Origin of the sequence: Longimonas halophila, assembly GCF_002554705.1 — a bacterium.
Classification (GTDB): domain Bacteria; phylum Bacteroidota; class Rhodothermia; order Rhodothermales; family Salinibacteraceae; genus Longimonas; species Longimonas halophila.
Genome location: NZ_PDEP01000001.1, coordinates 461,050 through 659,892, shown reverse-complemented (window position 1 = coordinate 659,892; position 198,843 = coordinate 461,050). Strand labels below are relative to the sequence as shown.

The window sequence follows — 198,843 nt, the reverse complement described above, 5'->3', positions numbered from 1 at the left end:
CTGCAGCTGCTGTCGTATCACATTGCGGTGATGCGCGGCTGCGACGTAGACCAGCCCCGCAACCTGGCCAAGAGCGTGACGGTGGAATAACACGCCGCAGTGTCCTCTGCGCTTGATGCACATCCTGTGAGCCTCGCTGGGGGTCTGAACCCGCGGCGGGGCTTTATCATCCTGTGCCCAAGTTGAAGCACATCTACCGTCTCTGGAAAAGCATTCAAGCGACAGGACCTATCTCGGATTCGTGACTTCAGTATAGAACGGGCGTGTAAAAGCCGGTCTGCTCCATACGAAGTTGGAAGACAATGCTCAGCCATCCAGTCTTTTGGGTTTGTTGGGCGGCAGACCTATGTTATAATCTGATGCTTGGATACTAATCATAATCAGTCACATCTTCGTACTTCGATCGTACCGATTATTCAGCTGATGTCAGATAGTAAAGATCAAGACTACAATCGATCGGATACACCGATCTCATCGATTGAGGAAGACCAGTTAGGCCGGGATACATTTGCAATTCAGATTGCAAACAGCATTCGAAATCTTCCGGGGACTGATGGAATGGTCATTGGGGTTGAAGGGGGATGGGGTGAAGGGAAAACCTCTGTATTAAACATGATTAGAGAGGCGCTGGAAGAGGATATTGAGAAGCTCGATGATCTACCAGCGAATCAGCCCAAACGGGATGGTACAGAGCCTGGATGGCTTTGCCGCAAGTTTAGGCAATTCCGCGCGTGGAGCAGCCAGTACTTCTTTTGGAATAGCGGGGTTCAAGAACGTCTCCAAGTCGTAGCGTTCGAGCCGTGGCAGTTAACGGGTGTCGAAACGATCACGCGTTCGATGTTCCAAGACATGGGACGAGCGATTGGTCACTCGGATATCAGCCCTGAAACCGAGCGGCTTGCCCAACGGATGGAGCAACTCGCGATTGCATTTGGTGTTGCGGAGCACACGAAATCAAATAATATGCTTGCAGGTTGGGTTCGTATCGTGCTCGGTCTTGTATCTCTCGTAGGTGTGGGGTTCAGCCTCGACTGGTTGAAGCTGGAGGCATTGATTGAGCAAGAGGTTATGACGAGGATATTTGCAGGAATTGCCTCTCTGCTTGGTCTAATAGCTTCATTCTTCGGAGGAGTGTCCAAAATATTGCGCGCTGAATCTGAGATTCAGAGTAAGACGACGGAGAATCTTCGAGAGGATGTCAGAACTGAATTGAAGAGGCGCAAACATCCACTGGTGGTTATCATTGACGATGTAGACCGGCTTGCCAGTGACGAAGTGCTGCTTCTTTTTAAACTTGTGCGTGCCAACGGACGCTTTCCCAACGTAGTTTACTTATTGGGTTTTGATGGAAGACAGATCGCAGAAATGTTTAAGAAGGAGAATGTAGATGAAAAATATATCGATAAAATAGTACAAGAAATATATAGGCTACCATCAGTGCCAGAAGGAAAAATAAAAAGATATGCAAAAAGAAAAGTCCTGAGCAATGAATTGTTAGGCAATCCGGTTGTTGACCAATCTTTTGTAGCTGATGATAGATGGGGATGGGTCTTTAAGACAGCATCCGATGCATACTTTCATACACGGCGGGATGTTAATCGATTTATTGGGTCTTTGCGTCTCCAAATCGGTCGATTTGTACGAGATCAGAAATTTGAAGCCAACCCAGTTGATCTGTTTGCTTTGCACGTGCTTCGGCACTTTGAAAGTGCGGTTTTTGAAAGGCTCCTTGCAAACAAGATCCTCCTGTGTGAAGCTTTAGATGGGAATATTGCTAACATTGAGCGGTTTATAAAGTCGAAAGAAAAGGATAGTTTTCAGTCACAAAAGGCCGTTCGCGAACAAAAATTAGATATAATTCTTGATAAGAGCAAAAATAGTGCGGTTAAACAACTTCTGTCGGCCCTTTTTCCGCATGCTGGCAACGCCTTGCATTCGCGGGAGATGGTATTCAATCCGTTAACCTGGGTTAGGAATCGGCGCATTGCTCATCCCTTTTTCTTCCGATCGTATTTTGAGCAGCCTCCGTCCCCATTACCTCTGACCAGATTGGAGGAGGAGCAGCTACGAAGTGCAGTATCAAATAAGGACAGCCTGTTTGAGGCACTGGTCGGGTACCAAGATCAAGATGAAAAACGTCTTCTGGAAGCACTGCATTTTGCTCGCGAATGTCTCTACGGTGGTGTATTCAGCGACTACGAACAAGATAACATTCTACGGGCATTTGCTAAGCTTGAGCTTATATTTCTAGATTGTAAGGGCAAACGGAATACTGATCTTGATCTTATTAATGAACCTGCAACCGCGGTCAAAACAGCGGAGGATATGGTAGAGAAGATCGTCTCTGAATCTAAGTCTGACCAGCAGCACCAAGAGCGAATTGAACTCTTGATTGAACCATACCGTGCTTTCAGATTTGCCGGTCGAGAAATTGAGCGTGCAGAGGAGGAAAACTCATTGGAGAGTGGGAGACTGCAAACGGTAAAAAGGAAGTACGCTGATCAAATATGGAGCAGACTTGAGGGATTTCGGCCAGGAGTCAAAGGGGGAATCGATGATCGAGAGGACTTCGCGGAGATTCTCCTCCGGTTCTTCCGTTGGGACACTGATCCCCGAGCAACGGCTTGGCTTGAGGGCTTAGTTGCTGAGGGAAATATGTACGCCGTCGCGGATCATTTCTGTCAGTCAATCGGGGAAGATACCGAATCAGCGCGTTTAGATTGCGATCTCGACTTCCTGAAGATCCTCGACGGTACACTCTCGGCGAATGATCTTCGTGATCAAGTGTTGGAGGCTGCCGAAGAAACTTTTTCGAGTGAGTCGTCCGCATCTGTACGCGAGCGTCAGGTCATGAGTGCTGTAAAGCGATTGATTGAGAGTTCGTAGTAAGAACTCAACTGGAAGCACAGATCGGGACTCAGAATACACAGGTGTTGGTTCAGAAGGCTGGTCTGGTGGACAGAGATCGCCAATCTCTCCGCGAATCCGACCCGCGGTCAAGAGAGACGACATAATATGCCACAGGACCAACAACTTAGTTTCAGGGCTTATGTATGATTGGACCCGCTACTGGGCACGTGAAGGCACGGAGATGAAGCTGCGAAACGGATTCCTCGTCGATCCAGGGCGTCGATCCCGGTACTTCAGATATGTCTCCCAGCAAGAAGAAGCACTCGTCCCTATCGACGAAATCGACGTTCCCTGTGCAGTTTTACTTGGCGAGCCGGGGATTGGAAAGACGACCGAGGTCGAGGCGCTCACACAAAAGATACGCGATGAAAACCGTCCTTACCAACGCGTGCTGCACGTCGAACTCGGGATGATCACCGGGTACTCGGCTCTTCAGGGAGAACTCCTGGACGCGCCCGAAATTAAGGCGTGGAAGCAGGGCGAGATTGACCTTACCCTGGTTCTCGATGCGCTTGACGAGTGCAGCATGGCACGTATTGGGAAGCATTTAAACAAGCAGCTTTTCACGGATCCCCACCCGGCTAATCGCCTGACTCTGCGCATTGCGTGCCGCTCCTCGGACTGGCCGGAGTCGCTGAACAAATCGCTTCGTAGCTTTTGGGATCTCGACGATCTGCCGGTTTACCACCTTGCCCCACTGCGTCGGCAAGACGTCATCCAGGCGGCAGAAGCGAATAGCCTTGACGACAATGCTTTTCTGGAGACGGTTTTGGAAGCGGATGCGGGCCCTTTTGCTGCTTCGCCACTGACTCTCGAAGCACTCATCAGTCGCTTCAAAGAGGTACAGGACATCCCAGCGAGTAAAGCCGACTTGTTCGAGGAATACTGCCTTCGCCTGTCGACAGAAGAGAATAAAGACCGGAAAGATGATGGCGAAACAGGAATACTCGACCCTGTGCAGCGGGTCGATCTGCTCTCGCGGATCGCAGCTCTCATGGTGTTCGGGCAGCGAACGCGGTTGTGTCTGGAACCGAGCACGTCACAGATAGCCGACACCCTTGGCGCGCCTGGTAGCGTCTTATTTGCGGATGAGGCTCGTTTGGACGCAGACACTCATTCGGACGGTCACTCCGGGCCAAGACTAAACGAGGTAAAGGAGGCAGTCCGACATTCGGGGTTGCTCCGTGGAAGCGATGACGGCCGGACGTTTCGCTGGCGTCACCGGTCGTATGCAGAGTACCTCGCGGCGCGCTTTGTTCACAGGAGTGGACTTTCCATCGAACAGGTCCGTCCCCTCATTGAGCATGAATACGACCAGACTATTGCTCCGCCGTACCAGAACGTCGCAGTCTGGCTTGCAACACTCGAACACGAGATGATGGAATACCTTCTCGACAAGGATCCCTCCCTTGTTTATGCTGGTGATCCGCTGCAATATGAAGACGAGAAGCGAGAAGAGCTCATCGAAGCTATTCTGAATGGTATTGATCAGGGGACACTTTACACTCGCATCAACAAACGGCTTAACGACCTGAAGAGAGTTCCACATTCTAATTTGGAGCAGCAGCTTCAGCGTTGGATCATCGACACAGAGAAGAGTGATGACGCACGCGAGTACGCTATCCAGTTTGCCCGGAAGCAGAAACTGAAGGGGCTGGTGCAAGATGCTACTGATGTGGCTCTTGATGCGGGTGCTGACAAGTACGTTCGCATTTATGCTATTCGTCTTGTGGATGACCTGGGAGATGCAGCCGACCGGAAACAGCTTCATCCGTTGGCCATCGAGCCCGGAGATGAAGACGCAGATTGGCGCGTTGTGTATGAGGCGCGCGAGAAACTACTTCCAGATCTTCTTAGCTTTGCCGGTTTACTCGACCAGATCCGAGCCGATGCTGAGTGGGAAGACCCAGAAAATGTTGAAGGGAACTGGTACCACACATTCGATCAATGGACCATCCATTTCACACATCGAATGGATGATGGCACTTTAGTTGAAGCTCTGCAATGGGCACTCTCCAATGATGAGGAAGAGTATTTCTCGAAACTGCGAGAGGAAATTGTACAAAGGTCTCTGGGCCGTGTTGAAGTCGATGAAATCTCGCAGGTGTTGGCTGGGTACATCGTTGAACAGATGCTTCAGAACCAGATCCTTCCGTATCTAGACTCCGCAGATTTTGAAGATCTTCGCGAGAGGAATCCCGAGGCGCATCGGGATATCTCCCGAGAAGTTATTCATCGACTTGCTAACAATGAGTGGGAGGAGTCGAAATCACTTTTTGTTATCGGAGATCTGCAGAGCCAGTCTAACCTCTGGAGGCGGGAGGACATTGATTGGCTACTCGACGATCTTAAAGAGACTGAAGAGGAATCCCTAAAACAGATTTACGCAACGGTCATTCAGTCTTTCTTTCACTACATTGGGTTCCTCAATGAGGAAGGATTCAAAAAGGTCTACAGTGTAAGTCAATCTTCACCAATCCTCTACGAGCAGACCAAAAAATGGATCGAGCCCATCGAATTAGAGTCGGAGAAAGCGGAAACCCTTCGAAATCGATTTGAGCCAAAGAAAGCGGAAACCCTTCAAAGTCGAGAGGAGAAAATTTGGGATTGGAAACGAGACCCCATGGACCCTCCATTCCGAGAGCAGTTACATGATGCGCTTGATCTCTGTAACGACGACATAACCGAGGGCTGGAAGGACCTATTCTATTTGCTAAGACGCCAATCGATAGAGCATGAGCCTGCACATTACTCAGACAGGGATGTGACTGAATTTCCAGCTTGGAGGGCGCTGTCCTCCCGCGAACAAAAACAAGTTGTCGACGCCGGGTTGAAATACCTGCATCACAAGGAAATCGCGCGCGACGACTGGCTAATCGAAGAAGATGGACATCAGCACGTAACCTACGATCTCATCTATGGTTTTACTGCCCTTTGGTTGATCGCTAATCACGAGGGTTCAAGTCTTTCAACCATTGAACCGGAGGTTTGGGAGAGATGGGGGCCAGCAATATTCGCCTACACGCCAAACACGAGTGAGAAGCGTAAAGAAGTTCACAGTAAGCTTGCCGACACTGCGTATCGTCACGCTCCTGAGAAATGTGGTGAAGTCCTTCATGCACTTCTGACCCACTTCAAATATCGAAAGAGGGACTTCGCTTTCCTCTTTGATCCAATTGCTGAAGAGGACCGTATTCAAGACCTCCTTCTCAACCTGCAGAAGAGTGAGGATACCCCCGAGTGGAATCGTGTGTGGCTTTCCCCTTATCTCTTAAAGAGAGGAATCAAAGAGGCACGCTCTGTTGCACAAGACTTCGCCCGGCTTTCTGATGACCATCAAGTCTTTAGAGACCAGAAGCGCCAATGGTTGATTCGCGTTCTGGAAGCGGATCCCTCGTTCGGATGGGACCTCATTCGTGATTCGTTTCTGTCGGACGACGATTACGCCAAGGCGATGCTCTACCGAATGACGCAAGGAGGAATCAAACTGCTGATACTCCCCACAAGTGTACTTAAGCCAATCATCCGGCGAGTGTATGATCTCTTTCCACCAAGGGACGACCCGCCATCGAAGTTTGGAAGAACCTATTCGCCCAGTATCCGGAAGAAGATTCAGCGGTTGAGGAAAGACCTCATTCGCGTACTCGTTAATCGCGGCACCAAGAAGGCCGTTGATGCCTTGGAAAACATTGCGTCTCAATTTCCGGATGCAAGGAAGTGGGGACGGACGATCCACCGTGCAAAGAAGATACTACGTCAGAAAAGCATGTCTTCCATACCACCAAGCACGCTTCTTGCTCTCGCGGAAGATGCTTCAAAACGTGTGATTCGCAGTAGTGCAGAGCTACAAGACGTTGTGTTGGAGGCGCTATCGGACCTCCAGAATCGCCTCAACGCACAAGAGCAACCAGCTGCTGCGGATCTTTGGAACGAGGTTCCATATGGGCCTCGGCGTGACGTGGTGCGAGACTGGATTCAGTCGAACAACCTTGAGAACCTACGAGAAGAAGTTAAAGAAATTAAGGGTACCGTTTTCATCCCAAAGGAAGAGAAACACTTGTCTGACTATGTCACGCGCCAGCTTCGGCAAGATCTTGAGAGGCGCGGAATCACGCTGACGCGCGAAAGCGAAGTGCGAGTTCAGAACCGCACTGACATTCTCGTGAAGGTCCCTCCGACAATCAGAGCCAACGGTGACCTGCTGAGTGTGATTATCGAGGTCAAAGGCTCTTGGAATAAAGACGTGCTTTCAAGTATTCAGTCGCAGCTGGCTGATCGTTACCTTGACTCCGAAGACACGGAGTACGGGACGAGCCGCGGCATCTACCTCGTTGTCTGGTTCGACCTTGACCGCTGGAATCTTGAGAGTGCTCGTTTTCGTAGAGCGAGGCGCCACGAATCTGCCGATAAGCTCCTGGAGAATATGGAAGACAAGGTAGCAGATTTGAAAGAGAATGGTTTGGACACTGCAACAAGGATCAAGCCATTTGTTCTGTGCGTCTGATAAAATGAGGGCTCGCGTTTCGGGGGAGAAATGGAAAGATCATCAGGGCCCATTTCTATGGTAAGTCAGTTGGTTGCCCGGTGAGGTTGGTCGATGCCTCGCCGCTGCAGCTGCTGTCGTATCACATTGCGGTGATGCGCGGCTGCGACGTAGACCAGCCCCGCAACCTGGCCAAGAGCGTGACGGTGGAATAACACGCCGCAGTGTCCTCTGCGCTTGATGCACATCCTGTGAGCCTCGCTGGGGGTCTGAACCCGCGGCGGGGCTTTTCGTTGAGGCATCTTGCCTGTTACCACGCTTCGCATACGGCGCTTCACAGTGCGCCTGTCGCGTTTCGTCCCTGTTTCCCGTCACAAGTCCCTGTCCCACATGATCGAACTGGAGAAGCTGGACAAGATTAAGAATCGATTCGACGAGATCGAGCAGATGATGGCCGATCCCGAGATCGCGACCGACGCGCAGAAGATGTCGGAGCTGGGCCAGGAGCATGGCCAGCTGCGCGAGGTGATCGAGGCGATCAACACGTACGAGAACTTGCTCAGCGAGCGTAAGGACCTGAAGGAGATGGTTGCCAGCGAGTCGGGCGAGATGGCCGATCTGGCGCAGAACGAACTCGAATCGCTCAACGAGCGGCTGCCGAAAGTTGAGGACGACCTGAAGGATAAGCTCATCCCCAAGGATCCGGAAGACCGCAAAAACGCCATCATCGAGATTCGGGCGGGTACCGGCGGTGACGAGGCGGCCATCTTTGCGGGCGATCTGTACCGCATGTACGTCAAGTACGCGGAGAAAAAAGACTGGGGTCATGAAGTCATCGATGCCTCGCACGGCTCGCACGGCGGGTTCAAAGAGATCACGATGAGCATGAGCGGGCCCGAAGTGTTCGGTACCATGAAGTACGAAAGCGGTGTGCATCGCGTGCAGCGCGTGCCCGAAACCGAGTCGAGCGGACGCATCCACACCTCGGCGGCGTCGGTGGCGGTGCTGCCGGAGGCCGAGGAGGTCGACATCGACATCAAGCCCAATGACATCAAGGTGGATACGTACCGCGCCAGCGGGCCCGGTGGGCAGTCGGTGAACACGACGGATTCAGCCATCCGCATTACGCACCTGCCCACGAAGCTGGTCGTGACCTGCCAGGACGAGAAGAGTCAGCACAAGAACCGCGACAAGGCGATGCGGGTGCTGCGCTCGCGGCTCTACGATATGAAGCTGGAGAAGCAGCGCGAGGAGCGGGCCGAGGAGCGGCGCTCCCAGATTGGCTCGGGCGACCGCTCGGCCAAGATCCGCACCTACAATTTCCCGCAAGACCGCGTGACGGACCACCGCATGGAGGGCGACAACAAGAACTATGCGCTGCAAGACATCATTGAGGGCGATCTGGACCCGGTGCTCAATTCGCTGAAAGCCCAGGAGAACGCCGAGCGGCTGGCGCGGCTGTAGGGCAGGCAGTCCGAAATAGAGCCTCACGCACTCAATTCGCGACTATTTCAACGCGTGAGAGCCACATTCCGCACGGGGCACGGTATGTATACGCTGTCACAATGCGCCGCAGATCAGTATTTTGGTCGAGGTGGCGCCTGTGATCCCTGCTCCGACGGGTTCTGCATCTGCGTTCGCAGCGTGTAGGGCTGCGCACCGGGGCGTGAACACTCGTTTCATTCCACAGGGATAATTTTCTCTTATGGCTTCCGAAAACATGTACGAGCTCACCTACATCATTAGTGGGGTGGCTCAGCAGAATCAGGTTGACGACATCGTCAACTCCGTAAACAAATTCGTTCGCGAGCACGGCACGCTTGAGTATGTTGATGAGTGGGGCAACCAGCGCCTTGCGTACGAGATCGACAAGAAGCGCAGCGGCTACTACGTGAACCTCTACTTCAAGGCCGAAGGCAAGGTCGTGCCGCAGCTCGAACGCCAGCTGCAGCTCAACGACCAGATCCTGCGCTACCTTACGCTCCGCATGGACGCGAAGATGATCCGCCACTATGAGCGCCAGCAGAGCACCTCGGCGGTCGAGGAGGCGGCTGAAGCTTCTGAAGATGCGTAAGTAGGTCACGGATGCGCAGGTATGCGGCATCCGGCTGTCTCGTTTTTTGTATCCTGATTCTCTGATTCGCTGTTATGGCTCGTAACGACCAAGATTTCGAACACGTTGAGTACGTTGACTACAAGGACACGGAGTTCTTGGAGCAGTTTACCAACAACCAGGGCAAGATTCTGCCGCGCCGCGTAGGCGACGTGCCTGCCCGGGTGCAACGCCAGATTACGCGCGCGATCAAGCGTGCCCGTCACCTGTCGCTGCTGCCGTACGTCTCCGACAACGTGCGATAGCGCACGCCCTGGATTCTGCTTGTTGACTACTACTCATTTTAGCACGTTATGGACGTTATTCTACTTCAAGACGTTGACCACCTGGGCTCGAAAGGCGAAGTCCACGAAGTGGCCAACGGATACGGACGCAACTACCTGATTCCGCAGGGCATGGCCCGCATTGCTACGGAAGGCGCAATCAATCAGCTCCAAGAAGAGCAACGCCAGCAGGCGCGCAAGGTGGCCGCCAAGAAAGAAGAGGCCGAGCGCGTGGCGCAAGAGCTCGAAGAAATGCAGGTGGTCTTTACCGCGAAAGTGGGCGAAGACAACCGCATCTTCGGTACCATTACCACGCAGCAGATTGCAGTGGAGCTTGCCAACCGTGGCTTTGAAATTGATCGCCGCGACATCGAACTGCACGAAGACATCCGCGTGATCGGTGCGTACAAAGCCAATGTGAAGGTGCATACGGATGTGGATGCCACACTCGACATCCAGGTCATTCCGGAATCGTAAACCGGCATCGCAACGCCGATGTGTGGTCTTGGCCACACACCAATGTCAACGCGCCTGCTGTGCATCCCGCACGGCAGGCGCTTTTTTATTGGGGGCATTCCCGTCGTGCAATATCCCGTAGGAGCACGGCAAAACGCGCTTGAGATGCAAGGACGCGCTGATTGACCTGCAATACAACATGCAATAAAAGATTTGGGACATGAATGCAAGCATTTGGGGAAGCCGATAGATATGTTTGGTAACGTGCATTCGTTGCTGCTACGCAAACCAGACCTTAACGCTACTCATGTTGCAACTCAACAGACGCTTTCCTCCTTTGCATCTGATCGGCTGGGCCTTGCTTTTTGCTGCGCTCACGCTTGTCGGAACCTCACATACTGCCCACGCCCAAATTTATGTAGATGCAAACGCGACCGGTGCCGACAACGGCACCTCGTGGGCCGACGCATACCCTAACCTGCAGGATGCGCTGGGAGCCGCCAGTAGCACCGATGAAATCTGGATAGCCGAGGGCACGTACTATCCCGATCAGGGCACAGGCGTTACCCTGGGCGATCGCAATGCGTACTTCGAATTTGATGGCACAAAAGATGGGCTTACCATCTATGGCGGATTCCAGAGCGGCGACACGTTCGCTGACCGAGATCCGGCAGCAAACCCGACCATCCTCTCGGGCGATATCGGCACCGCGGGCGATGCTTCCGACAACAGCTATCACGTCGTTTTCCTGAACGGCTTCTTTACGCCGATCACCACAAGTACCGTGCTCGACGGGCTGACGATCAGAGCCGGCAACGCCAACGGCGGTGGATTAGAGAACCGCGGCGGCGGCCTGCTCTGCGAGGGGCGTGGCAATAGTGGGGGGGCGTGCAGTCCGACCCTTACGAACGTGACGTTCGCGGACAACCGGGCCGCTGAACTGGGCGGCGGACTCTACGCGTTTGGACAGAACGGCGACAGCAGCCCCGTCATGACCAACGTTACCTTCGAAAATAACACCGCAGGCAAACTGGGCGGCGGACTCTACAGTGATGGGAGCGGCGGGATGAGCAGTCCGTCTATCACGGGGAGTACCTTCGCATCCAACACCGCCAACAGCGGCGGCGCCATCTACAACGACGGCGGATTCGGCGGAACGAGCAGCCCAACCATCAACAATGTGCTGTTTGAGGGCAACACCGCGATCGAAGACGCAGGTGTTGACGGCAACGGCGCCGCAATTTTCAACAACACCAGCGACGGAAGCGCCGTCAGCAGTCCCGAAATCACGAACAGCGTATTTGTTGACAACACCGCCCAGCGCGATGCGGGTGCCATCTTTAACGATGCACGCAACGGGGGGATAAGCAGCCCAACCCTCACGAATCTAGTGATTGCCAACAACAATGCCGATTCCAACGGGGGCGCAGTCTATAACCTGGCCGGGAACGGCGGCACCAGCAGTCCGGTCGTGACCAACGTCACGTTTACGGGCAATACAGCCGGATTCGACGGCGGGGCGATGGTCAACGATATCCTGTCCAGCAGCACCGGAACGGCTCAGCCCACGATCACAAATACGATCTTTTTCGACAACGTAGCCCCGAATGTGGGCGATTCGATCTTTAACCGCGGAACCGGGGCCGAGCCTGCTATCCGGCATTCGCTGTTTACCGATGGCGTCAGCAACGACGTAAACGGGACGCCGGCAGTCAACGAAAACAACCTTGCGGGCGACCCGCTCTTTGCGAATGCGAGTACCCCTGCGGGGCCCGACGGTACCTTCGCCACCAACGATGATGGTCTGCGCCTCACCTCGAATTCCCCGACCCTTGACCGGGGAAGCGCCGACGCGCTCGATACCAACGGCGATGGCACGCGCGATATCACAACGGACTTCACCGGCGGCGATCGCGCCTTTGCAGCCACGGTTGACCTTGGCGCCTACGAGCGTCGCCAGTATGAGTCAACCGGCAGCACCCCCGCAACAGCTGGACAGACCGGGTTCTTCCAGCTCGGCAGCACCGATGCAACGGTGCTCTTCCGCGAAAATACGAACAGTAGTGGGGGCCTCAGCGCTACGAAGAGCGGGAGCGCGCCGTCTGGCCCAACCCTGCCCAGCAACCTCGCCCCCGCAACGTGGGAGATCAACTCCACCATGAGCGGCGGTACAGTGACCTACAGCGTAACCTTCGATCTGACCGGGGTACCGGGCATCAACAGCTTTACTGACCTCTCGATTTTTAAGTCTGACGATGGGGGCAGTACGTGGACCGACCTTCAGGGCGCTGCAGGCGTGACGCTGGTCTATGACCCCGTACGCAACCGAATCGCAGCAGACGGTCTGGATAGCTTCTCGCTGTTTGCTGTGGGCGGCGGAAGCAACCCGCTTCCCGTCGAACTGGCCGGATTCGAGGCAAAGCGCTCGGGCCACGAAGCAGTCACACTACGATGGGAAACGCTGTCCGAGACCAACAACGCCGGCTTTGAGGTGCAGCGCAGTGCCGCATCCAGCGCAGAGACGCCCCCTGTAGAGACGCCCCAGTGGGACGTCTCTACAGGGGAATCGTGGCACACCATCGCGCGCCTCGATGGCGCAGGCACCACGGACACTCCGCAATCCTACCGGTTTGAGGACGCGGATCTGCCCTACGCGGCGGACAGCCTCAGCTACCGCCTGCGCCAGATTGATGCCGATGGCACCGAGTCATTCAGCGAACCAGTAACGGTAACGCGGCAGGTAACACAGGCTGAACTGCTCCCCACGTACCCGAATCCCGTGCGTGGGCAGACTACCATCCGGTATGCGGTTCCTGAGCAGCAAGACGTGCGCATCGAGCTCTACGACATGCTCGGGCGGCGCGTGCAGACGGTGGTCAACAGCCAGGCGGAGGGCCGCCCCGAAGCTCAGCTCGATGTGCGTGGTCTGGCCAGTGGCACGTACTTCCTGCGGATGCAGACGGAGGGACAGACCGAAACGCAGCGCGTAACAGTCGTCCGGTAGATATGGTGCCGAATGTGCGCCGCTGTGCATCCACAAACGGTCTCACAAACGCAAAACGGGCCCTGGGCAAACCGCCAGGGCCCGTTGTTATGTGATGGATGAAGCTCAGGAGTGAGCCCCGAAGTATGTTACTTCTCCAGTCCCGGAGAGCGGTTCAAGAACTCCTCGTAGAGCTCGGTGTGGCGGGATTCCAGCGGCACGTTGTATCCGTTAATGAACAGCCGTGTGATCTGCGTTGCGGGCTCAAACGGATCGCCATCAGCTACAAAGAGCGTAGCCTGCTTGCCTACTTCGAGCGAGCCGAGGCGGTCGTCCACGCCGAAGATGCGGGCGGGCGTCAGCGTGATGGCTTCGAGGGCAGCCTCCGTGCCCATGCCGTACGCCGCAGCAAATCCGGCATGGAAGGGCAGGTTGCGTACGTTGCTGGACTCGCCGCTGCGCAGGGCCACTGTCACGCCTGCGTCGTGCAGACGACCCGCATTGGCGTAAGCAGTGTCGTAGCGGTCGGAGGCGCGGGTGGGCAGCGCGATGACGGGTCCGGTAAGCACGGGCACCTCAGCATCGGCAATGGCATCCGCCACGCGCCAGCCCTCAGAGACGCCGCTCAGCACAATCTGGTCCAGAATCTCACGCTCTTCGGCCCATTCCAGCGCATCCAAAATGTCGGCGGCCTTGTCGACCTTGAGCATGATGGGCTGCTCGCCGGTTACAACGGGCACGAGGGCATCGTAGGCCGGGGCATATTCGGGCAGATGCCCAGTGTCGTCGTCGTTGCGGTTGGCCTGGATATCAGCATAGAGCGTAGCATCCTCCCAGAGCGTATTCAGTTCGTCGAGCGCCTCTTGGGCTTCCTCTTCGATCTCGTCTTCCGAACGCGTGTCGCTCGTGCCACGGCGTCCGGTAGAGGGAAAGTTCAGCACCATGTAGCGCACGCCATCTACGTGCATCTGCTCGGGGGTGTAGCCCAGCAGGTCGATGAGCGCCGCCTGTCCGGGCCACTGCCCGCCGCTGGGCTCCGTAATGACGGTGGTGACGCCATCCACACGGGTAACGGGAATGGAAATCGAGTTCGGATTCACGGCAGTAAGAGCGTCCATGTGCGGTGTGAGGGAGCCAATCTCGCTGTAGTCCTGAGTTTCAGAAAGCGAGCTCACTTCCACAAGTCCGAGGCGCGTGCCGCTGTCAATGAAGCCCGGATACACCGCGTGGCCCTCGGCATCGTAGCGCGCATTCACGCCGCTGGGGATGTCCACGTCGGCGCCGAGCGCGGCAATGGTATCCGCCCGAATAACAAGCGTGCCGTTTTCGACGATGCCGTCGGATACGGTGACGAGGCGCGCGTTAGTGATGGCAATGTCAGTACGCTGGGCGGGCACGTTTTGAGCGTGGCCAAGCGTGGGGAGGCACAGCAAAGCGCCCAGCACGAGCGTGCAGAGTCGAAGCATGAGAGGGTGGGGCAAAAGCGAATGGAAAAGCGCGAAGGCAGCGGGAGCGGATTAGTTGTGCAGGCGCACCCCGGTTTCGTTGGCGTGCAAATGCATGCCGGTCTGTTGCATGCAGGCGCCGTGGCGGGTGCCGGTGTCGTGCCAGACGACCGTTTCCTCGACGACTGACTCTGGATCCACCTGTAGGCGCATGTCGTCGGGGTCGTCGTTGCGGTCGAAGCGCACGGTGCCATCTACGTAGGTGCGCTGCGGCACGGCGTAGATCGACAGCGGGTGGTCACTGAAGAGCGCGAGGTCGGCGTCTTTGCCTTCCTCGATCGAGCCCACGCGATCGTCGATGCCCAGCTGTTCGGCGGCGTTGATGGTGATGAGTGCCAGTGTCTCCTCATCGCTCAGTTCGCCATAGCGCTGCGCCTTGGCGGCCTGGTGGTACAGGTGGCGGTTCAGGTCGGGCGAGTCGGAGTTGATGGAGGTGTTCACGCCGTTGCGCGTGAGCACGGCTGCGTTGTAGGCGGTGGAGTAGTAGACCTCGAACTTGTAGGCCCACCAGTCCGAGAAGATGGACGCCCCAGCGCCAAACTCGGCCAGTTCGGGGGCCACCTTAAACCCTTCGTTGACGTGCTGAAACGTAATCTCGTCGACACCGAAATCGCCAAGCACGTTCATAAGCATCAGGATTTCGTCGGCGCGGTAGGAGTGGGCGTGCACGATCAGGTCGCCGCTCAGGATGTCGGCAAGCATCTCCAGGCGTTCGCTGTGAGGCGGCGGTGCGCTGCGATCGCCCGCATCGTAGGCGTCCTGGAGCGCCTGATAGCGTTGCGCTTCGGTAAGCGCCTCGCGAATTACCGACTCTACGCCCATGCGGGTACGCGGTACCACATCGCTGCTTTCGCCATGTACGCGGGTGGGGTTTTCGCCCAGCGCAAACTTGATGGTGCGCGGGGCATCCTCCATACGCAAGGCGTTGGGATGCGTCATTCCGTAGCGGTGCTTAATGGTTTCGTTGCGTCCGCCAATGACGTTGGCGGAGCCGTGCATCACATGCGAGGTCGTTACGCCTCCGGCCAGCGCACGGTAGATGCGCACGTCGTATGGATCGAGCACGTCGCCCACGCCCACCTGGGCGGTAACCGGGCGCGTGGCCTCGTTTACGTCCGAGATCGCAATGTGCGAGTGCGCATCGATGATGCCGGGCATCAGGTGCATGCCGGTGGCGTCGTAGGTGTCGACGCCACTCGGGGCCGAGAGGTCGGTGCCGACCGATGCAATGACGCCGTCTTGCACGAGCACGTCGGCGGTGTCGAGCGTGCCGTTGGTTACCGTATGCACCGTGGCGTTTTGAATGAGCACGCTGTTGGGCGCGTCGGCACGCAGGCGGTCAGGACCCGGTTGGGCGGTGCTCGTCCACACCAGGCCAAAGCTTAGGAGAAAGAGGAAAACAGTTCGCATAGGGGGATTCGGGGCGGGAGTACAAAAAACGAAAGGAGAAGGTCGCGTTGCAGCTTAGCGCTCGGGAGGGGTGCGCTGGCCGGTGATGTCGAGGCTCATGCCCCCAGCAGAGAGCGATCCGTCGAACCGATTGCCTTCTACGGTGCCGGAGACGCGGGCATCGCCCATCTGGCTGCCAGGCACGACAAACGAGAGCGTTTCGCCGTCGAACGAGATCGACTCGATCTGCTCTTCAGAGCCGTCGGGGCCCACGACCGTACCGCTGAGTCCACTCGCATCGCCGCTGAAGGTCACGTCAATGTCGACTTCGCCCTGTGGGGTTTCGAGCGTCATCGTCCATGCGCCGACAACCGCTTCGGCATCTCCCGTAACCTCTCCTTCGCTGGCGGAGTCTTGCGTATACAGGTGGCCATCCACTACCACGTGGCGGATGCTCGTATCCTCATCGAAGAGCGGCGCATCCGTAACAACGAGGTTGCCGATGAATCCGGGGGCGACCTGACCAAGCCGGCGGTCGACGCCGAATGCCTGAGCGGGTACGGTGGTGAGGGCAGCGAGCAGCGTTTCCTCGGGTACGCCGCTGTCACGCAGCATGCGCAGGCGGTCGTGGATATCGCCGGGTGAGACGTCATGCGTGGTGAGACCGAAGTCGAGCCCGGCCTCGTGCAGGGTGGTAGCTTGCGCGATGTAGCGCTCCTGCTCATCCCGCAGGCGGAGCCGCAGATTGGTGCGCTCGCGGTCGAGCTCCAGGCCCGGGCCCACCTGAAAAACGGGGTCGGGAGCGGGGCGCTCGGCATCGGTAGTGTCGGAGGGTAGTTCGGTGCGCTCGGGTAGATCGAGCGAGAGGAAAAGCGGCACGCTGGCCGATTGGAGGGCCTCGACGGTTTCGAAGCCTGCTTTCAGGTTGGCCAGCATGAGCGGAAAGTCCAGTTCCTGCTGCAGCGCAAGCGCGCGGCGAATATCGACGGCAGACGAGGCCGCAAAGAGCACCGGCTGTTCGCCCGACACCGCAGGCATGAGGGCGGTGTGGGCGGCATCGCGTGGGGGGCGCGGCTGGCCTTGTGGATTGTTGGCGTATGCCTCTTCAAGCTGCTGGCGGCGGTCGGCCTCGCGCATCACCTGGCGCATCATAGCGATGACGCCCATAGTCGTGCTGGGGGCCACCACGTCGGGCCACGAGCCTCGGGCTCCGCGAAACTGTGCAAACTGACTGATGCCATCTTGGATGGTTGCCGCATCGGAATCGGGGCCGTGCAGCGCCATGAGCGCGCCCTGGCCGGGCAGCATGCGTCCGTCGGGGACCACATGGGCGGTGGTGAAGCCCTGAGCACGAAGCTGCTCGACGCGGCTGGCGGCGGGGTCGAAGAAGGCGGGGGCATGGCGTTCAGGTTGCACGCCAGAGCGCGCCAGCGAGGGAGCATCGGTGGATTCGTTGCTGTCGTCGGCATCCGGCATCTCGATACCCGCCTGCGAGAGGCCATCAATGAAGCCGGCGTAGATGTACATCGAATCGGCGTCGATGACGCGTGCATCGTAGGGGATTTCCGCCTCCGTATCTACCGCACGAATAACGCCGTTGCGCACCACAACCGTAACGCCCGATTGCTGCGTGCCCGGGGCGCTTATCACCGTTGCGTTCTCAAAGGCCAACGTGCGTGTAACAGCAGGGCGTTCATCGTTGGACTGGGCATGAGCAGTGAGGAAGGGGACGAAGAAAAGCACAGCGGTCAGCAGGGCAGCGCGTGCTGTAGGGCCCATTGCGGGGCACCGGGCCGCCAGACGAGCGATTGAAGAGCGAAGCATGAGGGTGGGGCGTGTGTGAGCGTCGTATTAGACTGCTTCATAACATAGGATGTGTTCGTGGCAATATCAGGCGCGTTCATGACAGCGCACAATCTACAGGTAACAATATGGTGAGGCTGCATGTAAACGCACACGGCAAAAACAAGAAAGTTATAAACAAGCGTAGTTACGGCAAGGTACACGAGAACAAGATATTCTCGGTATGCCACGCTCGCTGTCTTTCCATGTTTATGACTGCTTCTTCCTCTGAATCCCCTGAAGCAGCCTCTTCAATTGTTCGGCTTGATCTTGAAGAGGCGCCGTCTTCCCACTTCGACGTTGCTGACGAAGCCCGGTTGGCTGCGCTGAAGCGCTATCAGAGCGTGTACTCGCCGCCCGAAGAGGCTTTCGACCGCCTCACGCGGCTGGCCGCCGACCTGTTTGATGCGCCCGTTGCATATATCAACTTTATTGGCCGCGATCGGCAGTGGACGAAGTCGTGCGTGAGTGAGGAGTGTCCGCCCGAGGTGGGCTTCGATCTCTCGTTTTGCGTGCACAACGTGCAAGAAGAGGGGCCCATGGTTATCGAAGATGCACGGAACGATGAGCGGTTTGCTGATAATCCCGTCGTTACAGGCGAGATGCCGATTACGGAAAGCGGAGAGGGGGTGTGCTTCTATGCCGGGGTGCCACTGACTACATCAGACGGCTATCGCATTGGGTCGATCTGCGTGATGGATACGGAGCCGCGTGCGCCCGATCCAGGTCGCATCCGGCAGTTAGCGGATCTTGCTGCGATTGCTGTGGACGAACTTGAACTCCGGGCCGGATACCGGTATCACGAAGACATTCTGGAGAGCATTACGGATGCGTTCTTTGCCGTCGATGACAACTGGACCTTTACATACGTAAATGGAAAAGCAGAGAAGTGGCTGCAGCGCGACCGCGACGAACTGATTGGCACGAACATCTGGGAGGCCTTCCCCGGTGCGGTCGATCTGGCGTTTTACGAGCGCTATAAGACGGTGCGCGACCAGAACCGAAGCGTCCAGTTTGAGGCCTATTTCCCGCCCCTCGATAGCTGGTTTCGGGTACACGCCTACCCGTTCCGCGAAGGCCTGTCGGTCTACTTTAGCGACGTTACGGAGCGTAAGCAGTATGAGCAGGCGCTACAAGAGGCGAAGCAAGCGGCTGAAGATGCCAATGCCTCCAAATCGCGCTTTGTAGCCGGGGTCGCACACGACCTGCAGACGCCGCTCAGCGTCATCAACATGCAGTCTGAACTGCTCAGAAATGAGGCAGGCGGTGCAGCGTCCGAGTATGTCGAGAACATTCAGTCGGCCACCGAGCAACTGCAGAGCATGGCGACCTCGCTGATGGATCTGGCCAAGCTGCAGAACGACAGCCCGCCCATGCAAACAGAGGCGTGCGACGTGCGCTCCGTGCTGGGTGCTGCAGTGTCGGCCATTGAGTTGTATGCCGAGCGCGAGCACGTTACATTGTATAGCAACGTGCCTCCCAGACCGCTGCGTGCCGTTGTGCATGCTGAGTCGCTGCGTCGCGTGGTGGACAACCTGGTGACCAATGCGATCAGCTATAGCGAAGCAGAAGATACAGTCGCTGTGTACGCGGCCCCCAGCCATGAGCCGCCCCAGGCGTATCCCGGACACGCTCGTAAAGAGACTCATGAGGGAGGCGAGAAAGATGCACTGCAGCGCACAGGGCAGGTACGCATCACCGTATCTGACAATGGCCCCGGTATTCCCCCTGAACTGCTCGAAGATCTTTTTGAACCGTATGTGCGCGGTGACCGTGGATCGGGAAGTGGGCTTGGGCTTACCGTGGCTAAAGAACTTATTGAGGCGATGGACGGTGATATTGTAGTGCGCTCCGAAGAAGGCGAGGGAACAGCATTCTACGTGTTCGTTCCTGCCGCCATCGTACCATCAGAGTAATCGCATCAGTATTGCTTTCGACGCCAATCGACTTATGCCATAGGGCGTTATGAAACGTAATGATACACGTGCTTCATCACATCATTCAAATTCGAATGAGGAGGCGCTGTCTACATCGGGCCAGGAGCATGCCGATCCTTCGGCAGCCTCAGCCGCCCGATCTGGAGCAGCGCCGCTGTCAGCGCCTGCATACCAGCAGGGAACTGACCTGCGCGAGCTGGTGAACCGGCTTCCGGGTGCAGTGTACCGCTGCACATACGACACCGCCTGGACGTCCATCTACATGGGGGAAGGGTTTAAACAGATCTGTGGGCTGGATCCGCAAGACCTCGATCCCGCCGGACGTTCATTCAAAGAAGTTGTTGTGCCGGAGGACCTGGACCGTATCCGTCGTGCTGTAGCCACGGCTGTTCAAGACCACACCTATTACCGCGTGGAGTACCGCATCCAAAGCGATAGTGGTGCCATTCGGTGGGTACAAGACAACGGGCGGCCCTCCTTCAAGGAGAATGGTGCCGTGCGTTGGCTCGACGGCATTTTGCTCGATGTGACCGAGCGGAAGCGCGCGCAGGAAGAACTTATGCAGGCCGAGGCGCAGGCGGAGGCCCAGGTCGAAGCGCGCACCACCAAGCTGCGCGAGCTCTCGGCAGCGCTTACAATGGCCGAACAGCGAGAGCGATCGCAAATTGCGAGTGCTGTGCACGACAACTTGCTGCAGTACCTGTACGGTATCCAGGTGCAACTGCGCATGTTAATCGACGGCATGCATGAGGCAAGCGAGGTCGACATGTCGACGCTTCCGGTTTCGCCGAGCCAAGTCGATGACCTGATGGATGAGGCCATCGATGCCACGCGCAAGCTTACCCTCGACCTGGCTCCACCAGTGCTCGACAATGATGGCATCATTGAGGCGCTTCAGTGGCTGCGTTCGCATCTCAAGAAGCAACACGGGTTTGTCGTGCACCTCGATGACAAAACCAACGGCGTCTCGTGCACAGGAGAGGCGCGTACTGTGCTGTTTCGCGTAGCGCGAGAGCTGCTCCTCAACACGTGCAAATATGCCGATGTGGAATCGGCAGACGTCCACGTATACACCGAAGACCAGACCTTTCATCTCGATGTTGTAGACGACGGGACGGGCTTCGACCCGAGTACAGCACTGCAGCGCGGAACGAACGGAAGTGGGCTGTGGAAAGCCCGTGAGCGGCTTCGCTCCATCGACGGCACGCTGCGCGTAACGGCGGCTCCTGGCGAAGGCACGTGTTGTGCCATCCAGGTACCTGTTGATGCGCTCGACCCGGAATCGCCAGATGCAGCATCCCCCAGCGTCTCAAGGTAGCGGCGTTCGTTTTTTTGTTTTACTTCCTATATCCAATATAGCAATACCATGGCACATACAATTTATCTGGTTGAAGACCAGGACCTTATGCGCTCCTCAATGCGCACGTATCTGTCCGCCGAAGACGCCTTCGACGTAGTCGGTACGGCCGACAGCGGCGAGGCGGCAATCCAGGATCTGGTAGATTCGGGAGATGCGCCCCCCGATGTGGTTCTGATAGACGTGGCACTTCCGGGCATGAGTGGGATCGACCTGGTCGGTCGGCTGCGCGAGGCGCACCCGTCGCTGGCATGCCTTATCCTGTCGGGGCACGCAGAGGAGGCCTATGTCGAGGCCGCGCATCAGGCTGGGGCAAAAGGATATGTCATGAAAGGGAAACCCGACGAATACATCCGAGCTATCCGGGCTACGCTGGCGGGCGAGAGCTACCGTAGCGAAACCGTTGCTTCTATGTGGGACAATGCCCAGGCCACGTCGTAGCACATCGAGTTGACGCTGCACAGGCTTTTAGAACCTGTTTTGATTTCTTATTTTGAGCTCCGAGCGGCTTCGCTGGGCTGGGGCCGAAGGTCATGCCCCTGGTGCAAATTGCCCCTAATCTCGGCCCGTAGCCCCGGCTACGAACCTCGATTGGGGTCCAATTTTCGCCTCAGCGTCCCTCGCTCTCGCCGTCAAACCCAAACCCAAACAGGTTCTTACTGTAGGCCAATCACGTGCCGCTGCTGCAGGGCACGTCTTGTACCGACTTTGTTTTTCTCTCACTTGTATTGCATTCGAACTGCATGACCGATCGCGAGCTCAATGATCATCTGGCTGCTCTGGTACGCGTTACGTCTGAGGCCCACGAGCGCCTTCGAGGCGTGCAAGATGCGCTGGCTGTCATCGAACAAACGGCTGCCCGCACGTTCATCGAAGATCCCGACAACATTGATCCGGGACGTATAGCGAACCAAGACGTGTGGCGCAAAGAGGCCAGTCTGGTGTCGCGCCGCACGACGCTACTACTCTGGAAAGCAGCTGCCCTGCTCGACAAAACAGCGGACACGTTGCGTCCAACGCTGGAGATGCCCCCCACTGCCAAATCTACCACCCATCCAGGCGACGCTACGCTCGACGGCACAGTACAAACGGTTGACGAATCTGCCTCGGCACCGCCCGATGTCTCCAACAACGCTGCCGAGACGGCGTAGCCGAACTGGGCATGTTACGCTGCAAACGCACGCCCGCAGGTTTCTGATGCTGCGGACTTCCTCAACGCACTACGGTTTTTACGTCTGGGCCCTGTTTGATATGCCTTCAACGGACACGCAAAACTCTCTCAACGCGCTGGAAACGCGCGATATCACCCTGCCGCGGCGGCTCTGGTCGTGGCTGGCTACGCAAGCCAAGAAGAGCGGCCGTTCGGTGGATGAGGTGATCGCCGATCTTATCGATACACACCGGCATCCCGAGGTCGCGCCTCCCGAGTCGGGAGACGAATCGCAGTCCGATCGTGAGGCTACAGAGCAACGCACAGCGGGTACAACGCAGGCAGATGCCCAAGATGCTGCACCTACACCGTCTGCTTCGCGAAACAACACCGACCCCTCGCGTCCGCAGGGAGCACCGCCTCCCAGCGCCAATGCCCCTCAGTCCACTGAAGCGGATAACGCCAAAGAGGGCGGCCCCGACACCTACTCGGCGGCCGATCGCCTTCGTAAAGCCAGCGATCGTTTGCAGCACCTAATGAATGAAGAGGAAAGCGAAACAGGCGAACAGACCCGTAAGGCACGGTCTTCAGAGAGCACGAGCACGCAGATTCAGGATCTGCTTAAGAACAATGACAAGCTTCAAACGCTGGAGCCGCCGGAGCCCACATCGAAAAAAGATCCTGATGAGGGCGTTTCTATGTTCGATATGGCAGCGGGGGCTGATGACGAGAAGGACGATACGCCATGAGGAATGACGAGGTAGTGAGAGTAACGTTGTATTTGCACCCGTGCAGTATGTCGACGGGTTTTCCCGTTCTATCCGGTGTGGCCGGAGCACAACGTCATATCTGATGCTTTAAGGCCTCTACCCGTTGCACAACCTCAGCGCGCTCCATCGACCGATATGGTTCAGGCAAGAGCGCTTTGCTGGTGCATTCTAAGACCGCAGCCAACGTCTGAAGCTCGATTTCCTGGGGATACGTGGGAGGAATAAAGTCCTGCACGGTCGTTTCCAGAATCTCAGGCGTCACCTCAGTGCCCTCGGCGGCGCCGCGAAACGACGCACGGGTCATGATGGCTTCCATATCGGCCCCGCTGAACGTGCGGTCGCCGGTGAGGAGGAGGTCGGGCACGTCATCTATGCTAAGGGACACACCCGTGCGCTGCATCATAATCTGGAGCAGTTCTTCGCGGTCCTCGCGAGTGTGCGGGTAGAAGAGGGCAAGGTGCTCCTCGGCGCGGCCCTGCCGCTTTAGGTCAACGGGCATCAGGTCGGGGCGAGCTGTCATCAGGAAGAAGAGAACGCGCCCCCGGTGCTTCGGATTGCTCATGAACGAGACGATCTGGCTGAAGACACGTTGCGACACGCCGGAGTCCCCCTGTGCGTTGCGGTTGCCGAGCGCCGCGTCGGCCTCGTCAATCATAACCGCGACAGGTGTCATTGCCTCCAGCAGGTTCAAAATCTTCTCCAGGTTGCCCTCCGTTACGCCCTGCCACTGCGAGCGGAAGTTCTTGAGCTTGACCATGGGGATGCCGATCTCGCCAGCAAAGCAGCGGATGAGGAACGTCTTTCCGCATCCCACCGGTCCACAAATCAGGTAGCCCATGGGCATCACATCGGGGCGATTGGCGCGGAGGGCGCGAGCGGCCTGGCGCAGGTGCGTCTTGGCTTCGCGGTGGCCGGCTACGTCATCGAGCGAGAAGTCTGTATCCACAAACTCCAGCATGCCGTACGCCTCCGCCTCGATAAAGTCTTTGCGGAGGTCGGAGAGCCGCTCGAAGGTGAGGGCATTCTTGTTTTCGAGGACATCAGCCAGGATGGTGCGCAGCTGCGTCAGGTTGAGCCCCGAGGTCGAGTCGGCCAGGGTGTCGGGGGGCATCTCGGCGTGTTCGGCATACGCATTGGTGCGGTCGCCAATGTACCACCGGGCATAGTCGGCGCGTGCGGTGTCGTCGGGAATGGGCACCTGAATCTCAGCGGTGTGCGGGCTCTGCACCAGCTGCTGGTTCAGGTCGGTCAGGTTTTCGGTGACGAGGCAGAGCGTAAAGTCGTGATCCAGGAGCAGCGGGTCGCGCGCCCATTTTTGCAGATAGACGAGCGCCTGCCGGTCTTCCGCCGAATACATGGCAGCCTCGGCCATGGGTACGATCGTTTCGGCGTAGTCGATAATGCAGGCCATGCGCTTGCCTTTAGAGAGGCGCAGGCGAAAGTAGTTCTCCAGCAGCGCAAACACGCGCGTGGGTTCTTTGGGGAGCTTACGCTGGTAGTCGGTCCCAAAAATGCTATCGTACCCGGACACCGCCCGGTTGAAGTCGCGCTGCGAATCCTTGTCTGGAAAGTGCAGCCCTGAAGAGCGATCGTACTGCACAATGAGGTCGCGCGCAGCGAACAGGTCGTCTGTTAGAAAGCGCGACAGCGGTACGTACGTAGGCGCGCCGGTGTCCGGATTGGTGGTGCGGATGACGTCGCGCACGTCGCCGTGCAGCAGGAACGTGGAGATCGTTTTTGTGAGATACTTTTCGCCGAGTTCACGGGCCCAGTCAGGATAGTGCGCCGTTGGGACATCAGTCGCCATGGGGAAGCAGCAGGGTTTGAGGTGGAATAGAAACGCATATCACGACGCCCCGTGCGCATCCTCCAAACGGATGGAGGCCACACGGGGCGCAGGGTACAGCAGTGCATTTGCAGCACAAGGGAACCGTAAGCGCGCTACGCCACGGTAACGCTATCGTCGAGATAGACATCTTGCAGGGCGTGCACGACCTCAACGCCTTCGTCCATCGGGCGCTGGAAGGCTTTGCGACCGGTAATCAGGCCCATGCCGCCCGCGCGCTTGTTGATGACAGCGGTGCGTACCACCTGGGCTTTGTCGTTCTTGCCCGAGCCGCCGCCCGAGTTGATGAGTCCGCAGCGCCCCATGTAGCTGTTCATGACCTGGTAGCGCGTCATGTCGATGGGGTGCTCACCCGAGAGTTTCGAGTAGATGCGCTCGTCGAGCTTGCCGTAGCTGGAGTCGCCCATGTTCAGCGCCTTGTAGCCGCCGTTGAGCGTCGGCTGTTTCTGTTTTACGATGTCGGCTTCGATGGTGACACCAATGTGGTTGGCCTGGCCGGTCAGGTCGGCCGAGGCTTCGTAGTTATCGCCATCGATTTTGAAGCCGGAGTTGCGTACATAGCACCACAGGATGGTGAACATACCCAGTTCGTGGGCCCGCTCAAAGGCACGCGAGACTTCCTGAATCTGGCGGGGCGATTCATCCGAACCGAAGTAGATGGTCGCGCCTACGCCTGTGCATCCCATCTCGAACGCCGCATCAACGCTGGCATAGAGCGTCTGGTCGTACGTGTTTGGATACGAGAGCAGTTCGTTATGGTTAAACTTGAGGATGAACGGAATCTTGTGGGCATACTTCCGGGCCATACTGCCGAGCACCCCGTACGTGGTGGCCACGCCGTTGCATCCGGCCTCCATAGCCAGTTTGATGATGTTCTCCGGATCGAAGTACATCGGGTTGGGAGCGAAAGACGCGCCGCCGGAGTGCTCAATACCCTGGTCAACTGGCAGGATCGACAGGTAGCCGCTGCCGCCGAGGCGTCCATGGTCGAACAGCGCCTGCATGTTGCGCAACACGCGCGGGTTACGGTCGGAGTCCTTCCAGACGCGGTCTACAAAATCGCCACCAGGCAGGTGCAACTGCTCCTTATCGATCATGCACTCATGCGTGAGGAGATCTTCAGCCTCGCTGCCAAGGAGGTCTTGAATGTCGGTGGTCGGGGTATCAGCCATAATCAGAGAGGGTGCGCTGTGAGATAAACAAACGGGAACAGAGTCGTGCACGCAGAACCTCGAAGGTGTTGAGGACACATGCATCGCCTAAGATACAAGTCAGAAAGGGCGCTGTCCACCCCTTAGGTGATGAAGATATGCAGGTTTGGTGGAGATGGCAGATGGTATGTGGTGAGATCGGGGTGTTTCCGTCGCTATATACCGAAATACCGCAGCAGCGTGATGTACACAGCCAAGAGTCCAAACGCCCACATGACGCGAGAGGTGACGTAGTTCTTGACGGTGGCTTCCAGCTGCTGAAACCGGTTCTTCTCGCGCTCGTCGGCTTCGTCGAAGCGCTTGTCTACCTGGGCAAACCGCTGGTCCACTTGAGCGAAGCGCTGATCCACCTGGGCAAACCGCTGATCCACCTGGGCAAAGCGTTCATCTATGCTCTGTTCCAGGGTATCAAACCGCTGATCCATCTGAGCAAACTGCTTATCTACCTGGGCGAAGCGTTCATCCATGCTCCGCTCCAGCATATCGAAGCGCGCATCTACCTGAGCAAACCGCTCGTCAACGCTCTGCTCCAGCGCATCGAAGCGTGCATTTACCTGGGAAAACTGTCCATCGGTGCGTGTGCGTTCGGCATCGAACCGGGCTTCAATGTGCTCTCTTTGGGCATTGAGGCGCGCATTGGTATCCTCTTTCTGGGCATCGAGCCGCTCTTCGAGGCGGTTGAACCGCTCGTCGAAGCGGCGCTCCAGGGCATCGAGGTCGTCTTTGGTTGCAGCGGCGGCTTCCGCATCCCGCAAGAGATCGGTAAGCCCCTCGGCTTGCTCCTCACTGAAGCCGAGTGCTCTCAGGCGTTTCGATGCTTTCAGGGTGTCGATGGGCATGGAAAGGGTGTGCTGGTGCTACAAACCCGATGCTACAGATACGACATTCCATACTGTGCAAAAGCAATGAAGGTCCGGGCTTATTCCTTCTGATCCGGGTACTCATCAGGGTACTTTTCAGAAGGATGCCGGCGGTGGCGCTGGGCGTAGAGGTCTTCGCCCTCCTCAACACGCTGCGCTGCTCGAAGCTGCATATACGCCCCGATGCCGGTGCACAGCACCACGAACGCGATCAGCGCGGGCCAGTAGGGGGCTTCGAATCCGAACTGCGCCGCCCGAATATCGGGGTAGCGGATGGCTTTGTCAACAAGCCAGGCGGTGATGCCGCCCCCAATGAGGACAAACGTGAACGCGCCAAGACGGAGCAAACGAGCGGGGTTCATGGCGTAGAAGTGGGAACGGTGCGAATGGGGCGAATGGGGAGGTCGGCATCCAGTAAGAACGATTTGGCTTCTTCCACGCTGTACTCGCGGAAGTGAAAGATAGAGGCAGCCAGCACGGCATCAGCGTTGCCATCGCGGAGGCCGTCGCGCAGGTGCTCCAGCGACCCCGCTCCGCCTGAGGCAATGACGGGAATCCGCACGCGCTTGCTGATGGCCCGCAGCAGTTCGTTGTCGTAGCCGGACTTGGTGCCGTCGCGGTCCATGGAGGTGACGAGTAGTTCGCCGGCGCCGCGGTCTTCGGCTTCTTCGGCCCATTCGAGCGCGTCGAGCCCCGTGGGCTTGCGTCCGCCATGCACGAATACCTCCCAGCCGTCGCCGTCCTCGCGCCGCCGGGCATCAATCGCAACGACGATGCACTGCGAGCCAAAGGCTTCGGCCCCTTCGGTGATGACCTCGGGGGTTTTGACCGCAGCGGAGTTGATCGCGATCTTGTCGGCGCCGGCGTGCAGCATGGCGCGCATGTCGCTTACCGTGCGAATTCCGCCCCCTACGGTGAGGGGAATGAACACCTCATCAGCGGTGCGGCGCACCACGTCGTGCATAATGGCGCGGTCTTCGTGGGTGGCCGTGATATCCAGAAACACGAGTTCGTCGGCTCCGGCTTCGTTGTAGAAGCGGGCCTGCTCAACGGGGTCGCCGGCATCGACCAGATCTACGAAGTTGACGCCTTTCACAACACGTCCTTCGTCAACGTCGAGGCACGGGATGATGCGTTTGGCTAACGGCATGTTGTTTGGGGGGATGGACGGGTGGAGGGATGGACGGGTGGAGGTTGGTTATCCGGCTGGAATCGTGCGAATTCGATAACGGTCGGGCTCGACAACGCAGAATGTATGCTGAAAGTCGGACGAGCTACGCGACGTGATGAGTGCGTCCAGTGTGGCGTGTACCGAGTCAATAGTCGAAGGCGACATACGAAGCAGAATGACTCCGGTGCTACCGACTCCAAGTAGAAAAACCAACGCCCCAAAATCTTTGTCGCGAGTAACCATGATACGGTTCAGTTGGCTTGCACGCCTGAGAAGTTGAAGATCCGTGGCCTCTTGCATGCCAAGCGATCGCGCTGTTTCAACGTTGTGGCCATGACTGCGAAGCCAGTCAACCGTTGTTGCGTATACATCCTGGTCGGCAAGAAATTGCATGGGCTACGGGGCCACAATGTGGGTTTCCTCTGTCTTGATCATCTCCGTAGCATACCAGACGCATGCCCTCACATCATCCTCAACCAAATCAGGATAGTATTCTGTAGTGATCTGATCAAACGGAACCCCTTCCTGAACTAACTCCAGCACGTCCGTGATGGGAATGCGAGTTCCGGCCACGCAGGGCTTGCCGAAATGTACATCCGAGCGGACTTGTATGCGATCGCGGTATGAGACAGACGGTGGCATGGGGCTGTGTGCTTCTTCGTGAATGGAGAAGACGACTGCAGATGCATCACTGCAACACCGAAGGGTCATGCAGCGGGGCGGTGGAGAAGGTGTCGAGGTCGATTTCGTCTTTCTGGTTCCAGCTCCAGAATTGCTGGCACGGAAAGACGTTCTCGTAGAGGGCCTTTCCCACGATCACCGAATCTATGCCGTAGTTGCCCAGCGTCTGGATGCTCAGCAGGTCTTTGTGCGCGCCCACGCCGCCTGAGGCGGTGATCTTGGTTGTTGAAAGCGCGGCGCCCATGGTGCGATACGCCTGCACGTTGGGCCCCTCCATGGTCCCGTCGCGGCTGATGTCGGTGTACACAATGCGCGAGACCCCGCGCTCCTGCATATCCAGCGCCAGTTCAACCGCATCGACCCCCGATCCCTCGGTCCAGCCCTGCACGCGCGCCTCGCCGTCGCGTGCGTCGATGCCCACGACAATGCGCTGCGGACCAAAGCGCTCCACTGCCTCGCTAATCATGGGTGGGTTGCGCACGGCAGCGGTCCCGATGATGACACGATACACGCCCATCTCCAGCGCCGCCTCGATGTCGTCGAGCGAGCGGATGCCGCCACCCATCTGCACGGGGATGTCGAGTGCATCGGTGATGCCACGAATGGCCTCGCGGTTTGGGCTCTCGTCGCCACGGGCGGCATCCAGGTCCACCACGTGCAGCACCCGCGCATTCTGCACCCGCCACAGCTTCGCCATCTTCACGGGGTCATCGAAGTAGACCGTTTCTTCGTCGTACGAGCCTTGGTGGAGGCGCACGCAGCGCCCCCCTCGAAGATCGATAGCGGGAATGACAAGAGCCATAATGCGGGAGACTGTGGGGGAGGGAAGCCGGATGGATCCGGTTGTATCAGGAAAGGGCGGCAAAGTTTTTTAGCAGTTGCAGACCCACCGCGTGGCTCTTCTCGGGGTGGAACTGCACGCCGAAGACGTTGTCGCGCTGTACGATAGCGGGAAAGGCGTGGTCGTATGAGGCAGAGGCCAATACATCGTCTTCGTGCTCAGCCTGGGCGTGGTAGGAGTGCACGAAGTAGACGTAATCGCCCGGTGCGATATCATCCAAGAGCGGCGAGTCGCGGTGCACATCGAGCGTGTTCCAGCCCATGTGCGGCACCTTGCGGGTGGACATAGCGTCGGTAGCGTTCTTGGCATCGTTGAAGTGCACAACGGTGCCGGGCATGATGTCGAGGCCCTCGTACGTGCCGCGCTCGTGGCCCTCGCTGAAGAGCATCTGCATCCCCACGCAGACGCCCAAAAACGGGGTGCCCTGCGACACGACCTCGCGCACTACTGGGGTCAGTTCGCGAGCGGCGACTTCGGTCATGCACGCGCCAAACGCGCCAACGCCCGGCAGCACCACGCGGTCGGCGCTGAGAATGGTGTCGGCGTCGTCGGTGCGTACGACATCGGCCCCGACCGCCTCGAAGGCCTTCTCGATGGAGCGCAGGTTGCCAATGCCGTAGTCGATGATGGTCGTCATAGGGGAGAGAGCAGGTAAGAATAGATTGGGGGATGCGGCGCGCCGTGTTTTGTTTGCGTACTACTCGTCGGATTCGTTCAGCTCGCGGGAGCGGCGGGTGGCGGTTTCTACCGCGTTGATGATCATGGTGCGCAGGCCGTGGGCCTCCAGCTCCGACACCGCAGCAATGGCCGTACCGCCGGGGGTGGTGACGCCGTCGCGCAGGATGGCGGGGTGTTCGCCGGAGTCGCGAGTCAGTTTGGCAGCGCCAAAGACCGTCTGCGTAGAGAGCCGGGCCGCCACGTCGCGGGGCAGCCCCTGGCGCACGCCCGCATCGGTGAGGGCTTCGATGAACATGAACACGTAGGCGGGGCCGCTGCCGGACAGGCCGGTTACTGCGTCCATCTGCTTCTCGCTCACCACCTCGGCGGTACCTACGGCTTCGAACATGGCTGTGGCCAGGTCGAGATGCGTCTGGGTTGCTGTGGTCCCCGCGGCCAGGGCGGTGGCCCCGGCATCCACAAGTGCAGGCGTATTCGGCATGGCCCGTACAATGGGATTCGTGCTGTCGAGTTCGCGGGCGAGCGTGTCGCTGTGAATCCCGGCCAGTACCGAAATCACCAGGGCGTCGTTGTTCAGCACGGGGCGAATCGCGTCGAACAGGGCCGTGCGCTGGTACGGCTTGCAGGCGATGAGCACGATGGTGGCGTCTGCGACCGCTGCGGCGTTGTCGTCAGTTACCTGAATGTCGGGGTAGGCGTCGCGGAGGGCGGCTTGCCCGGCCTCGGAGCGGCGCGTGGCAATGATGCGCTCCGGCGGCAAGAGATCGCCGATGAGTCCGCCCAGAAGCGCCTGGCCGATGCTTCCGGCGCCGAGAATGGCAAGGGTGTGGTCGTTGAACATGGGGGCGTGTGGTCGTTTCGGAGAAAGAGGGGGCAGCCTGCGCGCTAAGGACCTGTTTGGGTTTTGGTTTGCAGGCGAGAGCGAGCGCCGGTGGAGCGAAACGAGCACCACGATCGAGGTTCGTAGCCGGGGCTACGGGCCGAAATCGGGGGCTCGTTGCACCAGGGGCATGACCTTCGGCCCCAGCCCAGTGGAGCCGCTCGCAGCCCAAAATAAGAAATCAAAACAGGTTCTAAATCCTGCCTTTGGTGGAGAGCACTTTGTCCTGTGCGGCATCGCGGCGAACAGCGGCACGAAGGGCACGGGCCCCGGATTTGAAGATGGCTTCGATCTTGTGATGCGCGTTGGATCCGTACAGCACGGTAACGTGCCAGTTGCAGCGCAGATGCTCGGCAAACGAGTACCAGAAGTGTGGCACCATTTCGGTGGCGAGGTCGCCTACCATAGAACGCTTGAAGTCGGCCTCCACGTGACAGTAAAAGCGCCCCGACAGATCGACGACGCTGCGCGCCAGGGTTTCATCCATCGGCACGTAGGCGTGTCCGTAGCGGGCGATGTGCGCTTTGTCGCCGAGCGCCTCGCGGAACGCCTGTCCGAGTGTAATGGCGATGTCTTCGGTGGTGTGGTGGTCGTCGACGTACAGGTCGCCCTCGCAGTATACGTCTGTCGAAAACCCGCCGTGGCGCGCAAACAGGTCGAGCATGTGATCCAGAAAGCCGATGCCGGTGTCGTGTTCGTATTCGACCTGTTCGGGATCGAGGTTGACCGAAACGGAGATGTCGGTTTCGTTGGTGGTGCGCGTTACGGACGCAGTGCGGGCGGGCAAGTTGGTGGACATACGCGTCTATTTGGGTAGAATGTCAGAGCAGGCAATATCAGACTCAGCAAACGGTAGTGGGATGCTATCGTTGCGCGACCCGGTACGCTTTTCGGCGTAATCGTCGTCTTTTGGATCGGTGTACACCTCGACGCACGACGATGACAGGTTCACGATCCAGTAGGTGGGGATGCCGTGTCCTGCGTAGAGCGTGCGCTTTACCTCGCGGTCGTAGGCAAGCGAGGTGTCGGCAACCTCGACAACAAGGGATGCCGTGGTGGGATGCGCATCAATGTACGCCTCGTTCGATCCGGGCACAACCATCACATCCGGCTCGGGCTCAGAGTCCGCCCCCAGCGCCATGGGGACCTGACTACGGACGTGATAGCCTTCAGGGCATGCATCCATAAGCAGGCGAAGCAGGCGCGTAGTAACGGCAGCGTGACGACTGTTCTGCGGGCTCATTGGCACAATAGATCCGTTGATCAACTCGACCTGCTGGTCAGGCGTAAACACACCGGCCTCAATCATCTGCTCGTACTGGGCGCGCGTCCAGCGGTGAGCGGATTTTTTCGTTGTTGGGGATACAGGGTTTGTAGCTTCCATATGGGAAACAAATCGTTACGTGGAAGGACGATCAGGAAGCAACGAGGAAACGGCAATCACCGCATCAGCAAATGGCACCGAGGAACTGGGAGCGAACGTACGCTTGGTATGGTAGTCGTCGGCTTCCGGGTTGGTGTATACCTCAAGTTGCGATGCGTTCAAGTTGGCGATCCAGTAGGTGGCAATGCCGTGCGTGGCGTAGAGTGGGCGTTTGGTGTTGCGGTCGTAGGCGAGCGAGGTGTCGGCCACTTCAACCACAAGAAGAGCATGGGTAGGATGCGCATCGACATGGTCTTCCAGCGAACCCGGGACCACCGCCACATCGGGCTCCGGCTCCGAGGCCGCCCCCAGCGCCAGCGGGTACTGGGTGCGCACGTAAGCGTCGGCGGGGCAGTGCGCATCAAGAACGCGGCGGATGCGTTCGACCGTGGCTGTGTGACGGCTGCTTTGTGGGCTCATGGGCACGATCAATCCATTGATCAACTCCACCTGCTGGTCGGGCGCAAAGATGCCCGCATCCACCATGCGCTCATACTGCGCACGCGAGAAGCGAAACGCCCTGGAGGTCGCAGGGGCACCGGAGGATTCGGTTAGCGGCGTGGGGGAAACAGTTGTAGGCATAGCACAATCGGCACGGTGAACGCAGCACTTTTCATGCACGGCTCACGGCAGTGAACTGCATGCGCGTACTGTGGTTTTTATACTGTAATCGGTATTGTCCACCGCCGCAATTGTTCGACCTTGGTTTCCCACCAGCGCCCTATGGCTACCTACAGCGAAGCAGACTTTGAGACCAGCCGCTTTGACTACGGCGAACGTGTGCGCATCTTGCTGCGTCACCCGAAGCATGGCGGCGTCTTTGGCGTGGCCGAGGGCACGTGCGAGGCCCGCGAAGTCGACGTGGAGTTTGAAGCCCCCGACGGCACCATGCGCCGCAAGACCCTTGTGTGGCTGAAAGATATTGAGGGCTACGAGAAGCCGCACGAGAACATTCCTGACAAAACGAAGGAGGTCGAGGAAGCCTGGTTCGCCGAAGAGGCGCTGCGCAAGCTGGAGGGCGACATGCTCGACGGCGTCAGCTTTAACTGAATGCGCGCTGGTTTTCTGCCCATGGCACGCCGCTTCGCATCCCCTAAACTTTCTCCTATTCAACCGCCTACATGCCCGATCCGAACACGCGTCTCACCGTCACCGCCGCGCTTCCCTACGCCAACGGTCCCCTGCACATCGGTCATCTGGCGGGGGCGTACTTGCCGGCCGATTTGTACGTGCGCTATCAGCGCCTGACCGGGCGCGACGTGGCGTTTGTATGCGGCTCGGACGAGATGGGCGTGGCCATTCTGATGCGTGCGCTTCGCGAAGACCGCACGCCGCAAGATATTGTGGATACGTATCATCCGCTCATCAAAGAAAGCTTTGAGCGGTTCGGCATGAGCTTCGACCACTACGGGCGGACGACCGACGACCTGCACGCCGAGACCACCCGCGATTTCTTTCGCACCCTCGACAACAAAGACGCCTTTACGCTCCACACGAAAGAGCAGCTTTATGACCCGAAGGCCGAGATGTTTCTGGCCGATCGGTTCGTGATGGGCACGTGTCCGAAGTGCGGCTACGAGGAAGCCTACGGCGATCAGTGCGAGCAGTGTGGGGCCACGCTGAGTCCAGATGAGTTGATCGACCCGCGCAGCACGCTGACCGATGCTACGCCGGAACTGCGCGAAACCACGCACTGGTACCTCCCGCTGGACCAGATGCAGGAGAAGCTGGAATCGTGGATCGCCACGCACCCGGAGTGGAAAAACAACGTGCGCGGGCAGATTCAGAGCTGGTTCAACGACGGCCTGCAGGCGCGTGCCATCACGCGCGATGTGCCGTGGGGCGTGCCCGTGCCCCGCGATGTGGCCGAGCGCCATGGCATCGACGCCGAGGGGAAGGTCATCTACGTGTGGTTTGATGCGCCCATCGGGTATATCTCCATCACCAAGCGGTGGGCCGAAGCGCAGGGCGATCCGGGGCGCTGGCGCGACTACTGGCAGGACGACAACACCGAGCTTATCCACTTTGTGGGGAAGGACAACATCGTCTTTCACGGACTCATGTTTCCGGCGATGCTCCAGGCGCACGGGAATTACGTGCTCCCCGAAAATGTGCCTGCCAACGAGTTCTTGAATCTCGAAGGCAAGAAGCTCTCCACCAGCCGCAATTGGGCGGTGTGGCTGCACGAGTATCTCGATGATTTCGAGGATACGCAGGGCGTGGACATGCTGCGCTACGCGCTGGCCACCACGCTGCCGGAGACAAAAGACGCCGACTTCTCGTGGGAGAGCTTCCAGAACCGCGTGAACGGCGAACTGGCGGACGTGCTGGGCAACTTCGTGAACCGCACCCTCACCTTTGCCGACCGCTACTTCGACGGTGCCGTGCCGCCGCTCACGGATCCTACTGACACCGACCAGGCCGTGCTCGACGCGCTGGCTGAGGCGCCCGCCGACATCGCCGACTCGTACAACGACTTTCGGATGCGCGAGGCCGTCACCAAGACGATGGCGCTGGCGCGGCGCGGCAACAAGTACTTTAACGACACCGAGCCCTGGCACACCCGCAAAAGCGATCCGCCCGCCTGCGCCAACACGGTGCACGTGTGCCTGCAAGTGTGCGCTGCGCTTGGTGTGCTGATGGATCCGGTGGTGCCGCACGCTGCCGCGCGCCTGCGACAGATGCTGAACCTGACGGATGTACGCACCAGCACGCCCGATCCCGATCCGGCCCCACGGGGCTGGCACGAAGCGGGTACCGCACTGCTGGAGCCCGGGCATCCCCTGAACGACCCTGTTATTCTCTTTAATAAGTTAGACGACGACCGCATGGACGCACAACGCGACAAGCTGGGTACCGACGACACTGACACGGCTGATTCCGAGCCTACGCCCGAAGAGCAGGGCTACGAATCCCCCAAAGACACCATCGAGTTTGGCGACTTTATGGATCTGGACCTGCGTGTGGGTGAAATTACCCACGCCGAGCCCATCGAGGAAGCGGACAAGCTGTTGCGCCTGGAGGTAGACCTCGGCTACGAGGAGCGCCAGATTTTGGCGGGCATTGCGCAGCATATGGAGCCGGAGGCGATCATTGGCAAGCGCGTAACGGTGGTGGCGAACCTGGCGCCGAAGACGATGTTTGGACTGGAGAGTCAGGGCATGGTGCTCATGGGCGAAGACCGCGACGGCAATCTCTCGCTCCTCACAACCGGTTCCGAACCCGGCTCGGTGGTGCGGTAGTGCTGTGTCAATCCCCATTGTGATGGTTACCTTGGCATCCTCCCCTCACGAAGCCTGTCATGGTGAGCGCAGTCGAACCATCTCCTTGGACCTTGGGAACTCCAAATGGGCAGAAGGTCCTGCCTGCTTCGGGGAGATTTGGTAGCGGTTCAATGGTAAGTGATTGTCATATGGCCGACATCATCGGAGCCAGACAACCCCCTCTGTCTATCGACATCTCCCCCTTGGAAAAGGGGAAGAAACCCAAACGAGTCCGCAGGGCGGCTCATGGAGCGCAGCGGAATAAAGGGAGAGGGGGTTCGAACAAGACAAACCTACATTCTACGATAGCCTTATCACTTAGCGTCTACCCACTACCGGAGATTTTTATTTCCAAAAAAGTTGGTCCCAAACCCTCGTCTTTCAGACGAGCCGCTTTCAGCATCGCTTTTCGGGAAAGGCGGTCTTGCGTAGAGACCGCCTTTCTCCAGGCACTACTGCGTTGGCAAGTTGTCTGAGCAAAAGAGTGCGGGGTGGGCAGTTTGGTTCGAGAATAAGCTTCAGCCGACTTTCAGTCGGCCATCAAACCCACCGACTTTCAGTCGGTGGTGGTTTAGTCACTGCGTTCATCAGTCGCTTCGCTCGTGTCAGGACTTCTGCCGACGGCTGTCGACATACGCTCAAAATGAGAGCCCTGTAGGAAGCAACCGGAGTTTACCCATATGCATCGATCTGGTACAATGCTTGTTGCTCACACGAGGGAGTTCTTCCCGTTGCTCTACTCGTTATCTCTGTTGGATGCATGACGCCCGTGCTTGAAACGCGATCGGCCACAGTCGTACGCGGCGGCGATCGCATCCTCGATGCGGTGTCGATGGCGGTGGAGCCGGGCGAGTGGCTCGGCGTCATCGGACCCAACGGTAGTGGAAAGACCTCACTTGTGCGTGTGCTTTCGGGCACATGGACGCCCGACGCCGGTTCGGTGTGGCTACACGGGGAAGCGCTTTCATCGTATGCGCACCGCGAGCGTGCCCGGCAGATTGCCGTAGTAAAGCAGGCGCCGCATGTGGCGTTCGACCTGACGGTACGCGAACTGGTCATGCTGGGCCGCGCGCCCTACCGGGGCTGGATGCAGTCCTTTACCGGCGGCGATCAGGACCGCGTGGTGGCCGCGCTCAAGGCGATGAATATTGCGCATCTGGCCGACCGCGCCGTGCCGTCACTCAGTGGCGGCGAGCGTCAGCGGGCGTTCCTGGCGCAGGCGCTCGTGCAAGAACCCACCGCCTGGCTGCTTGACGAACCGACGGCGCACCTGGACATTCAGTACTGCTTTTCGTTTTTTCAGCACCTGAAGCAGCGCCAATCTCCCAACGAAGCCGTGATTGCCGTGGTGCACGACCTGGAACAGGCCGCCCGCTTTGCCGACCGCCTCCTGCTGCTCGATCATGGTTCGGTGGTCACAAGTGGTCTGCCGCGCGAGGTGCTGACGACTGAGCATCTGGCGCATGTATTCGGCGTCGACGCCACCCCCGAATCCACTCCCCACGGACTGCGCCTGCAGGTGCACGGTCCGTTCGTATCTTCTTGATTTAGCACGTGCTCTGGTATGCCCAAAATCTACACCCGTACTGGCGACGACGGCACGACTGCGCTCTTTGGTGGCGATCGTGTCGGGAAAGGTCACCCGCGCATTCGTGCGTACGGCACGGTCGACGAGGTAAATGCGCTGGTCGGCGTAGCCCGCGCCCATCTGGCGGATACCGATGCCACCGCGCCGCTCCACGACATCTTTCAGGAGATTCAGGAAGATCTCTTCGTTGTGGGGGCCGATCTGGCTACGCCTGAAAACGCCAAGCCGGTGGTGCCCCGCATCACCGAGGCGCACATCGACGGAATCGAGCAGCACATCGACACACTCGAAGATGACTTAGCGCCGCTTAAGCACTTTGTGCTGCCAGGCGGTTCGCCTGCGGCGGCGGCGCTGCACAACGCCCGCACCGTGTGCCGCCGGGCCGAGCGCCTGAGCGTGGAAGCCAGCGCCTCGACTCCGCTGAACGAACACGCGCTCGTCTATCTGAATCGCCTGTCGGACTTGCTCTTCGTGATGGCGCGCTGGGCCAACCATGCCGTGGGTGCTTCCGAACACACCTGGGTGCCCGATACGTCGTCGGCATCGTAACCCGGTCCAACGCACCGCGCCGTTGCCTCCATCCTACCAACCGCTTACTCGACTATGTCCACGTCTTCAACAACCCGGTGGAGCACCGCACTCATCGGAGGCGCCTGCTCCGTGTTCATTCTTATGATGCTGTGGTCCGTGTGGACCCCAGACGATGCGCCCCCCGAAGACGAGGTGCCAGTGCAGGCCGCTTCGTTCGAGGGTCGACCGGCGTCTGCTGAGACGCCAGAGACAACCGATGCCTACGGCGTGCCAGCAGGCGACTGGACCATCACCGAGCGTACCATCCGCCGTAACCAGACGTTTGCCGACCTGCTGCTGTCGGAGGGTGTTTCGTATCAGCAGGTGGTGAATGTGGCGCGTGCGGTTGAAGACGTTTATAATGTGCGACGCCTGCGGACGGGGAAGACGCTGCGCATCTACAACGACCCGGCTACCGAAACCGCTCGCTACGCGGTGTACGAGCCCAGCGCTCGCCGTTACGTGGTGTATGATCTGCAGGACCCTGCAAACTCCGAGGTCACCGAGCGCACGGTAACGACTGAGTGGGCGCGCGCTTCGGGTACGATTGATGGCTCACTCTACCAGACGATGATCGACAGTGGGGCGCACCCTGAACTCGTCATCAAAATGGCCGACGTGTACGCGTGGCAGATCGACTTCTTTCGGCTGCAGCGCGGCGACCGGTTCGATATTATCTACGAGAAGCGCTCCATTGAGGGCGAGCGGATTCGTCCGGGCGATGTGGTGGCGGCGCGGCTGGTGCATCACGGCACGCCGTATTACGCCTTTCGCTTTCAAGACGCCTCTGATGATCGGCCCGAGTACTACGACGGGCTGGGCAACAGCCTGCGCCGCGAGCTTCTGCGTGCCCCGCTCGACTACGCCCGCGTGAGTTCGCGCTTTTCGCACAACCGACGCCACCCCGTGCTCGGCGTCAACCGTCCCCACCACGGCACCGATTACGCTGCGCCTACGGGCACGCCCGTCCGCTCGGTGGGCGAGGGCGTGGTTGAGTTTGCGGCCTACAAAGGCGGAAACGGCAACTACGTACGCATCCGCCACAACGGCACCTACACGACCGGTTACCTGCACCTGAACCGCATGGCTGAGGGCATCCGCCGGGGCGTGACGGTAGAGCAGGGCGAGGTGATTGGCTACGTGGGCTCCACGGGTCTTTCCACAGGGCCGCACCTGGACTACCGCGTGTGGAAGCATGGCACGCCCATTGACGCGCTCGACATGGATCTGCCGCCCGCCTACCCGGTAGCGCCCGACCTGCGCCGGCCGTATATGCAGACGGTGCAGCGCCTGCAGCCGATGCTGGATCGCCCGGCCTACTTTGCCGCCGAACGTGCTGCTTCTGCATCCACCTCGTAATCATGGCGTTTGCTGGTGTATCGGGCACGATTGGAGAGGCAGGGCCGCTGGCACTGCTGCACGGCGGGGCGTGGGCCATCCCCGACACAGCGCTCCCAGATCATCGGGAGGGGCTGGCGGAGGCGATGGCTACCGCCCAGTCCGCCTTTTCGGATGCAGCCCCGGCCATTGACGCCGCCACGCGCATTGTGGCGGCGCTCGAAGGGCACGGCGCCTTCGATGCCGGCTGCGGCGCGATGCTCAACCGCGCGGGCGAGATTGAGCTTGATGCGGGGCTCATGGACGGGCGCACCGGACGCTATGGCGGTGTGATGGCGGTACAGCAGCTGGCGCATCCCATTCGCGTGGCCCGCGACCTGCTGCAACACGGCAATGGACAGGCGGCGCTGCTGGCGGGCGAAGGGGCCGAAGCGTTTGCCGAGCGGCACGGTCACCCGCTCGTGGCCAACGAGACGCTCATCTGCGAGCGTGAGCGCCAGCGCTACGCCCAACACCGCGCCGAAGCCGCTGTGGACTCCAGCGATTCGTTTCTGCCCAACAACGCGCCCTCCGACACCGTGGGGGCACTTGTGCGTGATGCTGAAGGCCGGTTGGCCGCAGCCACCTCCACCGGCGGCACGCCCTTCAAGTGGCCGGGCCGTGTGGGCGATTCGCCGCTCCCCGGTGCGGGCTACTATGCCACCGAAGACGTCGCCGCCTGCGCGACTGGATGGGGCGAGGCCATTGCCGGACACAGCCTGTGCGTCCGCGCTGTAGATGCGGTCTCTGCAGGCGATGCGCCGCAAGTGGTGGTCGAGCGCCTGCTCACGAGTATGCACGAGCGCTACACCCATCCGCGAGGCGAGGGCGCGCGGGCGGGACTCCTGGTACTGCCCGCCAGCGGTCCTGGTGCGTGGGCCTTTATCACGCCACGCATGGCCTGGGGCGTAGCCACGACCACGCGCACTGCGATGGCTATTCGGAGGGAGACGCCGCTCGACCTACGGCACCCCTCCTGAACACAGCGAACGAATAGACACACATCCGCATCCGATTGTGGTTCTTTAGCACAGACAGTCGCTTCCCCCCTAAACAGACTTATGCCGACCCCATCCATTCAGCTTACCGCACGTGGTCTGGGCCAGCAGTTTGGGCGGCTGGTGCTGTTTCGCGACATGGATTTTAGCCTGCACGCGGGCACATCCGTGGCGGTGACGGGCGCGAACGGATCGGGCAAGTCCACGCTGCTGCGCATCCTGCTCGGGCTGCTGACGCCCACGGTGGGCGAGGTGCAGTTGCAGGTGGAGGCGAAGGCGGTGCCCCGGGCCGAACGGGTACAGCACATGGGCCTGGTCGCGCCGTATCTGGGTGTGTATGAGGCCCTGAGCGCGCGGGAGAATCTGTCGTTTCTGGCAAAGGCGCGGCGGGTGCCGGGAGCCGACGATCGCATTGCGGCGGTGCTTGATCGGGTGGGGCTGGCCGACCGGGCCGACGACGCGGTGGGAACCTACTCCTCCGGAATGCAGCAGCGCGTGAAGGTGGCGGCCGCGCTCTTGCATGAGCCGCCGATCCTGATCCTCGACGAGCCCTCGACGAACCTGGACGCACCGGGGCGCTCGATGGTGCGCACCGTGCAAGACGAGCACGTAGCGCAGGGCGGACTGCTCATTGTGGCCACGAACCACGCCTCGGAGGCAGAGACTTGCGATCGCACCGTTGCGATTGGGGCGCATCAGTAGGTGAGGCGCTATACACCGCAAACTTGTTGTAAGGAGTGGCAGGCCCGTTCATCTTCCAATGGGCCTACGACGTACACCATTGCGCATATTTCCTTTCGCAACAACCATCCCTACACAGATATGGAACGCGCAACGATAGGAGGCGGCTGCTTTTGGTGCCTGGAAGCCGTGTATCAGCAGGTGCAGGGCGTAGAGGCGGTCGTGTCGGGCTATGCGGGCGGCCACGTGCCCAACCCCACGTACCGGCAGGTCTGTGGGAAAGATACCGGACACGCCGAGGTCGTGCAGATAACGTTCGACCCGGAGCAGGTGTCGTACCGCACGCTACTGGAGATCTTCTTTACGATTCACAACCCAACCACCCGTAACCGCGAAGGCGCTGATGTGGGGCCGCAATATCGCTCCATCATTCTCTGGCACAACGCCGAGCAGAAGGAAACGGCGGAAGCGGTGATCGACGACCTGAACGCCTCGGTCTTTAGCGGTGGCATTGTGACTGAGGTGGAGCCGCTCGATACCTTCTACGAGGCCGAGACCAACCACCAGGACTACTACGAAACGAACCCGAACCGTCCCTACTGCCGTGCGGTCATCGATCCGAAGCTGAAGAAGCTGCGCCAGAAGCACGCCGACAAGCTGCGTGGAGCGGTGGCGTGACGGGGGAGCCAGACGCCGCCGCATCTACAGCCACTGACACGCCCAAATGAGCTACATGGAGATGCGCATGTTCGTAATTTGTACGCTCAGGCGCAGCGCCACGGGCACGGGCTCGCCATTGTGGCGGCCCGGCGTAAACGACGAATTGAGCACGGTGGAGCGGACCACCTCGTCGGCCACCGGATAGAGCGACTTTTCAATCAAGACGTTCGTCGGCTCCCCCTCGGGCGATACCACGAGCAGCACCACGATGCTTCCGCTTTTGTCTTGCCGCAAGCCCCGGGGCGGCTCGTTCTCCAGCACCCGCTCATAGAATCTGTCCATGCCGCCGTCAATTTCGGGCGGTACCTCCACCTGGTCCTCCGGGTACACCGTGGCATAGTTGGTCGGATTCACCATGGTGGGGCGGCTCTCCATCATGGCTTGGAACGCCTGTGCCTCTTCCGATCCCGCACAGCCGGTTCCAAGAGCGAGCAGCAGCCCCACAAGAAAAACGATGCCTGTAGCACGGCAGCCGGAAAACGACATGGGTAAGAAAAGCATCAGAAGGAAATGGTCAGCGTGCGGATCAATGCAGCAATAAGGTACCCGAATGCTGCTATAGATGCAAGCAGGGCCCGAGTCAACTTTCCCGGCCCCGCGCCGTAGAGATCGCAACTCCTGCGTGTATCACACAACCGTACCCAGCTTATGGCTTCAGAACCCGGACGCAATGACCCCTGCCCGTGTGGAAGCGGGCGCAAGTACAAGAACTGCTGCCGCAACTCCGATGCCTGGTACCAGAGTAGCACCGTGCAGGGCATCATCGTGGGCGTGGTGCTTCTGCTGAGCATACTGGTCATCGGCGGATTGCTCACCAGCGGCGGCGGAGCCGTCGATTGCCCGCCCGGCGAGGTGTGGTCCGAAGCCCACGGCCACTGTCACTAACGCCCCCCGTTCAGCGCCGCTGAAGGCCGATCTGTCGTCGGCCTCCGCCCATTTTCGGGAAAACGCCGCCCGCAACCACTGTGCCACATCCTAATTTTTATGGATACACAGCGTAGAATCAAGGAGTTAGCGGATGTCGTCGGACCCCGGGGGGTTATGCACGACCGGAGGGTGACGACATTGGGCGCGCCCAATCATCGCCGAATCGCGGCTTATTTGCATCTAAGCGGGCTACATGGCATATTCCAACAGTCCTTTAATCGCACCTTTGAGGTATTGAAATTTCTTCGCGCTCGAACACCACCGCGAAGCTGTGCATCCCTTTAATCGCACCTTTGAGGTATTGAAATCCAAAGGCAAAGGCCGCGCCCTCGATGGCATCGCCGCCTTTAATCGCACCTTTGAGGTATTGAAATTGTGATGGGGAGCCGCGCTTCATTCCACGGGAAAAGCCTTTAATCGCACCTTTGAGGTATTGAAATTCGTTTCTTCGACGGTGGCAGACAGCGTGCTGCCGCCTTTAATCGCACCTTTGAGGTATTGAAATCCCGACGTGGAGCACGCCATTCGCATTATGGATGCGACCTTTAATCGCACCTTTGAGGTATTGAAATCGATTTTGAAGAAGGGGTGGCTGTTCTGGCGCAGGTCCTTTAATCGCACCTTTGAGGTATTGAAATTACATCGCTTCGCATCTTTCAGAGCCATGCTTATGAGCCTTTAATCGCACCTTTGAGGTATTGAAATCCGCATCCTCGAAAAAGAGTGCGATAAGACGGCAGCCCTTTAATCGCACCTTTGAGGTATTGAAATTACTGGTTCTCAAGGCGACGCCCTACATCGCCCCCGCCTTTAATCGCACCTTTGAGGTATTGAAATTATCAAACCTTATCGTTGATGAGGCCAGAGGGCTTCGCCTTTAATCGCACCTTTGAGGTATTGAAATCACGGTCACGTAGTCGTATATGGCCTGCTCTGCGTGCCTTTAATCGCACCTTTGAGGTATTGAAATTGGTGTCGGTGATGATCTGGTAGGCGGTCTTCGCCTGCCTTTAATCGCACCTTTGAGGTATTGAAATTCTACAACCGCGTCGCTTCGGAAACCGGCATCGACCCCTTTAATCGCACCTTTGAGGTATTGAAATTTCTTGTCATTGTCGTCGAGGGTGTCGTCGTTGCTGCCTTTAATCGCACCTTTGAGGTATTGAAATGAGGAACGTGGAGACGGGGCCGGCCGCCCATACAACCTTTAATCGCACCTTTGAGGTATTGAAATATTTTGGGGCTGGCGTACGACCGCACCGAGTTTGTGCCTTTAATCGCACCTTTGAGGCATTGAAATAAGCCAAAGTGCGCACGCGCTGGCAGGCCGATTACCTTTAATCGCACCTTTGAGGCATTGAAATCAGGACTACGACGCCGAGGTGGGTCGCGAAATCGCCCCTTTAATCGCACCTTTGAGGCGTGGTAACGTCCCAGGGCACTGGGACGCCGTTGGAGGGCCGCCTCCGCATGCAGACGGGGCGCATGAGATTGAGATCGCGCTGCTTTGCGTGGGCAGATGCCGCACCGTATGGTAACGCATTGCTTCGGGCGACGCAGGCCCTGCGTCGTTACGGCAGGTTGGAGGGGCGTCTCTGGCTCGCCCTCGGCTCCGCTCGGGGCAGGTGCACCCTTGAGTATACGTACCATCCCAGAGCGGTGGGACGCCGTCGTAGAGCTCTCTTCGCATGCAGACAGGGAGCATGAGACTGGGATCGCGCTGCCTCACATGGCGGATGTTGCTCGCATGGTAACGCATTGCTCCGGGCGACGCAGGCCCTGCGTCGTTACGGCAGGTTGGAGGGGCGTCTCTGGCTCGCCCTCGGCTCCGCTCGGGGCAGGCGCACCATTGAGGTATACGTACCATCCCAGAGCGGTGGGACGCCGTCGTAGAGCTCTCTTCGCATGCAGACAGGGAGCATGAGGTTGAGATCGCGCTGCCTCACATGGCGGATGTTGCTCGCATGGCAACGCATTACTCCGGGCGATGCAGGTCCCTGCGTCGTTACAGCAGGTTGGAGGGGCGCCTCCGGATCCTCCTCGACTTCGCTCGGGATAGGTGCACCGTTGCGCCATACGTAATGGCCTCATATCTATCCCGTTGGCGCACTGACCGAAACAACTTGTTTTTCTTGGTGCAAATCAAATCTAACATTATGGCCTCGCCTTCTGATGCACTCGTAAAGCGGTTCATAGATACACTGGACACGCCGTCGTTTAGCGACCCCGATGCCAACCTCACCTATGCCGAGCGGTAGCAGTTGAAAGAGCAAAACTATGCTGCAATGGCCCGCGAGCAGTTGCCGCATGTCAAGCGTCAACTCTGGTGGGTGCGCGCAAACATCGGGGCAGGAATTGCCCTGCTCGTTGTGATGGCTGTTTTCCTTGCCTTGCATATCCTCGACGTGGTTGCAGCGTCACCAGAAGGTCTTGTCTTTCCGCTCTTCTATGCCTGCTTCATGGGTATTACGGCGGCGGTAGGAAAGCGTCATACCAGAGCAGCTATTGGTCGCGTTTTTTGTCGCACTCAACCTACCCAACAGCGCAGTAAAATGCAGGCAACGAACAGCCCAATGCCCCGTTAACGGCGTTAGAAGTGGTTTTGCATGGCTCTTTCTTGGGTAAAGTACCCCTGCCTGGACTCGAACCAGGATTCCAAGCTTAGGAGGCTTGTGTTCTATCCAGTTGAACTACAGGGGTAGAAATGACGTCCAGCGGAGCCAGTATCGCATCTGCTACGCTCTGCATGTAGACTTGTCCGTGCATACGGAACCCTGCGTTGCAGGTTGCCGGTACAGCCGGATCCCTTTGTTTTCTTGGATTGTTTGCGTTTCTTACTCATGAATGGCTCTTCTTCGCGCTGGCTGGGGTGGACGGCCACAGGTGTGGCTGCAGCGGCGGGTGCCACCACGGCATATCACCGCAGTCTGCCGCCTGCCCATGCTCTCGACCCAGCGCTCAACCTCGACTCACGCGTCCTCGACACTGATCAAGGCCGCGTGCATCTGTACCACCGTCCGGGCACCGGCACGCCCCTTGTCTTCCTGCACAGCTTCAACGCCGTCGCCTCGCCGAAGGAGATGCGTCCGCTTGTGGAGCATTACGCGGAGGCGACCGACCGCCCTCTGTGGGCCCTCGATTGGCTTGGCTTTGGACGCTCGGAGCGCACGCGTCGCAGCTACACGCCCCAAACCTATCACGACGTACTGTATGCAGTGCTGAATGATGCCGTGGGGCCGGCTGCCGATCTGGTGGCGTGCTCGCTGGGCAGCGAGTTTGCGGCGTCGGTGGCCCTGCAGGCGGCCTCGCTGGTGCGGCGCTGCGCGTTTATCGCGCCGACCGGACTCTCAGCGAATCGCGGTCTGTCTCCATTCGGACGCCTGGCCGTCAAAACCGCTGCCACCGTGGGCGGGTTCACCCTGCCCTACTTCTGGCTGACGCGTCCGGCGTCGCTGCGGCGGTACCTGGCGGCACAGGTCTTTCAGAATGAAGACGCCGTCCCCGATGCACTCGTGTACTACGGCGCCCAAACCGCCCGCATTCAGGGCGCGCCCTACGCCCCGCGCCACTTTGTAGACGGTTCGCTCTTTCAGCGCAACATCGACACCGAGGGGTACGCGCGCCTCTATCGTCCCACGCTCATCCTTACCCCCGAAGCGCCCGCACCCACCGTGCAGCGCTTCGACCGGCTCCCGGCGCTGACGAACGCAAATCCACGCTACATCACCCACACTGCTGTGCCCGGTGGACTCCTGCCGCACTGGGAGCGTCCGGCCCCCACCTTCCGCGCACTCGACGACTTTCTGATCGACGCTAACGATACTGATGCCTAACGCTGCGTTTAACGTAGACCGCGCCCGCGCCGATACCCCCGGCTGTACCGAGGTGCTGCACTTCAACAACGCCGGGAGCGCCCTGCCGCCGCAGCCCGTGCTCGATGCGCAGATCGATCATCTCAACCAGGAAGCGCATCTGGGGGGATACGAAGCCGCTGCCTATGCCGAAGATCAGCTGCAGCACACGTACGATGCCATCGCCCAGCTCATTGGGGCGGAGGCCAAGGAAATCGCCCTCGTCGAAAATGCCACGCGGGCGTGGGACATGGCCTTCTACGGGATGGACCTGGGTCCGGGCGACCACATCTTGACCAGCGCAGCCTCGTATGCCAGCAACTACATTGCGATGCTGCAGGTGGCCGAGCGTACCGGCGCCAAGGTCGAGGTTGTGCCGTCCGATACGCACGGCCAGATCGACCTGCACGCCTTGCGCAATGCGATCGACGACCGCACGGCGCTCATCGCGCTGACGCACGTCCCCACCAACGGCGGACTCGTGAATCCAGCTGCCCAGGTCGGGGCCCTTGCCCAGGAGGCCGACGTGCCGTACCTGCTGGATGCGTGCCAATCAGCAGGCCAACTGCCACTTGACGTGGATGAAATCGGCTGCACCATGCTCTCGGCCACCGGGCGTAAGTACCTGCGCGGGCCGCGTGGCACCGGATTTTTGTACGTACAGCGCGACTGGATTGAGCGCCTCACCCCGCCGCTGCTCGACTTGCACGCCGCCACCCTCACCAGTCCCACCAGCTACCGCATCCGGTCCGACGCAAAGCGGTTTGAGACGTGGGAAGGCTACGTGGCGGGCAAGATTGCACTGGGCGTTGCGGTGGACTATGCGCTGGATTGGGGGCTCGACGCTATTGCCGAGCGGGTGCAGCACCTGGCCGACGAGCTGCGCGAGATGTTGCGCGCACAGCGCGGTGTAACCGTGTACGATGTGGGCACGCGGCAGTGCGGAATCGTCACCTTTGCGATTGAGGGCACCGATGCCCACGCCATTCAGCAGCGCCTGCGTACCGACGGCATCAACGTGTCGGTGAGTCCGCCGTCCTCGACCCTATTGGATGCCGAGGCGCGCAGCCTTCCGAAGCTGGTACGAGCCTCGGTGCATTACTACAACACGAGTGCCGAGATTGAGCGCTTCGGGGCCACGCTGAACCAGCGGTTCCCGATGCGGAACGGATGAGGAGCAACAGAGCTTTGCATCTACAATGAAACGAATGTGATGGGTCTGTGGCTGCAGAGGAACGGGCGTAGGCATTGGCGATGTGAGAAAGTCACACTCGTTAAATACGACTGCAGCTATCTGACTTTATGCCATCCCCTTCTTCAGCAACGCCCAGCCTCGAAAACACCAGCGAGCGGCAGGCCGCGCTGCGGCGCTATCATATCTTGGACACAGCGCCCGAGAAAGACTTCGATCGCATTACCAGCCTCGTGGCCAAGGTCTGCGACGCCTCCACCGCGCTGATTACGCTGATTGATGAGGAGCGCCAGTGGTTTAAGTCGTGCTTCAACTTCGACGCGCGCGAAACCGGTATCAGCGTGTCGTTCTGCGTGCATGCCGTGCACAACGGGGAGATGCTCGTGGTTGAAGACGCGACCGAAGACCCGCGCTTTAAAGACAACCCGATTGTGACGGGGCCGCCGTACATCCGGTTCTACGCCGGGGCCCCGCTCACCACGCCCGAGGGAATCCACATTGGGTCGCTCTGCATCATCGACTACGAGCCGAAGACGTTCGACGCCGCGCAGCGCGAAATCCTTGAACGTATGGCCGATGTGGTCGTGAATCAGTTTGAGTTGCGTAGTGCGGAGGCACAGGTGCGGCAGCTCATTGATGAGAATCCGCAGCCCATGTACGTGTACGCCCAGAGCGATGGGCACATCATGAAGGCAAATGCGGCGGCAGTGTCGCAGTATGGATACGAGGCGCAAGACTTTGCCGGGCTCACCGCCAACGACCTGCAGGCCCCGGCATCGTATCGTGATCCCGGCTCGGTGCTTGCCCTGCACCAGCGCGCCGACGGGTCGTTTTTCCCAGCACGTGTGCGCGAACGTGAGGTACTGGTTGATGGCCGAGCTGCCGTTCTGGCTACGGTGCAACCCACCCCGCTGCACAGCTCCGACTCCACCTTCATGGTGATCGATCGCGACGGCATTATCCGCTCGGTAAGTCACGACAACACCGCAGATGGGCCGCTGTGCGACGTAGTGGGCACGGCGTTTGAGTCGCTGTCGAACCCATTCGACCAGGGGCGCATCAGCAATGCGATGAATGCGCTGATGAAGGATGAGCGGGACGTTATCAATCAGGAAGTCATGATTGACACCGCCGGGGGCAGCCATCCGTATGAAGCGCACTTGCGTCCGCTACGGAGCGAGCGCGGAAGCGTTGTCGGCGTGAGTGCGGTGCTCGTGCCGCCCGGTGCAAGCACGAGCAGCCCGAAACCATCCCCCGCCTTGGTCGAAGACGAGGTGCGTGTAGAAGAAGTGTCTGCGCCTCCCACCGATGCCGACCGTGGTGCGCCAGAACAAGAGATTGAATCTGACTCCGATAAGGCTGCGCCTGTAGAGAATCAGGGAGACGCGGAGGACACACCGCCCGCCGCCGATACAGCCTCTGAACCGGCTGAAACAGCCCCCGAAACCGCTGACGAGGCGCCTGCCTCTGCCCCTGACACCGAAGCCGTTCCGGGTTCTGAGGAGCAAGTCAACGAAGAGCCGCACAAAGAGGCCAATGACGCCCCGGCTGAGCATGTAGAGGATGGTGAGTCTGATAACGCGTCAGTATTCGACGGCGCTCCGGGCGATGGGACCGCGGATGCGGCTCCAACAGCAACGCCCGAATCCTTCTCCGACACCGCAGCCAGTTCGTTGCTTCGTAGCCTACGTGCCCGTGAGCAGACAACCGACGAACGGAGCGCGCCGCATACGACTGAAGAGGACTGACCACGCCTACGACTTCCATCCTTTCGATGATCATGCCCCTGCTCTCCGACGCGTCTACTCTCGGTCCGTGGACCTGCGTGAACGACGGCGTGATGGGTGGGCAGTCCACCAGCCGCGTCATGCGCCGCCCTGACGACGGCGTCCTGCAGTTTGCAGGGGCCGTCTCGCTCGCCAACAACGGTGGGTTTGCGTCGACGAAAGCGCGATGCTCCGTCGACCTCTCGGGGCAGACAGGTATCATGCTCCGTTTGCAGGGCCCGCCATGCCGCTACCGGCTCACCTTGCGTACAGAGCCGGGTGGACGCATCAGCTATCGCGTTCCGTTCTGGGCAACGCCGCAGCCCGCCACGCACTACTTGCCGTTTGCGCAGTTGCGTCCCATGCGCCGCGGACAGCCCCGTCCCGATGCGCCCCCGTTTGCAGCGGCCTCGATCTGCGAAATCGGGTTCTTGATCGGAGATAAGCAGGCGGGCGATTTTGTGCTACATGTGCATCGCATTCAGGCATATGCGGCGCTGTAATGGGTGAGATCTGAGATGGACATCGGATCTATGATTCCGTTTGTCCATTATAGACCATCATCCAACATAATTGGACAAGAAAATATATTGGACAAACAAGATGGCGTTGAGACAGGCAACGCAAGCGCTCAGTAACCTCTTGCCCCCGTCGATTACTATCGCGACGAATGGAGACGAGCAGATTCTGCACGCGGCGGTACGCGATGAAAAAGTATGCTCATACCAGGCAGAGATCGTTTCGAATCTGACGAAAGAAGGGGCTGCCCGAGAACTGGCACAAAGAAGCGGACAGGATAGAGCAGGAGTCGTGTTTGTGGCAGATCATATTACATCGGGGGCGCAAAAGCTCTTGCGTGATGCAGGCCAGTCGTACATGGATAGCGGGGGCAACTGCTATCTTGCATGTGTAGACCACTCTCAATTCGTTGTTTTCGTGCAAGGACAGGCTACAAAGTCCCGCAGTCACCGTTGCCAGCATCGAGCCTTCAATGAAGCGGGGCTCAAGCTCATCTTTGCGCTGTTGAACCACGACGAATTGGTTAACACGACGTATCGCACGATGGCGGATACGGCAGACATATCCCGGGGTGCGGTTGGGTATGTGCTTTCTGACCTCGAAGAGCTTGGGTATCTGATAAAGATCGATACGCGAACACGTAAGTTGCGCCGCCTTGACGAGTTGATGGATCGATGGGCCGTAGCCTACGGAGAGCGACTGCGACCCAAGATGACACGGGGCCGATTCCAGTTTCTGAACGAGGCCGTGGTTCGCGACTGGAAAGCGATAGACCTCGATTCCAGCTTGGGACGTTGGGGCGGGGAGGCAGCGGCCGATGCTCTGACCCACGACTTGCAACCCGAGTCGCTGTCTATATACACCGAAGAGCCAACCACGAAACTGCTCCGCGGACTACGCATGGTGCCTGATCCAGAAGGTCCTGTCGAAATCCTCGATCAGTTTTGGACGCCCCTCACCTCAGTAGATGACACAAACACGCGTACAGTCCCGCCGCTTCTGGTGTATGCTGATCTGTTAACGCTTGATGACAGTCGGGCCACGCACATTGCCAACCGCATCTTTACCGACCACCTGATGGCCGATGGCTGAATATGTTCTTGCAGAAGACACGCTTTCGCCATCTACACAGGAGCTGATCGAGTCGCTGCAACAGGCATTCCGTCGCTGCGAAACTACCTTCTTCGTGATCGGTGCGTGGGCTCGAGATCTTCATTTGGAGCATAGACATGACATCAGGTTGCGTCGCCGTACCCGAGACACAGACGTGGCGTTCGCTGTCGCACATTGGAATATGTATGACAGGGTCCGAAATGTGCTGATAGACGAGTTTGGCTTCCAAAAAGGAACCCAGGCCGAACGCCTTGTCGCTCCACAAGGCGGACATCCGGTTGATCTCATACCGTTCGGGAGTATCGAGGATGACAGCCACACGCTTACGTGGCCACCTCATCATGAGCGTGCGATGTCTACGCTGGGGCTACAAGAGGCCGGGCAAACGGCCGATACGTTTGTGCTTGGTAACGAAGGCCTCTCGTTCCGGGTTACCTCGCTTCCTGCCCTTAGCATACTCAAGCTAATCGCTTGGTCGGAGCAACCGCATAAAAGAGAGAAAGACGCCATCGATTTTGCCAGCGTGCTTCGTCATTACTACGACATCAACAGAGCGCGCATGATAGATAAGCATCTTGACTTGCTTGGTGAGCCCGACTTCGATGAACGGATCGCATCGGCTCGGCTCCTTGGACGTGATATGGTCTCTGTGCTTGAAATCTCGTCAGTGCTTGCAAGTACGACTATTGACATTTTGAACGAGCAAACACATGACGTCCAAAGCAGTCTGTTAGCTGACCAAATGGTCGGAATTAAGTTACCAACGCAAGACCAGCCGACGGTAAAGCGACTCGTTCAGCAGCTAAAGGCCATGCGCCAAGAGATTGAGGCCGCACTAAATATCACGTAGGAGAGGCAGCGCGCTCACGCACGACCCTCACGTTCCCACCCCGATCTTTGCGCAAAACGGACGCACCGCGCTTCCGTTCGTGCCGGGCAGCATATACCTTGAATGATCTACCTGCTGTCCGCACCGAAAACCGCCCGTTGCCTGCCTGCATCCCATGCCCGACTTGTTCGACGCCCCGAACACCGACCGCACCAAAAAATTCGTGACCATCTCCGGCAACATCGGCGCCGGGAAAAGCTCGCTCACCGATATCCTAAGCTCGTACTTCGGCTGGGAAGCCTTCTACGAGAGCGTCGATGACAATCCGTATCTCGACGACTTCTACGACGACATGCGCCGCTGGTCGTTCAACCTGCAAGTCTTCTTCCTCTCCAGCCGCTTTCACCACCAGCGCCGCATCGAAGAGTCCGAAGAATCCATCGTGCAAGACCGCTCCATCTACGAGGACGCCGAAATCTTTGCGCGCAACCTCTACGAAATGAATCTGATGAGCGAGCGCGACTACAAAAACTATACGGAGCTCTTTGGCATCATGACCTCCTACCTGCAGCCCCCGTCGCTGCTCGTCTACCTGAAAGCCTCAGTGCCTACGCTCGTTGACCACATCCAAATGCGGGGTCGCAACTTCGAATCTACCATCCGCATCGACTACCTGGAGCGCCTCCAGAAGCACTACACCCGCTGGATCGAAAACTACGACCGCGGTCCCAAAATGATTGTCGATGTCGACGAAATCGACTTCGTCAACAATGACGCCGACCGCCGCCAGGTCGTCAGCCAAATCGAGAGCCGCCTCTACGGACTCTTCCCCGATGAGTGATGAGCATATTCTGTTCATTGGCTTGGCTTCGGCACGCTCCTGGTAAGGCAGGGGGATGCGTAGTGGGGATGCTGTTTAGTCTGCTTGTTCTGGATACCGCACGCACAGCGCCCCCACCGCAGCCGGTCTTGCGCGTAGAAGACGCCGCCCTAATCGCATACCGGTCACCCGTCCAACATCGCGTTCCGCACCCCGACACCACCGAAGCGGATACGACGGAGGCCGATACCACCGAAGCCAATACCACGCCCCCCGACACCACCGAAACCGGTCCGCCCGACGCGTCCGGTGAAGACCCTGTAGCTCCCGATGCCCCAATGGAGTTGCTCCCGGCCCCGCCGCGTGCGCTCGTTGACACTGCGTTGTACCGGCGGGCGCACGCCAGCATGGCCGAAACGTTGGCGGAGGCCCCCGGCAGCTTCCTCTACCACCTGGGCCCGATCGACTGGCCGCACGGATGGTCGCGCTATGGCCTTCCTCCGCACCGAGCCGACTACTGGCTGAACGATCGTCGCTACGTCGATCCGATCACGCAGCAGCCGCGATACGACCTGCTGCCCTCGCTCTTTACAACGCGCCCCAGCACCACAACGCCTGCCGGACGCCAGAGCGCGCTGGGGCTGTCGCAGCAATGGCGCTTCTTTACGCCCGATCGGCCCCTCACCGAACTGCGCTATCGGCGCGGAGGGGCCAGTCTGCAGGCTGTGGAAATTGTTCACACGCAGGGGCGTCCGGTGGAGTGGCTGGGGCAGCCCGCGCGCTTTGCGGCAACCTTTGGGTATGGCGGCGCCTCGAACGATGACACATACCAGAGCACGGCGCTGGATCTAACGCGCCAGGTCTTGCTTCGCATCCGCTATCAAGAGGCCGAATGGGGACTTGACCTCACCAACTACGCTGTGCGGCACCGCCTGCAAACACACGGCGGTGTAGAACCCGCCATTGCCGACGTCCCCACCACCGTGTTTGTCCCGGCACAGGCGGATGTACGAACCGAGGGGCAGCGGCAGACCATTCGGAACGACTTGAGCGCACGCCTACGCTGGGCATGGAACGACCGCCTGCCCGCTACCCAACTCACCACGGGCTGGACCTCCAACACATTCGATTTTAGCGGATTCGAGGACAAACGGACGCTCCGATCGCATGTCCTTACAGCTACACTGCGTCAGCCGCTGCGTGTGCAATCGCATGCCATGCAGGCGGTGGCATACGCCGAGCATCAAACGGCCCCGTCCGATACGTTTGCTGTGGCGTCGCCGGGCCTCACCGCGCTGCACGCTGGGCTGCGCGACTCGCTTACATGGCGCGGAACGATGCTGGATGCGGCGACCTACGTGCATCATCATACAAACCACCCGATCTACGCCAGCGGGCAGCTACAGGCCGCGTACGACTTGGGGCCCGTGGGGGGTACCGCACAAGTGGCCAGTACCGCCCGGCCCAGCTCACGCCTTGAAACGTACGGCTCGGCCGGGCTCGTCACTCCGCTCTCCGATCCTGTGCTCACGCGCACACACCGGGCGCAGGTCGGCCTGCACACCACATGGCGCACGCTTCAGACGCGGATAACTGCATTTGGGCATCGCACCGAGCGCGCGGTGGAAGCCGAGCGCGGCACCGATCCACTCGACAGCACCATCCGCGCAGTCCCCGAGCCACTGGACGTAGCGGGCGTGTCGGGGCGGCTGCGGTGGCGCTACGATGCAGAGCGTGGACTGTATGCCGTGGTGCAGGGCACCGCGCTGCAGGTGCGCCCCTCCGGGGATCAGCTGGTCCAGCAGTACGCCGCAAGCCTCCCCGAGGTGTACGGGCGCGGGCGTCTCGGCGCGCGGTTCGTGCTGTTTCGAGATCTGGACATCGATCTGTATGCCGAGGCGTACGGCTGGGGCGCAGCGTTTCGGAGCCGCTGGTTTCATTCGCCCACAGGGCAGCTTACGTTGCCCAAGCTGGATGCACCCGCCACGCCCGATACGCCAGGCCGCCTGCAGCCCGATGGCGTACTCAACATACATGCTGAAGCCAACCTGCGCGGGGCCGAGCTGATGCTCTCATACGAGAACGCGTTAGGGGGTACCAACGTAACGGCGGGCACGTACGTGGTGCCCACCTACCCACTCCCAAACCAGCGGATTCGGTTTAGCATCCACTGGCCCCTGTTCGATTGATGCACACATGCTGCTCGTGTAAAGCGTTGGAGCCGTTTGGAGCAAAAACGTCTCCGCAGAACCGTACGTAAGACACAGGGTTGCAGCGTGTGTACGCGCATCCAACTAACTGCTTGCATGAGCTCCACATCCCCCACCGCACCGGACGATGCCTCGGAGGCACCTGAACCAACCACGAGTTCAGGCTCTGGAAGTTCGGGTCCTAAAGAGCATGCAGCGCGGTCTTCCGTGCCCCCCGATGACCAGCGCCTAAATGATGCGGTGCGTCGTACCGCCCCATTAGAGGCGTCGTCATCGCCTCATGGCAGCGCGGGGCAGCGCAATGAGGTGCCTGGAGCAGGGCAGGCGCCTTCGGGCGTCCGATCTGCGGTATTCTCGACATCGTGGAGACAGCACGTGCAGACCGTTGCGCTGTATTATATCTACGGTCTCATCCAAGAGCTGCAGCGTAAAGACGTAGTTCTTTGGTCGCAAGCTATTGCATTTAAGGTGCTTATCACTATCGTGCCTATCCTTATTCTGGGTATCGGGCTCTTGGGGCGCGTGCTACGGGGCGATACAGCTTTCAACGCGGTGATGGGTGTGGTGCGCGACTTTCTGCCGGTGAGTCAGGAGGAACAGGTGATATCGTTTCTTACGCAACTGCAAGACGCCAGTGGTGCTGTAATCGGACTTGGCGGCGTAGGATTGTTTTTGTCGGCGTTCTCGCTCTTCATTACATTGCGTATTGCTGTGCGAAATGCGTTTGCACAGACATGGCACGAGGGCCGGTCGATTCTCAGCGGATATCTGTTCGACATGCGCATGGTTGGGCAAGTAGGCCTGCTCTTCCTCGCCACCATTTTGCTCTCCTTCCTGGCCACTACGCAGATTAGCACCTCCACCCTCATTGCGTGGGGCATCCGGGCGCCCTGGCTGCTTGAAGTGCTACGCTGGTTAGCCGGTGGACTTGCAGTTATGCTGCCGTTTTTGATTACCACAGCCATGTTCTTCCAGCTGTACTACCTGGTGCCCTTGCCGCATCCGCGCAAGCGTAGTGCGCTGGTTGGGGCCACCCTGGCTGCCGGCATCTGGGAGATACTCAAATATGCATTTACCTACTACGCTGTGTACGTGGGCCAGTTTGATCGATACGCCATGGGAGCCGAGAGCTTTTCGGCGCTCGGCAACACCTTTGGCCTGATGGTAGCCTTTGTGTTCTGGGTCTACTTTTCCGGTATCGTGTTTATGCTGGGGGCTGTCGTGGCATCGCTTCACGAGCATCGCCATGTAATGGCACGCCACCGCACACCGCCCCATACGCATCTTCCTAAATCGCCCTGAGGGCGTGGGCAGATGCCCAACACGTTCCAACACGTCCGCCGCCGCTTCGTCTGACTGCTTTCTCGTTCTCTGCCCACCAATGGTACCAGGAGCTCTCTCAACGCTGCAGATGCTGCTGCATAGCGCTTTGTTCAGGTCGTTGTGTAGGAAGTCCTTGCGCATGCTTGGGATCACGGTGCTGCTGCTCGTGCTTGCAAGTGCGACGCTCACGGTTCACGCCCAGGACCCCCTGGTGCTTGTGAATGAGGAAACGCAGGTGCAAGGAATCGACATGCGGTTTGTCGACGGGCAAACGTTCTCCCAAGAACGCCTCCTACAGCAGATGGCCACGCAGGCGCCCACAGCGTGGGACCGCTGGAAGCGTCGCCTGCCGCTGCTGCAGCCCGAGCCCCGCCGGTTCGATCCGCTAACCTTTCAGCGTGATATTGCACGGCTGCGCCAGTTCTACCGAGATAACGGCTTCCCCAGTCCCTCCATCGACTACCCTGCTACGCAGTTCGAGGCAGAGGAAAATCGCATTCGTCTGGTTATTACGATCAACGAAGGGGCGCCGCTTCGCATCCAAGATGCGCTTTTTCTGGACGCAGAGGGCGAGCGCTACGCTGCCGAGGTCTTCACCGGCGCGCAGCGCGCAGCGTGGCAAACGTTTGAGCGCAACACGATTGTAGAACTGGGCAGCCGCTATACCGAGTTTAAGCGCTCGCAGCTCGAAGACGACATTGCGCGCTGGCTGCGCAACCAGGGCTATGCCTTTGCACGTGTCACCTCCAACGTAACCACCAACACCGAGGCGCGCACCGCCGACCTCCGCTTTTTTGTCGATCCGGGACCGCGTGCACGGATCGGCGAGATCCAGATCAGCGGTACGCAGTCGGTCGAGCGTCGTGTGGTGGAGCGCAGCCTACCGTTTGAGCCGGGCGATGTGTTCTCCGCCGATGCGCTCACAGAAGGACAACGCAATCTCTTTAACCTCAACCTGTTCCGCGTAGCACTGGCCGACGTCCCCGAGCAGCCCCGCGACTCGCTCGTTACGGTCCGCTACCGCGTGCGCGAAGCCAACATGCGTACGCTTGCTGGCGAGGTTGGATACGGCACGGCGGTGGGCTTTACCGGAGAAGGACGCTGGAGCCACCGTAACTTTTTTGGCAATGCCCGCTCTTTTACCGCGAGTATAACTGCAGAGACAGGCTATCCAAACGATGCTCGCTTTCTGCCTGCATTTCTGGCAGGCACCGGCGGTAGTAGCGTCACCGAGCGGCGCTTTCGGGCGGGTCTGCTACTGCGCGAGCCCTACATCTGGGGCCCCAGCTTATCGGCAGCTGTAGAGCCATTTGGGGAGATTGGGCGCAACCCGCGCCTTCCGGGGGTGCAGCAAGACCGCCTCGGCATTAACGAGTTTACGATCGGATTCGACACCCGGCTTACGTACGAAATATTTCGCTTCCGTACCATCACGCTGCAGCACAGCCTGCAGCGCCGTCGCCAGTACGTTCCCGATGCGCTGCAGTCGGGCCCTGTCGACCCGAACGACCCGCTTAGCAGCGATGGCTCGTCGGGGTTTAACCGCAGCGTGTTTACGCTGTCGGCCAACCTGGGGCGTACTGACGATTACGTGAGTCCATCGGTGGGCTTCTTGGTGCGCCCCACTGCCGAGCTGGCCGGTGCTGTGGTGCCTTCGGGCATCCAGTACGGCAAGCTCTCGGTTGAGGTGAGCGCCTACCAGCCGCTGACTCCAGCCGTTGATCTGGCCGGGCGGCTCTTTGCTGGGCGTGTCTTTCCATTCGGAACGAGCCGCACCGCGCTCCAGGCCGAGCCATCGCTGCGCAACTCGGTCTTTCGCAACCGCTTTAACGATGTCCTTTTTTATGCAGGGGGCGGAACCGACCTGCGGGGCTGGCCCCTGAACCAATCGGGTGGCAAGTTCGTCAACCTGTCGGAGACCGGCGGCCCTGCGTCGCTGTTTACGCCCATTGGCGGGATGTCGAAGCTGGCGCTCAACACCGAGCTTCGGCTTCCGTTTCCAGGATTGGGGGCGGAGTGGCGCACAGCGTTCTTTGTTGATGCGGCTGTGCTCAGCAGACATGACTTTACGCTCGTGCCGGCCCCGCCCAGCGATGCCGCCGATCGCTTCGCGACTTCAACCGGCACAGTGCGGGTTGGCGCCGGAACAGGGCTGCGCTACGAAACCCCGTTCGGGTTCTTGCGCTTCGACATAGCCATTCCGCTCAACCCCGATCCGCTCGACATACGCGACCCCGAGGCCGTGAGCGATGCCATCCGCAATAACCAGCCGCCAACGTCCGTCGACCCGTCGTTTACACGGCAGTTTCGGCTGCATGTAGGCATTGGACGCACCTTCTAATCGATGACAGTACCCCTGTTGTACGGAGGTAGGATCAGCGACGTAGATGCGATAACGACACGCAGAGCATAGACCGCTCGACGCGCGCCGTACGTAACCCGTTGCTAAGCAGGGCCAGATGCGCTGCATCTGCTCATATTCATGGTAAACCGTTTGCATCCTCATGACCGATTCTGAAGCGTCGTCTTCGGCTGAAGCGCCTGCGTCGGCTCCGCGCTCGACCGGCAAGCGCCTGGTGCGAGGCGCTGGGGCGACGCTCGCTGTGATGCTTGGGCTGCTGCTGGGCGTCCTTCTGCTGCTGCAGACCGACTGGGGCGCAACTCATGTCGCTCAGTGGGCCGCCGACCGCTTCAACCCGGTGCCTGGAACGACGATTACCGTAGATCGCGCATCGGGATCGTGGCTGGGCGGCGTTGCGCTCTATGGCGTAACGTGGACGCTTGATGAATCAGCCGCTTCGGAATCTGCCCCTCCTCCTGAGCAATCCGACGAACCCACCTTGCGCGCGGCACCCCGATCGGGCGAACAGCTTGCCACCATCGACACGGTTGAGGTGGGCTACCGCCTTCCGGCATTGCTCGGCGGCACGCTGCACCTGACGCGCGCTCATGTGGGCGGTCCGGCGGTCTATGCCATGCAAATGCCCGATAGCACCTGGAACTGGACCCAGGCGCTGGAGCCGCTCCTGAACGCGCCGCCCGATACCTCCACCGCCGACCCGCTGCGCATCCAGCTCGACCAGGCGCGCATATCGCGCGGATACGCCGAAATCGCTTTTCACGGCGCCGACGCCGACTCTACGGCATACATCGATCCCCTCACGGTGGCGGTGCGCGATGTGGATGTAGGTGCGTCGGTGCGGGCTACGCTCGACACCCTGCACCTGCGCGGCGAACTTCCCACCTCCACGACGACTCCGCTCACCCTGCGCGCAGGTGGGGCCCTCTCGCCCGAACGGCTCACCGTGCGTGCGCTCCAGTTAGATGCGCCCCGCAGCCGCCTGCGGAGTCAGGGTCAGGTGCAGTTTGCCCGCGACCCGCTCGCGCCCTCTACCGATAGCCTGGATACAACCCTGTCTGCCACCACCTTCACACTGCAGGCCGATTCGCTCGCTATTGCCGATCTTGTGCCCTTCGTGCCCAGTTTGGCTCCAGCCGCCAACGAAGTGCATCGGGGCACCGTACACATTGAGCAGGAAGATGCGCAGTGGCGCCTGCGCGGCACCGGATCGGTCAACACCGGCGGTACGTGGCAGGCCAACGCCTCGGCCCGTCGGCCTGCCGCCGGAGATTCGCTACGCTACATGAGCGATCTGTCTGTTACCGGATACGAAACGCAACTGGCCGGGCTGCGCACCCGTCTCAACGCCGAACTGCGTGCCGACCTGGCAGGACCTTCGCACAACGCACTCAGCGGCACTGCAACGTTCGCGATGCACGATGCGCAGGTAGATACCGTACGCATCGATACGCTGGGCATCGCAGCAACCGCTACAGAGGGCGAAGTAGCGTGGCGCAGCCAGGGGCAGGCCAACGGCACCACGCTCACAAGCACCGGCACCGCCCAGCCGTTTGCCGAAACGCCCACCTACGCGCTCGACGCGCAGTTGCAGGCGCTTGCCGTAGAGCGGTGGCTGCCCGAGAGCGGCGTGACCTCCAACATCAACGCGCGCCTTCAAGTCAATGGGAGCGGCGTCGAATCCGAAACCCGCTCGGCCTCCGCCCAGCTGTCAATGTATGCCTCGACCCTGAACGGCACGCCCGTCGACACGCTCGACCTTGCCGCCACCCTCAACGGGGCGCAGGTGCAGTCGACTTTCGACTTGGCCGTGGTTGGCGGACGCGTTACGGGGGCGGCCCGCACCACGCTTGACGACCGCGAAACTTTTGCAATCGAGCGCCTCGAAACCACCAACTTCAACCTGAATGCGCTCCTGAACGATGACGCCCTGCCCACCACGCGCCTCACCGCGCAGCTACAGGCTGAAGGGCAAGGGTTCACTCCGGCTACCATGCAGCTACAGGGTGAAGCCCGCATCACAGAAACAACCTATGGCCAGTTGCAGGTCGATACGCTGGCAACCACGTGGCGCCTGCGCGATGGCGCGCTGCAGACCCAGCTGCAGATGCAGAGCAATGCGGGCGGGGTCGATCTCCAAGCCACGGGCCGCCCCTTCGACACGCCGCTGGCCCTTCAGCTTACCGAAGGCCGCCTGCGTAGCGTAAACATCGGTCCGTTCATGCAAGACACCACGCAAACCAGCGCCCTTACCGGCACCATCCGCGGACGATGGGCGCAGTCGCAGACCAGCGCAGCCACCGGACAGGTTGCACTGGCTCTGTCGGATTCGAAGCTCAACGACCAATCCATTACAGAGGCGCAGCTCAACGCCTCGCTCGGGGCGGATGAGCGCCTCACGTTCGACACGCGCCTGCGCACGCCAGAGGGAGCCACCACCTTTGCAGGCACGGCGCAGCCCGTTGCCGAGCGCCCTACACTGCAAATCACCGACGGCCAGATCGAAGGGCTCAACGTAGGTGCTTTGCTTGGGCAGCCCACGCTCGATACCGACCTTAACGGCACCGTGGCGCTAAGTGCCGCAGGGCAGGCGCTGCGCGATCTGGCCCTGGAGGGCCGTCTTGCGCTTGCCGACTCGCGCATCAACAAGGCTGCGCTGCCCGAGGCATCGTGGACGGTGCAGGCGGAGGCAGGGCAGCTGAGCAGCACTCTCGATGCCCGCTTTGATCTGGGCACCCTGCACGCCGATTTGACATCCAACCTGGCCGACTCCACCTACACGCTGGCCGTTGAAGCCGATGAGTTCGATGGGGCCGCGCTAACCGGGGAGGACAGTCTCCGAGCCAATCTGGGCGCGCTGCAGGCTACGCTCGACGGACGCGGGTTTGCACCTGAAACAGCGGAGTTCACTGCGGCCCTCGATGCCTCTACTGGTACCTACGGGCCCGTTGAAATGAGCGCCGCCACGCTACGCACAACGTACGAACGAGGCCGCCTGTCGCTCGACACGCTACAGGTAGATTCGAATGTGCTCACAGCCACCGGCACTGGCACTGTGGAGCTACGTGGCCAGGAGACCAACTCCGACATCACCCTTACCGCCGATGTCCGTTCGGTGGCACCGGTGCAAGAGCTGGCCGGATTCGAGACGCTTGCTCTGGAGCGCGGGCACTTTACCGGACGTTTGCAGGGGGCTGCCGAGGCGCTGCGCTTCAACGGGCAGTTTGAAGCCGAAAACGTGCTGGTCGAGGGCACACGCATTGGCGAGTCTGAAACCATAGTTGCAGGTGCGTTCAATGCAGAGTACGTGCTCGACCGGATGGAAGCGCGCACCACAAACCGCTATGTGAACACAGCAGGCATTCCCATGAACCGCGTCCAGGCACGCGGCACCTACCAGTCCGACGAGGGATTCACGGTTCGCACCGACATGCAGATCGATAGCAATCGGCGCATACAACTGGCCGCGTCGGCGCTGTCACCTGAAGATAACCGTCTTCGGGCCACGCTCGAACAGCTTGACGTGGAGCTCGGAGCATCGGCATGGTCGCTTATGCAGCCGGTGGCCCTCTCGCAAGACGGCAGCGCATTCCAGATTCGAAACTTCCTGCTGGCGGCCTCGGATCAGCAGATTGCAATCGACGGACGCGTTGACTTCGAAGGAGGGCAAGATCTGGGCATCACCCTCGAAAACGTACAGGCGGCCCCATTTGCTGATGTCATGGCGCTGGAGGGCCTCAGCGGCACGCTCAACGGCGACGTGGACCTCACCGGACCCGCCGATGACCCTGTGGCCAATGCTCGCCTGCGTGCAGCAATCCAAAGCGAAAATGTAGACGTGGGGACGCTCGATACGCAGGTGACGTACCGCGACTTTGGGCTTGCCATTGAGGGGCGCCTTGCCCACGCCGACGGTAGCACACTCACCGTTGAAGGCGATTTCCCAATTGACCTCCGTCTCGACACGTCTCGTCCTGCATCCGTCATGGATACCCCTGTGGATCTGCGCCTCAATGCGGATGCGTTTGCTATTGGATGGATTGATCCCTTCCTCGATCCCACCGTCATGCAAGATCTGCAGGGCCGTATGCAGGCCAATGTGCGCATTGGGGGCACCCGTAACAACCCCGATGTACAGGGCGAGGCCACGCTCAACAGCCTGAGTCTGGTACTCACGGAGTTGGGCAGCCGCTACCGGAACGGACGCGCCGCGCTGCGTCTCCAAGACAACCGCATCACCATCACCGAGTCAGAAATTCGGTCGGCAGGACAAGGGCGCATGACGGCTACGGGCACGGTCGAGCTGGAGGAACTCACACTGGGCACGATCGACCTGGATGTGCAGGCCAGCAACTTTCAGGCGGTGGATACGCGGGCATACCGGCAAGGCACCATCAACGGCGATCTGGCTGTGCAGGGCACTACCGAGCGCCCGAGCGTAACCGGTACGATTCAGGTGGTGCGGGCCGACATCTCGTACGATGAGCTCGATACCAGCGGGGCTGCAGACTTGGCAACCGTAGCGCTCACAGAGGCCGACCGTGCCGACCTGGAGCGGCGCTTTGGCGTACGCCTCTCCGATGCCGACACAACGGCATACGACGCCTATCAGGCCATGGCAATGGACCTGTCCGTTGAGATTCGGCGTGAAACGTGGCTGCGCTCCCGCTCGTCGCTGGGGCTCAACATCCAGTTCAGTGGTGACCTTGACCTCCAGAAGGCGCACGATGAAGACCTGGAGCTGTATGGATCCATCGACATTGTGCCGGAGCGTAGCACCGTTGAGCAGTTTGGGCAGGTGTTTCGCGTCGATGAAGGGGTGCTCACCTTTAACGGGCCCGTCGACGATCCTCAGATGTCATTCGCAGCGGTCTATGAGCAGCGGGCCCGCGAGACGCGAGACACTGAGGTCGCCATTACGCTGAATGGAGAAGGCCGCCTTGGCGATCTGGATCTGAACTTTAGCTCGGAGCCGCCCATGTCGACGTCCAACATTCTGTCGTACCTTGCCACAGGACGCCCGGCCGATAATCTGCTGGGCGGGGGTGGGGGAGGCACAACAGGCGGGTCCAGCAGTGGCGACCTGGCCACGCAGCTCGCCATTGGGCAAGCCTCCAACTTCGTAGAGAACCTGGCTGCCAGTCAACTGGGCTTAGATGTGGTACGACTGCAGGTGCGCCCCAATGGTATTTCGTACCTGACGGTAGGGCGCTACTTTACGCCGCGCTTCTACGTGTCGATTGAGCAGCCTGTTGACACGGGCAGCAGCGAAACCGAAGTGCTCGACCCCGACCTGCTGATGGAGTACGAGCTCACGCGCACGCTCATCGCGCGGGTACTGCGGCGCCAGTCGAGCCTGCGTTTCAACGTGCTCTACGAACGCGCCTACTGACAGAATCGAGATCTGTCAGTCCATAAGGGTGTCGAGGTTCACCTCAGTTCAGGAACGGCTCGCAGCGGCGATACACAGTGGTGCCTTCTGGCGTCTGAATGCGCACGACAGCCTGCGCTTTCGGGAGCGTTGTCTGATGCATCGCTTCGGCAGGCGCCGGGGCCGATACGCTGGCGTCGTCTGATGACGTGACCATCCACACGTCAGAGTGTACGTCGACGGCTACTGATTCTACAATAGTGCGGCAAGACACTCGCTGATCGACAGTTTGGCGGTGGTGGTAGTACGACCATCCGAGCAGTCCAAGAGGAAGTGTCCAGGCCAAGCCGAGTAAAAAGAGCGATGCAGTCATAAAGCCAGAGGCAAAGGTGGATGGAAACGTACACCCTCTTACACATCAAGGATAATACCAGCGCGCCATTGGAAGAGCTAATGTCGTCCAAAAGCGCATAGAATAGCAACGAAAGAGCCATGCAGACAAGAAAATAACGGGATAAACGGAGGGCACCCAGCGCGATATTCCCCCCAACAAGGTAAATTGTACCACATTAGTTGTGGGTGGTACCGAAATCGCCCGGGCGGCGGATTTTAATCATCACGCCGAACGAGGAAGCGGGAGACGTCATCCTCCGATGAACATCGCGCGCAGTCTGGGATACAGCACATTCACTCGTATCTCTTTAGACTTACCTGCTTGCTTGTTATGCCTCCTGTTCCTGCGCCGGTATCTGGCCTTCATCACGTCACCGCATATGCGCCCGATCCGCAGCAGAGCATCGACTTCTACCGCGATGTGCTGGGGCTGCGCCTGGTAAAGCAAACCGTGCTCTTCAACAATCCATCTGAGGCCTTCCGTGGGCCCACCATGTACCACTTCTATTTTGCGGATGGACAGGGCACGCCGGGCACTGTCATGACGCTCAAGCCGCACCACAGTATTCAGCAAGGCCAGGTGGGGCGCGGACAAGCCACGGCTACGGCATTTACCATTCCCGAAGGGTCGGTATCGTACTGGCAAGAGCGTCTGCAGGCGCACGACGTTCAAACGTATCCGTTAACCAAGCGCTTTGGGGATACAGTGCTGCGTTTCCAGGCCCCTGACGGGCAGCCGCTGGAACTGGTAACAGGCACCTCCGACATTGCGCCATGGACAGGCGAGGGTGTGCCCGAAGAACATGGCATTCGCGGATTTCATAGCGTCACGTTGCATCCAAACAACCCGCAAGAAGTAACGCGCATACTCGAAATCCTGGGGTATGAGCAGGAAGAAACCGAGCCGACCCCCCAAGACGGCGACTGGACGCGTTTTGCGGTGCCAACAGCCGAGCATGCGCGGTTCGTGGATGTGTACAACGAGCCCAACATGCATGAGGGCCGCTGGGGCTATGGAACCGTGCACCACGTCGCGTTTCGGGCGCACGACGATGCCCACCAGGAGCAGTTACGCACCGCGCTGATTGAGGCTGGATACGGAGTGACCTCCATGAAAGACCGCAACTACTTCCACTCGGTGTACTTCCGTACGCCCAGCGGCATCAACATCGAAATTGCCACCGATCCGCCCGGCTTCGCTCACGACGAACCCGACGGCGAGCTTGGCCAGACCTTGCAGTTGCCACCGTTTCTGGAGCCGCGCCGCGAGGAGGTTGAGGCTCAACTCGCTGACATTACCCTGTAAGGAGGCACCTGCTGCGATGCGAGCGTGTGTAAACGTTACTGGTAGTGGATAGAAGGTTATTGATCACGAGCGGTCTTCCCGCTCCGCCATGTGCCTGCCATCCTTCTGGCTATACGTGCTGCTGTTGTGCCCGACACGCCTCGCAAGATCATTCATCTGGACATGGACGCCTTCTACGCGTCCATTGAGCAGCGCGATGATCCCGGCCGGTATGCGGGCCAGCCGATTGCCGTTGGGGGCGGGCCGCCGCGGGGTGTGGTGATGACGGCCAGCTATGAGGCACGCCCGTATGGCATCCACTCGGCCCAGCCCTCCGCGGAAGCAGCGCGCCGGTGCCCCGATCTCATCTTTGTGCCGCCGCGGATGGATGTCTACAAGGCGGAGTCTCGCGCTATCCGCCCAATCCTTCGGCGCTACACGGATCTCATCGAACCGGTCTCATTGGACGAAGCCTACCTCGACGTGACGACGCCGAAGCACGGACCGGCCTCCGGCACGCTTATCGCCGAGGCCATCCGCGAAGCGATTCGCACGAAACGCGGACTCACCGCCTCTGCGGGCGTGGCTGCCAACAAGTTTGTCGCCAAGGTCGCCTCCGACTGGGACAAACCCGATGGATGCACGGTGGTGCGTCCGGATGAGATGCTGGATTTTATCGCCGGGTTGCCTACCGAGGCGTTTCGGGGCGTGGGTCCGGTGACGGCGGAGGCCCTGCAAGCGATGGGCATCCACACCGGCGCTGATCTGCAGCAGGTGGCCGAGCGGGACCTGGTGCGACGCTTCGGGAAGCGCGGGCGGTGGTTTGCGGCGATGGCCCGGGGCGAGGACGCGCGGCCGGTGCGCCCGAATCGAGAACGGAAGTCGGTCGGCGCCGAGCAGACCTTCTCGACCATCATCGCTGATCCGGACCAGATGCTGCATCGCCTGGAGCCGATTGCCGAGCGGGTGGCCCAGCGGCTGGGGCGCGCCGGGCGCAAAGGACGCACGGTCACGCTGAAGATGAAGACGTGCCACCACGAGGTCCTCACGCGCCAGACGACGCTTCAACGCCCAGTAGCCTCGGCGGAGGTGCTGATGCAGTGGGCCGAACGGCTGCTTTCGGAGCCGCACCCACCGGAGGAGCCGCTGCGCCTGTTGGGCCTGACGGTCTCGTCGCTGATCGCCGAAGACGCAGCCGGGAGGCAACTGGAACTGGCATTTTCGTAAAGGAGGCTCTGGGCCTCAATGCGGATCCGAGCATGGGTCAACTGCGGTTGATGCCGGGGGATTCGGTCTGCGATTCATGATCTGCTGGGCAGGAGGAATATCTCTGAACGGGCTCCTCCTGCCCACAGCGGCGTCTTGCGTCGATGAACACCTACGGCTGCACCTGTACACCGATCTGCCAGCGGAAGGCGATCTCGTCCTGGGTTGGATCGATGCGGCCCGAGTCACTGGCGTAGAACGGGAAGCGTGCGATGATCGTGAGGTCGTTCAGCACGTCCGACTGCGCCGTCCAGCGGTCGAGGTGAGGGACGTCGGCAAGGCGGTAGTGAACGCCCAGCCCGGCGTCGGTGAGGAGGTCGTCGGTCGCAAAGCCCGAAAGGAACGCACCGTCGTCCCAGGTTTCGCCGATGCCGGAGAAGACCTCCAGCCGCAGGGGCGACAGGGCGTTGAGTTCAGCGAAGGGGGCGGCGTGTAGCGCGAGCCGTCCGGCCAAGAGATTGCCGCCGATGAGCCCTGCCGTGGGCGTGCCTGCGTTGGTGCGCAGGTACGCGACGGGGCCGGCCAGCCCAAACGCCGTGAGGTGCGCGTCGTCGAGGGGACGATCGAACGCCGCAGCGGCGGTGCGGAAGGCGTCGTCGTGCCACTGCTCTTCGAACGAGGCTCCGCCGAGCTGCGGACGCTTGTAGTTGGCCAGGAACCGGTTCGCCCAGTTGAACTGAAACGCAGCATCGAGCGTGAGCGGACCCGTGGCGAACGACTTGCGCGCGGCCACCGAGAACTGGTTGGCTGACGGGGCAAGGCGTCGGTCGGCCACTTGCGCCACCGAGCCGCCCAGCTCGGCCCCCACATGCAGTCGGTCGCGGCCGTCAGTGGCGTCGTACTGCAAGAGCGCCGAGATGAGGTGCGCCCGCCGGAACGGGTTCACGGGGGCGTACGACTGAAAGACCCGGTTGCTGCCATTGTACTGATGCTGCAGCGCAACGCGGACCGTGTGTGAGCCGTCGTCGAAGAGCGAGCCGATCGATCGCTCTGCGAAGATGCGGTTCTCCATCAGGCCGAGGTGCTTGCGTGCCGTGAAGCCGAGCGTGGTGGTTCCGCCCAGCGGATCGACGGGATACCGGAAGCCTGCCTCGTAGTCGACACCCGTGAACCACGAGCCGCCATCGCGAGGACGCATCCGGACGGAGTTGCGCTCCGGGCGGCTCGGCGTCATGGCGTCGAGGGCGGGATCATCGCCATTCGAGGCGATCACCTGGGGCCAGAGCGTCAGCATTGCTCGCGTGTGGTAGCGATCCCGATACGCGCCGCGGGCCTGCACGCCCACGCCCACGCCAAACGACGCAGCATAACCTGCCAGCGGACGCACGCCGATGTCGTACGCCGTGGGATTGCGTTGCGGGGCGCGGAGAAAGCGGACGTTCGTCGGAAAATCAGCCGTGTTGTTCAGGCGGTTCACGTCGGGCGTGCGCTGCATCGGGTCGAGTTCGGCAGCCACCACGCGCGACGGGACCGTAACCGTGAACGTGTGCTCCGGGTAGACCCACGGCCACGGCTCGGTCACAATCCAGTCATCGGGTACGGGCTTGTGGCCATGCATCACCATCAGCGGGATGTGCACCCACTGCGTGGAGCCGTCTTCGAGGGTGAGCTTCACGTCGTGCGGCATCACGGCCTCGCCCTCGCGCTCCACCTCCAGCTCTACCTCGAATCCGTTGGCGGTCTCGGTCTGCTCCATCCCACTGAGCGCATCATCCAGCGGGCGCGTCGAGTCGAGGAACTGCCAAAAGTACCAGTCGAGTTGCAGGCCACTCTCCTGCTCAGCAAACAGCTCCACATCGAACGGATCGGGATGTTGGAACGACCGCTCGCGGAGGTATCGCTTCAGCCAGCGGTCGCGTGCGGCGTCGCCGATTACGTAGCCCATCATGTCGACTACCATGGCGCCGCCGGAGTACGCCGTCAGGCCATAGGCGGTATTCGTCTGGAACCAGTCGGCGGGCGTGTCGAACGGCTCCTCCAGGCCCAGCTCGTGCATGCGCACGATGCTCTGTCGGAACCGGTTCGTCTGCGGCGTGCGCCCCAAGAGATGCGCCATGCCGAGCTCGGTGGCGTACGTCGTAAAGCCCTCGTCCATCCAGGCGTAGTCGCTCTCGTTCGTGCCCAGCGCGCCGTAGTACCACATGTGCGCAAACTCGTGGACGGTGGTGCCGAGGATGGACAGCGGGCCATCTTTCCGGTCGAACGCGGGGTTGTCGTAGCCTGCTACGAGCGTAAACATCGGATACTCCATGCCGCCGTCTCCGCCCTGTGCGACCGTCATCTGGGGATACGGATACGGCCCCAGTTCCTGATTGAAGTAGCGCGTGAGGCGCGGCATGTCATCGGCGAGACGTGCCCACGAGTCCGCAACGTCGGGTTTGTAGAGGATGTGATGCGTAGTGCCGCCCGCCTCGACCTTGTCGTGAATGTAGTCCGGGTCGGCGGCCCAGGCGAAATCGTGCACATCTTCGGCAAGGAAGCGCCACGTCAGCGAGTCGGCCTCGGGGATGCCGTCCTCGGGGATGCCGTCCTCGGGGATGCCGTCCTCGGGGCGCCACGTGGTGCGTCCGTCCGGCGCGCTGAGGTCGTAGCCGTGGCCTACGGTTTCTGGATTCTGAAGCACGCCGGTGGCTCCCAGCGTGTAATCGGACGGCGCGGTAATGCTGACGTCGAAGGTGCCGTACGGCGCGTAGAACTCGCGCATCACGTACGGATCGGCGTGCCACCCGCGCTCGTCGTACTCAGCCAGCTTCGGGTACCACTGCGACATCGAGAAGTCGACGCCGCCACCCCGGCTATCCCGACCACTGCGGCGGGTTTGCAGCGGGACCTGCGCGCGCCACCGCATCTCGAATGTCGTAGACCGACCCGGCGGAATCGGCTCGGCAAGATCCACACGCATCACGGTGTCGGTCACGTCGAAGGCGACCTCGGCGCCATCCTGCGTGAGCGAGCGAACGCGGTGCCAGCCCTGCTCGTCTTCGTCCAAGTTGAAGATGCGCGGCACAATGCGCCCGTCGGGATCCGGCACGTGGCGGTTCCGCTCCGCCATCATCGACTCGGGATGAAAAGCATTGAAGTAGAGGTGATAGTACACCGTGCGGAGCGTATCGGGCGAGTGGTTGGTGTAGGTCACCTCCTGATGCCCGGTGTACTGATGGTCGTCGGCGTGCAGGCGGATGTCCATCGTGTAGTGAACCTCCTGCTGCCACTGCTCCGGCGACTGGGCATGAGCGAGAAGCGGAATCGCGAACAGCAGAAGACCAATGACGCACGGCATGACGGACCGAATGACGTACAGGTGCGCCCGGAAGGAGGTTGGCATGAGGACGGAGGTGGAAATCAGCGAAGCGGCTTAAGTCACAGCGTGTTCATCCGCCAACCTGCCCGAAATGTTTCGGCGAGCCGATCTCGTCCCCTGCATGGCGGGTGGTGTCCCCGGCCAGGCACGAGCTTGTTTACAGCGTGAGGGAATGGGGGATGTCAGGACCGCGTATTCTGCCACAAAGCGATCAGCAAAGAAAAAAGGGAAACCTGCACATGCCGTTAGATAGATGATAAGTGATCGCTCTCCTGATAAAAACCCTTTCTGAGGCGAACGGCACCGAAAGCATTCGGCACAAGTTACCCCGTTCGCTCTCATCAGCCCCGCCGGAGACGTCCGCGCCGGACGGTGCTCCCAGCACCGAAAGCATTCGGTGCACGTTCTCCGGCTACTGGTATATTTCCTCCATCACGTAGCGTTGAACCGCTACCCAGAACTCTTCTTGCCCAAATATACATTCCTTGCTTGGCGCGGCAAAGCCCCCGTAGCAATCAATACGTCCAGTCCTCATGGGCCAGCGGTTCGGCGTTGAGTTGGTCGCGCATGTGGCGCCAGTTGGGGAGGTGGCGGTCGAGAACGGCCCGGAAGCGGTCGTTGTGGTGCCGCTCGATGAGGTGCGCCAGTTCATGCACGACGATGTATTCGAGGCACTGGACCGGCTTCTTCGCCAGCTCCGTGTTCACCCAAATGCGACGGGCGTCGATGCTGCACGAGCCCCACTTCGTCTTCATCTGCTTCACGCCCCACGCGCTCAGCCGAACGTCCATCGCTGCGGTCCACTCGTCGACGAGGGCTGGCATCCGTTCCTTGACCTGATCGCGGTACCACGTGTTTAAGATGTCTCGCCGCCGCTCGGCATCGGCATCGGGGCGGCAGTACAGGTCGAGGCGCTTTGGGCCGCTCTTGTGCACGCGGTTCGGGCCGGTGTGCCGGACGAGGTTGAGCAGGCAGCGCGTGCCCCAGACGTAGTGACTCTCTCCCGTCACCATCTCTCGTTTCGATTGGCGCGGCTGCTCATCCAGGTCCTTCTGCTGGCGACGAATCCACCCCAGTCGATCAATCACAGCCAGGCGCGCTGCGTCGTTGTCGATATGCAGCGGCACGGCGAGACGCACCTGACCGTCGGGCGGGTACACGCTCAGGTGGACGTTCTTGATGTCCTTGCGCACAACATTTACCGTGATGCCGCTCACCTCCAGCGTACTCGTTTCGATCGCGGCGGCTGCGTCTTCGTGGGCGTGCTCGGCTGCGGTCATTAGTAGTCACTCTGGTTTTTGACAAGATCGAAAATCTCTTCCGTTCGGTCTTCCGCGCCGTAGTTGACCAGCTTCTCGTAAATGGCGCGTTTCACCTCTCGCTCCTTGAAGTGATTTCCGTGCCACCCGTCCTTCTTGACCTGCCGCAGGGTTTCGTCAATGTCTTCGGCCAGGTCGGCGTCTTCCCCAAGGTTGTCGTAGAGCGCCTGTTTCGCGGAGGTGTCGATCTTGTCAGGATAACTACTGCCCTTCTCGGGCTGTACGACCTGACGCGAGAGCTCCTCGATGCGCTTCAGGTAGTTCTCGTAGCTGATGGTCTCCGCCCGACGCTGCTGAATGAGCGTGTCGAGAAGGCGTGACATCTTCTCGTAGTACTTGGGGTTTGCGTCCTGCCGATCCACAATCGTCGACCGGACGTTGTTTTCGATCGTCTCCGCCATCGCGTCCTTATGGCTCTTGACGCCGTCCGGCAGATTCTCGGTTGCCTCGGTAATCCCACGCTGGACAATCGCTTCGATGAGCGGAAGGTCGGCAAACGTAGAAACAACGCGGCTTTCTTCTGCCCGGATGTACGAATCCAGCAGGTGACGCATGGCCGGTTCATACGCCTTCATGTCCGGCGAGTCGCCGCTGGCGAGCTTCACTTCCTCGCGCACATCCTCATAGTGGGCCACTTCCTGCTGAATGGATTGCGCTTCCTCGGTCGTGTACCCGGCGTCGGTCATCTCGTTGGCGAGCTCGGCGTACGTCCGGCTGAGCGTGCCAACGTGCTTATAAAGCGCCGCCCGTTTCGATGCATTTTCGCTGAGCGCGTCCCGGTCGCTCGTGTCTTCTGCGCAGAAGTAGTGGATGTACTGCGGCGTGTTTTTCGGCGGATCGACCGGCTCGCAGAGCGCACGCACTTTCTCCAGCGCCTGATCCAGGTCCGCACGGGCCTGCTCGATCCGATCTTTCAGAAGTCCGCGAACGTCTTCTTCGTCGTAGCCGTCGAGCGCGCCCCCGGTGTAATCGTTGATTGCGCCCTCCAGCGACTTGAAGAGGTCCTTGTAGTCGATGATGTAGCCGTACGACTTGTCTTCGGTGTGGAGACGGTTGACCCGGCAGATCGCCTGAAACAGGCCGTGGTCTCGCATGGTCTTGTCGATGTAGAGATACGTGGCCGGTGGCGCGTCGAAGCCGGTCAGGAGCTTGTCCACCACGATGAGCAGCTTCATCTGGCCCGGGTCGTTGACGAACGTGTTCTTGACCTTCTGCTCGAACTCTTCCGCCCGACCCATGGCCTCGTCCTCCGACTGGTTGAAGTAGTCGGCCAGCATCTTTCGGTAGATTTTGTACTGCCGGAGCTTCTCGGTTAGCCCTTCGCCGCTCTCTTCGCCTTTGATGTCGCTGGGGGCGGGGCGGTAGCTGGTTATGATCGCGCACTTGCCGTGCAGATCTGTCTGATCAAACGCTTCGTAGAACCGGCAGGCTTCGTAGATGCTGCCGCACACGAGCATTGCGTTGCCGTGCCCGCTCATCAGCCGCGGCCGGATGCTCATATCGAACTGAATGTCTTGCGCGATCTTGTCGAGGCGCTGCTTCGAGGAGTGCACCTCGCGCATCGTGCCCCACTTTTCTTTGAGCCGCCGCTTGGCCACGTCGGTCAGCCCGTTTGTTTTCGCCTCAAACCACTGGTCGACCTTCTCCGGCGACGTGAGCTCCTGGTCGATGTCCCGCGCCTCGTACCGGAGGTCGAGCACAACGCCGTCGTCTACGGCCTCGTCGAACTTGTACGTGTGGATGTACGGGCCGAACACCTCAATCGTACGACGCTTGTCGTTCTTCAGGAGCGGCGTTCCGGTGAATCCAATGAACGTCGCATCCGGAAGGACGGCTTTCATGGCCTCGTGCAGCTTGCCGGACTGCGTGCGGTGCGCCTCGTCGACAAACACAAACAGCTCGCCCTTCGGCGCGAAGTCCGGCGGCAGGCTTTCGTTCACATCGCCGATGTAGGCATCCATCTTCTCCGACTCGCCCCGGCCAAATTTGTGCACGAGCGAGCACAGGAGCCACGGCGTGGTTTCGTTGAGCACGGTGACGAGGTCGGACCCGCTCTCTGTGCGGTGGATGTCTTCGTTAACGCCCTGAAAGACGCTCTCGATCTGATCGTCGAGCTCGACCCGGTCGGTGACGATGAGGACGCGGGCATCCGTCACGTTTTCCCGAATCCACTTGGCGAGCCAGACCATCGTCAGGCTCTTGCCCGAGCCCTGCGTGTGCCAGATGATGCCGCCCTGGCGGTTGCGGACGTTCTCCTGTGCAGCGCGAACGCCGAAGTACTGGTTCGGGCGACAGATCTTCTTCGTACCGGCGTCGAAGACCACGAAGTCGTGGACGATGCCCAAGAGCCGGTCTTTGCTGCACATCCGGATGAGGTCGCGGTCGATGTCGTACGCGGTCACCGCATCCGAGGCGGGGTCTGGAGCCACCTCGTTGTCATCGTTCCAGCTCAAGTAGTACTTCTCGGGCGTCTGGATCGTCCCGTAGCGGAGGCCCTGGGTGTCGTTGCCCGCCAGAACGAGCTGCATGGTCGTGAAGAACGGCTCGATGAACGCCTTCTTCTGGTTGTCGAGGTTTTGGCGGATGCCTTCCTCCACAGAGACCTTCGAGCGCTTGAGCTCAAGCACGCCGAGCGCAATCCCGTTGACGTACAGCACGAGATCGGGGCGCTTCGTATTCTCGCCGGTGACGGTGACTTCCTCCGCCACAGCGAAGTCGTTCGCCTCCGGGGTGTCCCAGTCGATGAGGTGGACGGTGACGGCGTGCTCGCCCGCTCCCGGCTTCACCTTCACGCCGTACCGCAGCAGCTCGTACACATCCCGGTTGGCCTCGTAGAGCGTGGTGCTGCCGCCGAGGGCCGCCGCCTGCTTTAGCTTGCGGACCGCACGAGACACGATGGGCGCGTCGTATCCCTGCTGATCGAGCCACCGCGTAAGCAGCCCTTCCTCGACGTTCCGGTTATCCGCCCGATCGCCCCAATCCCCGAGATACCGATATCCGAGCGTATCTCGAAATAGGGTGACGATGCGATCCTGGGTGCTGCGTTCGATTTGACCGACGGGACTCATAGCGTAAATAGATTGGTGTACCGTTCAAATAAATACAGCCGGTTGCGCTTGGCCCCAGTGATTTCCTCAAGGAGGCCGACGTCTTCCATCGCATCAATCAAGTTATAGGCTGCGGTCATGGAGAGGCCGGTGATACTGGCGACACGCTCGGCATCTGTGAGGGGGCGCTCGTACAGGGCGCGGATCACCTTGCGCGCATTCTCGGCGCGGCGTCCCAGGGGCTCAACGAGCTCATCCACGTCCTCTTGCAATTTGAGAATGGCGTCGAACGTGTCGATGCCGCTCTTGGCTGTTTCAATGACACCGACGAGGAAGAATTTCAGCCATTGAGCCATGTCGTTGTTCTCGCGCACTCGCATCAGGTTGTCGTAGTAGTGCGTTCGGTTGCGCTCGAAGAAATCCGACAGGTAGAGGATGGGCCGATTCAGAATGCCGCGCTCCACGAGGTACAGCGTGATGAGGAGCCGACCGACACGCCCGTTGCCATCCAGAAACGGATGGACCGTCTCAAACTGGTAGTGGACGATGGCGATCTTGATCAGTTCGGGGACGAACACATCCTCGTTGTGCACGAACGCTTCCAGATCGCTCATCAGGTCGGCGATGCTCGTGTGCACGGGCGGTACGAAAATGGCATCGCGTACTGTGGCGCCGCCGATCCAGTTTTGGCTTGTGCGAAACGCGCCGGGCCGTTTGTTCTGGCCGCGCACGCCTTGCATGAGCACGCGATGCGTCTCGCGAATGAGGCGCGTCGAGAAGGGGAGCCGGTCGAGCGCCTCGACGGCGCGATTCATGGCCTGGATGTAATTCTGCACCTCGTCCCAGTCGTCCCGCTTTTCGGAAGGGACGTCTTCACGTGCGAGCAGGGCTTCTTCGATGCGCGTCTGGGTGCCCTCGATACGGCTGCTTTGCGTGGCCTCCTTCACGACGTGCATACGGATGAAGAGCTCCAGGTTGGGCACATATTCGGAGTACATGTCCAGGCGGCCAAGCTGGCGGTCGGCCTGGCTCAGGAGCTGCTGCACCTCCATGTCGTCCAGCACCCACTGCCGGTTGATGGGAGTGGGCTGGAAGCTGGTGTAGCTTCCCTGACGAATGTACGTGCCGGCATCAAAGTCTTTCACGCGAACCTGGAATACCACTACTCCTTATTTAACGTTCGGGGCCGAAAGGTGGAATAGTGGAGGGGCTATTCAAGTTTCGGGCGCATCACACCAGCCGCGTGCGGCCCGTCAGCAGCTCCTGCATCATCCCCTGCTTGATGTCCTGCGTCTTGTCGCGGCGGGCCTGGAGCGCTTCGATTTCGGCGTCCATGTCGGAGAGGATGGTGGCGATGGCTTTTTGCTCTTCCAGCGGAGGAAGCGTAATTTCAAGTGCCGCGGCGCTCCGCTTTGACAACTCAAGAAACGTTGACCCAGATGATACCTCCTCCAGGTCAGACTTCATCGTTAGCAGCAGGTAATACAGGTACTGGTTGCTTGTATCCGAATCGCAAATAAGCGACTTGAAGCCCTGGTTCGTCGTGATCGGCGTAGTCGCAATTTTTACTTCACCTACAGTAGCTCTACTGCAAAGAAGCAAGCTACCTTTGGGTAATAAAGTAGCTGAACTATTCGCAAGGCCTTTTTCCGTGATATTCCGCTCAGTTTCGGATAAGAACCTGCCAGAGGTGCCTGTAATATCCGTCGGTGTACACCAAGGAATTTTGCCACCCCAGTAAGCATCCACGCTGGAGCTCGGTGTGCCTCCATTGACAATCTGCGTCACCTCCCCCAGACGCTTCGTCGTCCAGTCCCCATCGAAGCCCGGCAGGCGCTGGGTGCCGGTGAGGAGGCGCTGCATGGTGGCCGTCTTGATGGCACGCTTCTTGGCGATGAGCGCGTCGAGCCGCTCGATCAGCGCGTCCACGTCCGAGAGCGCGTCGGCGATGGCGCGCTGCTCGGGGAGGGGCGGGAGCAGAACGTCAGTCTTCTCCATTTTCTGCTTCGTTAGATGAAGCATCGTGCTCCCACTTGTTTCACGCTCTTTTAAGCGCTGCGTGATTTCGCTGAGTTTGAAATATAGAAAGTTCTTCGAAGCAATACTGTTTTTGACGTCTACCTTCCAGATATGGTAGTGATAGATAGCTTTAGGACCTTTCCATATCGTAGGTCCGAAAGTAGCTGACCACATATACAACAGGTCGCCTTCCGAGCAATACTTGCTAGGAGGTAATTTGAGAGTAGAATAGTAGTAGTCATCGCCCCCTGTCAGATTTTGGAGACGTATGACTGGAGTACCTTGCGACTCCCACTCCGACCGATGAAAAGCTCGACCGTTGTAAAGGGTGCAGATATTAGCTAGCGGCGTCTGCTCCCAACTCTCCGGAATATCAAGCGACTCGGTTTTCGTTTTTAACTCCATGCTCCCATCACCTCCAAGTGTTCATCAACATTATCAGATAGCTCGTCCACTTCATTCTCCAAGTCCGGCAGCGGCTCGGCGTAGCGCGTCTCCAGTTCCTGCACACGTCCGGAGAGCTGCTGCGTGATGCGTTCGATCTCGTCGCGCACCGCGGTTTGGACGGTCGCGATCCACTTGTCTTCGACAACGAGGTCGTTCACCTCTGCATCCGTCAGGTCCGGGTATGTCTCCAGCACGGTCCTGTACAAGTCCTCCCGTGCCTCCTTCACCCCGCTTTTCCTGGTGGTAACGTCGTCGTACAGGCTCAGGTAGTCGTACAGCACATCCAGTTCCGCGAAGATGCCTTCCGGGTCGTCCACGCCTTTCTGCCACTCACGCGTGCCAAAGTTCGTTTTCGTGAGGCTATTGGCCTGTTTGTAGAACGCCGTGCCCGTGTCGAATACGTCTTTGGCCTCGTTTTTTAGCTCCTGCACGCGGTCCTGCACGTTGCCCTTCGTCACGCCTCGGCTGCCTTCGAGTCCGTCCAGCGCCTCGCCTTCGCCGGTGTGCGCCTCCTCAAACTCATCCAGGGCCTGCTGTGCCTCGTCCAGGCGGCCCTGCTCCCGCTCAATCTCCGCCTGCGCCTCCGGAAAGAAGCGGTCAATGACGATAGAGGGCGGAATCAGCTCGCCCACATATTCCTTCTTGCTCTTTCCGCGCCCGATCGTAAAGTCCGGGTCCTCCCCGTCGTAGGCCGTGCGGATGGTGCGCCCCGCTGCCCAGCCGTCCTGCGCGATGATGTAGACGTCGTCCTGCATCGTCTCCTGCCAGAAGTCCATCAGCCGCTGGTAGACCGCGTACCGATTCACGAGCGGGACGCCAGCAAAGCGCTCCAGCAGATCCTCCGAGAGCGCCGTGATAAACGCCTTCGGGTTGGCCCCGACGGTGAGGCCGCGCATGGTGGGCTCGTGCGCTTCGCGCCAGGCCTGCGTGCGCTCCTGCACCGAGGCTGCGAACGCCTGGAAGTCCGCGTGGTCGAGGATGAACGCCTTCACCTCGCGGGCCGGGACCTGCGCGTGGCTGTAGCCGGGGCGGGCCGGAGAGAACAGGTCGCTCCGCAGATTCGGAAAGACCGTCCAGTAGCGCTCCAGGTCGTCGAGGTCCGCATTCGGAATGCCGCCCTTCAAGTGCGCCTCCAGGTCGTGGATGTCCTCGTCCTCTGTTGCGTCGATGTAGCGCGGGATGTTGAGGTTAAATTCGTTGGCCTCAATCTCCGGCATCGGCACAAACCGTGCGTAGCCGTCTACCTCCTTCCGCTCCGTGAACACATCCACGATCTTATGGATGTCGCGGTCGCGAAGGCGGTTCTTGTTGCCGTCCTTCCGGAAGCCGCGGCTGGCGTCGATCATGAACACGCCCGGTGTCTGCCCCTTCGTTGCGCCGTTTCCGTGTTGCGCCCGTCCGTTGGTCGGGAGCGCCCGGCTTTTGTCCATCACCAGGATGCACGCCGGGATGCCCGTGCCGTAAAAGAGATTCGGCGGCAGTCCGATGACGCCCTCGATGATGTCGTGCTTCAGGAGCGACTGCCGGATGTCCGCCTCCGCATTTCCGCGGAAGAGCACGCCGTGCGGGAGAATGACGGCGGCGCGGCCCTCGCCCTTGAGCGATTTGATGATGTGCAGCAGGAACGCGTAGTCGCCACGGCGGGACGGCGGCACCCCATGCGTCTGGAACCGGTCGAACTCATCGTTCTCCGGCTTCAGCCCATTGCTCCATGACTTGTACGAGAACGGCGGGTTCGCCACCGCGAAGTCGAATCGCTTCAGGCTGCCGTCATCCTCGGTCCAGTATGGCGACGCCAGCGTATTGTCCTGCCAGATCTCCGCCGTGGGGTTGTCGTGCAGGATCATGTTCATCCGTGCGAGCGCCGCCGTGGCGTTGTCCATCTCCTGCCCGTAGAGCGACACATCGCCATTGGCTTCTGCCGCCACCTTCAGGAGCAGCGAGCCCGAGCCGCAGGTGGGATCGTAGACGCTCTGGCTGGCGGGGGCGTCCTCCGGGAGACCGACCACTTTTGCCAGCACGCGCGATACCTCCGCCGGGGTGTAGAACTGGCCTTTGGACTTGCCCGACTCCGTCGCGAAGTTGCGCATCAGGTACTCGTACGCATCGCCGAGCAGGTCATCGCCCGTGACGCGGTTGTCGCGCAGATCCAGCTTCTCAAAGATGCCGACGAGATTCGACAGCCGGTCGACCATCGCCTTGCCCTTGCCGAGCTTGTCCTCATCGTTCCAGTCGGCCAGGTCGATGACGCCCTTCAGCTTATTGGCCTCCGCGAGCCGTCCGATGATCTTATTCATCTTGTCGCCGATCTCCTTATCGCCTTTCAGGGCGACCATGTCGTCGAACGACCCGTTTTCCGGCACCTGGATGAGGGCGTACGGACTGCTGTCGTACTGATCGGAGACGTATTTGACGAAGAGGAGCGTCAGGACATAGTCCTTGTACTGCGAGGCATCCATGCCGCCGCGCAGCTCGTCGCAGCTTTTCCAGAGCGAGCTATACAGTTCGGACTTCTTGACGGCCATGCCGGTAGGGGGACGGAAGCGGTGGAAAAGGTGAGGGTGGGCTTGTTAAGTGTAACGACAAGTCATTGCTTCGTCAACGAGTTAGCGCTTTCGAACGGCTCTATCCAGAGAACGCATCTAACCTTCGCGTTTGGGCAGCGGTTCAATGATAAGTGATTGCCATATGGCCAGCATCATCGGAGCCAGTTCACCCCCCTCTGTCTATCGAGTTTCGCCAAAGGCGTGATCCTCTGGACCTCTACCTGCTTGAAGAAGGAGGAGAAACCCACCCGAGTCTGCAGGACGACGGATGAGGCGAAGCGGAATAAAGGGAGGGCGAAAAAGACAAATCTACAGTGTCCGATAGTCCCATCACGCAGCGCCTACCCACTACCTGGATTTCGGGTAGGTCCTTGGGTATAAAGACGTTTTGCGTGTCCGGGCAGTCGCTGCTTTCCCGCAGTGTACTAATAGGATGCAATTACAATATCACTTTGGGTAGCAGACGCCACCAGGCCAGCCGTAGGAGGTCACCCTGTAAAGGTCGCCTATGGCGTGTTCTGACTCTGGATGCTACCGCTCACTGACCTAATTCAAACATACGTAGATCATGTATTTGCTCCAAAAGATCGGAACGCTGCTCATTGTGGGCGTGCTGCTGGGATGTGGCGCTGCACCCGTGCTGGCACAAGACGGTGTCAGGGGCGACGACGTCAGCGACAATGAACAGGCTGGAGATGCACTTGAGCCGCTCTTTCCGGAGTCGCTCGGCGCAGCCTCATTGGAACAAGTTGAACCGGAATCCGGGCTTAGTAGCGTCGGAATGTACACGCATCCGGATGTCGACAGCCCCCTGGCGTTGGTGCTGGCATACGGAGCCACTGTCGAGGGAATGGTGGCGGAATTGACGTCCATGAAGATGGAGTCCGAGGATTGGGAGACCGAAGAGTGGGACATCCAGGGCCGCAATGTGCACTACATGAATGTTCGCGAGATGGACAGGGGAAGGGCTACTGAAAGCCCTGGGGAAAGCGGCACGGATGGTCGCCAGGCGGACAACCGGAGAACCCTTGCCGTTGTGCTTGTCGATCAGTTCCTGGTGGGTTTCATGACCGAGCAGGATGTGGAGCCCGCACTGATGCGGAGTCTCTTCGAGCAATATGATTTGGATGCGTTGGCGTCGTGGGAGGCGCCGGGTTCGCCCCCGCGCCACTCCTTCGCGGCTGGCACCTGCCTCAGCATAGCGTGCTTAATGACAAGCGAAGATCTGGAGACGCTCTTTCCAGCGTCGCTGGGAGAGGCCTCGTTAGAGCACGTTGAGCCCGAAGACGACGGCCTCCGAAGCCGCGGAGTATACACGCATCCCGAGGTAGACGGCTCATTGTCCCTGGCATTGGCATACGGGTCCAGCGTTGAAGAAGGAGCCATGCAGATAAGCTCATTACAGATGCAAGGGGCTACTGAGTCGGAAGACTGGCACACCGAAGAATGGGACATACAGGGGCATACTGTGCACTACATGAGCGAAGGGGGGAACGCCGTCGCCATTAGTCTAATCGATCAGTTCCTCGTGTTCACGATGACGGAAGGGGCTGCTGAGCCGGCTCTGTTTCGCTCGCTCTTTGAGAGCTACGATCTGAACGCATTGGCTTCGTGGGACGCCCCGGGTTCGTATATGCCTCACTCGTTGAGCTCGAACACGTGTCTTAGCATCGAATGCTTCTCCAAGCGCGTCGCGTCGTGCGAATCAGCCCAGATGATGGGGCAGCTGAACCGCCGTCTGGGGGGCGTGTACACCGTTGAAGAGCCTGCTGATGAGGAGCAGTGCCTGCTCTCGTTCGCGTTTACCAACAACCCGAACCCCGATGTTGTAGACAAGAAGGTATTCTTTCCCGTTGATCGTAATGCCGACCTCGTGGAAAACTTCCAAGACAACGTAATGCGTCCTATGCAGGCCTGCCTGGAGGAAACCGACGAAGCTTCAGAGCACTGCGGGGGACCGCTACTTGATGTGATGGAGTAGCCCGCGGTATGGCAGTATTCCATGACACATCACTACAGCAGATCTGCGCCGCTCCCAGACACTGGTGAGCGGCGCTTTTTAGTTGCCCTTATCTGATGCTTCCACGCTGAAGCCATTAGGCGCACCCGTAAATGTAAGCGGTTACTTAAATTGAGGGGAAAGCAAGTTATTGGATCACTCCTGTCTCCTTGCTCCGTGCGCTCATGTTGAGAAATCGAGATAGCACAAGGCAAAAAAGCCATTCTGACGTGTCAGGGTCTTATATTATGGGCTCCTTGACATTTTGTTAACGGGATAGTAGTATGTAAGCGGTTACAGGCTGTAAGCGCTTACATCATGTTTTTGTAACACTTCAGCCTCAGGTTGTGCACCTTACGTAGATGGATGCCCCCTTCCACCACGGGATTCAAAATACGGTTGTAGCGTGCACAATTTGGCCGTTCTGTCTACCCGGCGTAGCGTGCTGAACTCTTCAACAGAGCACAGCCCTATATGTAGTGATACGTCGTTCTCATACTTCGTTCACTGACCTTTTGCAACTGTACGATGATACCACTAACGCGCAGTATTCCGTTACTGAAAGCGCTTTTTCTTGCATCCGTTCTGCTTTTTGCCGGATGTGACGACTCGACTGTTGTCGATGAGACGGAGCCGTCGACCGACGGACCCGACATGGAGGCGCCTTCGATCTTTTCCTCTCACGATAAGCCTCCGGTGCTTCTCCAGGGTTTTTACTGGGACAGCCCGGCAGATGTCGGCGATGGCGAATGGTGGGATTTCGTTCGCACCCGTATTCCTGAGTTAGCTGACGATGGGTTCACACACATGTGGCTTCCGCCTGCCCACAAAGCCCAAAACTGCCCGTCAATGGGCTATGACCCATACGACTACTTTGACCTGGGTGAATACAACCAGAAATGCGGGACGGAAACGTGGTTCGGAAGCCGTCAGGAATTAGAGCAACTCGTGGATGTGGCCGATCAGGAGAACATCACACTGATGGCAGACATCGTGTTCAATCATAACTCGGGCGGCGACTTGGAATACAACCCCAATGTAGGCGACTCCACGTACACTGACTTCCAGCCCGCCAGTGGAGAGTACACGTTCGATTACAACAACTTCCACCCCTCCACCTATGCCGATTCGGATGCCGGGACCTTTGCTGGTTTCTCGGACCTGGCGCATGCCAATCCGGAAACATTCAATGTGGTGCAGGATCACCAGCAATGGCTTGATGACACGATTGGGTTTGACGCCTGGCGCTACGACTTCGTGAAAGGACTTAACCCGAGCGTTGTACGGGAGCTGCAACAGAATGTAGGCGGATTCGGCGTCGGCGAGTTCTGGGACGGCAATAAGGACTTGCTTCACCAGTGGCTCAATGACATCGATTACACGGCGAGCGTATTCGACTTCCCCTTCTTCTATAGCCTGCAAGCTATGGCAAACGATGGAAGTGGAAACTACGACATGCGCAACCTGTGGGGCTCGGGCATGCTCTTTGACGTGCCGTTTCATACCGTCACGTTTGTGGAGAACCACGATACGGACAAAGACGATCCAATCGTGCAAGACAAACGCATGGCGTATGCCACCATCTTGACGCACGAAGGGGTGCCAACGGTCTTCTGGAAAGACTACTACAACTACGGCCTGGCACGCCGTGGCGAAGCAACCGGCATCGCACAGCTCATCTGGGTCTACCAGACGCTGGCTGATGGCGGTTCTACGCTCTTGCACGCCGACGAGGATCTGTATATGATGCAGCGCGACGGATCGCCTGGCCTGGTGCTGGTGCTTAACGACGATCCAAACGATTGGAAAGGCACGACCGTCAACACGCAATGGGCGAATACCGAACTGCATGCATACGCGTGGGGAAGCAGCGTAGAAGAACCGCAGCCCCAAAATAAGTGGACTGACGGCAATGGCTCGGTAGACCTCTGGGCACCGCCGCGTGGGTATGCCGTGTATGCGCCGAACGGCTATTGATCTGCTAACGCGAGTGGTGTGCTACGCCACGTAGCACGCCATCACAACTGTTCAAAATTAGACCCCGACAGGATATCCACAGGCGTGGATTTCCTGTCGGGGCTTTTACATGGGTATGCCTTGTCTGTAGGTCGTGTACAACACGAAATACAACGTGATGCTGCCGCCATACCCGACATGCCTTGAGCGCTCCTTACTGGTTCCCCTTCAGCGTCACGGCGTCATTGCCGAAGAGCTGCTTCACGCCACGCATGAAGCCCGATGTGGGCTCGACGACAAACTTGCGGCTCCGTAGCCGTTCTGGGCCGCGTAGCTCGGGGGCGTTCACGTCGAAGTATAGCGTGCAGTTGCCGCGGTGCTCGGTGCACAGGTCGCGCAGGCGATTTAGGGTGGAGCGGTCGAGCAGGTCGGCATCCACTTCAAGCACGACCTCGTTCACCAGACGCTCGCGGACCTTCCACATCGGGAAGACCTCCTGCACAATGACCGACACCGAGGTGCCACGCACCTCCGCGTTGCCCTTCACGAGCACCACGTCGTCTACGTTCAGGTACGGTTGGATGCGGTCGAGCACGCTCGCAAAGCAGACCAACTCGCCCTGCCCCGTAAAGTCCTCGACCTTCGCGAAGGCAATGGGTTTGCCGTTTTTGGTGGTGCGGCGGTTGACCTCCGTAATGATTCCGCAGAATGTGCGTACCGGACCGCGATTGCGTCCGTCGCCGCTCTGGGTGTGGGCAATGGCCCGTTCCAGGGCCTCGGTTTCGCCGAAGTGGGCGCTGGCGAAGGCTTCTGCCTCGGCCTTGTACTCATCGAGCGGGTGCCCCGATACGTAGACGCCGATAACCTCGTGTTCGGCTTTGAGCTTCTTCCCCTTGGCCCACGGCTCGGTATCGGGTAAAGACGGTTCCATCTCATCTCCGCCAATGCCGCCATCGCCAAAGAGCGAGTTTTGTCCTGCCGCGCGGTCGGCCTGTACCTTCTGTCCATACTTAACGGCGATGTCCACCGCTTCAAGGAGCTGGGCGCGGTGGCCTTCGAGTTCGTCGAGCGCCCCCGCCTTCACGAGGGCCTCCAGCGTGCGCTTGCCTGCGGTACGCAGATCCAGGTGCTTCGTGAGGTCCCAGATCGTGTTGAAGGGGCCGTGCTCCTCGCGTGTCTCAATGATCGCTTCTACGGCTCCCGTGCCAGCGCCCTTCACTGCGCCCATGCCAAACAGAATGGCGCCCTGGTCTACCGTAAACTGCACATCGCTGCGGTTGATAGAGGGCGGCAGGATCTCGATGCCCAGCGTGCGGGCCTCCTCCAGCACCACACTCAGCTTGTCGTTGTTGCCGATGTCGTTCGTCATGGCTGCTGCCATGAACTCGGCCGGGTAGTGGGCCTTCAGATACGCCGTCTGGTACGCAACGATGGAGTAGGCCGCAGCATGCGAGCGGTTAAACCCGTACCCGGCAAACTTGGCCATCAACTCCCACACCTCCTCGATGGTGGCATCGGAGACATCCTGAGCGCGAGCTCCCTGGACAAATTCATTCTTCATTTTGTCCACAACTTTCTTCTTTTTTTTGCCCATTCCCCTCCGCAGAATATCTGCCTTGCCCAGGCTGAAGCCACCCATTTCCTGGGCCATCTGCATGACCTGCTCCTGGTACACCGGGATGCCGTATGTCGGCTCCAGGATCTCCTCAAGCATCGGGTGCGGGTACTCGACCTCCTCGTTGCCGTGCTTGCGGGCAATGTACGACGGAATGTTCTCCATCGGACCCGGACGGTAGAGCGAGTTCATCGCAATAAGGTCGTTGAGCTCCGTCGGCTTCAGCTTGCGCAGCCACTCGCGCATGCCGGTCGACTCAAACTGGAAGATGGATACCGTTTCTCCACGCTGAAACAGCTCGTAGGTGTCCTCATCGTCGAGCGGGATCTCGTCGATGTCGATCTCCACGCCATGCTTTTTCTGGATAAGATCGAGCGTGTCGTTGATAACGGTAAGGGTCTTCAGGCCCAGGAAGTCCATCTTCAAGAGGCCGAACTCCTCGACCCAGTCGCCATCGTACTGCGTGGTGATGACCTTTTCGCCCTTGCTCTTTGACACGCTGACGGGTACGTAATCGCTCACTTCACCCGGCGCAATGATAACGCCCGCCGCGTGCACACCGGTGTGGCGCGCCGAGCCCTCCAGCACGTCGGCATACTGCATCATCTTGCGAATCTTGGGGTTGTCCGACTGTTTTAGTTGCCGGAACTCGGGGACGTCCTCGTAGGCGTCGTCGAGGTCCACGCCCACGCCGTCGGGCACCATCTTGGCAATGCGGTCGGCCTCGCTCAGGGGGATGTCGAGCACGCGGGCCACGTCGCGGATCACCGTCTTGGCTCCCATCGTGCCAAAAGTGATGATCTGGCACACGTTCTCGCGCCCGTACTTGTCGACCACATAGTCGATGACCTTCGAGCGGCCCCGGTCGTCGAAGTCAATGTCGATGTCGGGCATCGACACGCGTTCGGGGTTCAGGAAGCGCTCAAACAGCAGGTCGTACTTGAGCGGATCCACGTTGGTGATGCCCAGGCAGTAGCTCACGCAGCTCCCGGCAGCGGATCCACGGCCCGGACCCACACGCACACCCAGGTCGCGGGCGGCATCGGTAAAGTCCTGCACAATAAGGAAATAGCCCGCATATCCCATTTCTTTGATGATGCCCAGCTCGTGGTTCAGCCGGTCGACCACGCGCTGAGAGAGTGGTTCGGGGTAGCGCTGCTTCGCCCGCTCAAACGCCACATGGCGCAGGTACGCGTCCATGTCGTCGTCGAACGCGTCGGGGATGGGGTAGTGCGGCATGAGCAGGTCGCCCATGGGCAGCTCAAAGTCGCACTTGGCGGCGACCTCCGCAGTGTTGGTGAGAGCATTTTGCTGGATCGGATCGGGCAGATCCGAGAGCGCGTCGACCATCTCATGCGCGCCCTTCATGTAGAACTGGTCGTTCTCGAAGCGCATGCGGTTCGGGTCGTTGTACTGCTTGCCTGTTTGGAGGCAGAGCATCACGTCTTGCGCTTCGGCGTCTTCCTGGTCGACGTAGTGCACGTCGTTAGTGCCAACAACGGCCACATCGTACTCGCGGGCCCAGCGTACCAGCACCTCATTGCAGGTGTGCTGATCGTCGATGTTGTGGTCCTGGAACTCGATGTAGTAGTCGTCGCCGAAGATGTCGAGGTACATCTCAAACAACTCGCGCGCCCGTTCCTCTCCCTTGTTCAAGATTGCCTGGGGCACTTCGCCCTGCAGGCAGCAGGTAGTGGCGATAAGTCCTTCGTGATGCTCGCGCAGCAGCCCGTGGTCGATGCGCGGCTTGTAGTAGAAGCCATCGGTGTACGACTTCGACGACAGCTTGATTAGGTTGTGGTAGCCAACCTCATTCTTGGCCAGCAGCACCTGATGGTAGCGGGTCTTGTCTTTCTTGTCGTGGATGCCACTGGGCGTTAGATAGAACTCGCATCCAATGATCGGCTGCACCCCCTTGTCGCGCGCTGTGGTGTAAAACTCAGGCACGCCGTACAGATTGCCGTGGTCGGTGATGGCCACCGCCGGAATCTGCTTCTGGCGGGCCCGGTCGATCATGGTGTCGATGCCAGCAGCGCCGTCGAGCAGCGAGTACTGGGTGTGGCAATGCAGATGGCAAAAGTCGTCCATAGCAGCAGGAGTCGGGCGGAACGAGCAGGCGAAGAGGCACCGAAGGGCCAGGCCGTGCGAGGCGCACGTATCAATGAAGCACACAGCCGTCGCATCGTCAATACATGCGGTATGAAATAACAGGCCGGTGGGCCCTGTCTCCTGTGGAACGTGCCTGAGGGCATACGCTCCATCGGATAGGCGAACCACAGGCTTGGCGTGCTCGTTGGTCATGCGCATTTGCTTTTCAGCCTAACCCCCTGCTTGCTTCCGTGCTTTACATCTTGTACCTGGACACCGAACACGTCAGCGATCCGCTGTTTCTGGAGGCGCTGGCGCAGCAGTTTCATAAGCATCCGGTGGGCCATCGGCGAGCGCTGATCGTACACGGCAGTAGTGAGAAGGTAGAGCGCACGTTTGAGGCCGAGGGTCAGTTCATAGAGCGCGAGAACGGACTACTGCCGGTAGAGACGGAGGAGCAGCGCCGCCTGGTGGAGCGCGACTTGCGCGAAACCAACCAGTCTATTGTGGCGACGCTTACCGACCAGGTGGTGCCCACGGTGGGTATTCAGGGCACCGACCGCCAGCTACTGCGCCGCACCGACGACGGCACTATTGCTGCGGCTAACAACCTGGGATGGCTCGATGCGCTTCTCAAGCAACACGTAGTCGCGGTGGTTTCGTCGATGATTGCATCTGACCCCGACACGATTGCCGAAGAGGTCCCGCTGCCGGAGGCCGCTGCAGCGCTGGCCCGCCACTTTGCCGCCGATGCTGTGACCGACGATCCGCCGGTGCGTGTGGTATTTTTCCACCCGGATGATACGCCGGGCTTGCAAGCCGACGATGGTACCCTGCATGAGGAGTGCCCGCCCTCGCATCCCGACATTCCCCACAAAAACGCGGTTGACGTGCTCGTAGCGCAGCATATGCCTGTACTACTCACCAACACGAACGGGTTTTTCGGCGGAGATACACCAAGTGGGACCCGTATTGCGCCCATGGATTGAACCTTTGGGTAAATTGGCGTCAAAGATGCGAGTAAACGCCACAGACGCCGTATCCGGCTTGAATGCGGTGTAAGGGGGGGTTATGTTTGGACGCTTAAAACCGCCGATCTTTAGAATCTTAAAACCTGCTTTAACGCACCTATGAGCACTTTTGAAGAACGTTATAGCCAACTCACCAGCCTCGTAGAAGACGCTGAGGAAGACCTCATGAAGTTCTACGAAAAAGAGAACAAGGCTGCGGGCACCCGTGCTCGGAAGAGCATGATGGCCCTGAAAAAACTGGCTCACGAAATCCGACAGGAAATCCAGGACATCAAAAACGAGGAGCTGTAAGCGCTCGTTTGGGCCAGTTGCTTTATTGTCTGGCTTCCCTGTGGCGGAGCCTCCCCGCAATGCCTGTTATTAGGTATGGAGGCTCCATGCACATGGGCGATGCCCAGAAGGCAAGCCCGCATCTGCGCGGACTCGCCTTCTGGGCATTTGTACATACGGGGCGTCTACGCGACAAGTCAGCTGCGCTGCTGACAAGATAACACAGCCGCTGCAGGGAATGGGCTCCGAGTTGTGTACGACAGGTATTGTGTGTTGCACGTCATTCCGAGGACCATCATCCGTCTTTCCAGAATAGCTTTTTTTCGTTTCATGTATACTGATACGTCTGATTCGGCGCCTCAAGCGCTGCGCTACGGCTTTGCATGGGCCAGTGGACTTTTCATCACCATGCTGCTAATGAGTGTGCTCCCGCTTGTTGCCCAGGGCCAGTCGCTCCCCACCGCACCCGACGAACCGGATCCTCCGCAAGAGGAGGAGCCGCACCCGTGGACGTACGACATGGGGCTTCGCTTTTCCGGCTCGCAGGCCGCGTATAGCAACTGGCAGGAAGGGGGCTTGCAGTCGGTTGCTTTTTCGGTGGCGCTTACTGGCGAGGCACGCCGTGCCACAGAGCATCTGGCTCAGATGTATCGGGGTGACTTTCGCATCGGATTTCTGAACCAGCAGAGTGAGCCGTTCCGCAAGTCCGAAGATGTACTGCGCCTGCAAATGGCCCAGCGCTACATTGGCGACGACTTCTTCAAGCTGTTCAATCCGACGTTTGCTTCTGTGCTGCGTACGCAGTTCGTAAAGGGGTTTAACTACGATGAGGACCCCTTCGATGACGACGTAAACCGCGAAACGCCGGTGCTGGTGTCTAATTTCCTGTCGCCTGCGTTCTTTACGCAGTCGCTTGGTCTAACGTACGAGCCCGCGTCGTGGTACATGCTGCGGGCTGGTGGTGCTATGAAGCAGACCATTGTGAAAGACCAGGAGCTGCGCCCGCTCTACGATGTGGACACCAACGATTTTCTGCGTCTGGAAGCGGGGGCTGAGCTCAACAATGTTGTTGATGTTGAGATCATGGAAAACGTCCGCTGGCGCTCAACGCTGAACGTGTTCTTCTCATTCAACGAAATCGAGAGCCCGCCCGATGTGACGTGGGAGAACAACGTGTCGCTACGGGTGAATGACTGGCTGAGCACCGAACTGGAGTTCGTTGCGCTCTACAACGAAAATGTGAGCGATGCGGTGCAGATCAAAGAGGTGCTCTCGGTTGGCGTTACCTTTAGCCTGATTTAGCACGTGCCGGGATGTGCATGCTCGGCTGCCTGCCAATACGTACACAGCGCGCATGACAACGCGACTCCTTATCGGTGGATACGTAGCGGTGGCGATCCTCTGTTGGAGTGTGCCCCCGCTGGCCACGCTGCACTACCCCGCCGGGGTGGTCTGGGCCGTTACGGCATTTGTAGGAAGCGGGGTGTTTGCTGTGCGCCAGTTTGCAGGCACCACGCGGTCCCTGCCACACGTAACCCGCGCAGCCGTCGCTTTTCTGAGCATCCCACTCGTGGGGCTGTTGATGCCAGGGCTGTGGCGCGCGCATTGCGATCTGGTAGCCGGGGTCGGCTACTTCCTGCTCTTCCCGCTGTGTTCGGCGCTCTTCGCCGTAGCGCTGGCCTACTGGCTCACGAGCCGCTCCACGCGATATGCGACGGCGCAGCTGCTGGGCATTGGAGGGCTCATTGCCATCGCGGGCCCGGTGTACGACATCGGGCTGCATCCGCAGTTCTACACGTACAACCATGTGTTTGGCGGCGTACTCGCACCCATCTACGACCGTTTCCTGCCGTTCCGGCCCGGACTCATCGCCTTTCGGGGCACGACGCTGCTCTGGGCCGCACTCCTGGTAGCGCGTGGATATGCGCTGCGCCAGGGCCGGTGGTCGGTGGGCGCGGCAGTCATGGCAAGCACAGCCGCCGTGGCGTTAGTTGGCGCTTATGTCTATGCCGATGCGCTGCACATCAACACGTCGGCCCCGCGCATCCAGCACGCGCTGGGTGCGCAGCATACCACCGAACATTTCGACGTGCATTACGACGCGGAGGCAATTGATTCGTCTACCGTTGCGCGCATTGGAGACGACCTGGAGTTTGAACGCGCCCGTCTGGCACACGACCTGAAGGCAGGATCCGAGGCGCCCACCGGCATCCAGGTGTACCTGTATCCGGATGCGGAGACGCGCGCCCGGCTCACGGGAGCACACACCACCAGCGTGGCCCCGGTGTGGCTGGCTACGCCGCAGATGCATCTGCTCATGCAGCGGTACGGCTCCATGCCTCACGAAATGGCCCACCTCATGACACGCCCGTACGGGCTGCCCGTCGTCAACGCGTCGTGGTCGGTGGGGCTGGTGGAGGGTTGGGCCGTGGCGCTCGACGCTCCCACGCGCCGTCCGCCGCCCCACGATCAGGTGCTGGCGGCGACGTCTCCCGGCGAACTGGACCGCCGGGCCCAGATGGTACAGCAGCGCGCCACGCCCTGGGGCTTTTGGAGCGCCCCCGGCGGGGTGTCGTACACGGTGTTTGGTTCGTTTGTCGCATCGGTAGCGGATACGCACGGCCACGATGCCATTGCAGAGGCGTATGCCTGGGGCAATCTGGACGCAACCACTGGATGCTCCATCGCCGCGCTTACAGATACGTGGCTGGATCAGCTTCAACGACAGCCGCAGGTGGATACCGAGGCGCGTCCGGTGGCGCAGCGGCGCTTTCGCATCCCCGGGTTCTTTGCGCTCGACTGCCCCTACAAACCGATTCCAGCCCAGGCGCGCTATGAGCAGGCGCAGGCTGATCTTAGCCGCGAAGACACCACGACCGCGCGACAGACCCTGCACGCGGTGATAGACGACCACCCAGACTTCACACCAGCGCGTCGCCTGCTGGCGCGCATTCAGGTGGATACGCAGCCGCCCGACAGCGTGACCCAGGCGCTGGGCGATGCGGAGGCGTGGCAAGCCGAAGACTGGGCCCTCTTCGCGCAGAGCCACGCTCGCCACGCACGTTGGAATCGTGCCGCCCAGGCGTACCGGCGGGCCGAGCAGGCCACGCCGCGCGCTGCCATCGAAGCCCGCACGCGCTACATTGCCCGTGCGCTCGATGCAGACGCTTCGGGGCCGCGCGCCGACTCTACGTGGCAGCAGCGACTTCGGGCGTTTGAGGCGCCGCTTTCGTCGGATACGCTGGACGTGCGCCTCCACCGAACGCGCCATCTGGATACGCTGCGCACGGCGGAGATGCCGCAAGGATGGCGGAATACGTGGCGCCTGCGCATCCACCTGGGTACCGTACAGGCCGCCCGCCGTCAGCGCGATGCAGATGCCCTGTACGAGGCCGCATGTACGGCCCGAACAGAAGCCTACGCCCAAAATGCGCGTCCGCTGTATGGCGTTGTAACGCACGAAATCCGGCGTGCAGCGTGGATGCGCACCGGCACGCCGGTAGCGGCCTGCGCGGTGGACGACCCGCCCGAACCGTAAGCAACAGGGTTCGTTCAGCACGACGTAGCGCGCATGCGCTGCTCGTCCTCCTTCCTGTACAACGTGTATACGCTCATGTCTGTGTGCCCTTCGTGTCCTGCCGGGATGTCGCCGCCCGGATCGTTCTGCCCCTGGGCCTACGGGCTGGGCCTTCTGCTGGTGCTCCTGGCGCTGCTCACAGGGGGGTGCGCAACCAGCGAAAATGCTACCTCATCTCCTGAGGAACCGCGCGCCCCCCGGGCGTTGCTGGCTCCTGCAGACTCTACCGTACGCACCGTGCAGCTCTATCGTGGCGAGGACGAGCGCGCCCTGCCGGTGCTGTCGATGCAAGGCGGCGCCCCCCTGACGCTGGAGTTTGACCTGCTCGTAGACGACGGGCGTCCGCTCAGCGTGTACTTCATCCACGCCGATCGCACGTGGCGGCGCGACCTGACGCCCTCGCAATACATGCAGAGCTTCGCCTCCGACCGGCTGCTCGACTACCGCTTTTCCCGCAGCACCGAGGTGCCGTATGTGCACTACACGTACGAATTCCCCAACGACAGCATTGGCTTTACGGTGAGCGGCAACTACATTGTGCGCGTGACCGAGCAGGGCAACCGCGACGCCGTGCTGTTTGAGCGCCCGTTTTACGTGAGTGAGCAGGAGGCGGCAGGCGATTTGGAACTGGAGGCGCTGCGCCAGCCGGGCACGGCCCGCGCGCCGCTCCGCCCCACCTTGCGGTTTACGCCGCCCGACGATCTGCAGGGCAATCCGTATGGCTATACCGTCTGCTTTGCGCGTGACGTCATGCTCGAAGCGCCCCGCTGCAGCACGCGACCACTGCTCAACGCACAACCCCAACTCGGCTTCGAACTCGACCGCGAGGCCGCGTTTGCCCCCGAGATCCCCGCGCTTGAACTGGATCTGAGCAACTTGCGGACCAGCATCCGCATTGCCCGGGTCGACCGCCAGCGGCGTCCGCCCCGCGTGGTGCTCGACCCCGACCGTGCCCGCGTGCTTGAGGGTGAACCGGCGGCGGTGGGCGGACCCTCCGTCATTCGAGACGCGCTGCGTGGCGTGTCCGACGGCGAACTCTCGGGTGACTACGTGGACGTACAGTTCGCCCTTGTGCCGCCCGATGCCGTGCCGGTGCAGGGCGCGGTTCGTCTAAACGGACCCGTTGCTCCCGAGGGCGTCCCCATGCAGTGGGATGCGCAGGCCGAACACTACACCGCTACGCTACGCATCAAACAGGGCCTGCATGCCTATCGCTATGAGACCACCGATGCCGGGCTGCAGCGCGTTCTGCAACGGGCCTCGCTACGCTACGCGCGGCAGTATCTGACCTTCGTGTACTATCGCGATGCCCGTGTGGGCACCGATCGCCTGCTGCAGGTGCAAACGGCGCGCCCGCCGCGCTAACCACGTTCCCGCCCGCCTTCTTCACCGCTCCGTGTGCCTGTGTCGCTGTACGTTCTGCTGGGCAGTTTACTTGTCATCGCCGCCATCCTAAGCACGCGCTTTGCGCAGCACATGGGCGTGCCCGCGCTCGTGCTCTTCGTTGGGGTGGGCATGATCGCCGGAACGGCGGGCGTCGACTTCACCGACTACGCGCTGAGCCTGAACGTGGGCCTGCTCGCACTGGCGGTCATCCTACTCAGTGGCGGGCTGGATACAGACGCCCGCCTCTTCCTCGACTCCATCGTGCCCGCGGGGATGCTCTCCACCGTGGGCGTGCTCCTCAAAATGACGCTTATCGGCGGGCTCGCCTACCTGCTGACGCCGCTCGACTGGCTTAGCGGACTGCTCCTGGGGGCCGTGCTCGCTCCCACCGACGCTGCCGCGGTCTTCAGCGTACTCAAAGGCTGTGGCCTCCCGAAACGGCTACAGGGCGTGCTCGAAACCGAGTCGGGCACCAACGACCCCATCAGCATCTACCTGACGCTGCTCCTGGCCTCAATCATCACAACGGGCGAGGCCAACCTGGGCTCACTCGTGGGGGGCGTGGTCCTGCAGCTGGGAGCCGGAGCCGTCCTCGGCTATGGCATGGGGCGCGGGCTCGTTGTGGTCATCAACCGCGTAGAGGTCGATAGCGTGGGCCTCTATCCGGTGCTTGCCCTGGCGGGTGGGCTCCTCACCTACGCGTTCACCGAACTCGTGGGCGGAAACGGCTTCCTCGCCATCTACATGGTGGGCATCGTGCTGGGCAACCGCCCGCTGGTGCATCGCCATAACATCCAGTCCTTCATGGATGGCATGGCCTGGGGCGCGCAGATCCTCATGTTTGTGCTGCTGGGCCTGCTCGTGGTCCCTGCCGAGCTCGTTCCGCACATTCCTACCGCGCTCCTCCTTACCGTCGGACTCATCCTGGTGGCACGCCCGCTCTCGGTGATGCTTACGATTGCGCCGCTGGGGCTTCTGCACAAGCGGTTTCGGTTTAGCTGGCGCGAGCAGGTGCTCCTCTCGTGGGCCGGACTCAAAGGCGCTGTGCCCATTATCTTAGCGCTCGTCCCGCTTCTGAACGACGTGCCCGGGAGCACTTTCATCTTCAACGTAACCTTTGTGTGCGTGGTGGTGGGCACCGCCGTGCAAGGGCTGAGCATTGCCCCACTGGCCCGCTGGCTGGGCCTCACAGGCGCCCCCGAGCCCGAGGAGCCGCTTCGCATCGAACTCATTGGGGCAGCGCCCCCCGGCAGCGCCGTGCTCGACCTGCGGCTTCTGCCCGATGCGCCCGCCGTAGGCCAGCGCCTTGCCGATCTCGACATCCCAGCCCAGATGGTAATCGCCGCTGTGGTGCGCAACGGAAGGCTTATTGCGCCCCGCGGAGCCATTCGCTTCCAACCTGATGACCATGTGTATGTTATTACGGAGGATGCAGAGGCCGATCACTTGCCCCGTGCATTCGTTCCGGTCGCGCCTTCGCCCCGCAGTTCGTCGTAGATCGACCCTGTCTCGTTTGTCAAGCTACCCACTCGCTCATCATGCCTACCGATTCCAGCATCCCTGCCGCCGCTCGCACCTGGCGCACCGCCTTCGCCGATGCGATTGCCCCTGACACGGTGGCCTTCCAGACGCATGACACTGCGCACGCCCGGCACCGCGCCGCCTGTGCCGAGGCAGACGATGTGACGTTTCACGACCTGGGCACGAGCGAGGAGGGCCGCCCGCTCTACGGCATCACCGCCGGGTCGGGACCCGTGCACCTGAGCTGCATCGCAGGCAACCACGCCGATGAGCCCGTGGGCCCCGAAACCCTGCGCTATCTCGTCGATCGCCTGCTGGACACCCCGCCCGATGCTTCGTGGCGCCGCGGCCTTCGGTGGACCATCGTGCCGCACACCAATCCCGACGGCGAAGCCCGCAACCAGCCGTGGATCACCGCCTGGCCCGATGCCGAGGCGTACCTTACGCACCGCGTTCGCGAGCTGCCGGGCCGCGACATGGAGTTTGGCTTCCCCGATCTGCGCGCAGAGAACGAGGCCGTAAGCCGCTTTCTCCGTGAGCAGGGGCCGTTCAGCGCGCACCTTAGCGCGCATGGCATGGGTATGGCCGCTGGCGCACTGCTGCTCATCCACCCGCACTGGAGCTTCCGCACCGACGGCCTCCAGACGCTCTACCGTGAGGCCGCAGCCCAGGCGGGGATGGACCTGCACGACCACAACCGGCAGGGCGAAAAAGGCTTCTTCTGGATCGGACCCGGCTTTACGACAACCCCGAATGGCGCTGGGATGCGCGCCTACTTTCGGGCCCAGAACGATCCAGAGATGGCATCGCGCTTCCTGGATAGCTCGATGGAGTTTGTGGAGGCGTTGGGCGGTATGCCGCTCTCAGTGGTGACGGAGGTGCCGCTGTTTGTGCTTGATTCGCCCACGCCCGTGGGCGGGCCGCCGCCGCGCTACACCGCCTTCAAGGAGGCGCTGCCCCGCATCCAGCACGAATTGCAAACGGCGGGCGCGTCCCGTACGCTGTCCGACTTCGATCTACAGCCGCTCCCGCTTCACACCGCCATGATGCTGCACAGCACCGTGCTCGGTGGCATGATTGCCACATGCCGGACGCATAAGCAGATCAATGATGACGCATCATAGCCGTTCTAACACGCGCTTACTGTTCACTTTGGCGAAATGCGTGACAATACCATGAAAGAAAGCGCTTTTGGCAGGTGTAGGGGTTGAACCCAATCTGAGCCGTCGTATATAGACAGGCGAATTATTTGTACTCTCCCTCCCAACCATCAACAACTCATGATTAAGAAACGTGCTTACAAAAATGTGGTGCGAGTTACGTTCGAGTTGCCCGGCGATGCTGTCAACGAACAGGCTTGTGTAGCGGGCAGCTTTAACGACTGGACGCCCAGCGATCTGCCGATGGAGTACGTAAAGACGCGAGACGTGTGGAAGGCTGCCGTATCGCTGGAGCCCGACTCGACATACGAGTTTAAGTACCGCATTGATGGCGATGCCTGGCTCAATGATCCAGAGGCCGACGACTACGCCTCGAATCCGTATGTGGAGAAGAACAGTGTAGTGCACACCTAATCGTGCCGTGCTAATTCCGGCTCTTATGCTGCGGGTGGGGGTGCCCGCGGCGCTCGGGCCACGCAAGCAGGGCCACCACCGCAACGGGAGCCAGCAGCGTGGCCGCGAGCAGTCCGCCGGTGACGGCAACAGCCAGGCCCATCCAGAAGTCATTCTCAGCAGGAAAGACCAGCAGCGGCAGCATCGCCACGCAGGTTGAGATGGTCGTCGTCCACATAGGGCGCAGGCGCTCGCGCACCGCCAGCCGGGCCAGCACCGCAGCGCGTCCGTGCGGGCGAGCCGTGCGAAGCTGACGATAGCGGTCCACCAGCAGAATAGCGTCGTTGGCGGCAATGCCCACCAGCAGAACTACGCCAATGAACGCGCCCTCGGCAAAGGCAATGTCGGCCCACCAGAACCCAACCGCTAACCCAATAGCCGCCAGCGGCAGGCTTACGAGCACCAGCACAGGCAGCCGCCACGATTCAAACACGACGGCGGTAACCAGCAAAATGAGCAAGACGGTGGCGGCAATGACCCAGCCAAAGGCCTGGCGCGTTTCTTCGGTAAAGAAGAAGCTCCGGCTCCGCTCCAGCCGATAGCCTGCAGGCGTCTGAAAGCCCTCCAGCACCCCGTTGATGTACTCGCTCCCCATCCGGTTGGGCCCGCGGTAGTCGACGCGAATGTAGCGCTTGTACTGCTGGTTTTCGCGTTCGATGCTGCTGGGCACCTCCTCAACCACGTAGTCGCTCACGCTCTTGAGCTTCACCTGTATCGAGTCGGTTACCGGCAGCGGGCGATCCACAAACGTGTCGATATCGATGGATTCTGCGCCCTCCACAACAATACGGAGCGGGACCTGCGTCTCGCCCGTCAGATCGGCAAAGAGTGCAGGAAAGCGCGTGGAGAGCACGGGGCGCAGTTCGCCTGCAATGTGCTGAGCGCGGAGTCCGGTGCGGGCTGTTGCGGCAGCCGGCCAGTCGAGCGTAAGCACCTCGCGCGGCGTCTGGCGGCCAAAGCGCCCGGCATTGGTATTCACGGAGGCGACGCGTCGGCTTCCTGCGCGCAGGCGTTCGGCAAAGCGCTCGGCCAGCGCCTCCAGGTCGTCGTAGTTCGATCCGTGCGCTTCGATGGTATAGCCCGAGGCCATGCCCCCCACGCCGCTGTAGTAGCCTTGCGGAAGCAGTCCGCCCACCGACACGCGAATACCGGCCAGCAGCACCGCCTCCTGAATCAACTCTTCGCGCACAATGTAGGGCTCGGGGGTGTCGAGCGCAGGCTCGTAGAATTGCACCTGCATGTAGGCCGAGCGCTCGCTGATGCGCGCAATGGTGCGCTCTACCGACTCGGAGGCCAGGGCCACCTGCTCAAAGCGCTGCATGAGCGAGTCGGCCCGGTGAATCGGGTTGCCGGGTGGAAACCCCAGGCGCACGCGCACCGACGGTTGGGTATCAAAATCCCACTGATCGCCAAAGTCGGTCGTCTCGAAGAACGGACGCAGCACGCCGCCCAGTGCCGGGTCGAGCCATTCGCGGGCGTCGCGCACGGCATCGCTGCCCAGCGTGGCGTTGTAGACGGTGGCCCAGCGGGCTTGGGGGCTCGTCTCGTCGTCGGACCCCTCCATGCGGTCGGGGAGCAGCCAGAGCGGGGTGCCCAGCAGAAGCAGGAGCAGCAGCGCGGTTGTTTTGGGGAAGCGTGCTGCGGCCCAGAACGGCCATCGTAGGGGTGCACGCATCCATTCTGGCAAGCGCCAGGCAGGTTCAGGCGGAGGGAGCCACCGGCCCATCACAGGCACTATGAGCGCGGCGGTGGCCAGCGAGGCGGCCAGCGTGAGGGCCGTGAGCAGTCCAAACGGAAGAAAGAGCGTGCGCAGTTCGCCACTTAGATACACAAGCGGCGCCATAACTGCCATGGTGGTTGTGGTGCCACCCAGCAGCGGGAGCCAGACGGCGCGCAGGGCATGGCGGGTGGCTTCTTGCTCCAGAGCCGGCCCCGACCATCCGCGCACCGCCAGCCGGTCGCGCTGCAGCATAAGCTGCTCCACCATCACCACGCTGTTATCCACCAGAATCCCAAACACGAGCACGAGTCCAGCCAGCGTCAGCAGGTTCAGGGTGAGGCCAAGCGGACCCATCAGGGCCAGGCCCACCGCCAGCGCCACGGCTACGCTTACGAGCACGATGCCCACGGCCCGCACGCTACGAAGCATCATGAGCAGCACAAGGGCCACGAGGACCAGGCCGAGCCCGCCCCGCCACTGCAGATCGCGCAGCTCAGCCCGCACCGATTCGCTGCGATCATCGGCGACGATGAGGCGGGCCTCCTCGGGCAAGATCGGGGCCAGCGCCTCCAACTGCGCATTGACACGCTCGGCCACTTCCAGCATATGACTGGCGGGGGCACGGTCAATCGTCAGCGTAACCACCGGCTGCCCGTCGATGCGACTAATGGAGCGCCGTGGGGCGGGGCCGCGTTCTACCGTGGCGATGTCGCCAATGCGCACAGGCCGCGCAACGGTGTCGTTGACCTGCGCATCCCGTACCACGACGCTGCGCAGCGCTTCGACCGTTTCGGGAGCGGGGCTTAAGAGCAGGGCTGCTTCGCCGCCGCTACGCAGGCGTCCGTACACGCGATCGGTGAGTGCATCCGCCAGATGACCGCGCATGGCACCCGCTTCGAGTCCATATGCGGCCAGGCGGTCGGGGTCCAGTGTAACGAGCACCTCGCGTTCGGTGCCGCCCTCCACAACCACATCGGCCACCCCCGGCAGGCCGCTAAGCTGCGGGGCAATCTGGTCTTCCGCCCATCGACGCAGCGTGCCTGGAGCCTGGGGGCCAATGAGTTGGAGCGTCATAAACCCTTGCTCATCACGCAACTCCTCAGGAATCTGTTTGGTGAGGCGCGGCGTGACGCGGTTGGGCAGGTCGCGCTGCACCAGCGCCAGTTGCTCGTTGAGCCGTGCCACATACGCGCCAAGACTGACCTCCTCGCTCACCTCTAACGTGACCGTGGTTTGCCCTTCGCGCGAGAGGCTTTCGACGCCTGCGGTGCCTTCTACGGCCTGTCCGGCCCGCTCGATGGGCGCGGTCACGTACTGCTCCACCGCCCGGGGCGAGGCCCCCGGCCACGATGCACTCACCCGAACCACCGGCAGCTCCACCTGTGGCACCCACTCCAGCGGCACGTTGGTTGCGGCCCAGCTTCCGGCCACGAGCAGCGCAACGGTCCACGCCATCACAGCCACCGGACGATTCAGCATGGCGAGTGCAATATGACGCATAGCGGTGTAGGGGGATGCGACAATCGATTCAAGAAATAGTAAGGGTGCACAACGTGGAGCAGACCGAGATCATCCCGAGCGCCCCACCTGCTGCACGAGCACCGGCACCACGAAGAGCGTGAGCACGGTGGCGCTGAGGAGGCCGCCCACAATAGCGATGGCCAGGGGCGCGCGCAGTTCGGCGCCTGCCCCGAAGCCGAGCGCCAGCGGTAGTAAACCGAGCGCAGTCGTTACGGTGGTCATCAGAATGGGACGAACACGCGCCTTTCCGGCGGCGGTAATGGCGTCGTGGAGCGATAGGCCGCGCGCCTGCCGCTGGTTGATGAAGTCGACTTTGATGATGGCGTCGTTCACCACAATGCCCACGAGCACGACGCATCCGGTCATGCTCATCAGGTTGATGCTCTGCCCAGCCAGCGCGAGCACGGTCACCACGCCAGCGGCAGCCAGCGGCACGGCGGCCAGGATGACGAGGGGCTGCAGTAGGCGCTCAAACTGAGCGGTGAGTATCAGGTACACGAGCAGCAGGCTCAGGAGCAAGCTCCACCCTACAGCGGTCAGTCCCTCCTGAAACGCAGTGCTGGCACCGCCGATGGCATAGCGAGCGCGTGGCACCTTGTCCAGCACAGGCGTTAACGCGTTGTCGATGGCAGCCTGGGCGGTGCGCAGATCGGCCCCGGCAGCGATGCCTGCGGTGATGCGGGCCACCGGCGTCTGGTCGGTACGCGTGAGGGCGGCGGGCAACGTGATGCGCTCGGCTTCCAGAAAGAGATGCAGCGGCAGCAGTCCGTTGGCCGTGGGGATGCGCCGGCTGAGCAGTTCCTCGATAGACGCGGCCATATCTGTGCGCACCATGATGGGCACCTCCTCGCCAATCTGGCGCAGTTCGCTGGCGCGATAGCCGCGTGCAGCCGCGTTCAGGGCATTGCCGATCTGCGTGGTTTGCACGCCAAAGCGTGCCATGTTATTGCGGCGCAGGTGCAGCCGGTAGCCCGGCACGTCTTGCGCCTCGGCCCGCTGCACACCGGTAAGCGCGTCTTGGGCGCGCAGGGCCTGCAGCGCCTCTGCGATTACGGGCGGATCGGGGCGCTGCTCATCGGCGACCAGGTCGATTGTGAGTTCGGCACCGTTGGACACGAGCAGCGCTTCGAGCTGGGTCTGCGCGGGACGCACATCCACCGTCATGTCGCTGGGCCAGTCGGTAGCGTTGAGCTGGGCTTGGGCCTCGGCGGCGTCGGTGTTGTCGTTGAGCAGGATGGTGAGGTCGCCCTCGTAGGGCGGGCGCGGGTCCAGCTCCAGGCGCGCGGTGCTGCGTTCGCCCAGATCGGCGAGCACATGCTGGGTGCCGGGCAGCGCCTGCGCAGCGCGCTCTACCACGGCAGCGCGCTCGCTCACCAGCGGCAGATCGGCCCCCGAGGGCAGCGTGATGTGCGCCTCCACGCGTCCCTGATCGGCAGCAGGCACGACCTCGCGCGGCAGAAACAGGGCCAGCGCGCCTGCGGCTACGCACGCCACCAGCGCGCCGGTCAGTACAGGGTTGGGATGCGCCAGGCACCACTGCAGCCCGCGTTCGTATCCGCCTAACAGGGGGCGAAGCCGGAGGCCCAGCCCGGCCTCTTCGTCGGAGTGCTCGCGACTCATGATGACGGGCACCACCGCCAGCGCCACAAGTAACGACGCCAAGAGCGCCACCACGACTGCCAGCGACTGATCGCGGAAGAGGCGTCCGGCCAGGCCCTCGACCAGGGTAATCGGCAAGAACACGGCAATGGTGGTGAGGGTGCTTGCGGCAATGGCGCCCGCGACCTCGGCGGTGCCGTTAATTGCAGCGTCGTAGGCGCTCTGCCCGTCCTCCCGCAGCCGCGCAATGTTCTCCACAACGATAATCGCGTTATCCACCAGCAGGCCCACGCCCAGCGCCAACCCGCTAAGGGCAATCAGGTTAAACGAAATGCCAAGGAGTTCAAATCCGATGAGTGTGAGTCCGAGCGAGAGCGGCACCGCGACCGCAATGGCAGCCACCACGCGCCGCCGTCGCAGGAAGCCGAAGAGCACGAGCACGGCCAGCAGCCCGCCCACGAGTACCGCCTGCGTTACGCCGCCAATGGCCTCTTCGATGAAGACGCTCTCGTCGACCACCACGTCCAGGTCGACACCGGAGAGTTCGGTTTCGAGGGGAGCCAGCGCGCTGCGTACGGCCTCGGCAGTGCGCACGGTGTTGGCATCGGGGGTGCGCTCGACCAGAAGCAAGAGGGATTCGCGGCCATCGAGGCGCACCAGACCGCGCCGCTCCTCCACCGAGGGCTGTACGGTGGCGATGTCGCGCACTCGAATGGGCACGGCTCCCTGACGCGTTACGACGGTCTCGGCAATGTCGCGGGCCGACTCGAACTCGCCGCTGACCTCCACCGCATAGCGAAACGGCCCGCGGCGGATCTGTCCGCCCGAGAGCGCCGCGTTTGATTGCTGGAGCGCCCGCCCCACGTCGCCCACGCTGAGGCGGTAGCGCGCCATGCGGTCGGGGTCAATGGCGATGTCGACCTGCCGCTCGTGTCCACCTGTGACGCGCACGCGGGCCACGCCCTGGAGCTGCTCCAGACGCCGGGCCACCACCTCGCGCCCGATCTGCCGGAGCTGGGCCAGGTCTTGCCACGAGCGGCGCTCATCGTTGCGAACGGGGGTTGGGGTGCGCGCCGAATCTGCTGTGGCGCCACGCAGGGCCAGCATCATCACCGGACGCTCGCTCGGATCCACCCGAAGCACGACGGGGCGCTCGGCTTCGTCGGGCAACGCGTTGCCGAGGCGGTCGATCTGCTCGCGCACCTCCAGCAGTGCCAGATCCAGGTTCGCGTTCCATCCAAAACGCAGCTCCACAAGGCTCCCGCCCAGCTGACTGCGTCCGGTGACGCGCTCCAGGCCCTGCGTGCCTGACACGGCCCCCTCAATGCGTTCGGTGACGCTGCGCTCCACGCGGTCGGGGGGCACATCGGGATAGGGCGTCCACACCGTGAGGGCGGGATAGCCCAGGTCCGGCAGCAGCGCCACGGGCAGGCGCACCAGCGCGGCGGTTGCGAGCACCGTTACGAGCACACACGCCGCTGCCACGCCTACCGGGCGGTTGACACAACCGCGAATGAAGGCTTTCATGGGGCGAAGAGGCAATTGCAGGATGCGAACGACAGGCTATGTAGATGCGCCGGATGGTGCGCGGAGCAAGATGCTGCGTATCCCCCTGTGTACAATGGGTACAAAGGGATGCGCGGGCTCTACGGCATGGCCACCGGCTGTGGATCGCCGGGCTCAACGGGGGCATCGTGCGCCAGCGCAAAGTGGCCATCGACCGCGACAATATCGCCGGATTGCAGACCGTCGGTGATCTCCACAAAATTGCCCGAGCGCGTGCCCACCTCTACGTACGTCCACTGCGCACGGCCATCGCGGACGACAAACACCAGATCGCGGCCCTGGCGCACGAGCACCGCATCGGTAGGCACCACGAGCCGGTCGAGCAGGCGATGGGTTTCGAGGCGAACGGTGGCGTAGAGTCCGGCCAGCAGCTGGTTGTCGGGATTGGGGATGGCAACGGTGACGCGCCCGGTGCCACGCTCGGCATCGACCTGCGGATTGATGGCGTGGACGGTGCCTGCAACGGTGCCGCCGTCCTCGTTGTCGGCGAGCGCAGGGATCTGCACCTGGGCGGTAGCGCCCTCACGGATGCGCACCAGGTCGTCTTCGAGCACGTTGACCGTGACTTTCATGCGGCGGTCGCTGAGCACATGCGCCACCACCTCGCCCGCAGCCACGCGCTGGCCGACTTCCACCTCCAGGTTGGCGACGCGTCCACTAAAGGGCGCGGTGATGCGTGTGCGCTCCAGGTTGAGGCGAGCGCGCTCCACCCGTTGCTCGGCTTGTGTGAGTCCGTAGGTAGCCGCCTGCACGGCTTGCCGGTCGAGTCCGGCGCGTATCTGCGCGAGCTCCAGTTCGCGGCGCACCGTCTGCACCTCCTCGCGCGTGGCGGTACCGGCGTCGAAGGCCAGCTCGGCTTCGCGCAGGGCCATGCGCAGCTCGGCAACCCGGCTTGTGTCGGCAACCTGTCGGATGCCCGCATCGCGTGTGTTTACAGCGTACTCGGCTCGGGCCTGCATGAGTTCAGCCTCGGCCTCAGCCAGCTCAATGCGTTCGTCGCGGTCGTCGATGCGGGCCAGGAGCGCGCCGGTCTGTACGCGGTCGCCCTCTTCGACGGCGCGTTCGCGAATGACCCCGCCCCGTTCGGCGCTGACAGTTGTTCGTTGCCAGGGGCGCAGGTGGCCGGTGGCCTCGGTGCGCACGGGAAAGTCGATGCGCTCGACGCGCACCACATCGACCTGGGCTTTTGAGTCGCTGACCTCCTCGGCATCGGGGCGGTCGTCATCGGCGGTTGCTTGTCCGGTGAGGCGGGGCCAGAAACCGTATAGAATAAGACCGCCTACCGCTACAATCAGTACGCCTGCGGCTATGTGCCAGGCGCGCAGCGAGCGAAACGAGAACGCAGGCATCAGTTCAAGTGCTGTTTGATATGAACGGAGATGGCTTCACGCATTTATGATACGCAACGCATGTTGTGAATTGCAAGTGCAGGAGCACGGTCCCTCATAATGCTACACAGCGCAGCGCACCGTATTTTGCAGCGTACCAATCCCCTCGTACGTGATGGCCACCGTATCGCCCGGCTCGACGGTGCCGGGGTTGGCCGGACTCCCAAAGGCAATGGCGTCGCCAGGCTGTAGCGTGAAGCGCTCCGACAAAAATGCAATGATCTCAAACGGATCGAACAGCATCAGGTCGGTCGTGGCCTCCTGGCGTTTTTCGTCGTTTACGTAGGTGTGCATCGACAGTGCAGTGGGATCGAGATCGGTTTCAATCCACGGACCCAGTGGGGCCGATCCGGTGAAGGCCTTGCGGGCGGTGCGTCCGGGCTGATCGAGCGCGTCCACGTCGTTCATGATGGTGTAGCCGCGTACCACATCGGGCACCTCGCGGGGCATTACGGCCCGGAATCGCGTGTCGATGACTGCCACCAGTTCGCCCGCATACGTGAGCGTTTCAGTCCATGCGGGATACGGGATGGGCTGCTCATGCGCCACCATGCTCACCGGCGGCTTGATGAAGAAGTCCGGCGCCTCGGGCCGTTCGTACTCCATCTGTTCAAGCGTAGCCGCGTAGTTGCGCCCCACGCAGTAGAGTGCCGACGGCGAACACGGCGGGAGCAGGCGTCCGTCGCGCCCCACCTCGTATGGGCCGTGATCGGTGATGAGGGTTTCGTCGTCGTAGCGGCCCGACACGGGGCCACTGGGCGTGAGTAGACGGGCAAGACGCATGAGTGCGCACAGATCTTGGGGAAGCGGAAGATAGCGTACGCCTTCAACACGTGCTGAATCCGTCAATGTGCCGAGCGGCCCAGTCCACTATGAACGCACCTGACAGGTCCCAGCTAATCACAAAAAACATGTCATGGTGAGCAAGCGCAGCCTCGTACGGCTGTGGGGGCGGAGCGCGTCGAACCATCTCCTGCTACGTTGGCGGGCACGTACCGGGTGCGAGATACTGCTGGGCATGCGGGAGATCTTTCGACTTCTGCCGACAGCTGTCGGCATCCGCTCAAGATGACAGCCTATGAGCAGTGGCACGGTGAGCATGCGGAGCCCCGACCGCTGTCGCCCCGCCTACTGTCGGGAGAACCATCTCCTACAGGTTCGGCACAGCCGCGCACAGAAGCGCGCTCACACGTCCGGCACGTTTGCCCGAATCATCGGTATAGGAAGCGATTCCAGTGGTCGTTTCACTTGTCTCCGTCCCACCTGCTATGCGTCCCGATTTTGCCCAGCGTGCGTACACCCCGCCCGAACCGTCTGCCCCCGATGCCGCAGCGCCTGACCCGTGGACCGCGCCGGAGCAGATTGCGGTGCAGCCCGCCTACGCATCCGACGATATTGCAGATGCCGAGCACACCGGTTACGCCGCGGGCATTCCGCCATATCTGCGCGGGCCCTATGCCTCCATGTACACCTTTCGTCCGTGGACCATCCGGCAGTATGCGGGCTTCTCGACGGCTGAGGAATCCAACCAGTTCTACCGCGAAGCCCTCGCATCCGGCCAGAAAGGGCTGAGCGTGGCCTTCGACTTGGCTACCCACCGTGGCTACGACTCCGACCACGACCGCGTGCGGGGCGATGTGGGCAAGGCGGGCGTGGCCATCGACAGCGTGGAGGACATGAAGGTGCTCTTTCAGGGCATTCCGCTGGATGAGATGTCCGTCTCCATGACCATGAACGGCGCGGTGCTGCCGGTGATGGCGTTCTACATTGTGGCCGCCGAGGAACAGGGCGTGGCGCATGCCGATCTGGCGGGCACCATCCAGAACGACATCCTGAAAGAGTTTATGGTGCGCAACACGTACATCTACCCGCCGGAGCCGTCCATGAACATTGTGGGCGACATCTTTGCCTACTGCGCGGAGGAGATGCCGCGCTTCAATGCGATTTCGGTGAGCGGGTACCACATGCACGAGGCCGGCGCGCCCGCCGATATCGAGCTGGCCTACACGCTTGCCGACGGACTGGAGTACCTGCGCACCGGGCTCAACGCTGGACTCGACATCGACGCGTTTGCGCCGCGTGTGTCGTTCTTCTGGGCCATTGGCATGAACCACTTCATGGAGATCGCGAAAATGCGCGCCGGACGTCTGCTGTGGGCGCAACTCGTGCAGCAGTTTGGCCCGGAGAACGAGAAGTCGATGGCCCTGCGCACGCACTGCCAGACCTCCGGCTACAGCCTGGCCGAGCAGGATCCGTTCAACAACGTGATGCGCACCACCATCGAGGCCCTGGCCGCGGCGCTGGGCGGTACGCAGTCGCTGCACACCAATGCGCTCGACGAGGCCATTGCCTTGCCCAGTGCGTTTGCTGCACGCATCGCCCGCAACACACAGCTCTACCTGCAAGAAGAAACCGACATTACGCGGGCCATTGACCCGTGGGGCGGCTCGTACTACGTGGAGCGCCTCACCGCCGACCTGGCCGAGCGAGCCTGGGCACTCATTCAGGAGGTCGAAGACGAGGGCGGCATGACGCAGGCCATTGAGCAGGGCCTGCCGAAGCTGCGCATCGAGGAGGCCGCGGCGCGCAAGCAAGGACGCATCGACACCGGTCGCGATGTGGTCGTGGGCGTCAATCGGTTTCAGCGGGATACGGAGGAGCCCATCGACACCCTGGAGGTCGACAACGAAGCCGTGCGTCGGCAGCAGGTGCAGCGGCTACAGGAGCTTCGGGAGGCGCGGGATGACGCCGCGGTGCGAAGTGCCCTCAACGCGCTACGTGATACCGCGGAGACGGGCGAGGGCAATCTGCTGGGCCGTGCCGTAGAGGCCGCCCGCGCCCGCGCCACCCTCGGCGAAATCTCGCAGGCGCTCGAAGACGTCTACGGACGCCACACCGCCACCTCGCAGACGGTGAGTGGCGTGTACGCGTCTGAAGCGCAGACCAGCGATGCCTTTCAGCGTGCCCAAGACCGCGCCGACACCTTCGCCGACGCCACCGGACGCCGCCCGCGCATCCTCGTGGCCAAGATGGGCCAGGACGGACACGACCGCGGAGCCAAGGTCATTGCCACCTCGTTTGCAGATCTGGGTTTTGATGTGGACATTGGCCCACTCTTCCAAACGCCCGAAGAAGCGGCGCGCCAGGCCGTCGAAAACGATGTGCACGTGCTGGGCGTGTCGAGCCTGGCCGGTGGACACAAAACCCTGGTTCCGCAAGTCATCGAGGCGCTCCGCGACTACGGACGCGACGACATCCTGGTGATTGTAGGCGGCGTCATTCCTCATGCCGACTACGACGTCCTCTACGAACAGGGCGTGGCGGGCATCTTTGGCCCCGGCACCGTCATCGCCGAAGCCGCCCTCCAGATCCTGGACGTGCTCATGGAGCAGCGCGCACCTGCTGCGGTGTAGCAGCTTCTTACTTCTTGCATCGGTAGCGCGGGACGGGGGCGTTCTGCGCGGTCTGTCTCGGCATAAAAGCTGTTATGGTGAGCAGGCCGAATAGCATTGCTCGTCGCATGGCACAAAAAGCATGACCTTCGGCCCCTCTGCCGTGCGACGTACGTTTCGCAGGGGCTCCGCCCCGTCCTGTAATGCACCGTCTACAGGATTCAGTGGACGCCTTCATATCGTAAGGAACTGCCAAACATGCCGGAGATCCTTCGACTCTGCCCCGACAGTAGTCGGAGCGCCGCTCAGGATGACAAGTCGTGTGGAGGGTGTTGGGAGACGCTTCCAGCACTCAACAGGGATCTCACATCTCAAGCTGCTGTACGTGTCAGCACCGTGCATTCCTCTTCATCATCGAGCCGAGTCCGCCATGCCCACGATTGTCGACGCCCCGCACATTCCGTCTGCTCTCGATGCGGTGATACAACCTGTGCTTCCGATGCAGCGCATGCGCATCCAGCTTGAGGACCCGCTTTCTGATGAAGCATTTCAGGCGCTCTGTGCAGAAAACGAAGGCCTTTCTATTGAGCAAAACCCCGACGGCACCCTCACGCTTATGAGCCCTACCGGTGGTACCTCTGGAGCTCGAAACTTCCATATCTATCGCCACCTTGCCGCGTGGATCGATGATCAGGGCGGCGGATTCGGGTTTGATTCGAGCACCATGTTCAAGCTTCCGAATGGGGCGCACCGTGCGCCGGACGTGGCGTGGGTTGCCCATGATCGCTTCGCTGCGCTCTCGCGCGAAGAACGCGACGGCTTCGTCCCCCTGGCTCCCGACTTCGTGATCGAACTGCGCTCGCCGACGGATCCACTCGACGCGCTCAAGAACAAGATGAACGAGTACATGCACGCTGGGGTGCGACTCGGATGGCTGATCGACCCCGAAACCGAAACGGTGTCCATTTACGCGCCGGATACCCCCCGAACCACACTCGACCGCCCCGACACCGTCACTGCCAACACGGTTATCGAGGGATTTGCGCTGCCCATGGCCCGCATCTGGGACCCGCTGGCGGAGTAACACGCTCCCACATGCCCCGCAGAGGCCGACCGAACCGCACCACCTCCACACCTCCACTCATTTACACCTCCATCCTCCCACCGCCTGATCCTCCGGTGATTTTCACGGGGCTGCGAGGGACTGTTATTGCAGAGCGAACGCCTAAACGATAGATTACGTACATCGCTTGCTTGCCAGGGCTCCTGCAAGCCTGTCTCGTTGTTCTGTTTTGGCTGATCCGCTGCGTATCCCCCTATGGTAACCTCTACGAAAAAAGGCCGCACGCCGCTGATGCGGCAGTACTACGGCATCAAGGAGCGTCACCCAAAAGCGGTGCTGCTCTTTCGCATGGGCGATTTCTACGAGACGTTCGATGAGGATGCGAAGACGGTAAGCCGCATTCTGGGGATTACGCTGACCACCCGCAACAACGGCGAGGCCGACGATGTGCCGATGGCGGGCTTTCCGCATCACTCTGTGGATAGCCATCTGCCGAAGCTCATCCGCTCGGGGCTGCGTGTGGCGATCTGTGAGCAGGTCGAAGATGCCAGCAGCTCCAGCGGCAAGGTCGTGGATCGCGATGTGGTGGAGGTGGTGACGCCCGGGGTGTCGTTTCGCGATCAGCTCCTGAATCCGAAGCAGTCGACCTATGTGGCGGCGGTACACTGGGACGGCGACACAGCCGGCGTATCCTTTCTGGATGCAACGACCGGCGAGTTTGCGGTGACGGAAGTGGCGGCCCCGGACGTGCTTCCGTTATTGCAATCCATTGCGCCTTCCGAAATCCTCGTCGACAAGCGTCAGAAGGGGCGCGTGCCCGATCGCATGGCGAAGGAGGTGGCGGTGACGCCGCAGGAAGACTGGGTCTTTGGCTATGACTTTGCCTACGAAACCCTTACGCAGCACTTTGACACGCACTCGCTGAAGGGATTCGGCGTGGAGCACATGGACACCGGACTCGTGGCGGCAGGGGCGGTGCTGCACTACCTGCAGGAGACGCAGAAGGGCGCGGTGCCGCACATCCGGCGGATCCAGCGGTACGAGCAGGACGAGCACATCGCCCTCGACGCCGAAACCAAGCGCAACCTGGAGTTGGTGCGTCCCATGCAGGAGGATGCCGAGGGCGCGCTCATCGACATGCTGGATACGACGCAGACCCCAATGGGCGCGCGGCTCCTGCGCTCATGGCTGGTGCGTCCATTGCGCGACGTGGATGCGATTCAGGCACGGCAAGACGCGGTGGCGCACTGGGTGGATGCGCAGTCTGATCGCGCTGATCTGCGCGAAGAACTGGCGCAGGTGGGCGATCTGGAGCGCCTGGCCAGCAAGGTGGTCACCGGACGCGCGCGTCCGCGTGATTTGATTGCGATCAAGCTCACGCTGAAGCAGCTGCCGCGCCTCAAGCCGTTTGTTACGAATACCGGATGCGATGCGCTGGCGGCGCTGAACGACGCCCTGACGCTGTGCCCGGACGTGGTCGATCACATCCAGGAGGCGCTCGTCGACGATCCGCCCGCTAAGATCAGTGAGGGCGGACTCATCCGCGACGGCTACAGCGACGAGCTTGACGAGTTGCGGGACGTGGCCTCGTCGGGGAAGCAGTGGGTGGCGGACATGGAGCAGGAGGAGTCCGAGCGCACGGGCATTCCGTCGCTCAAAGTCGGGTTCAACAAGGTGTTTGGCTACTACATTGAGGTCACGAACACCCACACCGAGAAGGTGCCCGACCGCTACATCCGCAAGCAGACGCTGGTGAACTCCGAGCGCTACATTACGCCGGAGCTGAAGGAGTATGAGGAGAAGATCCTGACGGCGGAGGAGAAGATTGAGCAGCTGGAGCATGAGCTCTTCAACGAGCTGCGCATGGTAATTGCCGAGCACACGCCGCGCCTCCAGGATAATGCGCATCAGTTGGCGCGTCTGGATGTGTTTGCGGCGCTGGCCCACGGGGCCGAGACGCACAACTACGTGCAGCCGACCGTGGACGACAGCCTCGTGATCGACATTGAGGCAGGGCGGCATCCGGTGGTGGAGCGCTCGCTGCAAGCAGGCGAGGCGTTCATTCCGAACGATGTGCGCGTAGATCCGGACTCTCAGCAGGTGCTCATCATCACCGGACCCAACATGGCCGGGAAGAGCGTGGCGCTGCGCCAGACAGGACTCATTGTGCTGCTGGCGCAGATCGGCGCGTTTGTGCCCGCCGATTCCGCCCACATCGGCGTGGTGGACCGCATTTTTACCCGCGTGGGCGCCTCCGACAACCTGTCCGCGGGCGAGAGTACCTTTCTGGTGGAGATGAACGAGACGGCGAACATCCTGAACAACGCGACATCACGCTCGCTTATCCTGCTGGATGAGGTGGGGCGCGGGACAAGCACGTTCGACGGCCTCTCGATTGCCTGGGCGCTGGTGGAGTACCTGCACGAGCAGCCCGAGGTAGCCGCGCGTACGCTCTTCGCCACGCATTATCACGAGCTGAACGCGCTGGCGGAGCGCCTGGACCGCGTGCGCAACTATCGCATCCAGGTGCAGGAGCACGACGGTGAGATCATTTTCCTGCGCAAGCTCGTGGCGGGCGGGGCTGATCATTCGTACGGCATCGAGGTGGCGCGCATGGCGGGACTGCCCGACCTCGTGATCCACCGCGCCCGCGAGATCCTGGCGCACCTGGAGCAGCAAGACCTGGCGGTGGACACCGAAGGCACCGCGAATCCTGATGCCGCCGCCCCTGACGCCGAGGAGGTGCCGGATATGGAGGACGGCGTGATGGGCCAGATGTCGCTCTTTCAGCAGGCCGATCCGAAGGCCGAAGCGCTCAAAGAAGCCGTGCAGTCCATTGACCCCAACCGCATGACGCCCATCGAGGCGCTGATGAAGATTGCGGAGTTGAAGAAGATGCTGGAGGGGTAAGTGTGGAGGGTTGGAGGTGTGAGATGAACAGCGTTTTGCTCTGGCGTCTTGATGTCTGGTATAAGCCAGCAGGTCCGTGCCAAAAGGGCAGGAGATGGTTCGGCGCACTTCGCTCGCTCACCATGACATGTTTTTGTATGTTGTCATCCTGAGCGGAGCATCTGCGCTAAGCAGATGCGCAGCCGAAGGATCTCCCGCACGCCCAGCAGCGCCGCGCACCCGGTGCGTGCTCGTCAACGGAGGGAGAGATGGTTCGACGTGCTCCGCCCCGACTACCGTCGGATCTCCGCGTGCTCACCATGACAACTCTCGTAGGATGTTGTCTTGAGTACCGTCCGACGAATGTCGCTCCGACCCCTGTCGGAGGAAGGATCTCCTACACGCCCGGCACCACCCCTCACCCAGCAGGCTTTTCGAAGATGAGGAAATGCTGCTGTGGGAGCATATCCAACGTCTCCACCCATTCGAGGCCAACCGCCTGCATCTCGCGGCGTGCCTGCGCCTCACTCATCTTATGTAGTGGCTTGATGGGGACGCTGGGATCCTCTTTGCGATACTCGACCAGGTAAACGCGTCCGCCAGGTTTGAGCGAGCGCACCAGCGCGGTCATCATTTCGCGGGGATGCGAGAACTCGTGATAGGCATCCACCATGAGGGCAGCGTTGAGCGTGTCGGGTGGGAGGCGCGGGTCTTGGATGGTGCCCTCTACGGGCGTGACGTTCGTGCGCCCTTCGTCTTCCATACGGACTCGGATGCGCTGGAGCATCTCGGGCTGAATGTCGACAGCAAAGACGCGGCCGTTCGGCACGTTCGGGGCAATGCGAAATGTGAAGTAGCCCGTACCCGCTCCAATATCGGCGACCACATCGCCGGGCGACAGCCGCATGCTATCGACGACGAGGTCGGGGCGCTCCTCGTCCTCGCGCGACGGACGCTCCAGCCACTGCGCGCCGCGATGGCCCATCACTTTAGAGATCTCGCGTCCCATGTACACCTTGCCAATGCCGTCGCGGCTGGGCGTGGTCTGCTGGTAGACGTCGCTGGTATCCGAGGTCTGGGCCGTGGCCTCTCCAGACGAGGCGGGGGCGTCTGGCAGGCTGGGGGCATCGGTCTGGGCACAGCCGGTGACGGCTGCAACGCACAGCAGCGCGGTTGTCAGCAGCGTCCACGCGGGGTGGCTTCGGTTCGTTGCGGGAAAGATCGTCATCGCATCAAGCCATGGATGAAAAGAAGCGTGATGCGTAGACGGAGGCGGCGACCTGTTGTGCCGTTTAGTAGGCAGGCGTAACGACCTTGTGCCGCACGGGCGTTTGATCGCCATAGCCTGCTATCAAAGACTGTCATCTTGAGCGCCGCAGATGCATCAGGCATCTGCAGAGCCGAAAGATCTCCTGCACGCTCGGCAGCGCCTCTCATCTCGCGTCTCGCGGGCTTCTGCTGAACTCCGGGGAGATGGTTCGACTCCCGGCTTCGCCGCTCGCTCACCATGACACGTCTTATTATTATAAACTGTCATCCTGAGCGTATGCCGACAGCTGTCGGCAGAAGTCGAAGGATCTCCCGCACGCCCGGGACTCCGCCGCTCTCCATTGTGCGGGAGGTAATCAAGCCCCAAGCGCATCCGCAAGCTGGCGGAGGCGCTGCAGGGTGGGCGCGCCGCGATGCAAAAGCAGGTCCACGGCCTGGGCGTTGGGCACGGCCTTGGGCGGAGCTGCGGCTATGGTGATGGCGTCGACCGTGTCGGTAGGAGCCTGGTCGAGGAGCGCGGCCAGGGTGTCGTCGTCGGCGCACCACACCACCACGTCAGGCGTGTGTTCATGGAGGGCGTCGATGGCGTCGTCGATGCTGTCGTAGCCGAGCGGTTCGATGAGGCGGAGACCCAGGCAGCCTACGATATTCCGTGCAAACGTGGCACGGGCGCTTCGCATGGAGGGTGTGCCTACAGGCGCAATCAGAGCGGTGGGGCGCGGTTCAAGCTGTTGCACGCGTAGCCGCAGCGCGTCGTATCCCGCTGAAAGTGAAAGCGGCTGTACCCATGCGGGCGGTTGGTGGTGGAAGTGCTGCTGCGCTGGAGAGGCGGACGGCGTTGCCTGTGGGGTGACGGGCGTGTCGGGATCGGGGTAGTGGTTCGTGCCCACGAGCACATCAGTACGGGTGGCGATGCGCATGCGCCGCTCCTCGCGGGTGATGCGAACGCGTGTCTGCAGAAAATCATCGGCCCAATTTGGCAACCCGCCTGTGTCTTCGATCTGCTGGAAGCGACTCCACGCGGCCTCGGCCAGGCGGTCGGTGGCCTGCTCCAGGTAGTACGCCCCGGCAGCGGGATCAGCCACGCGGTGCAGGTGCGCCTCGTGCTTCAGGATGAGCTGCGTGTTGCGCGCCAGGCGGTCGGCATTGGCGGCTTCGTCGTGCTCGTCGCGGCGGAAGGGCTGCACGGTGAGCTGCTCCACCCCGCCGATGACTGCGGACGCGCTCTGCGTGGCGGCGCGCAGCAAGTTGGCGTGTGGATCGAAGAGGGTGTGCGAGCGTGGCGAGGTCTCGGCGTAGAGCGTAACATCCGAGGGCGACAGCACAGGCGCGGTGTCGTGCATCTCGGCGTAGGCCTGCGCTACTTGCGGAAGCAACAGGCGCAGCGCGCGCAGCTTGGCAATCTCCAGAAAGTATGACGTATCCACCGCCACCAGCACGCGGTGGGGCAGTCCGCCCGAGAACGCCTCGGCGCCCTGTGTGGCCAGTGCCTGCGACCAGCTGCCCAGCGCCAGCGCCAGCTCGTCGGCCATAGGGAGTCCGGCGTTGTGGGGCAGGCGGGCATCCACCATGATCGGATGCGCGGGGCGGTGCAGCGGAGCGGGTAGCTCAGCCTCAGCAGGCACATGCCGCATGGCGCGCAGCAGGTGCGGATCGGCGTAGGTGAGGGGCGTGTCGGCGCCCAGGTCGGACTGCGCGATCACCGCCCAGGCATCAGCGCCGCCATCCAGGTGGACGTCGGTGTCGTGGTGGGCTGCGGTGTCGAGTGCCGTCCGCAAAGCAGCAGAGAGGTCGGCGGAGGCATCCGTACCGGCGGCGGTGACGACAATGCGGCCCGCTCCGCCCGTGCAGGCCGCGTTAATGCGATCGGCCAGGTCAGGCGCATCGAGCGGGAGGCGCTGGGCAATCGTCCAGTCGTTGGCTGCGGGGCCGGATTGGCGCATCGCCCGACCCGAAACGCCCTTTTGCACGTGCGGAAGCGCGTCGGTATCGGCGCGGCGATAGAACGCACGCAGGTCAATGCCTTCAAGCGGCTGCCAGGTCAGCGTATCCGCAAAATCATCGCCCAGATCGCGGCGCAGGCGGTCGTGCCAGTCCTCGGTGGGCGTGGGTGGAAAGTCGAGCGAGAGCGGAGCGTCGGTCATGCGTGGGTTGATGACGGTGAGCGATAACGGCGGACAAGATCGTAGACAGCAATGCCGAATGCAACCGACACGTTCAGCGACTGCTTGGCGCCGTACTGCGGGATTTCCAGTGCCACATCGCATACGTCGAGCACGTCGCTATCGATGCCGTGCACCTCGTTGCCCAGCACCAGCGCCAGCGGAAAGGCATCCGCTGCAAGCTCAGCAGGCGGCTGCGAGGCATCGGTAAGCTCCAGCGCCGCAATGGTATAGCCCTGGCTGCGCAGATCCTCCAGTAGGGCGAGCACATCGTCTTCGGTCGACCACGGCACCAGATCTTGCGCGCCAAGCGCGGTCTTGTGCAGATCCTTGTGATCCGGTGTGCCCGTGTATCCCGTCAAGTACAGATGCTCAATGCGCGCCGCATCACCCGTACGAAACAGCGCCCCCACGTTGTAGATAGACCGAATATTGTGCGCCACGACCGATACCGGGTGCCGGGGCAAGTCCGCAAGCTCCTCCGGGTTGGGGCGGTCGATTTCATCCCAAGCAAGTTTGCGCATGAACGGGCTATCGTTGACATTGAAAGACAGTTGTTGTACTCCGATTGCAGGCGTCCCCACAGGTTCCAGGGGGAAGCGGAGCATCGGCGCCTTCGGACGATCATTTTGTTTTCTTTCTCCACACTCCATCGATTTATGTCTACCTGCTCTCTGGAGGCGAAGGCACGTGCCTGGATGCCGTACCTATTCCTGGTGCTCGTGTCCCTGACCCTGACCAGCTGTCAGACGCTGCGCGAGGTGGGACAGCTCCGCAATGTGGACTTCCGCCTCGACCGCGTCACCAACGCGCAACTGGCCGGCGTAAACCTGAGCCAGCTGGAACGTCCCGAGGACTTGGGCCCGGTCGATCTGCTGAACATCGGCAATGCAGTGCGGCGCGGCGAGGTACCGCTCTCATTCTCGGTTATCATCGAAGGCACCAATCCCGCCGACAACAGCATGAGCGCGCGCATGACCGCGCTGGACTGGACGCTGCTTTTGAACGAGCGCGAGACGATTAGCGGTGCGTTTGCTGAAGAGACGGTGTTGGAGCCCGGCGTGCCCACCGATATTCGCTTTCCGGTGGAGCTGAACCTGGTCGAGTTCTTCGATGGCGGTGCCCGCGACCTGGTGAACCTGGCGCTGTCGCTTGCAGGAGATGGGCCACCCACGAACGTACAGTTTCAAGCGGAGCCCACCATTCGCACGCCCCTTGGCCCGATGCGCTACGGGGAGCCTATCACCATCGTACACCGCACCGTGGGCAACGACGCGGCCCAATAAGTCTATGAATCTGTTATTGCAATAAAACATATACTCTGTGATTATCACCATTGATGGCCCTGCTGGGGCTGGAAAGAGCAGCACCGCCCGCGCCGTAGCCGAGCGGCAGTCGTTTCGCTATCTGGATACGGGGGCGCTCTACCGTGCTGTGGCGCTGGCGTTTGTAGAAGCCGAGGTCACACCGACAGATGAAAAGGCCGAGGCGCTTCTCAGCGACTGCACCATCGACCTGCAGTTTGACGATGCGGGCACTCTGCGCGTGCTACTGAACGACGCTGAGGTGACCGACGCCATCCGCACCTCTGAAGTGGGCGATATGGCCAGTCAGGTGGCGGCACTGCCTGCGGTGCGCGAGGCGTTACTCCCCGTACAACGCCAGATCGCCACGCGGTGGAGCCAGTCGACCGGCGGCGTCGTTGCTGACGGGCGTGATACCGGGACGGTCGTCTTTCCGCAGGCCGACCTGAAATTCTTTATGGACGCAAGTCTGGAGGAACGCGCCCGCCGCCGCCATGAAGAGTACCAGAGCGATCCCAATGAAGAGGCGCCCCCGCTCGAAGCCGTGCGCGACGAGATCCGCCGCCGCGACGCACACGACCGTGAGCGCGCCCTGGCCCCGCTGCGTCGGCCCGACGATGCCGTTTCTATTGACACTACATCAATGACGTTCGAAGAACAGGTGGAAGCCATCGAAGCGCTCATTGAGCGAGCAAAAGTGGGAACGGACCCTTCGTCTTCCCATTGAACAGTGTTCCGGATGCACATGACAGGCTGTGCCGACCGTAGGCACATGCCAGCGAGCTGTCAGGCATCCGATCCCCCTGTTCGTACTCATTCATCGCGTTGGTTCGCTGGTCCAACCCACACCTGCCCATGGTGCATCTTTAACGTAATGCAGCGGCCCTTCTATGCCTGCTGTTAAGCACCACGCGGCGTATACCCCTCGTTTCCCAAACATATATGGCCGAACAAGAAAAGCAAGCACCCCCTCAAAATACTCCCGATGCCGACGACGTAGCCACGGCCGAAGAGGCCGAGGCCGCGCCCGTGTCTACGGAAGCCGACGCCGCTGACCCCACGTCAGCCGATGCGCTTCCGGACGAAGACACTGCCGACGTCCCTGACTCCGGCGCGCCAGAGGCAGACGCTTCTGACGTGCAGGACGCTGATGACGTGGATGCCGAGGCCGAAGCTGAAGATGCGGACGCTGAAGCCGAAGTGGTTGACCGCGACCCGCCGCCCGAAAACGTAGACCGCCTGCTGGCTGAAGCGGTGGCTACTGCCTCTGAAGAGGTTGGCATCCCAACCAGCGATGACTTCGACTTCGACGCGACCCAGGTTGACGATCCGGGACTTACCGTCTCGCTCGCTGATCTGGAGCGCACTGAAGAGAACCAGGGCTTCAGCGGCCAGGTTGTTGGTCGTACCGTCACGCTTGACGAGCTCGAAGAGTACGAGCGGTCACAGACCGCCGACCCGGTGTATGACCAGTTTCGCGACTTGGTCGACCGCACCAGCATCGACGTGCGGGAGCAAGACATTGTGCAGGGTCGTGTGCTCAAGGTGAGCGAAGACCATGTGGTCATCGACATCGGCTATAAGAGCGACGGCATTGTCTCGCGCGATGAGTTCGGCGAACACCTCCAGCGCGGTGATACCGTCGAGGTTTACCTGGATTACAAGGAAGACCGCGAAGGGCAGCTCGTGCTTTCGAAAGAGAAAGCCGACAAAGTCCGTCGCTGGCAGCGTATTGAAGAGATCTACGAGAACGAGGAGATTGTGGAAGGTACGATCATCCGCCGTATTAAGGGCGGTATGATTGTGGAGCTCTTCGAAGGGCTCGAAGCGTTCCTGCCGGGTTCGCAGATCGATGTGCGCCCCGTGCGCGACTTCGATGCGTATCTGGAGAAGCGCATGGAGTTCAGAATTGTGAAGCTGAACCCCTCGAACGAGAACATCGTGGTGTCGCACCGCGAACTCATTCAGGAAGAGCTCGAAGAGCAGCGTCAGCAGATTCTGTCGCAGCTCGAAGTGGGACAGGTGCTGCAGGGTACCGTCAAGAACATCGTCGACTTTGGGGTCTTCATCGACCTCGGCGGTGTCGACGGCCTGCTGCACATCACCGACCTGTCATGGGGCCGCGTGTCGCACCCAAGCGAAGTGGTCGAACTCGACCAAGAAATCCAGGTGGTGGTGCTCGACTACGAAGAAGAGCGCCAGCGCATCTCGCTGGGTCTGAAGCAGCTTCAGCCACATCCGTGGGACGACATCGGCGAGAAGTACGACGAGGACGAAACCGTTGAAGGGAAAGTCGTCTCGATCACCAACTACGGCGCTTTTGTGGAACTGGAGAAAGGCATCGAGGGCCTTGTCCACATCAGTGAAATGTCGTGGACGCGCCATATCAACCACCCCAGCCAAATGGTATCGCTGGGACAGCTGGTGGAGGTCAAAATCCTCAATATCGACGAGGAGGACAAGAAGATCTCCCTCGGTATGAAGCAGCTGGAGCCCGACCCATGGGACGGCATCAGCGACCGCTACCCGGCAGGTACGGTGCTCACCGGTACCGTGCGCAACATCACCAACTTCGGCGTCTTTGTCGAAATTGAGCCGGGCATTGATGGCCTCGTCCACATCAGCGATCTGTCGTGGACGAAGAAAGTGCGCCACCCGGGCGACATGGTCAAGAAGGGCCAAGATATGGATGTGCAGATCCTCAACATCGACGAGGATCGTCGGCGCATCTCGCTGGGCCACAAGCAGGTGAAAACCAACCCGTGGGATCAGTTCGAGAGCGCCTACAGCGAAGGCACCGACACGGAAGGCGAAGTTGTCCGCGTAGAAGACAAGGGCCTCGTGGTGGAACTGCCGCTCGACGTGGAAGCGTTCGTGCCGGGCAGCGAACTGAAGAACGGCCCGCGCGACTTCCAGAATCATTACTTTGAAGGCGACGAACTGGAGCTGCGCGTCATTCGGTTTGACAAGAGCCGGAAAGACATCGTGCTCAGCGAAACGGCCAAAGAACGCCAAGAGCGTCAGGCCGAGAAGCGGAAAGAGCGCCAAGAAGAGCGCCGCGAGAAGCAAGAGCGTCGCCAGGCAGTCGACCAGTACACGGAAGAGAGCCAGCCGTCCTCCTCGGGCGGAAGCGATGATCCGGATCCGACGTCGGGTCCGACCACGCTGGGTGAACTCAGTGGACTGGGCGATCTGAAGCGCGAGATGCAAGCTGCCGAACAGGCCGCTGCGCGCGAAGCCGATATCGAAGCTGAGCAAACCGAAGAGGTTGCGCAGGCTGAAGAGCCCGAAGAAGCTGAAGCGACTGAAGATGCCGAAGCGGCAGAACAAGCCGACGAGGCCGAAGCAGACGATGAGGCTGATGAAGGCGACGACGCGGAAGAAGCCGGATTTCCGGATGACTTTCCGCACGTAAGCCGTCTTGAATCGGCGGGCGTGACCTCGCTCGACGAGCTTCGCTCGTACGACGACTTTGAAGAGATTGATGGCATTGGCTCTTCCTACGCCGAAGACCTGCGCAACGCGCTTGATGCGCTCGAAAACGCATAACGCACGCTGCGCACCCGACCCATAATGCCGCCTGGGGCAGTCTCCACTACTGGAGGCTGCCCCTTTCTGTTGGCCGTGCTCTAAAACCTTGTGTCCGATAGACATGTGGGCAACGGCTGAAGCGTCTCGCATCCCCCTGTACTTACAAACATTTGAATGCACTCCGAAGAGTACGTCCCCACTGCAAGCAATTCGATTACAGCGCGCCTGGCGATTGAGAATAAGCCGGGCATGTTAGCTGAGATAACATCAACCATTGGCAAGCATGGAGGCAATATTGGCGCCATTGACATTGTACGGGCACGCGACAGCGTGCTGGTGCGTGACATTACCATCAACACGCGCAGCGATGACCATGCGCGTACAATCATCACGCACCTGGGCGACCTGAAAGGTGTGCGGGTGGTGGATGTGTCAGACCGCACGTTCTTGCTGCATCTGGGCGGCAAGATTGAGGTAAACAGCAAGGTGCCGCTGCGTACGCGCGACCAGCTGTCGATGGCATATACGCCGGGTGTAGCGCGGGTGTGCGAGGCGATTCATGACCGTCCGGATGACGCGCATCGCCTCACCATCAAGAGCAACACGGTGGCGGTGGTGTCTGATGGTACGGCCGTGCTCGGACTGGGCGACATTGGGCCCGAAGCTGCCATTCCAGTCATGGAGGGCAAGGCACAGCTCCTGAAGGAGTTTGCCGGGGTAAATGGCTTTCCGATCTGCCTGGATACGACAGATGTAGACGAGATTGTGGATACGGTGGTGCGGATGGCACCGGTTTTTGGTGCAATCAATCTGGAAGACATCGGCGCGCCGCGCTGCTTCGAGATTGAGGATCGGCTGCGCGAGCGGCTCGACATCCCCGTCTTCCACGACGATCAGCACGGCACCGCCGTCGTCGCTGTTGCTGCGCTCATCAATGCGCTTAAGATTGTAGACAAGACGCCCGAGTCGCTGAAGGTGGTGCTCGTAGGCATTGGCGCAGCAGGCACGGCCGTGACGCACATGCTGCAGAACATGGGCATTGAGAACATCATTGGCGTGGACCGTCAAGGGGCGGTTACGCGCGATCGCACGGATCTGAACAAGGCCAAGCGGGCGTACGCGGCCCAGACGAATCCACACAACCTAACTGGCTCGCTCAGCGAAGTCATGGACGATGCGGATGTGTTCATCGGGCTGTCGGGGCCAAACGTAATCGACGTAGACGACCTGCACCGCATGGCCGACGACCCGATTGTCTTTGCAATGGCAAACCCAGAGCCGGAAATCCGTCCCGAGAAGGCGTACCCGCACGTAGCGGTGATGGCCACCGGGCGCAGCGACTACCCGAACCAGATCAACAATGTGCTGTGCTTTCCGGGGATGTTCAAGGGTGCGCTCGCCTGCCGGGCTACCGACATCACCGATGGGATGAAGCTGGCGGCGGCCTACGCGGTGGCGGATACCATCGACGACGCCAGCCGGACGGCGGATTATATCGTGCCGAGTGTGTTTGATAAAGCTGTGGTAGACCGTGTGGCCGAGGCCGTAGAAGCGGCGGCGCACGAAGAAGGCGTCGCCCGCACACGTTCGTAACGAGCAATGATGCTGACCCTTGCTATTGTATCCGTTATTGCAATGAACAAATCACCGCTGCTGAAAAGCGATACAGGGACGTATCTGCTTGTCATGCAGTGCAACGAGGAACAAATTGTAGAAGTCGGTGCCCAAGGAACGGTCGTGCTGCAGAGCGGCGTATATCTGTACGCGGGGAGTGCCTTTGGTCCGGGTGGAATTGCAGCCCGTGTACGTCGCCACGCCCGTACCGACCACGCTCAGCACTGGCACATCGACTACATCCGTCCACACTGCACGCTGCAGGGCGCATGGGTCAGCTATGCGGATACAAAACTGGAATGCACCTGGGCACGCGCACTACTGGATACTAACAGTACATCCGTTCCGAAGAAGGGACTGGGCAGCTCCGACTGCGGATGCTGGGCGCACTTTATGCGGTGGGAGGCAGAAGGAAAGGTTTCCTATCGGACGGTGCGCCAGCAGATCGAAGCTGTGCTGCAGGAGGCCTGTCCTGATGCAACTCCCGTGTGGGTAGAGACGAGTCAGACAACCTGATATCTGTTATTGCAATATAAATGTGTTTACGTTAAGCTGATTTGTGCATCATTTCAGAATTGGGATGCACAAATCAGCCGGGACAATTAAGGCAAATAACCCTTAGATAGAGATCTGACAGGTCTTCGGAGACCTGTCAGATCTATTCTGGCCCCCATCGGCAGACTAATGGCTATCTTGCCTGCAGGTCAATCGGGGCCGACGGTGATGCGACCGTCTTGCGGGCGGCGTTTCTCGGCAATGTCGAGTTCGGCCATGATCTTGATGCGCGCGGTCAGCTCCGGCTGGCGGCGGAGGCCGGGCCGCGGATCTCGGCCTCGGAGGGCGCATCACCGGAGCCGCCCACCGCATAGACGCGCAGGTCATCAAAGTACGCGGGCACACCGTCGGTGCCGGTGTGGTGGGTAATGGCTTCCAGCCGCTGCCACTGCCTGGTGGCGGTGTAGACGTCTTTCGCCGGGTAGTACTACTGGCCTCCGGCTCTGTACTTGAGCTGGATGCTGGGACGTTCGTGCCCGGTGGGGGCTTTGAGACTGGGGGCGAGTGTCTAACCACGCAGGGTCTCAAAACAGCCGCTTCATCTGCGTGCAGCGCTCCAACCACTTCTTTTTCTTTTCGAGCTGTTGGATGCTCATGTTGGCCTGCTTTACCCGAAACCGCTCTTTGGCCTTCTGGTGGACATCACGGATGTGAATGGATTTGCCGCGATCCTGAAGCAGAAAGGCGAGCGACGACGCCAGTTCGCTACACTCTTTCCGCAGCGCCTCCTCGCGGGCCTTCACGTCGAGTCCGTTCCCGCCGGGTGTGGACGGCTGACTGCCCTCAAAGGCTTGTCGTCGCACACGCAAGCGCCCGGAGTTCTCCATCTCTACGCGGTGCGTTTCGAACGAGCCTTCGCTCACCTGCTGCATCGACCAGCCGCTACGGTCGCTGTCCTCCGTGGTCTTCTCGGGCGGTGTCCGGTTTGCATTCTCCTTCCGGGTTCGGATGCCCTCCTGCACCTCACGCGTCATCCAGTTGAGGGTGTCAGAGAGCCCCAGATCGCCCGATGCGAACACATCGCACACGTTGGCGTCCTCGGACCACGGCGCAAAGTAGCGCATCCCCCGAAAGATCTGCTGCAGGCACTTCGATCGGGCACTCACCAGGTCGAGCTTGGCAATGACGCTAATCGATTTGATGTCGGTGCCCTCGCCGATCATATCGACCTGCACCATCACGTCCACCTCGCCGTTGCGGTAGGCATCCAGGCGCTCCTCGCGCTCCTGCGGCGGCACATCCTGTCCGATGCGCGTGACCGAGAGCCAGCCGTAGCGGCGCTGCATGAAGTCGAGCACGTCGGCAGCGTGGCGGTTGCTCATGCAGATGACGAGCATCTGGTGGTTGCGGACGGCCGTGCCGTGTTTGCCCCGATGCTGCGCCCGCTTCGACTGCAGGCGTCCCACTGCCGGACCAATCAGTGTGTCGAGGTAGACGTCGTGAAAGCGCAGGTTGCGACGCGCAAAGTAGCGATCGAGCGTCGCGGTATCCGCCGAAATGTCGTTTTTGAGCTCGGCGAGCGTGCATTCGACGGTTTCGCCCGAGTTCTCCTCCTGCATCGTGATGGTGTAATCGACCACGTGTGCCTCTACGCGCTTCAGGATTTCGCCCTCGGCATGCGCATCGCGGAGCGAAACCTCGTGCAGGGCGCGGTAGAAGGTGGATTCGGTGCCGTCGTCGTGCGAGATGGTGTCGTGCGGCACGCCAAAGAGCGGCTCCCCATCGCTGCGGATGGGCGTGCCCGAGAGTCCGATGAGCGCCTCATGCGAGAGATTATCCACCGCATCCGACCACGCACTTTCTTGGGGCAGGTGATGGATTTCGTCGAGCACAAACAGCGTATCCCCCTGATTGCAATACTGTTGCAGCGCCTGATTGCCGCTCGATCCGCACGCATACTGGTACGTGGCAATGACGACGGGAATGTCCCGATTTTTGAGGAAGACCGCATCCGAATCCGCAATCGAAAAGGGGAGGCGCGGCCCGCCAATCCATTGCAGCATCTGCGCCAGCTCCTGCGGATCGGCGTACTGGTCGCGCAGGTTGCCCCGCGGCACAAAGACCACGAGCTGATCGCAGACGCCCATCGCCCGCGCCACGCAGAAGGACGCCAGCGCAATGAGGGTCTTGCCGTATCCGGGCACGAACACGCCCAGATGGTGACGCTCGCCGCGCTCGTAGGCGGCTGCGAGCTTCCGAAGGAACGTGCGCTGGCCGTCGCGGAACGTGAAGTCGGGGGCCGGATGCAGACCTGGAAGGCGCACAGAGCGTTTCATGCAGACGAGGGACTGGTGGATGCAGAGGCAGTGTGTTGTTAACAGGTTCTAATGTATGCACTACGCGGAGCCGCGTAAACCCACCCCGGCCCCGTCTCTGCAAAATACATCGGGTCTTGCTGGAAGCGCTTGTTTTTTTTGAGAGGGCACACGTATTCGAAGACGCGTCAGCATCCCTCCCCCTAAATCCCCCCTCCTCTGAGGGACTTGGGAAGGGGCCGAGCCTACGCTGTGAGTTGCATATGACCCCGAACCCTACAAGCTGGATATTGAGTATAGAACAAAAAGCACCACGCTCCTTCCGTCTTATGACTACGCTCGCGGACATAAAGCAGACGCTCTACGACGAGATGCCGTATCTGCGTGAGCGCTATCACGTAGACCAGATCGGCATCTGTGGGTCGTTTGTGCGGGGCGATCAGAACGCCGAAAGTGGTGTGGACCTGCTTGTCACGTTTACCGAAATGCCAGATCTACTGACTTTTGTTAACTTAAAACGCTACCTTAAGCACTCGCTGGACCGGGATGTAGATCTGGGTATGCCGTCGGCTCTGAAAGAGGGCTCGGCCGCTGACAACATCCGACGTGAGGTTCAATACCTTGGGTAACGTCTTATCTGATCGTCACCATCCACTACTTCCATTCTCAATTTTTAACCTCCACTTTTCTGCAATTGCTGCTCCACGAACTGCTTTAGAGTAGGAAGATCATGATGTACAGCTTCCCAGACCACTTTCAGATCAATGTTCAGATAACCGTGCGCAATGCGGTTTCGCATTCCAATAATAGCATGCCAGGGGATTTCGCTATGCTCCTGCTGAAAGTCATCTGAGAGATGCCGACTTGCTTCGCCGATGATCTCAAGCTGGCGTATAACGGCATCATGCCGCATCGTATCATTCTCGAACATGAGTTGGCTTACACCCGATGTGTATGCCTCGATTTGGCAGATCGCATCACGAATGTGAAGCAGATACAGCCTATTTGTCGTCTTCATACAGCACTATCAGATCTGTAGCTACCGATGTCATGTGTCTGCTCAGGGCGCGCTCGGTGACAAGCTCGACCGGACGCCCCAACAGCTGATGCAATTCCTCTTCCAAGGCAAACCATTGGAGCCCAAGCGGCGGGCGTTCGTCGTCAGGGCGGAGGGTGAGAAGCACATCGATGTCACTGTCCGGCGTTAGGGCGCCTCGGGCGGCCGATCCGAACAGCGCAATCCGGGAGGCATAGGGCCGAAGCCTCTCAACCAGCATAGCCCGATGTTCAGGTCGTATGCGCGATCCAGTCGTTCCCATTGTGCAGATCTAGTTGGATTTGAAAGGCGTGTGGGTCTCTTATTCAGTCGGTCGGTGTCCGGTTCAATGATACGCTACACCTCAGTAGCACGAGGGTGCTCGCGTTCCCCGGAATCACAGTCCGCCCCATGCGGTGTAAGAATCCGCTCGCGTTCTACGAATCACCGACGCCGCCCGATGACCGATTTCCGATCCTGCATCCGTTCGTGTGGGCTGGCGGGGCTTCTGCTCCTCGGCTCCGTACTGCTCGCATCCGCCCAAGACACCCAGCTGGGAGAAACTGAATTCCCTACCTCCGGGGCACCCGAGGCCCACGAGGCGTTCATGGAGGGGCTGCTCCTGCTGCATAGCTTTGAGTATCAGGACGCGCGGACGGCCTTTCAGACGGCCCAGTCGCGCGACTCGACCTTCGCCATGGCCTACTGGGGCGAGGCCATGACACACAACCATCCGCTGTGGTATCAGCAGGATGCGGAGGCGGCGCGCGCGGCCCTGAACGAGTTGGCGCCGACCGCAGAAGACCGTCTAAATCATGCGCCTACCGATCGCGAGAAGGCGTATCTGCGGGCGGTGCATACGCTCTATGGCGACGGATCGAAGCAGGAGCGCGATCATGCGTACCGGACGGCGATGACAGAGGTGGCCGAGCAGTTTCCCGAGGATCTCAATGCGCAGGCCTTCCACGCGCTCTCGATTCTGGGCACCAGCCACGACGGACGCGATACGCGCCTCTACATGCAGGCCGCGGCCATCGTCGAAGAGGTGTTCGATGCGAATCCGCAACACCCCGGTGCGGCACACTATCTGATCCACTCGTACGACGATCCCGTCCACGCCCCACTCGGACTCCGGGCGGCCCGCGTCTATTCCGACATTGCTCCCGACGCCGCCCATGCGCTGCACATGCCCGCACATATCTTCTCAGCACTCGGACAGTGGGAGCGCGCCGCCGAACTCAACACGCGCTCCTGGCAGGCCAGCGTCGATCGCATGGAGCGGCAGGAGCGGTCCATCGAGGCGCGTAGCTACCACGCGCTCTGGTGGCTCGCGTATGAGCAGTTGCAGCAGGGCCAGCACGCCGCCGCCGAGTCCACAATCGACACTATGCACACCGCCATCCAGCAGCGGCCCGATGCAGGCACGCACCAGGCGCATTTCGTGCGGATGCGAGCCGCGCATCTGGTCGAGACGCAGGACTGGACGCATCCCATCACCGATATCGCCGTCGATCCCGAGGACCTGAGTCTGCTCGACGCGGCCACCGATGCCTTCGCGATGGGCTGGCGCGCCGTAGCCCAGGACAATCTCGACACGGCCCAGCGCCGTCACGATGCGCTCCGCACGCGCCTTGACAACGCCCCCGATGATAATACCACCGCCCGTGCCACGCTCATGGCCGAGCAGCTCCGTGCACTCATCGTGCAGGAGCAGGAGGGTTTAGAGGCCGCTCTCGCCATCATGGAGTCGGCTGTCGAAGAGGCGGAAGCACTGCCCCTCCGGTACGGTCCGCCGCGCCCCGTGAAGCCCGTACACGAGCTCTACGGCGATATGCTGCTTGCGGTGGACCGTCCGACCCAGGCGCAAACGCAGTACCGTATCGCCCTCGACCGGGCCCCGCGCCGTGCGTGGGCCACCCGTGGCTGGGCCCGCGCTGCCGGGGCGGCGGGCGATACCGAGACTGCCCAAGAGGCCAACGCCCAACTCCAGTCCATCTGGAGCCATGCCGACGATGCCGTCCAGGCTGCACGCTGAGCCCCAGCCCCGCGCATCCGCAAAGAATACAAACACTTGCTACAAACGACTGCCTGCGGGGCAAGAGCTTGTAGTGCGGCTTCACACATCAATCTTTGGGGAGCAACGCTCCCTTCAGAAGCTGTCATCTTGAGCGTAGCAACTGCGCCCAGCAGGTGCGGAGTCCTGACACGAGCGAAGCGACTGATGAACGCAGTGAATAAAGATCTCCCCCGAAGTAGGCAAAGCCCCCTGTCCCGCCGTATCTGCCAAACGCCAAGGAGATGGTTCGACTGCGCTCACCATGACACGCTTCGTTGGAGGGGATAATTGCAGAGCAATCATCACAATGAGGGTTGAAAGAGCTTAGGCAATTCCTCGACTGCACTTGGAATGACATCGAAGAAGCGAAACCGCGACAGCATACAGTTTAGGGGGGAAACCGACGGCTCGCCTTGGTCCTGTCACCTGTTCCAGCCTCGTAGGCGCGGGGCGGTGTTGGACACTGGTGTGGCCCGCGTCAGGGAAAATGCCCGGCCCTCCACCTGTCACGAGCGGGGAATGGATGCCTCTCGTGCGAATCCAAACCGGATGTAGGTCGTGCAACACGCACACGTTAGCTTTAGTCCAACGGCCCGTGCGGCCCCGGTGTGCTATGTCTGCTTCGGTACAGGCGCTCGTTACGCTGCTCGACGACCCCGATGCCACGGTGCAAACCGCCGTGCGCAAGGAGTTATCCACGTACGGCCCCGATGAGCTTGCGGCGCTGCGCCAGCACATTCAGACCCTTGAGCCGGAGCGGCAAGAGGCGCTGTCGGAGCAGCTGCAGCCCCTGCACTTCGAGATGGTGGAGCGCGCCTGGCACGCTGTGCTCCGCAGCAGCACACCGAGTCTGGAACGCGGCGCGCTCTTGCTGTCGTGGTACCGCTACCCCGATGCCGACTTGCAAGACGCCCAGGCGCAGCTGGATACCATGGCCGCTTCGTTTCAGAAGGCGCATCCCAACCTCACTGGGCGCGACGCTGCGCTGCATCTGGCCGACTACATGGCCAACGAGTTGCACTTTGCGGGCAACCACGATGACTACGAGGACCCCGACAATAGCTTCCTGACGCGGGTGCTGAAGCGCCGCACGGGCATTCCCATTAGCCTGTCGGTGGTCTACCTGCTCCTGGGCCGACGCCTGAACCTGCCCGTGTACGGCGTCAACCTGCCACATCACTTTGTGGTGAAGTACCAGGACGAGCACAGCGAGGTGTTCATGGACCCGTTCAATGGCGGACAGCCGCTCTCGCGGGGCGACTGTGTACGGTTTCTGCTGAAGGCCAGCGTGCAGCCGCATGCTCAGCATTTTGCCGCAGCCCCCTCGAAATCCATTCTGCTGCGCATGGCACGTAACCTGCTCGTGTGGGCTGACCGCACGGGCAACACCGAGATGCACCGCGAACTGGCGGCGCTCATGGCCCCGTACGACCCCTCGGTCGAGCCCGATGCCTGACCCTGATGCATTGACCGCCCTTTCTGCTATGGCTACTCCTGCTGTCTTTCAGCACATTGACCATCCCGGCGATGCCTCCGTGGCCGTGCTGTACAGCCGCGCGGTGGGGCGTCCGGTGGGATGGCTCATGCTGCCGGTAATGGTGGGGGCACTGGTGCAGGCCCTGCAAGGCGCGCCGATCTTTCCGGAGGCATTTGTCGCTGCCGTCGGAGCACTCCTCGTGGCCAGCGGGTGGACGCACTTCCAGCTGCGCAACCGTGTGGTGGAGATTCGCCTGACCGGACATCGTATTGCGCTGCGTACCGCCTTTGATGTGGCGCGAGATGCCCCGGTCACGTGGGAGCCGCTGCTGCGAGCAAAGCGCCAGCGGGCGGGGCTGCATCTGTACGTAGGCGACCGCACCCTCCATCTGGATCCCAACGACTGGCCCGCTTACAGCCGCCTCAAGACGGCCGTGCGCCCCGACGATGCCCCCGAGCAGGCCCGCGTGTGTCCCTACTGATGTGTGTGTCTACCTGACAGGCCTTAACAATTTGGTTTCCCCCAACGGGCTCCGATGGCTTCTTTGGGAGCGCTTCCAAGGTTTACACGTGCTATGCCAATACGAAACGATTACTACGAAGCCTGCAGGTAGAGGAACGCCATGGCGACCGGTTGGGTACGGCTTTTTTCGACGTCAGGTGCTACATTCTATGAATGAGGCACTTGAATCGCCGCTCTCTTTTCGTTGTATCCGTGTTTATGGCTTCAGACTCGACGCTCGAAAAAAGTCTTACCCTGTACGACGTATACGCCATCAGCACCGGTGCCATGTTTAGCTCAGGGTTTTTCCTGCTCCCTGGGATTGCCGCTGCTGAAACGGGGCCGTCTGTGATTTTGGCGTACTTGGTGGCGGGCTTGCTCATTCTGCCGTCAATGTACAGCATGGCCGAGCTCTCTACGGCGATGCCCAAGGCCGGCGGTACGTACTACTTTCTGGATCGCAGCCTGGGTCCGCTGGCGGGCACCGTGGGCGGACTGGGTACCTGGCTGGCGCTGGTGTTCAAGAGTGCGTTTGCGCTTATCGGGATGGGAGCGTATCTGGCGATCTATGCTGATGTGCCCATCAAGCCGCTGGCGGCAGCCCTTGCGGTAGCCTTTGGTGTGCTTAACGTGGTGGGAGCCAAGGAAAGCAGCTGGCTCCAGCGCGCCCTCGTCACGGTGCTCGTAGGCGTGCTCACGTTCTATGTGGCCCAGGGCGTCTTTTCGGTGTGGGATGGATTCTCTGCATCCGGAAGTGCGGATGCCTTCACACCGTTCTTCACAGAAGGCGGCGGCGGATTCCTGGCCACCATCGGAATTGTATTTGTGTCGTACGCGGGCCTCACGAAGGTGGCGAGCGTTGCCGAGGAGGTCAAAAACCCTGATCGCAACATTCCACTCGGCATGATCCTGTCGCTGGCTACAGCAACCACTATCTATGTGGTGGGAGTGGCGATTATGGTGGCCGTGCTCCCGGGTGAGCAACTGAACTCCGACCTGACGCCGGTCTTTACCTCGGGCGAGGTTTTCTTCAACTGGCTTCCGTACTCGCTCGGCCCGATCCTGATTGTGGTCGCCGCGATCGCGGCCTTTGCATCCACCGGAAACGCAGGCATTATGTCGGCCTCGCGCTACCCGCTGGCCATGGCGCGGGATCGCCTGCTGCCGGATGGTCTCGCGCAGCTTGGGCGCTTCAAGACGCCGACGCGCTCCATCATTGTCACGGTGGGGCTGATGCTGGTGATTATCTTTGCGCTCTCGGAAGAGGGGGTGGCGAAACTGGCCAGTGCGTTCCAACTGCTTATCTTTGCATTTCTGAACTTTGCTGTCATTGTAATGCGCGAGAGTGAGATCCCGTCGTATGCGCCGGGCTATCGTTCGCCGCTCTACCCGTGGATGCAGATCGCCGGGATCTTTATCCCCGGCCTCCTGATCTCCGAAATGGGGACGCTCGCCATTGTATTCACTGCTATTGTAATCTTAGTTGGCATTGGATGGTACTTCTACTACGTGCAGAACGTACCGCGCGAGGGCGCTATCTTCCACTGGTTTGAACGCCTGGGGAAACAGCGCTATGACGGACTCGACCATGAACTGCAGGGCATCCTCGAAGAGAAGCGCGTCAGCGATGACACGGCTTTTGGGAAGCTGGTTGCCCGTGCGGAGGTTATACGGATTACCGAACCTACGATCTATGAGGAGATTGTAGGCCAGATTGCTACCCAACTGGCTGGCAAGCTCAACCTTTCCGCAGAGACGCTCAAGCATGATTTCTTAGACGGCACGCTGCACAGCGCGGTGTCGGTGAGCCACGGGGCGGCCCTACCATACTGCCAGATTGATGGCATCGACCAGCAAGAAATGGTCATGGTGCACTGTCAGTCAGGCGTCTGCATTGATGTCGAGAAGGCCGGCAGCCCGCTTGACACGTCCGAACCGGTCTACGCCTTCTTCTTCCTCGTAAGTCCAAGCGACGATCAGAGCAATCACTTGCGCACACTCGCAACGCTTGCCAATCGCATTGACGAGAACGGGTTTACCACGGAGTGGCGCGCAGCCGCTGATGAGAAGGCCATGAAGGAGAGCCTGCTTCATCATGAGCGCTACATTACGTTCTCTCTGCTTTCGGATACAAAAACGGAAGACTTCATTGACCGGCGCATCCGTGACCTGAATCTGCCGGCTGGCGTACTGGTGGCGCTTGTTCGCCGCAATGACCAGGTCACGATTCCGAATGGAGACTCTACGCTTCAGGAGGGCGATCAGATGACGGTCATTGGTGACCCAGCGGGTATCGAACGACTCTATGAGTTGTATCGTGGCGGTGCCAATGAGGAAAGCATTGTGCAGTGATAGCATACACCATGTCCAGAGCCACCCGATGCATCAGAAAAAGGGATGCGCAACGGCCCCTCGGCCCTGCGCATCCCTTTGTGATGTCCAGATGGTGACGTCCTTTTGTTATGCGTCCTTATCCGGCTGATGGAATGCATAGCCGTAGTGCGTAGGCGGATTGAACGTCTCTTTGATCGAGCGTGGTGAGATCCAACGGTGCAGGTTCAGCGCCGAGCCTGCCTTATCGTTTGTACCGGACTTACGTGCCCCACCAAACGGCTGCTGGCCGACCACTGCGCCGGTCGGCTTGTCGTTGATGTAGAAGTTGCCTGCCGAGTGCTCCAGGTGGTCCATCGTAGTACGAATGGCCGCCCGGTCTTCCGCAAATACGGCTCCCGTCAGCGCATAGGGCGAGGTGCTGTCGATGAGGTCGAGCGTGGCCTCGTAGTCGGCATCGTCGTACACGTAGATCGTGGTGACGGGACCGAAGATCTCTTCTTCCATCGACTCGTAGTGCGGATCCGTCGCCAGAATGACCGTCGGGTTGATAAAGTAGCCCGTGCTGTCGTCGTAATCGCCGCCAAAGAGGATCTCGGCGTCGTCGGAGGCTTTAGCTCGATCAATGTAGCCGGTAATCTCGTCGAACGCACGTTGGTCGATGACCGCGTTCACGAAGTTGGTTAGGTCCTCGGGCGGCCCTACCTGCAGGCTCTCAATCTGCTCGGCCAGTTCCTCTTTAATGGTCGGCCAGAGGGATTCGGGCAGGTAGATGCGCGACGAGGCGGAGCACTTCTGCCCCTGATACTCGAAGCTGCCCCGTACAATCGCAGTTGCCGTTTGGGCGGGATGCGCAGACGGGTGCGCCACAATGAAGTCCTTGCCGCCCGTTTCACCCACAATGGTCGGATACGTGCGATATGTGTCCAGATTCTCGCCGACGGTTTTCCACAGATGATCGAAGGTGGCCTTTGAGCCCGTGAAGTGGAGTCCGGCAAACTCGGGCGAGGCCATGGCGGGTGTACCCACGTCGGCGCCTTCATCGGCGGGCAGCATGTTAATGACGCCAGCGGGCATCCCCGCTTCTTCCAGAATCTGATAGAGGAAGTAGGCCGAGTAGACCGAGCGCGAGGCGGGCTTCCACAGCACCGTGTTGCCCATCAGTGCGGGGGCGGTGGGCAAGTTGCCCTGAATCGCCGTAAAGTTGAACGGGGTGATGGCCAAGACGAAGCCTTCGAGCGGACGGTACTGCACCTGGTTCCACACGCCCGGGCTGTTGTCGGGCTGCTCCCGGTAGATCTGATCGGCGTAGTGCACGTTGAAGCGCAGGAAGTCGATCAGCTCGCAGGCCGCGTCGATTTCGGCCTGATACACGTTTTTGCCCTGCCCCAGCATAGTGGCGGCATTGAGCGTGTGGCGCCACGGACCTGCAATCAGGTCGGCGGCGCGCAGGAAGATCGCCGCACGGTCGGTCCAGTCCATCGCGGCCCACTCGGCTTTAGCTTCGCGTGCGGCCTTGATGGCTTGCTCGACCTCGTTGGCTCCAGACTGGTGCACGGTGCCCAGTTCGTGCTGGTGGTCGTGGGGCACGCGTACGGAGCTCGGCGAGCCCGGATACACGGCGTCTCCACCGATGTACGCCGGAATCTCAACCGTCATGTCGCGAAGGCGCTCCAGTTCGGCACGGATGGCGCTTCGCTCGGGCGAGCCGGGGGCATAGCTAAGAACGGGTTCGTTCGTGGGGTTGGGCGGGGTGCTAAGCGCATTTTGCATGAGGCGATGTAGCCAGATTCGTAGAAAACAGCGGATGCGGTGCAGGCCTGTACCTCCCGTTGAAAGCGCTCCCAGCGCCAGTAGCGTGGCTGGGGCGTCGGGCGGATGCAGCAGGCACGATGCAAAACCTGTGGTTTGGCAGCAAGTTCGGCAGATGCAGTGAACAGCGCAAGTCAGCACGGGTACGGATGGATGCCTTAACCGATTTTACTTGCGCTCCTGCTCCCTATGCAACTGGAATGGTTCCTGGCCCTGCGCTACTTTGCCCGCGCCGAAGGGCAGCGTGAAGGCCGTAGCTTTGTGCGGTTCATTACGTACGTAGCGGTAGGCGGCGTAGCAGTAGGGGTGGCGGCGCTCATCCTGGCCCTGGGCATCGTGCGCGGCTTCAGCCAGGAGATCGAAGGCAAACTCATGGAGGTGGGAGCCCACCTGCGTGTCGTCAGCTACACCGATGATCCGCTAAGCGATGCCGCCTCGCTGCAGGACCAGCTCGAAAGCTATGACGCCGTACGGACGGTAGACCCCGTTGCGGAAGGTGTTGTCATTGCTCGCGCAGGCGCCGATGCCATTGAGGGGCTGGTGGTGCAGGGTACGAATACGCTTCCCGAGGCCGTGCGCCGCACTACGACCCACCCCGACCGAACAACGCCCCAGGGAGTGCTGCTCAGCACGTCCATTGCCGAGCGCTTCGCCATGACCCCCGGCGACCGGCTTACGCTTTTTGCACTTGATCGCGGGGCAGGGAGCGGAGCCGCAGCGCTCCAGCCCCGCGTGCAGCAGTACGATGTGCAGGATACCTACGCCACCTCGCTCGATTTTATCGACGACACCTTCTTGTTTATGGGACTCAGCGATGCCCAGCAGTTGCTGGAGTTCTCCGATAACCAAGTGTCGCGGCTGGATGTCATGCTCCACGATGTGGGCGATATTGAGCCGACCGCCAAGACGCTACGCGAAGAGCTGTCGTTTCCGGCCACGGTGCGTACGGTCTATCAACAGTACGCGGGGCTGTTTGCATGGATCAACCTGCAACAAAACATCATTCCGCTGGTCATTAGCACGATTGTCATCGTGGCGGCCTTTAACATCGTGGGCACGCTCCTTATGATGATGCTCGAGAAGACGCGCGAAATCGGGGTGCTCATGAGCATGGGCCTTTCGGCACGTGGCGTACAGCGCGTGTTTCTGGTGCTCGGCGCGGTCATCGGGTGCACGGGAAGCGCCATTGGGGCGGCCCTCGCCGTTGGAGCGGGCTGGATTCAACAGACCTATGGTGTCATTCCGCTTCCCGCCGATGCCTACTACATGGACACAGCCCCCATGGCGCTCCACGCCTCCGATGTGCTGCTTGTAACCAGTGTAGCCATTGTGCTGTGCGTGGGCGCGGCGTACCTCCCTGCGCGTGTCGCTTCCCGCATCGACCCTGTGCGCGTTATTCGCTTTACGTAACCTATTCTTTCTGGATACGATATGTCTACGCTTGCTCCTGGCGACGCTGCCCCCGACTTCGAACTCTTCACGCACGATATTGAGCCGTTTACGCTCTCCGATCATCGCGACGGCCCCGTGCTTCTTCTCTTCTTTCCTGGCGCATTCACGAGCGTGTGCACCAATGAGATGAACACAGTGAACAACGACCGTACGTCGTTCGGCATCGACGAGGGCGTGACCATCGTTGGCATCTCGACCGACTCTCCGTTCGTTCTCGATGAGTACCGCAAGGTGAACGACCTCCAATTCACGCTGCTCAGCGATCACGATGCTGAAGTAGCAGCCGCCTATGGCGCGAAGTACGACCACGACTTTACACCCATGAAGCTCGACCGCATCGCGAAACGGTCGGCGTTTGTGGTGGATGCAGAGGGCGTCATTCAGTACGCGGAGGTGCTCGACAATGCTGGAAAGCAACCCGACTTTGAGTCCATTCAGGCCACAATCGATGAGCTGACTGGCTGAGCCGCAACGTGCACAACACGTACTGCTCCTGCATCTACAGAAAACGGCCCCGCAGCCATGTACAAGCTGCGGGGCCGTCTGCATTGAATCGAAATGGTCAGCGCGACTTATTGTGCTCGCGCCGCCTGTAGGTTAGACTGCATGCGCTTCTCGGGATGCGGCGTCACCTGGGTCTCGAACGGCTGTCCCGTTAACCGCTCATACAGATCGATGTAGCGCTGGGCAATCTCGATGCGAAAGCCATCGGGCAGATTGGGCATCGTGTCGCCCTCACGTCCGCGGAAGCCCTGATCCATCAGCCACTCGCGCACGAATTCCTTCGAGAGCTGCTCCTGGGGTTCGCCCTGCGCCAGCCGAGTCTCGTAGCCATTGGCCTCGTAATACCGGGAGCTATCGGGCGTGTGCACCTCGTCGATGAGGCGAAGCTGCCCCTCTGCATCGCGGCCAAACTCGTATTTTGTATCTACAAGAATTAGATCGCGGCTCGCGGCAATCTCGGTGCCACGCGCAAACAGGTTGAGGGCGGCTTGTTTAAGTGTCGCGTACGTCTCCGCATCCACCAGACCCCGCGACACCGCCTCCTCGGGTGTAATGTCTTCGTCGTGCCCAGTTTCTGCTTTGGTCGCAGGCGTTACGATGGGCTGGGGCAACTGCTCGCCCTCGCGGAGTCCATCGGGCAGCACCTGCCCACACAGTGTGCGGGCCCCGTCCTGGTACATGCGCGCAGCATGTCCGGCCAGATAGCCTCGCACCACAAACTCAATGGGAATGGGGGTGCAGGCCGTGCCTATCGTGATGTTGGGGTCGGGCACCGCCTGTACGTGATTTGGAAAGACCTGCGCCGTCTCCTCAAAGAAAAACGCAGCCAACTGGTTTAGCACCTGCCCCTTAAACGGAATGGCCTGCGGCAGCACATGGTCGAATGACGAGATGCGGTCGGTTGTGACCAGCACGAGAGTGTCGCCATCGCGGTAGGTGTCGCGCACCTTGCCTTTGTAGCGCGTGCCCCATCCCGACAGGTGCGTTTCGGTAATGCAGTGCGGAAGTTGCTGGGTAAGTGTGGAAACGTCCATTAGGAGCTTGGGCGAATGTAGTCACTGGATTTGCGAACGTGGAGTTCGTGTTGCACGCGCTGGCTTACCGTGGGGAAGTCCTCGCGATTGAGGCGGCGGAGCAGGGTCTCGGCGGCGCGCTCACCAACCTCGTGCATGTTCTGGGCTACGCTGGAAAGCCCAATGAAGCGGCTGATTTTGATATCGTCGTAGCCGACAAGCGCAAAGTCGTCGGGCACTGTCTTCTCGGCCTGACGAATAGCTTGCCACGCGCCCACGGCCTGCACATCGCTGCTGGCAAATACCGCAGTGATCTGCGGATGCTCCTTCAGCAGCTTCTGCATGGCCTCGTAGCCCGACTCTTCGCTGAAGCCGTCGTGCTTTTCGGTTTCGCCCCAGGCCACAAGCGATTCGTCGAATGAGACGCCCTCGTCTTCGAGCACCGTCCGGTAGCCCTGCACGCGTGCATTGCGGACGTGCGTATCGTGCGGTGTCGTGATCATGCCAATCTCGCGATGTCCCTGCTCAATGAGGTGCCGGATGGCAAGCTCAACGCCGACCTCGTCGTCCCAGTAATACGAGTCCATGTCGTTCCACTTGCTCCCAATCATGACGACCGGCGCGCCCAGCGCACGGAGCTCGTTCGCCATCTCGGCGTCGTAGCGGAGGCCGGTAAGCAGCAGGGCATCCATTGCGCCGCGGGCCAGGAAGTTGCGTAGCGTGGCTTTGGGATCGGACCAGGCCAGGTCGCAGAGCAGCAGGTCGACTTCGCCAATATCGAGGCGGCTGCGTACACCCTTCAGCAGCTCGTTGTGGAAGGGCGTGGTAAACGTAGGCACGGCTACCGCAATCGTGCGCGTAGCCCGCTGGGCCAGCGATTTCGCCGTACGGTTGGGGCGGAATTGCAGCTCTTTGATGGCGCGCAGCACGCGTTCACGCGTGGCATCCGACACGTCGCGCGAGTTGTTCAACACACGCGATACAGTCGATATCGCCACGCCGGCCTTATCGGCTACGTCGTAGATGGTCGTTTTCTCGGAATCCGAAGAGGGAGTCATAGCTGTTGAAACATCGCCAAAGGAACGGGTGGACCGTACGCGTACACAATACGGGATGGGCGTCACATATAACAGGCTGCGGCGGCCTTGCAACGACTTTTTATCGTTTCGTATAGAGGATGCTGCTCTACTCATGCACGGGCGCACCTTCGTGCGATTCAAACGCCGCAAAGAAACGGGGGGAGGCCTGGGCCTCGTCTACACTGCGAATCTGGTTCAGCGTATCGGCCAGGCGTCGTTTCGAAGCTTGGACCGCATCGGTCAGTGCCGCGCCCTGGTGCAGGCGGTGAAGCACATCGACCAGGTAGGCACTTGAGCGTCCACTGATCGACGCACTCGTCTCCACAAACGGAGCCTCGAAGAGCGCCATCTCGCCCTCGTACCAGAGGAGGTCAAGGGCGAAGTTGGGCGGCTCGCCTTCACGCTCAAAGAAGTGCGTAGGCAGGCGTCCACAGCGCAGGAGCACCGCCGACGCGCCCTGCTGACTGATGCGCTGCACCGCAACCTGGGCGTCGTCGAGCGTCGGGATCTCCATCCCAGCGACCAGTTCCGCATCCCGCCGCCGCACGCTGACCAGCGATACGCGATTCATGATGTTGACGAGCGATTCTGTGGTTGATGGCTCTGCAATGTCCTCGCCGCTGGGACCGCTTAGCGTCACGTCCAAAATCGAGGGGCCGGTAAACGCTTCATGATCCAGCAGGTGGGCCACGGCGCGCACCGATGGCGTGGCCCCGACAATGCCAATCTTGGCCGCATTGGGAACGATGTGATCGGGGGTATCCGACGAAAGCAAGTGTTCGATCTGCGCATGCACGGTATCCGACGGCACGTTGAGCACGTCGGTCACCACGCCGTGGCTGGCTACGATATGGCTGGTGCACAGAGAAAGAGGGACGCCGCCCACGGCCTGGGTGGCGCGGATGTCGGCGTTGAGACCACGTGCCAGCCCCGTGTACAACGCATTGAACAGGAGCGGAGCAAACGGAGTGGTCGAACCAGAATCAGAATCCACAGGCAGAACACACGTAATGAAAAAAGCAAGAGCGGCAGTAACAGGCCCAGTGTGTTACAACATAGTTGGCCCCGGTTCGTGTGGATACGTAACATACCGGGGCACAGGCGGGTTGCTATGCCGTAGTGTAGTCATAGTCCTACCGTTAGGCTTTGGTTCAGACGTAGCCTATCCGGTACGTCCTCACATTGCATCTTCCACGACGATTTTTCTGCTGTATGAACACTGCCTCGGTCAAGCGCTTAACGACCGCCCGCATTCCTACTGTGGACGGCACGTTTTCGCTGATGCTGTACGAAAACGATATCGATGACGAAGATCATCTGGCTGTGGTCTATGGCGAGGTGGAAGATGCCGAGGATGTGCTTGTGCGCATCCACTCGGAGTGCTTTACGGGCGATGTGCTCGGGTCGCTACGTTGCGACTGCGGCGAGCAACTCAACACCTCCATGCGCATGATCGCCGAGGCGGGGCAGGGTGTCATTCTCTATCTCCGCCAGGAGGGCCGCGGCATTGGGCTGCACGACAAACTTAAGGCCTACAACCTGCAGGACGAAGGCTACGATACGGTCGAGGCCAACCTCATGCTCGGCCATGAGCCCGACGAGCGTGACTATACCGTGGGGGCGCTCATGATTCAGGATCTTGGGATTCAGTCGGCGCGCCTCATCACGAACAATCCAGCCAAGATCGAAAGCCTGCGCGAGTATGGCGTTACCGTCTCTGAGCGCGTACCTATTGAGCCTCATCTGAACCGGCACAATTCCTCATATCTCGAAACCAAAGTCGAGCGGATGCGCCACATGCTGCGCATCGACACGGCCCCAACCGGCGGCGACGGCTATGCGAATCCGCACAGTGCCGACCTCCAGAGCCTGGCGCAGCGTGCCCAGCACTACGCTGATACCCAATCGCAGGCGTTCGTCACGCTCAGCTACGCGCAAAGCCTCGACGGCTCCATCGCCGATGCGTCGTGCTCGCCCACCCGCATCAGCGATGCCTCTTCCATGGAGCTTACCCATGAGCTGCGCTCTATTCACGACGGTATTCTTGTTGGAATTGGGACCCTCATTTCTGATGATCCACGTCTAACGGTTCGGCACGTAAGCGGCACCAATCCGCGTCCTATTGTGCTGGATACCACACTTCGGTGCCCACCCGATGCGTCTATATTTGATAATAAAAATACGTCGCCGCTTATCTATACATCTTCGACAAATCAGGAGCAGATTGAAGTGCTTGAAGCCGCAGGGGCTACCGTGCGGCAGGTTCCCGAGGGGCCGGGCGGCGTCTCTATTCCGGCTGTGCGCCGCGATGCGTATGCACAGGGCATCAACTCGATTATGGTTGAGGGCGGGGCATGTGTCATCCGCCACATGATTATGCAGCAGCAGGTGCAGAAACTCGTGGTTACGCTTGCGCCTATGTACCTGGCGGGGCTGAACCCGCTGGACGGCTGCGCTACGGCGGACAACCCCGAAGCCCCCGCGCTGCGTACCATGCAGTTCACCAATGTGATGTACCAGTGGGCCGGCGAAGACATTGTGCTGTTTGCAGACCCCACCTGGCCCAATGCGTAGTCGCTTGCTTCTGCTATTCAATGGCGATGGCACCACCCAACTCACTGCCCAGCCGATACCTGCTCCTACAGGAAATGAGGTTGGCATCCAGACGCAGTGTACCCTGATCAGTGCGGGAACCGAGCGCCTCGTGCTCAATGGGCAGGTCGACCCGAGTTTGCAAGATACCACTGCCGACAGCGCCGACTTTTCGTATCCCCGCCCCTACGGCTATTGCACTGTGGGTAGCGTAACCAGCACGGGGCCGGATGCTACCCTGCCGGTGGGCACCCGCGTGTTCGGGTTTCTGCCACACGCCACGCATCATGTCGTGTCTGAAGCCGCCGTTTATACGCTTCCAGACGCTCTTTCTACACCGGATGCTACATTCATCCCGAACGTAGAAACCGCACTGAATATCGTGTGGGATGCGCAGGTCGGTCCCGGATCGCGAGTCGTGCTCATCGGTGCAGGGACGGTTGGCATGCTGGTGGCGCGTCTCTTGCGCACCATCCCGGCGCTCGATCTTGCGGTGGTTGATCAGCCTCATGTGCTTGAGCGCATGGCCGCGCTACTCCCCAATGCGCACCCCTATCCACCGGATGCGTTGTCACGCACCGCGCTACCGGCGTCCTGGAGTGACGGCCCTGATGTCGTAATCGAGTGCAGCGGCCAGCCCGCTATGCTCCAGCGCGCGCTCGACGTTGCGGGGCAGGAAACGCGCGTCGTGATGGGATCGTGGTACGGCACGAAGTCCGTTGAACTGGATCTGGGAGCAGCATTTCATCGGAAGCGGCTCACGGTAGCGGCCACACCGGTTTCAACGCTTCCCGCCGAGCGCAAAACGCGCTGGAGTAAAGACCGCCAGCTCCGCACAGCGATGACGCTATCTGCCGATCTTTCGCCGGCCCAGCCCCACACGCAATTTGTTGATTTCCGCGAAGCACCGGCTGTCTATGCAACCCTGCGTTCGGGGGCCTTGCCTGCACCAACGATTCTTGTCATGACTCCGTAATCAATCAATTATTGCAATGTATACACTTACTGTAAAAGACGATCTTATTGCTCAGCACTACCTCACCGTTCCGAATTGCGGTCCTGAAAACGAATGGCACTCGCACCACTTTACCGTCGAGGTGGTGCTGGAATCGAACTCGCTAAATAAGTGGGGGTACGTATGCGATATTACAGACGTAAAGTCTGCACTTGCCTCATTGAAAGACCACGTATCCGACCAGACGTTAAATGATCTGCCTGCGTTCAAGGGACTCAACCCGAGCGTGGAGCATTTTGCCCGCATCGCGGCGGAGCATATCCGTGGATCGCTGGATAAAGAGACGCGACAGCGCTGCCACCGCATGCATGTGCGCATCTGGGAAGACGATGAGGCCGCGGCGCAATATACGACTCCACTCACCGACGAAGTGTAGCCGCATGTCTAACTTCCCCCGCACCGCTCACACATTCAACTACCCGCGCTACCTGAAGGCGCTACAGTCTGTCAGTGCACGCGCCCAGTCCGACGCGCTCTACCAGCAGTTCCTGGACGCCCTCGTGGCGCGCGCGGACGAAACGAATGCCCCACTCCGCGTGCTAGAAATCGGGGCCGGACGTGGTGACCAGATGCAGCGTATCCTGGACGATATGGCTACCCACGATGCCCCAGTTCATTACATAGCACTGGAGCCGCAGTCTGAAAACCGAACGGTCACGCAAGCGGTGGCCGAGTCGTATATGGCAGGCCCGCATACCGTCACGGTACAGCCGACTCCGCTCCTCGACGTTGCGACAGAGAATGGCGCTGCGTACGATGCCATTGTGGCCCGCTCGGTCCTCGATCTGATGCCACTGCACGACGCGCTTGCAACCATTGAGGCGCTACTCTCCGAGGCCGGGATTCTCTACGCGCCCCTCACGTTTGCTATGGGAACGAAACTGGCCCCGTATCCCAGTACACGCACAGCAAGTACAGAAGATAAAGTAACCTTAATCTACCACAATTCAGTTCGGCAAAAAACGGATATAGAAAAGGGAAGCTATCCAGCACATGAAATTTCCCACTGGGCAAATGCGCGAAACGCACGTATTAGCATGAGAGGAAGCGACTGGGTGATCTCGCCCTCAAAAAAGACATACTACCAAGATGAGGCATATGCACTGCAATCTATTCTTGCATTTATGCACGACGAAGCCGAGCAGGTAGCGACGATACCGCAGCCGGATCTTGATTCGTGGTGGGCAACTCGGATGCGCATGCTTCACAATAACACACTCATCTACACGGCCAATCAGTTTGACCTGCTCGTCCAGTTCGACTGAAGAGGCTCAGGCTGCGTCTTCTACAGATTAATGCGGTCTGCGGCGCTGTCACGCAGTTTGTCGCGCTGGTGGATGTAGGCCATCGTCGTATCAATGTCCTTGTGGCGTGCGTGCGTTTTCACCTGCTCAATGGTTGCACCCGACTCCAAAGCAAGCGTGCATCCGGTGTGGCGCAGAGCGTGGGCTCCTATATCCGGCAGATCGGCGCGCTCAGCGGTGCGCCGCACGATGCGATAGATCGCATCTCCAGTAATCCGGTCGCCTCGATTCCGATTGCTAAACGAACGCCAGAGCGGCCCCTCTTCAATTCCGTAGTGTGATTTCATGTCGTCAATTACATCTACAACATGAGCTGGTATTTTTACATATTGATCGGTGCCTCCTTTCGTATCTGGAAGATCGAGCACCCAGTAGTGGCCCAGCGGACGAATATGCTCAACGTCCATGGCAGCTGCTTCAGAGCGACGCAATACGCAGTGAAGTAACACTAACAATAGTGCATGATCTCTGTGAGATGCTTCCCCAGCTTCCTGGGTGGCGCGGAGCAGCCGCTTCGACTGGGCACGCGACAAAAACGTGATGGAGCGGTCAGAGGCATTCGCACGGCGCGTCTTGCGGATGAGTGCAGCATCAGCCGGATTGCGCGGAATCAACTCCAGGGCTACCAGCCAATCAAAGAATCCGCGGATCGCCGATACGCGACGCTGAATGGTGGAGGCCGCACGATCGTCCTCTTCGAGATTGCGGATGTGCCGATTCACATGCATGAACGTAGCTTTGCGTGCTAGCGGGAGCACGACTTCGTCGGTCCCAAAAAACTGTACGATGTCGTTTTTGTAGGCGCGCTGGGTCTCGGGGCGCTCATAGCGCGTCAAATACATCGAAAGCAGGTCTGTTGATTCCTTAATGGAGGTGTGTACGAGCGGGGCATCACCCGGCGAAATCCCTGCTGAGTCGCCAGAATCGGGGATAACGGGCACTAAATCATCGGTTTCGTTGTCGGCCCCGGTGCTCGTAGGCGCGATTTGTTGCCCCGTGTCCGTAGTAGGGGGCGTCTCGGGCGGCTCTGACGGCGGCTTGGGACCGGCAGATGAGGACGGTTCGGCTCCATCTGGCTCGGCGTTGGACGGCTCCATGATTTTGTGGGGTTCGTATGAAGGAATTCGGTACTTAGACTTATAAATCTCAATCCCTGATAATGCTAATTATCGGGGATTGGAAAGTCAAGGACTATTTGACTGGGCTCCGAGAACAAGTTTGGGCTCAACGGAAAACTTAAGCTGCCAATCTTCGCTTTCGTCACGGAGTGGCGATTTGAATCCGTGGAGGCATGACCGATATTCAGCCATCAGGTCATTTGCATCCACCAAATAGAAAACGCGACTGCCTCTGTGATTGAAGCAGCCGCGTTCGCGGTTGAAACTAAAATTGGGATACAAGGCCGGGAAATCAGTTAGCCTTCCTCCGTTGCCGTAACGTCTGCGGGATAGCGAAAGGTGGCAGCAATGAACTGGCCGTTTGGCATGTTTTCAGGGCGGAGCGCATAGACGGTGGCTCCATTCAGGTGGGCATGTACCGCCGCGTAGTTTAGCAGGTCGTAGTCACCTGGTTCTTGATCACCGTGCAGTTCAACCGTGTTAGAGGTCGGGTCGAACTGGCCCCAGCGGTGTTCGCCAACAGGTACGAAGAGCGTGTCGACACGACCGTACGCGCAGGCCGGTACGATCTCGTGGAAATCGCCCGAGGCCAGGTTACCGTTCTGATGGTAGTGCTGGTCGAACGCATCAAGGGCTTCCTGCTGCGTACGCTCGAAAATCGGAGCGACGATGGACCACGCTTTTTCGTGCAGCTCGTTAGGATGCAGGTCTTCCGGATTCCCGGCCACGACATCGTCTTCCACCAGGTGCGCGTAGCTGTTCGCCTCGCGGTACATGGGCAGGTACTCCGAAACGCCAGCGACCACCAGTGGAGCCTCCTCGTCAGCGAGGTGCTCCATAACCCCCTCGTCAATCGAACGAAAGAACTGCTGGAGTTCAGGCTTTACGGTACGGCTATTGTCGTCGGAGTCGTGCGGATGGCCGTGGTACATCTGATCGGTGCGGCCATTGGGCGTGCGGTTGGCTGTCCGGTTCTGTAGTTCACGTTCGGCATCGTCTTCGACGCCGGGCGATGCATCTTGCAAGCTACTGGGCACCGCACGGGCATCTACGGCCCCGATGGACTGGTGCGTGCCCTGCATCAGTTTAACGTCGTTCTGGCTCAGCGTCAACACGAAGAAGCGGTTGTTGGAGGCAATGAGCGGGAAGAGCGGCTTCAGGTGAAAGTGTGTGCTCACCGTTACCATCTCGTTGAACTGCAACGGCAGGCGATACGACTGGATGGAATCGGGGGTCAGGAAAAGCGCAACGCCCTCAGTCACTTGGCGCCAGAATGTGGTATCATCGGCAAGGGCGCGTGCAGGTTCTAAGATAGCGTCGATCTCGTCATCGCGGTGGCCCTGCTCGCGCATGGTGTCGCGCGCTTCGTTGAGCAGGTTCTTATACCGAATGGTATTCTGCGACCAGTCGGATTCGTTGCGCATCGTTTCCATAAAGAGGCTGATGCACACATCGCCATCGTGTTCAGCGAGCGCACGCAGGGTTGCACGATCAAAGGTATCCATAGCCGCATCCAGAAAAGTTCAGTAGAATCAGCGAGTACGGGAGCGCCAACGCGTCAGGGTGAGGTTGGCCGTTCCGAAAATAGTGATGCAAAGATAATCAGCCAGCCGACTTGCGCGCAAGCCGATGGCACAGGTTTTACAAAGGAAGCATGGTTGGGTTGGGATGTAAGACGGCTCGTACGGGGGCGGCGTCGGCTCCGGGTACGCGAAGTGGAAGCGCCACAAGGGTGTAGCGTCCGGGCTCAACCGCTCCAAGCCGCAGGTTTTCAAGGTTCACGATATTGGCCGAATTCAGTGCATGATGGGCTGCTAACTCGGTACTATCGGAAGGATCCACGGAGGGCGCATCGGTCCCCATGAGGCATACATCATGACGTTGCATCCAGGAAACCGCTTCCACCGATACAGCCGTAAACGCGTCGCTCCAGCGCGTGGCCGGGTGTTGGCTGCTCACTGTTTTGAAGAGCAGACGCGGGGCGGTCGTTTCGTTGAGATGCTCGGGCCGGATGATCGCGGCATCAGGGGGGATAGCCACGACCTCGGCTGGTCCCAAGAATGTATCGAGGTTCCATCCGCTGGTGGTTGCGCCTGCATCGTCCACGTGATACGGCGCATCGGCGTGCGTGCCCAGGTGCGCGCTCATCTGCAGGGCCGAGCAGTTCACGGAGTCGCCGTCACGGATTGACAGCGTTGTGCTACGTGAGAACGGGACATCGCCCGGCCATGCGGCTACATCGGCATGGAGCGATTGCGAGATGTCGATCCAGGTGGCCATACGCGGCGAATGGGAAAAGATAGGAGCGAGATAGCAGAGGGTGTTGGAGGCAGATCAGTTCAACCGCCACTGCTGCTCCGAGGTCTGTTCAGCGATCGAATCGCGCGCTACGTCCTGCTCAACGGGCACGCGGTCGTATCCATGCGACGGACCGGGCGGCGGGGGATCGCGGCGGGGCGTGCCTCCGCCTCCTCCACCAGAGCCTGAGTTATCGCTCCAGATGAGATGCCACAGTGCAACCATAATCAGCACCGGGCCTAACGCGACAAAGAAGCCAAGTACCTGCGAGATCCAGTTCATGGCGTCAGTCTGCTGAGCAAGTAAAGGAAAATGGGGAGATGGTGTCGTTCACCACTCCTTGACAGTTGGATGCATAGGCACGCAGAGCTATCGGCTTCGGTTTCGCTGCTTTGTCAGAATACGAACATCTTGGGCTTCTATTCCACCGCGCCAATCTGCATATTCTGAATACCGAGGGCCTATGCTCTTGCGCTTCGATGGTTTGACTGTATAATGAGGAGGTGTGTCGTGGATTTTGACGTTATTGTTATTGGAGCCGGGCACAATTCGCTCGTGTGCAGCGCGTACCTGGCGCAGGCCGGATACACCGTTGGCGTGTTCGAGCGGCGCGATATTGTAGGCGGCGCGGTATCAACCAAGGAAATTATACCCGGTTATCAGTTTGATTTGGGGGGGAGCGCGCACATTCTCATCCGCCTGACGCCCATCGTAGAGGAGCTGGAACTGGAGCGCTTTGGGCTGGACTACATCGATTTGGATCCGCTCTTCTTTGCTCCCTTCGACGACACGCCGGTCTACATCCACCGCGACGTCGATAAGACGGTGCACCACCTGAACGAGACGTTTCCGGGTGAGGGCGACAACTACCGCCGGTTCATCGATGACTGGTCGGGCTTTGCGCGCACCATGCGCGACATGTTTTTGCGTTCGCCGAGTCCGTTCCAACTGGGCAAGAGCCTGGTGCTTGGCGAATCGTCGAAGCTGGAGTGGCAAGACGAGCTTCGCACCATCATGCGTCCGTACGGGCACGTGGTTGGTGAGTACTTCGACCGGCCCGAAATGCGAGCCATGCTCTCATGGATGGCCGCGCAGTCGGGTCCGCCGCCCACCGAGCCGATGACTGGGCCGTTCGTGCTGTGGCACCCGCTGTACCACGAAGGCGGTGTAGCGCGTCCGCGGGGCGGCTCGGGCATGCTCACGCAGGCATTGCGTCAGCACATCGAGCATCATGGCGGGTCGGTGTTTACGGATGCAGAGGTCAGCGATATTCTGGTGGAAAACGGCAGCGCCATGGGCATCCGCAGTACCAAAGGCGAGGCTACAGCGCGCGCGGTGCTCTCCGGCACTCATATCTTAGAGACGGCCACGCGGCTCCTTCCTGAAGAGCACCGGCCCCGCGACTTTGCCAAGCAGGTGCGCGTGGGAAACGGCTTCGGCGCAATGCTCCGCCTGGCGCTCGACGAGCCCGTGTCGTACACCGCCGATCCGGGCGTAAAAGCACGCACCGGACTGCAACTGCTGTGCCGCTCGCCCGAGCAACTACACCGCGCCTATGGCGAATACCTGGGCGGGCAGCCCTCCTCCGATCCGCCCCTGGTAGCCATGACGTTCAGCGCTGCTGACCCCACACTGGCCCCCGAGGGCCACGAGGTGCTCTGGCTCTGGGGACAGTACTTCCCGTACGAACTCGCCAACGGGCAGTCGTGGGACGACATTGCCGACGATGTAGCTAACAATCTCATTGATACATTCGAGACGTATGCACCCGGTATCCGCGAACACATTGTGGGGCAGCTTTTTCAGCATCCGGCCTGGCTTGAAAAGCACCTGCGCCTGTTTCGCGGTAACGTGATGCACGTCGAAATGAGCATCGATCAGATGTTCGGCAACCGCCCGGCGATGGGCTGGTCACAATATAAAGCCCCGCTCGACGGACTGTACCTTACCGGGGCCAGCACGCATCCGGGCGGCGGCATTATGGGCGCCTCGGGACGCAATGCCGCCCGCGTGCTCCTGCGCGATCTTGACCGTCACCGCATATAACTGCTGTTCTTCTCTCCCCCTGCTATGACGCTTTCATACCTGGCCTTCCACCTTATCTTTACGATTCCGCCTATTGTGCTACTGGCAACCACGCTTCCGCGCCCACTGGCCGGGGTCGGAGGGAAGCGCGGGGCTTGGGCCCTGCCATTGCTATGCCTCATCGCGTTCACATACACCACGCCATGGGACAACTATCTCGTAGCCAACGAAATCTGGTGGTATGGCGAAAGCCGCGTGCTGGCCACCATTGGGTACGTGCCGGTTGAGGAGTACGCCTTCTTCATTCTGCAACCCATTCTGACCGGACTCTTCCTCTACCACTACCTGTCGCGCAGCAGCGAAACCAACAAGCGCACTGAAGCCCCCCGCTGGATTGGCGGCGGATTCTGGCTTGCAGTGTCGGTGCTGGGCTGGTGGATGATTGCATCAGGCATCGACGCGTTTTTGTACATGGGCCTCATCATCGGGTGGGCCGGGCCTATTCTCGCATTCCTCTGGTTCTACGACGGCCCGCAACTCTGGCAATACCGGCGCACCATGCTCGTAACCGTCGGCATCCCCACCGTCTACCTGTGGATTGCCGATGCCATCGCCATCCACAACGGCATTTGGACGATCTCACCGCAGTTCACCGTAGGCATCGAGCCCTTTGGGTTGCCCATCGAAGAGGCCACCTTCTTCCTCGTCACCAACCTGATGGTCGTGAAGGGGATCTTGCTCTTTTTGGATAGCGCGCCAGCCTTGTTCTCCAATGAGGCCGTCTCAAGCCAGCGCACACCGATGTCATAGCTTCAAATAGTCCGTCGTCGTGAAACGCATCGCCCCGTCATGAATATGATGCAACGGTGAACGCTAACACGCTCTCGCATCCTGTTGCGCTATGGTCTTTATCGAAGTACTATTTATCCTCTCGTGCGTGGCCGGGCTCGTCGTCATGCTCTACATCCACCACCAGTATCCCGAAGGCATTGACCCCGACGACGGGTTTGGCGGCTCCGACGATGGCGGCCTTCCCCCTACCGGCGACTCGGTGCCTGTGGGGCCGCGCCCTGAACTCCACGTTCCTACAGACGGTGTGCCCACCGACGAACAACCGAGCGAACCGCGCGTGTCTGCCTGATGCTTCTGTCTGTGCATCAATCCGTCACGCGTCATGCCCCCCAACGCCCCCGACACTCGCCCTGGCCCGTTTCTGTGCATTGTGGGGCCCACGGCGGTAGGCAAAACGGCGCTAAGTCTGTCGCTGGCGCAGCAATGGAACGCAGAGATCATTTCGGTCGACAGCCGTCAGGTCTACGAGGAGTTGAACATTGGCACGGCCACGCCTGCCCCTGAAGAGCAAGAGGCCGTACCGCATCACTTCATCAACGAGCGGTCGCTGGCCGACGGCCCCTACTCCGCAGGCGCTTTTGCTGACGACGCCAATACCCGCATCCGCCAGATTCGGGCGCGGGGCCGGGTGCCGATTGTTGTGGGCGGCTCCACGCTCTACATTCACGCGCTGCAAGAAGGGCTGGCCGACATTCCGGATGTAGACGATACCGTGCGCGAAAAGCTCGAATCACGCCTGGAGCGCGAGGGAAAACAGGCACTCTACGACGAACTCGAAGCCGTCGATCCCAAGCAAGCCGCCAAGGCCGATCCCACCAAAACACACCGCGTGATGCGGGCACTTGAGGTTTATCACGGCACCGGGCACACGCTTACCTCCTTCTACGAAAACCAGCCCGAGCCACCGTTTACGTACAAAACAGTCGTGCTCAACCGCGACCGGCAGCGCCTCTACGACCGCATCAACCAGCGTGTGGACAAGATGCTTGATACTGGACTGCTGGACGAAGTCCGCGCGGTGATGAACGGCCCCGCCGCCCTCGACGAGCCGCCGCTCAGCACCATTGGCTACCGCGAGCCGATTCAGCATCTACAGGGCGCGTACGACTACGACGAGATGGTGCGCCTTATGAAGCGCAACACGCGCCGCTATGCCAAGCGCCAACTCACATGGTTCCGGCGCTACGACGACTACGTATGGCGTCACCCAGACGCAGTGGACGAAGATGCACTTGCCCGCTGGGTTGGCTCCACCACCAGCACGGCCCACGGATGAAGCCAGCCGTCTACGGTGCGCATTTCCACAACGCGAGCGCCCTGCTCCTGCATCCATGTGGCCCATTCAGCCGTTGGGCGGTAGGCTTCGGGATGCGGAGACGCCATGCCTCCCCCCGAGCGGATCGCATTCACGGCAGCGTCGGTCCAGCCCAGCAGGCGGCGCTGCACGGGATGATACGCGACCGACTCCAGCACGAACACGCGATGCCGACTCACGCGCAGTGCCTCTTGCATGACGGCTTCGGGGTCGTCGGCATGGTGGAGCACGAACACGAGGAGCGCCGCGTCGAAGGTGTTGTCATCGAAGGGAAGCGTGGTGGGGGTGCACGGTCGGAACGGAAGGGCTGCGCTGCGAGGCACGCCCGCGTTGAGGTCGGTGAGGGTGACGTCCCATTCGTACGTATGGGCGATGTGCTCGCCCATGGCCCCCTCGCCACACCCAATGTCGAGCACAGTGGGCGGGTCGTCATTCGCATGCGTGGGGAGTGCACGGAGCGGGGCGTCGAACACGCGGGCTTTCTGCTGAGCGCGCCAGCCTGTGAGCGTGGCATGACGCATCAGTCCAAGAAGCAGAAGCACCGCAGCCCCGCCCCAACCGAGGATGACCCACACCCAGTACGGCCCGTCGATATAAAATAGGTATGTACCGATGCTAAAGCTGGCCATCCACATCCAGGCCCATCGGCTTGCAGGATGCAGCACGGCGACCACCCCAATGACAACGAGATACCACGGATGCACGGTTGTAGCCAGCGCCAGATAGATCCCCACCGTGCTGAGAACAAATACCCGAAACGACAGATGCTGCTTCACATCCCACCAGATAACAGCAAGCAGGCCCAGCACAGTGGCTGTGCCGAAGAGCGGACCCAACGTTTTGCTCCAGTCGGCTCCGGTTAGCGCACGCAAAAGTTCTTTGGCCGCGAGGTACGGTCCTGCGTTGAACTCGAAAAGCTGGACGTACAGCCGCAGCGACTGCCCAATGTCGGCAAGCAATGCGGGATACCAGAACCATGCGCCGAACGCAATGATGACAGCCGTTCCGGTGACTATGACGCGCAGTCCCGCTCGCCGGATGAGCCATGCAGCGCCGATCCACGGATAGAGCTTGGCGAGTCCGGCCCCGGCAAGGCCCACCGCGGCCACGTGCCAGCGCTGCTGCTGGATGGCGGCTACAGCTACCGCAATGCCGCCGACCGCGAGGGCTTCGGTGTGGCCCTGGCCTGCGATTTCGAGCAGCGCAAGGGGGTGCCAGGCGTAGAGCATCAGATGCCGCGCCTCTACGTGGCGACGCAGCGCCCAGAGTCCGCCCAGCTCTGCAGCCACGAGTAGCCCCTTGAGCACGTAGTAGCTCGTCCAGGTAGCGCCGCCGCCCAGCACATAGGCAAGGGCAAAGGTAAGCTGCGAAAGCGGCGGGTAGACGCTATGGTAGGACGCTGAGTTGAGCGCCGGATACAGCCATTCGTCGCGCCACGGACGGAGAACATCGGCGTCTGGGGGATGCGCGTACGGGTTGAGTCCGGCATCGAGGAAGACACGAGCATCCCACAGGTAGCGGTAGATATCGTCGCTCAGCACGGGCTCCAGCGGCAGATACGCAAGCCGAAGTACGACCGCCCCGCCCAGTACGAGGGACATGGAAACGCAGTTGCGCCGGGCACACCACACCAGCCCCGCGGCTACGAGTAGACTTCCTGCTACCAGGAACGGCCAGCGGGCTGGAGCCGCCGCCAGCCATGGGAGCACAGCTGCGCCTCCGAGCACGCCAGCAAGCAGCATCCGGTCGTGCGTGGAAGCGAGAGATTGGCTCATCTACCAGATGACAGCTGCTTTTTTCATGACGGGTGATTCGCCGGGCGATTCGACGCGGATGTAGTACACGCCGGTGGGCACGCGCTGCCCCGACTCATCCTGCAGATCCCATTCCAGTCCGCCCTCGGGAGCGCGGTCGGTGTGTAATGTACGCACGCGGCGCCCGTCTACGCTTATGATGCGGAGAGTGGCCTCGGTGGGCAACCCTGCGATGGTAACATGCGGGTCGTGGTCTGCAGCACGCATCGGGTTGGGGTAGACGTACACATCGTCAAGGTCATCGGCGGGGCCGGTAAGCTGTACGGCGCGGCTTTCGGGAGCCAGTGCGCGTCCGTCGGCACTGATGAGATCATCCATTTGAAGCGTAATGATGGACCCCGTTGCGCCAATAGCTACGCCGCTGATATCGAGCTTCACCTGCATGGGGTCGTTCGGAGCAACACGAGCGTCAGTTACTTCGCCGGGCGGGGTGACACGGTATCCGTCTATGTTGGTGGCCCGCTCGGCATCTACTGGATTGTTAAAGTGCAAGGTCACTTGCTGCCGTGCGCTTCGGTCCCATTCTGTAAGGAAAAACGGGGCATCCGACCGTTCGGGAAGCGTGATATCCTGTTCGGTCTGCCCCACGGGCAGGTCAAGGGCATCGCGGACATTACTCCATGTTAGGGTGCCCGTGCGTGGTACGTCGGGCGGAATCGTTACGACAAGTGCTTCGTAGTTGGCAGTGCCTATCACCCGGCGGGCCGTGGCGCCTTGGTACGTGAACTGCTCCGCGCGTGTGGCCTCGCTGATCTGCGTGTCAAACTGAAGGCGCACCTGGTTAGAGGCGGGATACGAGACGTCGGTCACGGTGGCGGGGGCATGCGGCATAACGCGGCGGGGCGAACTTAAAGGCGAGGCGGTGCCATCGCTCCACGCGCGCAGAGCGTACGCGGCGGGTTCGCTTGTCGAAATTGAAAGGCTGGAGTCTTGCTGGGCAGTACGCAAGGTAAACGCATCGCCGTCGAGGCGCTGAAACACCCCGACAGAGTCTGCACCCGGCGCCTCCCAGCGGAGCCGTATTTCATCTGCATCGAGCGCGGTGGCTTCGCGCCACTGCGGCGGCGGCACGGCGAGGGCGTTGTCTTGCACGGTGTAGCGGACGAGGTGATCTTGCCGCGTGGAGACAAACACGTCGGGACGCCCGTTGCCAGAGACGTCGCCCGCGACCATGGCGGGGCTGACGACCGACTCGCCTCCCGCGCGGTCGTCGAGATAAGCGACCTCCCATCCACGGCTCGCGTGGTTGCGCAACACGATGAGGTACGGGGTGTGCGCAATGATAACTTCGTCGCGATCGTCGCCGGTCAGGTTCGCGGTAGTGATGGAGCCCGTGCCTCCCGGATCGCCCGCAATGGGCAGCCGATAGGCCGGCGTAAAGTCGTCGGGGCCGTCGCGCTCCCACACGGTATAGGTGCTCCGCGGCGGCATGCGCGTGCCGTTGGGCAGCGTGAGCGGATAGTGCTGGGTGAACGTGATGAAGTTATCGACGCCGTCGCCGGTTACATCGCCTGTGCCGAAGCGCTGCCCCGCACCAAACCGGTTCGAAGCGTGCGACCAGATGGGGAGTGGCTTGTCTTGGCCCGGCGGAGTTTCGTACAAGATGAGATGCCCGTACTGGTCGCCCACCAGCAGATTGGCGCGTCCGTTGCCGGTATAGTCGCCCGAGGCGGCGCGGGCGGGTCCGATGAGGCTCTGCAGATCGAGCGTGTCTGGTGTCAGGAAGACATCGCGGGGCCCGACTTCGAATGCTGGAATGTACGACGAGCCCTCGTAGCGAAGGCCTTTCCACACCGAGCGCGTACGCCCAACGATCTGCGATGAACCGCGCTCCTGGAGATCCACCAGTCGGCTTCCAATAAAAGGAGGATTGCCACTGCCTGTGGTATCGATGAAGGCCTCGGTTTTGGGCAGCCACTCGCCGGGGCCCTGCTCCAGAAGCAGCGTGGCCGACGCGACCTGCGTGAGCAGTTCGGGCGTGCCGGATGCATTGGTATCGGCCACATCGCGCGGAATGACGTTGGCCCGGAGCGAATCGCCCCGCACGAAGTCCTCGCCGGTCCACTCGTACAGGTAGAGCGAATCGCTAATCCCGCCCTGACTCGTAAGCGGATTTAGAAGGAGTTCAGGTAGTGTGTCCCCATCAAAATCAACGAGTTCAGGGAGCAGGTGGCCGCGCGGGACCGAGGTGGCGTTGCGCTCCAGGAGCTGCGACTGAAACCGTCGTTCGGGGATGGTGAGTGTAGTGTCGAACGCGGTTTCGAGACCGGCATCGTTAGTGGCGGTGAGGCGGATGGTGGCCGTTCCGCCCGTGCCCTGTGTATCAGTCCACGAGACGCCGTGCCGTCGCCGCTGAAGCTCGCTCTGCACGGTATCAGAGCTGCCTTCGCGGGTCACGTCGAGCGTGATTCGAGTGCGTTGGTTCGACTCCACATCGGCAATGATGCCGAAGGCGCTACCCACGAGCCCGGGCTCCAGCGCGTGAACGGTGAGCGTGGGCGGGGTACGCTGGATGCGTACGCGCCGCCGGTCTTCGACGGTGCGTCCGTCAGTGAGGTTCGTAACAAGGCGCAGCGTGTAGCTTCCCTCCTCCAGATTCGCGACGGACCACGTGGCCAGCGTATCATCGAGTACACGCTTGGAGATGGGCTCCTGGATGGTCGTCCAGGTAGAATCGTCGATGCCAGAAGTGCCTCGTGTGTAGCTGACCTCGTAGGATGCGTGTTTTGGATGTACAGAACTTCCAATAACAGCAATCTGGTTTGCATCCCAACCGCTATCATGTTCGGGGCTTATGATTTGTGTATCTCCGGGAAGAGCACGCTTCAGCGCTTCGTAGACATCGAGGCGCCCGGCGGCGGTGCGGTTATCCCATCCGGGCAGGCCAATGTCAGCGGTGGTGCTGGTAAGGATGGAGCGGATATCGGCAGGGCTTAGGTCCGGATCGAGCGAGCGGAGCAGCGCAACGGCACCGGTGACCTGCGGAGCCGAGAACGAGGACCCGCTGGAATTGACGTACAGGTCGGCTGGTGTAATCTCGTTTTCGGGTGTGGTGCGCGGGTAATCGGTCGTGAACACGTCGGTGCCCGGCGCGCCAATGTCCGCGCCAATGCCGTACGAGCTGGTACTGAACGAGGGCAGCCCCTCGCCATCTTCAGCCAGCCAGATGCTCGAAATGACTTCCGGATAATCGGATGGATAGTGTGGGGCGTCTCCGGCGGTGTTTCCAGCAGAGGCGACCGTGACGGTGCCCTGCTCGTTGGCGTACTGGATGGCTTCGTGCAGCAGCGGGGATGCGCGATCGCGTCCGAATGACATGTTGAGCACATCCATACCCATGTCCGCGCCATAGATGATTGCCGCTGCAATATCGCGGGTGCGGCCTCGTCCGTCGCCGCCAAAGGCGCGGAGCGCAGCGATGCGGGCTTCGGGCGCAACGCCCTTCATGCCGGAGTTATTGTCTTCCTGCGCGCCCAGCACACCCGCCACGGTGGTGCCATGGCGACTTGGGTCGCGGAGCGAGTCGGGACGCGGATCGGGGTCGCGGGGACCGTACCGCCCCGGTTCGGGAAACTCCGGGCGATCCACGAAGCTGTAGCCAATCACATCATCCACCCAGCCGTTGCCGTCTTCGTCGGTGCCCTGGCGGTTGGCGGGCACGAAGGTACCAGCGTTCGCCACATCCTCGGGGCGATTCACCCACATCTGGTTTTCGAGGTCGGGATGCGTGTAAAAGATGCCCGAGTCGATAACCCCCATCGTAACCGACGGATCGCCCCGGGTGATGGTGTGAGCCTCGCGCGCACGGATCACGTCGAGATGGTCGAGTTGCGAATCGATTGTGTCAGGGTCGAGCGATATGGGCAGGTCATCCGGCAGCGATGCGTGTTCGCGGAGTATGTCCAGCTCGAAGAAATCGTTGGGCTCCACGTAGCGCACCCCCGGCTGATCGGCCCAGGTTTGCTGTACGGACGCAAGGGCGCTGGCATTAGCTACAGAAATAAGATAGACGGGCCAGCGGTCAGCGCCGTTGAGTTGCATGGCGCGTCGTTCAGGAAATGCAGGGCGGGTGGCTTCTACATTGGCAAAGAGCGGCGCAACGGCAGCCGGGCGCTCTGCATCGGGCGTCTCAAGCGCCTGTCGGAGCGAAGACGGAGCGTTGTCCTCCAGCCGGACAATCAGTTCGGTCGTCTCGGCGGCAGCGTCTGTGGAGGGCTGTGCCTGCGCTGTGGCGTCTTCACTCCCTACGCTCCACACGATGCTGAAGAGAAGCAGATAGGTCCATGCAGCGAAAAATCGTCGGGCCATACCAGCAGTGCAAGATGAGAAACAACGCGCAGTTACTGCGCAGCAAAGGATTCGAGGAGGTGCGCGGTATCGGGGAAGCGGGCGGCCAGTTGTTTGTCGCCAGTTACAAGAGGGAGGTCACGGGTTTGGGCAAGCGCAACATATTCGCAGTCGTATGCCGAGTGGCCCGACGCTGCGGCCAGCTGGAGCACCAGATCTGTATCTACGCCAAACGTAGATCGGGAAAGGTCGGCCTCCGCTTCGTGCGCAATGGACTGGGCCTCAGCGAGCGTCATGTAATCTCCCAGGATGTAGCTTCGCAACACGTTTCGAAACTCGGAGCGCCAGATGCGTGGGGCAATCCAGTTTTCGTCGCGTGCTCGAACACGCCGAGCCGACTCCGACCGGTCGCTGATCGCAATCCAGAAGTAGCTTAAGACGTCGTTATCGACTACGATCATGCGCGGCCCTTTCGCTTGGCTTCGTTGACGATGTCTGGAAAGGTACGCCCCAGCCGCCGGTTGAGTGCTTCGGCGCGGGCTATGGCATCTTCGGCACTGCGGGACATGAGGGCCGCCTCTAAAATCTGCGTGGCCTCCTGTTCGAGCGGGCGATGGTTGTCCTCGGCGCGCGCTTTGAGCCGTTTGTAGACAGATTCAGGGATGTCTTTCAGCGTCAGATCAGGCATAAGACAGCGCGGTTGGTTGGCAATAGATGCACAGTGGATACGCCATCTGTTGAAGATGCGTTTCTTCTTCATCGGGCCCCGGGCCTTCGCATCCCCCTACCTGCTACGTGATAACCTGCAGCGTCTTCGGGCTCTGTGTCAGGTTCTGGTGGCCGTCGGGGTGCAAGATGATGAGATCCTCAATGCGCACGCCAAACTTTTCGGGCAGATAGATGCCCGGCTCCACGGTAACCGCAGCGCCATCGGGTAGGTCGTGCGTTACGTGATACGAAAGGCGCGGCCATTCGTGGATTTCGAGTCCTACGCCGTGGCCCAGCCCATGCCCAAAGTAGTCGTCGTAGCCTGCCTCCTCGATGAGCCCACGGGCTACAGCATCAATATCGGTGCCCGTGATGCCGCTACGAGCGGAATGAAGCGCGGCTTCTTGTGCTTCCAGTACGATGTTGTAGACGCGCCGCGCCTCGCCTGAGGGCTCGCCCAGCGCAATGGTGCGCGTCATGTCTGAGGCATAGCCATTCAGGAAGCAGCCCATGTCAATGACGATGAGCTCGCCTTCGCGCAGGGTACGGTCTGAGGGGCGTGCGTGCGGAAGCGCTCCGTTCGGCCCGGAAGCTACGATCGGGTCAAAAGACATGGTATCAGCACCGTGGCGCAGGTGACGGTACACGATTTCGGCTCCCACCTCGCGCTCGGTCACGCCGGGCTCAATCCAGTCGCAGAGTTCGGCAAATACCGTGTCGGTAATTTTCTGAGCGGCACGCAGCTTTTCAACCTCGGCCTCCGACTTCGATCCGCGATACGTGGTAAGCAGCCCGCTGCCCTCTTCCCACGTAATGTGAGGGAAGCGCTCACGCCATCCGTGCAGCGTTTTTACCGTTACGACATCGGACTGCACGAGAATCGAATCCACATCGTCGAGCAGCCCCTCTTCTTCGACGTACTCCCACAGGTTGTATCCCGGCGTGTGGACCTCCGCGTTTTGCACTTCGCGCTCAGCCTGCTCAGTATAGCGGCCGTCCGAGAGAAAGAGGAGCCGGTCAGGATGCGCAATGAGCAGTCCGTTCGAGCCCGTAAAGCCGCAGGCCCAGCGGATGTCAGGCAGCGCCGTGAGGACCAGCGCATCGGTGTGATGATCGCGAGCAATGCCGCGAAGCAGGTCGTGCGTGGCGTCGACGGTGGTTGTCGGCATAGAGGAGGCGCAGATAATTGATACAGCAGAATGCAGTCGCGATGGAGCAACAGTTCGGTTACGCAGACTTGTGGCGGCCCGAGTAGTAGTTCGGGGACTCTTGCGTGATCTCTACGTCGTGCGGGTGACTTTCGCGCATACCCGCAGCGGTGATGCGTGTGAACTGGGCATGTTCGTAGAGATCGGGAACGGTGGCGCATCCACAATAGCCCATCGCGGCGCGGAGTCCGCCTACCATCTGGTGGATTACTTCGGCGAGCGTTCCGCTGTACGGCACGCGTCCTTCGATGCCTTCAGGCACGAGCTTCTTGAGATTGTCCTCTGCATCCTGAAAGTAGCGGTCTTTGCTTCCGGCCTGCATCGCCCCAACCGAGCCCATGCCACGATAGCTTTTGTACTTGCGCCCTTCGTAGATAATGGTTTCGCCCGGACTCTCTTCGACGCTGGCGAATAGACTCCCGATCATGACCGTCCCTGCCCCCGCAGCAAGCGCTTTGGCGATGTCGCCAGTCTGCTTGATGCCGCCGTCGGCAACAACCGGCACATCGTACTCCGAAGCCGCCTCGGCGCATTCGAGCACAGCGGTAAGCTGCGGAACGCCCACACCCGCCACCACACGCGTGGTGCAGATGGATCCGGGCCCAATACCCACCTTAACGGCGTGCGCTCCGGCTTCAATCAGGTCGCGGGTGCCCTGGGCCGTGGCTACATTTCCGGCCATAATTTGCACCTGATCGCCGAAGTGATCGCTCACCTCAGCCACGGTTTCGAGCACGCCTTCGGAATGCCCGTGCGCCGTGTCGATCGTGATGAAGTCCACCCCCACCTCAACGAGTGCCGACACGCGATCGAGGACATCGGGGGTTACGCCCACAGCCGCTCCCACGCGCAGACGGCCATGCTCATCCTTACAGGCATCGGGATGCTTACGGCGCTTACGGATGTCTTTGAACGTAATAAGCCCCTTCAGGTAGCCGTCGTCGTCAATGACGGGCAGCTTCTCAATCTTGTGCGTCTGCAGAATCTGCACCGCCTCATCGAGCGTGGTGCCCACCGATGCAGTAACGAGCCCCTCCGAGGTCATCATCTCGTGGATGGGCTTGTCGTTTTCGAGCTCAAACCGCACGTCGCGGTTCGTAACGATCCCCACGAGTTTGCGCTCGTCGTCGATCACAGGAATCCCGCCAATAGAGTAGTGCGCCATCATGCTGCGCGCGTCGCCGACCGTGTCGTGCGGCGAAATCGTGATCGGGTCCAGAATCATGCCGCTCTCAGAACGCTTTACGCGGCGCACCTCGGCTGCCTGATCCTCAATCGACATATTTTTGTGGAGCACGCCCACCCCGCCTTCGCGCGCCAGAGCAATGGCCATATCGGCTTCGGTGACCGTGTCCATGGCCGAAGACAGAATGGGGACGTTCAATGAAATGTCTCTCGTTACACGCGAGGCGGTCGATACCGTGCGCGGCATCACGCTCGACCGGCGCGGCACCAGCAGCACATCGTCATAGGTGAGCCCTTCGGCACGTATCTTACGCTGGAGCGCGTTGTTGAGCGAGGAAGCCGTCGTCGCATCAGAAGTCATCATGGCGGGGTCAGGGGGATACACGGTTCCGGAGGTCAGCTATTTCTTGTTCGGTAAGTGATCGCACGGCGCCGCGTTCCAGCCCGTGCAGGGTAATCCCTCCAAATTGCACGCGGTCGAGGGTGCGTACGCGGTGGCCGAGCGCATCGCACATGCGGCGGATCTGCCGGTTGCGCCCTTCGTGCAGCTTCAGGGCAACCCAGTCTTTTTGGGGCGGCTGTACATACGCAGCATCGGCGGCCCGAGCGGGGCGATCATCGCCAATGTCTACACCACGCCGCAACTGGTCGAGTTGGTGCGGCTTAACCGGCTGCTTCGTCTGCACAAAGTAGATTTTGTCGATCTCGTAACTCGGGTGCATCAATCGATGGGCCAAATCGCCATCGTTGGTCAGAAGAAGCACGCCCGTCGTGTCGCGATCCAGGCGGCCTACCGGAGCCAGCCCCGTCGGATTTGCATAGCCGCGCCCAATTACGTCCATGACCGTTCTGCGTCCACGGTCATCGCGTACCGTGGTGATGCATCCGGCGGGCTTGTTGAGCACCAGGTACTCTTTTTCTTGCAGCCCCACCGTCTCGCCATCCACCGCCACCGTATCGCCCGGATGCACCTGCGTGCCGTGGGCCGTAACGACCTCGCCGTTGATGGCAACGCGCCGGGCCTCCACCAGCGTATCGGCCTTGCGCCGCGAACACACCCCCGCACGGCTCAGGTACTTGTTGATGCGCATGCCGTCTTCGGGCACCGTTGGCGTGCTCATAAGCGTTTTGCGAATAAATGGTTATTGGGAGGATGCAGGGGCGTTATTCTCCGATGCAGAGTCCGATGCAGCTTCAGAGGACGACGCGTCTGCATCATTCGCTTTCGCCTCGGCAATGTTCTGTAAACTGTCAGGCATCGCATCGCCAAGGGCATCGGCGGCTTCTTCGGTCTTAAGCTGCAGGAGCTGCGCCCGCTCGTCATCGAAGTTCGGATCGTCGAGCAGCTCTTCCACCTCCCGGATGGTAGGTAGATCGTCGAGCGTGTTGAGCCCGAACTGCTCCAGAAACTCGGGGGTAGTGCCGTACAAGAGCGGACGCCCCAGCGATTCGCTGCGGCCTTTCACGTCCACCAGCTCCAGCTCCATCAACTTACGCAGCGCATAATCGGAGTTCACGCCGCGCACAAAATCGACCTCGGGACGTGTTACGGGCTGCTTGTAAGCGACCACGGCTATCGTTTCCAGCAACGAGCGCGAGAGCGACTGCCGCTGCTCGTCCTGCACCATTGCTTTTACGAAGGGGGCCACCTCTTCGCGGGTCACCATGCGGTATCCGCCCGCCCACGCCACAATCTCAAAGGCGCGCTCGTTGACCGTGTACGCCTCTTGTAGCGCCTCAATGACGGTTTCCACGCGTTCGGCATCCACCTTCGTTTCGCCCGTCACCTCCGTCACGATTTCAGCAATGCGTTCCGCCCCGATGGGATCATCGGCAGCAAAAAGCAGCGCCTCGGTCGCCTTCAGAAGGCGCGGACTTACGCCAAAACCAAGTGCAGGATCGGAGTTCGCCATGTAGCGAGTACAAGTGGGTTCAGAGGGATGCGACAGATTGGAAGCTGCCTCGTAGGCAATTCGGACTACGACGCCTGCGGCACAGTAGAGTCTACCCCGTTGGAGGCATTGTCGTGCCAGCGGAGTGCAAAATTGGTTCGCGACTCGTTTATATGGATGCGCAGATGATGCTGACGCGCCAGTTCGAGCACAGCCAGGAAGGTGGCAATGATAAACGGCTTTGAGCGCTCCCGAATGATCGACCGAAACGACAGTTCGCGAGCGTGGCGCAGTCGGTCCATGACATAGCGCTGCTGCTCGTCAACCGAGTACTCCAGCGGGGCCACCTCGTGGGTGGAGTCGTCGTCTTCGGGAGGCTCGTGCAGCATGTGCGCCAGCGCATCCATCAGATCGTACACCGTATGGTCAACCGCTTTGGCAGGCTGCTGCTCGTACTGCTGGCGCACCGGCGAGGCATCGCCCCGCGTAGCGTGCCGGTTTCGCTTCTCGCGTCGCACAGCCAGCTGATCGGCCCCTTCCTTAAAGCGCACGTACTCCAGAAGCCGCTCTACCAGCTCGCGCCGCGGGTCGACCTCCTCACCCTCCTCATTTTCGTTTGGGTTCGGGAGGAGCATCTGCGCCTTGATGTTGATCAGCAGCGCCGCCATGTAAATGAAATCGGCTACGCCATCCAGATCAATCTCTTCGAGCACGCGGACATACGCCAGGTACTCATCTGTGATCTTCGCGATGGGAATGTTGTAGATGTCGATTTCATCGCGCTTAATGAAGAACAGCAACAGGTCCAACGGACCCTCAAACTGCTGAAGCTCAATTTGATACATTGATTATGCAATAACAGATTATTGAGATTGCGAAGACGTCAACTGGGCCGCAAACCACTCGACGGTCTTCCCAATACCGTAATCCATATCGGTAGTCGGGCTCCACCCAAGTTCGTTCTTCGCACGCGAAATATCGAGCACACTCCGCATCTGCTCGCCGGGCTGCACGGGTCCGTACGTGTTGTCGATACTCGGATCTGTATGCTTCTGAATGGACTCGAAGAGCGTGTTCAGGCTGGTTTCTTCTCCTGTACCCACGTTGAAAATACGTGTGCCTTCGTACTCCATCACCGCACGGTTCATCGCCACCACATCGTCGATGTAGATGTAATCGCGCGTCTGCGTCCCGTCCCCGTAGATGGTCGGCGTCTCTCCATTTAGCATCTGCTCAATAAAGATTGCAATGACCCCGGCCTCTCCGGCCGGATTCTGGCGCGGCCCGTACACGTTCGCATAGCGCAGCGACACGTACGGAATGCCATACTCTTCCCGGTAGAAGTCCAGATACTTCTCCGATGCCAGCTTACTTACACCGTATGGCGATACCGGACAGAGCGGGTGCTCTTCATCCTGGGGCGCGTACACCGGATCGCCGTAGATGGCCCCGCCGGTTGAGGCAAACAGCACCCGCTGAAGGCCATTCTCGCGTCCAGCTTCCATCAGATTCAGCAGGCCGTCAACGTTGACAGATGCATCCTCACGCGGATGTTTTACGGATTCCCGCACGTTCATCTGGGCGGCGTGGTGCACGAGCATGTCGAAGCGTTCTGCCTGCACGAGCGCTGTAGCCTCCTCGCTCCGAATGTCGAGATGATGAAAAGTAGCTCCAGACGGCACGTTGGATCGCTTTCCCCCTGAGAGGTCATCAACGATATGTACGTCGTGTCCATCTTCGATAAATGCCTCGGCGACATGGGAGCCGATAAATCCAGCAGCTCCACTGCAAAGTAATTTCATTGCAATAACGGTTTATTGTACAATTGTAAGACCTCCGCCCCATACAACCGTAGGGGCAATCGGAAGTGATTGCCCCTACGCAGTGTGTTACAGCCTGTAGACAGACCGTATGGGTCGTGTGGATGTGCTTGCTTAGCGATCCGCTCCGTTCTCCTTATCGAGGAACGGCTTCCGCGTCAGACGCATCTTGCCGTCATCGCGCACCTCCAGCAGGTGAACTTTCACTTTGTCGCCCACCTTCATGTAGTCCTCTACGTTTTCGACGTAGTCATGGGCGATTTCGGAGACGTGCAGCAGTCCAGTCTTTTCAGGCATGATCTCAATGAAGGCACCGAAGTCGCGGATGGTTTTCACCGTGCCCACGTAGTCTTCGCCTTCTTCAGGAACAGCCACAATCTGCTTTACGCGTTCGATCGCGGCTTCAGCGTCCTGCTGATTCTTGGCCGCGATGGTGACCAGTCCCACGCCATCTTCCTCTTCGATGGTGACGTCGGTGTTGGTCTCCTTCTGGATGCTCTTCACAACCTTGCCACCGGGGCCAATTACGGCGCCGATATGCTCCGGATCGATCGTAAGCTTCGTAAGGCGCGGTGCGTACTCTGAGAGATCCTGACGCGGCGCAGGCAGCGACTGCTCCATTGCGTCCAAGATCTCCATGCGGGCTGCGTTCGACTGCTTCAGCGCCTTGGCAAGCACCTCACGCGAGAGTCCAGCCACCTTAATGTCCATCTGACAGGCCGTAATGCCGTCGCGCGTGCCCGTGATCTTGAAGTCCATGTCGCCGAGGTGATCCTCCAGCCCGAGGATATCGGTGAGGACTTGCGTCCGCTCGCCGTCCGTGACGAGTCCCATCGCGATGCCCGATACCGGTTTCTTGATCGGGACCCCGGCGTCCATAAGTGCGAGGGAGCCGGCGCAGACGCTGGCCATGGAGGAGGAGCCGTTCGACTCCATCACATCCGCGTTGATGCGGATGACATACGGGAACTCGTCCTGTCCAGGGATGACTGGGCGCAGGGCGCGTTCGGCCAGCATGCCGTGTCCAATTTCGCGACGTTTCGGACCCCGCAGGTAGCTTGCCTCACCAACTGAGAACGGCGGGAAGCGGTAGTGTAGGTAGAACGACTTGTCAGCATCATCGAACACCTCATCGACCGGCTGCACGTCTTTCGAGGTGCCCAGCGTAAGGGAGCCCAGCACTTGCGTTTCGCCGCGGGTAAAGATGGCTGAGCCATGTACGCGGGGCAGGTAGCCCGTTTCCATTGAAAGGTCGCGCACACTCGTCAGGTCGCGCCCGTCAACGCGCTTACCGTCGGCAAGGATCATCTCACGCATCGACTCCTTCTCCACCGCACTTACCGCATCGCGGATGGTACCGGCGTCGAATCCGTCTTCATCGTCAGAGACAAGCGCTTCAACAGCCTCGTCTTTGATCGTGTCGATGCCCGCATAGAAGGTTTCTTTCTTGTACGGCGCACGCACATGGTCGGCCACGCGCTGGCCGAACTGCTGGCGCACCTTCTCGATGGCCGCTTCTGGCGTAACGTGCTGCGTCCACTCGAAGTCATCGGCGGTGCCAAAGGCACGGGCCAGCTGCTCTTGGCCGTTGCACAGCTTGCGGATGGCGACGTGCGCGGTGTCGAGCGCGTCGATCATCTCGTCTTCGCTGATCTCGTCGGCCTCACCCTCAACCATGACCAGCGCGTCTTGCTTGCCCGCCACAATGAGGTTCATGTCGCTCTCGGCGGTCTGCTGCATCGTAGGGTTGATGACAAACTCGCCATCAACGCGGCCTACGCGCACTTCAGCCATGGGTCCCTGGAACGGTGCACCGGCCAGCAAAAGCGCTGCCGACGAGCCCACGCCCGCAAGAATATCGGCGTCGTAGTCATTCCCCGCCGAAATAACAAAGTTAACAAGGTGCACGCTGTGGTAGAACCCGTCGGGGAAGAGCGGACGAACAGCCCGGTCTACGAGGCGAGCCGTCAGGGTTTCCTTATCAGTAGGACGTCCCTCACGCTTGATGAAGCCGCCGGGCACTTTGCCGCCTGCCGCAAACTTCTCGCGGTAGTCAACAGTCAGCGGAAAGAAGTTCTTACCTTCTTGAATGGAATCGGACAGCGTAGCGGTGGAAAGCACCATGGTGTCCCCCAGCCGGACTACGGTAGAGCCGTTGGCCTGGCGGGCAATGCGTCCGGTTTCGATCGAGAGCGATCGTCCCGGAGCAAATTCGATAGATTGGATGGTTGCGTCTGGCATGTATAGGTATCTCGTTCAGTCAACAACTGGTGATGGGCCCGGAGCGATGCGGCGCCGTGCGCGTGTGCGCCCTCCGGTACAGCCCGTCTGCCCGGCAGAGACTTTCTGCTGGGCATCAACGCGCAAACGAAAGCGGCATCCTGCGCGGGGCAGGATGCCGCTGTACGTGTCTATTTACGGAGCCCCAGGTCTTGGATGAGTGTCCGGTACCGCTCAATGTCCTTGTCTTTCAGGTAGTTGAGCAGGCGGCGGCGCTTGCCAACCAGTTTCAGTAGCCCGTGGCGCGTAGAATGGTCGTTCGGATGCTCTTTCAAATGCTCGGTCAGATTGCTAATCCGCTCGCTGAAGATGGCAACTTGTACCTCAGCAGTGCCCGTATCGGTTGGGCTGTTGCCATATTCTTCGACCAGCTCGCTCTTACGCTCTTTTGTAATCATACAGGTTTGGGGGTTAGTTCCTCTTTAGATTATACCATGCTAAAGAAGATACCGGACTCCATCGTCCAGACGACCTGGACGCTACAATCACAGCATTTACACGCACCCGCTTTTAGATGTTGAAAGCGGGCGTGCGGCTTCCATAACACGTATGCAATGGGCTCGATCTTTCGAAAGTTGCGCCTTCAGCGCATCCACCGAATCAAATTTGACCTCGTCGCGCAGTCTTTGCACAAACTCTACGCATAGCGTCTCATCGTACAAATCTCCTGCGAAGTCGAGCAGGTGAACTTCAATGGTGGGCGTTTTGCCGTCGAAGGTGGGCCGCACCCCGATATTGCACATCCCGACGCGGGGCGTCCCCAACGCGGTCCCATGCACGCGGGTGGCATACACCCCATTTTTGGGGATGCAGGAGCGCGCATCCCGTACGCCAATATTCGCGGTGGGGAAGCCAATAGTGCGCCCCCGCTGGTCGCCCTGCTCTACGGTACCTGTAAGCGTGTACCGGCGTCCCAGCAGCCGAGCGGCATCATCAACAGCGCCCTCCTCCGCGATCTGTGTACGGATACGCGTAGATGAGATCACCGCATTGTCTTCGGACTGGGGCGGAATTTCTTCTACAGTGAAGCCGAGGTCGGTGCCCATAGTCCGCAGCAGCGACACATCGCCCCCACGATCGCGGCCAAAACGATGGTCGTAGCCTACAGCGATAGCCTGCAGCCCAATGGTCTCCCAGAGCACCTCACGCACGTATGCTTCTGGGTCGTACTGCGCAAGGTTGTGTGTAAAGGGAAGCACCACCATGCGCGCCACACCTGCCTGTTCTAACGCACGGGCCCGCTCATCGATCGTCGTGAGCAGCGGGACATCAGCGTTGCGCACAACCGAGCGCGGGTGCGGATCGAACGTGAGCACGGTTGGCGTGCCTCCGAGCGCGTCGGCCCGCTCGCACAGGAACGAAAGAATTGCCTGATGCCCACGGTGCACGCCGTCGAACGTGCCCACCGTGACAACCGAGGACGCATCGCGCTGGATCTGTGCCCAGCCAATCTCACGTGTCATGAGGAGGAGTCGGTGCTTGGGGAGGGACAGGTGCGAAGCAGTGCGTCGAGAGACCAGGCCGTGTCGACGGCATATGAGCCAATGTGGGTCCGCCGAAGCGCCGTCAGATAGGCCCCTGAATCGAGCGCTCGTCCCAGGTCGTCTGCAAGCGAGCGGATGTACGTGCCCTTAGAGCAGACGACCTCAAACGTCACATCGCGGCCTTCACGATGCAGAATATCGAATGTATCGATGGTAACATGGCGTGGTGGACGGACGGCGGTTTCGCCACGGCGCGCTTTTTTGTAGAGCCGCTCGCCTTTCACACGCACGGCCGAATACATGGGCGGGCGCTGCGTGATGGTGCCCTTGAACTGAGCGGTAGCAGCTTTCAGATCCGAATCGCTGATGTGCTGCCACGGGTAGGTGGCATCTTCGGGCTGCTCGCGGTCGTACGTAGGCGTGGTGGCCCCCAGACGCAACGTGCCGCGATAGGTTTTACCCAGATGCATGAATGCATCTTGTAGCTTGGTTGCCCTCCCCAAAAGCAAGACGAGTAGTCCGGTAGCCAGTGGGTCGAGCGTGCCTGCGTGCCCCGTTTTGCATCCCCCAAAATGACGCCGTACGCGGTGCACCACATCATGTGAGGTGGGCCCATTGGGCTTGTCGATAAGCAGCGCCGCCTGGGCCGGGTTGGGGCAGTCGGGCGCACGCACCACAATATCGGGCGGAATGGGGCGCTGCGATGCAGCCGTGACCATGAAGGCAGTGCGGGACAAAATGAAGGGGATGCGATGCAGACGCGAATCCACCCGAGTAGTTACTGAGCAGCGTCGGGCGTTTCGGAGTCGGAGAGCCGCCGTTCACGCTCGGCACGGATGCGGTCGAACAGGTTTTCCATGCGCTTAGCGCGCTGGAGCGATTCATCCAGAAAGAAGCGCACTTCGGGAATCGTGCGCATCTGATGGCGAATTCGACTGGCCAGACTGGAGCGCACCTCATCGCTCAGAGCTTCCAACTGCTTGAACGTAGCTTTGCGCTCGGCCTCCGTCTCGCCCATTACACTGGCGTAGACATACGCAATAGAGAGGTCTTTCGTGACCCGTGCGTCGGTGATCGTTACCATTGGGGTAAGGCGCTCGGCGTAATCTTGCTGCAGAATCTGGGCAACCTCGCGCTGGATGAGTGCAGCAACGCGTTCGGTTCGGATACTCATAGGGGAAACAACACAACAGAACGAAGGCAGCGGGCAATGCAACCGGCGCTCGGCCAGCGGGAAACCGCCAGGCCGAGCGCCTTGATGCATGATGCGTGGATAGAGGCAGCGATTAGACTTCCAGCGTGCGTCGCTCTTCAACGACCACGTAGCATTCAAACTCATCGCCAACCTTGATATCGTCGAAGTTCTCAATGGAGATGCCGCATTCGTATCCAGTCTTCACCTCCTTCACATCGTCTTGGAAGCGTTTGAGCGAGCTCAATTCGCCTTCGTACACGACTACGCCTTCGCGAAGTACGCGGACACGGAAGTCGCGGCTGATGACACCGTCGGTGACGTACGATCCGGCCACCGTGCCTACACCCGGCACCTTGAAGATCTCGCGCACTTCGGCACGTCCCTTCACTTCTTCGCGCTTCTCAGGACTCAACATGCCCTCGAGCGCATCGTGGACGTCTTCAATCGCGTCGTAGATAATCGAGTATGTGCGAATGTCGACTTCTTCGCGCTTGGCCGCGTCGCGGGCGCCTGAGGTTGGGCGTACCTGGAAGCCGATAATAACGGCTTCGGAGGCACGGGCCAGCATCACGTCGCTCTCGTTGATCGCGCCAACGCCGCTGTGGATGATACGTACGGCGACCTCGTCGGTACGGAGCTTCAGGAGCGCATCGGCCAAGGCTTCGACCGAACCGCCCACATCGGCTTTGACAATGAGGTTGAGTTCGCTGTATTCGCCAGTGGAGAGGCGACGGCCAATCTCGTCGAGCGAGAGTTGGCTCTTGCGACGCAGCTCCTGCTCGCGGTGAATACGCTGACGGTTCTGCGCGATCTCGCGGGCCTCGCCCTCATCATCAAGCACCACAAACTGGTCGCCCACTTCGGGCGAACCGTTGCAGCCCAGGATCAGAGCCGGCTGTGACGGCCCCACCTCTTCGATGCGATTGTCGCGCTCATCGAACATAGCTCGGACGCGTCCGCTGTACATCCCCGCAACAAACGGATCGCCCACTTCGAGCGTGCCGTTCTGCACGAGCACCGTAACCACGTTGCCACGCCCCTTCTCCAGGCGGCTTTCGATGATCACACCATCAGCTTCGCGGTCGGGGTTGGCCTTCAGTTCGAGCAGTTCAGACTGCAAGAGCACCTTCTCCAGCAGGTCGTCGATGCCGTCTCCGGTTTCGGCAGATACTTCGGCAGACTGCACGTTTCCGCCGTATTCCTCAACGAGCACGTTGTGTTCGGCCAGTTCAGCCTTCACGCGCTGTGCGTCGGCTTCCGGCTTATCCATCTTGTTAATTGCAACCACAAGGGGCACGTCCGCCGCTTGCGAGTGGTTGATGGCCTCAATGGTCTGCGGCATCACCGAATCGTCGGCGGCCACCACCAGAATCACAATATCGGTGGCTTTTGCACCGCGGGCACGCATGGCCGTAAAGGCCTCGTGGCCCGGCGTATCAAGGAAGGTAATGGATCCCTCCTGATCTGACAGATCGACCTGGTGTGCTCCAATGTGCTGTGTAATGCCGCCTTCCTCGCCCGCAACGACATTAGCGCTGCGGATGTAGTCAAGCAGCGACGTCTTACCGTGATCAACGTGGCCCATCACCGTAACAACCGGAGCGCGCTTCTCCAGATCTTCTGGATCGTCTTCGCGGACTTCGATCGCGTCGGTGCTGAACTCGTCGATGAACTCGACCTCCATGTCGTACTCCGCCGCGATGAACTCAATCGTATCGCGGTCGAGGCGCTGGTTGATCGAGACCATCATGCCCGCATCAAAGAGCGAAGCGATGACCTCCTTCACGGGCTCGCCCATGAGATTGGCCAGCTCGCCAGTCGACACGTACTCGGTCACGCGCAGCACGCTTTCTTGCTCGGCCTTGCGCTCGCGCTCGCGCTTGCGCTCTTCTTCGTGGCGCTGACGGCGACGGCGGCGGCGGCGCTGACGCGCGCGGCTGGCGCCCTGTTCGAGCTCCTGGAGCGTCTCTTGGATCGTCTTCTCGACGTCCTCTTCTTTCGGCTTGCGGCTTTTCTTCTTCTTGCGCTTTTTCTTCTGCCGCTGTTTTTGCTTTTTCTGTTGGCGTTCTTTCTTTTTCTGTTCTTTCTTCTCCTTTTTCTTGCGCTTCCGCTTGCGCTTGCGGCGGCGCATCTTCGAAAGGTCGACCTTACCAACGACTTGCGTTCCGGTAAGACGATAACGATTTGCTTTCAGCGTCTCGTCTTTCGGCGATTCGCCTTCAGATGCCTCATCCGATCCGTCCGCTTCGTCACTGACCTCCTCATCAGAGGCTACAGCATCAGCTTCTTCAGATTCGTCCTCGGTCGCGTCAGCGGATACGGCAGCTTCGTCTTCCATTTCCGTATCTGCTTCAGCGTCAACGCTTGACGCTTCGTCATCTTCTGATGTGTCTGCGACACCTTCTTGGGCTTCCGTATCAGCCTGGACGTCATCTTCCGCCTCTGCTTCCGTTGCCTCGGCAGCAGGTTCTTCTGGCGTTTCGGCAGCATCGGTCGACTCATCGTCCGCTTCAGCAACCGCATCTTCGGCAACTGCTTCAGCAGCCTCCTCCTCTTCAAGGGGCTCTTCGTCAGACACTGCGTCTTGAGTGTCTACAGAGGAGGAAGTATCCGCGTCCGCACCTGCTTCGTCAGCAGGGCTGTCGGCGTCTGTCGGCGGTTCGTCGGCCACAGGTTCTTCTGCAACAGCATCTGCTTCAGTTCCGTCGGTGTGCTCCGCGTCATCTGCAGCCTGTTCGTCAGCGGTTTTTCCGTCAGCGACGGGCGTGTCATCCTCTGCATCGGCAGCCGGTTCGGCCTGCGCATCAGCGTCGGCGGTGGCATCAGCCGGTTCGCTTGCCTCTTCAGGCGTCTCTTCGTCATCGGAATCGCCCACAACGGTCAAGCCGCCGCTTTTGGTGCGGTCGTTGGCCCGAATCACGTCTGGCTCCTCTTCTTCGACGGCTTCCGAAGGGTCGGAAGAAGACGCTTCCGGGGCCGACTCCGCCTTCGCCGTTGGCTCAGGGGATGGACCCTCCGATTCGTCGATCGAGGCGACTTCGTCGCGATCTGCCGAATCGGCAGCATCGCTCGCTCGAAGTTCGCGAATCCGCTCGGCCGCTTGCGCGTCATCGGCGTACTTCTCCCGCAATACCAGGTACGCTTCCTCATCGGCGATCTTGGCGGTTAACCCCGACCCGGTGAGCGCGTCCTCGTATCCCTCTTCTTTCAGAAACTCTTCGACCCGATCGGTCGAAATATTGAGCTCCTGTGCGACACGGAACAGTCGCTTTTTCTTGAATGCGTTTTGATCAGTCGTTGCCATAAAGTGGTGTTAAGTTACTCAATGCCCCGCAATGGGGCCGAAGGCGGAACGGTTAGGCAGTCTGCATGGGAAGCTCTTTATGTGGGTTCATTCATAGCAATAACGATTGCAGCAGTAGTGCAACGGGTGCAACGGGGTTGTGGTCCTGACTCCTGTATCAAACTCGGTAGGGCTTTAGTAAATAGGAGCAGTGGATTGGCCATTGGCCCTCTTCCAGATGGTAATTTGGGGTTGCAGGCGAGCTACTCGCGATCCACCTGCATGCCAGGGGCCGACGGATCGGGTCGCGTTTCTGGATCGACGGAAGCATCGGGAGCCTCTTCTGCCTCGGGCTCCTCCTCGGCTTCCGCATCATCCTCATCCACGTTAGCATCGCTATCTGGAGGCGACTGGGGAGCTGCAGGCTCCGCCATCGGTTCGGCTCCTTCATCTACGGGCACGCTGTCTACGGCAGAAGCCTCCATCGCTTCAACCTGGAACGCCCCTTCAGCAAGGAAGTCGGGCACCGTAGGCCCGCGCTGAAACTCGGTGCGAATCACCTCGATCACATGGTCTGCTGTGCTGCGATTCATGCCCGTACGGCGCGTTAGGGCGCCTGACGACAGTTCAAGCACCGCCTTTCCGGTATCGCACCCGATCTCTTTCAGCTGTTCGATAACCTCTGGATCCAGCTCGTCGGCAAACTCTTCGATCTCGATATCCTCTTCGTCCGCTGGAATTTCGCGGTAGACGTCAATCTCGTATCCCGTAAGCTTCACAGCCAGCTTGATGTTCACGCCCTTGCGGCCAATGGCCTGGCTTACTTCGTCGGCAACAACCTCGGCGCGCGCTCGGGGCGGGTCCACGTCCTCGTTTATCTTGACGCTCACCGGCTCAGCAGGGGAGAGCGCACGCTTGATGAGCGTGTGGGCGTCGTCGGACCACTCCATGACGTCGATGTTTTCATCGTTCAGCTCACGCACTACGGCGTGGATACGTACGCCCTTCACGCCAACGCAGGCCCCTACTGGATCAACGCGCTCGTCGTGGCTGGTGACGGCCACTTTCGCGCGATCTCCGGGGATGCGCGCCACCTTCTTGATTTCAACAATGCCGTCGTATACCTCGGGCACCTCAAGCTCAAAGAGGCGCTCCATGAACGTCTCTGCGGCGCGGCTGACCACAACCTGCGGGTCGCTCCCCGAGTCGCGTCGGACTTCCTTCACGACGGCGCGCAGCATATCTCCTTTGCGGTGGCGCTCGTCAGGGATCTGCTCGCGCCGGGGGAGTACCATCTCGACGCTATCGTCGTGCACGAGCAGCGTTTCGTGACGGCGAATCTGCCGAATCTCACCGACTACGATCTCCCCGATCATCTCGGAGTACTCCTTGTAAATCTGCTCCTTCTCGATGTCGCGGATACGTTGCTGGAACGTCTGTCGCGCCGTCATCACCGCCCGGCGGCCAAACTCCTCAATGTTCATCTCGCTGGCTACTTCTTCGCCAACTTCCAGATCGGGATCCACCGTACGCGCATCGCTAAGCTCGATCTCCGTAACGGGGTCGACCAGATCCCAATCGTCGACTACTTCCTGAATGTGTAGGATCTGGATGTCGCCTTGGTTGGGGTTAAAGATGATCTCGAACGCTTCATCGGCCCCATACCGCTTTTGGATCATTGCCTTGATCACATCCTCGACAATAATCTGCAACGTCGCCCGGTCGATGTCTTTGACGCGGGCGATCTCTCCAAATGAAGAAACGAGATCGGCACTTCGCATAATGGGGTGCGGGGTTGCATGAGGAAGAGGCGACTACCAGGGCAGTTCGATCTTAGCCCGTTCAATCGCATGGTAAGGCAACGTGTGGGTCGACCCCGACGGCAATTCAATGGTCACCGTTTCGTTGTCGGCAGCGGTCAACGTCACAACGTCGTACTGGGTGGATCCATCATCGGGATCGTCGTACTTAATGCGTAGCTCGCGCCCAACGTTCTTTTGGTACTGACGAGGGGCTGTAAGAGGGCGTTTGATACCAGGCGATGACACATCAAGCGTGTACGATCCGGGCACCACCTCGTCAACATCAAGTTCAAACCCTACGTCACGACTGATCGCTGCCAGGTCGTCGTGTCCGATGCCGTCATCGCCATCCACAAAGATTTCGACGACGCGCGTCCCCCGGTGTCCGCGAATCTCAATATCAACCAAGAAGTACTCGGTTGGGCGTAGCACCGAAGCCACCACGGCACGGATCTTTTCGTCGAGCGTTGTCGGAGCAGACGCGTCGTTGGGCATGGGTAGGCAATTCGAGTTCAGGGGCTAAGTGCACAATGCACTCGGGCACAGCATGGTTGTATAACAACAAAAAAGGGCGGCTCCGCAGCCACCCCAGGCATCTCACCACAATGGCTCGATGGATTTCGGTCCCAGTGGATAGCGAATACTTTACCTGCCCACCGGTTGTTTCTGACGGGGCACAGGTTTGCTCACAGTTACACTGATTTGCACATACGTGTGTGGTATTGGCCACGCCTTTACCCTTCGTGCCAGAGACATCCGCGCCGGGCGGCGCTCCCCATTTTACGGCTCTCGGGTGTTCACTTCATTGTGCAGTGTTGAATTGTTAGCTGTCAGTGATCATTCTTATTGCAATAACGGATTCATAGGGGCAGCCTGTTCCACTATGCTGTGCGCTCAGGCACCGGGTGGCGCGTTTCTCCGGCTCCGTACACCACAAACTTCTGCGTGGTCAGCGCCTGCAGGCCCATCGGACCGTACGCGTGCAGCTTGGTGGTTGAGATGCCAATCTCGGCGCCCAGCCCGAGTTCGCCTCCATCTGAGAAGCGCGATGACGCGTTGACGAGCACGACCGAGGCGTCAACAGTACGTGCAAAGTGGCGGGCCGTAGGCAGATCGTCGGTCACGATCACCTCGGTGTGGTTGGATCCGTAGGTGGCGATGTGGTCTTGGGCAGTGTCGGCGCTATCCACCACGCGCATCGCGATGGTAAGGTCGAGGTACTCGGCCGCGTAGTCGTCTTCGGTGGCCGGTTCTACATCGGGTACGCGAGCCTGCACCTGTTCATCGCCGCGCACGGTTACGCCCGCCTCGCGGAGTAGCGCGCAGGCCCGGGGCACGTACGTGTCGGCAACGTCTTCGTGCACGAGCAGCGTCTCCAGTGCATTGCACACGCTCGGACGCGAGGTCTTGCCGTCGATGAGCAGGTCGTCGGCAATGTCAAGGTCGGCCTGCGCATCCACATAGAGATGGCAGACGCCTTTGTAGTGCTTGATGACGGGGATGCGGCTGGTTTCGTCGACGAAACGGATGAGCCCTTCGCCGCCGCGTGGGATGACGAGGTCGATGTGCTGGTTCAATGTGAGCATCTCTTGCACAGCGGCGCGGTCGGTGGTGGGCACCAGCGTAATGGCCGCGGGGTCTACGTCTTCGGCTTCGAGCGCTTCGTGCAGCGCATCGGCGATGGCGTGGTTGGCGTGGAAGGCTTCGGAGCCGCCCCGCAAGAACACGGCGTTTCCGGCTTTGAAGCAGAGCCCGGCGGCGTCGGAGGTAACGTTGGGGCGTGCTTCGTAGATCATGCCGATGACCCCCAGTGGGATGCGCATGCGCCCCACTTCGATGCCGCTGGGACGCGTGGTGGTGGCCGACATCTGTCCGACGGGATCCGAGAAGCTGGCGACTTCGCGGAGGGCGGCGGCCATCTTCTGGAGGCGCTTCTCGTTGAGCACGAGCCGGTCGATCATGGCCTCGGGGAGTCCGTCATCACGGGCGCCGGAGACGTCGGTGTTGTTGGCGTCTAAGATGGACGCCTGGTGGTCGAGCAGCGCATCGGCCATGTGCTGCAGCACGCGGTTTTTGCGGGCGGTGGAGAGGTTTGCCACCTGCCGTGCGGCCTGACTGCATTCCGCTGCGAGCGATTCGATGGAACGATGGGTTGTGGGGGATGCCTCTGCCATGGGTTTGGGCGCTGATTGTACGCGAGAACGCTATATGTCCGTACCCAGCGCGTCCGCTCTTGTGCCGCTGTGTTTGCACGAAGCAGGCGCTGCTGCGTATCCCCTTGCTTTTGTATCCATACGTGCTACAACAACACGAGGTCATCGCGGTGGATGATGTGGTCGGTGGGCGCGGTACTGAGCACGCGGGCGATGTTGGTGCTGTGCTTGCCCTGGATGGCTCGCACATCGGCGGCGCTGTACTGGACGATGCCTTTGGCGATGGGCTGTGTGGTGCCTTCGCTTCGCCGTGCTACGATGACAGCATCGCCCGGCGCAAAGGAGCCCTCCACGTCTATGATCCCTGATGGGAGCAGTGACGCGCCCTGTTCCTGGAGCGCGTGGGCAGCGCCCTCGTCCACGAAGAGCCTGCCGATGGCGGGCAGGGCGTGGCGCATCCAGTGCTTGCGGCTGGAGAGCTGCTGAGCAGGTGCGGCTCCGGTGAAGAGCGTGCCTGGCACCTGTCCGTTGCGCAGGGCGTCGAGGTACGCGCGCTTTTTGCCGTTGATGATGATAGTGGGGATGCCGCGGTCGGTGGCTTTTTCGGCAGCCTCGATCTTGGTGCGCATCCCGCCAGTGGCGGCGGCGTGATGACTGCCTCCAGCCAGTGCGTGAACGGATGCATCGATAGCGTTGACCCGGGGGATGCGGGTGGCGTTTGGCGTGGTGTGGGGATCGGCGTCGTAGAGTCCGTCAACGTCGGAGCACATCACGAGGAGGTCGGCCTCGGCAAGCACCGCCACAAACGCTGCGAGGTTGTCGTTGTCGCCCACGCGCAGCTCGTCGGTGGCTACGGTGTCGTTCTCGTTCACGATAGGCAGCGCGCCGGTATCGATGAGCGCGGAGAGCGTGTTCTTGGCGTTCACGAAGCGCGTGCGGCGGCGCAGATCGTCGTACGTGAGCAGGACCTGCGCGCACGGTACGTCGAAGAGGCGGCTCCAATGCTGCATGAGGAGCGACTGCCCAATGGCGGCCAGCGCCTGCTTCTCGGGGATGGTGAGCGGCGTGGTCGTATCCATGCGGCCCTGCGCGGCGCGTCCGGCAGCTACGGCCCCCGACGACACCACGATGACGGTTTTGCCCTGTGCGCGCTGCTCCCGAATCCACTGCGCAATAGGCAGCAGGTAACGCGTGGAGCAGCCGCGGGCATCGGGGGCTACGAGGGCGCTCCCGACTTTTGCGACAGCGGTTTGCCAATCGGGAAGCATGGGCATACTGCGAACAGGGCACGTTCGGGGACTGACGAACAGACAGAGGTAGGGACACGGCGCGCCGTGTCCCTACGCAGGTGAGGGCAGGGCCCGCACCGGCCTGACCTTACCTTCCTACAGCCGCGTGGCGCGCTGCTCGGTGGCCTCGGCTTCGGGATAGTCGACGGTGTAGTGCAGTCCGCGGCTCTCGCGGCGCATGCGGGCGCTTCGCACGATGAGGTAGCAGGTGGTGATCATGTTGCGGAGCTCGCAGAGACGCGTGGAGACGTGTGCCTCCTGGTAGAAGGCTTCGGTTTCTTCGTAGAGCAGGTGGATGCGGCGGGCGGCGCGTTTCAGGCGGACATCCGAGCGCACAATGCCGACGTAGTTCGACATCACGCGCTTCAACTCGTCGCGGTTGTGGGTCATCAGGATTTCCTCGCCGGGCGCTTCCGTGCCGCTGTGGTCCCAGTCCGGAATGGACTTCGGCGTGTGGGCGTTATCGAGGTCGTCTTTTGCAACCTGCATGGCGCGGTGTCCGAACACCAGCCCCTCAACCAGTGAGTTACTGGCCAGGCGGTTGGCGCCGTGGAGTCCGGTGCACGCCACCTCGCCGATGGCGTAGAGCTGATTGATCGAGGTGCGCCCATGGGCATCCGTCTGTACGCCGCCACACATGTAGTGCGCAGCGGGCACAACGGGAATGGGCTCTTCGGTAATGTCGATGCCGTACTGCTGGCACGTCTCTGCAATCATGGGGAAGTGCCCGCGGATTGCCTCGGCAGACTTGTGGGAGATGTCGAGCCAGACGTGGTCATCGCCGTGGCGCTTCATCTGGTCGTCAATGGCGCGGGCCACGATGTCGCGCGGGGCCAGTTCGGCGCGGTCGTCGTACTCGGGCATGAAGCGCTCGCCCTGTCGGTTGTAGAGGCGTCCGCCCTCGCCGCGCACGGCCTCGGAGATGAGAAAGGAATCCGCATCAGGATGGTAGAGCGAGGTTGGATGAAACTGCACGAACTCCATGTTGGATACCCGCGCTTTCGCCCGATACGCCATCGCCACGCCGTCTCCAGTGGCAACGGGCGGATTCGTGGTATGCTGGTAGACTTGTCCGCATCCTCCTGCCGCCAGAACGGTGGCCTGCGCCTGCACGGTGTGCACGGTGCCCGTAGTGCGGTCGAGCACGTACGCACCAAAGCAGTGCACATCCGGACGCATGCGGTTGACGTGTTGTCCCAGATGGTGCTCGGTGAGCAGATCCACAGCGGTGTGCTGCGGGTGCAGGTCAATGGACGGATGCGCCTGCACCTGCTCCATGAGCGCGCGCTGCACCTCGGCGCCGGTGGCGTCGTCGGCATGCACAATGCGGTTGGCCGAGTGGCCGCCCTCGCGTCCCAGGTGGAGCGCATCAGAGCCGTTTGTGCGGGTGAAGTGCGCCCCCCACTCGATGAGTTCGTGGAGCCGCTTGGGCCCCTCGTTCACGACGATTGACACAATCTCTGGATTACACAACCCTGCGCCCGCATCCAGCGTGTCTTCGAGATGCTGCTCGGGACTATCGGATTCATCAACGACTGCAGCAATCCCTCCTTGTGCGTACGAGGTGTTGGTTTCGCTGAGGTCGTCTTTCGTGATGACCGTGACGCGTCCGTACGCGGCGGCTTTCACCGCAAACGTAAGCCCGGCCACACCGCTGCCGATGACGAGGAAGTCGGTCTGTGGAGTGATCGTATCCATATCCCGTTGTTCGTTAGGGGGATGCGTAGGGTTTGTTCTGCGGTGGACATTCTGGATCCCGGATCACGTCCGGGATGACTTCAGACGAGGAGCGTGCTGGGTTTTGCTGGTAACCAACGCATACTAAATTCGGTTGCGGCATTGCGGTGAGGACATACGCAGTTGCGATGCACACCCTGTCACGGAGCACGACTGTCCAGCACGACGAAGCCCGTATTACTCACGACTCCACCGGGTTGATGCCCTTTTTGCCGTGCGTCAGGTACGCCTGGATGAGCGGGTCAATTTCGCCTTCCAGAATCGCCTCGGCATTTGAGAACTTTGTCTCCGTGCGATGATCGTTCACCATGGTGTACGGATGCAGCACATACGAGCGAATCTGGCTGCCCCACTCAATGCTCTTCTTCGAAGCTTCGACCTCTTCGCGGGCCTGCTCCTGAAGCTCCTGCTCCGCCTGATACAGACGGCTCTTGAGCATCTTCTCGGCACGCTCGCGGTTCTGCATCTGACTGCGCTCCTCGGTGCATTCAGCCACGAGCTCAATGTCGTCGCCATTCGAGAGCGTGCCGTTCCAGATGAGACGCACGCCGGTGGCCACCTTGTTCACGTGCTGTCCCCCTTTCCCGCCGGAGCGGAAAGTTTGCAGCTCGGTAGATCCGGTGCTCAGGTCCACTTCGATGGTGTCATCCACTTCGGGATACACGAACACACTGGCAAAGGAGGTGTGGCGGCGTCCGTCGGAGTCGAACGGGGAGATGCGGACCAGGCGGTGCACGCCGCGCTCCGATTTCAGGTAGCCGTACGCATGGTCGCCGGCAACGCGAAACGTCGCGCTCTTGATGCCAGCGGCCTCGGCAGGCTGATAGCCTAACATCTCGGTTTCGTAGCCTTCCTTTTCGGCCCAGCGGCTGTACATGCGCAGCAGCATGCTGGCCCAGTCCTGACTCTCGGTACCGCCCGCGCCCGGATTGATCGTCACGATGGCGTCGCGGTGGTCGTCGGGGCCGTCGAGCAGGCTCCTCATTTCGAGGTCGTCGAGCTTCTGCTCTAACGTGCGGGCTTCGGCGTCGATTTCGTTGCTCAGGTCCTCGTCTTCTTCCGAGGCCAACAGCTGAAGCGTTTCGAGCGTCTCTACATGCTCCTGGAGCTCCTGCCACGCATCGAGCCATTCCTCCTCACGGGCAATCTGCTGCTCAACAGTACGGGCGCGTTCCGGGTCGTCCCAGAACGACGGGTCGAGGCGCTCCTGATTCAGTTCGGCTATGCGGGCTTCGCGCTCAGCCGGGTCAAAGATAGCCCCCGAGCGCATCCGTGCGCTCATAGAGGGTGACCAGGTCTTGCTCGTTGTACTGGCTCATAGATGAATGCAACTGGTTTTATTTGCAATAACGGATTCTTGCTGGCGGATGCGCCATGCGGTCGCCGTGTGTTCGGATGGATGGGCCGACCCGTGCGTTCCCTAATCACAGCGAACTCAAGTTGCAAGCGCACCGGCTATGCGTTCATCCAGGCGTACAGCGCCGATCCCAGTGCGCCGCTGGCCGCGCCCCACACCGCGCCGATGCCTGTGGGAAGCAACGCAAGCACCAGCTGGGGCACCCCGCCTGTCGCATCCGCCAAAAATGTGAGGAGCGCAAGCGTTCCGGCATCGCTCACCACAAATGTGTACGCCACGCCGCCCGTCCATGCCAATCCCACGCCGAGCGCACCCACCACAGCCGGGTAGCGCGCCCCAGCGGCAGCCATTCCCGCCAGCGCGGTAGCGGGCCAGCCAATGAGCACATGCAGCCCGGCGGCAAGTCCGGCCACTCCCAGAACGTACAGTACGGTTCGCATAGCAGGTTGGGGATGCAAAGGGATCTGCAGAGTCCGATTATTCAACCCAAGTTGCAACCTACAGGGATGCCATTTTGAGCGGATACCGACAACGGTCGGTAGGAGTCGAAACACGAGCAGAGCGACTGACGAGTAGATCTCCTTATCGCACCTGTTTTGCTGTCAGTGGGGGAGATTCTTCGTCACTTCGCTCCTCAGAATGACAGAGTGTGGAAGGTTAGTGCTGTACTGCGCAACTTGAATTATCCGTTCTGATGCTTGGCGGCAAAGCGCTGAATCCGACGGACCGCCTCTTTGACGTCGTCGAGCCCGGTCGCGTAGGAGCAGCGCACATATCCGGCTCCGCTCGGACCAAACGCATCGCCCGGCACGCAGGCCACGTGCTCTTCTTCGAGGAGCTGCTGCACGAACTCCTCGGAGGTGAGCCCGGTGGAGCGGATGTCGGGGAAGCAGTAGAAGGCGCCTTCGGGCTCAAAGGTCGGGAGCCCCGCCTCGTTGAGTCCGTCGACCAGCACGCGGCGGCGTTCGTCGTAGGCCTGGCGCATGGTTTCGACCTCGTCCTGGCACTCGGTGATGGCGGTGTGCGCGGCGATTTGGGACACGGTGGGCGCGCTCATAATCATGTACTGATGCACCTTGTAGAGTCCACGCAGGATGGGTGCCGGAGCGCAGGCATAGCCGATGCGCCACCCCGTCATGGCGTAACCTTTTGAGAAGCCGCCCAGCAGGATAGTGCGCTCGCGCAGTCCGTCGATGGAGGGCACGCAGACGTGGCCGCGCTCGTGAGCTTCGCCGTAAACCAGGCGGTCATAGATTTCGTCGGAGATGACGAGCAGGTCGTGCTCTTGCACCAGCGCAGCGATGTCTTCGAGCGTGTCGCGCCGCAGCACGGCGCCGGTGGGGTTGTTGGGATACCCCAGGAAGAGTGCTTTCGTGTTGGGCGTGATGTAGGATTCGAGCGTTTCGGCGGTCACCTGAAAGTTGTTCTCTACGCTCGTGGGTACGTGCACCACATTGGCCTCCGCAAACCGCGCGGTGGGCGCGTAGGAGACGAAGCAGGGCTCGGGGATGAGAATCTCATCGCCGGGGTCGAGCACCGAGAGCATGGTAAGCTGCATGGCCTCGCTCACGCCCACCGTGCTCAGGATTTCGTCTTCGGCATCGTACGACACGCCGTAGCGGCTGGACAGCTCCTCGGAGATGGCCGTGCGCAGGTCGGCGCGTCCGGCGTTCGCAGTGTAGCTGGTTTGGCCGTCGTTGAGCGCGTCGATGCCGGCCTGCACGGCGGGCTGCGGCGTCACGAAGTCCGGCTCGCCGATACCGAGCGAGATCACGTCGTCCATCGTCGCCGCAATCTCAAAGAAGCGCCGGATGCCGCTGGGCGGCGTGGAGCGCACGCGTTCGGAGAGGTAGGTTTCCAGATCGGCGGTGACAGCGGCATCAGACATAAGCAGCGGCGTGGGGGTTGGGGAAAAGCACAAAGCATGTGATGTACCGCTGCTACGGTAGGGAGATCCGGGCGGTTTGTACATGCGTGTGCTGGTGTGGCACGCTCTGCCGGCTCCAGGGAAATCTTTCGGTTCGGCTGCGCCTCTCTCAAGATGACAGCCTACGGAGTGGATGTCGTGGAACCATCTCCGGCTCGGTTGACAGACACCTGCCGAGATGAGAAGCGCTCTCGGACGTTAGACATCAGCCCTGACCTCCAAAAGCGCTTTTCGTGCATAATCCGAACGCCTCCATTGAGAACGCATCCGGCATCGGCTATACTGCAGCTACCGTTCGTATCCTCATTGCTACATTCTATTTTGCTTATGGCTGACCTCTTTCAAAACTACATCGATGGCACCTGGCAGGCTGCTGCAACCGGCAAGACGTTTGCCAGCCGCAATCCGGCGTCATTTCAAGACGTGGTGGGACACTTTCCGGCTTCGGGTCCGGCGGATGTAGACGACGCCGTGGCCGCTGCTCAGCGCGCGTTCGACGGCTGGTCGAGCACGCCTGCTCCCGAGCGTGGACGCATCTTGAAACGCATTGGCGACCTGCTCCTGGCGCGTAAGGACGACCTTGCCGATGCCATGACGCGCGAGATGGGCAAGCCCCTCAGCGAAACGCGCGGCGACGTGCAAGAAGCCATCGACACCGCCTACTACGCTGCGTCCGAAACGCGCCGCCTGTTCGGACACACCGTGCCGAGCGAGCTGCCCGACAAGTTCAACATGAGCATCCGCCGTCCCGTGGGCGTATGCGGCATCATCACGGCCTGGAATTTCCCGGTGGCTGTGCCCACGTGGAAGATCTTTCCGGCGATTGCCTCGGGCAACACCGTCGTGTTCAAGCCGAGCGAGGAGTCGCCCCACTGCGGCGCGCTCTTGCTTCAGGTATTTGCGGATGCGGGGCTCCCCGCCGGCGTCGTGAACCTGGTGCAGGGCGACGGCACCGTCGGCGGCGCACTGGTTGAGCATCCCTCGGTCGATGCCATCTCGTTCACCGGCTCCACCGAAGTCGGCACGAAGATCGGCGAAACGTGCGGACGCCTCAACAAGAAGCTGTCGCTCGAAATGGGCGGCAAAAATCCCATGATCGTGATGGAGGATGCCGACCTCGACTTGGCCCTTGAAGGCGTGCTCTGGGGCGCGTACGGCACCACCGGACAGCGCTGCACCGCCACCAGCCGCCTCATTGTCCACGAAGACGTGCACGACAAGCTCGTTAGCCGCATCCAGGAGGCCGCCGAAGACCTCACGCTCGGCGACGGACGCGAAGACGGCGTCGATGTGGGCCCGCTCATCAACGAGGATGCCCTCAAGAAGGTACAGTCCTACATGGAGATCGGCCCCGACGAAGGCGCCACGCTCGTCTTTGGCGGCGACACGCCCGATGATCCGACGCTTGACGACGGCTACTTCTTCCAACCCACGCTCTTCACCGACGTGACGCCTAACATGCGACTGGCTCAGGAGGAAATCTTCGGCCCTGTGCTCAGCGTGCTCACGGTATCGTCGTACGAGGAGGCCGTTGAGGTCGCCAACAACACCGACTACGGACTCTCCTCCAGCATCTACACCGAAAACGTGCGCAACGCCTTCCGTGCCATGCACGACCTGGAGGCGGGCATCACCTACGTGAACGGCCCCACTATCGGCGCCGAAGCCCACATGCCGTTCGGCGGCGTGAAAGGCACCGGCAACGGCCACCGCGACGGCGGTTGGGAGGTCTTCGATTTTTATACGGAGACGAAAACGGTGTACGTCGACTACTCCGGCCAACTCCAGAAAGCACAGATGGATAACGCGCCGGATGCGGAGTAAGTCACTTTCAAACCTGACAGGTCTCGCAGACCTGTCAGGTTTCTATTAGGCTGCTATTTCCAGACGCCTCGTTCCACTTCGAAGCGAGGCGTTTTTTTGTTATGCACATCCGCACGGTTTCAGGAGGATGCGACACAGCGTCTTCCTTCCCCCATACGTCGCAACATTGAAGGCACCATGCCCCCTGCACCATTCCCCATTTCCGCATCGCTTGGATGCAGTGAACAACGTGCGTACCAGCTTCAACACTCAGGCGCTCAACCGCTCCGACGACGCATGCGTCCCGAACACCGGATGGGTCTCTTCCATGCGCCAGACCACATACGCCCCCGAGATAAACATGGCAGCAGCGGTGCCATAGAACGCCGCTTCGATCGAGAACACATCCACCGTAATCCCGATGAGAACCGCCCCCACCGCGTATCCGAGATCACGCCACATGCGATAGACCCCGAGTCCGGTCGACCGCCACAGCGGGTGGGCGGCATCGCTCGCCACCGAAATCAGGTTCGGGTAGTGCAGTGCCATACCAATGCCCGATAGGCCCGAGAAGAGCATCCAGCCGGCGTAGCTGTCGACCCACATCATGCCCGCGATACCGGCGCCGGCCAGGAAGAACCCCGCCACAATGGGCGGCTTCCGCCCGATCTGATCGCCCAGGCGTCCGGTATACACTTGCAGGAAATAGGCGCCGCTGTGTATCCCCACAACAACACCAACTTGTGCCGGATCAAGCCCTTGTCCGATAAGAAACAGCGGAAAGGCAATCCACACCAGCGTATCGACAAAGTTTTCGACGTGTCCGGCCTGCGCTGCTGCAAACAGCGTGAGATCTTTGTACGTGGCGCGCTTCACGATCTCCCAGAACGGAAGGTCGGCGTCGGTGCGGGCGTCGTCACGCTCGGCCTCGCGGGCGGCTTCGGGCTGAGCGTACGGAAGGGTTTCCTGGATCAGGAAGAGCGCGATGAGCAGGGCTACCACAATAACGCCAGCCAGAAAGTAAAACGGCTCTGGACGCAGGGTGTAGTGCGTGGCAATGACGCCGGTGAGCCATGCGCCAATGGCTACGCCGGTGTATCCAAACGCTTCGTCGATACCCGCTGCCAGGCCCCGCTCCTCAGGAGTGGCCAGTTCGATCTTCGAGGTCATGCTCATGCTCCAGGCTACGCCCTGGTTCACCCCAAGCAGCACATTACCGGCGGCCACCCACCACCAGCTGGGCGCATAGATCAGCAGGAACGGAATGGGGAGCGCCGACAGCCACCCGGCAATGAGCACCGGCTTGCGCCCGTAGACATCGGCCCACTTGCCCGAGTAGAGGTTGAGAACGGCTTTCACGATGCCGAAGCTCACCACAAAAGAGCCGATTACCAGGAACGAAGTGACGCCAAAGAGCTCCTCGCCCATAATGGGCACCACGTTGCGCTCTGCACCCATGGTGAGTCCAACCGCGAACACAGTGACGATCTGAAGCGCAAATTGCTTCCAGTTTGTACGAATGCCTTGTTTTACAGTATCCACAGGACGTGGCGTGATAGTGGGAGTGCAGCGATGGTGGATTCGTTAGGGCAGGGCCCTATGCCGCGGTGCGCTCAACCGGATGGCCCGCCGCCGCCCAGTCGGGGAGTCCTCCGGCCAGACGGTGCGCCTCATATCCGCGATCACGCAGACGACGCACGGCCTCATCCGAGTAGACACAGTACGGTCCACGGCAGTACGCCACCACCTCGTGCCCCCCGGGTAGCGCCTCGATGTGCGCGGCGAGTTCGTCAATGGGTAGAGAGCGGGCTCCGGGAATGTGCCCGGCGTCGTACTCAGGCTCCGGACGCACGTCGAGCAGAATCACATCGTCGCGCTCCAGCCGCGTCTTAAGCTCCTCTGCCGAGAGCGCCGTCATAGACGCACGGTCCGTCAGGTAGTGCTGCACCGTGGTCTCCACCTCGGCCAGCCGCGTCTCTGCCAGCGCGCGCAGCGCCCGCCACGCCCGGTAGACTGACGGATCAGCCAGGGTGTAGAACGCACGCGTGCCGTCCTTACGACGCTGCACGAGGCGCTCACGGCGCAGCACTTGCAGGTGACGCGAGGTATTTGCAACCGACATGCCCGTCTCCTCAGCCAGATCGTCCACGCGGCGTTCGCGCTGCGCCAGCAGGTCGATCAGCTCCAGCCGCGAGGCGCTCGAAAACGCCTTACCGATACGCGCAAACTGCTCATAGATCTCGTCTTTGAAGGCGCGCTTAGCTTCAATTTTCATTTGTCAATTGATCAATTGAATAGTTGCTCGATGCAATTAGAATAGATGAGAACGAGCTTGTTCCTAATCTGAATGCATCGTTCAGCCGCCTCCAACGAAAACATTGAAGCACCCCAACAAAAAAGCGCCCCGCCTCTCATGACGAGAAGCAGGGCGTTTTTTTGTGTATCGCATGTGCAGCGTTTGCTGCATGGACCCGTGTTACGCAGCCACCGGTGCATTGCTCAGGTAGTCGCGCAGCACGTAGTGCAGAATGCCGCCGTGGCGGTAGTATTCTACCTCAATCGGCGTATCGCAGCGATTGACCGCCGTGAAGCGGACTTCCGTGCCGTCTTCCTTCGTCGCAATGACCTCCACATCCTGCCCCGCTTCGAGGTCGTCGTTAAGCGGGATGTCGAACGTTTCGGTGCCATCGAGGCCGAGCGATTCGGCGGTGTCGCCGTCTTTGTACTGGAGCGGCAGCACGCCCATGCCGATCAGGTTCGACCGGTGGATGCGCTCGTAGCTCTCTACGATCACGGCATCGACGCCGAGCAGGATGGTGCCCTTCGCGGCCCAGTCGCGGCTGGAGCCCATGCCGTAGTCCTTGCCACCAAGCACAACCAGCGGCACGTCGTTGTCGATGTAGTCCATTGCGGCATCGAAGACGGTCGTGATTTCGCCGTCGTTCAGAAAGTTGCGGGTAACACCACCTTCCTGAACGTTGCCATCTTCATCGCGCACCAGCTCGTTCTTGATGCGGATGTTGGCAAACGTGCCGCGCATCATCACCTCGTGGTTTCCGCGCCGTGCACCGTAGGAGTTGAACTCGTACGGCTTCACGCCCCGCTCTTTGAGGTACTCACCCGCCGGGTACTCTTCCGGGATCGCACCGGCTGGCGAAATATGATCGGTCGTGGTGGAGTCGCCTGCTTTCACGAGGACGCGTGCGCCTTCGACCGACGTAATCGGCGGCACCTCAGGAGTCAGGTCCATGAAAAACGGCGGCTCCTGGATGTAGGTGGATTCGTCGTCCCAGTCGTACACCGAGCCTTCGGGAATCGAGATGTTATTCCACGTTTCGTTCGATTCTTCGATGCCCTCGTATTCCTCCTTGTAGAACTCGGGCTTCACAACGGTGTCCACCAGCGCCTTGATCTCGTCGCTGGAGGGCCAGATGTCTTCCAGATAGACCGGCTCACCGGCGTTATCGGTGCCAATGGGATCGTTCGTCAGGTCGATGTCCACCGTGCCGGCCAGGGCGTAGGCCACCACGAGCGGGGGGGAGGCGAGGTAGTTGGCCTGCACGAGCGAATGGATGCGGCCCTCGAAGTTGCGGTTGCCCGAAAGCACACCGCTCACAATGAGGTTGCCGTCTTTGATGGCGTTCTCGACGGGCTCCGGGAGTGGTCCCGAGTTGCCGATGCAGGTGGTGCATCCGTATCCTACCGTGTTGAACCCGAGTTGGTCGAGATACGGCATCAGGTTACCTTCCACCAGGTAGTCGGTAACGACCTTGGATCCGGGCGCCAGACTGGTTTTCACGTACGGCGGCACGGTAAGCCCTTTCTCGACCGCCTTCTTCGCGATAAGTCCGGCCCCGAGCATCACCGAAGGATTGCTCGTATTCGTGCAACTGGTAATGGCCGCAATGACGGTGTCGCCGTGTGTCAGGTCGAGCTGGTGTTCGCCATCGTCGTACGCGCCGGTGCTGTCGAGCGTGTCCTCGTCGAGCCCGAAGCCGACGGGCCCGGCCTCGCGGGTGAGCGATTCGTTGAACTCATACGGCAGCTCCGGCACCGTAATGCGGTCCTGCGGACGCTTCGGTCCGGCTACGCTCGGCGTGATGCTGCTCAGGTCGAGCTCCAGCACGTCGAGGCACTCAGGCGCGGGTGTGTCGGGCGTGTGGAAGAGGCCCTGCTCCTTGCAGTAGCGCTCCACGAGCTGCACCTGCTCTTCCGAGCGGTTGGTGCGACGCATGTAGTTGAGCGCCTCGTTGTCGATGGGGAAGAAGCCCATCGTAGCGCCGTACTCGGGCGACATGTTTGCGATGGTGGCGCGGTCGGGCACCGTGAGCGTCTGCATCCCCGGCCCAAAGAACTCCACGAAGCGCCCCACGACGCCGTAGTCGCGCAGCATTTCGGTGACGGTGAGCACCAGGTCGGTCGCAGTGGCGCCTTCGGCCAACTCGCCCGTCATGTTCACACCGATGACTTCCGGCATCAGCATGTAGATGGGCTGACCGAGCATGGCGGCTTCGGCTTCAATGCCGCCCACGCCCCAGCCCAGCACCCCCAGGCCGTTAATCATGGTGGTGTGGCTGTCGGTACCCACAAGTGAGTCGGGATACGCCAGGTCGATGCCCGTGTTGGTGGGACGCGTCCACACTCCTCGGGCCACATACTCCAGATTCACCTGGTGACAGATGCCGCTGGCCGGCGGTACCACCGAGAAGTTTTCAAAGGCCTCACTCCCCCAGCGCAGAAACTCGTAGCGCTCGCGGTTGCGCTTGAACTCGATCTCGGAGTTGAGCTTGATCGCTTCGGTGGTGCCGAAGTGATCGACCTGCACCGAGTGGTCGATGATGAGATGTACGGGCACCTGCGGATTGATCTCGTTCGGGTCGCCGCCCAGACGGTCCATCGCCGAGCGCAGCGCCGCCAGGTCAACGACAGCGGGCACGCCGGTAAAGTCCTGAAGCAGCACGCGTGAAGGCACGAACGGAATCTCTTCTTCGGCAGGCGCACTCGGGTCATACTGCGCGAAGCGGCGCACATTGTCTTCGGTGATGAGCGTACCGTCGCACTCGCGGAGCATCGCCTCCAGCAGGACGCGAATAGACACCGGCAGATGGTCGAGCTTGTACCCTTCATCTTCAAGGGCACTCAGGCGATAGAGATACGCCTCGCCCGAGCCCGTATCAAACGTGTCGCGGGCGTCGAACGGGTCGTCGTTCAGTTGAAAGTTAGGCATAGGACGTGGAAGGATGGTACAGGGGTCGGTCAGATCGCATTGGGATTTTATTTCTACGTTGTCGTAACATTTAGTTTCTGGGGATACAAGGGTTTGCGCGCTTTTCGCGTAGGGATATCCAAGATGGAATATTTAGCTCTGGACATTCATCAAGACCCGCCCCACTGTATCTGCCGAGCAGACTTCCAAGAGTTGCCTGACAGTAGGATCGGGTACGAGGCGGCTTACCTGATGGCCTCGTCATACTTCGTCGTAATGCCTATCTCGAAACAACACACTGAAACAACAATGCCACCCTATGCCAAACCTTCACATTTACGTGTATAGACTCTATACCGTGCACGCTGTCTTGCACGTTGTCCTTAATCGCTCATTTGCATATCCCTTAACATGACCAAGGATTTCTCTATGTCTCATCATACTCAAACGGGTATCGGCTTCGCGTTCCTTGTTCTCCTCCTGACTTTTGGGTCCGCCCAGGCGCAAGGCTCGGCAGAACTCCAATTGGAGAGCCCCGAGATAGACCGCTCCGTCACGCTCAACGCCCATTTTGCTACAGGCATCGACAGCCTACGCGGTGGGACGGAGGCCTTCGCTTTGTATCTTTACGACGAGTCGTACGAGGAAAGCGCAGACTGGATGTGGATCGCCCGTACCGGTGGGGTGCCGTCAACAGGAACCCATCGCTTCAGCACCCTGTCGCGTGGGGGACCTCTCGACGATGAGGACTTTACCCTGGGTGGTGAACTCAATGCTGCGGATAGCGAGCGCCTGACGATGCTCGTGTCCACATCGGAGGGGTTGCTTACCATCCGGAGTGTGACCGAGGACCGCATCGAAGGCACGTTTCAGGTCACCAACCTGATGGGCGGCACCATTACGGGCACGTTTGAGGCCCCGCGCGGCACGTTTCACGGCACCCGTGGCCCAGGGGGATGACGCCATCGCTTTGTGTGAACATAAAATCGCAGAATCCAACTTGGGTTGAACCTATGATTCAGTTGGAACGTGCCGCGTCAGGACCTGCGCCAGTTGCTCGGGCTCGTCCGTGCCCACGCGAATCACTCCTTCGGTGCCCAAGTCAATCTCGACCGCCGAGCGCCCCGACACGTTGTAGAGCCACCCTGCAGGCGTGTAGCGGATGCCCCAGCCGTACCAGATGGGATTGCGTACGACCTCCACGCTCTGGATTGTATCAAGCGGAAACGTGCGCGTCCAGAAGCCCGGACCGAAGTAGAACCGGAATTCTTGGTCAGTAACTTCTGTGATCAGGCTCGAAAACAACACGGTGAGCAGCCCCAGGCCACTGGTCAGAGCAATACCATACATCCCCAGTTGGCCTTCTTCACTCATGAAGCTGCTATACGTGATAAGCATTCCTGCCAGTAATGCAGTAACTGTTACGTAGCCCGGCTGGGTATGGCGGTAGTGTACAGGAGTGTGATCCGACTTTGATGTTTGCGTATTCATAGCGGTGAATAAGTTCGTGACAACGATACTGGCGTGTCGGCCACGGCACCGTGCTCAATTCTGTAGGACTTGCGCAGTTGCGGCTCACGAATATCATCTCATTGCGAGGCCCGCACCTGTTTAGCCATCCTCATAAGCCGGACATCTACGTATCCACCCCTCAGTCGGTGGCGCGACAGCTCCCCTCTCCAGGGGAGAAGGTGGAGGCAGGGCTCTTTCGTTTGTCTCTCCCTTCGGTTGAAGGGGAATGTGTGTGGTGCTCCCCAACGGCTCTGCCTCATCCTTATTCAAGAACTTAAGACAATCGAAACCAAGTGTGCAACTCTTATGCGTGCCCTCTACTGTTGCTCCTCCGCCTGCCCTCGTATCCAGCCTGACACACGTTGCAGCGCCTTGGGCGCCATTGTCGTTTCGATCTGGGAATACTCGCTGAATGCACCTGTATCAGCAGGCTGGAACAGATGGTTCAGTCCGTCGATCACTTCGACCGTGGCGTTGGGACTTGCACTCTCCCCTAAGGCATTACGCATAATTTCGGCGTTCTGCTCGGGGGGCACCTGCAAGTCCTTCGAGCCAAACAGCGCAAGCACCGGAATGTCGAGCTGGGTGAGCACGGGCTGGGGATCGTACTTCAGGAAGAACGTAAACCACGGTGTAGTGAGTCGCTCAATCTGCGTCTCGCGCTGCTCTTCAGGCACGCCCTGCGCCTCAAACAACGTTCGTAGCGTGTCGGCAACGGCCGCGGAATCGGGCGTGCTCTGTGCCGCGTTTAGCATACGCTGCTGTGTCGTGCGCATCGAATCGACCGCCGATGCTGACGCGCCCTGGGCTTCGGCCATGAGCGCCGTCTGCTCAACAAGGATGTCGCGCCCCGGCACCGCTGGTCCGGCCATCATCACCAGAAATGCGAGCGGCTCGTGCTGGGTGTGCACCATGGGCCCTACCAGTCCACCTTCGCTCAGTCCAATCAGACCCACGCGCTCGGCATCCACGCGCGAATGCTCTTTCAGAAACCGCGCCGCGGAAGCCGCATCACGTGCATACGCTTCGGTGGTCGATGCCGGAAACGACGGCCCCTCCGATTCGCCTACCCCGCGCTCGTCGTAGCGCAGTACTGCAATGCCCTGCCGCGTCAGGTGATCAGCCAGCACATGGAACAGCCGATGCCCCATCAACTCAGAGTTGCGGTCTTGCGGCCCCGATCCACTTACCAGCACCACGGCCGGATGCGGCCCCTCGTCTTCTGGATAGGTGAGCGTGCCCGCCAGCGTGAAGTCGTCCTCGGCGTTTGGGAAGCGTACCTCTTCTTCCACATACGGATACGGCGGCTCGGGGTGCTGCGGACGCTCCGGTGCCTCCGACGTGCTTTCATCGGTCGGCGTTAGCGTTAGCGGGAACGACTGCCCCGATTGCGTCCACGAGCCCTCAATGGTCTCCGCATTCGTCATCGTGCCCACATACTCTCCGTTGATCTCAGGCACGTCAAACATGAGCCTGTCATCCTGCACATGCACCTCCGGTACGGCAATGCCTGTAACGCCCTGATCGGGACTGTCCATGGTGGCAAAGAGGCTATCGTCCTCCTGTTCGATATGAAATAGCACGCGAAGCTCGGTGCCCCCCGCCTCCAACTGCCCCTGCCATGAACCAACAACGGCATCGGACGATTGGGCGTGCACAGGCAACGTCCACGGCATGAGTGTAGCGAGGGCCAGAACAATTATAAGTCGTTGTATAATTTGCATGGGTTGGTTTCGTTTTTGGGATGCAATGTGTAGATGCACGATACACAGCCGCTTACGGACCCGGCCACCCATCTTTCGGTCGGATGTGGTATCCTATAACGCGCCATGCACCATCCTCTCGCGTAAGCTTTATCGTTTCGATCACTGTCTTGCCATAGTCGGCCCGATACTGAATCGCCACGTACTCCTCCGGTGCCTGTCCGGATAGCTCGCTCATTTGCGGCTGCTCCGGCGGCGAATCGGTGTAGCGGGCGGCAATTAGCGTGCGGCCCTCAAACGATCCGAGGTCAAGCTGACGTTGGCCCTGTTCAACGATCTGAGCCCACTGTTCCGCTGTAATCTGGGTCTTGAAGAAACCAGCTGCTTCTGACCATGAAGCCTCGTATTTCTTGGCATCGACCAGCGCAAGCCATTCAGTGGCGGACTCTTGGGCTTCCTCTGCGTAGGCCTGTTCCTCCTCCGATGGCCCGCAGGCTGCCAGCATGCTGCACAGCACCAGCCACCCGCACCCGTACATAATCTGTCGAATCCGCATAGCTAAAGCTCTCGGGCAGGTCAGTGAATAATGACTATGTGTTGTATCTACCTATCAGCGATCAGATGCACCGTTCGTCCAGCATACGAACCGCTCACCCAATTCAATGTCGTATCTATCGGCTCGCGTTGTCATGTTTAGGATGCGCACACCCCGCTTTCTATAGTTTTCCTATCGCTTATGCCACTTTCCCTGCGCAATGAACGCGCACGCTGGATCGGACTCGGCACCCTACAGCTTATGGGCTGGCTGGTCTACGGGACCGTCTATTACGTCACACTGCAGCCCTACAACCCGTTTCCCGGCATCGTGCTGCAGCAGGCGCTCTGGGCGACCGGGTCGGGCCTGCTCTTCAGTTCACTACTGGGCTGGTCCTACTACATGCTGGGCGTATCTCAGTGGCATCTGGGGTGGCAAAGCCTGTCTCTCGGGCTCGGCTCCATCGGCGCTGGACTGGCGTGGGCGGGCGTAAATCACTGGGGCGCAACCCGCATCGATCCGTTTGCACTGCCTGTGCTCTCCTACGTTGGAATACTACCCGGACAGGGCTCTCTGCTTTCGCACCCGGCGGCCTTTCCGATGGTGCTACTCGTATGGAGCGGCAGCTATCTGGGCATTACCTTCTGGTACGAGCGACAGGTGCAGCAACAGCGTGTTTTACAGGCGGATGCCGAGGCCCAGCGCGCTCGACTGCAGATGCTTCGCTACCAGCTCAATCCGCATTTCTTCTTCAATGCGCTCAACACCATCAACGCCCTCGCTGATGAGAGTCCACGCCGCGTGAAGGAGGCCGTCCACGAGCTATCGGGCTTTCTGCGATACTCGCTCCTCGACGAGGACACGCTCATGGTATCGCTCGATGAGGAGGTCCAGGCCGTGAAGCATTATTTCGCGATTGAAACCATGCGCTTTGAAGACGATCTTCAAGTCACGGTCGACGTGGATCCGGAAGCGGCGCATCAGACTGTCCCCGCGTTTCTGGTGCTCCCCCTGATCGAGAACGCTATCAAGCACGGCCAGCATACGAGCCCATTCCCACTGCGCATCCACCTGACGGCCTCAATGGCTGAGAGCGGCCTCCGTATCGAAGTCGCCAACACCGGTCATCTACGTACAGATGCGCCCACTGACGAGAGCACCGACACCGGACTCAGCAACGTACGAGCCCGTCTCCAGGCGCAATATCCTACGGCTCATCGCTTTACGTTAACAGAGGACGACGGCTGGGTGCACGCCCGCATTGAGATTGACCCCACTGCACGAACAAACAGCACAAACCATGGCTGATGCTCTCCGCATCCTCATTGTAGACGACGAGCGGCTCGCCCGCAAGGCCCTTCGCAACACGGTTTCTGAGCAGGACCACGCAACGGTGGTCGGCGAGGCCGGTACTGTTGACAAAGCCGCCACGCTGATTGATGAGGCGGCCCCCGACGTGGTGCTACTGGATGTGCAGATGCGCGGCGAAACCGGCTTTGACTTGCTCGCTCGCATTGACACACCCGTGCAGGTAGTGTTTGTGACGGCGCACGACCAGTATGCCGTGCGCGCGTTCGAGGTGAATGCGCTGGATTATCTCCTCAAACCCGTGGCGCCCGACCGTCTCGCCGAAGCGCTCCGCCGCGTGCGTGCCACGGACGACGCACTTCCGCAGGACGATGCCGAATCCGGTGCGTCATTCCGGTACGACGATCTGTTCTTCTACGAGGAAGGCCACCAGCCTCGCTTCATCCGTATTGCCGACATTCGCTACATCGGTGCATCGGGGAACTACACGACTCTTTACCTTGACGGCGGAGCCAACGCGCTGACTACGACCACCCTCAACGAGTGGACGGCCCAACTGCCTGAGGCGCACTTCGTCCGTATCCATCGCTCTACTATCGTGAACGTAAACCACGTGGCCCGCATCAATCGACAGCCCAACAACACGTTCGAGGTATTTGTGGACGGCAGCGAGACGGTGCTTTCCATGAGCCGTCGCCGCGCACAGACGCTGAAAGATCAGTTACAGTAAACAAGTGCACAGACCTGTTCTCAGGGCCCTGTCGTGGGTGTGGGCAGCGCTTCAAAACGCCAGCCGCGGGCCGTGCCCCAGCGCAGGATGGCCTCCAGTGCCTGTAGCGTGACGGGCTCGGTCATTGGGTTGTCGTGCAGCACCACAATGCTACCGGACCGCACATGCGCGGTCGTAAAGCGCGCCACCGATGTGGGCGACGCCCCGCGCTGAAAGTCGGCAGGCATCACGTCCCACATAACTACGCGGGCGCCGTGGCGTCCGGCCCAGCGGCAGAGCGCGGGCGTCAGGTGCCCGTAGGGAGGGCGAAGCAGCGGCACAGGGCCTCCGGTGTGCGCTCTAATGACCCGGGCAGTATCTTCCAGTTCGCGAATCACGGTAGAGCGTGCAGTCTGCCACGCATCCACATGCGTAAATGTGTGGTTTCCCACAGCATGTCCAGCTTCTACGATGCGGCGCACGCGCTGCGGGTGCGCCTGTACGTGATGCCCAATCAGAAAGAACGTGGCGCGGGCGTCGTAGTGGCGCAGGATGCGTAGGAGCGCCTCGGTTGCAATGGCGGTGGGCCCGTCGTCGAACGTGAGGTAGACAGTGGGGGGATGCGCGGGCGATGCCTCCATACGCCACCAGGTGTGCGGCCACCACGGGCGTAGCGGACGCGTGGCCACACTGGTCCACCAAGGCAGCCAGCTATGCGATACAGGGGGTAAAATCATGGGTACAGGGGATGCGGTCAAAAAAAACGCCTTGCAGATCCTTGCACCGGGCGCGTCCATCTTGGGGTGAAAGCCCGTTGGCCTGCATGCGCCAAAAGCGACATCGACATGCGCCAAGCCCCATTCATAGTAGGAAGCCTACAATCTATTATGTGCATCGGTTAGTGCCGCTCCCCTGCTTCGGTGCTTGTACTACCTTTGTTGCAGTGACATTAGATCCACTTAACTTCTTGGTCCAGACGCTAATCACTCCCTAAGGGCTCTGCACGACTGCTCTCGTGTCCAGGTCTTCCACTCGGCTTTACATAACGAAGTAATATGAAGTCAGCGACTGCCAATGTAAGCATAATTATATGCACACGAAACCGGGCCACGGACCTGCGCGACACCCTGCGGTCACTGGCCAACGTTTATATCCCCATTGGATGGATCGTTGAGTGCATTATTGTGGATAATGCTTCAACCGATGCCACGCCACAGGTGATTGCGGCATTCAAAACCAGTCAGTTTGATGTCCACACCGTTAAGGAAGAACATCTGGGGAAAGCCTACGCGGCCAATACCGCTCTGAGCCAGGCCCGCGGCGAAATCTTGCTTTTCACAGACGACGACGTGCGCGTCCCAGCCGACTGGATTGTTGGCATGACGGAGCCAATTCGCTCGGGGCGGGCCGATGCTGTAGCTGGCGGCGTAGCCCTTGCTCCCCACCTTGAGCGTTCCTGGCAGCAGGGAAATCCCTGGATGACAGCATTGCTGGCCTCCACTTCGGCCCTCAGCGACGCCTCGCCCCGGCGTCTTGTAGGTGCCAATATGGCCATTGCCCGACGCGTCTTCGACACCGTGTCCGGTTTTGACGTAAATCTCGGTCCCGGGTCCGTACTGGGGTTAGGGGAAGAAACCCTTCTTACACAGCAAATCAAACACGCTGGCTTTCGCGTGAGGTCTGCGTTCGATGTGGCTGTCGAACACCACTGCAGCGCGGATCGCCTCTCTCGAAGAAGCTACCTCCAGGCCGTGGAACGGGTTGGACGCTCACAAGGATACATCGACTACCACTGGAATTGCGTCTCCGTCTCTCCGATTCGGCTTGTCAGCGGACTGGTCTCGCGGTACTTCAAGTTAGGACTCAGACGTGCACTCGAGCGACCCGATCTTCAGGATGAGGGCCTCCCGCTATGGGAAGTGAGTCTGCTCATGCAGATCTATCACCGGCGCCAGTTGCTTACCGAACTCGGCCATCCTCGGAAATATGCGGCCAAACAGCCGCGCGGATCCGTACCTGCGCGCCCTGATCATCACAAAGCCCCAGCGATGCAGCCATGCCCTCCTGGTCAATGATCCTTAATTCAGAGAGCTCTCCGCAAGACACACATCTGGTAAGCCAGCATGTCGGGCAAGCGCGAGGCTTTTTCAGACACAGCGTATCTTTCTTCTGGTAGCCATCCCCCTTCAACCATGACGAATTTGCCCGTACCGTCCTCTACGTCTGCCGCCCCCGTGGTGTGCTCCTTCGACGTGTTCGATACTGTTCTGACGCGTACGGTAAGCCCGCCCACGGCTGCGTTTATGCTGGTCGGCAGGCGTGCAGCCGAGTTGCTGCCGCCTGGATATACGCCACGCGCTTTTGCTGAAGCTCGCCAGGCAGCCGAGCAACGGGTATTGCGCTGGCATGGCGCTCATATGACGCTTGACGCTATTTATCGTGAGCTGGAGCACACAATTCATACGGCGGACTGGGCGCGCATCAAAGAGATTGAGTTGGAGGTCGAGCACGAGCTTCTTATCCCGGTACCTGATGGGCAAAAGTTGCTTGAAAACTGCCGCAAAAGAGGCCACGCAGTTGTCTTCGTATCGGACATGTACCTGCCTCATGCTTTTATCCAGACCCAGTTGGACCATCATGGACTGTGGATGCCAGCCGACCGGCTGTTCGTCTCGTGCGACTACGGGTGCAAAAAGGGGCACGGTCTGTTCGATGTAGTGTGCGAAACCCTGGATATAAGCCCGACACACCTCACGCATTACGGCAATTGCCCGCACGCCGACGTGCAAGGCATGCAAACACGGGGAGGTACCGGCGTCCACGTTACAGCAGCCAATCCAAGTCGGTATGAGGCGGCTCTCGGCCAGTGGAGCGACCAAACGAACGGGCTTAGCGCCCTAATGGCTGGAGCCAGCCGCTACGCGCGGCTGCATCAGTCGGCGAACAGTCCGCACGAGCGAGCGCTCCGCTCCGTTGCGTCTGGCGTACTGGCCCCAGTTTGCACCTCGTTTGCCATGTGGCTCCTTCAGCAGGCGAAAGCCCATCAGCTCACACGGCTTTATGTGACTGCTCGTGATGGCCATGTGCTGCTTCCCATATTTCGTTATCTGGCCTCACTCATGGAGGTAGAGTGTGAGATTCGGTATCTGTATGTCAGTCGGTCGGCTGTGGCGGCTGCATATCACGACCCTGACGTGTGGGATCGATCGTTCGAGTTTGACAAGGTTGGCATGGACACCGTGACACAGCGCATTGGTGCGCTATCTTCCGGCATCGCAGCTCAAAAATCGATGATGGAGCCCTCCGTTAAGACGAGTGGCCTTCAAGCCGACGCACACGCCCACGAACGTCGTCAGTTGCTCTGTGAATACCTGCGCCAGGAGGGCCTCGACGCCCCGCCACGCTCAGGGTTTGTTGATGTGGGATGGAAGGGAACGGTGCACAGCTTACTCAATGACGTACTGCTCGACGAAGGCATGATTGATACGCCTCTGCCAGGCTTTTTCTTTGGTCTCAGTGCCAAACAACAGGAGCCCCACAAGGCTCATCGTACCGCTTATTTTTTCGATGCACACAGAGATGCGGGATATCGAAACGTACTACAGGGAAGCGGGATGTACACGCTCCTCGAAACGTTTTGCACCGCCGATCATGGGTCGGTCATCGGATACGAGCATAAAGACAACAGCGTGCGGCCTGTCCTCGAACCCGCCTGGCCCGCACGAATGGAGGCATGGGGATTGCCTATCGTCCGCAATGCTGTGGACGCTTTTCTTGAGGGGTTAACGCAACACCCGGCTCTCTTCAATGCCACTGCTGATATGCGACCGGCATTGGCGAAGTGTATTCAACTTTTTTGGGACACGCCGACTGCCGCTGAGGCCGAAGCCTGGGGACAGTTTCCGCGCGAACAAGGAGGAGCTCACGAAAAGGATCCTAAGCCGCTGGCGCCACGCTACACGTGGAGCGCTCCGGCCGCGTTCGCACGCTATGGCTCATCGGCTCATGAGCGGCTCACACATAAGTTTTCATGGCCTGCGGCATCGCTACAACGGTCATCTCCTGCCATACGTCGTAGCATAGAAAAAGTCTTAGCAATGCGTGAAAAAGCCAGGTGGGTCTACCACGCATTG

General features: G+C 60.4%; 149 protein-coding genes, 1 tRNA gene and 1 CRISPR repeat array (1 of these 151 only partly in view). Of the genes, 74 read left to right on the top strand and 76 right to left on the bottom strand.

The features are described 5' to 3' along the window. Positions 1-363 precede the first annotated feature (363 nt). From CRI93_RS02580 to CRI93_RS02550, 7 genes are all read left to right on the top strand, one after another. Positions 364-2,886, top strand: a complete 2,523-nt coding sequence (locus CRI93_RS02580) for a KAP family P-loop NTPase fold protein (RefSeq protein ID WP_141491528.1) — start codon at positions 364-366, stop codon at positions 2,884-2,886. A gap of 163 nt (positions 2,887-3,049) precedes the next feature. Beyond that, the gene (locus CRI93_RS02575; protein ID WP_141491527.1) at positions 3,050-7,414 is read left to right on the top strand and encodes an NACHT domain-containing protein; all 4,365 of its coding nucleotides are present in this window, start codon (positions 3,050-3,052) and stop codon (positions 7,412-7,414) included. Between the two features lie 369 nt (positions 7,415-7,783). Next, entirely contained in the window at positions 7,784-8,857 is a 1,074-nt protein-coding gene (gene prfA, locus CRI93_RS02570) for a peptide chain release factor 1 (RefSeq protein WP_098061031.1), read from the top strand. 241 nt (positions 8,858-9,098) lie between these two features. Continuing rightward, complete coding sequence (gene rpsF, locus CRI93_RS02565) at positions 9,099-9,467, top strand: 30S ribosomal protein S6 (protein WP_098061030.1); 369 nt, start codon at positions 9,099-9,101, stop codon at positions 9,465-9,467. A 74-nt stretch (positions 9,468-9,541) separates the two neighbouring features. Continuing rightward, entirely contained in the window at positions 9,542-9,751 is a 210-nt protein-coding gene (gene rpsR / locus CRI93_RS02560; protein ID WP_098061029.1) for a 30S ribosomal protein S18, read from the top strand. A 48-nt stretch (positions 9,752-9,799) separates the two neighbouring features. Then, on the top strand, positions 9,800-10,246 hold the full coding sequence (gene rplI, locus CRI93_RS02555; RefSeq protein WP_098061028.1) for a 50S ribosomal protein L9: 447 nt from the start codon (positions 9,800-9,802) through the stop codon (positions 10,244-10,246). Positions 10,247-10,562: 316 nt separating this feature from the next. After that, the gene (locus CRI93_RS02550) at positions 10,563-13,229 is read left to right on the top strand and encodes a T9SS type A sorting domain-containing protein (protein ID WP_176521636.1); all 2,667 of its coding nucleotides are present in this window, start codon (positions 10,563-10,565) and stop codon (positions 13,227-13,229) included. A 128-nt stretch (positions 13,230-13,357) separates the two neighbouring features. Here the strand turns inward: CRI93_RS02550 and CRI93_RS02545 are convergent, their stop codons facing one another. From CRI93_RS02545 to CRI93_RS02535, 3 genes are read right to left on the bottom strand one after another with little or no spacing between them, the layout of a single operon-like run. Then, a complete protein-coding gene (locus CRI93_RS02545; RefSeq protein ID WP_098061026.1) occupies positions 13,358-14,674 on the bottom strand; it encodes an amidohydrolase family protein in 1,317 nt (438 codons plus the stop codon). 51 nt (positions 14,675-14,725) lie between these two features. Further along, positions 14,726-16,123, bottom strand: coding sequence for an amidohydrolase family protein (locus CRI93_RS02540; protein WP_098061025.1), 1,398 nt, complete (start codon positions 16,121-16,123; stop codon positions 14,726-14,728). A 54-nt stretch (positions 16,124-16,177) separates the two neighbouring features. Continuing rightward, a complete protein-coding gene (locus CRI93_RS02535) occupies positions 16,178-17,926 on the bottom strand; it encodes an amidohydrolase family protein (RefSeq protein ID WP_141491526.1) in 1,749 nt (582 codons plus the stop codon). Positions 17,927-18,156: 230 nt separating this feature from the next. Here CRI93_RS02535 and CRI93_RS02530 point away from each other — a divergent pair, with 230 nt between their 5' ends. The 5 genes from CRI93_RS02530 (at position 18,157) to CRI93_RS02510 (ending at position 23,137) form a co-directional block, all read left to right on the top strand. Beyond that, positions 18,157-19,860: a sensor histidine kinase gene (locus CRI93_RS02530; RefSeq protein WP_176521635.1), complete on the top strand. Its 1,704-nt coding sequence runs from the start codon at positions 18,157-18,159 to the stop codon at positions 19,858-19,860. A 49-nt stretch (positions 19,861-19,909) separates the two neighbouring features. Beyond that, positions 19,910-21,199 (top strand): sensor histidine kinase, encoded by a 1,290-nt coding sequence (locus tag CRI93_RS02525; protein ID WP_098061022.1) that lies wholly within the window; start codon positions 19,910-19,912, stop codon positions 21,197-21,199. Positions 21,200-21,247: 48 nt separating this feature from the next. Next, positions 21,248-21,679: a response regulator gene (locus CRI93_RS02520; RefSeq protein WP_098061021.1), complete on the top strand. Its 432-nt coding sequence runs from the start codon at positions 21,248-21,250 to the stop codon at positions 21,677-21,679. A gap of 302 nt (positions 21,680-21,981) precedes the next feature. Next, entirely contained in the window at positions 21,982-22,389 is a 408-nt protein-coding gene (locus CRI93_RS02515; RefSeq protein WP_098061020.1) for a hypothetical protein, read from the top strand. Between the two features lie 100 nt (positions 22,390-22,489). Next, positions 22,490-23,137 (top strand): hypothetical protein, encoded by a 648-nt coding sequence (locus CRI93_RS02510; RefSeq protein WP_098061019.1) that lies wholly within the window; start codon positions 22,490-22,492, stop codon positions 23,135-23,137. Between the two features lie 94 nt (positions 23,138-23,231). Here the strand turns inward: CRI93_RS02510 and CRI93_RS02505 are convergent, their stop codons facing one another. From CRI93_RS02505 to CRI93_RS02445, 13 genes are all read right to left on the bottom strand, one after another. Continuing rightward, positions 23,232-24,965, bottom strand: coding sequence for an ATP-binding protein (locus CRI93_RS02505; RefSeq protein WP_098061018.1), 1,734 nt, complete (start codon positions 24,963-24,965; stop codon positions 23,232-23,234). A gap of 134 nt (positions 24,966-25,099) precedes the next feature. Next, complete coding sequence (locus tag CRI93_RS02500) at positions 25,100-26,176, bottom strand: class I fructose-bisphosphate aldolase (RefSeq protein WP_098061017.1); 1,077 nt, start codon at positions 26,174-26,176, stop codon at positions 25,100-25,102. 194 nt (positions 26,177-26,370) lie between these two features. Next, on the bottom strand, positions 26,371-27,054 hold the full coding sequence (locus CRI93_RS02495; protein WP_098061016.1) for a hypothetical protein: 684 nt from the start codon (positions 27,052-27,054) through the stop codon (positions 26,371-26,373). Positions 27,055-27,134: 80 nt separating this feature from the next. Further along, on the bottom strand, positions 27,135-27,437 hold the full coding sequence (locus tag CRI93_RS02490) for an ABC transporter permease (RefSeq protein WP_098061015.1): 303 nt from the start codon (positions 27,435-27,437) through the stop codon (positions 27,135-27,137). After that, entirely contained in the window at positions 27,434-28,225 is a 792-nt protein-coding gene (gene hisF, locus CRI93_RS02485; protein WP_098061014.1) for an imidazole glycerol phosphate synthase subunit HisF, read from the bottom strand. Before hisF ends, CRI93_RS02490 begins: the two co-directional genes overlap by 4 nt. 48 nt (positions 28,226-28,273) lie before the next feature. Further along, positions 28,274-28,639: a DUF5615 family PIN-like protein gene (locus CRI93_RS15280; protein WP_176521634.1), complete on the bottom strand. Its 366-nt coding sequence runs from the start codon at positions 28,637-28,639 to the stop codon at positions 28,274-28,276. A 3-nt stretch (positions 28,640-28,642) separates the two neighbouring features. Continuing rightward, positions 28,643-28,888 (bottom strand): DUF433 domain-containing protein, encoded by a 246-nt coding sequence (locus CRI93_RS15575; RefSeq protein WP_098061012.1) that lies wholly within the window; start codon positions 28,886-28,888, stop codon positions 28,643-28,645. Positions 28,889-28,934: 46 nt separating this feature from the next. After that, positions 28,935-29,729: a 1-(5-phosphoribosyl)-5-[(5-phosphoribosylamino)methylideneamino]imidazole-4-carboxamide isomerase gene (hisA, locus tag CRI93_RS02470; protein WP_098061011.1), complete on the bottom strand. Its 795-nt coding sequence runs from the start codon at positions 29,727-29,729 to the stop codon at positions 28,935-28,937. A 46-nt stretch (positions 29,730-29,775) separates the two neighbouring features. Beyond that, a complete protein-coding gene (hisH, locus tag CRI93_RS02465) occupies positions 29,776-30,405 on the bottom strand; it encodes an imidazole glycerol phosphate synthase subunit HisH (RefSeq protein ID WP_098061010.1) in 630 nt (209 codons plus the stop codon). 60 nt (positions 30,406-30,465) lie between these two features. Further along, the gene (gene proC, locus CRI93_RS02460; protein ID WP_098061009.1) at positions 30,466-31,287 is read right to left on the bottom strand and encodes a pyrroline-5-carboxylate reductase; all 822 of its coding nucleotides are present in this window, start codon (positions 31,285-31,287) and stop codon (positions 30,466-30,468) included. 232 nt (positions 31,288-31,519) lie between these two features. Continuing rightward, on the bottom strand, positions 31,520-32,125 hold the full coding sequence (hisB, locus tag CRI93_RS02455; RefSeq protein ID WP_098061008.1) for an imidazoleglycerol-phosphate dehydratase HisB: 606 nt from the start codon (positions 32,123-32,125) through the stop codon (positions 31,520-31,522). Positions 32,126-32,131: 6 nt separating this feature from the next. Continuing rightward, a complete protein-coding gene (locus tag CRI93_RS02450; RefSeq protein WP_098061007.1) occupies positions 32,132-32,710 on the bottom strand; it encodes a Uma2 family endonuclease in 579 nt (192 codons plus the stop codon). 15 nt (positions 32,711-32,725) lie between these two features. Next, positions 32,726-33,331 (bottom strand): Uma2 family endonuclease, encoded by a 606-nt coding sequence (locus CRI93_RS02445; RefSeq protein ID WP_098061006.1) that lies wholly within the window; start codon positions 33,329-33,331, stop codon positions 32,726-32,728. A 141-nt stretch (positions 33,332-33,472) separates the two neighbouring features. Between CRI93_RS02445 and CRI93_RS02440 the strand changes: the two genes are divergently transcribed. The 8 genes from CRI93_RS02440 to msrA all read left to right on the top strand — a co-directional run bounded on the left by CRI93_RS02440 (position 33,473) and on the right by msrA (position 41,904). Then, the gene (locus CRI93_RS02440) at positions 33,473-33,799 is read left to right on the top strand and encodes a hypothetical protein (RefSeq protein ID WP_098061005.1); all 327 of its coding nucleotides are present in this window, start codon (positions 33,473-33,475) and stop codon (positions 33,797-33,799) included. 71 nt (positions 33,800-33,870) lie between these two features. Then, on the top strand, positions 33,871-35,991 hold the full coding sequence (metG, locus tag CRI93_RS02435) for a methionine--tRNA ligase (protein ID WP_098061004.1): 2,121 nt from the start codon (positions 33,871-33,873) through the stop codon (positions 35,989-35,991). Between the two features lie 781 nt (positions 35,992-36,772). After that, positions 36,773-37,558, top strand: coding sequence for an ABC transporter ATP-binding protein (locus tag CRI93_RS02430; protein WP_098061003.1), 786 nt, complete (start codon positions 36,773-36,775; stop codon positions 37,556-37,558). Positions 37,559-37,576: 18 nt separating this feature from the next. Beyond that, on the top strand, positions 37,577-38,149 hold the full coding sequence (locus CRI93_RS02425; protein WP_098061002.1) for a cob(I)yrinic acid a,c-diamide adenosyltransferase: 573 nt from the start codon (positions 37,577-37,579) through the stop codon (positions 38,147-38,149). Positions 38,150-38,203: 54 nt separating this feature from the next. After that, positions 38,204-39,529: a peptidoglycan DD-metalloendopeptidase family protein gene (locus CRI93_RS02420; RefSeq protein WP_245850264.1), complete on the top strand. Its 1,326-nt coding sequence runs from the start codon at positions 38,204-38,206 to the stop codon at positions 39,527-39,529. A gap of 2 nt (positions 39,530-39,531) precedes the next feature. Further along, positions 39,532-40,527, top strand: a complete 996-nt coding sequence (locus CRI93_RS02415) for an isoaspartyl peptidase/L-asparaginase family protein (RefSeq protein ID WP_098061001.1) — start codon at positions 39,532-39,534, stop codon at positions 40,525-40,527. Positions 40,528-40,608: 81 nt separating this feature from the next. After that, positions 40,609-41,247, top strand: a complete 639-nt coding sequence (ccmA, locus tag CRI93_RS02410; protein WP_098061000.1) for a heme ABC exporter ATP-binding protein CcmA — start codon at positions 40,609-40,611, stop codon at positions 41,245-41,247. 120 nt (positions 41,248-41,367) lie between these two features. Next, on the top strand, positions 41,368-41,904 hold the full coding sequence (gene msrA / locus CRI93_RS02405) for a peptide-methionine (S)-S-oxide reductase MsrA (protein ID WP_098060999.1): 537 nt from the start codon (positions 41,368-41,370) through the stop codon (positions 41,902-41,904). A 51-nt stretch (positions 41,905-41,955) separates the two neighbouring features. Here the strand turns inward: msrA and CRI93_RS02400 are convergent, their stop codons facing one another. Continuing rightward, positions 41,956-42,432, bottom strand: a complete 477-nt coding sequence (locus tag CRI93_RS02400) for an energy transducer TonB (protein ID WP_176521633.1) — start codon at positions 42,430-42,432, stop codon at positions 41,956-41,958. A 162-nt stretch (positions 42,433-42,594) separates the two neighbouring features. Here CRI93_RS02400 and CRI93_RS02395 point away from each other — a divergent pair, with 162 nt between their 5' ends. Both CRI93_RS02395 and CRI93_RS02390 read left to right on the top strand, forming a co-directional pair. Next, entirely contained in the window at positions 42,595-42,831 is a 237-nt protein-coding gene (locus CRI93_RS02395; RefSeq protein ID WP_098060997.1) for an SEC-C metal-binding domain-containing protein, read from the top strand. Positions 42,832-43,084: 253 nt separating this feature from the next. After that, positions 43,085-44,303: a CRISPR direct-repeat array (repeat unit 30 nt; unit sequence CCTTTAATCGCACCTTTGAGGCATTGAAAT). An 831-nt stretch (positions 44,304-45,134) separates the two neighbouring features. Continuing rightward, entirely contained in the window at positions 45,135-45,458 is a 324-nt protein-coding gene (locus CRI93_RS02390) for a hypothetical protein (protein WP_141491524.1), read from the top strand. A 42-nt stretch (positions 45,459-45,500) separates the two neighbouring features. Here the strand turns inward: CRI93_RS02390 and CRI93_RS02385 are convergent. Next, positions 45,501-45,573, bottom strand: a tRNA-Arg gene (locus CRI93_RS02385). Between the two features lie 140 nt (positions 45,574-45,713). Here CRI93_RS02385 and CRI93_RS02380 point away from each other — a divergent pair. The 11 genes from CRI93_RS02380 (at position 45,714) to CRI93_RS02330 (ending at position 64,247) form a co-directional block, all read left to right on the top strand. Next, complete coding sequence (locus CRI93_RS02380; RefSeq protein ID WP_098060995.1) at positions 45,714-46,706, top strand: alpha/beta hydrolase; 993 nt, start codon at positions 45,714-45,716, stop codon at positions 46,704-46,706. Beyond that, positions 46,699-47,898, top strand: a complete 1,200-nt coding sequence (locus CRI93_RS02375) for an aminotransferase class V-fold PLP-dependent enzyme (protein ID WP_098060994.1) — start codon at positions 46,699-46,701, stop codon at positions 47,896-47,898. Before CRI93_RS02380 ends, CRI93_RS02375 begins: the two co-directional genes overlap by 8 nt. 128 nt (positions 47,899-48,026) lie before the next feature. Continuing rightward, entirely contained in the window at positions 48,027-49,664 is a 1,638-nt protein-coding gene (locus tag CRI93_RS02370) for a GAF domain-containing protein (protein ID WP_098060993.1), read from the top strand. A 32-nt stretch (positions 49,665-49,696) separates the two neighbouring features. Further along, the gene (locus tag CRI93_RS02365; RefSeq protein WP_176521632.1) at positions 49,697-50,185 is read left to right on the top strand and encodes a CIA30 family protein; all 489 of its coding nucleotides are present in this window, start codon (positions 49,697-49,699) and stop codon (positions 50,183-50,185) included. 100 nt (positions 50,186-50,285) lie between these two features. After that, positions 50,286-51,293, top strand: coding sequence for a type IV toxin-antitoxin system AbiEi family antitoxin (locus CRI93_RS15570; RefSeq protein ID WP_141491523.1), 1,008 nt, complete (start codon positions 50,286-50,288; stop codon positions 51,291-51,293). Further along, entirely contained in the window at positions 51,286-52,164 is an 879-nt protein-coding gene (locus tag CRI93_RS02355; protein WP_098060990.1) for a nucleotidyl transferase AbiEii/AbiGii toxin family protein, read from the top strand. Before CRI93_RS15570 ends, CRI93_RS02355 begins: the two co-directional genes overlap by 8 nt. 154 nt (positions 52,165-52,318) lie before the next feature. Further along, entirely contained in the window at positions 52,319-52,984 is a 666-nt protein-coding gene (locus tag CRI93_RS02350; protein WP_098060989.1) for a deoxynucleoside kinase, read from the top strand. A gap of 68 nt (positions 52,985-53,052) precedes the next feature. Further along, positions 53,053-55,152: a hypothetical protein gene (locus CRI93_RS02345; RefSeq protein WP_098060988.1), complete on the top strand. Its 2,100-nt coding sequence runs from the start codon at positions 53,053-53,055 to the stop codon at positions 55,150-55,152. 117 nt (positions 55,153-55,269) lie between these two features. Then, positions 55,270-56,475 carry a YihY/virulence factor BrkB family protein gene (locus tag CRI93_RS02340; RefSeq protein ID WP_098060987.1) on the top strand — a complete coding sequence of 402 codons (1,206 nt, stop codon included), beginning with the start codon at positions 55,270-55,272 and terminating at the stop codon, positions 56,473-56,475. 160 nt (positions 56,476-56,635) lie between these two features. Then, on the top strand, positions 56,636-58,837 hold the full coding sequence (locus tag CRI93_RS02335; RefSeq protein ID WP_176521630.1) for a BamA/OMP85 family outer membrane protein: 2,202 nt from the start codon (positions 56,636-56,638) through the stop codon (positions 58,835-58,837). A 163-nt stretch (positions 58,838-59,000) separates the two neighbouring features. Further along, positions 59,001-64,247 carry a translocation/assembly module TamB domain-containing protein gene (locus CRI93_RS02330; protein ID WP_098060985.1) on the top strand — a complete coding sequence of 1,749 codons (5,247 nt, stop codon included), beginning with the start codon at positions 59,001-59,003 and terminating at the stop codon, positions 64,245-64,247. 43 nt (positions 64,248-64,290) lie between these two features. On the opposite strand, the gene CRI93_RS02325 is transcribed toward CRI93_RS02330, so the two are convergent. After that, on the bottom strand, positions 64,291-64,599 hold the full coding sequence (locus tag CRI93_RS02325; protein ID WP_098060984.1) for a hypothetical protein: 309 nt from the start codon (positions 64,597-64,599) through the stop codon (positions 64,291-64,293). Positions 64,600-64,950: 351 nt separating this feature from the next. Here CRI93_RS02325 and CRI93_RS02320 point away from each other — a divergent pair, with 351 nt between their 5' ends. Further along, a complete protein-coding gene (locus CRI93_RS02320; RefSeq protein ID WP_098060983.1) occupies positions 64,951-65,925 on the top strand; it encodes a ring-cleaving dioxygenase in 975 nt (324 codons plus the stop codon). Positions 65,926-66,051: 126 nt separating this feature from the next. Continuing rightward, on the top strand, positions 66,052-67,131 hold the full coding sequence (gene dinB / locus CRI93_RS02315) for a DNA polymerase IV (RefSeq protein WP_245850262.1): 1,080 nt from the start codon (positions 66,052-66,054) through the stop codon (positions 67,129-67,131). Between the two features lie 151 nt (positions 67,132-67,282). On the opposite strand, the gene CRI93_RS02310 is transcribed toward dinB, so the two are convergent. The 6 genes from CRI93_RS02310 to CRI93_RS02285 form a co-directional block, all read right to left on the bottom strand. After that, on the bottom strand, positions 67,283-70,495 hold the full coding sequence (locus tag CRI93_RS02310) for a M1 family metallopeptidase (RefSeq protein ID WP_245850260.1): 3,213 nt from the start codon (positions 70,493-70,495) through the stop codon (positions 67,283-67,285). Between the two features lie 491 nt (positions 70,496-70,986). Then, positions 70,987-71,751 (bottom strand): M48 family metallopeptidase, encoded by a 765-nt coding sequence (locus CRI93_RS02305; RefSeq protein WP_098060982.1) that lies wholly within the window; start codon positions 71,749-71,751, stop codon positions 70,987-70,989. Further along, on the bottom strand, positions 71,751-74,858 hold the full coding sequence (locus CRI93_RS02300) for a type I restriction endonuclease subunit R (protein WP_098060981.1): 3,108 nt from the start codon (positions 74,856-74,858) through the stop codon (positions 71,751-71,753). Before CRI93_RS02300 ends, CRI93_RS02305 begins: the two co-directional genes overlap by 1 nt. Further along, the gene (locus CRI93_RS02295; protein ID WP_098061057.1) at positions 74,855-75,982 is read right to left on the bottom strand and encodes a Fic family protein; all 1,128 of its coding nucleotides are present in this window, start codon (positions 75,980-75,982) and stop codon (positions 74,855-74,857) included. Before CRI93_RS02295 ends, CRI93_RS02300 begins: the two co-directional genes overlap by 4 nt. Before the next feature lie 85 nt (positions 75,983-76,067). Continuing rightward, entirely contained in the window at positions 76,068-77,261 is a 1,194-nt protein-coding gene (locus tag CRI93_RS02290) for a restriction endonuclease subunit S (protein ID WP_098060980.1), read from the bottom strand. Next, positions 77,252-79,828, bottom strand: a complete 2,577-nt coding sequence (locus tag CRI93_RS02285; RefSeq protein ID WP_098060979.1) for a type I restriction-modification system subunit M — start codon at positions 79,826-79,828, stop codon at positions 77,252-77,254. Before CRI93_RS02285 ends, CRI93_RS02290 begins: the two co-directional genes overlap by 10 nt. A 589-nt stretch (positions 79,829-80,417) precedes the next feature. Here CRI93_RS02285 and CRI93_RS02280 point away from each other — a divergent pair. Beyond that, the gene (locus CRI93_RS02280; RefSeq protein ID WP_098060978.1) at positions 80,418-81,830 is read left to right on the top strand and encodes a hypothetical protein; all 1,413 of its coding nucleotides are present in this window, start codon (positions 80,418-80,420) and stop codon (positions 81,828-81,830) included. A gap of 546 nt (positions 81,831-82,376) precedes the next feature. Continuing rightward, positions 82,377-83,825, top strand: a complete 1,449-nt coding sequence (locus tag CRI93_RS02275; protein WP_098060977.1) for an alpha-amylase domain-containing protein — start codon at positions 82,377-82,379, stop codon at positions 83,823-83,825. Between the two features lie 193 nt (positions 83,826-84,018). On the opposite strand, the gene dnaE is transcribed toward CRI93_RS02275, so the two are convergent. Continuing rightward, complete coding sequence (dnaE, locus tag CRI93_RS02270; RefSeq protein WP_098060976.1) at positions 84,019-87,507, bottom strand: DNA polymerase III subunit alpha; 3,489 nt, start codon at positions 87,505-87,507, stop codon at positions 84,019-84,021. A 251-nt stretch (positions 87,508-87,758) separates the two neighbouring features. Between dnaE and CRI93_RS02265 the strand changes: the two genes are divergently transcribed. The 8 genes from CRI93_RS02265 to CRI93_RS02230 all read left to right on the top strand — a co-directional run bounded on the left by CRI93_RS02265 (position 87,759) and on the right by CRI93_RS02230 (position 96,866). After that, complete coding sequence (locus CRI93_RS02265; protein ID WP_098060975.1) at positions 87,759-88,496, top strand: amino acid kinase family protein; 738 nt, start codon at positions 87,759-87,761, stop codon at positions 88,494-88,496. Between the two features lie 141 nt (positions 88,497-88,637). Then, positions 88,638-88,829: a histone H1 gene (locus tag CRI93_RS02260; RefSeq protein ID WP_098060974.1), complete on the top strand. Its 192-nt coding sequence runs from the start codon at positions 88,638-88,640 to the stop codon at positions 88,827-88,829. A gap of 309 nt (positions 88,830-89,138) precedes the next feature. Further along, entirely contained in the window at positions 89,139-90,110 is a 972-nt protein-coding gene (locus CRI93_RS02255; RefSeq protein WP_098060973.1) for a DUF3078 domain-containing protein, read from the top strand. A 52-nt stretch (positions 90,111-90,162) separates the two neighbouring features. Next, positions 90,163-92,346, top strand: a complete 2,184-nt coding sequence (locus CRI93_RS02250) for an A24 family peptidase (RefSeq protein WP_098060972.1) — start codon at positions 90,163-90,165, stop codon at positions 92,344-92,346. 75 nt (positions 92,347-92,421) lie between these two features. Continuing rightward, on the top strand, positions 92,422-93,750 hold the full coding sequence (locus tag CRI93_RS02245; protein ID WP_176521629.1) for a type IX secretion system plug protein: 1,329 nt from the start codon (positions 92,422-92,424) through the stop codon (positions 93,748-93,750). A 39-nt stretch (positions 93,751-93,789) separates the two neighbouring features. Further along, positions 93,790-95,268 carry a potassium/proton antiporter gene (locus CRI93_RS02240; RefSeq protein WP_176521628.1) on the top strand — a complete coding sequence of 493 codons (1,479 nt, stop codon included), beginning with the start codon at positions 93,790-93,792 and terminating at the stop codon, positions 95,266-95,268. 41 nt (positions 95,269-95,309) lie between these two features. Beyond that, a complete protein-coding gene (locus CRI93_RS02235; RefSeq protein ID WP_098060969.1) occupies positions 95,310-96,416 on the top strand; it encodes a M14 family zinc carboxypeptidase in 1,107 nt (368 codons plus the stop codon). 156 nt (positions 96,417-96,572) lie between these two features. Then, complete coding sequence (locus CRI93_RS02230; RefSeq protein WP_098060968.1) at positions 96,573-96,866, top strand: isoamylase early set domain-containing protein; 294 nt, start codon at positions 96,573-96,575, stop codon at positions 96,864-96,866. Between the two features lie 10 nt (positions 96,867-96,876). On the opposite strand, the gene CRI93_RS02225 is transcribed toward CRI93_RS02230, so the two are convergent. From CRI93_RS02225 to CRI93_RS02210, 4 genes are all read right to left on the bottom strand, one after another. Continuing rightward, positions 96,877-100,125, bottom strand: coding sequence for an efflux RND transporter permease subunit (locus tag CRI93_RS02225; protein ID WP_098060967.1), 3,249 nt, complete (start codon positions 100,123-100,125; stop codon positions 96,877-96,879). 69 nt (positions 100,126-100,194) lie between these two features. Continuing rightward, positions 100,195-103,272 (bottom strand): efflux RND transporter permease subunit, encoded by a 3,078-nt coding sequence (locus CRI93_RS02220; RefSeq protein ID WP_098060966.1) that lies wholly within the window; start codon positions 103,270-103,272, stop codon positions 100,195-100,197. Between the two features lie 119 nt (positions 103,273-103,391). Further along, a complete protein-coding gene (locus CRI93_RS02215; protein ID WP_098060965.1) occupies positions 103,392-104,660 on the bottom strand; it encodes an efflux RND transporter periplasmic adaptor subunit in 1,269 nt (422 codons plus the stop codon). Positions 104,661-104,762: 102 nt separating this feature from the next. Further along, positions 104,763-105,482, bottom strand: coding sequence for a fumarylacetoacetate hydrolase family protein (locus CRI93_RS02210; protein ID WP_098060964.1), 720 nt, complete (start codon positions 105,480-105,482; stop codon positions 104,763-104,765). Between the two features lie 485 nt (positions 105,483-105,967). On the opposite strand from CRI93_RS02210, the gene scpA reads away from it, so the two are divergent. The 3 genes from scpA (at position 105,968) to mutS (ending at position 112,064) form a co-directional block, all read left to right on the top strand. After that, positions 105,968-108,112, top strand: coding sequence for a methylmalonyl-CoA mutase (scpA, locus tag CRI93_RS02205; RefSeq protein ID WP_098060963.1), 2,145 nt, complete (start codon positions 105,968-105,970; stop codon positions 108,110-108,112). 409 nt (positions 108,113-108,521) lie between these two features. Further along, on the top strand, positions 108,522-109,175 hold the full coding sequence (locus tag CRI93_RS02200; protein WP_217992487.1) for a Uma2 family endonuclease: 654 nt from the start codon (positions 108,522-108,524) through the stop codon (positions 109,173-109,175). A 234-nt stretch (positions 109,176-109,409) separates the two neighbouring features. Continuing rightward, positions 109,410-112,064, top strand: a complete 2,655-nt coding sequence (gene mutS / locus CRI93_RS02195; RefSeq protein WP_098060962.1) for a DNA mismatch repair protein MutS — start codon at positions 109,410-109,412, stop codon at positions 112,062-112,064. Between the two features lie 397 nt (positions 112,065-112,461). Here mutS and CRI93_RS02190 read toward each other — a convergent pair whose 3' ends face one another. The 3 genes from CRI93_RS02190 to CRI93_RS02180 form a co-directional block, all read right to left on the bottom strand. Beyond that, positions 112,462-113,271: a class I SAM-dependent methyltransferase gene (locus CRI93_RS02190; RefSeq protein WP_098060961.1), complete on the bottom strand. Its 810-nt coding sequence runs from the start codon at positions 113,269-113,271 to the stop codon at positions 112,462-112,464. Between the two features lie 397 nt (positions 113,272-113,668). Next, positions 113,669-115,456, bottom strand: a complete 1,788-nt coding sequence (locus tag CRI93_RS02185) for a methylmalonyl-CoA mutase family protein (RefSeq protein ID WP_176521627.1) — start codon at positions 115,454-115,456, stop codon at positions 113,669-113,671. After that, the gene (locus CRI93_RS02180; protein WP_098061055.1) at positions 115,453-115,998 is read right to left on the bottom strand and encodes an RNA methyltransferase; all 546 of its coding nucleotides are present in this window, start codon (positions 115,996-115,998) and stop codon (positions 115,453-115,455) included. The genes CRI93_RS02185 and CRI93_RS02180 overlap by 4 nt, the downstream gene beginning before the upstream one ends. Before the next feature lie 135 nt (positions 115,999-116,133). On the opposite strand from CRI93_RS02180, the gene CRI93_RS02175 reads away from it, so the two are divergent. From CRI93_RS02175 to CRI93_RS02155, 5 genes are all read left to right on the top strand, one after another. Beyond that, complete coding sequence (locus tag CRI93_RS02175) at positions 116,134-116,760, top strand: hypothetical protein (protein WP_098060959.1); 627 nt, start codon at positions 116,134-116,136, stop codon at positions 116,758-116,760. 37 nt (positions 116,761-116,797) lie between these two features. Continuing rightward, positions 116,798-117,505, top strand: a complete 708-nt coding sequence (cmk, locus tag CRI93_RS02170) for a (d)CMP kinase (RefSeq protein ID WP_098060958.1) — start codon at positions 116,798-116,800, stop codon at positions 117,503-117,505. Between the two features lie 215 nt (positions 117,506-117,720). Beyond that, positions 117,721-120,327 carry a 30S ribosomal protein S1 gene (gene rpsA / locus CRI93_RS02165; protein ID WP_098060957.1) on the top strand — a complete coding sequence of 869 codons (2,607 nt, stop codon included), beginning with the start codon at positions 117,721-117,723 and terminating at the stop codon, positions 120,325-120,327. A gap of 156 nt (positions 120,328-120,483) precedes the next feature. Next, complete coding sequence (locus CRI93_RS02160; RefSeq protein WP_098060956.1) at positions 120,484-121,902, top strand: NAD-dependent malic enzyme; 1,419 nt, start codon at positions 120,484-120,486, stop codon at positions 121,900-121,902. 42 nt (positions 121,903-121,944) lie between these two features. After that, positions 121,945-122,439 (top strand): GIY-YIG nuclease family protein, encoded by a 495-nt coding sequence (locus CRI93_RS02155; RefSeq protein WP_176521626.1) that lies wholly within the window; start codon positions 121,945-121,947, stop codon positions 122,437-122,439. A 188-nt stretch (positions 122,440-122,627) separates the two neighbouring features. Here CRI93_RS02155 and CRI93_RS15740 read toward each other — a convergent pair whose 3' ends face one another. Both CRI93_RS15740 and CRI93_RS02150 read right to left on the bottom strand, forming a co-directional pair. Then, positions 122,628-122,696, bottom strand: a complete 69-nt coding sequence (locus tag CRI93_RS15740; protein ID WP_483869235.1) for a hypothetical protein — start codon at positions 122,694-122,696, stop codon at positions 122,628-122,630. Between the two features lie 306 nt (positions 122,697-123,002). Further along, a complete protein-coding gene (locus tag CRI93_RS02150) occupies positions 123,003-124,754 on the bottom strand; it encodes a DEAD/DEAH box helicase (protein ID WP_098060954.1) in 1,752 nt (583 codons plus the stop codon). A 308-nt stretch (positions 124,755-125,062) separates the two neighbouring features. On the opposite strand from CRI93_RS02150, the gene CRI93_RS02145 reads away from it, so the two are divergent. Next, positions 125,063-125,362, top strand: coding sequence for a nucleotidyltransferase family protein (locus CRI93_RS02145; RefSeq protein WP_098060953.1), 300 nt, complete (start codon positions 125,063-125,065; stop codon positions 125,360-125,362). A gap of 44 nt (positions 125,363-125,406) precedes the next feature. Here CRI93_RS02145 and CRI93_RS02140 read toward each other — a convergent pair whose 3' ends face one another. Further along, entirely contained in the window at positions 125,407-125,751 is a 345-nt protein-coding gene (locus CRI93_RS02140) for a HepT-like ribonuclease domain-containing protein (protein WP_098060952.1), read from the bottom strand. Further along, positions 125,735-126,010, bottom strand: coding sequence for a nucleotidyltransferase family protein (locus CRI93_RS02135; protein ID WP_176521625.1), 276 nt, complete (start codon positions 126,008-126,010; stop codon positions 125,735-125,737). Before CRI93_RS02135 ends, CRI93_RS02140 begins: the two co-directional genes overlap by 17 nt. 219 nt (positions 126,011-126,229) lie before the next feature. On the opposite strand from CRI93_RS02135, the gene CRI93_RS02130 reads away from it, so the two are divergent. The 4 genes from CRI93_RS02130 to CRI93_RS02115 all read left to right on the top strand — a co-directional run bounded on the left by CRI93_RS02130 (position 126,230) and on the right by CRI93_RS02115 (position 132,155). After that, a complete protein-coding gene (locus tag CRI93_RS02130) occupies positions 126,230-127,804 on the top strand; it encodes a tetratricopeptide repeat protein (RefSeq protein WP_098060950.1) in 1,575 nt (524 codons plus the stop codon). A gap of 634 nt (positions 127,805-128,438) precedes the next feature. Then, positions 128,439-129,281 (top strand): SirB1 family protein, encoded by an 843-nt coding sequence (locus CRI93_RS02125; RefSeq protein ID WP_176521624.1) that lies wholly within the window; start codon positions 128,439-128,441, stop codon positions 129,279-129,281. 28 nt (positions 129,282-129,309) lie between these two features. Continuing rightward, positions 129,310-129,783 (top strand): hypothetical protein, encoded by a 474-nt coding sequence (locus CRI93_RS02120; protein WP_098060948.1) that lies wholly within the window; start codon positions 129,310-129,312, stop codon positions 129,781-129,783. A gap of 239 nt (positions 129,784-130,022) precedes the next feature. Beyond that, a complete protein-coding gene (locus CRI93_RS02115) occupies positions 130,023-132,155 on the top strand; it encodes an amino acid permease (protein ID WP_098060947.1) in 2,133 nt (710 codons plus the stop codon). 108 nt (positions 132,156-132,263) lie between these two features. Here CRI93_RS02115 and pruA read toward each other — a convergent pair whose 3' ends face one another. After that, positions 132,264-133,907 carry an L-glutamate gamma-semialdehyde dehydrogenase gene (pruA, locus tag CRI93_RS02110; RefSeq protein ID WP_098060946.1) on the bottom strand — a complete coding sequence of 548 codons (1,644 nt, stop codon included), beginning with the start codon at positions 133,905-133,907 and terminating at the stop codon, positions 132,264-132,266. Between the two features lie 228 nt (positions 133,908-134,135). On the opposite strand from pruA, the gene CRI93_RS02105 reads away from it, so the two are divergent. Both CRI93_RS02105 and CRI93_RS02100 read left to right on the top strand, forming a co-directional pair. Then, positions 134,136-135,356, top strand: coding sequence for an ABC transporter permease (locus CRI93_RS02105; RefSeq protein WP_098060945.1), 1,221 nt, complete (start codon positions 134,136-134,138; stop codon positions 135,354-135,356). 21 nt (positions 135,357-135,377) lie between these two features. Next, positions 135,378-135,863, top strand: coding sequence for a redoxin domain-containing protein (locus CRI93_RS02100; protein ID WP_098060944.1), 486 nt, complete (start codon positions 135,378-135,380; stop codon positions 135,861-135,863). 107 nt (positions 135,864-135,970) lie between these two features. Here the strand turns inward: CRI93_RS02100 and CRI93_RS02095 are convergent, their stop codons facing one another. The 3 genes from CRI93_RS02095 to CRI93_RS02085 all read right to left on the bottom strand — a co-directional run bounded on the left by CRI93_RS02095 (position 135,971) and on the right by CRI93_RS02085 (position 138,988). Next, positions 135,971-136,936, bottom strand: a complete 966-nt coding sequence (locus CRI93_RS02095) for a phosphoribosylaminoimidazolesuccinocarboxamide synthase (RefSeq protein WP_098060943.1) — start codon at positions 136,934-136,936, stop codon at positions 135,971-135,973. Next, positions 136,936-137,973, bottom strand: a complete 1,038-nt coding sequence (locus CRI93_RS02090; protein ID WP_098060942.1) for a LacI family DNA-binding transcriptional regulator — start codon at positions 137,971-137,973, stop codon at positions 136,936-136,938. The genes CRI93_RS02095 and CRI93_RS02090 overlap by 1 nt, the downstream gene beginning before the upstream one ends. Positions 137,974-138,100: 127 nt before the next feature. Continuing rightward, a complete protein-coding gene (locus tag CRI93_RS02085) occupies positions 138,101-138,988 on the bottom strand; it encodes a bifunctional hydroxymethylpyrimidine kinase/phosphomethylpyrimidine kinase (RefSeq protein WP_176521623.1) in 888 nt (295 codons plus the stop codon). A gap of 218 nt (positions 138,989-139,206) precedes the next feature. On the opposite strand from CRI93_RS02085, the gene ribA reads away from it, so the two are divergent. Genes ribA through CRI93_RS02065 form a run of 4 tightly spaced genes read left to right on the top strand, consistent with a single transcriptional unit; the run spans position 139,207 to position 142,866 of the window. Next, a complete protein-coding gene (gene ribA, locus CRI93_RS02080) occupies positions 139,207-140,568 on the top strand; it encodes a GTP cyclohydrolase II (protein ID WP_098060940.1) in 1,362 nt (453 codons plus the stop codon). Next, positions 140,561-141,562, top strand: coding sequence for a zinc-dependent alcohol dehydrogenase (locus CRI93_RS02075; protein ID WP_098060939.1), 1,002 nt, complete (start codon positions 140,561-140,563; stop codon positions 141,560-141,562). Before ribA ends, CRI93_RS02075 begins: the two co-directional genes overlap by 8 nt. Positions 141,563-141,578: 16 nt before the next feature. Further along, positions 141,579-141,977: a 6-pyruvoyl trahydropterin synthase family protein gene (locus tag CRI93_RS02070; RefSeq protein ID WP_098060938.1), complete on the top strand. Its 399-nt coding sequence runs from the start codon at positions 141,579-141,581 to the stop codon at positions 141,975-141,977. 4 nt (positions 141,978-141,981) lie between these two features. Then, entirely contained in the window at positions 141,982-142,866 is an 885-nt protein-coding gene (locus tag CRI93_RS02065; protein ID WP_098060937.1) for an SAM-dependent methyltransferase, read from the top strand. A 20-nt stretch (positions 142,867-142,886) separates the two neighbouring features. Here the strand turns inward: CRI93_RS02065 and CRI93_RS02060 are convergent, their stop codons facing one another. The 4 genes from CRI93_RS02060 to CRI93_RS02045 form a co-directional block, all read right to left on the bottom strand. Next, on the bottom strand, positions 142,887-144,002 hold the full coding sequence (locus CRI93_RS02060; protein ID WP_098060936.1) for a tyrosine-type recombinase/integrase: 1,116 nt from the start codon (positions 144,000-144,002) through the stop codon (positions 142,887-142,889). A gap of 317 nt (positions 144,003-144,319) precedes the next feature. Next, on the bottom strand, positions 144,320-145,528 hold the full coding sequence (locus tag CRI93_RS02055; protein WP_098060935.1) for a baeRF3 domain-containing protein: 1,209 nt from the start codon (positions 145,526-145,528) through the stop codon (positions 144,320-144,322). Positions 145,529-145,664: 136 nt separating this feature from the next. Beyond that, on the bottom strand, positions 145,665-146,303 hold the full coding sequence (locus CRI93_RS02050; protein WP_098060934.1) for a cyclase family protein: 639 nt from the start codon (positions 146,301-146,303) through the stop codon (positions 145,665-145,667). Positions 146,304-146,357: 54 nt separating this feature from the next. After that, positions 146,358-146,603 carry a hypothetical protein gene (locus CRI93_RS02045; RefSeq protein ID WP_098060933.1) on the bottom strand — a complete coding sequence of 82 codons (246 nt, stop codon included), beginning with the start codon at positions 146,601-146,603 and terminating at the stop codon, positions 146,358-146,360. A 213-nt stretch (positions 146,604-146,816) separates the two neighbouring features. Here CRI93_RS02045 and CRI93_RS02040 point away from each other — a divergent pair, with 213 nt between their 5' ends. From CRI93_RS02040 to miaA, 4 genes are all read left to right on the top strand, one after another. Beyond that, a complete protein-coding gene (locus CRI93_RS02040; protein ID WP_098060932.1) occupies positions 146,817-148,367 on the top strand; it encodes a phytoene desaturase family protein in 1,551 nt (516 codons plus the stop codon). A gap of 24 nt (positions 148,368-148,391) precedes the next feature. After that, positions 148,392-149,156, top strand: coding sequence for a lycopene cyclase domain-containing protein (locus tag CRI93_RS02035; RefSeq protein ID WP_098060931.1), 765 nt, complete (start codon positions 148,392-148,394; stop codon positions 149,154-149,156). A gap of 91 nt (positions 149,157-149,247) precedes the next feature. Further along, positions 149,248-149,487 (top strand): hypothetical protein, encoded by a 240-nt coding sequence (locus tag CRI93_RS02030; protein ID WP_098060930.1) that lies wholly within the window; start codon positions 149,248-149,250, stop codon positions 149,485-149,487. A 33-nt stretch (positions 149,488-149,520) separates the two neighbouring features. After that, complete coding sequence (miaA, locus tag CRI93_RS02025) at positions 149,521-150,474, top strand: tRNA (adenosine(37)-N6)-dimethylallyltransferase MiaA (RefSeq protein ID WP_098060929.1); 954 nt, start codon at positions 149,521-149,523, stop codon at positions 150,472-150,474. Here the strand turns inward: miaA and CRI93_RS02020 are convergent. The 24 genes from CRI93_RS02020 to CRI93_RS01905 all read right to left on the bottom strand — a co-directional run bounded on the left by CRI93_RS02020 (position 150,402) and on the right by CRI93_RS01905 (position 181,895). After that, on the bottom strand, positions 150,402-152,288 hold the full coding sequence (locus CRI93_RS02020; RefSeq protein WP_098060928.1) for a class I SAM-dependent methyltransferase: 1,887 nt from the start codon (positions 152,286-152,288) through the stop codon (positions 150,402-150,404). The genes miaA and CRI93_RS02020 overlap by 73 nt on opposite strands. Continuing rightward, entirely contained in the window at positions 152,289-156,635 is a 4,347-nt protein-coding gene (locus CRI93_RS02015) for a S8 family serine peptidase (RefSeq protein WP_098060927.1), read from the bottom strand. Between the two features lie 32 nt (positions 156,636-156,667). Next, entirely contained in the window at positions 156,668-157,075 is a 408-nt protein-coding gene (locus tag CRI93_RS02010; RefSeq protein WP_098060926.1) for a type II toxin-antitoxin system VapC family toxin, read from the bottom strand. Next, complete coding sequence (locus CRI93_RS02005) at positions 157,072-157,302, bottom strand: FitA-like ribbon-helix-helix domain-containing protein (RefSeq protein WP_098060925.1); 231 nt, start codon at positions 157,300-157,302, stop codon at positions 157,072-157,074. The genes CRI93_RS02010 and CRI93_RS02005 overlap by 4 nt, the downstream gene beginning before the upstream one ends. A gap of 103 nt (positions 157,303-157,405) precedes the next feature. Next, entirely contained in the window at positions 157,406-158,491 is a 1,086-nt protein-coding gene (locus CRI93_RS02000) for a M24 family metallopeptidase (protein WP_098060924.1), read from the bottom strand. A gap of 58 nt (positions 158,492-158,549) precedes the next feature. Further along, on the bottom strand, positions 158,550-160,076 hold the full coding sequence (gene guaB / locus CRI93_RS01995) for an IMP dehydrogenase (RefSeq protein ID WP_098061054.1): 1,527 nt from the start codon (positions 160,074-160,076) through the stop codon (positions 158,550-158,552). A gap of 10 nt (positions 160,077-160,086) precedes the next feature. Beyond that, complete coding sequence (locus tag CRI93_RS01990; protein WP_098060923.1) at positions 160,087-160,836, bottom strand: pseudouridine synthase; 750 nt, start codon at positions 160,834-160,836, stop codon at positions 160,087-160,089. Positions 160,837-160,857: 21 nt separating this feature from the next. Continuing rightward, entirely contained in the window at positions 160,858-161,628 is a 771-nt protein-coding gene (gene scpB, locus CRI93_RS01985) for an SMC-Scp complex subunit ScpB (RefSeq protein ID WP_098060922.1), read from the bottom strand. A 65-nt stretch (positions 161,629-161,693) separates the two neighbouring features. Beyond that, complete coding sequence (locus CRI93_RS01980) at positions 161,694-162,452, bottom strand: segregation and condensation protein A (protein WP_098060921.1); 759 nt, start codon at positions 162,450-162,452, stop codon at positions 161,694-161,696. Positions 162,453-162,470: 18 nt separating this feature from the next. Next, a complete protein-coding gene (locus CRI93_RS01975; RefSeq protein ID WP_098060920.1) occupies positions 162,471-163,409 on the bottom strand; it encodes an NAD-dependent epimerase/dehydratase family protein in 939 nt (312 codons plus the stop codon). 132 nt (positions 163,410-163,541) lie between these two features. Beyond that, the gene (gene pnp, locus CRI93_RS01970; RefSeq protein ID WP_098060919.1) at positions 163,542-165,668 is read right to left on the bottom strand and encodes a polyribonucleotide nucleotidyltransferase; all 2,127 of its coding nucleotides are present in this window, start codon (positions 165,666-165,668) and stop codon (positions 163,542-163,544) included. A 170-nt stretch (positions 165,669-165,838) separates the two neighbouring features. Continuing rightward, on the bottom strand, positions 165,839-166,105 hold the full coding sequence (gene rpsO / locus CRI93_RS01965; protein WP_098060918.1) for a 30S ribosomal protein S15: 267 nt from the start codon (positions 166,103-166,105) through the stop codon (positions 165,839-165,841). A gap of 96 nt (positions 166,106-166,201) precedes the next feature. Next, complete coding sequence (locus CRI93_RS01960) at positions 166,202-167,170, bottom strand: bifunctional riboflavin kinase/FAD synthetase (RefSeq protein ID WP_098060917.1); 969 nt, start codon at positions 167,168-167,170, stop codon at positions 166,202-166,204. Then, complete coding sequence (truB, locus tag CRI93_RS01955) at positions 167,167-167,928, bottom strand: tRNA pseudouridine(55) synthase TruB (protein ID WP_217992486.1); 762 nt, start codon at positions 167,926-167,928, stop codon at positions 167,167-167,169. The genes CRI93_RS01960 and truB overlap by 4 nt, the downstream gene beginning before the upstream one ends. Before the next feature lie 41 nt (positions 167,929-167,969). After that, entirely contained in the window at positions 167,970-168,365 is a 396-nt protein-coding gene (rbfA, locus tag CRI93_RS01950; protein WP_098060915.1) for a 30S ribosome-binding factor RbfA, read from the bottom strand. Between the two features lie 112 nt (positions 168,366-168,477). After that, complete coding sequence (gene infB / locus CRI93_RS01945) at positions 168,478-171,690, bottom strand: translation initiation factor IF-2 (RefSeq protein WP_098060914.1); 3,213 nt, start codon at positions 171,688-171,690, stop codon at positions 168,478-168,480. A 242-nt stretch (positions 171,691-171,932) separates the two neighbouring features. Continuing rightward, positions 171,933-173,450: a transcription termination factor NusA gene (gene nusA / locus CRI93_RS01940; RefSeq protein ID WP_098060913.1), complete on the bottom strand. Its 1,518-nt coding sequence runs from the start codon at positions 173,448-173,450 to the stop codon at positions 171,933-171,935. Positions 173,451-173,483: 33 nt separating this feature from the next. Further along, positions 173,484-173,966, bottom strand: coding sequence for a ribosome maturation factor RimP (locus tag CRI93_RS01935; RefSeq protein ID WP_098060912.1), 483 nt, complete (start codon positions 173,964-173,966; stop codon positions 173,484-173,486). Between the two features lie 386 nt (positions 173,967-174,352). Beyond that, positions 174,353-175,645 carry a glutamate-5-semialdehyde dehydrogenase gene (locus tag CRI93_RS01930; protein WP_098060911.1) on the bottom strand — a complete coding sequence of 431 codons (1,293 nt, stop codon included), beginning with the start codon at positions 175,643-175,645 and terminating at the stop codon, positions 174,353-174,355. Positions 175,646-175,770: 125 nt separating this feature from the next. Next, on the bottom strand, positions 175,771-176,892 hold the full coding sequence (gene proB, locus CRI93_RS01925) for a glutamate 5-kinase (protein WP_342752063.1): 1,122 nt from the start codon (positions 176,890-176,892) through the stop codon (positions 175,771-175,773). Between the two features lie 117 nt (positions 176,893-177,009). Beyond that, complete coding sequence (nadB, locus tag CRI93_RS01920; RefSeq protein WP_098060909.1) at positions 177,010-178,611, bottom strand: L-aspartate oxidase; 1,602 nt, start codon at positions 178,609-178,611, stop codon at positions 177,010-177,012. Between the two features lie 220 nt (positions 178,612-178,831). Next, positions 178,832-179,969 (bottom strand): peptide chain release factor 2 gene (gene prfB, locus CRI93_RS01915; protein ID WP_098060908.1). Its coding sequence is split into 2 segments (ribosomal slippage): positions 178,832-179,899 and positions 179,901-179,969, totalling 1,137 coding nucleotides; the frame shifts between segments, so codons are not numbered across the junction. 136 nt (positions 179,970-180,105) lie between these two features. Further along, positions 180,106-180,447 (bottom strand): hypothetical protein, encoded by a 342-nt coding sequence (locus tag CRI93_RS01910; RefSeq protein ID WP_098060907.1) that lies wholly within the window; start codon positions 180,445-180,447, stop codon positions 180,106-180,108. Between the two features lie 242 nt (positions 180,448-180,689). Further along, positions 180,690-181,895, bottom strand: a complete 1,206-nt coding sequence (locus CRI93_RS01905) for a pyridoxal phosphate-dependent aminotransferase (RefSeq protein ID WP_098060906.1) — start codon at positions 181,893-181,895, stop codon at positions 180,690-180,692. A 366-nt stretch (positions 181,896-182,261) separates the two neighbouring features. On the opposite strand from CRI93_RS01905, the gene CRI93_RS01900 reads away from it, so the two are divergent. Then, complete coding sequence (locus CRI93_RS01900) at positions 182,262-183,758, top strand: aldehyde dehydrogenase family protein (protein WP_098060905.1); 1,497 nt, start codon at positions 182,262-182,264, stop codon at positions 183,756-183,758. Between the two features lie 249 nt (positions 183,759-184,007). Here the strand turns inward: CRI93_RS01900 and CRI93_RS01895 are convergent, their stop codons facing one another. The 3 genes from CRI93_RS01895 to acnA all read right to left on the bottom strand — a co-directional run bounded on the left by CRI93_RS01895 (position 184,008) and on the right by acnA (position 188,964). Beyond that, complete coding sequence (locus CRI93_RS01895) at positions 184,008-185,279, bottom strand: MFS transporter (RefSeq protein WP_098060904.1); 1,272 nt, start codon at positions 185,277-185,279, stop codon at positions 184,008-184,010. A 55-nt stretch (positions 185,280-185,334) separates the two neighbouring features. Then, positions 185,335-186,012 (bottom strand): ArsR/SmtB family transcription factor, encoded by a 678-nt coding sequence (locus CRI93_RS01890; RefSeq protein WP_098060903.1) that lies wholly within the window; start codon positions 186,010-186,012, stop codon positions 185,335-185,337. Positions 186,013-186,213: 201 nt separating this feature from the next. Next, positions 186,214-188,964 (bottom strand): aconitate hydratase AcnA, encoded by a 2,751-nt coding sequence (gene acnA, locus CRI93_RS01885; protein ID WP_098060902.1) that lies wholly within the window; start codon positions 188,962-188,964, stop codon positions 186,214-186,216. Positions 188,965-189,372: 408 nt separating this feature from the next. Between acnA and CRI93_RS01880 the strand changes: the two genes are divergently transcribed. Next, positions 189,373-189,903: a hypothetical protein gene (locus CRI93_RS01880; protein ID WP_141491521.1), complete on the top strand. Its 531-nt coding sequence runs from the start codon at positions 189,373-189,375 to the stop codon at positions 189,901-189,903. 51 nt (positions 189,904-189,954) lie between these two features. Here CRI93_RS01880 and CRI93_RS01875 read toward each other — a convergent pair whose 3' ends face one another. The 3 genes from CRI93_RS01875 to CRI93_RS01865 form a co-directional block, all read right to left on the bottom strand. Continuing rightward, positions 189,955-190,434, bottom strand: coding sequence for a hypothetical protein (locus CRI93_RS01875; RefSeq protein ID WP_098060900.1), 480 nt, complete (start codon positions 190,432-190,434; stop codon positions 189,955-189,957). Positions 190,435-190,772: 338 nt separating this feature from the next. Continuing rightward, a complete protein-coding gene (locus CRI93_RS01870) occupies positions 190,773-192,131 on the bottom strand; it encodes an alpha/beta hydrolase family protein (protein ID WP_176521622.1) in 1,359 nt (452 codons plus the stop codon). A gap of 100 nt (positions 192,132-192,231) precedes the next feature. Further along, positions 192,232-192,714 carry a DUF4019 domain-containing protein gene (locus CRI93_RS01865; protein ID WP_098060898.1) on the bottom strand — a complete coding sequence of 161 codons (483 nt, stop codon included), beginning with the start codon at positions 192,712-192,714 and terminating at the stop codon, positions 192,232-192,234. 180 nt (positions 192,715-192,894) lie between these two features. Between CRI93_RS01865 and CRI93_RS01860 the strand changes: the two genes are divergently transcribed. After that, positions 192,895-194,001: a sensor histidine kinase gene (locus CRI93_RS01860; RefSeq protein ID WP_098060897.1), complete on the top strand. Its 1,107-nt coding sequence runs from the start codon at positions 192,895-192,897 to the stop codon at positions 193,999-194,001. Then, complete coding sequence (locus tag CRI93_RS01855) at positions 193,994-194,731, top strand: LytR/AlgR family response regulator transcription factor (RefSeq protein WP_098060896.1); 738 nt, start codon at positions 193,994-193,996, stop codon at positions 194,729-194,731. Before CRI93_RS01860 ends, CRI93_RS01855 begins: the two co-directional genes overlap by 8 nt. Before the next feature lie 20 nt (positions 194,732-194,751). Here CRI93_RS01855 and CRI93_RS01850 read toward each other — a convergent pair whose 3' ends face one another. Continuing rightward, the gene (locus tag CRI93_RS01850; RefSeq protein ID WP_176521621.1) at positions 194,752-195,447 is read right to left on the bottom strand and encodes a polysaccharide deacetylase family protein; all 696 of its coding nucleotides are present in this window, start codon (positions 195,445-195,447) and stop codon (positions 194,752-194,754) included. A gap of 318 nt (positions 195,448-195,765) precedes the next feature. Between CRI93_RS01850 and CRI93_RS01845 the strand changes: the two genes are divergently transcribed. Both CRI93_RS01845 and CRI93_RS01840 read left to right on the top strand, forming a co-directional pair. Beyond that, positions 195,766-196,785 carry a glycosyltransferase family 2 protein gene (locus CRI93_RS01845; protein ID WP_098060894.1) on the top strand — a complete coding sequence of 340 codons (1,020 nt, stop codon included), beginning with the start codon at positions 195,766-195,768 and terminating at the stop codon, positions 196,783-196,785. A 117-nt stretch (positions 196,786-196,902) separates the two neighbouring features. Beyond that, positions 196,903-198,843: the 5' portion of a hypothetical protein gene (locus CRI93_RS01840; RefSeq protein ID WP_098060893.1), read on the top strand. It continues 30 nt past the right edge of the window; the window shows 1,941 of its 1,971 coding nt (coding positions 1-1,941); it begins with the start codon at positions 196,903-196,905; its stop codon lies beyond the right edge, outside the window.

What these genes read in the sequence shown, in the direction of transcription:
- rbfA (WP_098060915.1), bottom strand. Translation starts at nt 168,365, where the DNA reads ATGAGTATCCGAACCGAACGCGTTGCTGCACTCATCCAGCGCGAGGTT.
- ribA (WP_098060940.1), top strand. Translation starts at nt 139,207, where the DNA reads ATGAACACTGCCTCGGTCAAGCGCTTAACGACCGCCCGCATTCCTACT.
- CRI93_RS02365 (WP_176521632.1), top strand. Translation starts at nt 49,697, where the DNA reads ATGCCCCTGCTCTCCGACGCGTCTACTCTCGGTCCGTGGACCTGCGTG.
- miaA (WP_098060929.1), top strand. Translation starts at nt 149,521, where the DNA reads ATGCCCCCCAACGCCCCCGACACTCGCCCTGGCCCGTTTCTGTGCATT.
- CRI93_RS02495 (WP_098061016.1), bottom strand. Translation starts at nt 27,054, where the DNA reads ATGCCCATCGACACCCTGAAAGCATCGAAACGCCTGAGAGCACTCGGC.
- CRI93_RS02395 (WP_098060997.1), top strand. Translation starts at nt 42,595, where the DNA reads ATGGCTTCAGAACCCGGACGCAATGACCCCTGCCCGTGTGGAAGCGGG.
- CRI93_RS15280 (WP_176521634.1), bottom strand. Translation starts at nt 28,639, where the DNA reads ATGCAATTTCTTGCCGACCAGGATGTATACGCAACAACGGTTGACTGG.
- acnA (WP_098060902.1), bottom strand. Translation starts at nt 188,964, where the DNA reads ATGCCTAACTTTCAACTGAACGACGACCCGTTCGACGCCCGCGACACG.
- scpB (WP_098060922.1), bottom strand. Translation starts at nt 161,628, where the DNA reads ATGGCGAACTCCGATCCTGCACTTGGTTTTGGCGTAAGTCCGCGCCTT.
- nusA (WP_098060913.1), bottom strand. Translation starts at nt 173,450, where the DNA reads ATGCGAAGTGCCGATCTCGTTTCTTCATTTGGAGAGATCGCCCGCGTC.
- CRI93_RS02415 (WP_098061001.1), top strand. Translation starts at nt 39,532, where the DNA reads ATGGCGTTTGCTGGTGTATCGGGCACGATTGGAGAGGCAGGGCCGCTG.
- dnaE (WP_098060976.1), bottom strand. Translation starts at nt 87,507, where the DNA reads ATGGACGACTTTTGCCATCTGCATTGCCACACCCAGTACTCGCTGCTC.
- CRI93_RS02070 (WP_098060938.1), top strand. Translation starts at nt 141,579, where the DNA reads ATGTATACACTTACTGTAAAAGACGATCTTATTGCTCAGCACTACCTC.
- CRI93_RS02140 (WP_098060952.1), bottom strand. Translation starts at nt 125,751, where the DNA reads ATGAAGACGACAAATAGGCTGTATCTGCTTCACATTCGTGATGCGATC.
- CRI93_RS02275 (WP_098060977.1), top strand. Translation starts at nt 82,377, where the DNA reads ATGATACCACTAACGCGCAGTATTCCGTTACTGAAAGCGCTTTTTCTT.
- infB (WP_098060914.1), bottom strand. Translation starts at nt 171,690, where the DNA reads ATGGCAACGACTGATCAAAACGCATTCAAGAAAAAGCGACTGTTCCGT.
- CRI93_RS02220 (WP_098060966.1), bottom strand. Translation starts at nt 103,272, where the DNA reads ATGAAAGCCTTCATTCGCGGTTGTGTCAACCGCCCGGTAGGCGTGGCA.
- CRI93_RS02505 (WP_098061018.1), bottom strand. Translation starts at nt 24,965, where the DNA reads ATGGCGACTGATGTCCCAACGGCGCACTATCCTGACTGGGCCCGTGAA.
- proB (WP_342752063.1), bottom strand. Translation starts at nt 176,892, where the DNA reads ATGCTTCCCGATTGGCAAACCGCTGTCGCAAAAGTCGGGAGCGCCCTC.
- CRI93_RS02400 (WP_176521633.1), bottom strand. Translation starts at nt 42,432, where the DNA reads ATGTCGTTTTCCGGCTGCCGTGCTACAGGCATCGTTTTTCTTGTGGGG.
- CRI93_RS02245 (WP_176521629.1), top strand. Translation starts at nt 92,422, where the DNA reads ATGTCTGTGTGCCCTTCGTGTCCTGCCGGGATGTCGCCGCCCGGATCG.
- guaB (WP_098061054.1), bottom strand. Translation starts at nt 160,076, where the DNA reads ATGACTTCTGATGCGACGACGGCTTCCTCGCTCAACAACGCGCTCCAG.
- CRI93_RS02175 (WP_098060959.1), top strand. Translation starts at nt 116,134, where the DNA reads ATGTCTACCTGCTCTCTGGAGGCGAAGGCACGTGCCTGGATGCCGTAC.
- CRI93_RS02320 (WP_098060983.1), top strand. Translation starts at nt 64,951, where the DNA reads ATGCCTCCTGTTCCTGCGCCGGTATCTGGCCTTCATCACGTCACCGCA.
- pruA (WP_098060946.1), bottom strand. Translation starts at nt 133,907, where the DNA reads ATGCAAAATGCGCTTAGCACCCCGCCCAACCCCACGAACGAACCCGTT.
- CRI93_RS01935 (WP_098060912.1), bottom strand. Translation starts at nt 173,966, where the DNA reads ATGCCCAACGACGCGTCTGCTCCGACAACGCTCGACGAAAAGATCCGT.
- CRI93_RS02075 (WP_098060939.1), top strand. Translation starts at nt 140,561, where the DNA reads ATGCGTAGTCGCTTGCTTCTGCTATTCAATGGCGATGGCACCACCCAA.
- CRI93_RS02130 (WP_098060950.1), top strand. Translation starts at nt 126,230, where the DNA reads ATGACCGATTTCCGATCCTGCATCCGTTCGTGTGGGCTGGCGGGGCTT.
- CRI93_RS02510 (WP_098061019.1), top strand. Translation starts at nt 22,490, where the DNA reads ATGCCTTCAACGGACACGCAAAACTCTCTCAACGCGCTGGAAACGCGC.
- CRI93_RS02450 (WP_098061007.1), bottom strand. Translation starts at nt 32,710, where the DNA reads ATGGAAGCTACAAACCCTGTATCCCCAACAACGAAAAAATCCGCTCAC.
- CRI93_RS02185 (WP_176521627.1), bottom strand. Translation starts at nt 115,456, where the DNA reads ATGACCGACGCTCCGCTCTCGCTCGACTTTCCACCCACGCCCACCGAG.
- CRI93_RS02290 (WP_098060980.1), bottom strand. Translation starts at nt 77,261, where the DNA reads ATGGAGTTAAAAACGAAAACCGAGTCGCTTGATATTCCGGAGAGTTGG.
- CRI93_RS02375 (WP_098060994.1), top strand. Translation starts at nt 46,699, where the DNA reads ATGCCTAACGCTGCGTTTAACGTAGACCGCGCCCGCGCCGATACCCCC.
- CRI93_RS02335 (WP_176521630.1), top strand. Translation starts at nt 56,636, where the DNA reads ATGCTTGGGATCACGGTGCTGCTGCTCGTGCTTGCAAGTGCGACGCTC.
- CRI93_RS02210 (WP_098060964.1), bottom strand. Translation starts at nt 105,482, where the DNA reads ATGCGTCTTGCCCGTCTACTCACGCCCAGTGGCCCCGTGTCGGGCCGC.
- CRI93_RS02065 (WP_098060937.1), top strand. Translation starts at nt 141,982, where the DNA reads ATGTCTAACTTCCCCCGCACCGCTCACACATTCAACTACCCGCGCTAC.
- CRI93_RS02030 (WP_098060930.1), top strand. Translation starts at nt 149,248, where the DNA reads ATGGTCTTTATCGAAGTACTATTTATCCTCTCGTGCGTGGCCGGGCTC.
- CRI93_RS02310 (WP_245850260.1), bottom strand. Translation starts at nt 70,495, where the DNA reads ATGCCAACCTCCTTCCGGGCGCACCTGTACGTCATTCGGTCCGTCATG.
- CRI93_RS02120 (WP_098060948.1), top strand. Translation starts at nt 129,310, where the DNA reads ATGGCTACTCCTGCTGTCTTTCAGCACATTGACCATCCCGGCGATGCC.
- CRI93_RS02160 (WP_098060956.1), top strand. Translation starts at nt 120,484, where the DNA reads ATGCACTCCGAAGAGTACGTCCCCACTGCAAGCAATTCGATTACAGCG.
- CRI93_RS02575 (WP_141491527.1), top strand. Translation starts at nt 3,050, where the DNA reads ATGTATGATTGGACCCGCTACTGGGCACGTGAAGGCACGGAGATGAAG.
- CRI93_RS02520 (WP_098061021.1), top strand. Translation starts at nt 21,248, where the DNA reads ATGGCACATACAATTTATCTGGTTGAAGACCAGGACCTTATGCGCTCC.
- nadB (WP_098060909.1), bottom strand. Translation starts at nt 178,611, where the DNA reads ATGGATACGATCACTCCACAGACCGACTTCCTCGTCATCGGCAGCGGT.
- CRI93_RS01860 (WP_098060897.1), top strand. Translation starts at nt 192,895, where the DNA reads ATGCCACTTTCCCTGCGCAATGAACGCGCACGCTGGATCGGACTCGGC.
- CRI93_RS02540 (WP_098061025.1), bottom strand. Translation starts at nt 16,123, where the DNA reads ATGCGAACTGTTTTCCTCTTTCTCCTAAGCTTTGGCCTGGTGTGGACG.
- ccmA (WP_098061000.1), top strand. Translation starts at nt 40,609, where the DNA reads ATGCCGACCCCATCCATTCAGCTTACCGCACGTGGTCTGGGCCAGCAG.
- CRI93_RS15570 (WP_141491523.1), top strand. Translation starts at nt 50,286, where the DNA reads ATGGCGTTGAGACAGGCAACGCAAGCGCTCAGTAACCTCTTGCCCCCG.
- CRI93_RS02280 (WP_098060978.1), top strand. Translation starts at nt 80,418, where the DNA reads ATGTATTTGCTCCAAAAGATCGGAACGCTGCTCATTGTGGGCGTGCTG.
- CRI93_RS02380 (WP_098060995.1), top strand. Translation starts at nt 45,714, where the DNA reads ATGAATGGCTCTTCTTCGCGCTGGCTGGGGTGGACGGCCACAGGTGTG.
- CRI93_RS02325 (WP_098060984.1), bottom strand. Translation starts at nt 64,599, where the DNA reads ATGACTGCATCGCTCTTTTTACTCGGCTTGGCCTGGACACTTCCTCTT.
- prfA (WP_098061031.1), top strand. Translation starts at nt 7,784, where the DNA reads ATGATCGAACTGGAGAAGCTGGACAAGATTAAGAATCGATTCGACGAG.
- CRI93_RS02155 (WP_176521626.1), top strand. Translation starts at nt 121,945, where the DNA reads ATGAACAAATCACCGCTGCTGAAAAGCGATACAGGGACGTATCTGCTT.
- CRI93_RS01870 (WP_176521622.1), bottom strand. Translation starts at nt 192,131, where the DNA reads ATGCCGTGGACGTTGCCTGTGCACGCCCAATCGTCCGATGCCGTTGTT.
- CRI93_RS01910 (WP_098060907.1), bottom strand. Translation starts at nt 180,447, where the DNA reads ATGCGAACCGTACTGTACGTTCTGGGAGTGGCCGGACTTGCCGCCGGG.
- CRI93_RS01880 (WP_141491521.1), top strand. Translation starts at nt 189,373, where the DNA reads ATGTCTCATCATACTCAAACGGGTATCGGCTTCGCGTTCCTTGTTCTC.
- CRI93_RS01850 (WP_176521621.1), bottom strand. Translation starts at nt 195,447, where the DNA reads ATGATTTTACCCCCTGTATCGCATAGCTGGCTGCCTTGGTGGACCAGT.
- CRI93_RS02180 (WP_098061055.1), bottom strand. Translation starts at nt 115,998, where the DNA reads ATGCGCAAACTTGCTTGGGATGAAATCGACCGCCCCAACCCGGAGGAG.
- CRI93_RS02045 (WP_098060933.1), bottom strand. Translation starts at nt 146,603, where the DNA reads ATGAACTGGATCTCGCAGGTACTTGGCTTCTTTGTCGCGTTAGGCCCG.
- rpsR (WP_098061029.1), top strand. Translation starts at nt 9,542, where the DNA reads ATGGCTCGTAACGACCAAGATTTCGAACACGTTGAGTACGTTGACTAC.
- hisF (WP_098061014.1), bottom strand. Translation starts at nt 28,225, where the DNA reads ATGCCGTTAGCCAAACGCATCATCCCGTGCCTCGACGTTGACGAAGGA.
- CRI93_RS02145 (WP_098060953.1), top strand. Translation starts at nt 125,063, where the DNA reads ATGACTACGCTCGCGGACATAAAGCAGACGCTCTACGACGAGATGCCG.
- scpA (WP_098060963.1), top strand. Translation starts at nt 105,968, where the DNA reads ATGCGTCCCGATTTTGCCCAGCGTGCGTACACCCCGCCCGAACCGTCT.
- hisH (WP_098061010.1), bottom strand. Translation starts at nt 30,405, where the DNA reads ATGACGACCATCATCGACTACGGCATTGGCAACCTGCGCTCCATCGAG.
- CRI93_RS02230 (WP_098060968.1), top strand. Translation starts at nt 96,573, where the DNA reads ATGATTAAGAAACGTGCTTACAAAAATGTGGTGCGAGTTACGTTCGAG.
- CRI93_RS01960 (WP_098060917.1), bottom strand. Translation starts at nt 167,170, where the DNA reads ATGACACGTGAGATTGGCTGGGCACAGATCCAGCGCGATGCGTCCTCG.
- metG (WP_098061004.1), top strand. Translation starts at nt 33,871, where the DNA reads ATGCCCGATCCGAACACGCGTCTCACCGTCACCGCCGCGCTTCCCTAC.
- CRI93_RS01975 (WP_098060920.1), bottom strand. Translation starts at nt 163,409, where the DNA reads ATGAAATTACTTTGCAGTGGAGCTGCTGGATTTATCGGCTCCCATGTC.
- CRI93_RS15575 (WP_098061012.1), bottom strand. Translation starts at nt 28,888, where the DNA reads ATGCCACCGTCTGTCTCATACCGCGATCGCATACAAGTCCGCTCGGAT.
- CRI93_RS02000 (WP_098060924.1), bottom strand. Translation starts at nt 158,491, where the DNA reads ATGCCGACAACCACCGTCGACGCCACGCACGACCTGCTTCGCGGCATT.
- CRI93_RS01845 (WP_098060894.1), top strand. Translation starts at nt 195,766, where the DNA reads ATGAAGTCAGCGACTGCCAATGTAAGCATAATTATATGCACACGAAAC.
- CRI93_RS02055 (WP_098060935.1), bottom strand. Translation starts at nt 145,528, where the DNA reads ATGGATACCTTTGATCGTGCAACCCTGCGTGCGCTCGCTGAACACGAT.
- CRI93_RS02330 (WP_098060985.1), top strand. Translation starts at nt 59,001, where the DNA reads ATGACCGATTCTGAAGCGTCGTCTTCGGCTGAAGCGCCTGCGTCGGCT.
- CRI93_RS02125 (WP_176521624.1), top strand. Translation starts at nt 128,439, where the DNA reads ATGTCTGCTTCGGTACAGGCGCTCGTTACGCTGCTCGACGACCCCGAT.
- CRI93_RS02200 (WP_217992487.1), top strand. Translation starts at nt 108,522, where the DNA reads ATGCCCACGATTGTCGACGCCCCGCACATTCCGTCTGCTCTCGATGCG.
- CRI93_RS02430 (WP_098061003.1), top strand. Translation starts at nt 36,773, where the DNA reads ATGACGCCCGTGCTTGAAACGCGATCGGCCACAGTCGTACGCGGCGGC.
- CRI93_RS02285 (WP_098060979.1), bottom strand. Translation starts at nt 79,828, where the DNA reads ATGGCCGTCAAGAAGTCCGAACTGTATAGCTCGCTCTGGAAAAGCTGC.
- CRI93_RS02420 (WP_245850264.1), top strand. Translation starts at nt 38,204, where the DNA reads ATGTCCACGTCTTCAACAACCCGGTGGAGCACCGCACTCATCGGAGGC.
- CRI93_RS02340 (WP_098060987.1), top strand. Translation starts at nt 55,270, where the DNA reads ATGAGCTCCACATCCCCCACCGCACCGGACGATGCCTCGGAGGCACCT.
- CRI93_RS02015 (WP_098060927.1), bottom strand. Translation starts at nt 156,635, where the DNA reads ATGGCCCGACGATTTTTCGCTGCATGGACCTATCTGCTTCTCTTCAGC.
- CRI93_RS02105 (WP_098060945.1), top strand. Translation starts at nt 134,136, where the DNA reads ATGCAACTGGAATGGTTCCTGGCCCTGCGCTACTTTGCCCGCGCCGAA.
- CRI93_RS02500 (WP_098061017.1), bottom strand. Translation starts at nt 26,176, where the DNA reads ATGGCTGATACCCCGACCACCGACATTCAAGACCTCCTTGGCAGCGAG.
- CRI93_RS02535 (WP_141491526.1), bottom strand. Translation starts at nt 17,926, where the DNA reads ATGCTTCGCTCTTCAATCGCTCGTCTGGCGGCCCGGTGCCCCGCAATG.
- CRI93_RS02355 (WP_098060990.1), top strand. Translation starts at nt 51,286, where the DNA reads ATGGCTGAATATGTTCTTGCAGAAGACACGCTTTCGCCATCTACACAG.
- CRI93_RS01990 (WP_098060923.1), bottom strand. Translation starts at nt 160,836, where the DNA reads ATGAGCACGCCAACGGTGCCCGAAGACGGCATGCGCATCAACAAGTAC.
- CRI93_RS01855 (WP_098060896.1), top strand. Translation starts at nt 193,994, where the DNA reads ATGGCTGATGCTCTCCGCATCCTCATTGTAGACGACGAGCGGCTCGCC.
- CRI93_RS02425 (WP_098061002.1), top strand. Translation starts at nt 37,577, where the DNA reads ATGCCCAAAATCTACACCCGTACTGGCGACGACGGCACGACTGCGCTC.
- CRI93_RS02005 (WP_098060925.1), bottom strand. Translation starts at nt 157,302, where the DNA reads ATGCCTGATCTGACGCTGAAAGACATCCCTGAATCTGTCTACAAACGG.
- proC (WP_098061009.1), bottom strand. Translation starts at nt 31,287, where the DNA reads ATGTTCAACGACCACACCCTTGCCATTCTCGGCGCCGGAAGCATCGGC.
- CRI93_RS02250 (WP_098060972.1), top strand. Translation starts at nt 90,163, where the DNA reads ATGACAACGCGACTCCTTATCGGTGGATACGTAGCGGTGGCGATCCTC.
- mutS (WP_098060962.1), top strand. Translation starts at nt 109,410, where the DNA reads ATGGTAACCTCTACGAAAAAAGGCCGCACGCCGCTGATGCGGCAGTAC.
- rplI (WP_098061028.1), top strand. Translation starts at nt 9,800, where the DNA reads ATGGACGTTATTCTACTTCAAGACGTTGACCACCTGGGCTCGAAAGGC.
- CRI93_RS01865 (WP_098060898.1), bottom strand. Translation starts at nt 192,714, where the DNA reads ATGCGGATTCGACAGATTATGTACGGGTGCGGGTGGCTGGTGCTGTGC.
- msrA (WP_098060999.1), top strand. Translation starts at nt 41,368, where the DNA reads ATGGAACGCGCAACGATAGGAGGCGGCTGCTTTTGGTGCCTGGAAGCC.
- CRI93_RS01930 (WP_098060911.1), bottom strand. Translation starts at nt 175,645, where the DNA reads ATGGCAGAGGCATCCCCCACAACCCATCGTTCCATCGAATCGCTCGCA.
- CRI93_RS02190 (WP_098060961.1), bottom strand. Translation starts at nt 113,271, where the DNA reads ATGACGATCTTTCCCGCAACGAACCGAAGCCACCCCGCGTGGACGCTG.
- CRI93_RS02035 (WP_098060931.1), top strand. Translation starts at nt 148,392, where the DNA reads ATGACGCTTTCATACCTGGCCTTCCACCTTATCTTTACGATTCCGCCT.
- CRI93_RS02445 (WP_098061006.1), bottom strand. Translation starts at nt 33,331, where the DNA reads ATGCCTACAACTGTTTCCCCCACGCCGCTAACCGAATCCTCCGGTGCC.
- CRI93_RS01900 (WP_098060905.1), top strand. Translation starts at nt 182,262, where the DNA reads ATGGCTGACCTCTTTCAAAACTACATCGATGGCACCTGGCAGGCTGCT.
- CRI93_RS02100 (WP_098060944.1), top strand. Translation starts at nt 135,378, where the DNA reads ATGTCTACGCTTGCTCCTGGCGACGCTGCCCCCGACTTCGAACTCTTC.
- CRI93_RS02095 (WP_098060943.1), bottom strand. Translation starts at nt 136,936, where the DNA reads ATGGACGTTTCCACACTTACCCAGCAACTTCCGCACTGCATTACCGAA.
- CRI93_RS02225 (WP_098060967.1), bottom strand. Translation starts at nt 100,125, where the DNA reads ATGCGTCATATTGCACTCGCCATGCTGAATCGTCCGGTGGCTGTGATG.
- CRI93_RS02135 (WP_176521625.1), bottom strand. Translation starts at nt 126,010, where the DNA reads ATGCTGGTTGAGAGGCTTCGGCCCTATGCCTCCCGGATTGCGCTGTTC.
- CRI93_RS02050 (WP_098060934.1), bottom strand. Translation starts at nt 146,303, where the DNA reads ATGGCCACCTGGATCGACATCTCGCAATCGCTCCATGCCGATGTAGCC.
- CRI93_RS02215 (WP_098060965.1), bottom strand. Translation starts at nt 104,660, where the DNA reads ATGCCTGCGTTCTCGTTTCGCTCGCTGCGCGCCTGGCACATAGCCGCA.
- CRI93_RS02370 (WP_098060993.1), top strand. Translation starts at nt 48,027, where the DNA reads ATGCCATCCCCTTCTTCAGCAACGCCCAGCCTCGAAAACACCAGCGAG.
- rpsO (WP_098060918.1), bottom strand. Translation starts at nt 166,105, where the DNA reads ATGATTACAAAAGAGCGTAAGAGCGAGCTGGTCGAAGAATATGGCAAC.
- CRI93_RS02115 (WP_098060947.1), top strand. Translation starts at nt 130,023, where the DNA reads ATGGCTTCAGACTCGACGCTCGAAAAAAGTCTTACCCTGTACGACGTA.
- rpsF (WP_098061030.1), top strand. Translation starts at nt 9,099, where the DNA reads ATGGCTTCCGAAAACATGTACGAGCTCACCTACATCATTAGTGGGGTG.
- hisA (WP_098061011.1), bottom strand. Translation starts at nt 29,729, where the DNA reads ATGGCTCTTGTCATTCCCGCTATCGATCTTCGAGGGGGGCGCTGCGTG.
- CRI93_RS01875 (WP_098060900.1), bottom strand. Translation starts at nt 190,434, where the DNA reads ATGAATACGCAAACATCAAAGTCGGATCACACTCCTGTACACTACCGC.
- CRI93_RS02350 (WP_098060989.1), top strand. Translation starts at nt 52,319, where the DNA reads ATGCCCGACTTGTTCGACGCCCCGAACACCGACCGCACCAAAAAATTC.
- CRI93_RS02020 (WP_098060928.1), bottom strand. Translation starts at nt 152,288, where the DNA reads ATGAGCCAATCTCTCGCTTCCACGCACGACCGGATGCTGCTTGCTGGC.
- CRI93_RS01890 (WP_098060903.1), bottom strand. Translation starts at nt 186,012, where the DNA reads ATGAAAATTGAAGCTAAGCGCGCCTTCAAAGACGAGATCTATGAGCAG.
- CRI93_RS02060 (WP_098060936.1), bottom strand. Translation starts at nt 144,002, where the DNA reads ATGGAGCCGTCCAACGCCGAGCCAGATGGAGCCGAACCGTCCTCATCT.
- hisB (WP_098061008.1), bottom strand. Translation starts at nt 32,125, where the DNA reads ATGTCCACCAACTTGCCCGCCCGCACTGCGTCCGTAACGCGCACCACC.
- CRI93_RS01980 (WP_098060921.1), bottom strand. Translation starts at nt 162,452, where the DNA reads ATGTATCAAATTGAGCTTCAGCAGTTTGAGGGTCCGTTGGACCTGTTG.
- CRI93_RS02260 (WP_098060974.1), top strand. Translation starts at nt 88,638, where the DNA reads ATGAGCACTTTTGAAGAACGTTATAGCCAACTCACCAGCCTCGTAGAA.
- CRI93_RS02490 (WP_098061015.1), bottom strand. Translation starts at nt 27,437, where the DNA reads ATGAACCCCGCTCGTTTGCTCCGTCTTGGCGCGTTCACGTTTGTCCTC.
- CRI93_RS02440 (WP_098061005.1), top strand. Translation starts at nt 33,473, where the DNA reads ATGGCTACCTACAGCGAAGCAGACTTTGAGACCAGCCGCTTTGACTAC.
- CRI93_RS02525 (WP_098061022.1), top strand. Translation starts at nt 19,910, where the DNA reads ATGAAACGTAATGATACACGTGCTTCATCACATCATTCAAATTCGAAT.
- CRI93_RS02545 (WP_098061026.1), bottom strand. Translation starts at nt 14,674, where the DNA reads ATGCTTCGACTCTGCACGCTCGTGCTGGGCGCTTTGCTGTGCCTCCCC.
- CRI93_RS02255 (WP_098060973.1), top strand. Translation starts at nt 89,139, where the DNA reads ATGTATACTGATACGTCTGATTCGGCGCCTCAAGCGCTGCGCTACGGC.
- rpsA (WP_098060957.1), top strand. Translation starts at nt 117,721, where the DNA reads ATGGCCGAACAAGAAAAGCAAGCACCCCCTCAAAATACTCCCGATGCC.
- CRI93_RS02305 (WP_098060982.1), bottom strand. Translation starts at nt 71,751, where the DNA reads ATGACCGCAGCCGAGCACGCCCACGAAGACGCAGCCGCCGCGATCGAA.
- CRI93_RS02235 (WP_098060969.1), top strand. Translation starts at nt 95,310, where the DNA reads ATGCCTACCGATTCCAGCATCCCTGCCGCCGCTCGCACCTGGCGCACC.
- CRI93_RS02530 (WP_176521635.1), top strand. Translation starts at nt 18,157, where the DNA reads ATGACTGCTTCTTCCTCTGAATCCCCTGAAGCAGCCTCTTCAATTGTT.
- CRI93_RS01905 (WP_098060906.1), bottom strand. Translation starts at nt 181,895, where the DNA reads ATGTCTGATGCCGCTGTCACCGCCGATCTGGAAACCTACCTCTCCGAA.
- CRI93_RS02040 (WP_098060932.1), top strand. Translation starts at nt 146,817, where the DNA reads ATGAGGAGGTGTGTCGTGGATTTTGACGTTATTGTTATTGGAGCCGGG.
- CRI93_RS02150 (WP_098060954.1), bottom strand. Translation starts at nt 124,754, where the DNA reads ATGAAACGCTCTGTGCGCCTTCCAGGTCTGCATCCGGCCCCCGACTTC.
- CRI93_RS02515 (WP_098061020.1), top strand. Translation starts at nt 21,982, where the DNA reads ATGACCGATCGCGAGCTCAATGATCATCTGGCTGCTCTGGTACGCGTT.
- pnp (WP_098060919.1), bottom strand. Translation starts at nt 165,668, where the DNA reads ATGCCAGACGCAACCATCCAATCTATCGAATTTGCTCCGGGACGATCG.
- CRI93_RS02300 (WP_098060981.1), bottom strand. Translation starts at nt 74,858, where the DNA reads ATGAGTCCCGTCGGTCAAATCGAACGCAGCACCCAGGATCGCATCGTC.
- CRI93_RS02090 (WP_098060942.1), bottom strand. Translation starts at nt 137,973, where the DNA reads ATGACTCCCTCTTCGGATTCCGAGAAAACGACCATCTACGACGTAGCC.
- CRI93_RS02345 (WP_098060988.1), top strand. Translation starts at nt 53,053, where the DNA reads ATGCTGTTTAGTCTGCTTGTTCTGGATACCGCACGCACAGCGCCCCCA.
- CRI93_RS02010 (WP_098060926.1), bottom strand. Translation starts at nt 157,075, where the DNA reads ATGATCGTAGTCGATAACGACGTCTTAAGCTACTTCTGGATTGCGATC.